Genomic DNA, 230686 nt, shown 5'->3' with positions numbered 1-230686 from the left:
TGGGCACGTAATAATGCCCAGTCGGCACGGCCGCCACCGGCCACTGCCAGCAGGCAGAAACCACTACTTTCACCTTTGAACACCACACTGCGCACCACAGATTGCGGATCCAAGTCTTGCGCAGACAGTAATTCTTCTAACTGGCGAATCGGTTTCTTATCCTCACTGAGAGGAATCTCAATCACTTGAAATTGAATCTGCTGCTGGACTAGCAAATCCGTCACCGGCGAGCTTATATGCATCGTCACAAACACACCCCTTCAATTAATCATTAACTTTAATTAATCAATATAATTTATTGATATTCAGTGTATTTTGCATTGCTACCTTTGCACTTATCGGCTGGATACTTCTGCGCATTCAGCGTAATCTTGGCATTGGCAGCGGCGATTAAATCAATACCGCACACTTCAGCAATCCGCATCAGGTAAACAAAGGTATCCGCCAACTCCTGCCCGACTTTGTCTTTGGTCTCAGCGTCTAGTTGGCGACTGTCGGACTCTGTCATCCATTGAAAATGTTCAACCACTTCAGCGGCTTCTACAATCATGGCCATGGAGAGGTTCTTGGGAGAGTGAAACTGTGCCCAGTCCCGCTCCTCTACAAAGGCATTCACGCGCGCCCGCAATGCATCAATCGAATCTGTCATGGCTATCCTTAAACGTAATGACTGAACTACTGACTATCATCTGCCTGTGCATGGTCAGCAGCCGGTGCCTCGGGTTTTTCACGCCGATTGCTACCTGCCACCATTTTAATTTCAAACAAACGACACTCTAAGGGTCCGTTATACAGCAGCGTTTTCTTGCTTGGGCTTAAGCGCATGAGTTTAGGCATACGCAAATCATTGGTGAGGAAGTAAGTATTCCAGCCGGAGAACTTCTGCTTGAGCGTCGCCGCCATTTCCGGGTACAACTCAGCCAGCGTGTCGTCCTCACCGATGCGCACACCATAAGGAGGATTGGCAACCAGCACACCGCTCTCTGCGGGCGGTACAACCTTGGTAAATTCCCAGTGCGACAATTGCACTGCATCCAGCCAGCCCGCCATTTCCAGGTTTTGCTTGGTCACGCGCACGGCGCGTAAATCCATGTCTGAACCGTAAATACTCTGGAAGCTCACTGGTTTCACCGCTTTGGCCGCGGCATTACGCACTTTTTTGAAGGTATCAGATTCAAAGTTTTTGAGCTTTTCAAAACCAAAATTGCGGTTCAGGCCTGGCGCAATATTCAGCGCAATCATGACAGCCTCCAGCAAGAAGGTCCCGCTGCCACACATCGGGTCCAGCAGTGCCTGGCCAGGTTGCCATCCAGTGAGTTTTAAAATACCCGCCGCCAGGTTTTCACGCAGTGGCGCTTCAATGCTGTTTTTGCGGTTGCCGCGCTGATATAAGGGATTGCCAGAGGTATCTACATATAATTGGTAACTGTCAGCAGTCAGGTAAACATGCACACGCACGCCTGGCTCGCGTGTGTCGATATTCGGACGGCTACCCACACTTTGGCGGAAGCGGTCGCAGATCGCATCTTTGACCCGCAGGGTAATAAATTCCAGGCTTTTCAAAGGGCTGCGCACGGCGGTGACTTTCACCATCATGCTGTGTTTGACATCAAACCAGTTTGGCCAGTTGATTTTGAGTGCGCCCTGGTAAATGTCATCCTCTTTAAGATATTTACCGCGACCGACCTGCATTAGGATGCGCGTCGCTACGCGTGAATGCAGGTTGGCGTGATAACACACAGACAGCTCACCGCTAAAACTGGCGCCGCCTTCGGTGGCTTTAATGTCACGCGCCCCGCCCTGCTTGAGCTCGTCGACGAGGATAGCTTCCAGGCCGCGCGGGCAGGTTGCGAAATATTGATTCATGAAATTAGCCACCGAGGGTGAACTCCTTACCGTTGTTAGGATTAGCGCCTTGCAGGCGGTCTATCAGGTCGAGAAAATTGATATTGTGGGTTTGCATGGCCTCTTGCGCGCGTTTGCGCAAGGTAGCCAGGTCTGGCATGGCCAACGCAGATTTAAAACCAAATACGATGATATTGCCAGGTTTACCCGTCGGCATCATTAATACGCGCTGCTCAAAGGTTTGTTCCATGCGCTGCATATAGATATCAAATTTTTTATCTGATCCCCACAGGTTAATGGTAAACAAGCCGTCTGGCGTTAGCGCGTCTGCACAGTCATCAAAGAATGACTGGGTACAAAAATCTGGTGGCAAGCCATTGCTGCCAAAGGCATCCATCATCAGCCAATCACAAGCGCCAGGATGCTGCTGGATATGAGCAATGCCATCGCCCTCAATAATCTGCAAACGCTCGTCATCATCCGGCACGAAGAAATGACTACGCGCCACCTGAATCACCTGCGGATTGAGCTCAATGACGGTTTGCTGGATTTGCGGGCAGTATTTCCACACGTATTTGGCAATCGAGCCACCACCCAGACCGACCAGTGTTAATCGACGGCTATCAGGTTTGAATAACAGGCTGCTCAATACGCCCCATGAATAAGCTAGCACCAGTGCATAAGGGTCTTTGACCTTCATGCTGCTTTGTATGGTCGGCGAGCCCAGATGCATGGAACGCACACCGTCGGTCTCGGTGACTTCCACCATTTCAAAGTCAGACACTGCTTTGTGGATTTTACGGTTAAATTTAAACATTATGCACTCTCTGTCACGTCAGGCTGGGCATCCTCGGTCGCGGCAACTGCCAGCGTCTCTTCGTCGCCAACAGCGCTTACCTCTTCAATCACGCCCAGGAACTTGCATTCAAGCTCCATGAGTAAAGTATCCACTTTCTGTATCGCCAGCCGTACTTTACTGCCAGCCTTGGTCGCAGGCAAACTGTGTACCTTGGTCATATAAGGCAAGCGCTCCAGGCGCACCAGGTTTTCGCGCCACACCGTGGCCTCTATCTCAGTGATGTTTTCCTGAATCAGGTATTGCAGGCACCAGTAACGCTCCATGCGGGTCTGGAACTCGTTATAGGCATTATAAGTCTGGTCAAAGTTGCGCATATGGCCGACGATTTCATCACCATTGGCCGCGTAAACCGGTGGCTGTAACGTCAACACGCTGATCAACTGGCGCTGGTTAATCAAGTCGACTGCCCGACGCAACGGTGAGGTACACCAGGCGTATTGCGCAACGCCCAGCCCCTGGTGGCCTTCGGCTTTGGTAGTCATATAGACCTTGCCGCCATTTTGCGCCCGGTAGATCCCCGGCACATCGTGCTCGGCCAGTAACAAGCCCCACTGGCTATTGGCAGCAATCATGAGCTCGGCCACCAGTTTATCCATTGGCGAACCGCGCTGGCGATTCACAATATCAACGATGCCATCGGTCACATAAAAATTGTAGTCCACCGGCTGTGGCCGGGTCGGGTCATATTTGCCGCGGGCCTTTTCCAGGCTTTCGGCAAAATGAAACAAAAACACCAGTGACGACCACAGCGGATGTCCGCTATCTTGCGCCAAGGTGGTTTCATTGAAATAAGGTTCTAGCGTATCGTGACGCAAATTTTCGGCAATCTGCACACGCTCCAGGCAGCTATGCTGGTGCACGATGCTGAAATCAGGCGCCACTTCCAGATAGAGCGACAAGGCAGGCTTGGTTTCACCCGCATCCAGGCTAAATGGCCGGATCGCGACTTCCGGCAACATGGTGATTTTATGCCCCGGCATATACACCGTAGACAAACGCTTCATCACCTCATTATCCAGTGCCTCGTGTGGCGCCACACCCAACGCCGGTGCGGCAATATGAATACCAACCTGCGTATTACCATTGGCCAGGGCCGTCACGGATAAGGCATCATCAATTTCGGTAGTGGTGCTGTCATCAATACTAAATGCCTGTACGGCTGACAATGGCAATGCGTCAGGCATATCCGCCAATGAAAACGCGGGAAACGCCGTGCCGTGGGCAAAATACTCACGCAAAAATGCCCTCAGGTGATAATCATGCACGGAAGGAATCGCGCCTGCTGCGTGCAACACTTGCACGGGCAATTGTTTCAGTTCGGCTGCAGCCTGCTCGAGTGCCTTCCACTCCAGGCTATTCTTATCAGGCGCATATAACAATGCATCCAGCCTGGCAGCAAAGCTCTCTGGCAAAGACTGCACCTTGAGTTGCGCCACCATTTGCGCCATTAACTCGGCTTGCTGGCGTTTTTTTTCCAGGCCAGCCAGGGCGGCTTTCAGGGTATCTTCCGGCGCGGCTTTATAGCGGCCTTTGCCCTTGCGGTAAAAATACATAGGCGCCGCGTGCAGTTTGAGCGCAATCGCAGCTGCCTGCTGACGGCTCGGTTTGCCGCCGTAATACTCTTGTGCCAGATCCTCAAAAGCGAACTCCGGCTCACCACAGCACTCCCACAAGAAGTCGGTATCCAGGGTATCAGACTCAGCCTGTGCTGCTTCGAGAAAGCCGGACAAGCTACCGTCAAAGCGCATCAATACATTGGCCGCTTTAATTTTGCTGCGTTTGCCAGTGCTGGCTTCAACTTGCAAGCTGCTATCGGCCTCAGACATGATGGAAGCGACTTTAAAGCCACCGTCTTCTTCGTAAAAAACATTCATGTGGGGAAATTAAACGTGTGGAAATCACACTTGAGCGTATTAAAACGCTATTTTACCCGAGAAGACCGCAGTTTTTTGGCAAGCACTGAACTTTAGCCAAGGATAATGACTAAAATAGCATGATGAAGCCCCTGACCTTTGACAACCGTTTTACCCGCGAACTTCCCGGCGACCCGATCTCAGAAAATTACACCAGGCAAGTCAGCGACTGTTTGTGGTCGCCCGTACAACCGACCCCGGTCAACAACCCGCAACTACTGGCCTATAGCCCTGAAGTCGCCGAACTCTTGGGGTTTTCAGCCGCGGACATGCAGGACCGCGATCTGATACAGACGCTGGGTGGCAATGGCATCCTGGATGGCATGTTCACTTATGCCACCCGTTACGGCGGGCACCAGTTTGGGCACTGGGCCGGGCAACTCGGCGATGGCCGTGCCATTTACCTGGGTGAGCTCATCCACGCCGGCAAACGCTTTGAGCTGCAACTCAAAGGCGCTGGCGAAACCCCTTACTCCCGTTCGGCAGATGGCCGCGCAGTGCTGCGCTCCAGCCTGCGCGAGTTTTTATGCTCAGAAGCCATGCATCACCTGGGCGTGCCGACCACGCGCGCATTAAGCCTGGTCACTACCGGTAACCAGGTGGTACGGGATATGTTTTACAACGGCAATCCACAACTGGAACCTGGCGCGATTGTCTGCCGCGTCGCCCCTTCATTTACGCGCTTTGGTCATTTTGAAATCCTCGCCAGCCGCAACGAATTACCGTTATTAAAACGCCTGATCGGATTGACGCTGGACCGTGACTTTGCCGATTGGTGGCCGACCACCGGTCTGGCGTTGGACATTAACGATCCTTCTGCCGAGCTGATTGAGGCATGGTTTGAAGAAGTGTGTTCGCGCACAGCCATTATGATCGCGCACTGGATGCGCGTGGGTTTTGTGCATGGTGTGATGAATACCGACAATATGTCCATTCTCGGCCTGACCATTGATTATGGCCCATATGGCTGGGTGGATAACTTTGACCCCGGCTGGACGCCAAATACGACTGATGCGCAAGGCCGCCGCTACTGTTTTGGCCGCCAACCGGATATCGCGCGCTGGAACCTGGAGCGACTGGCCGAAGCGTTGGGCACCCTGCTACCGGAAACGCAAGGCCTGGCGGATGGCTTGACCACTTATGACCAGACCTATATACGCGCCCTGACCTCCAGCCTGGCTGACAAGTTTGGATTCGACCACTGGCAAGATGGCGATGGAGAGCTGATTAACCATATTTTTGAGTTAATGCAACGCGCTGAAGTTGACCAGACACTGTTCTTCACCCAATTAGCAAAACTGGATATTGCACATCCGCAACTAGCAACGCTGACCGACGCGTTTTACACCGAACAAGGACAACAACAGTTTGGCGCAGATATCCAGGCCTGGCTGCAAAACTACAGCCTACGTTTACAACAATCAGCATTAACCCCTGAGCAGCGCTTGCAAACCATGGCGGCGGCCAACCCGATTTATGTGCTGCGTAACTACCTGGCGCAAGAAGCGATTGACCTGGCGACCCAAGGTGACAACAGCCGTTTGCTGACGTTATTGGACGTGTTACGCCAACCCTATACCGAGCAGGCTGGCATGGCCGCCTTTGCGCAAAAGCGCCCGGACTGGGCGCGGCAAAAGGCCGGTTGCTCGATGCTATCGTGTAGTTCATAATTTTGGCCATGCAAACTGCCGAACAATTGATCACTGATGCTGGCCTGCGCCCGACCAAAGCGCGCTTGGCCGTATTGAGCTCCCTGCTCAACTCGCACAATGCGCTGAGTCACACTGAGATACTGGCTGCGTTGCAAGGCATCAAAGAAATTGACCGGGTGACGGTATACCGGGTGCTGGACTGGTTGCAGGAACATGCCCTGATCCATAAAATATCCACCGATGACCGCGCCTGGAAATTTCAACTGAATGCCCCTAAGCGCAGTTACAAAGCCACAGACGCCAGCACAAGCAGCGGTTTGTTAAACAATCACGGTCATGCTCATTTGCAATGCCAGCGCTGTGGCACAGTCCTTTGCATTCATGAATTGGCTGCGCATATTCCGCAAGCCATTTTCGACACCTACCAAATATCCCACATCGAAATCAACCTCAAGGGCCTCTGCCCACAATGCCAACAAGCGTCGGCCTAAAATAGGCGCGCGACTTTCTTTTACTACTCGATTACTACCCAACAATTTTGCAACTTAGTTGCAAATAATACCAACACCCACTAAAATGCAACTTTATTGCATTGCAACAAAGTTGCTTAAATGGTTACTCACGCACAATTATTAGCGATGTCAGCAGACGCTTATATGAACGAAGCACAACTGGCCTTCTTTCGGCAGTTACTGGAGGCACAGCTTCAAGCCTTGCAAGACAATATGCGCCAGACCAGTGAACATCTCTCAGATCAGCAAGAAACACCAGACCCGGCCGATCGCGCCACGCAAGAGGAAACACACAGCTTGGAACTGCGCACACGAGACCGCGAGCGCAAGCATTTAAAAACCATTCAATCAGCCTTGCGCCGCATCCAGGATGGCAGTTATGGCTATTGCGAAGACACCGGGGAGCCAATCGGTCTCGCCAGGCTATTAGCCAGGCCAACCACCAAGTTGTGCCTGGAAGCACAAGAGCGGCATGAGCGCCGCGAACGGCAATTTAACCACTAAAGGATGACCTATGAAAAAACTGCCAGTCACGGTACTTTCCGGCTTTTTAGGCGCGGGTAAAACCACCCTACTCAACCATATCCTCAATAACCGCGAAGGCAAGCGTGTCGCAGTGATTGTCAACGATATGTCCGAGGTGAATATCGATGCACAACTGGTGCGTGACGGTGGTGCAGCCTTGTCGCGTCAAGAAGAAAAACTGGTTGAGATGAGCAATGGCTGCATTTGCTGCACCTTGCGCGAGGACTTGCTGATTGAAATCACACGGCTGGCCAAAGAAAACCGCTTTGACTACCTGTTGATTGAAACCACCGGCATTTCCGAACCCTTGCCCATTGCAGAAACCTTTACCTTTGCAGACGAAGACGGCGTTTCGCTGGCAGATGTTGCCCAATTGGACACCATGGTCACCGTAGTAGATGGTTATAATTTTCTCAAAGACTATGGCTCGCAAGATATGCTGGGCGACCGCGGCCTCTCGCTGGGCGAAGAAGATGAACGCACGGTGGTTGACCTGCTGGTTGAACAAATCGAGTTTTGCGACGTGTTAGTGCTGAATAAAACTGACCTGTTAACCCTGGAAGAAGTCTCCAGGCTGGAAGGCATCCTCAAAACGCTCAATCCACGCGCGCAGATTATCCATAGCAGCTTTGGCAAAGTGCCGCTAAATCGCATCATCAATACCGGACTATTTGATTTTGATCAGGCGGCCGAAGCGCCAGGCTGGCTGCAAGAGCTACGTGGCGAGCATGTGCCAGAAAGTGAAGAATACGGCATCTCCAGCTTTGTTTACCGGGCACGTAAACCGTTTCACCCACAACGTTTGTGGCAATGGTTCAACAAAGAATGGCCCGGTGTCGTCCGCTCCAAAGGCCGTTACTGGATCGCCTCACGGCCAGAGTTCTGCGCCACCTGGTCGCAAGCAGGCGCAGTCACCCGCACCGAACTGGCGGGCATGTGGTGGAGCGCAACACCGCAAGAATACTGGCCACAAGATGAAGAAAGCCTGCAACACATCCACTCGCGTATGCAGGCCCCTTATGGTGACCGTCAGCAAGAACTGGTGGTTATCGGCATGGGGATGGATAAAGCGGCGCTCACCAGGCAATTTGATGCCTGCCTGTTGACCGAGGCAGAGATTGCGCTTGGCATACAGCAGTGGCGGCAATTGCCGGATCCCTTTCCGGCATGGGCACCCAATATACAAGACGAGCAGATTGAAGCAACCGTTTGAAATTGAATCAGGCTAGACATCAAAGCGCCTGGTCGTATATCGCCAAACGATCATGTACGAGAGGTGGGGTAAAGCAAAAGTGACACATTGTCTATCGGGTGTTTTTTATCGAGGTGAAGCGGACGCTTTTCAAAACAAGCCAGATATACTCAACCTAAATGAAATAATCTAAACGGTAAAAAACACATCCAGTTCACACCGGCTGGATACATGCATACTCACAGGGAAGAAACGCATCATGCATAAAAAAACCATTGCCAGTTTAATGGCGCTGATATTGCTGCCTATGACACCTGGCTACGCTGAAGAAGCCAGGGAACAAGAGAAAGAAAATGAAGCTAGCAAACAACGAAAAACACTCACGGATAATGAAACCCCTGTAGAGCTAGATAGCGTAGTCGTCATCGGCAATCAGGCGCAAATCTCATCCGTGGATAAAGGCCTGGCTGGTTCGGTAGATGTCATTACCAGGCAAGAACTTGAATACGAACATGTGACCGACACGCTGGAACTTTTTAACAAAACGCCTGGCGTCGTACTGTCACGCTACAGCCAGGGCATTGTGAATACAGAAATTTCCATTCGCGGCTTTAGTGGTGACGGCGAGACACCCAATGCCAAATTGCTGGTTGATGGTATTCCTTCCAACCTGTTTTCCGGCTTGAGTGAACTGGATTATCTGTTCCCGACCAACATTCAGAGCATTCAGGTCTTTAAGGGCACCAGTGATGCCAGCACAGGTTTGTTTGCGACTGCCGGGAATTACAAAGTGGAAACACGGAAAGATGCTGGCAAGCAGTTGCAATTCGGTTATGGCAGCTTTAATACCCGTGAAATGCAGGGCTATTTTGGTGACAAGCAAGACAATTTCACCCAGAACTATGCAATTGGCTACCGCAAGGGCAACGGCTTCCGCGACCATACCGAAAATGAAAAAATTGCGTTATCCGGCCGCTGGCAATTGGACTTTGACCAATCTACGCTGGCGCTGAGTGCTAAATACGGCAAATATAACTCGCCAGAGGCCCCTGGCTACATGCCCAAAGCACAGGCCCGCGCCAATCCAACCGGCGTCGCGCCTAATGCACTCAATGACAGGGGGGAAAAGGAATTCAAACACCTGAGCCTGCATTATGACTACTTTTTCAATAATGACCTGGATGTGAGCCTGAAGACTTACTGGCAGAATTTTGACCGTGAACGGGATGTGCGTTTTGTGGGTTCGCCGAATGTCGAACATAGGCTGGATGATCAAACATCAACAGGGCTGATTGCAAAACTAAACTGGAAAATCAATCCGCAATGGGCTGTTGAGACCGGCTATGATATTGAGCATCAGGAAGTCAGCCAGTTTAATCAAAGGATAAATGCGGTAGGTGTCAATGTCATTCGTATCAAAGCGGATTACGACTTTACCGCACAAGGCATCTATGCCAAATTGGAAAATACACCGCTTGAATGGCTACGCTGGAACTTTGCCCTGCGCGCGGATCGGCTGGATGCAACAGCGAATGCGCCTATCATCATTGGCACAAACCTGATTCCGGCCAGGCAAATCAATACAGACTTGTACGACTCACCGACGATTGTGCAACCCAAATTCAATGCGTTTGCCAATCTGAACGCACAGCACACCCTGTTTGGCAATGCAGGTCGCAGCTTCCAAACGCCGACGGGGATCAACTTGAATCAGTTCGATGCTAATAGTGGCGCAAGAATCCCAATAGATGTCGCTGTGAATGATGGCTGGGAAATTGGCCTTAAAAGTGGCTGGAACAGTGCGCTCAATACACGAATTTCCTACTGGCAGCAGAAAGCCAAGCATGAGTTCATCAATATTGATAATGTTCGCCGCCCTTTAGGCGAGACACTCCGGCAAGGCCTGGATGCCAGTTTTGATTACAGATTGAATGACTACTTCAGCTTCTGGGGCAATGTTTCTAAGGTGTATGCCAAAATTGAAGAGCCCAATCCGCAAAACCCAGAGTTTAAAAGGCATAGCATACGCGGCATTCCTGACCACACGGCTTCACTGGGTCTGCAATTCACCCCTGACTCCGACTGGATTGCGCGTATTCATATCGACAGACAAGGGGCTTATTACATCAATGAAAGCAACTTGGGTGGCAAATACGGCGCCTACACACTGACCAGCGCGAATATTGATTACAAAACCCATTGGGGACGAGTCAGTTTGCTGGCCAACAATATTTTCGACAAATATTATGAGTATGTGTACGACTTCAACTCCAATGGCAACCCCGCAGGCGTCAACTTTGCTCCCGGCGCTGGTCGCAACTTCATGCTCACCGCAACAGTGGATTTCAAATGACCGCATTATTATCCATCCAACAACTCAGCCTGCGTTTTGCCGGGCGTGAAATATTGAAACAGCTTGATTTCAGTTTACCTGCGGGGGAAGTCGTCTCGGTCTTGGGCAGCAACGGTGCAGGGAAATCTACCCTGCTCAAAAGCATCCTCGGCTTGCACACTGCGGCGCATCAAACCGGCACGATTCAGATTGCAGGCGTAAACCTTGAGCAGTCACGCCACCAGGCGCTGTCGCAATTGGCTTACGTGCCTGAGCAACCAGCGGTCTACGGCCACCTGTCTGCGATTGAAAATATCCGTTATTTCCTGAGCCTGGGCGCGATCAGCCAGCCAGCGGATATCACGAGCTGTTTAACCATGGCAGGGTTGCCTGAGCATGCCTGGCAACGGCCTTGCAGTGAGTACTCCAAAGGCATGAAACAAAAAGTAATGCTGGCATTTGCACTGGCAAAACAGGCAAAACTCCTACTGCTGGATGAACCAAACTCAGGACTGGATCCGCAGGCGACCGAAGAGTTGAACCAGTTGATTGTGCAGTGCAAAGCACGCGGCATGGGCATACTGGTGGTGACACATGACGTGTTATCGGCGATGGCATTTTCAGATCGCCTGCTGATGCTGGCAAATGGACAATTACAGCCAGTGACCATAGACCAGTCATCGCTGACGCTGGAGAGCCTCAAGCGACTGTACCAGGGGCAGGCATGATTTCACTTGTCTGGAAAATTGCCAGCAACGAATGGCGCCGCTTGTGGCATGCGCGTATCCCTGCCCTGCTGATGCTGGTATTACTCGTGCTGTGGGCAATCGCTGCCCTCGCTGCCCATCACCACTGGCAAGACCACGCCAATACGCTGGCTGAAGTCACCCAAAGCAGCCAGCAAGACTGGCAATCACAACCGGACCGCCATCCGCATCGAGTCTCCCATTTCGGTGATTTTGTGCCTAAGCCGTTGCATCCACTCAGCGTCATTGAACCTGGCATCCTCGATCAATCGGGGCACCTGGTTTACCTGGAAGCGCACAGGTTGAACAGTGCCAATTTCAATCCGGCCACTGAGGCGACCAGCCTGGGCCGGTTCCCGCTGATGACACCGGCCATGATTGTGCAATGGTGGATGCCGCTGTTTTTGATCATGATTGCTTACGCCACCATCACCGCGGAAAAAATGACCGGCATTCTGGCTTTTATGCGCGGCAATGGTATACCTGCCTGGGCGATTGCAACGGGAAAGTGGCTGGCACTATTTCTGCCACTTTTCACGCTGCTTTGCCTGCAAGCCTCACTCACACTGGCCTGGAGCTGGGGTAGTGACCAGGTTTTGTTACGCTTATCACTGATGCTATTGGCGCAGGCCATGTACATTGCGGGCTGGTGTCTGCTGGTGCTTGCGGTTTCATGGTTCAGTCGGCAACTGCATGGCGCCTTGCTGATGCTGATGCTGTGCTGGGTATGTGTCTGTATGATTTTCCCGCGCGGATTAGCCAACCTGGCGCAGATGACCTACCCGACACAGCCACGCACCGAAGCTGAGCATCACGCAGAAATCAAACTGAAGGCTTTAGGTGACAGCCATAACCCCGACGATCCGCATTTTGCAGCGTTTAAAGCAGGTATCCTTAAAAAATACCAGGTCACAAGTGTTGAAGATTTGCCAGTTAACTATCATGGTTTGCTGATGCAGGAAGGCGAACGCTTAACCACGGCTGTTTATCGCGAACAGCAAGCCCTGCATGATGCGCAGCTAAACAGGCAAAATGCCAGCATCCGGCATTGGTTATGGCTGACACCGGCCCTCGCATTGCAATACGTACAAATGGCCAGCAGTGGCAATGACCTTGCACACCACCAGGCGTTTATCAGACAGTCGGAAAACCGCCGCTACCAATTGATTCAGTACCTGAATCAAATCCATACCCTGAAAGTCGACCAGCACGATGATCACAATACACGCGTGTCTGCCGACTTCTGGAAAAAAGCGCCGCGCCCTGCCATCATCCTGGCACCAGTTTTAGTGAGCCGCGACAGTATTGAAGCAGCTCTGCTGGTCTTACTGGGCTGGATATTGATCCCGGGCGTACTGCTGATAAAGGTTGCAAAACGCACATGAAACAAGAACTCATTTTATTACTCAAGCAACGCAGCATACTGATTTTTCTGCTGCTAAACCTGTTACTCACAGGCTTTAGCCTGTTTAATGGCTGGCAGAATATCAGCCATATCCAGACACAAATCAGTCACGCCAAGCAGGAAGAAATAATACGCAAACAGGATTACCTTAAGCAGCACAGTCAGCATGATTCACTGGATGTAGGTGAAGTGGGCTATTACGTGTTTCACAATATTTACCATAGCCCCGATGAATGGAGTTTTATCGCACTGGGCAATCGGCTGGTGACGCCTTATGTGCAACGCATACGCCTGCTGGGCTTGCAGGGGCAGCTTTATGATGGCGAATCGCACCACCCTGAATACGTCATGCTGGGCGGATTCGATTATGCGTTCTGGTTAGTGTTTTTTGCGCCGCTGCTGTGCATCGCACTACTGCATGACCTCAAAGCCAGTGAGCACCAGGCGCAACGGCTGCTGTTTTTACAAAGCCTGACCGCTCAGCCAGCCCTTTTCTGGTGTCAACGCGTAGTATCCCGCTGGCTGTTGATTGCATTGACGTTCTCGCTACCAGTCATTGGATTTACGGCCATACACGGCCTTTCGCTGCCCCCGCTGCTGCAGGTGCTGGTAATCACGCTGTTATATACCCTGTTGTGGACATGGCTATGTGCAGCATTCAGCCTGCGGACGCGCGCACTGAATGCCAATTTGAACGCACTCGCTTTAACCAGCCTCTGGTTATTGTCCTGTATCGTGTTACCTAACCTGGCGCAGCTGTGGTTACACCACCGCTACCCGGTACAAGATGGCAGCCAGATTGCTTTGCAACACCGGCAGGCCGTGCATGGCGCCTGGGACTTACCCAAAACCGACACACTGACTCCGTTTTATGCACTGTATCCGCAATGGCAAGACACCACGCCAATCACCGGCCGCTTTCACTGGAAATGGTATTACGCATTTCAACATATGGCCGATGTGAAGCTAGCGCCACAAGTCGCGGCACGCGAACAGGCACTGATGCAACGCGACCAGTCAAGCAGCATGCTAAGCTATTTTTTACCGGCAGTATGGGTACAGCGCAGCCTGGAAAACATCGCGTACAGCAATGTCTCGGACTTGCTGGCACATAGACAACGCATCACCGCCTTCCACACCCAGCTGCGGCATGATGCCTACCCTTACCTGTTTAAAGAAAAACAGTTTACGACCGAATCCTTTGGCAACATGCCTGTGTTTGAAAATGCGAATAAATAGCTGAAAAAGAGCATCCAAACTACGTAAAATCATGAGCTACTTTTACGGATTCGCTTCAGGGTGGTTTTGAAACACTGGCGTATAGTGACAGTCATACAAGTACATCAAGCACGATGTACTACCAAACAACCAAAGGAGACTATCATGTGGACTAAACCAGCTGCGACTGAAATGCGTTTTGGCTTTGAAGTGACAATGTACGTCATGAACAAATAATCAGTCTTATCTATTCAGATAGATTGAATAAAAAACCGCCGAATTCCGGCGGTTTTTTATCGCCTAACAACAAGGCCCCCTCTAAAACTGTGCCCACTCACCATCATCCGTGCCTGTACGTAATTTTCCTGAGCGCTGCACATTCACACTGACAGGTGCTTTACTGGCGCGCGCATGGATATGGCTCACGGTGGAACGTTTGTCAGCACCGCTTTCATGCCCTAGCCGAAAGGCACTTACGGCACGGACCAGGCCTTCAGCCTGATCAACCAGCGACTCTGATGCCGCTGCAGCCTCTTCAACCAAGGCAGCGTTTTGCTGCGTGACCTCATCCATCGTCATGACGGCCTGATTCACTTGGTTAATACCAGTGCTTTGCTCAACAGAAGCAGCAGCAATTTCACTCATAATATCCGTGACCTGCTGCACAGAAACAACTACCTCTTGAATCGTCTTTCCGGCCTCCTCCACCAATTGGCTGCCTTTTGCAGTTTGGGCGACAGAGTCATCAATCAGCACTTTAATCTCCTTGGCTGCCTCGGCAGAGCGTTGGGCCAAATGACGGACTTCGGCAGCCACTACCGAGAAGCCACGACCCTGCTCGCCAGCACGGGCCGCTTCAACGGCCGCGTTCAGGGCCAGGATATTGGTCTGGAAAGCGATACCATCAATGACCGAAGTGATATCCTCAATCCTTTTCGCACTTTCATTCATCGCGCTCATGGTTGTCACAACCTCACCAACCACACCACCGCCTCTCACTGCGACTTCTGAAGCTGCAGTTGCCAGCTGACTGGCTTGTTTGGCATTGTCGGCATTCTGTTTAACCGTCGCGGCCAACTCTTCCATGCTGGCAGCCGTTTCCTCCAGGCTTGACGCCTGTTGCTCGGTGCGGCTGGAAAGGTCATTGTTGCCAACGGAAATTTCATCCGCAGCCGTATTAATCATCACCGTCGCTTCACGTACTTGTAAGATCACTTCGCTCATCTTGTCGATGATTGCATTCACACCTTCACACAAAGCAGCAATATCGCCTGTTTTGCCCTCGAGCGATACGCGGCGACTTAAATCGCCAGCCTTGGCGCTCTCAATAATCGCTTTAGTTTCTTGCACTGCGCGGGCCAATGCCTGGGCACTTTCATGCTGTTCGGTAATGTCTGTTGCATATTTCACGACTTTAAAGGGTTTGCCATTCATGTCCAGAATCGGGTTATAAATGGCCTGCATCCACATCACAGCACCGCCCTTGCGGATGCGCTTCACTTGCCCAACTTGCGCCTCACCACGTCGTAAAGCCTCCCAAAACGCCTTGTAATCATGGCTAGAGCGATAAGCAGACTCCACAAACATGCTGTGATTTTTACCTAAAATTTCCTGTTCGGTGTAGCCGGATAATTGCAAAAACAAGTCGTTTGCCGAGGTGATAGTGCCATCAAGCTCAAACGCAATCACTCCTTGTGTTCTATGAATACCAGAGATTTGACCGGCATTGTCCGCCGCAATCAACTTGGATGCGGTGATGTCCATGGTGTAATTCACAATCTTGTAGGGCTTGCCTTTTAAATCATAAATCGGGTTATAAGAGGCCTGTATCCAGACTTCTGCGCCATTTTTTGCAATGCGTTTATATTGCCCCATATCAGAGCCGCCATGCACAAGCTTGCTCCACAAAGACGCATACGCCTCGCTACCGGCAAAAGCAGGTTCCAGCACCTTGCTCACATGTTGCCCGACCAGCTCATGCTCGGCATACCCCAGCATCTGCAGGTAAGTTTGATTGACCTTGAGCACGGTGCCATCCAGTCCCAGCTCAATCACGCCTTGTGATTTACCTATGGCTGTAATTTGGCCTTCAAAATCGGCATTGCGGAGTTTTTGCGCCGTGATATCGGTGGCATACTGCACCACTTTATAGGGCTTGCCATCGGCATCTAAAATCGGGTTGTAGGTTGCATCCAGCCAGATTTCCTGACCCTGCTGGCCTATGCGCAAGCACTCACCAGCAATTGACTCACCGCGCGTTAACCTTTGCCAAAACGCCTGGTGATCGCCACTGCTGACAAATGCGGGCTCAACCAGTTGGCTATGCGGCATGCCGACCAGCGCATCACGTGTGTAGCCCAGCACAGACAAGAAAATATCATTGACGGCAAGGATATTGCCTTCCAGGTCAAACGCCATCGAACCGGTAGAACGGTTAATCGCCGCCAGTTGATTTTCAAACAATGCGGCTTGCTCGCGGGTTTCTATCGCAGATTCTTTTAGCGCGTTTTCGTTCACACTCAGCAAGGTCTGCATTTTCTTCAACGCTTGCAGCACCTCGCTGAGCTCATTGCTACCGCGTGCGTCAATATAAGTGCTGTAGTTGCCAGTCGTGATTTCTTTCACCGCATTCAGCGTTTGCGCCAGTGGCTGGGTAACAGAGCGTGCAATGATCATCGCCAAAGCGAGCAACACGGGTAAGGCCAGGCCCAACCCGGCAAAAGACATGACTAGCGATTGTGCGTGATTGGCCACATCCAGTCCGGTTTGCGCCGCCAGCAATGCAAAAGCCGTGGCCGCCAGGCCGACCAAGCGTTGCTTGACGGTAATCGCACCCAGCCTATTTTTTAGTTTATTCACCCAGGACACGCTGACCACTTTTCCATCGACAATCGCCAGGCCCTTGGCATTGCCGGCATTAAATAGTGCATAGGCGGCAGAAGCCTCTTCAATTTGCGCGCGCGTTGGTTTTCGGCGCGCCGATAAGTAGCCCACCACCTGGTTGTTTTCTGTCACCGGCGTCGCATTCGCCACCACCCAATAAAAGTCGCCATGCTTGGTGCGGTTTTTCACCAGCCCTGTCCATGGCTTACCGGCTTTCAAGCTGCGCCACATATCGGCAAAGGCGGCAGCGGGCATATCCGGGTGGCGTACAATATTGTGACTGCTGCCAACCAGCTCAGCTTCGCTAAAGCCGCTGACTTGAATAAAATCCTTGTTGGCATAGGTAATCACGCCCTTGAGATCTGTTCTCGTCAACATAAACTGGGCATCATCAAACTGGACTTCTGTGGCAGTGACTGGCAAATTTAATTTCATCATCTATCGCTTTCTATCCCTGAGTCATTGAGACAATTTAATTTAATAATGGAGAGTCAATCCGCCTCTCATTGCACTCATGCCCATGGTTTTACATGTGCATGGCTTGCAATTAAAAGACTGCTTGAACCTCTGCTTCTCCCAGCTGGATAGCCGTCACGTTTGACACAAAATCACGCTGGCTGATATCCATTTTTTCTGTTAGACATGTCAGAATTTGTCTTACAAAAAACATTACTTTTATTTTTAAATACAATAACTTAATTAATAAATTACATATTGAGGTAGATCAATAAATCTGCTGAATCATCGACCAAATTGACACTCAAGCCGTGTGGCTGATATTGATGGATGCAGGAACCTAATGCCATGACAGCTTACTAACCACGCATCATCGGCAATTAATCGTGACCAGCCAATATCAAGTAACTAGCGAATATCAAGCCCGAAGGCATTTTGGCTTTATAATCGTGCCGAAATGTTGTTATGTCGTTTTTATGGAGTCTCGCATGCGTTTACAAGCCCTTTCTGTTCTACTCTTGATCGCCACACTGAGCCAGCCAGTGTTTGCCCGCAATATCAGTAATGAGCAAGCCGAAGCGGCTAAAGCACGGGATGCGGTGGGAGATGCCATGAGCAAGCTCAGTGACCTTGAGCAAAAAATTAAATCCCAGGAAGCCCTGGTTGCACAGGAACAAGCGAAGTTACAGCAATATCAAGCCGACAAAGTGCAGACAGAAAAAGACCTGGAAACCCAAAAGTCTATTTTTGAGCAAAAATCCAAAGTGCTGGATGACGCCTGGAAACAGCGCAACGACTATTAGTTTTAGCAGAGCACTCCCTCGCGGATAGCCACGCAGCGCTATCCGCATCCCCATCACCCCTTAGGTGTACATGCGCAGCACAAAGCCGTGCTGAGTTGATTTGGGTCAATACCAGGTTTGGTGAGCAAACCTACAATGACCCTAAATTCAATGCACCTAATGGAGTGATCACAATGAAAAAAACCGCAATCAGTTTTATGTTGGCCGCCTTGTTGCCTGCCACCAACGCCTATGCCGAACAAGGTGACTGGGTTGTACGCCTGCGTGCAACCAATGTCAGCCCCAATGAAAGCAGCCGCCTGGGCAGTACGGTGAACAAAGCGGTAGGCGCCAATGTGATGACGCCTAGTGCTGACCTGAAAGTCGACAGCAACACCATCCCTGAATTGGATATTAGTTACTACTGGACTAAAAATATTGCAACCGAGCTGATTCTGGCGCTGGGTAGCAAACATGATGTCAAAATCAGCGGTGACAGCGCGGGTGTGGTTGGTAACCAGCATTTGGGTAGTATTGATGCATTGCCACCGACACTCACCGTGCAATGGCACTTTAATCCAGACCAGACCATAGACCCGTATGTAGGCGCAGGCTTGAATGCAACGTTTATGCTGGACCGTAACCTGCGTTTTACTTCTGGTGCGACTGCAGGCGAGAAAATCAAAATTGACCGCAGCAGCTTTGGACCTGCCCTGCAAGCGGGTGTAGATATCAACCTGAAAGATGGCTGGTTATTGAACGCGGATGTGAAATACGTCTGGATGGATACCGACGTTGAAATGAAGAGTGCAACCACTGGCAACCGCTGGGCAAAAATCGACTCTCTGGACATTAACCCTTGGGTAATCAGCTTAGGGGTCGGCAAACGCTTCTAAACTGGATATTTTAAAGTCTCTTCCCTGGGGCATTAATGCGCTCCATTCACCTCTGACGCCACCCCAGTGTCAGAAGTTTTTTTATATGCGGAGAGACTTATTTACTGAAAGTTAAAGCGCGCGGAGAGGCTGGTCAAATTCAGTTGTTCCAGCAACTGTTGTCCGCGCTCGCGTGCACTGCGTTTGCGCTGGCCAGTATATTTGGCAATGATGAGCTCGTTTTTCATTGAGTGCTCCCAGCCCACCAGCTCAGTCACCGTCACCTGGTAGCCGTGCGCTTCCAGTTCCAGGCAGCGCAACACATTGGTCACCTGGCTGCCAAACTCACGCGTATGGATAGGATGCCGCCACAATTCACTGAGAAAAGTCTGGGCCAGCGTTTCAGCCTTGTGCTGACGCATGACCTCGGCCACTTCTGCCTGGCAGCAAGGCACCAGCACCATAAATTGCGCCTGCTTTTGCAAACCGAACTGGATCGCATCATCTGTCGCCGTATTGCAGGCATGCAAGGCCGTGACAATATCTACGGTTTCAGGCAGTTGCTGCGACTGCATGGCCTCAGCCACGGTTAAATGCTCAAACTGCATACGGTCAAAGCCGCACTCTTGCGCCAGTTGGCGTGATTTATCTATCAACTCACCACGGCTTTCAATACCAATCACCTGTCCACCAGCATGCTGCTTGAGTAACAGGTCGTAAAGAATAAATCCCAGATAAGACTTGCCTGCCCCATGGTCAACCAGCACTGGCTGCGACTGTTTATCCATCACTGTCTGCATCAGGGGCTCGATAAAATTAACCAGGTGGTAGACCTGCTTGAGTTTACGGCGGCTATCCTGATTGAGTTTGCCGTCGCGCGTCAGAATATGGAGCGCCTGCAATAACGGCAGGGATTGGCCGGATTTGACTTCGGGAGGCAATTGAGTTTTGACCATGCGTCATGCTGCTTTAAAATATAAGCTGTAAGTTTAACAGCAATGGCTGCTGTTGCCATGACTGCCAACATTCGGGAACTCTCGGCATGGTTCAGGAATCATGACTATAAGCAGTCGATAGACAATGGCCATCAAGCCGGTTATCACTGCTGCAGCGACGCACATGCGCGCTGTTTCAATTCGCTACATCCAGCGCTGTTGTTCAATCGTATCAGGGAGTATGTATGTCACATGATTCTGCCGGCATGGCTTTTTTTAATTTACACAGAACAATAAAGCCTGCTTTTTCAGTGCTGGCGATTTATTCACTGTTCACCAACGCAGCCTTTGCTGATACGGTATGGCTAAAAAACGGTGACAAAATAACCGGCACCATAGGCGTCAAAGTCTCTAACAAGCTCACGGTCAAAACCAGTTACGCAGATGAAGTGAAAATCAACTGGAATGACATTCACAGCATAGATGCTGACAAACCGATGTTGATGCAACTGATGGATGGCAGCATCGTCAATGGCCGACTGGTGCATTCAGACGAAGGCCAGGTCATCCTCGATGAAGAAACCAGCACGCCGCTGGTCGATACCGAGCTCGACGAAATACATTACATCAACCCGACGCGCGACCTGATCGGTGAAGGCTATGTCTGGACCGGCAACCTGAGCCTGGGCGGCGCGTTTAACAATGGCAACAGTACCAACCGCAACATGCAATTTAACGGCGAGTCAGTGTTACGCGGCCTGGATAATCGTTATACGGTACAAGGCTATTACTACTGGGCTGAGGATAACGACCAGCAAACACAAAACAACGCGCGCGTGCGCGGCCAGTATGACCACTTTTTCACAAAAAAATGGTTTAGCTACCTCAACACCATTCAGGAAAAAGACCGTTTCAGGGATATCAAGCTACGCAGCACCTACGGTGTGGGTACGGGTTACCAGATTTTTGAAGGTGAAAAGCTTAACCTGTCTGTGGAAGGCGGTGTGTCACTGATTAAGCAGGATTATTACGAAGAGAGCGACGACAGCCATGCCGCATTGCGTTGGGCGGTGAACTATAACCAATACCTGTTTGACTCCTTTGTACAGGCCTTTCATCGTCACGAAGTGTTATACACGCCTAGAGATCCCTCACAAATCCTGGTTTACAGCTCAACCGGCCTGCGCTTCCCGTTTATTTTCGGCTTGAGTGCGTCTACACAACTAGACTACAACTACGACAGCCGCCCGGTCGATGACCGTGTAAAAGGCGATACGCGTGCACTGTTTACGCTGGGCTATAGCTGGAAATAGCAAGGAGATCGCTGCAACCTGTAAGGAGTGGCTGCTTAAATGTTAAAATAAGCGCTTCATTGTTTTAACTGTCTTTGAATCTCTTTTGTAGAGCATCATGGCATAAAACAATGCGGGGTACGGCAAGGGACATTGATACCGTATTTTTTGAGTTGAAGATGGAGCAAAAATATGGCGATACAATGGTTTCCGGGACACATGACTTCTGCCCGCAAAAAGGCAGAGGAAACACTGGAGCATATCGACGTCGTGATTGAAGTGCTGGACGCACGCGTACCTGCCGCCAGCCACAACCCCATGATTGAGGAAATGCGCAACTTTCGCCAGCGCCCTAACCTCAAGATCCTCAACAAAGCCGACCTGGCTGACCCGCAAGTCACCCAAGCCTGGTTGAATTACTTTAATAAACAACCTAATACCAAGGCGGTCGCGCTGTCGTGTAAAAAGCCTGGCGATGCAAAAAAGATCCCGGGCTTGTGCCGCCAACTAGCGTCACATCGTGGCACGCCGTTAAAACCGTTGCGCATGATGATCATGGGCATTCCCAACGTCGGCAAATCCACCCTGATGAACGCCCTGCTTAACCGCCGCGCGGCCAAAGTAGGTGATGAACCTGCTGTGACCAAAAGCCAGCAGCGCTTTGATTTAAATGATAGCCAGAACATCACCGACACGCCGGGCATGATGTGGCCAAAAATCGAGCATGAATCTGACGGTTACTTGCTGGCGGCCAGCCACGCCATTGGCCGTAACGCCGTGATTGATGAAGATGTGGCCGAGTTTCTGGGCAACCTGCTATTAAAACAGTACCCGGCGTTGATGAATACGCGCTACAAACTGGAGGTGATGAAGCTGGATGTTGCCACCATGGATGGCATAGACCTGTTGCAAGCCATTGCCAAGCGCCGCACTTACAAACGTAATGATGGCGAATGGGATATGGAGCGCACTGCCATGGCCTTGCTGACCGACTACCGCAGTGGTGCCATTGGCCGTGTCAGCCTGGAATCGCCACAAAGCCGGGCTGAGATGCTGGCGCTGGCCGCAGAACAGGCTGCGGCAGCGAAAAAAGCAAAAGAAGACCAGGCTACGCCTGAGCCAGATAGCGTATAACCGTTTACGAAAATACTTAGGCAATCAGACTGGCATGCCGCTTGGCAGGCTTACCTGCCTCGGGTGGTTGATTAAGTAGCTGATCAATATTGCTGGCAATGCGGTTACGGCCATTCTGCTTGGCTTTGTAAAGATTCTGGTCCGCCCCCGCAAACAAGCCTTCCAGGCCATAACCGACGGTTTCGGAACTGACAGAGCCAACACTGACCGTACACTTGATGGCCTGTGTATCACTGCTCATGCTTTCCACGCCCGCAATACTCACCGGTGTCACCTCAATAATACGGCGGATACGCTCCGCCAAGATCATTGCCTCATGTTCGCCGGTGTTCGGCATTAAAATACAAAACTCTTCACCGCCATAGCGGCCGATCACATCGCCACCACGCAAAGCGGCACGTATGGTGCCTGCGCACGCTTTTAACACCACGTCCCCCACCAGGTGTCCATACACATCATTGACCTTTTTAAAGTAGTCCAGGTCAACAATCAGCATACCCATCGGCAGGCGTATGCGCTGCGAAACTGCCTGCATACGCGTGGCGGCTTCTTGCAGGCCGCGACGGTTCAAGACGCCAGTGAGGCCATCCAGCGTGGCGATGGCTTGCAGTCCGGCCTGCGCACGCACATGCATCACCAGCAGCAACAAACTGGTGACGATTGTCATCACCAGCAAGGTAGCACTCATCATATAAGCATGGATGCCCCACTGTGAAAACGACTGCAAACTCTCCTGCTCACTCAAGATCACCTTCACCGCTAAAAAAGCCAGCATCAAGCTGACCAGCGCAAACAGACTGCAACATAGCCAGAATACGTGCGCGACAAAGTCTTTGCCATGGCCGACCAGGCTGCGACTGCCGTAACCAAACACCCACATCAACACCAACAGGTTGCTGAGCAATACCCACCGGCTTGGCGCGTGCATATTCAGCATCACCGCATTACAGGCCAGCAAGGTGGTCACCACCAGCAAAGCCCAATAACGATACACCCGGTAGCCCCTGAACAAGCGGATACCGTTCACAAACAGGCTGATGCCAAGCGCAATAATGGTGACTGAAGCGGCCACGTAAACGCTTTGCGGGCCGAGTATCAAAGAGGTTTGCGACAGAAAGTAAACACAGAGCCCGGCGCCTAAGACCAACAGGCCGCGTACCCAATGCATAATCAGGCTGCGTTGCTGATGGGCGCCAAAGATCAACAAGACCAGAACCAGCGTAAAGGTAAGTCCAATTGATGATAGAATGACACTGTTGAGATCAAACACAGGGGCGGACAAAGTTTGTTTACCTGAAAAACATAATACTATGGTTGAGCGACTATACCCATATAAATGAAGGGGTTAAATAGTCCATACAGGCTAATTCCTAATCCGCTTTTGTTGTTTAGCACAAACCCCTGAAGTCCCATGCAGCATCTACTGAATCCCCCACAGCGCGAAGCAATTCACTACCTTGACGGCCCTCTACTAGTGTTAGCCGGTGCCGGTAGTGGTAAAACACGTGTCATCACGCAAAAAATTGCCTACCTGATTAACCAGGCGGGCTATAAAGGCACCCAGATTGCCGCCATCACCTTTACCAACAAGGCTGCGCGCGAAATGCAGGAGCGCGTCACGCCGCTGCTGGAAGGCAAAAGTGGCAAAGGCCTGACCGTGACCACGTTTCACTCACTGGGCCTGCAGATCCTGCGCCAGGAGGCGGCACTACTGGGCTACAAGCCACAATTCTCGATTCTAGATGCGTCAGACAGCTTTAAAATCCTGAGCGACATTCTCGCCACGACAGACAAGCAATTGCTGCGCAAAACCCAATGGCAGATTTCCAGCTGGAAAAACGCGTTTGTCAGCCCTGACCAGGCAAAAGCGCTGGCGGATGAAGAAATGGCGCATGCCGCAGCCCGTGTTTACCAGCTTTACCAGCAAACCCTGCGTGCCTACCAGGCAGTGGACTTTGACGACCTGATCAAGGTCCCGGTTGAACTCTTTGACCAGCACAGCGAGATGCTGGATAAATGGCAACGTAAACTGCACTACCTGCTGATTGACGAATACCAGGACACCAACGCCTGCCAGTACAAGCTAATTAAGCAGCTCACCGGTCTGCGCGGTCAATTTACCGCCGTAGGCGATGATGACCAGGCGATTTACGGCTGGCGTGGCGCCGACGTAGAAAACCTGCGCCAGCTCACCACAGACTTTTCAAAACTCAAGGTGATTAAACTGGAGCAAAACTACCGCTCCACCGTGCGTATTTTGCGCGCAGCCAACCAGGTGATTGCCAACAACCCAAAATTGTTTGAGAAAAAACTGTGGAGCGAACTTGGCACCGGCGAGCTATTACATGTCACCGCCACACAAAGCGAAGAACACGAAGCCGAAACCGTGGTCATGAAATTGCAGGCGCACAAATTCGAGCATCGCACCACCTACAAAGATTATGCGATTCTCTACCGCAGCAACCACCAGGCGCGCATCATTGAAAAGTTTTTGCGCAACCACAAAATCCCCTACACAATCTCTGGCGGCTCCTCGTTTTTCGACAAAACCGAAATCAAGGACATCATCAGCTACCTGCGCCTGGTCGCCAATGAAGATGACGATCCTGCGTTCATCCGTGCTGCAACCACGCCCAAAAAAGGCATAGGCAATACCACGCTGGAGCGTCTGGGTGAATACGCCAGCGCGCATAAAATGTCGCTATTTGCTGCCGCCTTTGAAGGTGGTTTTCAGCACGACGTCGGCGCCAAACAGCTCGAAGACCTGCTCACCTTCTGCCGCTACATCCAGACGCTACAAGGCCGCGCCGTCAAAGACCCTGCCAACGAAGTGCTCAACGACCTGCTAACTGCCATTCAATACGAAACCTATTTGTATGACGGCGAAGAAGCGCGCGCAGCCGAAACACGCTGGGGCAACGTCATCGAATTTGTCTCTTGGCTCAGCAAAAAAGGCGAAGGCTCCACAGAATACGGCAATGAGTCCGAAGGCAAAAACCTGCTCGAACTCACACAAATGGTTTCGCTCATCACCATGCTCGAAGGCCGCGAAGACAGCGAACCCGATGCAGTCAAACTCTCCACCCTGCACGCTTCCAAAGGCCTGGAGTACGGCCACGTCTTCTTAATCGGCTGCGAAGAAGGCATCTTGCCGCACACCAACTCAATCGACGCCGACCAAATCGAAGAAGAACGCCGCCTCATGTACGTAGGCATCACGCGCGCGCAAAAATCACTCAATATCACCTGGTGTAAAAAACGCAAACGCGCTGGCGAAATGCAAGCCTGTGAACCCAGCCGCTTTATCGCCGAACTGCCCAAAGACGACGTCAAACACTTCGGCAACCCGTTTAACGGGCCAGATCAGGTCTTGAGCAAAGACTATGGCAAGAGCAAGATGGCGAATATTAAGGCGATGCTGGCTAGCAAGCCCACATAAAAATGACTGACAGGTCCAGCCCGGTACTGCTTTTTCCTCATGCTATAATTCTACATTTACTGACTTACATACTGGCTAAAATGACACAAAAAGTTGCATTGATCACGGGCGTAACTGGTCAAGATGGCGCCTATCTGGCAGAACTGCTGCTTAACAAGGGCTATATTGTCCATGGCATTAAAAGACGTTCATCATTATTTAACACAGCACGTGTAGATCACTTGTTTCATGACCCGCATGCAGAAGGCAAGCCTTTTTACTTACATCATGGAGACATGACAGACTCCTCCAGCCTGACCCGTATCATCCAGAAAGTTCAGCCAGATGAAATTTACAACCTAGCTGCTCAAAGCCATGTCGCCGTTTCATTTGAAGAGCCAGAATATACAGCCAATTCAGATGCCCTCGGAGCATTGCGAATCCTAGAAGCAATTCGCATTCTGGGATTAACCAAGAAAACCAGGTTTTATCAGGCGTCGACTTCCGAATTGTATGGCCTGGTACAAGAAACCCCGCAAAAGGAAACCACTCCCTTCTATCCACGAAGCCCATATGCCGTAGCCAAGTTATACGCCTACTGGATCACGGTCAACTATCGTGAAGCTTACGGTATCTATGCCTGTAACGGTATTCTCTTCAACCACGAAAGCCCTATCCGAGGCGAAACCTTTGTCACACGCAAAATCACACGTGCTCTTGCTCGTATAAAACTCGGCTTGCAGGACTCCCTCTACCTAGGCAATTTGGATGCCAAACGTGACTGGGGACACGCCAAGGATTATGTCGAGATGCAGTGGCTGATGCTACAACAGGAGGCCGCTGAAGATTTTGTTATTGCTACTGGTGTGCAATTCAGTGTGCGCGACTTTGTCGATGCGGCTGCCACAGAACTTGGTATAAACATTCAGTGGCAAGGCGCGGGCATTGATGAAAAAGGCTATGACCAGCAAGGAAAATGTATCGTCCAAGTGGATCCTCGCTACTTCCGCCCAACTGAAGTAGAGACCCTATTGGGTGATGCCTCTAAAGCCAGAGAAAAGTTAGGCTGGACTCCTAAAATTCCGTTTGCAGACCTGGTCGCAGAAATGGTGAGAGAGGACTTACGTATTGCAGAACGCGACGAGTTAGTAAAAAAACACGGCTACGTGGTGCAAAATTATTTCGAATAAATCAGTCATGCGTATTTTACTTACTGGCGGCAGCGGGCTAGTTGGCAAAAATCTGATTGATGCCTTTGCCGACACATCCATCGAATGGTTTGCACCAACAAGTCAACAGATGAACCTGCTTGACTATCCCCAAACCCGTCAAATGATTACCGAGCTCAAACCGGAGTTAGTCATACATGCCGCCGGCATGGTAGGCGGCATACAGGCAAATATCCGTGAACCTGTTAGCTTTCTGGTCAACAACCTTGACATGGGCCGCAACCTGCTCATGGCCTGCCTGGAAAACGGTGTAAAACAAGTGCTAAATCTGGGAAGTTCCTGTATGTATCCCAGAAACCATCAGGAACCACTAACGGAAGAAATGATTCTAACCGGTGAGTTGGAGCCGACCAATGAGGGTTACGCACTAGCCAAGATTGTCACGGCGCGTTTGGGGGAATACATTCAGCGGGAAAATCCGGATTTTAATTACAAGACGCTAATACCCTGCAACCTGTATGGGAAGTACGACAAGTTTGATCCCAAACATTCACACCTAATTCCAGCTATCATCCACAAAATCCACCTAGCCAAACAGCATGGCGATAAAACCGTTGAAATATGGGGCACAGGCGAGGCAAGACGCGAATTCATGTATGCCGGCGATTTGGCACAGCTCATAGTTTCCGCCATTGGTCGATTTTCTTCATTGCCAGCGCTGATGAATGTCGGCCTCGGCTATGACTATACAATCAACGAATACTATGAAGCAACAGCCGAAGTCATCGGCTATGAAGGTACCTTCGTACATGACTTAAGTAAGCCTGTGGGCATGGCGCGCAAACTGGTCAATGTCGACAAGCAAACGGCCTGGGGCTGGCAGCCTACTCACTCACTCAAGCAAGGTATCGCCAGCACCTATCACTTTTATCTGAAGGAACAGCAATAATGTCGTTTAAATACCCTCTCGCAACCACCACTTGGGATGAGAAGGAAATCGCGGCCATGCACCGCGTGATCGACTCTGGCATGTTCACCATGGGCAGCCACGTCAAAGCATTCGAAGAACAGTTTGCCGCATTCACAGGCAGCAAGTATGCCATTATGGTCAACTCCGGCTCCTCCGCCAATCTGATCATGATCGCTGCACTGTTCTATAGCCAAAACCCAGCCTACCAGCTGAAACGTGGTGATGAAGTGATCGTGCCAGCGGTCTCTTGGAGCACCACTTATTACCCTTTATACCAATACGGCCTGAAACTGAAATTTGTCGATATCGACCTGGAAACACTGAACCTTGATCTGGAACAGCTGGAATCGGCGATTACTGAAAACACACGCGCCATCCTGGCAGTAAACCTGCTGGGCAACCCCAATGACTTTAAGCGCATACAACAGATCACAAAAGGTAAAAACATCCTGTTGCTGGAAGACAATTGTGAATCCATGGGAGCAACCTTCGAAGGCAAACAAGCCGGCACTTTTGGCCTAATGGGCACTTATAGTTCGTTCTTCAGCCATCATATCTCTACCATGGAAGGTGGCTTGGTCGTCACCGACGACGAAGAGCTTTACCAAATCATGCTTTCACTGCGTGCACATGGATGGACACGTAACCTGCCAAAACATAATCTTGTTTGCAGCGAAAAGAGCGATGACCCATTTGAAGAGTCATTCCGATTCGTATTACCAGGCTACAACCTGCGCCCCCTAGAGCTTTCTGGCGCCATCGGCCTGTATCAGGTTGAAAAACTACCAAGCCTGGTTAAAGCCAGAAGGGAAAATGCAAAACTGCTACAAACCACACTATCAGACCATCCAGACATCATGATACAGAAAGAAATTGGAGAAAGCAGCTGGTTTGGTTTTAGCCTAGTGATTCGCCCTGGCAGCCAATGGACTCGTAAAACACTAATTGAGCGATTAAACACGCTAGGCTTTGAGTGTAGACCGATTGTGGCAGGTAACTTTGCCAAAAACGAAGTCGTCAAATACTTCGATGCAACAGTGCATGGCCAACTAAAAAATGCAGAACATATCGATCAGCATGGCCTATTTATTGGTAACCATCATTATAAGATTGACGAGGCGATTCACACATTATGCGCTATCTAGCCAGAGGCATAATCAATTCTGGATTTGCACTTTGGGCGAACCTGTCCAGAAAATGTAACATCAGAAGCTGCTGGATTGCTCCGCAAGCAATTAAACATGCATGGTTTATCAGCACCATGAAGGATGTGGTAATCGATGCAAGCTCAAGCATTGGAAGTTATACTTATATTGGAAAAAGTAGCTTCATAACCAGGAGTACTATTGGGCGATTTTGCTCCATCGCAAACAATGTTTCAATTGGTCATGGCGAACACCACTTGAATCGCATTTCAACCTCATCATTATTTTATGCCGACCCTTGGCAAGAGCTTACACGTGAAGAGTGCCTTATCGAAAGCGATGTTTGGATTGGCGTAGATGCCATCATCCTTAGAGGCGTTAAAGTCGGTGTAGGTGCTGTAATTGCTGCCAACGCAGTAGTTACCCGAGATGTTCCACCATTTGCCATCGTTGCAGGAGTACCAGCAAGAATCTTGAGATATCGGTTTAGCGAAGCAAAACAACAGCAAATACTGGCATCAAAATGGTGGGAGCAGTCTCTAGAACAGGCCGCAGTTATCTTTAAACAACTAGAACACCAAAACGTTACCGCTTGAAAACTTCACTAAGGGTTAGGCTCAAATATCAAAATTAGTCACTCCACATGGACAACCAAAATTACAAAGGAAGTATCGATATTCAAGGATTCAGCGACAACGCCATCTTTGACCTAAACAATCCGCTAAATAGGGACGATGGATTTAAAAGTTGGATCAGCCTCAAAGAGGCCTTTGCTACTCACAAGATCAGCCTAGATACTGCCGACAAGTTCATTAATCTCGCTCATGCTGACTTCGAACTACATCTTGACTGCAGGCCAACTACTCATGCAATCAACAGTTACCTTCTGATGCTTGAGTCACACTTAATCAAACCACTCAATGCAAAGCCAACTTTATGGCAACAATATAACAAGGTATTCACTTGGCGAGACGATCTGGTCGATGGCAACCAGTTCATAAAAATCAATTATCCCCAGCAAATACGCATCCCAGACATTGATGGCTGGCAGCAAAGGCACCAACTTTGTTGCCTGATAGCGGGCAATAAATCGCTAGCTCGCACAGACAAACGTGATCTTTACGTGGAACGTATTAAAACAATTAAATGGTTTGAGAAACATGCCAAAGATGCGCTAAACCTTTATGGAACCGATTGGGATCTACCAATGCTTGGTCATGGGCTTACTGGAAAAATATTGCGTGTCTTTTTTAAAAAACTCAAGTCGGTGTGGCCTTTCAAAAAGCTGCAAATATACAAGGGTAAATTGAACCGAAAAAGCGACGCTTTATTAACAACAAAATTCAATATTTGCTATGAAAATGTCGCTGACTTACCAGGTTACATTACCGAAAAAATATTCGATAGTTTCTTCTATGGTTGTGTTCCGGTGTATTGGGGGGCATCAAATATTACACAGTACATTCCAGCGAACTGCTTCATAAATCGCAAGCAATTCAAAGACACGGCAGAGATGTATGTTTTCCTAAACACAATCACAGAGATGGAATACATAGAGTACCAAAGAAATATTGTACATTTTCTTCAAAGTGAGAAGGCACAAGAATTTTCCTCTGCAACCTTCGTAAATACAATTGTCGATACGGTTACAAAAGACCTTGAACATCTCACGTGACTTTCTCTTATTGGCTTTGGGGCGGGCTGCACAAGTCGTAATCGCATTCGCAACCCTGAGGATAGCGACTACCATGCTAAGCCCTGCTGAGTTTGGCCTGTTTGCACTACTCACAGGATTTAGAGCCTTTTTTGGTCTATTTCTAATCAGTCCGGTTGGACAGCACGTCAATCGCCACACCCACGAGTGGTTTGACCAGCACACGCTACGCTCGTATTTAAAAGCATATCAGGGTTATATCCTGGCTGTTTCGGTGATAGCAACTATCAGCTTGGTTATCTGGTCATGGCTACATGGCACAATATTTAAAGAGCCAATTGTATGGACGTCCGTGATGATGGGGCTGGTAGTTCTAAGCGGTACATGGAACGCAACACTGGTGCCAATGCTAAACATGCTTGGACAACGACTACAAGCGGTATGTCTGGAGTTCATCACATCATTGTGCACGCTAATGTCAGCAGTCATACTATGCAAAATTCACGACACTGGCAGCATGTGGTTTGCAGGTTCAATTATAGGCTGCGTGATCGGAAGCGGGCTGGCATGGATCGCCTTAGGTCAGATTTTAGGCCCGCAGCTACAGCCAACTCAACCCTTTATGAACAAACAAATCCTGCGTCATTATTGTGCACCATTGGCAGTCTCCGCAGCGCTATTATGGTTTTACACAACGAGCTATCGCTTTGTGATCGAGTGGTTTTGGGGTGCCGAGATACTAGGCACATTTGCCTTTGCATATATTTTTGCATCACAAATTTGGGCCGTTTTTGAGGCACTGATGACCCAGTTTATTTATCCCTACTTTTACCGGACGCTGTCTGTAAGCGCATCGGACATGCCTGCAAAGGCCTTTTGTCATCTGGTAAATGCGGTATTACCCATTTACCTTTTTTTGCTTGCTCTCTTTATCATGGGCGCAGATTTAGTATTACCGCTAGTTTCTGGACACCAAGCCTATCAAGCTATGTCTTGGCTGCTACCGTTCGCTTTTATATTCGAATTCTTTCGTGTGATTTCAGCCCTACTTTCACAAGCTACCCAAGTAACAAAAAACACGAGTGACAATATTACTCCATATGTAGTGGGAGGGGGATTGGTCTTGGCCAGTAGCCTAATCAGCGCAATCATGGATTGGCCAGTCATTTATCTTGCCCTGCTTCTCGTTGCTTCAGGAGCACTGTTATTTGCAGCCATGTTTAAATCCATGTTCAACCATATAGCGTTTCATATAGACTTATACCTGATAGCATTGCCACTATGCATGGTTATCATCAATTTAGTCTTAAAACCATTACTCAGACCCAGTATTGGCTATGCAACCATGGTTCTTTGTCTTGAAGGGATGCTGTTCATGATTTACTGCAGTTACCTCTTTCGCAACAATCATCACGTACATGCACTTTTGAAAACAAGAATTTAAACGTATAAATTATGATTATTTCGAATGTCATTGGCGGTCTGGGCAATCAGATGTTTCAATATGCTGCAGGCAAAGCACTCGCCTTACAGCATCAGACCGGACTTTTTCTCGATACCGCAGACTTCGACGGGTATAGCCTACACCCTCTATTGCTGATGCGTCTATTTCCAGCTGTATGTCGGCCAATTGAGCCTGCCACAATGAAACACTTAATTGGCTTTCGCACACATCCCATGTGTAAGAAAATTCTAAGAAAGCTGAATACTCCCCAACTGAGCCAGCCCATCATTTTCGAGCCTTCAGAGCATTACTGGCAACAATTTCCGGCACTACCAAATAATGTCTATCTAGATGGCTACTGGCAGTCGGAGCGTTACTTTTCCAATTATGCTAATCAAATTCGCGCAGATTTTAATTTTCCACCTTTGAAATCTCCAGCTAACCAAGCCCTTGCAAATGAGATCGCCGAAAGTGTGGCAGTGAGCCTTCATATACGTCGCGGAGACTATGTATCTCAAACCGTGAATCAATCGATTTATTACCAATGCGACATGGACTACTATCGCGCTGCGATGGCACATATAAACGCCAACGTCCGCAATCCTAGATATTTTATTTTTTCTGATGATATTGCTTGGGCCAAAGAAACTTTTGCGGATTATGATATACACAGCTTTGTTTCACATAACACTGGCGACCAGAATTACGTGGACATGCAGCTAATGAGCCTATGCAAACACAATATTATTGCTAATAGCACATTTAGCTGGTGGGGGGCTTGGCTCAATGAAAATCAGGCAAAAATTGTCATTTCTCCACGAGAATGGTTTGTAAATGGCCGCTCATCAAAGGACCTAATTCCGGAAAACTGGATAAAAATATAGTCACACCATGCAGTCACACTTAAAAAAAACACTGTTAATCGGTGGCAATGGCTTTATTGGCGCCGCGCTGGCACAAGCATTACATGCAACGCAACGCAGCGTCTCCGTGGTGAGCAGATCGCCCAATAAAAACCCATTGTTAGATGCCTCAATTGCCTATCATCAAGGTAACTTTGGTGATCTGGCATTTATTTCCCCCCTGATAGCAGCACATGACGAAATAGTACATCTGGCTTACGCCTCAGTTCCTAACACTTCGTTTGAAAATCCGCTAACGGACTTACAAGAAAATTTGACTCCTTCCGTACAATTGTTTCTTGAAACTGCAAAGCTGGGCAAGAGGCTGCTGCTAGTCTCGTCCGGTGGCACTGTCTATGGCGAAGCTTGTTACATCCCTATTTCAGAGGTACATCCCAAACATCCGATCTCACCATATGGACTAACCAAATTGACACTAGAAAATTACGCCAACTTGTATAGTGTCACTCACGGGCTCGAATATATGGTGGTCCGTCCCGGCAACGCCTATGGTATAGGTCAAACCCCGTTTAAGGGCCAGGGCTTTGTCGCAACAGCTATTGCGTCTGCCCGCTTGGGCAAAGCAATCAAAATATTTGGTCTCAACGGTTCAGTGAGGGATTACATTTACATCACTGACCTTGCCAATGCAATCGTGTCCACACTCACCGCTGGCCGTGCCAACGAGTGCTATAACATAGGTACCGGCATCGGTTATAACAACTTGGAGTTGATCAACTACATCAATACGTTACTGCGAGTAAAGCATCATGCCCCCCTTCACGTGGAATACGTACCTAGTAGACCATTCGATGTCAAATGTAATGTACTTGACTACGCTAAACTCAATCACCACACAGGGTGGGAGCCGCTTGTGTCACTGGAGCAAGGCCTATCAATGACTATAGATAACCTGTTCCTATAAAATGAACTCTTCATGCAAATGTCTACACACACACCACCTCTTATTAGCATAGGCATGCCAATTTACAATGCCGGACCTTTGCTTGCTGAAGCGATCAAATCTCTCCTCCAGCAAAGTTATCCATATTGGGAGTTACTGATAATCGATGACGGCTCGACGGATCATGCCATCGCAAACCTGCGGCAGATCGGGATACTGGATGACCCAAGAATACACTTGTTCAATGATGGCAATAATTACGGTCTGGCCGCGCGACTAAATGAATGTATAGATCTGGCACAAGGCACATTTTTTGCCCGTATGGATCAGGACGATGTCGCCTTACCACGCCGCTTTGAAAAGCAAGTTGCCTATTTGCAAAAACATCCGGATGTAGACCTACTATCTACCCGCGTGAACACGATTGATGGTCAAGGGCAGGTTAATGGCAGCCTACCTTACGAATTGGAGCACACGTCTCTATGCAATAAACCATGGCGCAGCATCTACATGCCACATCCGACCTGGATGGGAAAAACCAGCTGGTTCAGAACATACCGCTATGCTACCCCGGCGCCCTACTTTTGTGAGGACCAAGAGTTGCTCCTGCGCACCCATGCACAGAGCACGTTTGCCTGTCTAAACGAGGTTCTGCTGCACTATCGAGTCCGCGACAGAGTCAATATCCGCAAATTGTGGGGCACTTACTTTGCTGTCTATCAACTACAATGCCGTTACTTTCTGCAGTCTAACCCCTGTCATTTACTGCCAGCCACTGCAGTATTTTTTGCAAGAAACATCAAAGTGTTGCAGACATGGATGAAACAATCGCTAGTATGAAAAAGATCTGTTTTGTTTTAACTGCTGAATTTGCCGTCAAAGCGTTTATGCGTGAGCATCTACATATGCTGTCAAAACAGTTTGATGTGTCGCTGGTAGTTAATACACAAAACAAGCAACTGCTAGCTGATCTCGATCTGAATATCACTCTAATTCCAATAGCTATCAGACGCGAGATACATCCACTGTTTGACGTTTTGTGCCTACTCAAACTGATGTGGCTATTTGCTAGCCAACGCTACGATGCAGTGCATTCCGTCACGCCTAAGGCAGGTTTATTGACCATGCTAGCAGGCTGGTTTACACGACGACCAATGCGGGTGCATACTTTTCAGGGAGAGGTATGGATTACTCAACGCGGGTTTATGCGCTGGTTATTGATCACGCTGGATAAGCTGGTCGCTAAACTAGCTACACATTTGACCATTGTCAGTAAGTCAGAAAAGAACTTTCTACTGCAACACAATATCATCGATGCAGGTAAAGCAATCGTATTCAATGAGGGATCAATTGCCGGCGTTGATTTGAAACGTTTCTCCCCAGATAAAGATAAAAGACATGCTATAAGGCAGCGCTTGGGAATTCCTAAGAGCGCCGTAGTACTGCTATTTATTGGTCGCTTGAATCGTGACAAAGGCCTTCTTGACTTAGTCAATGCTTATGCGCAGATGCCTCAATTGGATGTACATCTGCTGATTGTGGGTCCTGATGAACACAAACTACTGTCAGTAATTTCGCAACAACTCATGCACAAAAGACATCTATTGCACATTCAGCCTGAAACAAATCAGCCTGCCGACTATATGAATGCTGCTGACGTCCTTTGCTTACCAAGTTATCGAGAGGGATTTGGTGTTGTAATTATAGAAGCCGCTGCTTGTGCCATACCAAGCCTAGCCTCTAATATCTATGGCATCACCGACGCATTGGTGGATGGACATACAGGCCTATTACATGCACCCAGACAAGTGGGAGACATTCATGAGAAACTGCAAGTACTGGTCCACGATACTGCCTTAAGGCAAACACTAGGGCAGCAGGCGCTTGCGCGAGTACAACACTCCTTTGACAGTCGACTCATCACTCATGCGTGGCTGACTTTTTATCAACAACATCTACACCAAGAATCATGAAACGCCTGTTTGATATCGTATTATCACTCTCTGCATCACTGTTGTTATTGCCGCTGATCATTTTGACCCTATTGCTGGTCAAAATGACCTCCTCTGGACCAGCACTTTACTGGAGCCAGAGAGTAGGCAAACATAACAAGCTATTTAATATGCCTAAATTTCGCTCCATGCAGGTAGGCACTCCACAGCTTGCTACCCACCTCATGCAGCAACAGACACAATCCGGCAGTTACCTGACACCTGTAGGTAGCTTTATTCGCAAGACCAGCCTGGATGAGTTGCCGCAATTATGGAGCGTACTTAAAGGAGACATGTCTATAGTAGGCCCGCGACCTGCATTATTCAACCAGGACGATCTAATCACGCTACGAACGTCGCATCGCGTACACACTCTGCAACCCGGCATCACCGGTTGGGCACAAGTTAATGGCCGCGATGAAATCCCGATCCCGCAAAAAGTTGCTTTGGACGCTTACTATCTAAGTCATAAATCGTTATGGTTGGATATTAGGATAGTTTGCATGACTGCTGTCAAAGTGATCAAACGTGATAACATCACTCATTGATCATCACAGCAATCAATATGCTTAGAATTCCTGGCCGACTCTTATCCTTATTAGCGTTCATACATGACGCCACTATTGTCATAGCTGCATGGTGGATGGCATTTTCGTTGCGTTTTAATTTTCAAATCCCTGTTGAATTCAAGCACTATATCTGGCAAAGCCTGCCTGTCATTTTTATATTCCACGCGATTTCTTTTTATACATTTGGCCTGTACAAAGGTGTATGGCGATTTGCCAGCCTGCCTGACTTGAAGCGTATTATGCGTGCAATTGGTTTTGCAGCACTACTGAGTGCATCATATGCCTTATTGGTGCATCCCTCCATTATCATTCCACGTTCTGTACTTATTCTTCACCCCATGTTATTGACACTAGCCATGGGCGGTAGCCGTTTTATTTACCGAGCATGGAAGGAACGTCGTTTATTCAATGGCATTGCCTTGCAAGGCAAGCCTGTGATTGTGATTGGCGTTGAAGACGCTTCGTTTAGCCTGATTAAAGAGTTGAGCAAGAACCCTGAGTGGCGTGTCGTGGCGATGGTTGACCCTAGTAACAAACTGGTTGGGCGCGAGATTATGCACACCAAGGTCGAGGGTGGGTTGGAAGATATGGCGCAGATTGCGGCACGGCATGGTTGCCAGCATTGCATGATTGCGATGCCGGGGAGTCGTCATGAAAAGCGTCGCCTGGCTGTTGAAGCGGCGCGTAAAGTCGAGGGCATGGAGGTGTTAACTTTGCCTGCGATGTCGGACCTGATCAGTGGCCGCATCAGTTTGTCTCAGATTCGCAAGATTGATGTGGAGGATTTGCTAGGGCGCGATGTGGTGCAGTTAGACACGCATGGTCTGAGCAGTATGCTAGCGAACAAAGTGGTGCTGGTGTCTGGTGCTGCGGGCTCGATAGGTTCTGAGTTATGCCGCCAGATATTGAGCTTTCACCCGACGCAGTTAATTTGCCTGGATATTTCTGAATATGCGCTTTATACCCTGCAACAGGAATTTAGCCAGTGGGTGACGGATACCGAGCTGGTGTACCTGGTGGCAGATGTGAAAAACCAGACGCGTATTCAGCGTATTTTGCAAAGCCATCAACCTGATGTGGTGTTGCATGCTGGCGCTTACAAGCACGTGCCGATGATGGAGCATTTTAATGTGGTGGAGGCCTTGCAGAATAACGCCCATGGCACCTACCAGATTGCGTCAGCTTGCCAGGCGGCGGGTGTCCCAACGTTTGTGCTGGTTTCAACCGATAAAGCCGTGAACCCCACCAATGTGATGGGTGCCAGCAAACGGCTGGCGGAGCTGATTTGCCAGGGATTGCAGCATGGCGAGAATAGCCGCACGCGTTTTATCACGGTGCGTTTTGGCAACGTATTGGGCAGTAGCGGTAGTGTGATTCCCAAGTTCCGTGAGCAGATTGCCCATGGCGGCCCGATTACCATTACCCACCCAGAAATCACACGCTACTTTATGTCTATCCCCGAGGCGGCGCAATTAGTGTTGCAGGCAGCCACCATGGGTAATGGCGGCGAGGTGTTTGTGCTGGACATGGGCACACCGGTCAGAATTATCGACTTGGCACGCGATATGATTAAATTATCAGGCCTGCAAGAGCAGGATATTCGCATAGAGTTTACCGGCTTGCGCCCGGGTGAAAAACTATATGAAGAACTGCTAGCAGATGATGAAAGTACCTTGCCCACCAGCCATGAAAAATTACGCATTGCGCAAGCACGCAGTGCAGATGCGCTTTGGTTGGCCAATCTGCTGGATTGGTTAAGCAATATTCCACACTTGCAAGAAGCACAAATCAAGCAAGACTTGCAGCGCTGGGTAGAAGAATATCAACCTGATACCCGCCCGGCACCTGATGTTTCCCTACGCGGCGGTGCGTTATCGCTAGATACCCTGCCCTCGCCTTCACAGCAGATACACTGAGTGATTCTTTTATTTACGCATTAAGCGTAGTGTATGGTTTGATGTCGTTTACAATATCGAATCGATTCAACAACCTCTGCCACATCCCCCTTTATGCCTCATATTACGCTTGATAATGCCAGCCTGGCATTTGGCCATCATGCCTTGCTTGCCCAAGCCTCTTTCCAGTTAGACCCAGGCGAGCGCGTCGGTTTGATTGGCCGCAATGGTGCCGGTAAATCCAGTTTACTGAAAGCCATTGCCGGTACCATCAAACTGGATGACGGCACTGTATGGCGGGCACCAAATGTACGCGTGGTCTATGTGCCACAAGAGCCTGAGCTGGATAAGGCACACACCGTATTTGAAGCGGTGGCAGAAGGCTTGGGCAGCTTGCAGCAAACCATCATTGACTACCATCAAGTGACCCATGACATGGGCCTGCCGGATGCCAATATTGAGGCGCTGATGGAGCGCATGCAGGCATTACAGCATGAAATGGATGCGCAAAATGGATGGGTAGCGCAATCACGTGTCGAAACTGTGCTTAGCCGCTTAAAGCTGGATGCAGATGTCCTGATCTCTACACTTTCTGGTGGCTGGCGTAAACGCGTAGCGCTTGGCCGGGCGCTTGTTGCGGAGCCTGAAGTTTTACTATTGGATGAGCCAACCAACCATTTAGACCTGGAAGCCATCGAGTGGCTGGAAGATTTGTTACTAGGGTTTAATGGCAGTGTGTTGTTCATTACCCATGACCGTCGCTTTCTGGACAAGCTGGCCACACGTATTACCGAGCTGGACCGCGGCAATCTGACAGACTTTGTAGGCAATTTTTCCCAATATCAAGTTAAAAAAGAAGAGCTGCTCGCCGTCGAAGAAACCCATGCCGCCAAGTTCGACAAATTCCTGGCACAGGAAGAAGTCTGGATCCGCCAAGGCATTAAAGCACGCCGTACACGTAATGAAGGACGCGTAAGAAGACTGGAAGCGCTACGTTTAGACCGTGCAGCCAGACGCGAGCGCCAGGGCGATGTCAAACTCAACCTGGATGCTGGAGAACGTAGCGGGAAACTGGTGGCAGAGCTTGATCAGGTCTATAAGTCTTATGGTGACAAAACCTTAATCAAAGGCTTCAGTACCCGTATTTTGCGTGGCGATAAAATCGGTTTATTAGGGCCCAACGGCATTGGGAAATCCACGTTATTGAAACTGATCTTAGGTGACATTGAAGCAGATAGTGGCGAGATTCAGCGCGGCACAAAAATCAATGTCGCTTATTTTGACCAGATGCGTGAGCAATTAGATGAAGAAGCCACATTAGCCGACACCATTAGCCCTGGTTCGGACTTTGTTGAAATCGGCAATGAACGTAAACATGTGATCAGTTATCTGGAAGACTTCCTGTTTCCACCACAACGCTCACGCTCACCAGTGAAATCCCTTTCCGGTGGTGAACGCAACCGTTTACTGCTAGCGCGCCTGTTTGCGCGCCCTGCCAATGTCCTGGTATTAGATGAACCTACCAATGACCTAGATATTGATACGCTGGAATTATTGGAGACGCTATTACAGGATTATTCAGGCACCCTTTTCCTCGTCAGCCATGATCGGGCGTTTTTAGAAAACACCGTCACGCAAGTGATTGCTTTTGAAGGGCAAGGCAAACTAACCGAATTTGGTGGTGGCTACGATGACTGGTTAAGATTTACCCAGGATCGTGCCAGCAAACCGAGTATTAGCAAATCAGCGCCTACGCCCAAAGTATCTGTGGCCGCGCCAGTAGCAAACACACCCGCACCTAAGATCACACCCCGAAAAACATTGAGCTTTAAAGAACAGCGTGAGCTGGAAGCGTTGCCGGCAGAGATTGAGCAGTTGGAACAAGAGCAAGCCGAAATCCAGACCCAGTTTGCCCAAGGTGATATTTATAAACAGGCGCCTGAGCAGGTCAAACAGTTGCAAGACAGGCTGGACGACATTGAATTGTTGATCCTGGAAAAACTCGCGCGCTGGGAAGCGTTGGAAAACCTGGCTTAAGCCATTTCTAGAGCCTTAAAACACAACAGCCGAAGAGATTCTCTTCGGCTGTTGTGTTTTTAATCGTATGAAGCGTGTTTACACTGAAAAACCACTGCGGCTGGCGTTGGCTCTATGGGCTTGACCATTCTTACCATAAAACTGCGGGGCAGAGCTCTTGCCGTTCAATGCATCCAGTTTTTCCTGGTTACGTATGAAATTCTTGTTGATCAGGATGCCATTCAGGCGATTCAGTTCTTTGGCCTGTACCAGTTGTTGCTGGAAAGTCACCCAGGCGGAATCCAGCAATGGGCTAGACTGTGTTTGCAACCAGGCAGACATGCCTTGTTCATTTGGCTCAAAACCGGCCGCGGCCAGTGCGTCATAACGTGAATTAGCGGCGGCACCTAATGCTTGTAGCAGTTCAACACGTTTATCTACCATGCGCTCAATCACATCCAGGTCCGCGCTGACCAAAGCGGACTGTTCAGACTGCAAATCATTCAAAAGTTCTGAAACCAGTGCGGCGTCTTTTTCAAACGTTACTGGAGAAGAAGATAAATGCGTTGCAGTCGCCATCATAGTCACCCTTTATTATTCGGTTGTATCAAATCTTTTACGGTTTGCAGCAAACCATCTGCCACTTTGGCCGTATCAACGGAGAAGTCACCGCGCGCAATCGCCGCTTTGATTTCTTCGACCTTGTTTGTATCAAAGACTTCACCAGACGCTAATCCGGCTTCTAATGACTGCAACTGCACAGAGGCAGAAGATAAAGTCACATTGTCTGTAGAGGCAGTGCTAGACGTATTTGCCGCTTTGTCACTACCTTTGCTCGCAGACCCTTTGTCCAATGTCGGCTTGTCTACGCCAACACCCAATTTTTTAATAGAATCTGAAATGTTCATGCCGTACCTCTTCTGATTTTGAATTGTGTCAGGGCTTATCAAAGTCAAAACCCTCATTCGTTAACAGTACTATCGGCATAGTTTAAGCGAACTTTAGTGCTTAATATACTTTTTATCGCATGTTTATAATTTTCAGACATTTTTTAATTAAAAAGGTTGTCCATCTGACTAAAAGCGCACGTCTACCTTACCGGAAGACTGCGCAACGCCTTTTACAATCTGGCCGCTGCTGACTTTCACATCAACCACCTGACCAACATTCGCGGTTTGCATGGCGGTGCCATCAGCCGAGATGACAAAGCCGTCACCACGACTATTTAATTGAACAGTTTGCCCTTGCTTAATCACCGGTACAGACTTAAGCAGTTCAGGTCTTAACACGGTGCCCAGTGGCAAATTCAATGCTGCCTGTTTACCCTCCAGCATAGAAAGATCGGTAATAATGCCAGCTGGCAATTTACTTAAATCCCCAGACTGCATGACCACGTCTGTGGTTTGTACTGGTGAGCCCTGGCTGACCGGCAAGCCAGTGACGGCATATTCTCCCCACACCTGCACATCCGCCTGTACATAGAGTGTCCATGGCTTGGTGTCAGATTGCAGGCAACGCACACCAATATGGGTTTTACCCCACAAACGTGCGCCCTGTACGGTAAATCCTTCCATCAAGGCACACTCAGCAATGCGGATACGGCTGTCCAGCGGCTGAATCTCGATATTGACTTTGCCCGGATAGCCTTGTGTCTGGCTTTGCACATATTGCATCGCCGTCTGATACAAGCGGCTGTGCATGTCATTGCCTGCCGTGGCAGCGCCCGCTGCATGCTGATTCGCAATCACAGTGCGGTCTGCCGCGTGCGCAGAGCCACTCATCAGCCATAACAGGCTAACAATAAGCATCATCACAATCTGGGGCTGGAGTTGTTTCATGTGCCCTATTCTACGCATCACGGGCAAGTTTAATCCCGGAATTAAAGGGGATTTCCCCCGTTTAATTGAAGAATCATTGCATAGGCCGCGGCGTACACTAGGCATAGCTAGTAAAAGTCATGTGTGAAAGCAGACCTGCTTAATCGGGTTAACGGCTGCAGATGGCAAAACTTTAGAGGTTCGAAAGCAACAGGATTCGAACAGGGCTTGAGAAACAGCCAGGAAAGGATGAAACGATGATAAACAAACTGGACGCCGCACTGAATTTCCATCAGACGGCATTGCGCGTGCGCAATCAACGTCAAGAGCTGTTGGCATCGAATATTGCCAATGCAGATACGCCGCAATATAAAGCGCGTGACATCGACTTTCAGTCTGCCATGAAGGCAGCACTGCAACCCAATGCCTCTGCTGGCACAGCCACCACCAATGGTGCATTGCAACAAACCAATGCGGGCCATATGAATGGCACGGGCAGCAGCGGCTATGTCAGTGGCGCCAGTGACCCACTGTTCCGCTCCGTGGTGCAAGGCTCTGCCGATGGCAACACGGTCGACATGGATGTGGAGCGTAATGCTTATGTCGATAACGGTATCCGTTACGAGGCCAGCCTGACCATGATAGGCGGCCAGATTAAGAAAATGTTGTCCGCAATTAACGGCCAGCAATAATTAAAGGAGGTCTGTCATGTCTCTGTTTAACGTATTCAAAATTTCCGGCTCAGCCATGAGTGCGCAATCCATGCGCCTCAATACCGTGGCCAGTAACCTCGCCAACGCCGACAGCGTGGTGAGTTCAGATGGCAAGCCCTACCAGTCTAAACAAGTCGTGTTCAAGGCGGTGCAGGACGCAGCGAATAAGAGCAGCACGGTCGAAGTCGAGCGTGTGATTGAAGATACCAAGCCCGGCAAAATGGTCTACGACCCCAAGCACCCGATGGCCAATGCCGATGGCTACATCACCATGCCGAATGTCAATGTGACTGAAGAAATGGTGAACATGATTTCCGCGTCTCGCGCTTATCAAAACAACGTGGAAACCATGAATGCGGCGAAAACCATGTTGCTTAAAACACTGAATATCGGTCAATAACCTGCAGAAAGGACTTCAGCATGACCACCGTTAATACCAACAACCAGGTGTCACAGGATTTACTGAATTCAGTGAACACTCGCAACAGTGCCAGCACCACCGATGAAACACAGGACCGTTTCATGACCCTGCTGGTGACGCAGATGAAAAACCAGGACCCGTTGAACCCGATGGATAACGCCCAGGTGACCAGCCAGATGGCGCAGTTGAACACTGTGACTGGCATCAACAAGCTGAATGAAACCATGAGCAGCCTGATCGGCAGCGTACAGCTTGGCCAGTCTTACCAGGCCACCAGCATGATAGGCCGCAACGTATTGGTGGAAGGCAAAACCCTAACCCATACCGAAAGCGGCGGTTATTTCGGCGTGAATGTGCCGAATGGTGCAGACGGCTTGACGGTTGCCATTAAAAACGGCTCGGGTGCCACCATACGTACCCTCACGTTTGGCAAGCAAGATGTTGGTGTGAACGCCTTAAACTGGGATGGCAAGATGGATGATGGCACGACCGCACCAAGCGGTGACTACACCTATGAAATCACGGCAAAAACCGGCGATACCACAGTGAAGAGTACCGCCCTCAGCCTGGCACAGGTACAAAGCGTGACCACCAGCACCAGTGGCGCGAAACTGAACTTAAGCAACAACACGTCGGTGGCGATTGCAGACATTCAAGAGATTTTCTAATTCCTACTTAGATTTTAGTCTTTATCAAGGAGAGATAACATGGCTTTTTCACAAGGCTTAAGTGGTTTAAACGCAGCGTCCAAAGCGCTGGAAGTGATTGGCAACAACGTTTCTAACGCCAACACTGTTGGCTTTAAACAGTCTCGTGCAGAGTTTTCTGATGTATTCGCGGCGTCCCTGAGTGGTGCCGGTACAACACAAATCGGTATTGGTACCAAAATTTCAGATGTGGCCCAACAGTTTACCCAGGGCAACATTACCGCCACCAACAATACCCTGGACGTGGCGATTAACGGTGCTGGCTTCTTCCGCCTGAGTAACAATGGCGCAGTGACTTACACCCGTAACGGCCAGTTCCAGATGGATAAAAATGGTTATATCGTCACCAGTGATGGCAAACGCCTGATGGGTAACAGCGCTGACAACCTGAACGGTTCCAGCCCGGTAGAGATCCAGATCGATACCAGCGACCTGCAACCAGTGGCGAGTAGTAAAATCACCGGCACCTTGAACCTCAACTCCGCCAGTGCCAACATTGACCAGACAGTGACGCCATTCAGCTCGACTGACCCAACCAGCTATACCAACTCCACCGCGATCACGGTCTATGACAACCTGGGTAACTCGCACAATGTACAAAACTACTATGTGAAAACTGCTGCGAACACCTGGAGTGTTTACACCACGGTAGATGGCAGCGATGTGACACCTACACCTACACCATCCATGGTATTTAATGCTGGTGGCTATGACTCAACCAACTCCAGCGTCACGCCGATCAGTTTTACACCTACCACCGGTGGTGCCACCATGAATATCAGCTTTGATTATTCGAAAAGCACACAATACGGCTCATCGTTCAGCGTCAACAAGCTGAGCCAGGATGGTTACTCTTCAGGCCGTATCGCCAGCTTCACCATTGGTGATGATGGCATTATTCAAGGCCGCTACACCAACGGTCAATCCAAAGACCTGGGTCGCGTCGTCCTGGCTAACTTTGTCAACCCGAATGGTTTGCAATCACTGGGCGGCAACCAATGGGCATCCACCTACGAATCCGGTGATGAACTGATCGGTGCGCCAGGCAGCAGCACACTGGGCGTACTGCAGTCATCTGCAGTAGAAGATTCAAACGTCGACCTGACCGCAGAACTGGTCAACATGATTACCGCACAACGTATCTACCAGGCCAACGCGCAAACCATTAAAACGCAAGATCAGGTCATGCAGACTTTGGTTAACCTGCGTTAATAAGGGTTTGATTAACTTCTTGATAGGGGCAGCTTTATGGATCGTCTGATATACACTGCAATGACTGGCGCCAAGCATATTTTGGAGCAACAGGCGACCACTGCCCATAACCTGGCTAACGCCACCACGACCGGCTTTAAAGCACAGGTGGACAGTTTCCGTGCAGTGCCGATTCTAGGCGATGGCTTGCCTACGCGCGCCTTTGTCGTCGATGCCACAGTTGGCACCGACTACAAGGCTGGCAGTATCCAGCATACGGGCCGCGACCTGGATGTCGCGGTGCAAGGCCAGGGCTGGATTGCCGTGCAACGTGCCGATGGTTCAGAAGGCTATACCCGCAACGGTTCACTCAAGATTAATGAGAACGGCCAGTTGCAAACCGAATCCGGCCTTAATGTGATGGGCGATGCAGGCCCGATCAGCATTCCGCCTAACGTGATTGTCAGTATCGGTGGCGATGGCACGATTTCCAGCGTCAACGACTTTACTGCACCAGGCGCGACCACCATTCTGGGCCGGATCAAACTGGCGAACCCGCCAGAAGCTTCGCTCAAGCGCGCAGATGATGGCCTGTTTGTGACCAGCAACGGCCAGGCCGCACCACTGGACCCTAACGTAAAAGTAGCTGGCGGCGCTTTGGAAACCAGCAATGTCAACGTGGTCGAGACCATGGTGAACATGATCAGCCTGGCGCGCCAGTTTGAAATGCAAATGAAAATGCTGGAAAACGCGCAAAACAACGCTGGAAAAGCCGATCAGCTCTTCAGTATGAATGGCTAAGGCTTGCACTAATATTGCAGTATGAAAACGGGTTTAAGCCCAAGGAGTGAACGATGATACGCTCATTATGGATTTCCAAAACCGGTCTGGATGCACAACAAATGCAGATGGACGTGATTTCAAACAACCTGGCCAACGTCAGCACCAGCGGCTTTAAAAAATCACGCGCAGTGTTTGAGGACCTGCTCTACCAGAACATTCGCCAGGTAGGCTCACAAAGCTCGCAACAAAGCCAGCTGCCCAGCGGTTTGCAATTAGGTACCGGTGTAAAACCGGTGGCGACCGAGCGTATTTTCACGCAAGGCAACTTGCAACAAACCAGCAACGACAAAGACGTCGCTATTCAGGGCCAGGGCTTCTTCCAAATCCTCTTGCCAGATGGCACCACGGCTTATACCCGTGACGGCTCATTCCAGGTCGATAGCCAGGGTCAACTGGTCACTGCCAGCGGCTTTCCGGTACAACCGTCAATTACGATTCCAGCCAATGCGCAAAGCTTATCCATTGGCAGAGATGGTGTGGTCTCGATTACCACCCCTAACTCAACAGCCACGACCCAGATTGGCCAGATTCAGTTAGCCACGTTTATCAACCCAACTGGTTTGCAGTCTAAAGGTGAAAACCTGTATGTAGAAACCACGGCATCAGGCAACCCGAATACCAATGTACCAGGCACCAATGGTGCGGGTCTGCTTTCACAAGGCTATGTTGAAACGTCTAACGTTAACGTGGTCGAAGAGCTGGTGAGCATGATTCAAACCCAGCGTGCGTATGAAATTAACAGCAAGGCGATTACAACCTCGGACCAGATGCTGCAAAAACTGTCGCAGATGTAATCCCTGCTTGAGGATCACTCAAATGATGAATAGAACGATCATGAGCTTACTACTTTGCTTGGCGTTTTCCCAATTACTGAACGGCTGCTCCATTACGCCGTCAACCATTGTGCAAAAACCGGACACGCCGCGAGTAGCGATGGCGCGTCCGGATGCGCGCACTGAAGGCGCCATTTTCAACAGTGCAGGCTTTCGCCCATTGTTTGAAGACCGCCGCCCACGCTATGTAGGCGATATCGTCACTGTTCGCATTGCAGAAAATACCACCGCTAACAAGGCTTCTGATAACGAGCAAACCAAAGATGGCTCAACAGCCGCTTCTGTGACTGGCCTGTTTGGTCACAATGTGCCTAAAGCCGCCTTTAACGCCAGCTCAGCCCTGTCATTTAAAGACAAAGCAGCGGCTGATGCCAGCAATACCTTTAGTGGCTCTGTGACAGCGACCGTGACCGATGTGCTGCCAAATGGCTACCTGGTGATCAGCGGCGAGAAACAGATCGGCTTTGACAAGGGCACTGAATACGTCAGGTTCTCAGGCATTGTCAACCCGGACATGATTACCATCGGCAACGAAGTGGTCTCAACCAAAGTAGCTGATGCGCGTATTGAATACCGCAGCAACAGCAAAATGGATGCCGCCGAAGTGCTGTCCATGTTCTCGCGCTTTTTCCTTAGCATGATTCCATTGTAGGAGAGTTGATCATGCCCATACTGACACACAGCTTATTTCGCACCGTACAGCGCGGCCAACGCGCTGTTGCCTATGGACTGCTGGCATGTGGCCTGTTACTGGCCACGCCTTTCGCTCAAGCGGAGCGCATCAAGGATATCAGCAATATTCAGGGCGTACGCGCCAACCAGTTGATTGGTTACGGCTTGGTCGTTGGCCTGGATGGCACAGGCGACATGACTACGCAAACCCCGTTCACTGTGCAAAGTATTATCAGCATGATGAACCAGATGGGTATTACCTTACCACCTGGCACCAACCTGCAATTGAAAAACGTGGCTGCAGTGATGGTCACCAGCTCCCTGCCCGCTTTCGCACAACCGGGCCAAACCTTGGATGTGACAGTATCCTCCATGGGTAACGCCAAGAGCCTGCGCGGCGGCACCTTGCTGATGACGCCATTAAAAGGCGCTGACGGTCAAATTTATGCCATGGGCCAGGGCAACCTGGTCGTCGGTGGTGTCGGCGCGGCAGCCAATGGCAGCCAGACCCAGATCAACCACTTAAGCGTAGGCCGTATTTCTGAAGGCGCCACGGTTGAACGTGCCCTGCCAAACACCCTGCTGCACCAGGATGTAGTGAAACTCGAATTGAAAGAAAGTGACTTCTCGACCGCTAACAATGTGGTGGAAGCCATTAACAAGAAATTTGGCCCGATGACTGCGCAAGCCGAGAGTGGCCGCGTGATTCAGGTGCGCCCACCTGAAAGCATGAGCCGCGTTTCTTTCCTGGCTAACCTGGAAACGATTAATGTCGCCCTGGCGGCAACCCCGGCCAAGATTATCCTTAATGCACGTACCGGCTCTGTGGTCATGAACAAAGCGGTGACACTGGATAGCTGCGCAGTCTCGCACGGCAACCTGTCGGTGGTGATTAATACTTCACCGGTGATCAGCCAGCCTGGCCCATTCTCCAATGGCCAGACGATTTCCACCGCCGTGTCAGAAATTAACATTAACAAAGAGCCAGGCAAAGTACTTAAGCTGAATAACGGCGCAAACTTGTCTGATGTAGTCAAAGCGCTCAACGCGATTGGTACCACACCACAGGACTTACTGGCGATTTTGCAAGCCATGAAAGCTGCCGGTGCCTTGAATGCCGAGCTTGAGGTGATTTAAGCGAGAGACGGCAATGCAACCCCGTATCGATCCTACGACGCAAAGCCTGGCCATTGACGGTAACTCGCTCAATAGCCTGAAGCGCGGCAATACTGATTCGCCCGAATCTATTCGGGCGGTCGCACGCCAGTTTGAAGCGGTGTTGATGAACATGATGCTGAAAAGCATGCGTGACACCGTGCCGCAAGATGGCATTACCGATAGCGAACAAGGCAAAATGTTCATGGGCATGCTGGACCAGCAACTGAGCACCAACCTCAGCCAGAAAGGCATGGGGCTGACGGACGTGCTGGTCAGACAACTAAGCAAGTTCAGCCAAAAACCGAGCGATGCCACCGATGGCAGTAAAGACACCAAGTCTACAGGTAAGCTCGATAGCAACGCTGCCCTGCCCCACACCAGCCAAACCAATCCACTAACAAGCAATAGCAATGGCAAAGCCGTGCTGGCGCAAGCGGCACAAAAAATCCGCGAAGCTTACCAGCAGTGGGAAGCCACTGACAGTACTTCCGATAGCAACACCGATACTGCGTGGGCACGCGGTATTCCCGAGTTACCACCGCTCGTGGAAGAAACTCAGGCCAACGTCCAGAGCTTTACCCTGCCGCAAGCCCCATTAGCCACGGCCATGCGTGAAGTGGCAGGTAAAACACAACAATTTATCCAGAGTATGTTGCCGCATGCACAAGCGGCCAGCAGTACTTCCGGCATTCCAGCTAAATTTATGATTGGCCAGGCCGCCCTCGAAAGCGGCTGGGGCAAACATGAAATTAAAACGGACAATGGTGTGAACAGCCACAACCTGTTTGGCATCAAGGCTGACGCTAACTGGAAAGGCAAAGTCGCCAGCAGCACCACAACCGAATACATCAACGGTGTAAAACAGACCCGGGTTGAAAAATTCCGTGCCTACGATAGCTATAGCGATGCCTTCAAGGATTACGCCAAACTGATTTCACAGAATCCGCGCTACCAGCAAGCCATGAGCAACACCCATGATGCCAGCGCGTATGCCAATGCATTGCAACGCGCAGGCTATGCCACCGACCCGCAATATGGCAAGAAACTGACGCAAGTCATCAAGAATTTACAAGGCTAAGCAGACGCAACCCTAAAGAAACAAAAAAAACTGCCGATAGGCTACTTAACCACACTTTAAAGTCGTGTCTGACTCTCTGCAGGGGGCTGACACATGAGGAAATCACATGTCAAATGTACTCAGCATTGGTAAAAGCGCCCTCAATGCCGCGCAAATAGGCATTGCCACCGTTGGCCACAACATTGCCAACGCGTCAACCGAGGGCTACAACCGTCAAACTGTCGTGCAAGCTGCTGCACAAGCACAGAACTTTGGCTATGGCTATGTCGGCCAGGGTACCAATGTGGTGGGCATACAACGCGTGTTCAACGAGACGCTGGCTAAACAGGTACTGAATGCCACGGCGACTGCCAATGCCAGCGGTGCCTATTACAGTAATATCAGTCAGATCAACAGCTTGCTGTCCGACAGCACTGCCGGTTTGAACCCAGTGATTACGAGCTTTTTCAGTGCCGTGAGCGCGGCGGCCGCCAATCCAAGTGACACGGCCACGCGTCAGACATTGATCTCTTCCGCACAATCCATGGTGAACCGTTTTAATGCGGTAAACACCCAGTTGGACCAGATGCGCGATAGCATTAATACGCAAATTACCGCCAGTGTAGATGCTATTAACAGCTACTCCTCACAAATTGCCAACTTGAATGACACCATCAGCAAGGCCATTAACTCAACAGGCAATACGCCGAATGACCTGATGGACCAACGTGATCAGCTGGTAGCCAAGCTCAGTGAGCAAATCAAAACCACCGTCATCAAGCAGGATGACGGTTCTTACAACGTATTTGCCGGTAGCGGTATGCCACTGGTTGTTGGTACGCAACAGTACTCTTTATATACACGCGCCAGTGATACCGACCCTACCCGCATGGAAGTAGCTTATGGCAACCCGGCCAGTCCTAAAATCCTGAGCACGGATACCTTGTCTGGCGGCACCCTTGGCGGTGTCTTGCAATTCAGGAGTGAAACGCTGGACGTGGTGCAGAACCAGGTGGGTCAGTTGGCCGTGACCCTGGCCAGTCAGTTTAATGCCCAGCAAACTCAGGGCTATGATTTAAATGGCGTATTGGGTACCAACCTGTTTAATGTCGGTGGACCGACCGCGGTCAGCAGCGCCTACAACACAGACCCGACCAAAGCGGCCTCTGCCACCATCACTGATGCCAGTCTGCTGACCAGCAGCGACTACACAGTGAAATATAACAGTGGTCAATACACCATTACCCGCCTCAGTGATAAATCTGTCATGTGGCAAGGCGCTTCGCTGCCTGCTACCGTCGACGGCATGCAGATTGATGTCAATACCAGCACACCGACAGAAGGCGATTCTTACCTGATCAAGCCGACGCAGTATGCTGCGGGTCAACTGTCACTGGCGTTTACCAATGTCGATAAACTAGCACTGGCAGGCTCAGCCTCTACCGGTCCTAATGATAACGAAAACGGCCTCAAACTGGCGGCCTTGCAAACCGGTGCCAACGTGCGTGTGGCAGGCAGCAGCACGAATAGAACCTATGCACAGGCCTTTGCACAAATGGTGAGTGCCGTCGGCACTAAAACCAATGAGCTCAGTATTACCAGCAAGGCCGATGCCACTGCACTGGAAAATGCAACCAGTGCCATGCAATCAGAGTCAGGCGTCAACCTGGACGAAGAAGCCACTGATTTGCTGCGTTATCAGCAAGCCTACCAGGCGGCGGGCAAAATGATGCAAATCGCCAGCCAGCTGTTTGAAGTTTTACTGCAAATGGGTCAATAAGTTTTTGAAGGATAGGCCATCATGAGAATCAGTACCAATACCATCTATCAATCTGGTACCAACCAGTTAATGAATCTGCAAGCAGACCTGAACAAGCTGAGCATTCAAACTGCGACTGGTAAGCGCGTAAACTCGCCAGCAGACGACCCGGTGGCGGCGGCACGCATACTCGAGCTCAATACGGCCAAAGACCAGAACGCGAATTACACCAGCACGCGTAAAACTGCAGAAACGCTGCTGCAAACCTATGAGGCTAACCTGAGTAGCGTGACAGACACCATCCAGTCCATCCAATCGACCCTGATTGCTGCCGGTAATGGTGCTTATACGGATGCAGAACGTGCCAAGCTGGCCAATGAACTGCAAGGTAGCCTGGACACGCTGAAGGGCCTGGCCAATACAAAAGACTCGCAGGGCAACTACATGTATTCCGGCTATGCCTCGTCTACCGTGCCGTTTGATGGCAACTTTGACTTTGTTGCCAACTCAACCCGCACCAGCTTGCAAATTGATGTGCAAAGCCAGTTGCCAGTCACGTTCACCGGCGACCAGGTGTTTGGTGCCAACGGCGACAATGTATTTACTAATTTGCAGGACATTATTGCGCTGTTAAAAACACCGATCACAGACAGCACCACCCAAGACGCATTTAATACCGGCCTGGCAACCAGTATCGACAAAATGAAAGGTTCGTTGAATTCGGTATTGGATGCGCGTTCAGAAATCGGCAGCAGCCTGAATTTGCTGGATACCCTGAACATCACAGGGGATAGCCTGGACCTGCAATATGATGCGTCTATTTCAACGCTGCAGGATCTGGATTATGCGCAGGCATTATCAGATATTTCCAAGAAAACGACGATCTTGCAAGCGGCGCAGAAAGCATTTGTCGCCACCTCGAATATCTCGCTATTCAGCCTGATTTAAGCATCACCATTTAATCGCCACTAGTGCAGCACTTGCAACATCAGTTGTTGCGCCTCAACCAACCAACGACTGATGGGGCTGACGAGAGAAGGCAGGCTTAACAGCGTCATTAAAAAGCCCACAGAGATGGTGATCGGGAAACCGATACCGAAAATATTGAATTGTGGCGCCGCCTTGGTTAACACCCCCAAGGCCATGTTGGTAATCAACAGGCTGGCGACCACCGGCAATGACAGCAACAGTCCTTGTGAAAAAATATGCCCGCCCAGACTGGCGATGGCCTGGCTATTCAGCTGCCAGTGCTCCATGCCTATCGGCATGGTTTCAAAGCTTTGCAGCATGACGGCCACCACGATTAAATGACCATCCAGGCTCAAAAACACCAGCAATGCCAGCATAGTTAAAAATTGACCAACCGCAATGGTTTGGCCATGTGCCTGTGGGTCATAAAAGCTGGCAAAGCCTAGGCCCATGCTCATACCCATCATAAACCCAGCCATTTCGACCGCGGTAAACAAGAGCCGCATAACAAAGCCCATGCTGATGCCGATCAGGAACTGGGCCAGCAATGACAACAAGCCTTGCCATGACAACACTTCGATGGGTGGTACCTGAATGGCAGGCACAATCGCCAGCGTAATGACGAAGCCAATGGCCAGCTTGATGCGTTTGGGAATAGAAGGATGGCTAAATAGCGGAACGACGGTGAGGCAGCCTAGCACGCGCGTGAGCGGCCACAATAGCTGGACGATCCACAATTGCAGATCCGAAGCATGGATGGTCAGCATGCAGTCTGTTGCCTAGTTACCCAATAGCCGCTTAGTTCACCAATTGCGGGATCATGGTGAAAATATGGTGCATATAGTCCACCATGGTCATCAGCATCCAGTGGCCTGCCAATAACAGCACCGCCATGACGCCCACCAGCTTGGGGATAAACGACAAGGTTTGCTCATTGATTTGCGTGGCGGCTTGAAAAATACTCACGATCAAGCCTATCATCAGCGCAGTCCCCAGCACTGGTGCTGCTACCATCAATGTGGTTTGCATGGCTTCACTGCCTATGGTCAATACCTGTTCCGGACTCATGATGTACTCCTGAAAATGAAAGTATGCTGTGTTAAATCAAAAGGTTAAATCACAAAGCTTTGCGCCAACGAGCCGAGTATCAGCTGCCAGCCATCGACCAGCACAAACAGCATAAGCTTGAAAGGCAGCGACACAATGGCTGGTGAGACCATCATCATGCCCATGGCCATCAAGATACTGGCTACCACCATATCGATAATCAAAAACGGGATATAGATGGCAAAGCCAATCTGGAAGGCTGTTTTGAGCTCACTGGTCATAAAGGCAGGCACCAGTATTCTGAGCGGTACATCCTCAGGCGTTTGAATGGTCTCGACGTGTGCCATATTGGCAAACATGGCCAGGTCATTCTCGCGGGTTTGTTTGAGCATAAAGCCTTTGAGTGGCAACACGCCGCGCTCTAATGCTTCCTGCATGGTTATTTTGCTTTCGGATAAAGGCTGGTAGGCGTCGGTATAGATTTTGTCGAACACCGGCCCCATGACAAAAAAGGTAATAAACAAGGCCAGGCCAATCAATACCTGGTTAGAAGGCGCAGACTGGGTGCCCAAGGCCTGGCGCAGCAAAGACAACACAATCACGATACGCGTAAAGCCAGTCATCATCAGCATCGCGGCCGGGATGAATGTCAACGAAGTGAGTAAAATCAGGGTTTGCAGGCTCAGCGTATAGTCCTGGCCACCGCCTGCCCCAGGGGTCACTGTGCCAATCGGTAGTCCGCCAGCCGCGCACGACAATAGCGGGAAACCAAGCAGCAAGCCGACCGGCAGCAACAAGGACAATATAGACTTTAACACTGAAAAAACACGCATGTGTATGGCACCCGAAACTTGCTTGCAACTGCGCACGGCAGACACAAGACTATCAATAAGTTAGGGCTATAGTACGCCCGGCCAGGTTAAATCAAAGGCCGGAAATGAGCGACTCAAGGCTTGTTTTTGAGGGATTTGACGGTTTGCTGCAACGTCGCTTGCATGGCTTGTTGCAAACGGACAGCAAAAGAAGCTTGTGGATCAATACCAGAAGACGCGGATTGAGCAGCACTTGCACCCTCTTCCACTGAGGATTCCGTCGCAGGTGGGGCGACTTCGCCGAGGGCCGTCATCTGGCCTGCATTGATGCCCACCACCAGCCAGCGGCCAGCCACTTCAAGCACCACCACACGCTCCCTGGGGCTTAGCTGCAAACCACCTACTTGTTTGATCACACCACGTTGAGCCATGGTTTGCCCAGGCATCACACGCCGTAACAACCAGGCAATCGCCGCGATCACCAGCAAGACAATTACCGTGCCATAAACCATACGGCCCAGGCTATCACTCGCACTCGGTGCTGCCGCGGCAGTCGCGGCAGGCACAACCGCCCATGCCACGCCGGTAACCAGGCTGCTAAACAAGGCGATCAACAACTGACTGATAATTTTCATGGCGATCTAAACAAAAAGGAATTCAAAAAAGCCATTAACGATTCAGTTTGCGAATACGCTCGGCCGGGGTAATGATATCGGTTAAGCGAATACCAAATTTGTCATTCACCACCACCACCTCACCCTGGGCAATCAGGCAGCCATTCACCAGCACGTCCATCGGCTCGCCCGCCATGCCGTCCAGCTCAACAACAGAGCCCTGCGCCAGTTGCAACAGGTTCTTGATCGAAATCTTGGTGCGGCCTAGCTCAACGGTCAGTTGTACCGGAATATCCAGGATGAAATCAATGTCATTCTGGGTGCCTTCCAGTTTATTGTTGGCACTGAATTCGTTAAATACAGCCGTCTTGCTGGTTGGCTCCTGCAACGCCGAAGACTCCGCCTGGGTTTGCTCAGCCAAGGCTGCTCCCCAGTCATCTTCCGCAATCGTCTGCACATCACCGGGGTCAGATACCCCCATGGCAGCCATCGCTGCATTCATATCATCATCTGCACTGTTCGTGGCGGGATCCATAGCCATTATGACTCTCCTTGCAATTGCTCCTGACTACCGTCAGCGCGAATTAACTTTTCAACCTTGAGGGCGTACTGCCCGTTAAATACTCCATAACGACACTCCATGACCGGAATGTTGTCAATTTGTCCTTCTATGCTGTCACTGATATTAATCGGGATCACATCGCCCTCTTTGAGCTCCAGCAAATCTGCCACCGTCAGTTTGCGCGTGGCCAGGTTAGCGACTATCTCGACTTCTGCGGCTTGAATTTGCTGCGTCATCAACTTAACCCAACGCTTATCGCCCCCCAGGTTTTCACCTTGTAATGGAGAGGTCAGCAGGTCTTTGATCGGCTCAACCATCGAATACGGCACGCAGAAATGCATTTCGCCACTATTCGGGCCCAGCTCAATATTGAAGGTAATGGCCACCACCACCTCATTCGGCGTGGCGATGTTGGCAAACTGCGTATTCATTTCCGAACGCAGGTACTCAAATTTGATCGGATATACCGGTGCCCAAGCCTTCTCATACGATTCGAACATGATGCCCAGGATGCGCTGGATAATGCGCTGTTCGGTCGCGGTAAAATCACGGCCTTCGACGCGGGTGTGAAAGCGGCCATCGCCGCCAAACATATTGTCCACCACCAAAAACACCAAGGTCGGATCTATCACGAGCACACCGGTGCCGCGTAAAGGACTTATGTGAATCAGGTTGAGGTTGGTAGGCACCACCAGGTTACGGATAAAATCGGTATATTTGATAATCCTGACCGGCCCGACCGAGACTTCAACGGTGCGCCGCAGGAAGTTGAACAGCTCAACACGCAGTAAACGCGCATAGCGTTCATTAATCATTTCCAGCGTGGCCATGCGGCCGCGCACAATCCGCTCTTGCGTGGCCAGGTTGTAATTACGAACGCCAGCCTCGTCTTTGCCAGACGCATCACTTTCGTCGTCGCCCTCAACACCTTTGAGTAGCGCATCAATTTCGTCTTGTGATAGAAACTTGTCAGCTGACATGATGACTCACTTTAAACAACTGGGCTCATAACATTACTGAATCACGAACGAGGTAAATAATACCTGGGTGACTTTCAGTGGCTTACCGTGTGCAGCAAGCGGCTTTTTCAGTTCAACCAGCAACTCTGCACTCAGTTGTGCTTTGCCTTCCGGCGTAGAAATATCGGAGGCTTTTTTGCTGGTGAGCAATAACAGCACGCGGTTACGCAAGGCTGGCATCTGTGCTTTCATTTTTTCTGCCAGCTCAGCGCCTTTCACCTCTACGGTCAAATCCAGTTGCAGGAACTTGTCATCAGGGTCTGGCAACAAATTCACGGTAAATGTTTCAAACTGCACATAAGTCAGGGCTGTTTTAGGGTCAGCATGACCACCAGCCTCCTCTTCAGGTGCCTCTTCCTCAGCAGCTTCATCTTCAGCAGCTGCCTCTTCATGGCCTTCTGCCTTCTCTGCATGCTTGGCTTTGGCTTGTTGTGCCTCCGGCTTTTTCAGTAAAAAGAAAGCAGCAGCGCCGCCACCGGCAGCCAATGCCAGCACCACAGCCAATATGACAATGAGTTTTTTCTTGGATTTTGGCGCCGCGTCTGCTGCGCCTTCTGCTTTTGCCGGTTGTTGAGCCATGACACAAACCTTTCTTACATTAAACCTAGAGTGTTTATGGTGTCATTATGCGCAAAACAGCGCGCTGGAGATTGGCGGATAAAAGGGTTAAATCAGCGTTTAATCGAAATTTACACCCACAGGCAGGCAGCTTGCCTGCCCACAGCTTAAACAAAGGTGTCGACCAGGCCACGTGCGACCGTGGTTTTAACCGCTTGCGGGGCAACCACTGCGTCAGCTTCACCTGCGGTGCCCACTGACTGGCCACCTTGACGCGAAGTCTGCTGCTCAAAATGCTGTTGTGCCTGCTGGCCATCACCAACAAAGGTTTGGCCCAGTTGCAAGCCTTGTGACTGCATGCGGTCACGCAAATCCTGCATACCATCTTCCAATGCCTGACGGACCAATGGGTTATCGGTAATAAAGCTGGTATTCACAGACTGGTTATCCACTTTCAACACTACTTGAATCGGGCCCAAATCTGGCGGGGATAAGGTCAGGCTGGCCACGTCATCGCCGCTGCCCACCATATTCATCACATGCTGGTTCATGGCGGTTTGCCAGCGCTCATTACCAAACGGCGCTGCAATTTGCGACATCATCACAGGGCTGCTTTGTGCCACACCGGCCGCATTCAGCCATGTACTATTAGGCAACACCTGCGCCGCTGACTGCTGCGGTAAATTCAATATATCGGCTTGTGCATCTGCACCACGCATTTCATTAAACGCCTGCGTTGTACGGCCGGTCTCGCCTGTCGTCTCTGCCATCAATTGAGCATTGACCTGGGTTTCAGAAATACCAGCGGCTTCTTTACCAGTATCGGCTTGCGCATTGCCAGCCAGTAACTGTTTGAAATCGGCGGCCTGATCATCCTGGCCTGCGTTGACTGCGGACGTCGTCGGCATCGGCACAGCGGTGGTTTTGGTCATTGCTTCAGAGCTCAGCGGCAAAGCCAGGGCATTGCTATCAACGACAGGCAGTTGCTCGCTATCCACCGTCACGGCAGCGCCATCGGTACTCAACTCGGCTTTAGGCAAGCTATCGGTTTGTGCTGTCGTTGGGCGCATGGCAATCATGGTTTGCATCCATGGCGAAATGCCCGTCGGCAATTGATCATTTGCAGCCAGGTCAGCCAATAAACGTTTTTTACGCTCTTGCGCAGTTTCAATCACGGCCGCGGGGTCTTTTGTATTGCTGGTCGTTGCGGACGCAGCAGTCTCTTCGGTGCTGGCTGCTGCTTCAGCACTCGTATTTTCGGTGCTGCTCTCAGCCGCAGTCTTTTGTGAGCCGTCTTCTGATTTGACGGTATTGGATTGTGCCGCTGGTGCTTTTTCTGCAGCCGAGGTGGCTGGCGCTGACTCAGGTTTAGGGGTGTCGGCCTTGTCAGCCATTGTTTTATTGGCGACAGGTATGACAGGCTTGCTGCTTTGCTGCATTTGCTTGCGCAAAGCCTGGGCAAACTCATCAGAGCCATTGTTCTGTGCGTCTTGCGACACCTGATTGGCAGATGCTGTTTTCACGGCATCTGCGCCCATATTCAATAGAGTTGCGGAATTTAAAAACGCCATATGACTCTCCCGGTCAACATTTGTTTTACAGACGCGTGCGTTTGGCACGGCTTGCAAACTCATCCATCAGTTTCTGATCGCGCTTGCCCTCTGCTTTTGCTTGCATCGTTTCCGCCCGTGTCATCAGTACCTCAAAGGATTTTTGCTTGCGCTGTTTTTCCTGCAATAGCTGTCGTTTGTGCAGGACATTCGCCTGACATTGTTCGATTTGAGCATTTTGACTGCGCACCGCCAATTCCAATTGCGAGAAAAAGCCCTGAAAATTGCGGTATAAATCGGCTTTGAGCCCTTTTTGAGAGGCCAGTTGCCATTGCTGCTCATATTCCTGCTGGTATTGTTCCAGCATGCTGCGCTGCTGTTGTGCCTGTTCAAGCAACTGCATGGCTTGCGCCAGCTCTTGCATGGCAACATCTACCTCATCTGTCGCCAGTTGAATCAGCAGTGTCAGCGTTTGTGTCGACTGTTTGGCCATCGCGCACTATTGCCTAGGAAATAGTTTGCGCCAATTGCTGCAAACAGGCTTGCATATAGGCACTTTCGTCGATGTCCTGCTGCAAAAATGCATTGATCTGGTCACGTTTCTTAATTGCGATATCAAGCATAGGATCAGAGCCTGGCTGATAAGCACCAACGGCAATCAGGTCCTGGTTACGCAAATAACGCGAATATAACTGTTTGAGTAAACGTGCTGCCTGTTGGTGCTCTTTACTGGTGATGTTGTGCATGGCGCGGCTGATCGACTGTTCAATATCAATCGCCGGATAATGCCCGCTCTCAGCCAAGGTACGGTTAAGCACAATATGACCATCGAGAATGGCGCGTGCAGAATCGGCAATCGGATCCTGCTGGTCATCGCCCTCGGTCAGCACGGTATAAAAAGCAGTAATTGAGCCCTCGCCCCTGGCGCCGTTACCGGTACGCTCAACCAGCGCGGGTAATTTGGCAAACACTGAAGGTGGGTAGCCTTTGGTCGCTGGTGGTTCACCAATCGCCAAGGCGATTTCACGTTGCGCCATGGCATAGCGTGTCAGTGAATCCATGATTAACAATACGTTTTTGCCTTGCTGGCGAAAGCGCTCGGCAATCGCAGTGGCGTAATTGGCCCCTTGCAAACGCATCAGTGCCGAAACGTCTGCCGGGGCAGCCACAACGACAGAGCGTGCCAGGCCTTCTGGCCCTAAAATCTGTTCAATAAACTCTTGTACTTCGCGGCCCCGCTCACCAATCAGGCCAACCACAATCACATCGGCGGTAGTGTAACGCGCCATCATGCCCAGCAATACGCTTTTACCCACACCAGAACCCGCAAACAGCCCCAGGCGTTGCCCGCGACCAACGGTTAACATGGCATTGATTGCGCGTACGCCTACATCCAGCGTATCTTCAATCGGTGCGCGCATCAGCGGGTTAATCACACGCCCACTTAACGGCGCCATGACTTCAGTGGAGATCGGGCCCAGGTTATCCAGCGGATTACCCGCAGCATCGACCACGCGGCCGAGCAAACCATCGCCTACCGGAAAATGACGTGCACGGTCTTGTGCACGACGGCGTGGCGGGCGACCAAATTGCGGTTTAGGCAAGGTCTCGGTGACTTCCATACTGAATACTTTGGCGCCAGGCACGACACCATCAACGGCTGACTGTGGCATTAACAGCAAGTTTTCGCCATCAAAACCGACGACTTCGGCTTCAACGCGGCCGCCATCTTGCAGCGGAATAAAACAGGCGCCGCCAATCGGCATTTTGATACCGGTTGCAACCATGATCAGGCCGGTGACTTTGACGATACGTCCAGCCACTTCCAGTGGTTCAACCAAATGAATCAGTTCTCTACAGTCTTTGAGGTAACTTTGCCAACGCTGGTTATGCACATTGGGTGGCAAGTCCTGTTCGGCAGGCGCGGCAATTTCTGCCTGGTCTGCCATGACATTGGCATCTGCGGTTGGCGTCACACCCGCATCATTAACCAAGTCTTCTGCCAACACTGGGCTGGCATCTACGGCGCTATTAGGGTCTGTCATGCTTGCATCAATCACAATCGCTGCTCAATAGGCTGCACACATTATTCATTGCTAGCGACAGGTTTATGCCAGTCATCCACGCGTGACAAGCCTTGCACCAGGCGTTTCCAGCGCATTTCATTGCTGGCATCAATCTGGTTTTCTGCGGTTTCCACCAGGCAGCCACCACGCTCAATCTGGCTATCCTCAACCAGTTGCCAGCCTTGTTCTTTCAGTTGCTCACCAATATGGGCACGCAGTACTTTGGCATCTTCATGATGCACGATCAACCTGGCAGGCTGTTTGACTTGAGGCAAGTAATGCATGGCATCGAGTACCACAGGAATCACCGCTTGCGGATCCACCTGCAATTTGGTTTTCATCATGGCTTTTGCCAGGTCCAGCGCCAGGCTCAACACAGACTCGGCCACGTCGACGTCCTGCATGGCCAATGCCTGCTGGAAGCTGGCAGCCATGTGCGCCAACTGCTGACGCTCTTCCGCTACTTGCGATTGTGCCTGTATCAGGCCATCGCTATAACCGGTTTTAAAGCCCTCTTCATAAGCTTCTTGTCTGACCTGCTTCAGAATCTGGCTGACCGTACGTGCATTTTCCTCAGCCTGCTCGCGTTCACGTTTAACACGCTCACTGGAGATGGAATCATCAAAGCTGGCCATCTCCCAGCGTTGATAAGCGCTCATTTGTTCTTTTGGAATTGCAGAAGCTACCATGAGGCACTTTCCTTATATCATCTGTTTATAGATACTGCTCACTGTCGCCTTTACCGGCCAGCATGATCTGGCCTTCATCTGACAGGCGACGGATAATTTGCAATATTTGTTTCTGCTGGCCTTCAACCTCTGACAGCTTGACCGGCCCACGGCTTTCCAGGTCTTCACGCATCATGTCAGCTGCACGCGATGACATATTGCGGAAGAATTTTTCTTTCATTTCATCGGACGTGCCTTTGAGGGCCACGATCAGCATGTCTGACTGCACTTCACGCAACAACACCTGAATACCTCTGTCATCGATCTCCATGATGTTGTCAAACACAAACATCTGGTCCATGATTTGCTGCGCCATATTGTCATCGTAGCTTTTAAGGCCATCCATCAGTTTGGCCTCATGTTCGCCACTGATATAGTTCATGATCTCGGCAGCGGTTTTGACACCACCAATCGCTTGCCGCTTAATGTTGTCATTACCGGCCAGCATTTTCAGCATGCCTTCATTCAACTCTCGCAAGGCCGTCGGCTTGATACTATCCAGCGTGGCAATACGCAAGATCACGTCCTGGCGTAAACGCTCGGTAAAATGACTCAAAATTTCTGCTGACTGTTCTGCTTCCAAGTGAGACAAAATGGTGGCGATAATCTGTGGATGTTCGTTCTTGATAAAGTCCGCCACGCTAAAGGCATCCATCCACTTCAGGCTTTCTATGCCGGCCGCATCTTGTGACTGTGGAATGCGGTTCAGCAAGTTGGAGGCTTTGTCGTCGCCAAAGGCTTTGATCAACACCGAGCGGATATAGCTGTCTGAATCAAGGCCGAAATCACTGCTGCTGGCAAAGTCCAGCATGAATTTTTCCAGCACCTGCTCGACCTCTTCGCGTGGCACCGGTTTCATCGACGCCATGACGATACCCAAGCGTTGTACCTCTTTCGGAGACAAATGCTTCATCACTTCAGCCGCCTCGTCTTCGCCGAGCGCCAGCATCAAGATTGCACTTCTGGTTAATCCCTGGTCACTCATGCACTACTTCTCCGCGGAGGTCCAGCTGGACACAACATTAGCCACCATACGTGGGTTATCTTTTGCCACTTGCTTTGCGGCCTGCAAGGTCTGATCCAGGCCGCTTGGTAACGCTGTCGCATCACCACTCAGGGTCACTAAAGTATCATCACCTTCTGCCCCTGCGGCGCCTGCAATAGGCAGCCCGTCAGGACCAGTCAGGGCGGCAGCGCCGGCAGCCAGCGCCTGCTCCTTCTTGTCGGCGCCTGTCAGTTTATTGGCCATGGGTTTGAGCAGTTTCTTGTAAACCATCATCAACACAATCACACCAGCCAGGAAGCGCAACGCATCTTTACCATACTCAATCACCAGTGGGTCTTTCCACAATGGTGGCTCAGCCAGTTTTTCCTGCGCTTCGGCAATAAACGGCGTGTTGACTACAGAAATCGTATCACCACGTTCTTTATTAAAGCCCATGGCCTGCATGGCGAGATCACTCACTTGCTGCTTCTCGGCATTGCTCAAGGCACGGTAAGTCGTTTTGCCTGTGCTATCAACCACCGGGATATGATTCACCACCACCGCTACGTGCAGGCGCTTGATGCCGCCTTTGGCTTGCTGGATGTAGCTGACTGTTTTGTCCAGCTCGTAGTTGGTGGTGTTATCTTTTTGGGTATTTTGTGGCGGTGCGGGTGGCGCGGCTGGGGCAGCACCTTCTGCGCCCGGCGCCTGCGCACCCGGCGCATTAATCGGGGCAGTAGACTCACCTGGTGGCTGGTTAGACAAGGCACCAGGCACCGCACCATTACTGCCGCTGGCATTTTGTGACTCATGGCTTTGCGCGCTGCGGATCGCCATATCGTCAGGTTTGGTATTGGGCTTGTATGACTCGTTGGCTTGCTCGGTCATCGAGAAGTCAATCTCTGCGCTGGTTTCAGCGTGCACGTTCTTGGCACCCACGATAGGGGTAATAATCGACTCTACGCGGCGGGCAATGCTGTTCTGCATATTTTCCACGTAAGCCATTTGTTCCGGATCCAGGCCGTTTTGTTTTGTCTTGTTGGCATTGTCAGACAATAAGTTACCGTTCTGGTCCACAACCGTCACATGATCGGCAGATAAATTAGGCACGCTACTGGCCACCAGATGGACGACTGCAGCCACTTGCTGGCCATCCAGGCGGCGGCCATTATGCAGGTTTAACAACACGGAAGCCGTTGGATATTGTTGTTCGCGCACGAACACGCTTGGCTTTGGAATGGCTAAATGGATACGGGCAGCCTGCACAGCTGAAATAGACTGGATACTGCGTTCGAGCTCACCTTCCAGGCCACGTTGAAAATTGACTTGCTCCACAAACTGCGACACACCAAACTTCTGGTTTTCCAGTAATTCGAAGCCGATATTGCCACCTTTAGGCAAACCTTGTGCGGCCAGCTTCAAACGCACCTGATGCACCTGATCAGCAGGCACCAAAATCGCATTGCCGCCTTCAGCAAACTGGTAAGGCACACTTAACTTGTCGAGTTCGGCCACAATGGCGCCACCATCTTTGTCGGCAAAGTTAGAGAACAACACACGGTAATCCGGCTTCTGGCTCCACAGCCAGAACACCACCATCACGGCAACCACAGCCGCAATACCTGCGACCAATAGCAGCTTCTGTCCGAGTTGACCAAACATATTCGGTGTACCGTTGGACTCACCAGTTGATGTAAGTAAGGCAGCATCAGCAGCCATCTGAACCTCCATGTTTACTACCGCAGGTTTTCTGAGCCCTGCCCCGATTCGGCTTAGCTGACTCAAAAACACCTTCTTGAACTCGAATGCGCTTTAAGGACACATTCACATGGATCACATTATGCACTGACTCTTTATTTTCAAATGCGCAAATAAGACGGATTAATGTTGCCTATTTTACAAAGCGCCCGGTAGCACAGAATGCTAAAGTGTCTACCATGACAATTAAGGGCTTAATCTGCCCATGACGATGAAAGGAGCCCACCATGAACGCAGGCGGTATTGATGCACAACGCATCTCGTCCATGCTGGCACAATTGCGTGCAGCCGCTCAAAAACCTGAAGGTTTGGGTAGCGCGGCCATCGCAAATCCAGTGCAGAAAACCAATGCAGCAGCCCCGACCAGCCAGGTCAGCTTTAGCGATGCATTGAAAGCCTCTCTGGACCAGGTCAACAATATGCAACTGCAATCAGAAAAGCTGGGGCAGGATTTCGCCATGGGTAATGACAATGTCAGCTTGTCTGATGTCATGATTTCAGGCCAGAAAGCCAATATCGCCTTCCAGGCCACGGTGCAGGTACGCAATAAACTGGTCACCGCTTACCAAGACATGATGAACATGCAAGTCTAAAGCGGCATATTCTGCATTGACCGGCTACACAGCTGGCGGTTCCCGCGTTTCACCCTGCTCTAATTGATATAACCATGCCAGGATCTCGGCAATCGCCTGATACAACTGTGGCGGAATATGGGCATCCAGCTCTACTTGCATCAACAGGCTTAATAAAGCCTGTGACTCATGCACATACACCTCATGTTCTTTCGCCAGCGCAATAATGCGCTCAGCCAGTAAACCATTGCCTTTGGCAACCACGCGTGGCGCCAGGTCACCGGCCTCATAAGCCAGGGCGACAGCAGACTGCGTATACAGTTTATCCTGCTGCATACTGCCGCCTGTCTTGCGCTGTGTCATCCTGGCTAATCTGCAAAGACTCCAGTTTCAATCCCGCAGACTGCAAACTCATGGCCAACTGGCTACGGCCAGACTGCATCTCTTTCAACGCCTTGGCATCTTCCGGTTCAACACGCACGCTAAAGCGGCCGTTAACCATGGTGATCTTGACTGACACCTCACCCAGACGTGGCAAATGCAAGGTCAGGTCACTCTGTAAACTGTTCAGCACAGGTTCTTCTGTCGAATGGGCCGAGGTTTCCTGCTCGTTCACTTGCCATTGCATGGTTTGTCCTGGCCAAACCTCGCCATGCCACACGACGCGCTGCTGTTCCAGCACCTGTAACTGCTGCGCGACCATCTCTGGTGGCACCAGACCGGGTTTGTTTTGCGGCTCTTGTAATAGCTGGTGCCAGGGGCGGCTGCCTAGTGCAGCCTCCTTCAGGTGCGACTCGTAAAACAGGCCAGAGCTATCCAGCGCATGTTTCAGGTCTTGTGCCAGTACTTGTGGTTTTTGCGGGCTATGGCTCACTACTGTTTGCGCTTGCAAAGCAGTGGTTTGTTGCTGAAACTCAGAAGAGCTGAGCCAGCGTTGCAAATGCTTGGCCGGGCTGCTCAGTTCAACCAGGCTGGCTTGGCCAGCAGCTGTTTTCACCATGTCTTGCAGATGCTCGCCATGATCAGACTGTGACATATCCGTCAGCAAGGCAGTCTCAGCCAAGCGTGCCGTGCCAGCATTAGCCTGGCCACTCCCAGGTTGCACACCCCATTTTACTTGCGGCAGGATATCTTTGCCTGCGCCTTGCTGCGCCAGGCCCATAAACTGCATATGCAGGGTTTGCTGTTGTGCCAGGTGGGCAGGCAACTGCATCTGTACCGTTGCTGGTGCTTGATTAGGAAGTTGGATTTGAACCTTGAACTGTGCCAGTTCTGAGGCTTTGGCGCCCCCTGCTTCTTTTTGCAGGATCAGGCCAGTGAACTGCATGCCAGGCCGCATGCGCTCCCATAACGGGGCTTCAGACTGCGTGCCTTCGACCGGCATGATCGAAGAAACTGCACGCAAGCTCTCTGTTTCACTCGCGATAATACGTTGTGAGAGAACTTGCGGAATCGGTAACATCTATATCACGTCCGGGGGGATGCGTGCATGTAATTGCGCATCAAAGATCATGTCGGTGATGCGGTGCATCACCGGATAGAGCAAATTTCTGATTTCACCATCATCGGCCAAAATCTTCTGAACCAGTGCCTGCTTGCGTGCATTGAGTTCTGGCGTCAATGCCTGAGATTCGAGGCGCATGGTTTGCTCCAGGCTTTTAACCACTTCGAGTTTAAGCATATAAGACTGCTCCAGCTCGGTGACTTTTTCCCAGGCATCCTTGCGTGCCGCAATCAGCATCTGCTCCATCAGTTTTGCGGCAGATTCGTACGTATTAATCAGTGCTTGTGACATCTTAGGCTCCGGCTGTGGCCAAACGGTTAACTTGCCCCATCTGTTGCAATTCATTTGTTTTCTGGGCGACCATCTGGCCCAAAGACATATCCGCTTGCACTGGACGCGCCATTGCTGACTTTTCCAGTGTTTCCCACGCGCTCTTTAATTCCATCAGTAAATGTTGAATTTCTTGTACTTTTTTGACATCCTGACGCACGCTGGCTTCCATCAGCGTACGTGTCATGTATTGATAAAGCTGGTCAAGGTTTTGTGCGATGTTGCCACCCGCGCGCTTGTCCAGGCAGGCACGCAAGCCGCTATCGACGATGGTGACTGCTTGTGTCAGGTATTCGCCTTTTTTGGCAATATCGTGCTGAGCCATCGCTTGCTGGGCATGAATGCAGGCTGAAATTGCACCGTCATACAGCATGACGATCAGTTTCAATGGACTGGCATCTACCACACCGGTTTCCAACCCTACGCTTGCATAAGCATTGACACCTAATTTTTTCATCCCGAACATTTTTGACTCCTGAATTCTGCTTTAAAGCGTATGGTTTACGATAATTTGCCAGCCGCTCGCTACAGACATCTACCGCTTCAACTAACTATTAGCGCTAATCGCGGCCAGTTGTGAAGTCAGGTTACTGCTGGTGCTCTGTAAGCTACTGAGCAGTGCATCCAGTTTTGCGTACTGGGCGCGGTAACGTGCTTCAATGGCGGGCAGCTTGGCACTTATATCATCGGCCTTTTTGTTCAAATCTTTAATGGAACTTGAAATACCATCTGTTTTTGTTGTCAATGCGCCATCGGTATCTAACCAGCCGTCCAGCAAGCTGCTGAGCTCGCCTGCCAGGCCTTTGCTAAAGGTCACAGTGCCACGACTGCCAGTCGCAGTCCCAGTGACGCTCAGTTGCAGTCCATAGCTGCCATTGCCGATCACACCAGTAAGCACAGAACCAGTGGTATTGGCCGTCACGCCGTTAATCGTACCAATCGCATTGACACCATTACCGCCCAGTTGCGTGATATTCACCGCATAGGTCCCAGAGGCCGTATCATCCTTGCTGCCGAGAAAAGTCACCTGCGGATCGGTAGAGGTCGCCGACGGCGAGAACAATTTGGCCACGTCACCGACGTTGTTGGTAATGGCTTTTTGTAATTTAGTGCTATCCAGCGATAACGACCCATCCGAGCCCATGCTGACGCCAATATCGCTCAGAGTTTTATAAGTGGTCGCTGTAGGCGAAGAAGCCGATAACATCGACTTTAACTTGACCATGATGTTGCGCGCCGTTGAATCGCCCAGCAAGGCACCATTAGAGGTCGACCCCGCCGACACAAACTTGGTCAGGTTACGCATACTGGTATTCAGCGCGTTATAAGCATCGACAAAACTTTGTACCGAGCTTTGAATGGTATCCGTGTCTGTCCCCACACTCAGTGTATTGCTGGCCGAGGTGACCGTCTTCAGCGTCAAAGTGACGCCCTGAATCACATCAGAGACCGTATTACTGGCCTTACTGATACTCATGCCATCGACCGTCAGCAAAGCATTCTTCGCTGCGGTCATTTGTGTCATGTTATTGCTACTGGCCAGCGGATCATAGGCGAGCGCAGACAAGCCGCCAGTGTCGGTGTTGTTACCATCATCATCGGCTACCGATATTTTGAGGCTATTCACCTCGCCGGTATCTTTAGACGTAATCACCAGGCGATTACCGGTACCGTCATTAACAATAGAAGCCGAGACAGACGCATTTTTTGCATTGATCGCATCACGGATACCTGCCAGCGTATTGTTGCTGCTGGTGATGTCTATCGTGATATCGGACTTATCGGCATTCGCTGTAAATGAGGCAGGCGTGCCGCCATTGGCAGCAGTGTAAGTACCGAAAGAGATGGTGAGTTTGCCGGTGCCTACAATATCGGTCGCGCTGCTGTAAGCAGGCGATGCCAGTTTTTGTGAGGTCGCCAGTTGCGTGACTGACACACTATAGTTACCAAGCACCGCAGTGCCGTTGGCGGTGGCGCTGATGCTGGTCGCATCACTCGCGGTCACCGATTGCGCATTAAACTTAGCAGCGGTGGCCAATTTGTCGACGGCCGTTTGAAACGTACTTAGCCCGCTCTTGAGCGTGCTATAGGCTGACAGCTTGGTATTGTAAGACGATATTTTGGTTTTAATATCGGTAATGGGTTGCTGTTCCGCCTGCATCTGCGCTGTGACTAAAGAGTCAATAGGCAGACCAGATGCGCCAGTAGAGGATACAATCGATGCCATTTCTTAATCTCCCAACCGAATTAAAACGCAATATCAGGCTGTCTGTCGTACCACCAGCCCGCGTAATTTATCCAGCGTTTTACTGATGGCCAGGACTTCTTCATTGGGAATCTGGCGTAATACCTTTTGTGTTTCGGTATCCACCACTTTCACAATGATACGGTCACTGTCATCATCGATAGAAAACTCTATCGTTTGTAACGCTGGTGCTACATACTCATTTAACTTTTTGACTGCACCGCTAATCGCGGCTTTGTCATTCACATCGGCAGCAGCTTTATCAGCAGCTGATTCAGCATATTTCACCAGTTTCAAACTACTGGCTGCCTGTACACCCTGCAAACTACCGCCTACACCACTAACAAATGAATCACTCATGATGTTGCTCCTTTTACCTAGGCCAAATCCACAGGGTCTAGGCCTGTGGATTTAGCGTTACCGAATGATGTATTAGCCTCTCAGCAATGTCATCACTTGGTTAGGCAACTGGTTCGCTTGAGCCAGCATCGCAGTACCAGCTTGTTGCAGAATCTGTGCACGTGTCATCTTGGCTGTTTCTGAAGCGAAGTCAGCATCAGTGATACGTGACTTGGCAGCAGACATGTTCTCAGACGCTACGCCCAGGTTGCTTACTACTGAAGCAAAACGGTTTTGGTAAGCACCCAATGTCGCACGGCTGGTGTTCACTGTCGTCAGTTGTGCGTCAATCGCTGTAATCGCATCTGAAGCTGCATCTGCTGAAGACAGGGAACCGGACAGAGAAGCTGCTGATACAGAAGCCACGCTGATGGTGTCACCGCTGTCTGCACCGATCTGGAAGTTGTAACCAGCACCGAATGCTGCCTGGCCGTTAAACTTGGTTGCAGTACCCAAACGAGTCAGTTCTGACTTCAGTTGTGAGAATTCTGTATCCAGGTTTGCACGGTCACCAGAGCTGTAGGAACCGTTAGCTGCTTGTACAGCCAGTTCACGCATACGTTGTAAGGCATCAGTTGCGCTGCTCAAGCCACCTTCTGCAGTTTGCAGGAAAGAAATCGCGTCGTTAGCGTTACGTGTTGCAACATCCATACCGCGAACTTGTGAGTCCATACGTGTTGCAATCGCCATACCAGCCGCGTCATCTTTAGCGCTGTTAATACGCAGACCAGAAGACAAACGTTGAATGGAAGTGTTCAGGCTGCTTTGTGAAGCGGTCAAGTTACGTTGTGCGTTCAAGGAAGCCAGGTTGGTGTTAATTACTGAAGCCATGTTAAATCTCCTTTAGAGTCGTATATCCAGTTAAGTGTCAAATCGTCATGTTACTTTCAACGTTGATCGCTATTTACCACTTAATGTTTGCTATCTAGCGTTGTTAGTTGTGTTATCGACCGCTTGCGAAATTTCTTTAATACTTATTGCAAATTTCTTTTTTCGATCAATCATGCACTTGAAACTATTTACGACCCCTCCACCAAAATCTTTAGCCTTTAATCAAGAACGGCACAAAATTGTTTACATCAATCTATTCTATAAAAGAATGTGCCTTCACCATTAACCGAGCTAAATAGAGAATCAGTCTTAATTCCGCTTTTAAAGCACACCGCTTTCAGGCCTCGTTCATGACCGCTCTATCACACAAGATATAAGGCCGGTTTTCCGCGTTTATCTGCAAATCATTCCTGGGCATTGCCAACGATAATCAGGCTATCCAATTCGCATACCTTATATAAAGGTATTCAAAAGACTACGAAGGAGTTTTGCATGGCATCCGTTTATGTAGGTATGACTGTAGATATTCTGCACCATGGCCATATCAATATTATTGAGCAAGCCAGAAAGTATGGCGATGTCACCATCGGCCTGTTATCCGACGCGGCGGTCGCCGACCACAAACGCCTGCCCTACCTCACCTACGAACAGCGCAAACAGATTGTCAGCAATATCCGCGGCGTGGTGAATGTGGTGCCGCAGGAAGAATGGGACTACGCACCCAACCTGCTCAAATACAAACCAGACATCATGGTGCATGGTGACGACTGGCTGGAAGGCCCATTGGTGCCCTACCGTGACCGTGCGCGTGCTGCATTGGCCGAATATGGTGGCCACCTGATTGAGATTCCTTATACACGTGGCGTATCTTCGAATGAAATGCTCGGCCAGATCCAGGCATTGGGTACCACACCGGATATCCGCCGCCGCACTTTGAAAAGATTGCTGACCGTCAAACCGATTTCACGCTTTATTGAAGCACACAACCCGATCTCGGCGCTGATTGCCGAGCATGTGACGGCACAACGTAATGGCAAGACCTGCCAGTTCGACGGCTTCTGGTCTAGCTCACTGACCGACTCTACCGCCCGCGGCAAACCAGATATTGAAGCGGTTGAGATCAACAGTCGCCTATCTAATATTAATGACATTTTTGATGTCACCACCAAACCTTTAATTATGGATGCCGACACCGGCGGCAAACTGGAGCATTTTGAACTCAATGTGCGCAGCATGGAACGCCTGGGTATTTCCGCCACCATTATTGAAGACAAGATTGGTTTAAAAAAGAACTCCTTATTTGGCAACGAAGTGCCGCAATTGCAGGATGAGATTGAGCCCTTCTGCGAAAAAATTGCCGCTGGCCGTGCTGCCCGTGTCAGCGATGACTTTATGGTGATTGCGCGTATTGAAAGCCTGATCCTGGAAAAAGGCATTGCAGATGCCGTCAAACGTGCACAAGCCTATGTCGGCGCTGGCGTCGATGGCATCATGATCCACAGCCGCCAGAAGGCCCCGGACGAAGTGTTCGAGTTTGCCAAAATCTTTAAATCAGAATTCCCGACTACTCCTTTAGTCTGCGTACCAACCAGCTACAACAAGGTGACAGAGGAAGAACTGGCCGCACACGGCTTTAACCTGGTGATTTATGCCAACCACATGATGCGTGCGGCTTACCCTGCCATGCAGAATGCCGCCATGGAAATCCTCAAAAATGGCAGGACAGCAGAAATCGAATCCAGCCTGATGTCGATTAACGACGTGCTGGAACTGATTCCAGGTACTAAATAAGCGGAGCACATGATGATTCATGCTGAAGACTTTTTAAGTGCATTGCAAACCGAACAAGTGCAATTTTTTGCCGGGGTGCCCGACTCATTACTTAAAGAATTATGCGCCTGCTTTTCAGACAAGCTGGCAAAGGATCAACATGTGATTGCCGCCAATGAGGGTGGCGCGATTGGTTTGGCCATTGGCCACTACCTGGCCACCCAACAACCTGGCCTGGTCTATATGCAAAACTCTGGCCTGGGCAATGTGGTCAACCCGATTGCGTCACTGGCAGATCCACAGGTATATGGCATTCCTATGTTATTGGTTATCGGCTGGCGGGGTGAACTCGCTGCCGATGGCACACAAATCCATGATGAACCACAGCATGTCAAACAAGGCCAAATCACTCTGTCACAACTTGACGTGCTCGGCTTGCCTTACCAGGTGATGGCTGATGACATAGACACCGCCCATGCGCAAATCCAAACATTGTTGCAGCAAGCGATGACACGTCAGGGACCTGTAGCGCTGGTGGTGCGCAAACAAAGCTTTGCGCCGTATAAGCCAGTCAAAACAACAGCAGCCCCCGCCTCTGCCCTGGCAGGTAAATTGCCGGTGCTCGAAAGCCGTGAGCACATGATTGGACAAATTGTGTCAGCCTTGCCACAAGAAGCTGCCGTGGTAGCGACCACCGGCATGGCCTCACGTGAGTTGTTTGAACTGCGCAAAGCACAACAGGCCGGACATGGCCGCGACTTTCTCACCGTGGGCGGCATGGGCCATGCCTCGCAAATTGCCTGTGGCATTGCGCTGGCACAACCAGACCGGCAAGTCGTCTGTATTGACGGCGATGGCGCCATGTTGATGCACATGGGTAGCCTGACCATCAGCGCCCAGCAAGCCAACTTGCTGCATATCGTATTGAATAATGGTGCGCATGACTCCGTGGGTGGGCAACCAACCGTCGCTGCGCAATTGGCATTGGCCGACATTGCCAGTGCGGCTGGCTACACGCAGGTGTACAGTGTGTCCGGCGCAGAACAACTAAACCAACTCATCCCACAAGTCCTGCGCAGTGGCAAAAGCTGCCTGATTGAAGTGCTGTGCCGCAAAGGTGCCCGTGCCGACCTGGGCCGACCCACCCGCACACCAGCCCAAAACAAACAGGACTTTATGCAATTTTTAACCGAGGTGGAATATGCTTGAAGCAACCACCACCATACACGCGCACGTCGCGGCCCAAAACCAGCATAAAGTGCTGTTTACTGCGGGCCCGGCCAGCTTGCTTGAAGAAAACCTGCTAGGCCTGCGCCCGTGCTTCGGGCGTGGTGACCTCGACTACAATCAGGTTGATCATGCGGTGCTGTCCGCCCTCAAGCACATGACTGGCCACGCACAGATCGCGCGCCTGCAAGGCTCCGCCAGCCTGGCGCTGGAAATCGCCAGCCTGAACTTCTTGCATGGCAAGGTACTTGTGATAGACAGCGGCTATTACGCCCAGCGATTAGTCAGCTTTGCGCAACTGGCTCAGCGTACAGCTGGCCAGGTGTCACTGGTCACCGTCTGCGACTGGCAGCAACTGGCCAATATCAGCGGCCGTTTCGACTGGGTCGTCGCCTGCTATACCGAAACCAGTGCAGGCCTGTTGTTGCCAATTGCTGATTTGCGCGCATTGGCAGACCGTGTCGGCGCCCAGCTTATGCTGGATGCAACCGCTTCAATCGGCCTGGAAATAGATCATGGCCTGGCAGATGTGATTGCCTATAGCTCCTGCAAAGGCCTGTTTGGCCTCACAGGCGCCTCATTTATTGCATTTAACCAGTTACCAAAACACGAGGTCGACTCGTTTTACCTCAATCTGGCGACACATTTGGAACGCCGCATGACCGGCCCTTACCATGCCATGGCCTCGTTATATGAAGTGTTGCCCAAGCATGATGACTTGCGTGAAGCGGTGTTTATCAACAAAGCCCAGATGCTGAAAAAGATTGGCACTTATGCCACACACCCCGTGCACTACCAGCCCGTGCTATGCACCTGGGTAGATGCCACGGTCAGCAGCCAGGATAGCCGCGCAGTGCTCTACCAGCCACGCGGGATCAGCCGTGGCAGCGTCGTCTGCCATCTGGGCGAAGCACACCTGGGCAGTGCAGCACGCGGCGCCATTCTCGATTTACTGGAGTTACAGCCATGACACAGCCATCCAAACGCATTATGGTCGATATGTCAGCGACCTTAATCCATCATGGTCATGTGCGCCTGTTAAAAGCGGCTAAACAGTTAGGTCATGTGGTAGTTGCACTGACCACCGACGAAGAAATTCGCGCCAAGAAAGGCTATGAGCCTGAGCTGGATTACGCCGCCCGTGCCGAAGTGTTACTGGCCATGCGCGATGTAGACGAGGTTGTGCCTAGCCCCTGGCTGCTTGATGAAGCTTTTATACAGCAACACAAGATTGACCTGCTGGTGCACGGCCACGATAACAGCAACCCGATTGCAGCCGAAAAATTACATATTTTGCCGCGCACAGAAGGCATCAGCAGCACCTTGTTGCGTGCCCGCGTGCTCAAAGCCGTCAGTCAAAAAATGGAAGCAAACACATGAGTAACCACTGGCAACAGATTTGGGAAAAGCGCAGCCTGCAACCGCAGCATGCCATCACATTGGAGACGCTAATTGCCCTGGATGGCTTTGATAGCGGTGCAGGCAAAATTGACCTCGCCGACTGGCAGGAATATACGCGCCGCATCAGTGACAAGCTGGGGATGCAGTCTGGTGACTCAGTCTTTGAGGTAGGTTGTGGCGCCGGGGCATTCTTGTATGCCCTACGCCAGCAGCATCCTTTAACTGTTGGTGGCCTAGATTATGCCGCCGGACTGATTGAAGCCGCGCAACAGGCCATGCCTGATGGTGATTTCCAGGCCATTCCTGCGCAATCGCTAGACACCAGCAAGGAATATGACTTTGTGATTGCCAACAGTGTATTTCATTATTTTGACGAAGCCATGGCCGCCGAAGTGCTCCAGGCCATGTGGAAAAAAGCCAAGGTTGGCATAGCAATCCTCGATATTCCGCATGCAGCCACCCGCGAAGCCTGCGAGCACGCACGCCGCGATGCGCTAACTGTTGCCGAATATGAAGAAAAATATCGTGGCTTGCACCACACCTATTACACCCCTGAGTGGTTTAGCCAGCAATTGCCGGAAAAACCACAGCAGGCATTTGAAAGCTGCGTGCCTAACTATGCACAAAGCCAATACCGTTTTAGTGTCATTTTCTCTAAACGCTTGCATGGATAAACCATCATGACGAATACCCCAGCATCACAGCCTGTGTTCACTTTCTTTTATACCGACAACTGCGAACGCCAGGCCCTGGCGCCAGTCGCCGACGAAATTGCGAGCAGAGGCTACCTCATTCAATGGAGTACAGACTCCAGGCAATATGCCGAAGTCGGTGTGTATTGTGAACACGCCTGCAAACCGAATGCCGGTTTTTCTGTCGTGCTGCTGCACGACCTGGCGCAGCGCCATGATATCTGGCCACACTTCTGGCATCATGAACCATGGACCGCCTTTGATATGGGCATTGTGCCTGGCCCGGCCTGGGTCGAGCGCTGGCAGACACAGACCAACTTTAAACAGGCACGTCCTAAATTGGGTGTGTTTGACCTCGGCTGGCCCAAAGCCGACCTGGTTTACCGCAATCAGGAAACCTTTAAACAGGAAGCACAAAAGTTGCGTGAGCAACTGGGCCTGAAATACGAACACTCCATCCTCTACGCACCATCCTGGGAAAACCACGGCAAGCAGGATGAATTTGTGCAAGCCCTGAAAGACCTGCCGGTCAACCTGTTGCTGAAACAGGCGCCCTGGTCAGACAAATACCGCTGGGTGCTGAACAATATCGACGCAATGGATGCGCTGCATAGAAACTGCGCCGACAATGTCTATGTCATCGACCGCGAAGTCAGCATCATGTATTGCCTGGGCCTGGCTGATGTCATGGTATCGGATGAATCCAGTGTGCTCACAGAAGCCTTGTTGCTGGATGTGCCTGGCATTGCGGTCACCGACTGGCTGATTCCAGATACTAACCCACCACGCCCAGCCAGTGTGCCTTATGACTATGTGATTAAAACCGTCAAAGCTGATTTGCGCCGTACGGTAGAGCACGTCTTAGAGAACGCCGCCGAATACCAGCAGCAGATCACGCAAAACAAGCAGCATCAATTTGCCCACCTGGGCCAAAGTGCAACCTTGATTGCAGACAATATTCTTGCCGCCCTGGCTGGACACACGCACTTACCGACCCAAGCGCTCAAGGCACAAGTAGACATAGACCGGACCACCTATCAGCAGGCCGAAAAACTGGCGGCAGAAGGTGATATGAAACTGTCTACGCAAATGATGCTGGAACTGATCAAGCAAGAAAGTAGTTGCTGGGAGCCCTATAATGACCTTGGCACCCTGCTGGTGAGCCAGGGGCAATTTGAGGATGCCGAACTGCTGCTGGAAAAAGCCGTATTACTGGCGCAAGAGAATCCTGCCATCCCGCTCAGCAATCTGACAGAAGTTTATTGCCTGCAACAAAAAGCCGATAAAGCACTGGCAACCCTGGCCAAACTGAGCAAATACACGCCTAACCCGGTCGGCTCTATCCCGCATATCCGCCGCTGCATGGAAACCATGTTTTAAGGCCATTCAATAGTTTTCGCCATGGAATAGTTTTAAATAATGCCATACGGCATCTTAAAAATCCGGCCACGTGATAGTCGCCGGATTTTTATTGGCCGTCATTTCTGACAGACAACAAAAAAGCATGCACATTGCTGTGCATGCTTTTGTATGCATACGTCCCGTATTACGTAAACAGCTGACGTACTGGTAACTCCGCTCGTGTGAACTCCGCTGTGAGGCCATTCACCACATGCTCTGGTACGCCTTGCGTCATGTTTTGCAGGCGGTTAAACACGCTGATCAACGCTTGCAACTGGTCATCGCGGTAATAGTATCCATTCTGCTCCAGCACAGCCAGCGTCAGGCTGCCAATATTGGTTGGCGTGCTGGCGTGTGGTTTACCGCAACTACGCACTCGGTGCAGCGTGAGGAACAGGCCGCGCAGGGCCACAAAAGCCACTGGCAGTGGAATCGCAAAGTCCCATTCCAGGTCAAAGAAATGGCCCTGCCCGGCTTTGTCCATCACAAAATTGGTCGGCGTCGCATCAAAATACTGAGAAGGCAGCAACGTGGAATACCCGGCAAATTCCGGCAAGGTTTTGCCACCAGTCTGGGCGGCGGCTTCCAGACCTTGCAACCAAGGTGCAGCCCAAGCCGCCAAGTCTTCCACACGCCAGCCAGGACGGTTCATCAACTGCGTCAGTTTGTCCATCCACAACTGGCCGCCATGATAAGGCGCATGCTCCCAATCGGCTTGCAGCAATTGCGCTGTTTCGCCGGTATTACGTGTACGCGTTGCCAAGCCTTGTGCATCATGCACAAACTGGGTTTCCTTGCTAAACACGGCCTGGCGCTGGCAGCCATAATGCGCTGCCAAGACATCCGGATGCAGTTTGCCAGACTGGCGTTTCGGATAAGCCACGAACATAAATGAGTTAGCGACATCTTCCACCAGGTTGTTACGTGCAATCACCTGCCAGGCGTTTTCCAGTGAGAATGTTGGGTGACGTGGCGATTGTCTGTCATGGACCACAGAGCCTGCTGCCAGGGCGCCAACATCCCAGCCAGCTGCACGATGCGCCTGGTTAAAGCCTTCCGGGTAAATCACGCTGACTGGTGTTTTGTAGTCAGGCAATGGTACATAGAGTTCTGTGGTTTCAAAACCGGCGCTACGGATCAGGGCGTCCAGCTCTACACGGCCGAACGTGATCGGGCTGGTAGTGCTATAGGAGTCATTAATCCCATACATGACCTGTCCCATATGGTCTTCAGGCGCACCGCAGAAATACTTGAGGCCAAGCTGGTTTTCAATGGCCACAATCAGCATGCCATCCTCTTTGAGAAATGACTTGGCGGTTTGCAGCAAGAAACGCAAAGGATCCGCTTCTTTCACATAGACCTGCGCATATTCAAGCACGCCGATCAGGGTCACGACATCAAATTTCTCGTCAGTTTCAAACGATTGGATCAGGTCAGAGTAAATTGTCACATTGTTGAGATCGGCACAACGCTGGCCAATCACGCGCGCACGGTTCGGGCTGCCTTCCAGCGCCACCACTTCGCCGCCCAGCTCGCCAAGGAAGCGCGTAATCGCGCCGCAACCGGCGCCCAGCTCCAGTACCTTACCGTTAGCAATCTTGTCCGCAAACGGGCGCAGCAAATTGGCACGTTGCGAAGTCAGGTGGTAGTAGCTTGGCCAGTCAGTGGCTTTAGCCGCCAGTTCGCTGGAGAATACGCTTTTGTCACGTGACTGGCGGATCATGTCATACAGGCGTTGTTCGGCATTGCCAACATCCTGGTAACCAAACGCCTCAGTCTGCGCGCGCTGGTAGAAGTTATCTTCAGTACGGTAGATATACGGCCCTTTGCGAACCACATCAGCGGCAGGCGCTGACTGGCTGTATTGGTGTTGCAGCGCATCGGCATCGGCGGCAGCCAGGCCATTCTGGCGGGCAAACGTGATGACATCCAGCACCTCATTTCTTGGCGCGGTGAGTGACAGCACTTCTATATAGGCCTGCCAGTAGGCAGGTTGTTGCGGCGCCAGGATCACAGCTTGTTCCAGCAACGGCAAGACCTCCTCTGCCTTGCCCGCTTGCTGCGCCAACAAGCCTAGCTGGAAATACGTTGCTGCGTGCTTGTCGTCTATGCGCAAGATTTCCTGATAAAAGCTCATCGCCTGCGCCAAGTCGCCTTTTTCCTGCATTTGCAGCGCCAGCTGAAACACTTCAGCAATCGAGTCGTGCAGTGTGTTAGCTTGTGGGTTAAGTGTTGTATTCATAGAGATACCTTTATCAGAGGGTTCAGTCGCGCCCGGCGCAACAGAAGGTTCTTTCAGCGTTAAAGAAGGAATAGCAAAACTGCTCGCAGCCTGCCCCTGGCACCAGCGTTGCCACATCTGCCGCAGTGCCTGTGACAGAGCCTGCGCCAAGGGTGCCGCTTGTGCCAGCGGAGACTGCGTAAAACGGGCGCGCATAGTGGCGCGTAAATCAGCCAGTGCCTGCAGGTCAGACAACACCTGCCCAGCCTGTTGTACATAGTGCGCTGGGCTTGCTGCGGCATAGTCATTCAAGCCAAGATGCTGCATCAACGCCATGGCCCCACGGCTGGCCAGGCGGTCACCGGCCACACATAGCGTAGGCACGCCCATCCACAAAGCGTGGGCGGTGGTGGTCACGCCATTAGACGGGAAAGTGTCCAGGCAAATATCGACTAAATGATATTGCTGTAAATAACTCAGCATATCGGTACGGGCATAAAACGATAAACGGTCTGCAGTAATGCCTGCCTCGGCAAACCATTGCTGCACATGCGCGCAGGCACCTGCCTCTGCCATGCCACCCAATACCATACGGCTGTCTGAGAAAATCTGCATCACTGCAGCCCATTGCTGCACCGTGGCCTGGGTAATTTTGTTGGGACGGTTAAAGCAGCCAAAAGTGATATAACCATTGCTGAGCGCAGGCAAGACATTGACGGCTGGTGCCTGTGGATGCGGCACAAATGGCGCATTCACCGGTAATTGCACCAGTTGCTCGGTAAACTGCTGGTCAAACTGCCCGGCTGGCAACAACGCTCTGTCAGCCAGGTAATAATCTATAGATGTCAGGCCTGTGGTATTCAAATAGCCTAACCAACTGGCCTGCACAGGTGCTGGTTTTCTAGCAAACGTCAGTAAGCGGTTGCCGGAAGTGTGCCCGGACAAATCGATCAGGACATCAATCTGGTCTTGCCTGATGGTCTCTGCCAGTGCTTCATCGGATACGCTTGAAACCATGCGCCATTGTTTGAAATACTGACGCATCTCGGCAGTGACTTCGTCCTCCAGTGCGTAATTGGCATAGGCAAACAGTTGCAATGTGCTGTCCTGCGCCAACGCAGGCAACAATGGCAACAGGAAATGCGCCACTGAATGTGCACGCAAATCGGCGGACACCAAGCCTACACGCAGTGGACGTGCTGCATCACGCGTATTGCTGTGCGGCTGCCAATTGGCTTTTAACGGCGCCTCATAGAGTGCGGCGTAAGCGGTATGCGCCTGTAACAAAGCCTCGTTATCCACGTGGGCGGCATGCGTCATACAAAACAGCAGATTGCTGAAGCAATCGGCATATTGCGGCTGTATTATCAGCGCCTGTTTAAACTGCTTGATCGCTTCATCCACCTCGCCCAGGTCCTTGAGCACAATCCCCAGATTGTTATACGCTGCGGCGTAGTCTGGTTTCAGGTGTATGGCTTGGGCAAAGGCATCTGCCGCGGCCGTGAGGTCATTTTGTGCCTTGAGCACCAACCCATAGTAGCAATGCTCTTCGGCGCTTTGATGATTCAACGCAAGCGCCTTACCGGCCGCTACGCGGGCATCTTTCTTCTGGATCATCAATACGTCAGACAACATCTTCCAGCCACTCAGCCAGGCAGGATATTGCTGCAATAGCGTGTGCAATTCGCTTTCCATTTGTGCATATTGCTGTTGTTCAAATAATGCCAGCAAGGCTTGCTGTATTTGATCAGACGGCTGTGCAGCGAGCGTTTGCACTGGCAACTGCCAGTCCTGAATCAGCGCGTGTAAAGCCTGGGTATGCTGGCCATTATTCATGGCTTGCGTGAATACCTGCTCCAGCTCAACTGCTGCATCGCTGTGTTTAAGTGCCGTCAGGTAGCTGCTTAACAACTGCCACTGTGCTGGGGCCAGCGCATACGCCTGCGCCAGCAAGCGCAATGCCTCTGCTGGCTGTTGGTTCTGCCAGTAAATCAGGCCCAAGTTATGAGTCGCAAGTGCATGCTGGGCATCTACCGCCAGAATCTCCTGGTAAAGCTGTGTGGCGGTTACAAAGTCACCCTGCTGCTGTGCGTGCAAAGCCAGGTCAAATACCTCGGACATGGCAGCCTGCATCGCTGGAGATGTAGTCTGTGCTACTGGCGTTGCCTCCCATTTTTGGTGGTAACTCAAATAGGTTTCGCGCCAGCGTGCACTACCAAACGCGCCGCCGCTTTGATGTGTCATGCGCACTGGCCACACGCCTAGTTTCAACCCGGCACGTGTCGCCGTGCGACAAAAATCCAGGTCATAAAAATGAAACTCAAACTGCTGATCAAAACGCACACCGCTTTGTAATAAGGTTTGTTTATGCGCGGCCAGGAATACGCCATCCATAAGCTGGCACTCGCCAGACACATCGCCATAACTGGAGGCCGGGCCAAAGGCATGCTGACTATGGCTGACGGCGCCGCGCAAGTATTTGGCATCGTCCCAGGTGAATTGCAAATCGACAAAGCACCAGCCAGGCTGACCGGGCTGTATACGGGCATTGCCCGCAATACCAATCACATCATAGTGATCCAGCCCGCGCAGTATGGTCTGCACAAAGGTGTTTTCATCCAGCCAGACATCGTCGTGGATCAATACCAGCAATGCCTGGTCCGGCGCAGCGGCAATCGCTTCGTTAAACACTTGCGACAAGCCGCGTGTATTTTCATAAGCCACCACTGGCATCAGGCGCTTGTCCTGCTGCATATGGCGCTTGAGAGAACGGCCAAGCGCTGAGTCACGCCAGAAAGCTTCTTCTGTCATGCGAGTGGCACTGACTACCCACACTGGTTGCTCACTGCTAAAAGCGTCCTGTACTGGCGATTCAGCCAGTAATTGTTGTGGCTTCAGCTGCAACAGTGCCTGTTGCCATAATTTGAATAGTAATTGCTCAAAGTCCCGGGCAAACTGCTCGGCATTCATCAATGGCGAAACCAACACTTGTTCACGCAGTTGCGCACGCAATATGGCCAGGGTATCCAGATCACTGGTCAAGGCAATCGCTTTGCTCACGTATTCCTCACGGCTGGTGGCTACCCAGCCAGCCAAACCCACGCAATGCATAAAGCTGGCACCCTGGCGGGCAATCAATGTGTCGCCCAGCAAGGTCAGCGTTGGGACGCCCATCCATAAGGCTTCACACGTCGTCGTGCCGCCAGTGAAAGGGAAAGTATCCAGGATCACATCAATCTGGTGATGGTTACGCAGGTATTCATCTCTGGGCACCATGCCATGCAAAGTGCAACGCTCAGCAGAAATGCCATATTGCTGCAATCTAGCAAGCGCTTCTGCACGCACCAGGCCATCATTAAAGGCTTTGCTTTGCCAGAACAGTTTGGCCGTTGGCAAGGCCTGCAAGACCCCGCCCCAACAAGACAGTACGTCATCGCTTACCTTGCTGTAGTTTTGAAAACAACCAAAAGTCACCACACCACTGGCTAACGCGGGCAAGTCATTCACAGCAATCTCAAACGGCGGCGCCGTGAAGCACATACGCGTATGTGGCATGTGCACGACTTGCTCGGTGAACTGGGTCGCCACCTGCGCATCAATACTCACCGGATCAGCGATGACATAATCCATCACCGGTAAACCCGTGGTGCCCCAATACCCCAGCCAGGTGGCCTGAACAGGCGCGGGTTTGTGGGCGAAAATCGGCAGGCGCGTGCCACCAGACAGGCCGGATAAATCCAGCAGGATATGTATCCCATCTTCACGAATCTGTTTAGCGGCCTGCGCATCGGTCAGCCCGGCCAGAGAGCGCCACTGATTGCATAAATCTTTGAGCTCGTGCGAAAACGCATCTTCACGGCCATCGGTCGAGTAACCATAAATCTCCAGGCGGCTGGCATCAAATGCCTGCAACCATTGGTGCAGGAAATAGCCTACCGGATGTTTACGCAAATCAGCCGATACCAGGCCGATACGAATACGCTGCTCTTGCGCATGGACATGCCAGCTGTCGTACGGCGTCACTTCGTGCATCATGGCGGCACCTAAGCTGTGGGCGTAGTCTAGGCTTTCTTCCGCAGGCAGGGTATTGCTGTAACTATTGGCAAACAGCAGGTTTCTGAGCGCCATCATATGGGTAGGCTCAATCTGCAAGGCTTGTTTCAAAGTTGCAATCGACGTTTCAATCTGCCCCATGTCCAAATAAACATTGGCCAGGTTGATATACCCAGGCATGAACTCAGGCTTGATGCGCAGTGTTTTTTCCAGGCAGGCAATTGCTTCGGTATACCGGCCCAGCATGCGCAAACTGATACTGTAATTGCTCAAGATACTTTCTGACTCAGGCAACTGCGCTAATGCCTGTTCACAATACACACACGCTTTGTCATAAGCGTTCCTAGCATTTTCAATCAAGCCAAGATTGCCCAGCACATAAGGATTGTCCGGATCCAGCGCCAGCGCCTTCAGGCAATAATTCTCAGCCTCACCGTATAACTGCTGATTCAGCATCTCGGTGGCCAGGTTATTCAGCGTCTCCGCACTCACCTCTTGCGCCTGCATGATTTGATCAATATAGGCTTGGTACTCCCTGGTGCGGTGCGTCACGCGATAAAGTTTGGCCAGATTTTTAAGCAGTGATAACTCGGTTGGATTCAGTGCCATGCCCGCTAGCAACCACTGCTCAGCTTCTTCCACGTCACCATGTTTCAGGTATAAGGCACCCAGGTAGCTGTAGGCCTCAACATAGTCTTTTTGAATCGCAATCGTTTGCTGATAGGCAGCAATCGCTTCGGTCGTATTGCCAAGTTGATCCAGTGCCAACGCCATATTGAAAAAAATCACGGCATTGTCAGGCTCAATTGCCACCGCCTCGCGATAGTATTGAATCGCCTCCAGGGGTTTATCAGCCTCATGCAACAAGGTCGCCAGTTCAAAATTGACTCGGCCATCCTGCTGGTGAATATTCAATCCCCGGCGCAGTAGCTTTTCCGCCTCTTTTACTTGCCCTGCTTGCTTGAGCACACTGGCCCAGTTGGCATAGGCTTGGCTAAACACCGGATTAAGCTTAAGCGTTTGCCGATAATATTTAATCGCCTGCGTCGTGTCTTGCAATTGCGCATACACGTTGGCCAGGTTATACAACACCTCGGCATCTTTCTTTAAACGCTTGCTCGCTTGCAAAAAAGCATCGGCAGCAAGCACCAATGCCTCTTGTTGCTGATAAAGGCTGCCTAATAACTTCCAGGCCAGGCCTTCTTCTGGAAACTCACGGGTGATTTTCTGCGCCAGGGTCAAACACTGCTCCCAGGCACCCTGTTTCCAGGCCTGGGTCAGCGCTTGCATCCAATAGCTGCAATCCTGCGTATTCACGGCAGTAGATTGCATATGGCCTGGCGAGAGTTTCATAAATAGAGAATTCCAAAAATTTTCTCTTATTATTCAAAACTCTCGCGCATTTGCATTGCTTAAAAAAAGCGGCAAAAACCAGCTATCTTCACTGTTCACTGAATGTATGAAACATACGTATTGCTTGCCAGCCCGCATAGATACTGGCATCGCAAGTCAATCCATGTTTTTTTTGTGACAATAGACTGGCAAAAAGATTTATTCAAGAATCAGGAAAGCATGCCGTAAACCTCACCCCAATAAAAAACCTCCGGCAATAGCGGAGGTTTTTTCGGCGGAGATTGTTTCTTAGGCTACGTGCTCCTGCGGTACGGCAATATCAGGCTCCCAACGCACCAGGCTATATAAATCACACTGCAAATAAGCGCACAGCTTATTCAGGTGATCGGTGCTGGCATTATAGGATTGATCTTTTAACATGCGATGCAAGGTCATGCGGCTAATCCCGCTGGCATCTGCAATTTCAGTGATGGTAATGGTTCTGCCCCACTCCAATTGTTTTTTAAGAATAACCGTCTTTAACTCTACGTAAATCACACAACTTCCTGACTTCAATGGTAATACCTGCTCGACACGAGAGACGAAACATCATCGACTCAGTGTAAAGATGGCTTTCTTGCATGTGTTGATTGACATCAACCCTGGTTGAAAAGTGCTACCAGCCACACACGACCAGATCATTATACAATTTTATAAAGTGTTGACCATGCGTGAAATGACGCAGACAAGGTAATTTTTAGGGGCACATTGCTAAACTTGGTTAACTTGCTAGGCGAGTATGCCAGCCGCATGTAGGATAAACCATACAAGTTTTATTCGCGCCGCAGGATGCAGCGCATGGCTTAAGTGGGCTATTGGCAGGGTAAAACCATTGAGATCATAATCAGCACATAATGATTAAAACAATCCAAAACATCAGGGGGTCACGTCATGGACTTAGATTTACTCAAAGGATACTTCTCGTTCTTTAGCACGGCTAAGCGGGCAGACGCAACCAATCACGCCCTAATGCAAAAATGCTATGACGAAGGCTTTCAAGCCTCTTCAGAAGGCTTGAAACACACAGAAAACCCCTATGCCGAAGGCAGCGAAGAAGCCCGCGCCTGGAGTCGCGGCTTCTGGGTGTGGTAAACGCTTATCTGGCGCCAACTTCATGCGCCGTTTGATTATTTGATAATACCTTCGCTAAATCCCGTGGCGCATCTTGCTGCTTGCGTGAGCCAAACAGATGGGAATACGCCCAAGTAAATTCAGCGCCCATCAGGAATATCTGCGCGGAGTAATAAATCCAGATTAACAGCGCAAGCAAAGAGCCCGCAGGCCCATAGCCACTGGCAAACGCACTTCTGCCAATATAAATACCGATCAGCCATTTACCCGCCGTAAATAATGCGGCCGTCATCGCGGCCCCAATCCAAACCTCGCTCCAGCGAATACTGACACGCGGCATGATTTTGTAGATCAACGCAAACATGCCTGTCGTTAATAAAAAGCCAAACACAACATTCACCACACCAGCAACGGCCAGCCATCCCGCAAAGACAGGCGACCACCATTTATTGATCGCAGATAAGCCCGCGCTAAAAACAAGCGAGACCATCAGCAAAAAGCCAATTCCCAGAATCATGCCAAATGATAACAACCTGGCACGTATCAAACTCCACACACCGCTGCTTATCCTGACCGGCGCCCTCCAGATACTATCCAGCGCAGTCTGCAATTCGCCAAAAACAGTGGTTGCCCCTACCAATAACAACACAATACCAATCGTGGTCGCAGTAATCCCCTCGGTTGGCTGGTTGGTGCTTTCTAGCAGATTTTGCACCACCAGTGCGCCCTGCTCACCTACCAGATGGGTCAATTGCGCATAAATTTCACCACGTGCCGCTTCTTGTCCAAAAATAATGCCGGCAAGGGAAATCACAATCAGCAATACCGGCGCAATGGAAAACATAGTGTAGTACGCTAAAGCAGCGCCCATACTTTGCGCACGGTCATCACGCCAGGCGGTAAAGGCGGCTTTACTTAATATCCAGAGTTGTTTGATTGTCATCTCGTTGCCCTGCTTTGTGAGCATTGTTCAATGATGATAAGGGTATAGGAATGGAACTACTCTATACATCAGACGGCACCGCACCATCCTGTCAGAAATCTCTGATCACAGGCGCTGGACTTCGAAGGAGTAGTTTGAAAGTGAAAAAATAAAAAACCAGCTTTTCAGCTGGTTTTTTTATTTTGGTGCCCGGAGCCGGAATCGAACCGGCACAGCCGTTAAGCCGAGGGATTTTAAGTCCCTTGTGTCTACCAGTTTCACCATCCGGGCGGCAGGTCAACAAGCTTTTTATTTTAACACTCTGTGCTACTTTGCGTAGCATCCAGAATGTGTGCTTGAGAGAAATTTGGAGCGGGAAACGAGTCTCGAACTCGCGACCTCAACCTTGGCAAGGTTGCGCTCTACCAACTGAGCTATTCCCGCATATTTGCTACATGAGACTGGAGGCGCGAGCCGGAGTCGAACCGGCCTAAACGGCTTTGCAGGCCGCGGCATAACCGCTTTGCTATCGCGCCAGAACCAACAACATAAAAACTTCTTATGTTAAAAAGGGAAAGCGGCGCTTTCCCCGAAATTTGGAGCGGGAAACGAGTCTCGAACTCGCGACCTCAACCTTGGCAAGGTTGCGCTCTACCAACTGAGCTATTCCCGCGTATTTCCTTACGTCATGTGTCGTAAAGAAGCTGGCATTTTAATGATTTTGAGACCGGTGTCAAGGACGATTTTGAAAATAATGTTTCTTTTTTATGATTGCTTTTTTAGATGGTTTCGCGTATTGCCGGCCAAGCTGCGCGCAAGTAGTAACCCATGGAAATCAAGGTCAGTAATGCGGCGATCACGATCAGCCATTCCCCCAGCCATTGCACATCTAACCCAAACAAAGGGTCATACCAGAGCAATAAGGTAATTGCGACCATTTGCGCAGCCGTTTTGACCTTGCCCACCATGGCCACAGCCACGTTGGCGCTTTTGCCTATGCTGGCCATCCATTCACGCAAGGCGCTGATCGCAATTTCGCGTCCGATGATAATCAACGCCACCACCGCGCCTGCGCGATTTAACTCAACCAGTACAATCAAGGCCGCAGCGACCATGAGTTTGTCGGCCACAGGGTCTAAAAACGCGCCAAATTTGGACATCTGGTGATATTTGCGCGCCCAGTAGCCATCCAGCCAATCTGTGAATGCCGCCAGGATAAACACACTGGCAGCGGTTAAGTTGACCCAGTGGGCTGGCAGGCCATCAGCGGTGACAGCATTGGCAGGCAGGTAAAAGATACCGACAAACACCGGAATCATGCCGATGCGCAACAAGGTAAGTATATTTGGGATATTCCACATGTTTATTCGTCTATGGATGCATACAAGGGCCATTTACCCGCGATTAATGCAAGCGGTCGTAAATGGTTTGAGCCAAGGCCAGGCTAATGCCTTCGACTTGGGCAATCTCGTCTATGCTAGCACTTTTTATCCCATCCAGGCCACCAAATCGCGTCAGCAAGGCTTTGCGGCGCTTGGCGCCAACGCCTTCAATCTCTTCCAGGCTAGAGGTAATTCTGGCTTTGGCGCGTTTTGCACGATGCCCCGTGATGGCAAACCGGTGCGCCTCATCACGAATTTGTTGTAACAAGTGCAAGCCTGGATTATCGGTAGGCAAGTTCAGCATTTCACCAGTGTCAGAGAAAATCATGGTTTCCAGACCAGGTTTTCGCTCCTCCCCTTTGGCAATACCGACCAATAAAATATCCTCCAGGCCGACCTCCTGCATCACTTCAATCGCCACGCCAAGCTGGCCTTTGCCACCATCAATAAAAATCAGGTCTGGCCGCTTGCCCTCGCCTGCGGCCACTTTTTTATAGCGGCGCGTCAATACATCGCGCATGGCAGCATAATCATCGCCTGGCGTGATGCCAGTGACGTTATAACGTCGGTATTCGCTATTCTGCATATCACCACGGTCAAACACCACGCAACTGCCCACCGTGGCCTCGCCCATGGTATGACTAATATCAAAGCATTCAATGCGCTCGGTATTCTCTGCCAGCTTGAGTGCTTCGCGTAATGACAGCAAGCGTGCCTGTTGACTAGCAGAGGTCGCCTGGCGCTGCTGCAAGGCCAGTTCGGCATTGGTTTGCGCCATTTTCAGCCAGACTTTTTTATCGCCGATGGCATTGGTCAGTACACGGATCTTGCGCCCGGACTGCTCGCTCAGCATGTCTTCAAATTCGGTTTTATCAATCTCGGCGCCACACACCAACAATGGCGGCGTATTTTGCGACAGGTAATACTGGGTGATAAACGCTTCTACCGTTTCGGCTAACTCTGCATCCTGGCTATTTTTAGGGAAAAAGCTCTTGTCACCCAAATGGCGGCCACCACGGATCATGACCAGGTTAATGCAATGCTGGCCCTGCACTTCTGCGCAGGCAATCACATCGGCATCGCTAACACTAAAGTCACTGACAAACTGTTTGGCCTGCACCTGACGCAACGCCTGGATACGATCACGCAAAATGGCCGCCTGCTCATACTCCATCGCCTCAGCCGCCACATTCATGCCATCCGCCAGAGAATCAATGACCTCACTGGTCTTACCTAACAAAAACATCGCGGCATGGCGTACATCACCGGCGTAATCCTCTTGGGAAATCAACTTCACGCAAGGCGCCGTACAACGGGCAATCTGGTATTGCAAACAAGGCCGCGAACGGTTGGCAAACACGGTGTTTTCGCAGGTACGCAATTTGAATACTTTTTGTAGCAGCTGTATGCTCTCGCGCACCGCTGGCGAACTCGGAAAAGGGCCGAAATACTGGCTGCCCTTGCGCTGCGACCCACGATGGAACGCCAATCTGGGATACGCATCGCCAGTCAACGCGATATAGGGATAAGACTTGTCATCGCGGAACAACACGTTGTAACGCGGCATCAAGCCTTTAATCAGGTTATTCTCCAGCAACAACGCCTCAGCTTCCGAGCGCGTCACCGTGGTCTCAATATTTGCAATCTGCGATACCATCATTTTGGTACGCGGACTGGCCAGGTTTTTATTAAAGTAGCTGGAAACCCGTTTTTTCAGGTCTTTGGCCTTGCCAACATAAATCACGGTATTTTCCGCATTCAGCATGCGGTAAACACCAGGCAAATTAGGCAGGTTTTTGAGGATGGGCTTGGGGTCAAACATGACGGCATTTTAGCACCAGATGTTTGCTCAAGTGACTCCCGTCAGATGATCAAGCTTGAAAGAAACTGTCAGCCGTTAAACAGCTATCAATTAATCATCTAGTGGTTCCCATTCCTTTCTCCATTGCTTAACGCTCTTTCCAGATTTGCTTAACGCCAATGGATAAAATCGTCGTCGATATCTTTTGCCGTTGTATAAGACAACTTCCCTGCTCTGCGCATCTGGATATCTCTGATCTAAACTCTCTTCCAACAGTTCATGCGCTGTGAAAGGTAAAAGCCCGCGACGTTTAAGGTCTTCTTCAATATGGCGAACCTTCTCTGCCGCCGCCTTAGCTTCCGCATCCAACGGATTAATGCAATTGACAGAATAGGCAGCCGACCATCGCTCGGCCACCTCATCAAGCGCTGCATTTGCCTGCTTCAAGTCTTCAATGGTGTGCATCATTTATCAACTTAATTGAAAAGCTCGCTTATCAAGATTGAGCTAACCTAAAAGCTCGCCACCAATCGCCCAGTCTTCGTATTCCACCTCTTCAAATACAATGTAGGTGTAATTCGCCGGTTTCTGGGCGTGTTTTTGCAGGGTTTCGGTGATTTCCTTGGCAATCAGTTTCTTTTGCTCTTTGGTCACAGAGCCTGCAAGTTTGACATTGACGTAAGGCATATTGACGCTCCTTTAATGAATCAAAAATAAATTAGTGGTGATGGCCGGATTTACCGCGATAGATGTCGCGGATAAGGTTGAGGGTGACCACTAATAACAGCAATGAAATCAGGATAGACAAAATCGGGTCTATGGTCATCCAGCCAGTGAAATAAATCACCACACCAGCGGCGACAGCAGTCACCGACCCGAGTAGATCACCCAGTACATGCAAAAATGCGGCGCGGTGATTCAAGCTGGCATCGCCGCCGTGATGCTCGTGCTGGTGATGCATATGCTTGGCCACAAACAGGTTAACCAGCAAACCCACGAGCGCGATCACACTCACATAGCCACCAGCCACTGACACTGGATGTTTGAGGCGCTCGATGGCTTCGATGACAATGCCTGCTGTCACCAGCAACATGGAGACAGCATTGACCATGGAGACGCGAAGCTCGGTTTGCTGCGACGCCGGGTGACCGGTACGTGCCCTGTGCGCGGCCCACATGGCCAGGCCGAGTGCCAGCACGTCAAACAACATATGCCAGGCGTCACTGAGCAAAGCCAGCGACTGGGTCCAGATGCCGCCGACAAACTCTACAACTGTGAATAGTGCAATGGCCAGGAAAGGGATCCAGAAAGGATTGCCATGTGCATGGTCATCATGGCTATGGTCGTCATGAGAGTGCTGGTCATGCGTAGCGTGATCGTGTGCGCAATCTTCATGTGAATGATTGTGCGCATGCGTGTGTTCGGTGTGTGTTTGACTAGGTTTCATGCTTGCATGCTAATGCAAGTTACCCGGTTTTCACAAGAGCGCGCAAACTTTGTAGCTTATAATGGCGGCTTATTGAGAATATATGCATGCTAAGTTACCGTCACGCCTTTCACGCTGGCAACCACGCCGACGTCTTGAAACACTGGATTTACAGCCTGGTGCTGGATTATTTTAACCAGAAAGATAAAGCTTACTGGGTCATAGACACCCACGCGGGCGCGGGTCTTTATCGTCTCGATAGCGCGATAGCCAACAAAACCGCGGAATATGTGGATGGTATCCAGCGCCTGCAACAAGGCCAGCCGCCCGAAATTTTTGAGGGTTATTTGCAGGCAGTGGCAGATGCAGGCCAAGGTGACGCGAGTCTTTATCCTGGCTCGCCTTGCATTGCCAGCCAGTTTTTAAACGCAGCCGACAAATTACGCTTATTTGAACTGCACCCAGCCGACGGTGCACTGCTTGAACAACAGTTTGCAGCGCAAAAAAGACAAGTCTCGATACAGCAGAAAGATGGGTTTGAAGGCATTAAAGCCTGCTTGCCGCCACCTACCAAGCGCGGCATCGTGTTGATAGACCCGCCTTATGAGGTGAAAGATGACTATGCACGTGTGGTTGACTGTATTAAAGACAGTTTAAAACGCTTTGCCACCGGCACTTACCTGATCTGGTATCCGCGCCTGCAACGGCCTGAGCCACAGCAAATGATAGACAAGCTGCGCAGCCTGAATACAGATTATCTGCATGTGACGCTAGATGTACAGCAACCGTCAGCGGATGGCTTTGGCATGTATGGCAGCGGCATGTGGGTGATTAACCCGCCATGGACGCTGCGGCAGTCTGTAGAGCCACATCTGCACTGGCTAGCAAACACCTTGGCACAGGATGCAGGCGCACAAGCGGCTTGTGAAGGCCAGCAACGCTGACTAGTCACTAGTAGCGGATACGCGTGCGCCGCTGCGGATCAGACTGATTATTGATGGTCACACTAAACGCGTTGACCGCAATCGTTTGCCGGGTAGCGGTCTGGATACGCACACGCCACTCACCCGCAGTGAGGTTGGTTTTGTAGGTATATCCGCGGTAGCCACTGTCGCGGCCGCCAGTGAGTGAAAAACCAGGCATGGAGACACTCACCCACTCACCCTTCACTTTTTTCTGCCAGTCATGCAGCAGCTTGGTGTGCAAGCCTTGCGGCGCAAACACCGCTGAAAAACACACCAGCTTTTGCCCGGGTTGCAGGTAAAAATGATCGCTGTCGACACGCCAGAACTGCCACCAGGGCGATTTCTCAACGGTCATCCAGTAACCTTCAGGTGACTTTTCCAGGTCATAAGCGACAACCACGGCCTGTTTAACCAATGGCACAGGCGGAATCATGTCTGCGCGGTAAGCCAGCATCAGCAAACCGGCAATCACCCACACCGGCCAGATACGGCCTGCATGATGCGGCGCGCGCTGATACAGCACATAAGTCACGGTCGCGCCCAGCACGGTGCTCAAATAAAACCAGGCAGCATGCACGCTGCCAAACAAAAACGGAAAAGCAAAGTTACACCACAAAATCGTGCACAGACCAAACATGCTCCAGCACAAACTGAGGCGACGATATTCGCCCTCCATAAACTCATTGGCTACCAGCAATACACCCAAGACCAGTGTGACGACCCACGCCAGGCCATAACTGGAGCTTTTAAAATAAAGGATGAACAAGGCGCTCAGCAGGCTGCCGAATAAAAACTGTAATATCCAGTAGGGCCAGTCCTGTACAGTCCAGCGTGAGAGTTTACTTTGTAACCACTGCCAGCTTAACAAACGCTCGCCCATACGCCTGACCGAAGAGGAAGGCTCAGCCAACTGGTACATCAGTAACGCGGCCAGTAATAAATACCCGGCAAAAATCGCCATGTCGGACAGCGCAACTTTTTTGCCTATGGTAATGGCATCCCAGACAAAGCCGCCGATAAAAAAGGAAATCGGCAACACCATGCGGCTACGCGCCAGCCAGCGCGACAATCTGGAAGGCTGTTCAGTCTCAATAGGGTTAGTCATGCAGATAAATCGATAAAAAGGTCAGAATATCGGCATTTTTATCACAGATGCCGTCAACCATACTATTATTTTGGGTTGCCAAAAGTAAACTTCCTTTGATAATCAAATCGAGCCTGCTAAAATTTAAGTTATCTTAAGAAAAGTCCGTTAACTATCAATATAGGTTAGATTCCCCATATAGATTAGATTTTTCCTGCGCCAGTACCGAGTAAGCGTATAACCCTGAACATGATTGAGCATGCGAGATTTAGTTAGACAGTTAAAGCAGAAAGTGACAGAAATAAAGTCTATCAGTTATGAAACTGAGCAGGCTCTTATCCGTGTTGTTTTCGTTAGTTTTATCACACTCTACCTTCTGGTCAATCACAGCAGTTTTGAGCCCGTATTACTTTGCCTGATTTATCTGTGCCTGGGCTTTCTGATGTTATACAACATCCTGCAGAATCCGCAAAAAAATGAAAAGCGCCAGTGGACGGCGATGATCATGGACATCACCGCCACCTCGCTTGAACAGATGATTTCGGGTTCAATGGCTGGCGTGTTTATTGGCATTTACCTCTGGCTTATCATCGGCTATGGCTTGCGCTATGGCACCAAGTTTTTTAAAGGCTGTTATGTCTTCAGCCTGATTGGCTTTAGCCTGACCCTCTATTTAAATCCCTACTGGAACCAGCACCAGCATTTAGCTTATGGCTTTTTACTGACCTTGCTATTGATTCCGCCGCATGCCTTACGTCTGCTGGTTAGCTTAGAAAAAGCCACCAAGGAAGCAGGACAAGCCAGTGAGGCAAAAACCAATTTCCTGTCCAATATCAGCCATGAAATGCGCACCCCGCTGAACGGCATTATTGGTGCCAGTGAATTAATCGCCCAAACCAAGCTGGATAGCAAACAATCTGAACTGCTTAAAATGGTAGGCACCTCTGCCTCCAGCCTGAAAAAGCTGATTAATGACGTACTGGATATCAGCAAAATCGAAAAAGGCAAAGTGGAGCTGGAAGAAATCACCTTCTTCCTGCCGGACCTGATCCAGCGCCTGCAATTGATGTTCCAGATTGAGGTCGAACGCAAACAGTTATGGCTCAGATTTCACCTTGACCCGCTGGTCGAACGCCATTACGTGGGCAGCATGCATCACCTCGAGCAGGTGTTAACTAACCTGATTGCCAACGCCATTAAATTTACCCAGCACGGAGGGGTTGATGTTGTGGTTAGCGTGATGCAGGGGCATGCCGACATGAGCAAGCTCAGCTTCCGTATTCGCGATACCGGTATCGGCATTAAAAGCGACGCCCTGCCATTGATTTTTGATAGCTTCACCCAGGCAGACAGTAGCATTACCAGACGCTATGGTGGCACCGGTTTGGGCACGTCTATTGCCAAACAGCTGGTTGAAGTCATGGGCGGTAAAATAAGCGTCACCAGCCAGGAAAATGTTGGCACGACCTTTGTGGTGAGCCTGCCGTTGCTACATGCAGTTGCGCCTGCGCCGCAGGCGATCAACGAAATCAACCTGGATAGCCAGTCAAATGTGGTGCCATTAAGCAGCCACACTAAATTCCGTAAAAAAATTCGCGTGTTGATTGCGGATGACAATGTGGTCAACCGCTTGATCCTGAACGAAACCCTGCAAAGAATGCACTGCGTGGTCAAAGCAGTAGACAACGGTGATGCCGCGCTGGACGCATTGGAACATCATCAGTTCGACTTGATGATCCTCGATTACAACATGCCGGAAATGAACGGCCTTGAGGTGTTTAACATCCACAATGCCCTGCCTGGCAGCAAACCGATCAGGACCGTGATTCTGACGGCTGATGCGACTAAAACCACGCAAGACCGCTGTTTACGCGCCGGTGTGTATCAAGTATTGACCAAGCCTGTGGTTTCAAGACAAATCCAAAGCCTGATCGAAGCCATCGCCAGCACGATTGAAACTGAACAGGTCGCGCAAGTGGCGCCTATCAGACGTAGAAAACCTAAAAACACAACCGCAGAGCCAGCAGCAGCCACGCCTGTGGCACCCGCATTTATTGATTCAAGATCACCTGATTCGCCGATGAGGGCTGCCAAACCGGCCTCTACGCCTGGCCCCAAAATCGCCAGCATCAGCCCAACCGTTGAACCATTGCTGGATGATGACCGCATGGCACACCTGTTAAAACTGGGTGGCGGCGAAGCATTCCTGCACAAACTCATCACAGAGTTTATTGACTCCACCGACGTCTTGCTGCGCGCGCTGGGTAAAGCAAGCCTTGATTTAAACTTCGAGCAAGTTCATAAACTGGCGCATGAGTTGGCTGGTGAATCGGCCAACATGGGCCTGATTCCACTTAGCAAACTCAGCCGCCATTTACTGGGGTTGAGCATGGAAGATGCCCAGACTATTTCCGGCCTCTATCAGGCCGTCGCAGACTGCTACGAAGAGACGCGCACGCAACTGCAACAACATCGCAGCAAACTCTCTTCCAAACGTTCTCATAAATAGCCGGGCACCTGCGCTGCTACACACTACTGATTCACTGCCATATGATGGTCTATTGGCAATACCAGCGGCTGTTGTGGCGCAACGTCACTCACCTGCGCTTCATTAGGGAACAAGCGTGACTGGGCGCGATAAAAGCGATCCATCACCTTCAAGTCCCGCTCTGTCAGCCGCAAGGCATTTTCCACCCACACATCAACAATATCCTTGAGCTCATCGTAAGTTAAAGGATTGATTCTCGCCTTGGCCTTCTGCGCCGACAAAAAGCCTTCTGCGCGTTTGTTATTTTTATGGATGAAGTCCTGCACAGCCTGCTCGCCTTCCCCTTCTTCAACCACGATGTCAATCAGCCCCATTTGCAGGCACTCTTCAGCCGTGTAACGCTCGCAACCGAGAATCATTTTATCTGCCACTGCAATCCCCGCTTTGCGTGCAATAAAGCTGTAAGCACCCATGCCTGGAATCATGTTAAAAAATAGCTCTGGAAAGCAGAATACGGATTGTTTTTCAGCAATCAGCACGTCACTGGTCATCGCAGCTTCGATGCCAGCACCCAGCACCTCGCCTTGCAACAGTGAGATTTTAGTCACGTGATCCAGCTGAAAACGGAATGCACGCTGGGCTACCACATCAATACTCAGCTTGGCATAGGCCTGCAATTGCGCCCTGTCCTGCTGACGGATCGCAGCAGCCATTTTTTGCAAATCACCGCCCATATTGAAATAGCCTAGCGTGGCGGATGCAAAGACAGAATAACGGATGGGCAACACGGTGTCGGCATCAGCCTGGACATAACCGCCACTACGCTGGATATCAGCATGGTGCTCGTGTAAGTTCATGAGTAGCTCATGATTAATGCAGGGAATGCGCTGTGGTTGGTGTATATAACTCCATAATGCCTGTTGCTCTGCATCAAAACGGCAAAATACCTGACCGTAATCATGTGACAGCAAACGTTGTTGATAGTTAACCAAGCCTTGTTCGAACGGTTTCATGAACTTCTCCTTTGACATTGAAAATGTATTGAATGAATCAGTGGTATTGACGTGCCGGTAAAGCGAGTCGTTGACGTCAGCAAATACATCATAATCAAAACAGAAGGTGGGGGTGAGCAGGCCTCTCAGGTTTTACAGTTGCAAGGATATGTCCTGTCCTAAAAACAACAAAGGGGGCACACGCCCCCTTTGCTCTTTACTCAGGTGATTAACAACCGTTAGGCTGTTTCTTTAATTGGAATAATTTTTTTCACGTTTTCCAAAGAGCCAGCGTACTGCGTCATCTGGTTAAAGTTGAGATACTTGTAGATCTCAGCCGTATTGGTCAGCTTGCTACCCAGGGTATCCATGTACTCTTGCATGGTTGGCATACGGCCCAGCTTGGCACATACGGCCGCCAGCTCGGCAGAGCCCAGGTAAACACGTGCGTCTTTACCCATACGGTTATCAAAGTTACGCGTAGAAGTCGAGAAGACGGTGGCCTTGTCTGCGACACGTGCCTGATTACCCATGCACAAGGAGCAGCCTGGCACTTCAGTACGCGCGCCAGCAACGCCAAAGGTAGAGTAGACGCCTTCTGCACGCAGTTGTGCTTCATCCATACGGGTAGGCGGCGCAATCCACAAACGGGTCGGAATACCACCGGCGCCTTCGAGCACTTTACCGGCGGCACGGTAATGACCGATATTGGTCATGCAGCTACCAATAAACACTTCGTCAATTTTGTCACCGACTACCTCAGACAATGGCTTGATATCATCCGGGTCATTCGGGCAAGCCACCAGTGGCTCTTTAATATCGGCGAGATCAATTTCGATCACATGCGCATATTCGGCATCGGTGTCTGGTTGCAGCAACTCAGGTTTTTCCAGCCAGGCTTTCATGCTGGCAATACGGCGTTCCAGTGTCCGTGCATCGGCATAGCCATTTTCGATCATGTTCTGCATCAGCACGATGTTAGAGTTGAGGAACTCAATGACGGGCTCTTTATTCAGCAACACGGTACAACCGTTAGCTGAACGTTCGGCAGAGGCATCTGCCAGTTCAAATGCTTGCTCAACTTTCAAGTCAGGCAAACCTTCGATTTCAAGTACACGGCCGTTAAATACGTTTTTCTTGCCTTGTTTGCCGACGGTCAGCGTGCCTTCCTTGATCGCAGCATAAGGAATCGCATTGACCAAATCACGCAAGGTGATGCCAGGCTGCATTTCACCTTTAAAGCGCACCAAGACAGATTCCGGCATATCCAGCGGCATAGCACCGGTGGCTGCGGCAAACGCCACCAAGCCAGAACCTGCCGGGAAACTGATACCGATCGGGAAACGAGTATGTGAGTCACCACCAGTGCCTACGGTATCAGGCAAGATCAGGCGGTTCAGCCAGGAGTGAATCACTCCGTCACCGGCGCGCAAACTGACGCCACCGCGGCTGGACATAAACTCAGGCAGCTCATGTTGCAGCTTGATGTCGACTGGTTTCGGGTAAGCCGCCGTATGGCAGAAACTCTGCATGACCAAGTCAGCACTAAAGCCCAAGCAAGCCAACTCTTTCAGCTCGTCACGCGTCATGCCGCCAGTCGTATCCTGTGAACCAACCGTGGTCGCTTTGGGTTCGCAGTAAGTCCCAGGGCGCACCCCCAAGCCTTCAGGCAGGCCACAGGCGCGACCGACCATTTTTTGTGCCAGTGTGTAGCCCTTGCCAGTCTCTTTGGCCGGAACGGATTTGATAAAAGTATCGGTGTCGCCCAAGCCTAACGCCTTACGCGCATTAGCCGTCAGGCCACGACCGATAATTAGCGGAATACGGCCACCCGCGCGTACTTCGTCTAGCAAGGTGACTGGGTTCATTTCAAACGTAGACAGCAACTCGCCTGCTTCATTGAATACCTTGCCTTCAAACGGCTTGATCACAATCACGTCGCCAGTATTCAATTTGGACACGTCGCACTGCAATGGCAAGGCGCCAGAGTCTTCCGCCGTGTTGAAAAAGATAGGGGCAATTTTGCTACCGATGACCACGCCACCCGTCCGTTTGTTGGGGATAAACGGAATATCGTCGCCCATCCACCACTGCACGGAGTTAATCGCTGATTTACGGGAAGAGCCGGTACCGACCACGTCGCCGACATAAGCCAATGGCAAGCCTTTTTGCTTGAGGCTTTCGATAACGCTTAAACCGTCGGTCATGCGGTTGATCAGCATGGCTTTTGCGTGCAATGGAATATCCGGGCGGCTCCAGGCATCTTGCGCCGGGCTCAGGTCATCAGTGTTGGTTTCGCCATCCAGCTTGAATACAACAACTTTGATTTCTGCGGCCAGTGCTGGCTTGCTGGTAAACCATTCGGCATTCGCCCAGGCCGTCATCAAGGTTTTGGCGTGCGGGTTACCGGCTTTCACCTTGGCATCCACATCGTGGAAAGCATCAAACATCAGGATAGTGGTCGACAAGGCTTTGACCGCATGGGCTGCCATCGGCGTATCCAGCAAGGCCACCAAAGCCTGCACATTGTAGCCACCTAGCATGGTGCCCAGCAGTTCAACCGCCCGTTCTGCACTCACCAATGGCGAGCTGGCTTTTGCGTTGGCAACGTCTGCCAAAAATGCGGCTTTGACATACGCTGCCTGGTCAACGCCTGCCGGAATACGATTTTCAAGCAAATCGACCAGCAAGGCTTCCTGGCCCGCAGGCGGGGCTTTCAGCAATTCGACCAAAGCAGCGACTTGTTCTGCATTGAGGGGTAAAGGAGGCAGGTTTTGCGCAGCGCGCTCTTTAACGTGGGTATCGTATGCTTGTAACATGATGTGTAGGCTCTATCAATAAAACAAAGTCGGGGAATGGGCCAGTACTGTTTTCTGATTAAAAAACTAGCGATTGGCCGCGAGGATCTCTTCTCGCTTGATTATAATCCAGTCCACTCACCAGAATGTTAACTGCTTGTAACATTCCGGCAATTGATGAAAATGACAGCCGCCCACAGCAACAAAACAACACTGTCACGTGCGCTTAGCGCGTACTGTCTCCATATAACTCTTTGGCAAATGGCGTGCTGCAACTCTTACCGTAGGCAGACGATTCCCATTTATCCAGCAATTCTTTCTGGTAGCCTTTACCATGCTGTTTTTCCAGGTAGGCCCGTACTTCAAACACATCGGCAAAACCGTTGTGGTCGGTATCCATCAAGGCGACCTGATCTTCCAGCGTGGGCCCGCTATAGCGGCCAGTGCTATCCGTAAAATATTCCAGCGCAGACTCGGCATGCGCAGGCAAACCCAGACTCATGGCCAAACCAGCCACGAAACCCATTACCCCAGTGTTTATTTTTATCATACTCACTCCATTTTGACGCTTAGTAGTATGACGTATCTTTCACCAATTCGTGCGCAGTCTCAGTGATTGCGCTCACATTACTGGCGGCGATTAAACGGCTTGCAAGGCAATGGTTTTCTTCCACTGTGCCGGGCCGGTCTGGTGCACAGATTCACCATCCGCGCTCACCGCCACCGTCACCGGCATATCGACCACCTCAAACTCATAGATCGCCTCCATGCCTAACTCTGCAAAGGCCAGCACACGCGACTTTTTAATCGCCTTGCTGACCAGGTAAGCAGCGCCACCAACAGCCATCAGGTACACTGACTTGTGTTTGGCGATCTCGACCAACGCCTCTTCGCCGCGTTCGGCTTTACCGATCGAGCCTAACAAGCCGGTGTTCAGCATCATATCGGTATAGCTATCCATACGCGTTGCTGTCGTTGGGCCTGCTGGACCAACGGCCTCATCGCGCACCGCATCTACCGGGCCGACGTAGTAAATAAACTTGTTGGTGAAATCCACTGGCAAGGACTCACCGTTGGCCAGCATGGTTTGTATGCGTTTGTGCGCAGCATCACGGCCCGTCAATATCTTGCCAGTGAGCAACAAGGTATCCCCGGTTTTCCAGGTCTGCGTTTCTTCACGCGTCACGGTTTCCAGATTCACACGTTTGGCTTGTGGGCTGGGCGCCCAGTGGACATCAGGATACACATCAGGATTTGGTGGCGTCAGTTCAGCCACACCGGAACCATCCAGCGTAAAGTGCACGTGGCGTGTTGCCGCACAGTTAGGGATAATCGCCACCGGCAAACTGGCGGCGTGAGTGGGATAGTCAAGAACTTTCACATCGAGCACGGTCGTCAAACCGCCCAGTCCCTGCGCGCCTATGCCTAACTGATTGACCTTTTCATACAGCTCCAGCCGCAGCTCTTCTATACGATTTTGCGCGCCACGTGCCTGCAACTCCTGAATATCAATCGGCGCCATCAGCGACTCTTTGGCCAGCAGCATGGCTTTTTCCGCGCTACCACCTATACCTATGCCCAGCATGCCGGGCGGGCACCAGCCCGCGCCCATCTCTGGTACGACTTCCAACACCCAGTCGACGATGCTTTCATTAGGATTCAGCATTGCCAGTTTGGATTTATTCTCAGAGCCGCCACCTTTAGCCGCGATCTGGATATCGACGGTATCCCCGGCCACCATCTCAACATGGGTAATGGCTGGCGTATTATCGCGCGTATTTTTGCGTGCCCCTGCCGGGTCGTTCACAATAGAGGCTCGCAGCATATTGTCTGGATGCAGGTAAGCGCGGCGTACGCCTTCATTGACCATCTCTTCCAGCGTCATATCGCCTTCAAAATGCACCTGCATGCCTACCTTGATAAAGGCCACCACAATGCCGGTATCCTGGCACAAGGGGCGCTTGCCTTCTGCGCACATACGCGAATTGGTCAGAATTTGGGCAATTGCATCCTTGGCGGCAGGAGAAGCTTCTTTTTCATAGGCAGCCGCCAACGCCTGGATATAGTCTTCCGGATGGTAGTAAGAGATGTATTGCAAGGCATCAGCAACACTCTCGATAAAGTCTTGGGTTTTAATCAGGGCCATTGTGTGTTCTTTAACGCGGCATCTTTCAACGGGCATTGCTTTTTAAATAGGCAATGGCGGGGCTTACATCTTTACGCAAGATTTTACCATTTTTGGTGCGTGGAAACTCTTTGGCCAGATACACAGTTTTAGGCGCCTTGTAAGCGGCCAGATGCTGTTTGCCAAACGCCATCAGTTCTTCCGGCGCAATCTCGGCATCCGGTTTGGGGATGACATAAATCACCACCAGCAATTTATCTTTTTCAAGCTCTTCGCCCACAGCCGCACAATCTGCCACAGCTGGGTGGCCTTTATACACGCGCTCAATCTCGTACGGCGACACGCGGTAACCAAAACTCTTGATAATGTCATCCTTGCGGCCCAGGAACCAGATATAACCATCGGCATCGTATTTGGCATAGTCGCCGGTAAAGAAATAGCCGTCGTGTTTGTATTTCGCGGTTTCTTCCGGCAGGTTCCAATAGTTGAGAAACAAGCCGGGGTCAGTGTCCGGCACACAGATCATGCCCTCTTCGCCTTCGGCCACGAGTTCGCGCGTCTCAGGGTTAAGCAGGACAATATCGTGCCCCGGTTGCGGGAAGCCTGCCGAACCGGCACGAATCGGCCGGAACACACTTTGCGACAAGTAGTATGAGAACTCACTCATGCCCACGGCTTCATAAATATCCAAGCCAAATCGTTCACGCCATTGCGTCAGCACTTCGTCGGACAAATGCTCACCGGCGCTCATAAAATGACGCACGCTGGGAATATCTGCTTGGGTAGCCTTGGTTTTTTGCAGCAGTTGACGGTAAATCGTTGGCACACCAATAAAAATAGTGGCGCCATGTTTGGCGATTAGCTCCAGCCATTTTTGCGCATCGTTTTTACCCTCATGCACAATCACTGTTTTGCCCAGATATAAAGGATCCATGAGGCCAGTGCCCAGCACATAGGTCCAGTTAAACTTGCCAGAATGCATGATGCGGTCTTGCATAGTTTCGCTGTAGTTAAACCAGTATTGGGCAGCCGTTTGGCGCCCCAGCAACGCGCGGTGCGCATGTAATACACCTTTGGGATACCCGGTCGTACCGGAGGTATAGACCAGGTAGGCGGCATCTTCACCACGGGTGGCATAAGCGGGGGCAACGGTTTGCACGGCAGTCAATGCGGCCTCCAGGGACAACACATTAAACACCGTCGAATCCACCAGCTCGCCCTGCAATTGGGTCAATACGACATGCCTGAGGTTAGGGGTTTGTGAAATATTCTGCTGCATTTTGGCCGACATCCCGGCCCAGGCAGCGGCATCGGTCACCAGTACGACAGCACCAGAATCTTTCGCCAGGTAAGCCACCTCTTCTGCGGTGAGCAACGTAGACGTTGGCACCGAAATCGCCCCCGTCTTCATGGTACCCAAAAAGGCCGTCGGATAATCCAGGCTATTAGGCAAACGGATCAGGACACGGTCACCCGGCGCCACACCCAACTCACGTAATACCTGGGCAAAGCGGTCGGTACGGCTAGCCAGTTCGCCAAAAGTGATGGTGCTGGTACCAAAGGTATCATCTTCCACAATCATGGCGATTTCATCGGCTTTGGCCGTGCCTAAATGGCGATCACTACACGCCACCCCGATATTGAAAAATTCAGGGATTTCCCATTGCCATTGTGGATAAGGGGCTAACTGTGTCATGTTCAAACCTTTCCATTCGCTCTGTGCATGCATGGTTTATGCGATGCTGATTTTGCATTTCTTTTGAAAATGCTTTTTTTAAACTTCTCTCACCCTATCAATGAGCGAGCGGGATGAAGCACAAGGCGCACGGAACACAGAAACCGGAATGTACTTAAAGTACATGAGGATTTCGAGTACCGCGCAACGCCGTGATTCGCCCGCGCAGCCATTGATCTATAACAGGATGCCGTAGGGCCAGTTTTGTCGCACTACTTGTGCTGGCATCAACTGCAATACATGCAATGCAAATTCCATATCGCTGACTTTCAGTGCACGCAAGGCATGCGCACGCAGCAAGGTCTGCAAGGCTTTACCAAACATGGGCGGATCCAGCATTTCACCATCGAACTTGATCGCACCACCGAGCAAGGCATCCGCCTCAATCGCCGCTTTTAAAATAGCCACTTTCTGGTTAATTTCTGTCGGCGACGGTGTATAAGCGGTTTTACACAAATGAATATGGCCGGGGTGAATCACCTGCTTGCCGGTCAGCCCCATGGCAGCCTCCTGGCAGGCGTGCTTGTACACCACGCGTGACTCATTATCGCCATGCAAATCCAGCCAACGGCGTACATCATGTGGCTCGACGAATTTGTCCGGCATGATGTTGCTGCCAATAAGCGTTTCCACGCCGCCAATCACGCCTTTACCGGCGATCCTGGCTTCAAAAATCAATTGATTGATAAAATAAAACAACTCTTCAATCCAGTGCTCGGGCGTGATGTGTATGCCCAGCGCTTTGGAAAAGTCATGAATCCCAAATACCACGTGTTTCACGGTATCGTATTGCATCAATTCCGGTGCGATTTTGAGCGACTTCGGGTGCTCGATAATCGGCTGTATGGTGATATGCGGATTGATACTGAGCAAAAAGCTGGACAGATCACGCACCTCAGCCGCACCGTAGGACTCACCGGCCTTGGCCAGCATGACGACGTCGATATACTCGCCCATGTCGCGCACCAGTTTCATATCCTCTTCGTACTCATCAGTACGGAAAGAATTGGCACGAATGGCAATGGTCACGCGTTCATTCACCTTGCGCAGCTTGGGTAACTCCTGGCGCAGCAAGGTACGGCTCATTTCTTTTTGTCGACAGCCGTCTTCCAGGTCAAAAATCAGCGTATGGGCATTGGTGAAATGCGCATGCTTGACCATGCGATTAGCCGCCTGCTCCATATCTTCATAAATGCCCAGGCTGGGCGCATATTTCACCGGCGGGTAATACAGCTGTATGCCCGGCCAGTAATCCCCCAATGCGCTGGCATCCAGTGCAATTGGCTCTTCTCCCATATGCTGACTCATGCGGTTTCCTGTTCTGCCGTCGGCCGGCTTGCTCTTAATTTTTCAAGGATGGCAGCGGCCTGTGTTGCCGCAGGTTGCGGATTCAGGCCCTGGATCAAATCCCAGAACACGTTGTCCGGTAGCTCGAGCAAGGCATCCAATTGTTCCATTTCAGCCAGGGTCAGCCCACTAAAGTGTTCGCTGACAAAACGCTGTAACACAATATCGAGCTCCAGCATGCCGCGACGGCAACGCCATGCCAGGCGCCGCTGCTCTGCTTCCCGTAAAATCTCAGCATTCAACATACGTCGCTCCTATAACACCTTGATACCAAAGATCTTCTTGCCAGGCCCATTTTTGCCAGACTTGGCTTCGTTATGCGCTTTGGCCTTTTCAATCTTGAGATCTTTAATCGCCGCAATCGCCGCATTCGGATTGAGCTTTTTCGGGCACACATCCGTACAGTTCATAATGTTGTGGCAGCGATACAAACGATATGGATCTTCCAGGTTTTCCAGGCGCGCATCCTGTTCCTGGTCACGGCTGTCGGCAATAAAGCGATAGGCCTGCATCAGGCCAGCTGGGCCGACAAACTTGTCCGGATTCCACCAGAAACTCGGGCAAGAGGTGGTACAGGCGCCGCACAAAATACATTCATATAAACCATCCAGCTTAGCGCGGTCTTCCGGGCTTTGCAGGCGCTCGGTGTCTGGCGGCGTGTCATGGTTTTGCAGGTAAGGCATCACTGAGTGATAGTTGTCAAAAAACTGCGTCATGTCGACAACCAGGTCACGGATCACTGGCAGGCCAGGCATAGGGCGTAACACCACAGGCTCTTGCAACTCACTGAGTTTGGTAATGCAGGCCAGGCCATTTTTACCGTTGATATTCATGGCATCACTGCCGCAGACGCCTTCACGACAGGACTTACGCATGCTGAGCGACTCGTCCAGCTCTTTAATGCGCATCAAGGCATCCAGCAGCATCTGGTCACTGTCTTCCAGCGTGACGTCGTAATCCTGCATATAGGGCTTTTTGTCTACGTCCGGGTTAAAGCGGTAGATAGAGAAACGCATATCAATACACCCTTTTCTTCAACTCAAATGGTTCAACCGTCAATGGTTGCAGGCGCACGGGCTTGTAGGCCAGCTTTTGCTCATGGGCAAAATATAGTGAATGGCTGAGCCAGTGCGTGTCATCACGCTCAGGATAATCTTCGCGGGCATGGGCACCACGGCTCTCCTGACGGGCATGCGCGGCTTGCATGGTGGCCAGTGCCACTTGCATCAGGTTATCCAATTCCAACGCTTCAACGCGCGCGGTATTAAAGACTTTGCTTTTGTCGGTAATTCTTAAGTGCTGTGCTTGCTGGGCAACTTGCTGAATCGCACTGACGCCCTCTTCCAGTAACTCGGGAAAGCGGAATACGCCACAGTGTTTTTGCATGGTTTGGCGCATGGCCAAGCCGACTTCGGCTACTTTTTCGCCAGCACTAGCGCTCTCCAACCGGTTCACACGTGCCAGCGTGGCATCCGCGACATTGGCAGGTAAGGGTTTATGGGCTTTGCTGGCGGCGATATCGGCTGCCATTTTGTCGCCTGCTGCTTTGCCAAACACCACCAGGTCCAGCAAAGAATTCGAGCCTAAACGATTGGCCCCATGCACAGACACACAGGCACACTCACCCACGGCATACAAGCCATTGACCACGCGTTCAGACTGGCCATCGTGTACCACCACCTGGCCATCGAGGTTGGTTGGAATGCCGCCCATCATGTAATGCGCTGTCGGCACCACCGGGATAGGGTCATTCGTCGGGTCAACCCCGGCAAAGGTTTTGGCAATTTCACGAATACCAGGCAGGCGCTTGCTGATAATGTCCTCGCCCAAATGGTCCAGCTTCAGGTATACCGCATCTTTATGTTTGCCGATGCCGCGGCCTTCTTTAATTTCAGTCGCCATGGCGCGCGATACCACGTCTCGGCTAGCCAGGTCTTTGGCACTGGGCGCATAACGCTCCATAAAGCGTTCTCCCTCGCTATTGACTAAATAACCGCCCTCACCACGCACGCCTTCGGTAATCAGCACCCCTGCATTCAATACACCGGTCGGGTGAAACTGCCAGAACTCCATATCCTGCAAAGGCAAGCCAGCGCGTGCGGCCATGCCCAGACCATCGCCGGTATTGATATAAGCATTAGTACTGGCCTGAAAAATACGTCCACCGCCGCCCGTCGCCAGCATGGTGGCTTTGGCGTGAATGACATGAATATCGCCAGTTTCAATTTCCAGGGCGATCACCCCCAGCACATCGCCGTCCGCATCGCGAATCAGGTCCAATGCAAACCATTCGATCAGAAATTGGGTATTGGCTTGCACGTTGCGCTGATACAGCGTGTGCAACATGGCATGACCAGTACGGTCAGCCACAGCGCAGGTGCGTGAAATCGGTTTTTCGCCAAAGTTGCGCGTCATGCCACCAAATGGGCGCTGGAAAATGCGACCGTTTTCCAAACGGTCAAACGGCATGCCAAAGTGCTCCAGCTCAATAATGGCTTTGGCTGCATTGCGGCACATAAACTCAATGGCATCCTGGTCGCCGAGGTAGTCCGAGCCCTTGATGGTGTCATACATATGCCACAACCAGTTATCGTCAGACACATTGCCCAGGGCTGCCGCAATACCACCTTGCGCCGCCACAGTGTGTGAGCGGGTTGGAAACACCTTGGACAATACGGCCACATCGGCGCCCGACTCAGCCAGTTGCAGCGCTGCGCGCAGGCCTGCACCGCCACCGCCAATGATGACGGCATCCACCTGATGATGCTGAAGTTTGCTTGCACCGGTCGTATTGGCTGTATTGGTCATGCCACTCACCTTAAAAATCCATTCCAAATAAAATCCATATCACTGCCAGCGCATTGCCAAATACCGCAATATTCACCAGCCATTGCAACACGTTGCGGATGCCTAAATGCGGTACGTAATCACGCAATACATCACGCACCCCTAACCAGGCATGTAGCAGCATGCAGGCAAAAAACCATAGCGTGAGCAGGCGCCACCACAGTGGCGCAAACAAGGCTTGCCACTCACTAAAATTCTGTGGTGATAACCACATCACACGCAACCACAACAACAGCAACACCACCGCCATCGACAGCGCACACAAGCGCTGTGTCAGCCAGCGTCGCATGCCAGGGTATTTGGCCGTCAGTAACTCAAACAGCATGCTAGCCTCTCACCCAAATCGCCCAAATCACAAACACCATGGTGACGGCGACCAGCCACAACACCACGCGGCTGGAGAAACGCGCTTTTTGCAAGGTCGTCATCCAGTGCACATCCATGGCCAGGTGGCGGATGCCCGCATAAAAATGATGGAAGAAAGCACAGGCCAAGGCAGTAATCAACAACCTCACCGGCCATTGCGCGAGTTGCTTAGCCACAGTGGCGTAGCCCTGCGCACTGGACAAGGACAAATACAAGGTCCATAACAACAGCGGCTGGATCAGAAACAGCACCACACCACTGGCGCGGTGCAAAATCGACACCACGGCATTCACCGGCAAGCGGATCGTGAATAAATCCAGATTCTTGGGCCGCTGTTTTTTTTGCTTCGTTACAATCATGCTGAATGCTCTTACTCGCCTGCATTGGCCGCACGCGCAACGGCGCCAGCCACGTATTCCATCAAACGTGGATCAAATGGTTTAGGGATAATATAGTCTTTACCAAACGATAATGACTGTAACTGGTACGCCTCTAGCACCTGCGCAGGCACGGGCTCGCGCGCCAATTGGCTGAGTGCCTGTGCTGCGGCAACTTTCATCTGCTCGGTAATCTGTTTTGCCTGGGCATCCAGTGCGCCGCGGAACAGATAAGGAAAACACAAGGCATTATTGACCTGGTTAGGGAAATCACTGCGGCCGGTGGCCATAATCACGTCATCGCGCAAGGCAAATACTTGGCTGGGTAAAATTTCAGGGTCAGGATTGGCCAGGGCAAAAATCACCGGCTTGGCCGCCATACGGCTCACCAGCTCGGCCGGCAATCCATTTTTTGCCGAGACGCCAATAAACACATCGGCGCCTAGCATGGCATCCGCCAGCGTTTGAACGCCGCCTGCTGCAATGGCTAGTTCGCGGTTGTTGTCATGTAAATCATCACGACTGTGATCGAGCACGCCTTTGCGATCGACCATGGTGATGTTGGTGGCGCCCATTAACTTGAGCAGCTTGGCACAGGAACAACCCGCTGCACCCGCGCCTAAAAACACAATTTTGGCGCGGGGCAACGTTTTGCCTTGGAGATCAAGCGCATTCAACAAAGCGGCCGCCACAATCACAGCCGTGCCATGCTGATCGTCATGAAACACCGGGATATCCAGGCGTTTCTTTAACTCACTTTCAATATAAAAACAGTGCGGCGCGGCAATATCTTCAAGATTGATGCCGCCAAACGTCGGCGCAATATTCACCACAGTCTGGATAAACTCGTCCGGCGTCGCGGCATTGACCTCAATATCAAACACGTCAATATCCGCAAAGCGCTTGAACAACACGCCCTTGCCTTCCATCACTGGCTTGCCTGCCAGCGCCCCCACATTGCCTAAACCCAGCACCGCAGTGCCATCGGTAATCACTGCTACCAGATTACCCTTATTCGTGTACTTATAGGCATTGGCCGGATCTGCCTCAATTTCACGCACTGGCTCAGCCACACCCGGCGTATAAGCCAGCGATAAATCCTGTTGCGTAGCACAAGGCTTGGACGACTCCACGCTCAGCTTCCCTGGTTTGGGAAACTGGTGGTAATCCAGCGCGCGTTGCTTTAAATCGTCCATTCATTAACCTCTTTCTTTATTGCGACAGTCTTTGCATCGACCAAGACTTTTCAAAATGTATTTTGGCTAGGCGGACGAGCGCAGACAGTACAATCAGTACGGCAAGCGAAGTCCAACAACGCGAAAATGCGTTTTCAAAAGTCGCCCTATTCCAACTCGCTCATGTAGTGGTGATCGTCAGTCAGACACAAACCCAAACGCCACTCCATCGGTTTATCGCCATAGGTAAACGACACGCGCTCTATACTTAATAATGGATAGCCCTCTTTCAAGCCTAGCGCTTTAGCCACCTCTGCATCGGCAGCCACGGCTTTAATGCGTTCTTCGGCTCGGATCATGCGCACGCCAAACTGCGACTCATACATGCTATACATCGAGCCATTGCTTTCTTCCACCTTGGCGCGGTTCAAACCTTTAAAAGGTGCGGCAGGCACAATAATATGGTCATAAATCAGCGGGCGGCCCGAGAACGTCAGCAAGCGCTTGACGTCTATAGTGGTCGCGCCTGCTTTGATTTCCAGCACCTTACCGATATGCACACTAGCCTTGCTTTTTACACAGGAAAGAAACTCGTTTTGCAACTGCTCTTTCTGCCCACTTTCTGCCGTTAAACGCAAAAAGCGCAATCTGACATCATCCTGGTTATGCGTTGCTACAAAGGTCCCCTTGCCTTGACGGCGAATCAGGATATTCTCCGTGGCCAGGCTATCAATCGCCTTGCGCACCGTGCCCTGACTGACCTTATAACGCTGAGCGAGATCAATTTCACTCGGAATCATATCTCCAGGACGCCACTCCCCTCCGATCAGACTTTGCGTAATCAGCACTTTGATCTGGTCATACAGCGGCCTGTAACTTGGCGACCCTAACTGCTTATCCATAGATTCGACTCCGTTCATGATTGGCACCATTTAATTGCACCTGAAATAAGTTTTTTAATTTATATCACAGAGTGTTTTTATTGTCCACTATTTTATATCTTATATAAGACATAAGATATTTGTTGACACAGTTTTTTTATTCATGAATAATGAATCTAATTTCTTTCCGCAACAAAGGAAACCCCATGTCATATGCACTCAGACCCAGACGCTCGATGCTATATGTTCCCGGCTGCAATCAGCATTATCTGGAACGTGCACGCACGCTTGCGGCAGACTCTGTCATTCTTGACCTGGGCGACCCTATTCTGGTCGACGCCAAAATCCAGTCTCGCCACAATGTGGTCAATGCAGTCAAAGAAGGTGGCTACGGCAAAAGAGAAGTGGTTGTGCGCGTCAATGACTTGCACTCCATCTGGGGCCATGACGACATTAAAGCAGTGGCCAATATTGGTGCTGATGCTATCCTGTTCCCCAATATTGAGTCGCGTGAAGATGTATTGCAGGCGCAGCAGTTATTAGATGAAGCTGGCGGCAAAAATGTACCCATGATGGTCATGATAGAAAGCCCATTGGCCGTGCTAAATGCCAAGGAAATTGCCGCAGCCTCAGACCGCGTGATCTGTATGGTGATGGCAACCTCAGACCTGATTTCACAACTACACGCACGAGTGACACATGAGCGCTCCGCCATCCTGACCTCATTATCATTGGTGGTATTGGCAGCCCGCGCTTACGGCAAAGGTGTGATTGATGGTATTACGTCAGATTTCAAGAACATGCATTCATTTGAATACGCCTGTCGCATAGGCCGAGACATAGGTATGGATGGCAAATCGCTGGTACATCCGGCGCAAATTGCTTACTGCAATGATGCCTACACGCCGCAACGCGCAGAAGTTGAGCATGCACGGCTGATTATCAAAGCCCTTAAGGAAGCTAACGAGGGTGGGCGCGGCACGGTGGTGGTGAATGACAAACTGGTCGAACACCACCATATCAAAGCCGCACAACGCTTGATTCAACTGGCAGAGGCCATTGCCGAGCTGGAAGAAGAGTTCATATAAAGGAGTTGAAAATGAGCACAAAAATCAACACCGGACGTTTTTTCGAACATTTTGTACTGGGTGAGACCATCCAGCACGCCACGCCGCGCACCATCACTACAGGTGACACGGCGCTGTATATTGCGCTAACAGGCGCACGCAACCCCTTACATTGCAGCACGCCGCTAGCGCAATCGCTAGGTTACCCGCAGATGCCGGTTGATGACCTGCTGGCATTTCATATTGCCTTTGGCAAGACGGTCCCCGATATTTCAGTCAATGCCGTCGCCAACCTCGGCTACGCAGATGTACGGTTTATACAACCGGTATATGTGGGCGACACGCTGACGACCTCAAGCGAGGTCATTGGCCTGAAACAAAACTCCAACGGCAAAAGTGGCGTGGTCTGGGTACGTTCAACCACCCTCAACCAGCACCAACAACCGGTGCTGAGCTGGGTGCGCTGGGTGATGGTGCACAAGAAAAACCAGGAGGCGCCAGCGCCTGACACTGTTATCCCTGAGCTACCAGAGTTTGTCAGCCCTGAATCATTAGCTGTGCCAGCCCACTTCAAGCTAAATAACAGCCTGGGCACTGCCACAGCTGGTCAATACTGGTGGGACGATTACGAAGTGGGTGAATGCATGCGCCACCCTTCTGGCCTGACCATCAATGAAAGTGACCATACCATGGCCACGCACTTATATCAGAACAATGCGCGCCTGCACTTTGATGCGCACCTGATGAAAAGCACACCACAGGGCCAGTGCCTGGTATACGGCGGCGTGGTGATCTCGGCTTGTCGTGCCCTCAGTTATGAAGGCCTGGAAAACGCGATTGCCATCCTGGCCATTAACGGTGGCACCCATGCCAATCCAAGTTATTCGGGTGACACCATTTATTGCCTGACCAAGGTACTGGATAAATGGGCCCTGCCCCATCCTGAGTTAGGCGCATTGCGCTTACGCATGGTCGGTGTCAAAAATATGCCGCCAGCCACCCTGGAAAACATCAAAACCACGCAGGGCTATCACCCGCACGTGGTGCTTGATCTCGACTATACCGTTCTTATTCCACGCAAAGGAAACTAAACATGGCTGTTCATCCAAATCAGGCACTTTTTGGCGGTGAAAAACCGTTCCCGGTCATTCCGGCGTGTGAACATTTTGCCGGTAGCGAAAAGTTGATCCTGAAAGCCTTGTCACTCCAAGACCCGGCTACGCCTAATGCTGCAGGCCCGGTATTTGATATCACCTGTGATTGCGAAGATGGCGCAGCCAGTGGTCAGGAACAAGCACATGCAGAAATGATCGTCCGCATACTGAATTCCGAAGCCAACAAATACAAAATGGCCGGGGCACGTATTCACGACTACACGCATCCGCACTGGAAACAAGACATCGACATCCTGGTCGCTGGCGCAGGTGAAGTGTTGAGCTATATCACCATTCCCAAATGTACCGATATCGCACAAGCACGCGAAATGATCGCCTATATCCAGCAAGTGGCCAAACAACATGGCATTCGCCGGGTAATCCCGGTGCATATCCTGATTGAAACCCACGGTGCATTAAGACAAGTGCACGAGATTGCACAACTGCCCTGGTTGCAAGTGCTGGACTTTGGCCTCATGGATTTTGTCAGTGCGCACCACGGGGCCATCCCGGCAACAGCCATGCGCAGCCCTGGCCAGTTTGATCACCGCTTGCTGGCACGCGCCAAAACTGAAGTGGTCTCAGCCGCACTGGCCAACGGTGTGGTGCCTGCGCACAATGTCACTCTAGACCTGAAAAACGTTGAAGTGACTTATAGCGACGCCTCACGCGCACGCAATGAGTTTGGCTTTATGCGCATGTGGAGCATCTACCCGACCCAGATTCAAGCCATTGTCGATGCCATGAAACCGAACTATGACGAAGTGACGGATGCCGCCAATATCTTGCTGGCAGCGCAAGCAGCCGATTGGGGCCCGATTCAGTACGCAGGAGAGCTGCATGACCGCGCCACTTATCGTTACTTCTGGGAAGTATTGCAAAAAGCCAAGCAAACTGGTGTCACCATGCCGGAAGACGCTGAACACGCTTTCTTTTAACCGCCAATCAACAGGAAACAAATATGACGCAATCCAACACGCCAGGCGGTCGTTTCCGCGCAGCCTTGGCCGCTGAAAAACCATTACAGATTATCGGTGCCATCAATGCCTATCACGCGATGCTGGCCACACAATCCGGGTTTAAAGCCATTTACTTGTCCGGTGGTGGCGTGGCAGCAGGTTCTTTAGGCCTGCCTGACCTAGGTATTTCTGGCCTCGAAGACGTACTGGTCGATGTGCGCCGCATTACCGATGCAGTAGATACACCCTTGCTGGTCGATATCGATACCGGTTTTGGTGGCGCATTCAATATTGCGCGTACGATTAAAAGTGTCGCCAAAGCAGGTGCGGCCGCCGTGCATATTGAAGACCAGGTCAGTGCCAAACGCTGCGGCCATCGCCCCAATAAAGCGATTGTCAGCCTGGATGAAATGGTAGACCGCGTCAAAGCCGCAGTGGATGCCAAACCAGATGATGACTTTATCGTCATGGCGCGCACCGATGCGCTGGCCGTAGAGGGATTGCAATCTGCTATTGATCGCGCCTGTGCCTGTGTTGAAGCTGGCGCCGACATGATTTTTCCGGAGGCCATGACAGAACTTGGCATGTACCAGCAGTTTGTTGATGCAGTGAAAGTGCCCGTACTGGCGAACATCACCGAATTCGGCTCTACACCGTTGTTTAGCGTAAGCGAACTGGCCACCGCTGGCGTAGGCATGGTGCTGTATCCGTTATCAGCCTTCCGCGCCATGAATCAAGCTGCGCTTAAAGTGTATCAAGGCGTGCGCCAGGATGGCACACAAAAGAATGTATTGGACCTGATGCAAACGCGTGCCGACCTGTATGAGCACCTGGGTTATCACGCTTTTGAACAGAAACTAGACGCGCTGTATAAATAATCAACACACGCGACCAGAAACAAGGAGGTTAGTTATGAACACCACCACTGATCCAACTATTGCAGCGACTGAAGCCCCTAAACGCAAAAAAGGCGTGGCACTGGCGGGTGTGGCTGCAGGCACCACGGCTATTTGTACCGTGGGCCATAGCGGTAATGACTTGCATTACCGTGGTTACGATATCATCGAACTGGCTAAACATGCCACATTCGAAGAAGTCGCTTATTTGCTGATATACGGCGAGTTGCCCACCCAACCGCAACTCACCGCTTATCACCAAAAGCTCAAAAAGCTACGCGGCCTGCCCAGTGCACTTAAAGCCGTACTGGAACAGATTCCTGCCAATGCGCATCCCATGGATGTAATGCGCACGGGTTGTTCAATGTTGGGGACACTAGAACCGGAGGCCGTTGACCGCAATACCGCTGGCGCACAGGCATTAGGTGACCGCCTGATTGCCTGTTTCGGTTCCATCCTCATTTACTGGTATCACTTTAGCCACCGTGGCGTACGCATCGATGTAGAAACCGATGACGATTCGATTGCTGCCCACTTCCTGCATATCCTGCATGGCAAAAAACCGTCTGAGTTGCATATCAAGGCCATGAATACCTCACTGGTATTGTATGCAGAACACGAATTCAACGCCTCAACCTTCACCTCACGCGTGATCGCGGGTACCTTGTCTGACCTGTACTCCTGCATCACCGGCGCGATTGGAGCCCTGCGCGGTCCCAAACATGGTGGTGCCAATGAAGCAGCAATGGAGATTATCGAACGCTACCAGACGCCGGATGAAGCTGAAGCGGATATCAAAGCCAGGATGGCGCGCAAAGAGATCATTATTGGTTTTGGCCATCCGGTATACACGATTGCCGACCCGCGTAATGAATCGATTAAAGCTGTCAGTCAATCGCTGTGTAAAGATGCCGGCAATATGCAGCTATTTGATATCTCGGCCCGCATTGAGGAAATCATGTGGAACGAGAAAAAAATGTTCCCCAACCTTGATTGGTACAGTGCCTCCAGTTACCACATGATGAGCATCCCGACCGGCATGTTCACACCGATCTTTGTGATTTCACGCACCACCGGCTGGGTGGCTCATGCGATTGAGCAACGGATAGATAACAAAATTATTCGTCCGAATGCGGAATACAACGGCCCGGATAACAGAGCGTTTGTGCCAATCATACAGCGCTAATCTACTGAATTTAAACACACCCTGTTCGTTACTCCATGCTTTGCAATGGCAAACATCAAGAGCGAGATACGCCTAAATTCAGCCGTGAATGAGTTTTGAAGAACACAGTAATTACTTTTTAACCTATTGATAAAGGTAACAAACATGTCAGCCCATATTTCTAACGTTCGCCCTGACCCGGACCAGGTGATTGTGGATATTGCCAACTACGTGGCAGATTTTGAAATCAACTCCAGCGAAGCTTATGACACCGCCCGTAACTGCCTGATGGATACCTTGGGCTGTGGTTTCGAAGCGCTGGATTACCCCGCCTGTACCAAACTGCTGGGGCCAGTCATTGCTGGGACAGTTGTGCCGAATGGCGCCAAAGTACCAGGGACCTCTTACCAGCTGGACCCGATCCTGGCAGCCTTTAACATCGGTGCCATGATCCGCTGGCTGGATTTTAATGACACCTGGCTGGCAGCAGAATGGGGCCACCCTTCTGACAACCTGGGCGGCATCCTGGCTTCTGCCGACTATATGTCACGCAAACACGTGGCTGAAGGCAAGGCGCCACTGACCATGAAAGATGTGCTGACTGCGATGATCAAGGCGCACGAAATTCAGGGCGTTCTGGCATTAGAAAATAGTTTTAACCGTGTGGGCCTGGATCACGTGATTCTGGTCAAGATTGCCTCCACAGCAGTGGTCACTAAATTACTGGGCGGCAATAAACAAGACATCATCAATGCCGTGTCTAACGCCTTTGTAGACGGTCAAAGCTTGCGCACCTACCGCCATAGTCCGAATACCGGTTCCCGTAAGTCCTGGGCAGCAGGCGATGCCACCTCACGCGCGGTACGCCTGGCCTGGATGACCTTGCAAGGTGAAATGGGCTATCCAAGCGCTTTAACGGCAAAAACCTGGGGCTTTTATGATGTGCTATTTAAAGGCAATGCCTTCAAGTTCCAGCGCCCTTACGGCAGCTATGTGATGGAGCAGGTATTGTTCAAAATCTCCTTCCCAGCCGAGTTTCATGCGCAAACGGCTGTGGAATCTGCATTCCAGCTGAACAAGGAAGTCGGCAATCGCCTGCAATCACTGGACGATATTGCCAATATCGACAAGATCGTCATCACCACCCATGAGTCGGCGATCCGTATCATTGATAAAACTGGTCCCATGAATAACCCTGCTGACCGCGACCACTGTATTCAATATATGGCTGCCGTAGGCTTGCTCAAAGGCAGTTTGACGGCGTTGGACTACGAAGATGAGGCTGCTGCCGATCCACGCATTGATGCCCTGCGTGACAAAATGACTTGTGTAGAGAAGTCAGAATACACACGTGACTACCTTGACCCGGAAAAACGCTCAATTGCCAACGCTATCCAGATTTTCTTTAAAGATGGCTCACAATCCAGCAATATCGCCGTGGAATACCCGATTGGCCACCGCCGCCGCCGTGGTGAAGGCATCCCGGAGCTGGTGAAAAAATTCAAGGTGAATTTGGCACGCCGTTTTGATGCAGGCAAACAAGCTGAGATTCTGGCCTTATGCCAGGATCAGGCCAAACTGGAAGCGACTTCAGTCAATCAGTTTGTGGATATGCTGATGGTTTAAACACGACGTGTACGCAGTCAATTGGCTGCGTACACAACCCGCGCTTAAAAACTTTCGCGCATATAGACGATAGGTGTTTTATAAATGCCGAATGTTGCTCGCGCAACAGGATCTACGGCTCCGAACCAGGGTAACACACCACTGATCGCAGGCACTTCTAATGGCGTAATGCAAGTCCGGTCTGCGTTTGCCGCAGCCCCCAGATTGACCTCTACATCCATGCTCCCCGTATTCGGGATACCATTTTGCGCAACCCCAGGTGCACTGAGTTTCAGGTTTAATAACCCGCGGCTCATGCTTGCACTGGACGACAAGGTTGTTTCACAGGCCGTTAAATTACCTTTGTAATTTTTAAGCACCACACTTAAAGACGGGATGAGCGTACAGCTATCTGCCTGGTTTCTCACGTAAGCTGTGCCATTCCAATATTGCGCTTCCAATTGCACGGGCAAGGGCAAAAGTTCAGAGCCATGCGCATTATGCAGCGTCAATTTACCGTAACGATAAGCCAGATTCGAAGCCAGCAGCGTTGGTGTCGAAGAGACCAGCACGCCCGCCTCTGTGTATTGCGGCTGTGCATAGACACTCATGCTCTGCGGCGTCACAGCTGCAGGAGGTCGACTGATAGATTGTTTAGCGGTGACGTTGGCAACGCCTGCACCCCAGCTACCACTCAATGACGAAGGAGCCGCACTCAACCCCAGCGTCGCCCCCACCTGAGGCGAGAGTGAAAAATGATAATTATCGACGTTGAGCAGATCAAAAATAGCAGAAAACGTCCCCGTAAAATTCCGGGTGGTGGCGTTGCCTGCATTTTGTGCCGTCAACGTAAATGTTGTGGTGATGGCTGGCAGTGTACTGCTGTCCTGGCCAAAATATGAAAAAGTACCGCAAGCATTGCTGGTTGAGTTAAGCAGGGTTACCTGGAGGTGATCGGGCACAAAGCGCCCCATATAGACATTGGTACTCGGCGCATAGCCAAAAGCACAGGCTTGTTTATTATTGCTGGCAACAAAGCCCGGTGTGCAATCTGAGGTTGCATCAACCTGGGTAAACGTATCATCATAAATCCCCAGTGCATTAAATTTAAAATATCCAACTTCATCATAAATAAAGTCAGCGCCGGTACTCGCGCCATTGCTCGCCTGGCCAAATGTACCAGACAATGCGCCAGTACGCAGTGCACCGGGATGCGCGGCAATCAGATTATTATCAATTTTGGCCGTGCCGTTATAGTTAGATAAGCCGGTAGTGACGGTCATATCGAACTTGCCACTACCCGCTTTAATCACCGGGCTGTTGCTGGTGCTGACGCCATTGGCAACGTCCGCATTGGCATTGCCTGAGCTCATACTGTTAAAACTAGCAGGCCGCACGGCAAAGTTATCCGTAGACAGCGAAACCTGCTGGGTAGCATTGGCGTCTGTCACCTGGCAACGCAGATTTTTATAAGCATTGGTGATGGTTGTAGAAACACCCTTACGCCCTAGGTTACTACTGCTGAAAGTTACATTCTGCGTCAAGAGCGTTGTCCGGGTCCCGCCACAGGTTTGATTAATCAATACTGCAGGGTCACCACAATCAATCCATTTCACTTCAACCGTTTTACTGGCCTCCCCTACAGCCACGAAATCGGTATTCACACTGTTATCTGCCGCAAGCGCAACCACGTCTGCACTAAACGCACTGTTTACTACCTGTGTGAATAAATGACCATTGGCTGCATTCGGATTCGCCACAGAGGGATCAATGCAGTTAAATTTAGCGGCTGGCGTAGTACATTTGCGCACAACATAGTTGAATGGGTTAAACACACAAGAACTTTGGGAGCATGTGCCATTATTTGCACAGCAAACCCCGCCCGTGTTTGAGTTAAACTCCATCTTGATGGCCCAAATATTATTGGCGCTACTTTTTGCGCAGCCGGTAATCCTGCCGTAGTTATCAATACCGCCGGTCACGGTCACCGAGTTGTTAATCACTGATTGGCTATCAATATACACATTGTTATTGACTGAAGCTGTCAGCGCATTGGTATTCGTCACCTGCACGCTGCCATTAATGGTAGAGCCGCTATATAAAGACACACCCGAATCAATATCGGAGCGTACATTAACACTGCCTTGAACAACGGTCTGGTAAATGGTCATACTCGCATGCATTAAGCCGGTGGCGGTGACACTTACATCGCCTTGCACGGTCGTGCCATTGCCTAATGTGAGGTAGCCCGCCTGCACATTAATAGCGCCGTAATAAGTGCTATTTTGTGAGGATCCCCCATCCAAGCTACCGACACTGACATTGCCTGATAAAGCGTTGCTCTGGCCATTCACAAACATGTAACAACCAGCACAATTCACCCCATTTGCAATCGTGTTAAAGCCAGCAAGATTGATGCTGCCTGTCGTCGTGCTCAGCATGCCATTGACTGCAACCGCCCGCGAGAGTGTGACCGGGCCGGTTCTGCCAGCAATATTGCCATTGACCACGGCATCTTGTGCCATAAAGATAGCGCCAAAACCACTACTGATTACATCCCCTTGTATCGTGCCAGCGGCATTGATTGAGCCATTTGAAATCAGCAGATTGCCACGAATATATGAGGCGCCATATACCGTCACCGCATTGATGCCTGCATTGATCGTTGCGTATAAGGTTGTAGTGTTCAATGTGACCGTACCATTGCTGTAAAACGTGACATTGGCTGATTGCGATGCACTGCCAATGCGATAAGCGCCTATATTCAAAGCACCATTGACGGTAATTGAAACATTCCCAATATCAAGAAACTGCACCTGATCTTGAATATTAATGAAACCAGTACACGTATATACACCTCCACTGCCACTACATCCTGGCGGCATTGGCGCACTTGGTGCAGCCGGAAAGGAATACATGGCCTCGACATAGCCACTGGCAAGCAATAGCAATACACCAATAACAATCTGGATGGTACGTACACAATAAACCCACTTTTTAACGCTGAAAACCAGGCCTGCCAAATGCATATAAGAGAACCAAAACAAAACATTAGTTAACTTATTTTACCAACATTAAACTTAAAAACATAAATGTGTTAACAAATGTTTTTTCGCTTCTTATTACGATATGCGAGCCAATCAGGTCCCAGGAATATGAAACTGACGCCAGTGAGCATTTTGCTTAACCACTGCTAGAAAATAAAAAAGCGACCCGAAGGTCGCTTTTTTACAGACACCGATAAATTAATCAGTAATCAGTTTTTGCTGTGACAGCAAGTTGGAGATAATCGCTGCATCAGAGGTCTGACCTGTGGTCAGGTCCACACCACTCAGCACAATCTGCTGGGTCGTGTTACCACTACTAAAGCTACCGGACACGTTGTGCGCATCCGTTGCGAAACCACCATTAGAACTGATATGGATAATGGTATCACTACCGGATTTCTCAAAGTGCAGGTAGTTCACCAAGTTGCCCGCGTTCTCACCTTGCAGCAAGTCACGCACATCCAGGATATCGCCACCCTGGCTGACAGAGCTCTTGTTGAAATCGGTGATAGTGTCACGTGCTGGCGTACCGGCCACACCATCATCACCACGATCCCACTTGAACACGTCTACGCCAGCGCCACCAGTCAGGGTATCGTTACCTTTACCACCGATCAGGATGTCGTTGCCATCGCCGCCATTCAGCTTATCGTTACCAGCACCACCGCGCAGGATGTCATTACCAGCGCCACCATTCAAGGTATCGTTACCGGCATAGCCGTAGATAATGTCATTGCCAGACGTACCATTCACGGTATTGTCAGCGCTATCGCCGCCAATAATTGGCGTACCCTTGTTGCTGTTCAACAAATCAATATTGATCAGGTTAGAGGCTGATTCGCTGTCCTGCAAGCCAGTGCTGTCCACGGCGGTGATCTTGAAGTTCTGGAACAGGCTCAAATCAACGGCCTGCTCATTGGTTTTAACCGTTGACAAGAACTCATTGAGCGCAAGGTTATCCACTGTGCCACCATCAGCAGCAGTGATCACCATTTTGCCATTAGCACCGATCAAACCGAGGAAACCACTGCTTTGCGTGTAGCTCACATTCAGGCCCAACTCATTCGCAACCGCTTGTGAATAAGTCAGATAGGCCGTGCCTAATGTCACACCGATAAAGGTGTTATAGGCAATCGTCACAGAACTGATGTTGTTATTCACATCACTTGCCGTGAATGCCTGACGGCTTGAGAAGTTAAGCAAGTCGACATTCAACAAGCCTGGCAAGGTCAACAGACCAGCTGCGCCCATGCCATTGCTGACTTCTGGTGCCACTTGTGGGATAGAGGTTACTTGTTTAGCCACATTCACAGTCAATGTTGCAGAGCTTGTATCACCATCATTGTCGCTTAATGTGTAATTAAACGAGCTGGTGCCAGAAACACTGGTGTTTTTCGGTGTGAATGAGAAGGACCCATCATCCATATCGACCAACAAAGTGCCTTGTGCTGTCGTGATTACCAGTTTATGGCTACCAGAATCATAAGTGCTTCTATTAGTTCCTAACACAGTGATTGTGCCGTTTGCGGAGTTGAAGGTATATGTGGAGCCATCCACTGCAATTGACTTCACATAACCACCATCGGCCCCAAAACCACCGCCAGACAACAAGCTACCGGTGATTGGGCTGCTTACAGTCTCATTCAGGACTGAGTCCAGCTGATTAAAGGACGTCACGCGAACGCCATCTGTATTGGTCCCTGTTTGGCCATCATAAGCGATCGGGTTCAATTCAGTGTTTGAAGTAACGCCAGAACCGATACCAATAGAATAAGACTTAATGTGGTTGTTATTCAGGAAGGTAATCCATTTAGCTTCCTCAGCCTGCTGAATGCCCGCGTCTGAATCGCTATTTCTGGACTCTGTACCAGTTAAGCTACCCGTCCCCCCCACGCCACGGTTAGGTTGACCATCGGTAAAGAAGTAAGACACGTTTTGTGCATTATCTAACTTACCAGATGTCTCGAACGCATTCATGGCCGTGTTCAAGGCAGAGTCGTAGTTGGTATTACCATTGGCTGACAGGTTGTTCAGATATGCCTTGGCTTCAGCAACAGTCAACCAGGTGCTGCCTAACTGTTTGGTTTGATCCAAACCAGCAAACACCACCAGTGAGACTTTCACGTCACCCATGTCGTCATATTTATCCAGCAAGTTCTTAATTGACTGAATAGCACTGGCCAAACGGGTCTGATTATTCACACCATCAGTGGTGGTCATACTGCCAGAAATATCCAGCGTAATCATGAGGTTGGTGTTGGCAGAGTTGGTAGCCGTCACCGTCTGGTTAGTCGCTGTTGGCGCATCATCTGAAACATTAACAGTGATAGAGCCTTTAGTCGTGCTGTCGGCATCGTTGGCGTTCACACCAAACTTGATTGCCAAGGTATCTTCCTGACCAGCCACTGGATGATCAATCGGGCCTGACAACTGCACCGCATAGTCACCTTTGCTATCAATCGTGACACGAATCACTTCTTTACCATTGGCAGAACCAATCAAAGTACCGGTGTTATTGCCTGACCAGGTGATAGTTGTACCACCTGATGTATAGGTCGTTGTTGGCTCTGTCAGGGTTACACTCTTCAAGTCGCCATTTGGATCAGAAATGCCCATGGAACCGCTAGCGATCACATTAGAAGGACCAGAGTCCAGCAAACCGTTTGGCAGACCATCTTCAGACACTGAAGCAGACGCATCCAAGGTCACAAAGACTGGTGACTGATTGAGTGTGTATGCATAATTGTCGCTAGGCACACTGATGTTGCCTGCATTGTCAGTGGCAGTCACAGTGTAGTTGTGCAAACCTTTGGTAATGTCAGTCGTTGGCGTAAATGTCCACTTGCCGTCTTTATCAGCAACAGCTGTACCTACTTTAGTCGCACCATCATAGATAGTGACAGTACTACCCGCCTCTGCTTTACCGGTTAATGTTGGCGTTGCATCATCAGCCACACCGCCATTTGCCACGTTGCCCTTCACTGCACCAAAGTCATCGTAGATGTTATCGATAGTTGGTTTATTTGGCGCAACAATGTCCACAACATAGCTCAATTGTGTGGTTGCAGTACCTACGTTACCAGCGGTGTCTGTGGTCGAAACTTTAGCATCGATAGTTTTGTCAGAATCAGCCACCAACTCGGAACCAGGCACACTAACGACAAAGCCTAACTTACCATCAGTGCGGGTAATCACAGTCGTGTTGTAATCTTTACCGTTGATGGTCACCACCACTGGATCACCCAGTTTGGCTTCACCACCGACAGTACCTGTCACCGGTTGATTCACCCCTGGCTGAGATTCAGCGATATTGATAATACCGTCACCGCCGAAGTTAGCATCCAGGGCAATAGTTGCCACTGGTGGGGTCAAATCAAGGCTATATGTCAACTGAGTGGTTTGGCTCGCTGTGTTACCAGCGTTGTCAGTCACTGTCACTTTCGCATCAATAGTCTTGTCTGGGTCAGCAGCCAGTTCGTTACCAGCTACATTGACGCTGAAGCCCAACTTGCCATCAGTACGGGTAATCACTGTCGTGTTGTAGTCTTTACCATTGATGGTCACAACGACTGGATCACCTACTTTAGCGTCACCACCAACGGTACCAGTCACTGGCGTAATCGAAGTCGCTTTCGCTTCTTCAATGTTGATGATGCCATCACCACCGAAGTTAGCATCCAGCGCGATCTCGGCTTTAGGCGGTGTCAGGTCCAGGCTGTAAGTCAGCTGGGTAGACTGGCTCGCTGTGTTACCAGCGTTGTCAGTCACAGTCACTTTCGCATCGATGGTCTTGTCTGGGTCAGCTGCCAGTTCGTTACCAGCTACATTGACGCTGAAGCCCAACTTGCCATCAGTACGGGTAATCACTGTCGTGTTGTAGTCTTTACCATTGATGGTCACAACGACTGGATCACCTACTTTAGCGTCACCACCAACGGTACCAGTCACTGGCGTAATCGAAGTCGCTTTCGCTTCTTCAATGTTGATGATGCCATCACCACCGAAGTTAGCATCCAGCGCGATCTCGGCTTTAGGCGGTGTCAGGTCCAGGCTGTAAGTCAGCTGGGTAGACTGGCTCGCTGTGTTACCAGCGTTGTCAGTCACAGTCACTTTCGCATCGATGGTCTTGTCTGGGTCAGCTGCCAGTTCGTTACCAGCTACATTGACGCTGAAGCCCAACTTGCCATCAGTACGGGTAATCACTGTCGTGTTGTAGTCTTTACCATTGATGGTCACCACCACTGGATCACCTACTTTAGCGTCACCACCAACGGTACCAGTCACTGGCGTAATTGAAGTCGCTTTCGCTTCTTCAATGTTGATGATGCCATCACCACCGAAGTTAGCATCCAGCGCGATTGTTGCCACTGGCGGTGTCAGGTCAACGGTATAGGTCAACTGTGTTGACTGACTCAGGCTATTGCCAGCATTGTCACTAACAGTCACTTTTGCATCGATAGTCTTGTCTGGGTCAGCAGCCAGTTCGTTACCAGCCACATTGACGCTGAAGCCCAGTTTACCGTCAGGGCGGGTAATAGCAGTTGTGTTGTAATCTTTGCCATTGATGGTCACAACGACTGGATCACCTGCTTTAGCGTCACCACCAACAGTACCAGTCACCGCAATAGTTGATGTCGCTTTAGCCTCTTCGATATTAATAATACCGTCGCCAGCAAAGTTGGCATCAAGCGCAATCGTTGCAAACAGGTTTGGATTTACGGCCAGTTTATAATCTTGTGTATCCGTCGCTGTTGCGCTGTTACCTGCAGCATTGGTTGTCGTCACGCTCGCAAAGATCGTGCTGTCAGAGTCTGCTGCCAAGTCTGCACCAGGCACATTAATTGAGAACTTACCGCCAGTTTGCACTGTGCCGGTGAACTCTTTGTTGTTAATGGTCAAAGTAACAACATCACCTACTTTAAATTGACCGCTGACTGTACCAGTCACTGGAATCGCTGCAGCAGTAGACTCAGCGACGTTCACGATGCCGTCACCCGCAACGTTTGCATCCAGGCTGATCGCCAGTGCTGGCGGCAACAGGTTTACTGTATAGGTTTGAGTATCGGTCGCTGTCGCACTGTTACCTGCCGCGTTTGTTGTCGTCACGCTCGCAAATACGGTGCTGTCTGAGTCAGCAGCCAAATCAGCACCTGGCACATTGATCGAGAAAGTACCATCTGTCGCAACTGCGCCAGTGAAATCTTTGCCATTGACTGTGATCGTCACAATGTCACCAGTTTTAAACTGGCCACTCACGGTACCAGTCACTGGAATTGCTGCCGCAGTAGACTCAGCCACGTTCACAATGCCGTCGCCTGCCACGTTCGCATCCAGGCTGATTGCAACTGCTGGTGGCAATACATTCACCGTATATGTTTGCGTATCGGTTGCTGTTGCGCTATTGCCCGCAGCATTGGTGGTAGTGACGCTGGCGAATACCGTTGCGTCAGGATCTGCTGCCAAATCTGCGCCAGGCACATTAATAGAGAAAGTACCATTTGCCGCAACTGCACCAGTAAAGTCTTTACCATTAATCGTCACCGTCACAATGTCGCCAGTTTTAAACTGGCCACTCACGGTACCAGTTACTGGGATTGCTGCTGCCGTAGATTCAGCAGCGTTCACAATACCGTCACCAGCCACGTTTGCATCCAGGCTGATGGCAACTGCTGGTGGCGATACGTTCACAGTATATGTTTGCGTATCGGTTGCTGTCGCACTATTACCTGCAGCGTTGGTGGTGGTGACGCTGGCGAATACTGTACTGTCTGCATCAGCAGCCAAATCGGCACCAGGCACATTAATGGAGAAAGTACCGTCTGTCGCCACTGCGCCAGTAAAGTCTTTACCATTAATCGTCACCGTCACAATATCGCCAGTTTTAAACTGGCCGCTCACTGTACCTGTCACTGGAATCGCAGCGGCTGTAGATTCAGCAGCGTTCACAATGCCATCACCGGCAACGTTTGCATCCAGGCTAATGGCAACTGCTGGCGGTGCTGTGTTGACAGTATAAGTTTGGGTGTCAGTGGCTGTTGCGCTGTTACCTGCAGCGTTTGTTGTCGTCACGCTCGCAAAAATAGTGGCATCAGCGTCAGCTGCCAAATCAGCACCTGGCACATTGATAGAGAACTTGCCACCATCTAATACCGTACCAGTGAAGCTCTTGTCGTTGATCGTCAGAGTCACGGTATCACCAACTTTGAACTGGCCACTCACTGTACCAGTCACTGCAATCGCAGCAGCAGTAGATTCCGCCGCGTTCACAATGCCATCACCCGCAACGTTTGCATCCAGGCTGATCGCCAGCGCTGGCGGCAACAGATTGACTGTGTAAGTCTGCGTATCTGTTGCTGTCGCACTGTTACCTGCCGCGTTTGTTGTCGTCACGCTCGCAAATACTGTGCTGTCTGCATCAGCAGCCAAATCGGCACCAGGCACATTAATGGAGAAAGTACCGTCTGTCGCCACTGCGCCAGTAAAGTCTTTACCGTTAATCGTAATCGTCACAATGTCGCCAGCTTTAAACTGGCCGCTCACTGTACCTGTCACTGGAATCGCAGCGGCTGTAGATTCAGCCACATTCACAATACCGTCACCTGCGACGTTTGCATCTAGGCTAATCGCCAGTGCTGGTGGCAATACATTGACAGTGTAGGTCTGTGTATCGGTTGCGGTCGCATTATTACCCGCAGCATTAGTCGTTGTCACGCTCGCAAATACGGTACTGTCAGAGTCAGCAGCCAAATCTGCACCAGGAACATCAATCGAGAACTTACCTCCAGCTTGTACTGTGCCAGTAAAATCCTTGTTGTTGACGGTCACAGTGACTACATCACCCACTTTAAAATCACCACTGACTGTACCAGTCACAGGGATTGCAGCAGCTGTAGATTCTGCTGCGTTTACAATGCCGTCACCTGCAACGTTTGCATCCAGGCTAATCGCCAATGCTGGTGGCAACAAGTTAACTGTGTAAGTCTGGGTGTCTGTTGCTGTCGTGGTATTACCTGCGATGTCTGATGTCGTAACACGCGCATCAATCGTTTTGTCCGCATCAGCGGCCAAATCGGCACCTGGCACATTAATTGAGAATGTACCTGTAGCAGTCACAGCACCAGTAAAGTCTTTACCGTTTACAGTGATTGTGACGATATCGCCAGTTTTAAACTGACCACTTACGGTACCAGTCACTGGGATTGCAGCCGCTGTAGATTCAGCGACGTTCACAATGCCATCACCTGCAACGTTCGCGTCCAGGCTAATAAACAGCGCTGGTGGAACGGTATCAATCGTAAAGTTCAGTGGTGCGGACGGATCGCTGGTGTTACCAGCAGGATCGGTCGCCGTCACTGTAATGCTGTGTGAGCCATCAACTAATGGTGTTGTTGGTGTGAATGTCCACGTACCATCAGGCTGAACAAGGGCAGTACCCAGCTTGGTGCCATTATCGTAGATCGTGATGGTGTCGCCAGGGTTGCCATTGGAACCACGAATCTCAGGCTTGTTATCGTCGATAGTGGAGTTATTAACAATCAGCCCTTGAGTTGGGCCAACATCATCAACACCGACAAACGTTGGGATATCTGGTGCGCTCAAATCGATAGTTGCAGAATCACTACCTGGTTTTGATTCATTTTTTGCAGCATCAATGATGGTTGAAGTCACCGTAACAAGCGCCCCATCAGGCTGTGCTGGCACAGTCGTTGTAATGAAGCCATTTGATTTATCAGTAGCGGTGATAACAACTTGCTTAACAGTACTGTCATTAGACCTAATGACGACGATATCACCCACATCAACCAAACTTGGCGTGAACGACACCTTTACATCTATATCACCGTTCAATTCTGCACGATTAATGAAGTTGTCATTATTAGCATCCTCAGTAATTTCGACGGTAGGAGCGTTTCCACCATTCGGAACGTTGGTGTCAATAATTGCAGAATCAGAGCTAGAAGGAGACGTTTGACCAGATTGATTAGTAATACTCGCTGTGACAGTTAAAGTATCTCCTGAAGGCGGGACAGGCACTGCAATGATGATGAAACCTGTAGCAATATCTGCGTCAGTCAAAACACGACTGATCGTGCCACTATTGTGTACAAGATTAACAGTATCGCCTGGCTCCAGACCTGCAGGCAAAGTGACTCTAGCATCTGTAGTAGGCAAGCCTTTCAATTCACCAGCGTTTAAATAACCGTCATTACCAATATCATCTATCAACTCCACACCAGGTGCACCACTTGCCGGTGTCAGATACACGTAGTTAGGAGCGATATTGCCGCCAGTAGCCGCACCACCTGCGCCAGTACCACCATCGTAGTTGGCACCCCCGACAGTTTGGGTCTGGATTCTGTCCAAATTTACAAAGCTGGCATTACCATCACTACCAGCCTCGCCTGCAGCAGGACTATCCAATACCTCGGTGATATCACGGCCTTCATTTAACGCGGTCAACACCGCGTCAAACACTGTTTGATTTACTGCATTTTCAGTGACATCAGAAACATCCACCTGAGCCAGGTTATCAGTAATCTTGACTGTTTGCGCTTCGGCAAAATTCACGGTCTCGCCATTGGCCAGTTTCACGGCCACTGCAGCACCAGAAGCAGTGATGACTTTATCACCCGCATGCAGCACTTCGCCCACTTTCAACATATGGCGATTGCCACTTGCATCTACAACGATAGCCATCCCTTGAATATTTGTAACAGTTCCGATTACTGTAGCCATGTTTACCCTCTCTTAAGATTGAGACAATTCTGATAGTGACGTATTAAACGCCAATCCAAAACAGAAATCTATTGTACTAAAGTACAATGCCTGGCCAGCCTGAAAGGCCATTACGCTTGCCAACACGCGCCGGCAGATATAAAAAAAGCGGTGCCAAATTGGCACCGCTTTTTTACACTCCCAACATGCAGGAGCTTAGATCAATATTACTGAGCGACCGACTGGAAGCGAATGACCTCAACACGACGGTTGGCATCATTACCACTCACAGGATCATTTTCAGCAATCGGTTGTGAGAAACCGTAGCCTTTTACCACCAAGCGCTGGGCATCCATGCCTTTTTTAACCAGGTAGTCAGCAACCGCTTTTGCACGCTTCTCTGACAAGACCAGGTTGTACTTCTCTTTTGAGGTATTACGCTTGTCAGTATGACCAGCGATTTCAACCTTGTCATTACCCCACTCTTTAACAACGTCGTATACGATATCCAGATCGGCATAAGACTCTGGCAAGATGATGGCGCTATTAGCCTGGAACAAGATACGCGGCGTGAATTTCATCGTCGCTTTTTCTTGTGTTTTTGGTTTGAAGGCTTCACCTTCCCAAGGTTTGGCATTAGCTAACAATGCAGCTTTGTCAGGCACCACTTGTGTGGGCGCAACCGCTTTACACACATTCTCGCGATCCATGTACTCTTCACGCGGATACTCACCCACGTCAGCACGCGTCACACCCAATTTGCTCAACAAAAGGCCTTGACCTGCATAAGTTCTAGCGTAAGCAGTGCTGAGGTCCATTTCCGCATTGGTAAAGTTACGACGGGACTGGAAATATTCGTTTTCTGTATCCAACAAGTCCAGCAAGGTGCGTTGGCCGATATCATATTGCTTACGATAGGCCAGACGCGCATTTTCAATAGAGTCTTGGTGTTGTTTGCGATAAGCCACTTGCTCGTTCAACTGTTTGATGTTGTTGTAAGCAATCGCCACCAGCTGACGCGTATCGATACACGCTTTGTCACGCAAGTCATGTGAACGATTTAAGGTTTCTACGGCAGAATCCAGGTTGGATTTATCAGTAAAACCATTAAAGATGTTCCAGCTGGCTGTCACTTCCAGAGTGTCTGCTGCCAATGTGCTGTTTTTGCTCGCATCATTCACATCAATCACTTTACGGCCTTGCAGGTCCAAGCGTGGCATAAATGGCGCTTTTTTGCCGGAAACAGACTTTTCAACCGCGATAATATTTTCAATCGCTGCCAAAATATTTGGGTTTTGCTTGTAAGCAGCATCCAACACCTGATCCGCACTACCAGCCAGGCCATCACCGGTCAACATCACTTCATTGACGCTTTCAGGTGGCAACTCACCCACCAGACGTTGAAAACGGGCAGACACATCATACAAGTTGGTGGTTTCTGTCAGCAGGTTTGCTTCAGCCAAGGCCAGACGACCAGTTGCCTGCTCCAGATCAACCTTCTTACCTACACCAGCATCCACACGGGATTTGATCTTGTCAAAAATCTGCTTGTGCACCACAAAGTTGTCTTGCGCATAAGACACCAGACGACGATAACGCAACAAATCAAAATAAGCGGTTGCCGTATCCAGTGCAACACCTTGCATTTGGCCTTGCAACTCATAAAAGCGCGATTTCGCGACATGATCAAGACGGCCAACTTCGGAAGGCGTCGCCAAACCATCAAAAATCATTTGACGCAAAGTCAAGGTGGATTGCTGATTGGGTGTATATGTATTATTGACGTTTGGCGTCAAACGCTCTTGATTACGGAACGTTTGATCCACCGTCAAATTTGGCAGGTATCGGCCTTTGGCAGCAGACTCATCAAACTCTGCAGCTTTATAAGCATGGAAGCTGGCTTGAACCTCCGGGTTTTCGGAGACAGCCTTTTCGATAATTTTCTCTAACGTCTCAGGACTGGCAGCCCAACTGATAGACGAGAAAGAAAATACACCCATTAATAGTGCCGAGGCGATTTTTTTTAGTTTCATGTGCAGACTCTTAACAAGTTATAAAGATTCATCCAGAATCAGTATAACCACGGAATTGTGTCGGCACAAGGGTGAATAGCCCATCTGAGTAGTCACTTAGATGGGTTTTTAGTGAAAAATGTCACACATTTCATCTTTATGACAGCAGTTTTTTTGAAAAAATCTGATTAAATTCATTAATTTACAAAAATAAACATAAATTAAAATAATTAATCAATCATGAATTTAAATGTAATTTATTCAAAGAATCTTTTTGCACATTTTCATCGTGGGAGAAGTGTCCCTGAGCAGATTTACCTTGCAGGACTAATGCCAGGTGTAAACGATCTCGTACTTTCAAGGTGTCGAACACAGATGTCAGATGTGCTTTTACGGTGCGTTCAGAAATAGATAAAGCACGTGCAATTTCTTTATTACTATTGCCTCTGGCTGCCTCAAGTGCGACCTCACGTTCACGCTTGGTCAAACCATCTAATATTTCTTCCGTGGCATCAGGCTGCGGATTACCTCGCGTCGTCAATGTGATTAAATGTTTGAGCACATCCCGCCCTAACCAGACGCCGCCATGTGAAACAACGCTGTATACCTCTTGCAGCACGTGTTGATGGGCATAAGCGTGTAAATAGCCAACCGCCCCTAATTCCAGCGCCTGCATGGCTTCGGCCTGCTCCGGGTTGTTCGACAACACAATCACCTTGGCAGAAGGCAAGAAGGTTAATATCTGCTGCACATGCTTGCGCCACTGGTTACCTTGCTCAATTTGTGCATGTACCCAGATGATGGAAGCCCCGGCAACATCTGCCGACACAACATCCGCAATCGTCGTCAATTGCGGAAAAGCCTTGAGCCAGGACTCTATGGACTGTTTTAAGGTAGTGATAAATATATGCTTCATAGTAATTAGCGCTCGGTTAGTGCGTAAGATTTAGCTTTTAACACTGGTTTTAATAAGTAGGACAGCACTGTTTTTTTCCCGGTCAGAATATCAACCTGTGCCACCATGCCGGGAATAATCGGCAAGTGGTCGCCCAGATTATTCTTGTCTGTTCTTACCTTAACGACATAATATGCATTACCTTTATCGTCTATGGTGGAATCTGCTGCAATATCTTCCACTGCGCCATCCAAACTGCCATAAATCGTGTAGTCATAAGCAGTCAACTTAATCACCGCAGGCTGCTGCGGGCGGATAAACGCAATATCCTTGGTTTGCACTTTGGCTTCAATTACCAGCGCATCATCAGAAGGCACCACCTCCATGACTTCCTTGCCGGGCTGAATCACGCCACCTACGGTGTTGTAATACAGCTTGCTGACTTTACCGTTAACGGGTGACGTCAAAGTAGATTGTTTTACTTTATCTGACAGTGCGAGACTGGATTGCGTCAGGCTATTAATTTTGGCGGTGGTTTCGTTCAAGTCCGTACGAATTTTGCTCAGGAACGACTGTTGTGCTTCTGACACTTTACGTCGGGCTTCAGAAATCGCTGCAGTTAAACGCCCCATCTGCGCCGACGCCTGATCAATATCCCCTTTCGCACGATTGGCATCACGTTCCAGCCTTAAGATCTCTATCTCTGATACCGCGCCACTATTTAATAAGGGACGATTGGCCGCCAGTTCTTTACTGGTGGAATCATAAGTTTTAATCGCCACTTCTTTCTTAAACTGCACCTCAGACAGTTCACGCTCGCGCTGTGACAACTGATCCCTGGCGATATTGATCTGTGAGTTGAGCTCATCCCTGGCGGCATTAAACAATTGCAATTCTTGCAAGTAAGTATCAGGCGTTTTTTGCTGTACTTCGCTGGGAGGATTAAAACTGCCGCCATTGGCCAACGCTTTCAGGCGCGCCTCTTTGGCTTTGAGGGATAAATACTGGCTTTCATTTTCTTTTAATGAAGAAATAGCCCGTGTTTCATCAATCTTGATCAAAGGCTGACCCCGTTTTACGGTATCCCCCAACTGCACCATGATATCGACCACGATACCGCCATCCAGTGACTGCACAACCTGTATCTGGCGAGACGGAATCACACGCCCTTCGCCCCGGGTGACTTCGTCCACCTTGGCGACACTGGCCCAGACCAGTAGCACCAGCAAAATCCCCAAAATACCGTACATAATCAGTTTCGCATGCAACATGGTGTCTTCTATCATCACATCATGTGCTTGCTCGGACCAGGTGCGTGATTCAGCGGTCTCGGTTTTGATGACTTTGTCTACCAGGGCATGCACTGGCTTGCCTAGGCGCACCCAGATACTGTCCGGCTTGGTGACTTCACCTAATTGATCGAATATTTTTTTTGCCATATTGTTATCTCGCCTTACCTACTTTGCCGGCGCGCAGCGCAGCAGTGACGTCCTCTTTATTACCATCGGCAACCACCTGACCGGCATCAATCACTATCAGGCGTTCCGCCAGTTCCAGCATAGCGTTACGGTGACTGATCACAATCATGGTTTTATCAGCTGTGGCTTGGGCAATGTTGCGTTTAACGGTTTCCTCACCAGAGTGATCCATGGCACTGGTCGGCTCATCCAGCAACACAATTTGTGGTTGCGTCACAAAAGCCCGCGCAATGCCCACACCTTGGCGCTGGCCACCAGACAAGGTATCCCCGCGCTCGCCCACTTCCAGGTCAAAGCCTTTGGGATGCGCATTCACAAAATCTGCAATACCGCCAACCTGCGCAGCCTGCAACACTGAATGATCATCTGCGTGGGGATGACGCAAGGTAATATTTTCACGCAATGAGCCATAAAACAAATGGTTATCTTGCTGGACATAGCCAATACTGCGGCGCAATTCAGCCGGATCAATCTGCCGCGCATCAATGCCATCAATCAGGATCGCGCCTTCGGTTGGCTGATACAGACCAAGAATCAGTTTATTAATGGTTGTTTTACCCGAGCCCATACGGCCAATCAGGCCAACGTGCTCACCTGGACGAATCCTGAAAGAGACCCGGTTCAAGGCCAACTCATCCGAGCCAGGATATTTAAAAGAAACATTTTTAAACTCGATTTCGCCCTTGAATGCTGGGCGGGATAGGAAATTAACCCCTTTGTTACGCTCCACCGGTTTACCCATCACCTCATCCAATGACTTCAATGAAGTCGCCGCGGTGTGATACTGCGTAAACAGACCTGCGATTTGCGAAATAGGTGCCAGGCCACGGCTGGTTAATTGCGAGCAGGCAATCAATCCCCCCATGGTTAAATCCCCATTCGAGATTAAATACACGCCTAAAATCACAATCGCAACACTAATAATTTGCTGCAAGGCATAGGTACCATTGGTAATAGAAGAGGACAATAGTTTGAGCTTGCTGCCGACTTCAGATAAAAACAGTGCGCTTTTTTCCCATTTGCCCTGCATCTGGCCTTCCACGCCCATGGACTTCACAGTTTCCAGGCCTACCAGGCTTTCAATCAGCGTGGCATTGCGCTGGGCGCTGGCCCGGTACATGGTTTCTGACAGGTCATGCATCTTGGTTTGCACGCTGAGAGAGTAAATCAATACAATCGCGCCACCAATCAATGCTGGCAACACCATATAAGGGTTAATCCAGGCAATGACGATCAGGAAAATAATGCCGAATGGCAAGTCGATCAGCGTCACTACGGTGGCGGAGGTAATAAAATCACGCACGCTTTCAAACGAGCGTAAGTTAGAGGCAAAAGAGCCGACAGAATTAGGCTTGGCTTCATAACGGGTGCCAAGTACTTTTTCCATGATTTGCGCACTGAGTTTTACATCAATACGTGCACTGGCCCAGTCCAGGAAATAAGCACGCATGGAGCGCAACAATAAATCGCCCAGCACAATCAGCGCAACACCAATGCCTAATACCCACAATGTTTCTACCGCCTTGTTTGGCACCACGCGGTCATACACATTCATGGTAAACAGTGGCATGGCCAAGGCAAAAATATTGATCAGCAAGGCTGCAACCATCACATCGCGGTAAATGCCCTTGTTCTCTGCCAATGTCCCCCAAAACCAGTGCCTGACTTTGACCCGCCCCACTTCTGGAGTCCGCGCATCAAACATAAAGTTTTGCTTGGTGATCAAGGCATAACCAGTATATTCCGCCGCCAGGTCAGCCAGACTTATGGTCACGGCATCTGGCGACAAATCTGGGAATACCACCTGGGCAAAATGCTGGCTTTCATCTATTTTGATCAGTTGGCAGGCGCGGTGATTATTCAGCAGCAAAGTCACATCGGCCTGTGGTTGCAGCAATGTTGCAATCGCCCCCTGCTTCACTGTCACTTCCAGCCGCAAACGTTCAGCTGAGCGTTTAAACAATTCAGGATTAAGCTTGCCCCCTTCCAGCGGTAAGCCAGAAGTTAAAGCATCGCGGGTTGTTGCCAGTCGATTATGGCGACAGATATAAAGAAGACACTCGAGCAGAGCGTCTTTTGCGGTCTTATTAAAGTATGGCGTCGTTTCCATGGCAGATGACTTATTATTATCCTTATCTGAGTTAAATCAGTGACTGATTTACCGACTATTGATTGTATGGGGTGTTAAGCCATGTCAAAACGATGAGTATATGGCATAACACCCCGAAATTACAAAAATTGACACTTTCATTGACACTTTTATAGTGCACCAAATTGTAAATTTTCCTGCACAAAGGGGCCGGTCACCGCTTCAATACCGATTGCATTCAAGCTATCCAGCTCTTGCTGGTCTTGCACACCTTCGGCAATCGGCACAATACCCATGGTTCGTACCATCATGCACAAACCGCGCATGAGGGACTGTTGTTGCGGACGCAGGTGAATGTCACGGATGAGTGACGCATCAAACTTGATGTAATCCATGCCCAGTTCATGTAAATCACCCAATTGTGCCAGGCGAGTGGAGACATGCTCCATGCCGACCATGCAACCCAGGGATTTCACCAGGTGCACAAACTCTTTAAATTTTACAAAATCGCTGAATGCTGCTTCTTCCGCCACTTCAAAGCTTAACCGGGCTGGCGTTGCCACTGTCAGGATTAATGCTTGCAACTTATCTTTATATTCATCACTGCGCATAGCTGCCGCAGAAACGTTCACACTGAGGCTGGCATTGTTCTTCGTCAGCATATCAACAGCATATTCCAATGCCAGGCCGTCCAGTGTTTTGATCATATCGAGCTGGCTGGCCCAATCAATAAAAGCACCTGCAGCCAGCCATTGATCGCCTTCATCAATATGCAAACGCAATGGGCACTCGTAGTGATACAGCTGCTGGTCGCGCTGCATGACCGGGTAGCAGGCCAGCTTGATCTGCTTCTGTTCAATCGCCTGCAAGAACTGCTCTTTCCATTGATTGAGGTAGTTTTTCCTTGAAGTGACGATGCTATTGGCATTCATCACCCGCATAGGAATCGCCGCCTGATCTTCAGCCAGGTCGAGAATAAACTGCATCACACGATGAATATCGACAAAGTCATCGCCTTTTTTAGTTTTGGTATGTGTGACCACAAACTGGAACTGCAACAATTGCTGTGCCGCGTTCAGCTTTTCCAGCACCAGCTTGAGCTCGGTAGTGACAGCAAAATCATCCAGTGGCTGTCGGCTGAAAATACCGAACACGCCACCAGCCAGGCGACCACACACCACGTCCTGGTAATGTTCCATCTGCTGCTGCACGGCATCACCAACCTTTTTAATCAACTGGTTGGTCACGCTGTAGCCCATTTGCTTATCGATGTCAGGCAAGTTACGCAGTTGCACCAAAATCAACACACCTTCGACAAAGCCATCATTTTTGAGGGCAACCGAAGCAGTATTGGTGAAATGTGACTGGTTCATCAAACCGGTCACTTCATCGTAATTGATTTGCTGGTTAAAGGTATTCAGGCGCTCAGACTCTGCCGTCACCATGGATTTAACGCGGTCAGACAGCGTATTCATGGTGCGCACCAGTTTCTGGAACTCTTCTGTGGCAGGTTCTGCAATGGTGATGTACTTGCGCTCGCCCAAGGCTTCGGCTTGTGCAATCACGTCATCCAATGGTTTCAGGATACGTTTCAGCCAGAAGCCGGACACGACATAACTGAGCAAGGCGACAATCAATGTCCACAACACGGCATGACGTGAGGTTTCCCACAATTGGTCATAAGCCAGAGACGGCTCACTCTCCAGCTCCAAGGTGCCATATTGCTGCCAGCCGGACTGGATATTGGCCACGCCAGGCTGAATATTGACGGAAAACACCGACTGGAACCAAGCCGGGGCGATGGAGTGTGGATGGCGGTTCACCCGCTCGATCATCAGCTTATTGTCCGGCGAAATAATGGCAATGCGGCGATAGTGCCCCATATCAAACTGGGCGCTGATAATCAGCTCTACCGTGACATTGTCTTTCTGGATATTGGAAAGCGTAATCGCCAGCCCGTTGGCATTATCGTTATTCTTTTTTTGCAACTGCTCAGCCATATAGCGGTGGTCATCATAAACACCGAGGAACAGGCATCCTGCCGCCACCATTAAAATAATGACAGAAATTGCAATTCGTATCTGTTTTACCAAAGACATTTGAAAGCCCTCTTACTTTCCTGGGGTGGATTCGGCCATAACCCGCCGTGCGTGCCGGCTTTGCGCACTAGCCTAGCATTCCGCCTCCATAATAACCACATTTCTAACAGGTTTTTAATCATTCCAATCCGTCCTGTCGCATACGCGTCAACACATCACGCCATTTGGAGATATTGGAAGGGGATCCAGCGCGCATATTCGGGTTATTCGCCACGAACAAGCCTTTATCATTAAAACTGAAGACAGGAGACAAATCACCGCGCTTAGAGGCGGGCAATAATTCAAAATTGAGGTTATCGAGGACCAGTGGGTCACTGTTTGGCGTGGCATAGTAAGTCAACACCATATGTGGACGGATAGATCCGCTAGGCATGCGCGCCCTGACATAAGTCAGCCGTAACTTGTCTTGCGACACGCCCAGCTTTTTCAGCAAGGTATATTTGGCAATACTAAAATCTTCACAGTCACCCGCCCCTTTGCCAAAAGTTTCCAGCGGACTGGCCCAGTAATCTTCCATGCCCCACAGGGTAATATCATCCACAAACAATACGTGCTGATTGGTAAAGTCATTCACCATATGCACCTTGGTCATCTCGCTGGCACCCGCCACCTGGGCGAACATCTCATTCATGCGCATGACATTCTGGTAAGCCTCTTCGCCATAGCGTTGCCGAATTTTTTCCAGCATGGCCAGCACATAGTCATCCGCCAGCGTCTGCGTCCATAGCAGACTCAGTGCCAGGCATAAGCCTGTCAGCAGTCGAGCAATCAATGGCGATACGTGGCGTCTCATGTGAAATTCATTCCCAGTGAGCGATTATGTCACGGCTAAATCAAGCACAATTTACCAAACAAAGCGGTTTTAATCGACAAATTCAGCACGCGTTTACATTGCTGCCGTGAATGGCAAAACACATTCAACAAAGACAAGCGTGGCTGGATTGGGTAAAATATCGGCTTTTGAATCGATAAGTTTTTTACCCATGACGTCTCTCACCACGCTCAACGCCCTGTCTCCACTGGATGGCCGTTACCAGTCCAAACTCGATCCTTTACGCCCTTTCTTTAGTGAATATGCGTTGATCAAATACCGGGCACTGGTAGAAGTCGCATGGTTAAAAGCACTGAGCGCAGCACCTGAGTTGGCTGAAATTGCACCGTTCAGCCCAGAAACTATCGCCGAGCTGGATGCCGCCATCACGGCCTTTAGCGAAGCCGACGCCACTCAAGTAAAAGCGATTGAGGCACGTACTAATCACGACGTGAAAGCACTCGAATACTGGCTGAAAGAAAAATTTGACGGTAACCCTGAGATTAAAAAGGCCAGCGAATTTATTCACTTTGCCTGCACCTCGGAAGACATTAATAACCTGTCACATGCCTTGATGCTGAAATCTGCACGTGATGCGGTGATGCAACCTAACCTGCAAGCAGTGATTGCGCGCCTGACCGAGCTGGCACATGCGCTGGCTGACCAGCCTATGCTGTCACGCACACATGGCCAGACTGCCAGCCCATCTACCATGGGCAAAGAACTGGCTAACGTGGTCTACCGCCTGCAACGTCAATTCAAGCAACTGCATGCTAATGAAGTGTTAGGTAAAATCAACGGTGCCGTCGGTAACTTTAACGCGCACTTGTCTGCCTACCCTGACTTTGACTGGGAAGGCTTTGCCAAACGCTTTGTCGAATCACTGGGCCTGACCTATAACCCGATGACCATCCAGATTGAGCCACACGATTACATGGCTGAAATGTATGACACTTTGTCACGCATCAACACCATCTTGATTGACCTTAACCGCGACATCTGGGGCTATATCTCGGTCGGCTATTTCAAGCAAAAAGTCAAAGCCGGTGAAATCGGTTCTTCCACCATGCCGCACAAGGTTAACCCGATTGACTTTGAAAACTCTGAAGGCAACCTGGGCCTGGCCAACGCCGTATTGCGTCACTTGGCAGAAAAATTGCCTATCTCCCGCTGGCAGCGGGACCTGACTGACTCTACCGTACTGCGTAATATGGGCGTGGCATTTGGCTATACCTTGCTGGGTTACGACTCCTGCCTGCGCGGCCTGAACAAGCTGGAAGTCAATCCGCAACGCCTGCAAGAGGACCTGGATAATAGCTGGGAAGTATTGGCTGAGCCTATCCAGACCGTGATGCGTCGGTATGGCATTGAAAACCCTTATGAGCAACTCAAAGAACTGACGCGCGGCAAAGGTGGTATCAACCAACAATCACTGCATGCGTTTATCGAAACCTTGCAAATACCGGCCGAAGCCAAGCAAGCACTGCTGGCCCTCACGCCTGCAACTTATACCGGCAAGGCCAGTCAATTGGTGAAGCATATTTAAATAGTGTTGACTAAGTCGATTTGATCCGGGATTTTCTTGCTCATCATGTAAAACATCCCGCTTATGAACAGGCAGTAAACATCTTGTTTCGCTGCCTGTTCTGGGCAAACACCACGTGCAAGCAGTTAATGCACCTCATGCTGACTTTGCTGGCCCTTGTTTTGCTAGCACAGTCAACAACCTGCTATGCTCAAGACACGCTCTGGTTTGAGGTCAAACCAGGCACCAGCTACCAAACACGCTTTTCACTCGCCAACGATACGCCACCAGAAGATACCTCAGCACTGCGTGAGCTGCTGCAAAAACACCTGACCATCCACGAAGCCATGCAAAACCCGCGCATGAACGACAGTGAGTGGCGCCGATTAGTACAAAAAACCCCGCAAGAAATTGCCGACTTAGTGGCCACTGAAGGTTACTTTAAAACCAAAACCGTCACCGTCCAACCTAGCGTCAACCTGGCCGAATTTCATATCAGCCTGCCACCGCAAGCCAAAGTCAGTCAGGTTAACGTCTCGATCACTGGCGAAATCCAGCACCCCAGCCATCAATCTACATTAGAAGCCGCGCAGAAAAGCTGGCCACTGCCAGTGAACAGCACCTTTACCCAACAAGCCTGGAGTACTGCCAAGCGTGAGTTACTGGCCACCTTGCTGCGTGCAGAGTTTCCAAACGCCAAAATCACTACCTCGCAGGCCATGGTCAATCCACAGACCCAAGAAGTGTTGATTACCCTCGCCATGGATTCTGGGCCTGCGGTACGCATAGGCGAAGTCCGCATACATGGGCTACAACACTACAAAGAGTCGCTGGTGCGCCCGCTCAACACACTGAAAACTGGTGCACCCTATCGTCAATCCGATTTACTGACCTTACAAAACAGCTTTATGAGCACAGGTAAATTTCGCTCGGTGGACGTAGTTGCCAGGACGGAAGCACTCAATCCCGACCACAGTGCCGACATAGACGTCACTGTGCACGAAATGGAGCAGAACACCTTCCGCATTGGCGCAGGCGCCAGCACCAACACTGGCGCCCGTATCGTATTTAACTACACCGACCGCAACCTGTTTGACCGCGGCCTGTTATGGGATAGTAGCTTGCGGCTAGAACAGAAGCTGCAAGCCGTCACCTCCAACATCACCTTTCTCACCGATAACAAAGGCTACCGCGACAGCATACAAAACAGCGTGACACGCACAGACCTCGAAGGTCAGATCACCACTGCCGTGCAGAATGGTGTGCGCCGCTATTGGGGTCAGCCTGGCATTTTCGAGCAATATGTCGGCGCGAATCTGCTATATGAATTTTTAACCGTGGACGGCGAATCGTCGCAATTCAACAAGGCGGCCACACTGGCCTATGGCCTGAATGTGCGCAAACTGGATCATCCGCTGGCACCGACCAAAGGCTGGATACTAAACACCCAGTTCCAACTGGCACCGCTGGACAAGCTGTCTGACGGCCGCTTTCTGCAGTCACAAGCCAGGTTACAGGGTTTTTACCCACTGACACAATCCACGCAATGGCTGGGCCGCATTGAAGTTGGCACCGTCACCGGCGCGCGCAGTGTGCCTGCGACTTACTTATTCAGGGCGGGTGGCGACCAATCCGTGCGCGGTTACGCTTTCCAGTCACTCGGCGTTAAAGAAGCCGATGCGATTGTTGGCGGCCGCGTGCTACTGACTGGCAGCAGCGAAATTGTGCAATGGCTGACCTCATCCTGGGGCGCTGCCGTATTTGTCGATTTTGGTCATGCCGCCAATAGCTGGAAAGACTATGCCCCGGCCTTTGGTTATGGCCTGGGGGTACGCTGGCGCAGCCCGATTGGCCCGGTAGGCGTGGACGTTGCCTATGGCGAAGAAACCAAAGAATACCGTTTGCACTTTAACCTGGGCGTGAATTTCTGATGTCACTCGTAAACACATTCAAGCGCTTGCTCAAACTCACACTCACTGGTGTGCTTTGTTTATCGTTGATCATCACGCCACAAATGGTGTGGGCGGCAAATGTACTGCTGATGACCAGTTTAAAAGAATTTGAAACCGACCTCGGTAACGCAACACTCAAAGTGGAAGGCATAGATTCAAATATGCGCCTGGCGGTCACGCCCAAAGGCGAGCTCACCGTCTCGCAGTTTCGCGCCAAACAAATCACCTTGCGTTTTAAACCCACGACCGAGGTTACGCCAACGCCTCCAGCGGCAAAAATACCGCTACCAGCGCGTATCAACATTCCGCTGCCGTTTCACTTGCTCTCCGGCCAGATTGACCAGCTCACTATTATCCAGGGCACAAGCACTTCAGAGATTACACAGATTCAGTTTGACCTTGATGCCGACAATCAGGCCTTGCAATTCCGCATCGCACAAGCGCTGAGCCCGTGGGGCAAAGTCAGCACACATTTTCAAATGCAAAATGCCGCGCCCTTCGCGCTTAATGGCTGGATGGACATGCAACAACCACAAACCGAATTACCTTATCACCTGCGCACCGAACTACATGGTGATTTAACCCGGCTGGAGATTGCCGCCAACCATCACTACCAGCCAAAAGCCAGGCCATTTGCGATAGTGCCAGCCAGCGGGCAGACCGAAGACCTGCTGCAAATCAGCGCCAGTATTGGCCTGGATGAAACACGCAACAGCCATTTACTATTGCATCTACAACAGCTGCAAGCCAAGCATATCCATCCGCAACTGGCTGGCAAGGTGGATTTAAAAATTGTCGCCGATGGTAGCCTGACCGAACAAGGCCAGATGCTGGCAACCATAGACGCAGGAGACAGCCGCTTGCAGGGGCAGCCGCTGATTGTGCGTGGCAGTGCCAGCCTGCAAGGCACACAACTAATGAATATGGACTTGCTGGCGCAACTGGATAAAAACAAACTGACCATACAAGCGGGTAAAAACACCTCTACCGTGGAGGTCACCACGTTGTCATGGCAAGCCGAGCTCGCCAACCTGGCGCAACTGATGCCAGGCTTTGCAGGCCAGGTAAAAGGCACTGGCACGGTGCAACAGTCTGCCAGCGGCTTTGCAACCACCTATCAACTCTCTGGCCAGCAATTGCAGTTACCACAAGGCTTAACGTTAGCAGGCTTTGAGGCAGAGGGTCAGGCCACTGACCAGTCACAGGGCTCGCTCAAAAACCGGGTCAAGTTACGTGGTTTGTCACAGCAGAATGCGCGCGGCATCGATAGCCCCCCGATTGACGCCGAACTCAACCTGACAGGCACGCTGGCAAAACACCAATTGGCGCTCAAAGTGAATGATGCTGATCCGTTATTGCAGCGCAACCTGTTACTAGCGCTAGAGGGCAGTTGGCAAGCAAACACCTGGCAAGCACAACTCACGCAATTGCAAGATGCCAATGGCAAGGTCTTTCAACTGGCACAACCTGCCAGCCTGCAATGGCAAAATGAACAAGGCTTCCAGCTGCAAAACCTGGTCGCCAATGCCCTCTCAGGCCAACTGCAACTCGATCAGCTGCACTACCGCCCGGCCAAGGTCGCCGACCCGCTCACACAACAAGCAGCCGAAAAAGTGCAGTTCAGCAGCCAAGGCGCACTCAAGGCGTTCCCATTACAAGCGGTGATGGCATGGCTGGTACCCGAGCATTCAGAAGCCTTACCTGCAGACCATTTGCGTGTTTCGGCACAATGGAAGCTAGCGTTAGATGAACAACTGAACGGCGCACTGCACCTTGAGCGCGCCTCGGGCGACTGGCAAGCTTATGACAACAGCGAGGCACGCTGGCAAGGGCTGGGTATACAGACACTACTGGCAGATATCAAGGCGCAGAACAATCGCGTCAGTGTGCAAAGCAGCATACGCGCAGACACTGCGATAGATCTGCAATTTGCTGGCAACACCGTCGTCACACCTACGCAGAATGGCGTCGTGATTCAACGCTCAGCCCCGATCTCGGCACAACTCAAGGCCAACATTTCGCAACTAGGCTGGCTAGCCAAGCTTATGCCAGACATGCAGCCAGCCGGGCAATTAACCATAGATGCCCAGGCTAGCGGCATGATCGCTCAGCCACAATTACAAGGCAGCATTCAAGGCCAGGCGCTGGCCTTACAAGTCCCATCGCAAGGCCTATGGCTGGAACAAGGCAACCTGCATGCCATCCTATCAGGCGATCAGGTGAATATTGACCAACTACACTTTGCTGGCAAAAGTGGCGAACTCAATGGCAACGGCCAACTGGTGTTTAAAGACGATCACTGGCAACTGGATGCCGCCATGCAATTCAACAAGTTACAGGCCTTATCCCGGGTAGACCGTTGGGTACAACTGAGCGGCAATACCAACATCAGCATGACCAGTGGGCAAACCTTGCTCGGCGGCAAACTCAAGATACATAAAGGCCTGTTTGAACTGCCGAAAGCGGATAAGCCCAAACTGGACGAAGATGTCGTGATTGAATCACCGCAGGCCAGTCAACCCGAGCCAACCTCAAAACTGGTGTTTAACAACTTTGCACTCGATTTTGGCGACAAACCACTGGTATTACCTTTCAAGGAATCCGAACAATTCATGTTGCGTGGCCAAGGCTTAAATGGTGCACTGAGTGGCAATATGCAACTCAACGGCTTGCTGGACGAGCTGACCGCCGCAGGCACACTGGAAATCACCGGCACTTATATCGCCTACGGCCAGTCACTCAATATCGAAACCGGTCGCCTGATATTCAGCGGCAAACTGCCTAATATTGGCCTCGATGTGCTGGCGACAAGACAAGTGGAAAGTACCAAAGTCGGGATTCAAATCAATGGCAGCCTACAAACGCCGCAGCTTAAACTGGTCTCTACGCCTGATACCAGCAACGAGAATAAAATCTCACTGCTGGTACTGGGACAACCCATGTCACAAGTTGGCAGTAGCGATATGGCTTTATTATCAGTCGCCGCTGGCGCCTTGCTCTCCCAAGGCGATTCTGTCTCACTGCAAACCAAAATTGCACAAGCCGTTGGCTTGGATAGTATAGATGTTCGCGGCAGCGGACCGACCAATTACGCCGTCAGCGTCGGCAAACGCATTAACCGCAACCTGGTGGTTGGCTATGAAAAAAGCATTGTCGGCCTGTTAAATGTTGGTAAACTCACCTATCAACTGACCAAGCGCATCTCCATCGAAACTAGGACCGGCTCAGACAACGCGCTGGATGTGTTTTATGGATTTAGCTTTGACTAATCACGTATATTTTCTAAACAATGACCGAAATCCTGATTCTTTATTATTCACAAGGCGGCGCCGTCAAAGAGATGGCGCAATTAATTGCACGTGGCGTGGAAAGTGTTTCCGGGGCGACAGCGCGTGTACGCACCGTGCCTAAAGTGTCAGCCAACTGTGAAGCCACAGAGTCAGACATTCCAACGTCTGGCGCACCGTATGCCACCTTGCAGGACCTGGAAACATGTGCCGGACTGGCCTTGGGTAGCCCTACCCGCTTTGGTAATATGGCCGCGCCGATGAAATATTTTCTCGATGGCACGTCCGGCTTGTGGCTCAAGGGGGCACTGATTGGTAAACCAGCGGCGGTATTCACCTCCAGCGGCTCACTGCATGGCGGTAACGAAATGACGCTGATGACCATGATGATTCCGCTGATACACCACGGCATGCTGATGTTAGGCTTGCCTTATTCAGAACCCCAATTGGGTACTACCAAAACAGGTGGTACACCTTATGGCGCCAGTCATATTGGTGGCGCATTGGATGACCAGCCGATTTCGGATGATGAAAAAAAATTGTGTATGGCCTTGGGGAAACGCCTGGCCGAAACTGCACTCAAATTGCAATAACCGTTTTTCAGGAAAAGTACGCTATGTCTGCTGCCCTCGCCCATGAAGCCCGCCAATTCTTGTTTTCAACCCGCCATGCCATTTTATCGACGCACTCGATGAAATACCCCGGCTTTCCGTTTGGCTCGGTGGCGCCGTTTGTTTGCAACCAGCAAGCTGAGCCGGTAATCCTGATCAGCACGATTGCTGAGCATACCAAAAATATTCTGGAAAACCCGAAAGTCTCCTTGCTGGTGTTTTCTGGTGCCGATGATTTACAAGCTAATGCACGGCTAACCCTGATGGGCGAAGCGATTCATTGCGACAAACAGGATGAGGATTTGCGTGCGCGTTATTTACGCTATCTGCCTCAAGCAGCCAGTTACTTTGATATGCATGACTTTCATTTTTACCGCATCAAGATTGAGCAAGTACGCTATATTGCGGGCTTTGGCCGCATGGGCTGGTTTGAAGGCGATGCGCTCAATGACGACCTGGCTGACAGCATGCTGGCGGCACAGGAAGGCGGCATCGTCTCCCATATGAACGAAGACCATAAAGACAGCCTGCTGCAATATTGCCAGCATGTGCATGGCGTGACAGCCGACCATGCAGAAATGATCGGCCTGGATGCAGAAGGCTTTGATGTGCAATATCATCAGGGCGAAGAAACGCAAGGCCTGCTGCGTTTTCAGTTTGAACAGACGGTATTAAACGCGATGGACGCGCGTAAAGCACTGGTTGCCCTAGCACAAGCAGGTAGATCATGATTCCACGCATTTTATCCGTTAGCCGCAGCGCGGCCAGTATCAGCCTACTTGGCCTGATTGTGTTGTGCCTGGGTTGGGAGATTTTCTGGGCGCCTTTACGCGCAGGCGGTAGTTTGCTGTTTCTCAAAACACTGCCCTTACTGTTACCGCTATTTGGCATTTTACGCGGCAAACGTTATACCTATCAATGGTCAGGCATGCTGATTTTGTTTTACTTCACCGAAGGCGCGGTCAGGGCATGGTCAGAGACAGGTGTAGCGCGGTGGCTGGCCGTGGCAGAAGTCATCCTCAGCCTGATTTTCTTTGCCAGCGTGATTGCATATTCCAAATACACAGGCCGCAGTTACCAGCCTGCGTGAGATCGCTTTAGCAGCATCAATGCAGGTGCCATTTTCACTATAAATTCTTTCGTGCACGGACGCTGACAAGCCTGGTAAACCTTATATAATATCGGGCATGAGAATTCTGTTATCCAATGACGATGGCTACCTGGCACCAGGCCTGAACACACTTGCCAGCCACCTAAGCAAAATCGCTGATATTACGGTGGTGGCACCTGAGCGTAACCGTAGCGGTGCCAGCAACTCACTGACGCTAGACCGCCCATTGAGTGTCAAACAAGCCGCCAACGGTTTTTACTATGTCAACGGCACCCCTACTGACTGCGTACACATTGCCCTCACCGGCCTGATGCAAGACATGCCGGACATGGTGATTAGTGGCATCAATGATGGTGCCAACATGGGTGATGACACCATTTACTCAGGTACGGTGGCTGCCGCCACTGAAGGCTACTTGCTAGGCATTCCTTCGTTTGCCGTCTCCATGTCGCAGCACCAGCCAGCCCACTTTGAAACGGCGGCCAAAATCGTGGTCGACCTGGTCAAGCAATACAACCACAGCGAATTTACCGAGCCTACCCTGCTCAATATCAACGTGCCAGATCTGCCATTGCAAGAGATTAAGGGTCGTCAGATCACGCGCCTAGGCAAACGCCACAAGGCTGAGTCTGTGATTAAGCTGCAAACCCCGCGTGGTGAAACGGTTTACTGGGTAGGCGCCGCCGGACAACCCAATGATGGCGGTGAAGGCACTGACTTTCATGCCGTCGCACAAGGCTATGTTTCTATCTCCCCTATCCAGGTAGACCTGACCAAGCATTCGCAAATCGCAGCCATGCAACAATGGCTGCAAGCCAAGAATTAAGTATTATGGCAATTCCAAGAACATCCAATAAAACCGGCATAGGCATGACGTCGTCACGTACCCGTGAGCGCATGCTGACCCGCCTGCGCGAACAAGGGATTAGCGATGAAGTAGTGATCGCCGCTATGGCCGATATTCCGCGCCATATCTTTGTCGATGAAGCGCTATCTATTCGCGCTTATGAAGATGTTTCATTGCCGATTGGCTACGGCCAGACCATTTCACAGCCTTATATTGTGGCCAAAATGACGCAAATCCTGCGCAATGGCAAACAGCTCAATAAAGTGCTGGAGATAGGCACAGGTTGCGGCTACCAGACGTCGGTATTGTCACGCGTCAGCACCGAGGTTTACTCACTGGAACGCATACGCCCGCTGGTGATGAAAGCCAGAAACCATTTGCGCACCTTAAAATGCACCAACGTTAAACTGGACCATGCCGATGGCAGCCTTGGCTTGAAAAGTTATGGACCATTTGATGCCATTATGGTCACTGCCGCTGCCAGCCATGTACCGCAAGAGCTGGTTGAACAACTGGCCGTGGGTGGCCGCATGGTGATTCCGGTCGGCACCACAGAACAAGTCTTACATCTGATCGAGCGTAGCGCACAAGGCGTACAACAAATTGCGTTGGAGCCGGTCAAATTTGTTCCATTGTTGGGAGGCACGGCTTTATCATGAGATTCCGCACTTTGCTCACGGTATGGGGCACCAGCTGCACACTTGCCGCCTGCGCCCTTAACTCACCCATGCCACGGGCGCCGGTCAGCAGTAGCCCGGTCAGTACCGAGAGTAATAAACCAGTGGCTACGCCGGCAACGCTGGGGGCTAATCAATACCTGGTGCAAAAAGGCGACACGCTGTACAGCATAGGCCGTAAGTTTGGCATCCCGTTCATGAAGCTGGCCGACGTTAACCAGTTGCAGGCGCCGTATGAAATTCACGTCGGCCAAGTGCTCAGCCTGAACGCCAAGGCAACGAGCAGCACGGCGAATAGCAAAGCCAATGACAGTGCCAATGCGCCAGATGATGCAGAAGTCGTGACTTCAGCCATTGTTCGCCCAGACATTAACAACGCTGCGGAACCCGCGACGACTGCAGCAGCAAGCAATGCGCAGGCACCTGCTGACACTGGCAAGACGGCAACAGCAACGGACCTTGAAGCAATTACCGATGCGGATATTCAATGGCAATGGCCATTAGCGGGCAAAGTCAGCACTGGCTTTGACGCCCAAACCAACAAAGGCCTCAATATCACTGGCAATGCAGGCCAGGTGATTAATGCCGCAGGGGCTGGCAAAGTCATTTACAGCGGCATGGATGTACGTGGCTACGGCAAGCTGATCATCATCAAACACAACAGCAACCTGCTCTCAGTGTATGCCCATCAAGGGAATTCTTTAGTGAAAGAAGGCGCGTTTGTGGCCTCTGGCGAAAAACTGGCCAATTTGCCAGCCCAAGCCAATAACAAATCACCGGTACTGCATTTCGAGATTCGCCAAAAAGGCAAACCGGTAGACCCGGTCGGTTATTTACCAAATAATCCGGCTACAATAAGCAGTAACAGTTAACACCCGCGCCCTCTGTGCGGGCTTGAAAGCAATCGATGGCGCTTAGGCGCATGTTGCTTGAAAGGAGTAGCGCATGGATCCAAACCGTTACAGCAAAAACCGCACTATCCGCCCGGACAGCCCCTGGCAAATCGTGCAGGCATTATTTACCCTGGGCTTGATGGTGTGCGGCTTTATCGGCATTGCCGTGCATGTATTTGGCAGTGATCAGGGACCGATTGACTGGGTGCAATGGGTCATGGCTTCAACGCTCAACATGATACTCACTGCCGTTGGGCTACTGGCTGCCTTCGCCTTCCATCGCTACATCACCCACATCAGCAACCAGCAACGGCGCTCAGCAAGCAACCTGCCGGTCTATGCCATGATGCTGGTTGGCGCCTATTTCATCTATAGACTCATCTCCACCGGCCACTGGTAAAGATACGCCGCCTATCGTCAAGACGACAGGCGGCGGCCAATCACATCAGGCTATTCTAGCCATCCCTGCGGGCTGTACACCACAACGATTCATGCCGCTGAAAATCGCTTTAATAGAAGCAGTCACGATATTAGTATCCATGCCCACGCCATAACAGACTTTGCCCTGGCAGACGACTTCAACAAAGGCACAGGCAGTCGCTTCGCCAGCAGAGGGGCTAGCACCCAGTGAGCGCTCTTCGAAACTGCGTACTTGTACCTGTATGCCAATATTCTGCAGCGCATGCACTGCCGCATCTACCGGCCCATTGCCCTGCCCGCTGGCGATGGTCGGTACACCATTGACGGCAATATGCATGCGGATGGCCTGTCCTTGTGCATGCGTTTCAAGCTGGTAGTCCTGAAAGTGCAGAGGCACAATGGCAGACACATACTGTGCATTAAACAGCTGCCACAGCTCGGCAGGCCCGACTTCACTGCCGTGCTGATCCGTGTATTGCAGTACCACGCCTGAAAACTCCACCTGCATGCGTCTGGGCATGACGATACCGTAATGGTTTTCCATCAGGTAGGCCACGCCGCCTTTGCCAGACTGGCTATTCACACGAATAATCGAATCATAATTGCGGCCCAGGTCTTTAGGGTCAATCGGCAGGTAAGGCACGTTCCAGCGCGCATCTGCCTGCTGTGTCGCAAAGCCTTTTTTAATCGCATCCTGGTGTGAGCCAGAGAAAGCAGTAAAGACCAGATCTCCCGCATACGGATGACGCGGATGTATCTCAATCTGCGTACATTCTTCAACCGTACGGCCAATCGCATCAATATCAGAAAAATCGAGGCCCGGATGCACGCCTTGCGTGTACATATTAAGCGCCACGGTCACCAGGTCAACGTTCCCGGTACGCTCGCCATGCCCAAACAGGCAACCTTCGACACGGTCAGCGCCCGCCATGATGCCCAGCTCGGTCGCAGCTACCGCCGTACCACGGTCATTATGCGGATGCAGGCTCAGAATGACGCTATCGCGGCGCGCCAGGTTGCGGTGCATCCACTCAATCTGGTCTGCATACACATTGGGGCTCGCCACCTCTACCGTCGCCGGGCAATTGATAATCACCTTGCGTGTTGGCGTCGCCTCCCAGGCCTCGGTGACGGCATCACACACCTCTTTAGAAAACTCAAGCTCAGTGGCCGTAAACGTTTCCGGGCTATATTGCATGATGATTTCGGTTTCAGGCATGTCGACTGCCAGTGCCTTGACCAGCTTCACCGAATCGACGGCCATGGCTTTCACCTCGGCCTTGCCCATATTAAAGACGACCTCTCTAAACGTAGGCGAGATCGCATTATAAATATGCACAATGACACGCCGTGCGCCACGCACCGACTCCATGGTCCGGCGTATCAGGTGCTCACGCGCCTGCGTCAGCACTTCTATGGTCACATCATCCGGGATGCGCTTTTCCTCAATCAGGCTGCGTACAAAATTAAAATCCGTTTGTGACGCCGAAGGAAAAGCCACTTCAATTTCTTTGAACCCCATCTGGCACAGCATATTAAACATACGCAGTTTCTTTTCCGCATCCATAGGCTCAAATAGCGACTGGTTACCGTCACGCAGGTCAGTACTCATCCAGATCGGAGGCTGGCTGATGACTGCATTCGGCCACTGGCGGTCTTTGAGATTCACAGGGGGAAAAGCCTGATATTTTTGGGCGGATTGTGTCTGCATGCTGCGCTCCATCGGTTTTGTTTTTGACAGGAGACATGATAGAGGTTTGGCGAAAAATTAAATTGCTAATTTCCACACAAATAGCCAATTTAAAAAATATTATTTCAATTTATTAATTATTTTTGTAATATTATTTCAATATAAAATTAAAGTTGAAATTTATATGAAATTAGACCGGTTCGACAAAGCCATACTCAGCATTCTGCAAACCGATGGACACATCAGCAACCAGGAACTCGCTGACCGTATCGGCCTCTCCCCTGCGCCATGCCTGAGGAGAGTCAAAGCATTAGAACAAGCAGGCCTGATACTTGGCTATCAGGCACTGGTCGATGCCAAAAAGCTGGGGTTGAGCTTAATGGCGTTGATTGGTATTTCCATGGATCAACACACACCAGAACGGTTTGCCAATTTTGAAAGCAGCATCACGCAGATTCCAGAAGTGCTTGAATGCCTGCTGATTACCGGTCAACAATCAGACTATTTGCTTAAAGTGGTTGTAAAGGACATGGATGATTACCAGCATCTATTACTGCATAAAATTACCAAAATTGCAGGTGTTACAGGCGTACATACCAGTTTTGTATTGAGGAATGTGGTGGCAAGGGCGAAAGTACCAGTAGATTAAAAGTGATCAAGAAAGAGGCCTTTAGCCAATGCTTGCTATAGCAATATCCTATTTCGCCTTTCGGCGAGTCACTTTCTGGTGCTTGTCCCCCAGAAAGTAACCAAAGAGGAAGACACCCAGCCATCACGGCCTGACGGCTCCCTTGCGTTGCTCAACAAAATGGGCGTCCATCGAAACTCGCCCTAGCGGCTTGCACACCCCGCAAGCCACCGCGGAACTCGAACAGTCGATGGCAGAGCCCCCCCCACTTCGCCTGCGCTACTCAGCGTGATGGGATGGGATTTGTCTCATCTAACTTGCATTGATTTAGTTCGGATGGTTAAAAACCAGATTCTTTTACTAAAGTCTGAAAACAGTTGCGTTCGCCTGGTGTTCGGGGTCCCCATCTGCCGCGCCGAGCAACGCAGGATTGGCGGGGGATTTCGGCAAGCAACTGTTTGAGTCCCGCAACAAGCCACGTTCTGTGTGGCTTGTCAGGACGAGTTTTTGATTGACGCCCGACAAGCTGAGTAGCACAGGAATCAAGCGGAAGCTGGGGTGTCTTGTTCTTTGCCTTCTTTCTTATGGACAAGCATAAGAAAGAATGGTCGCCGAGAGGCGAAATAGATCGATCATAGAATAGTCTTCGCTTTGGGCAAGCTAAAGAAAGTAACTCGCCGAAAAGGCAAAAAGCAACGCCCATTACATCACTAATTGACACACTCAAAAAGCAAAAAGCCATGCAATGCATGGCTTTTTAAACACAATAATCAATGACTATTGCTTAGCGTCTTCCGCTTTGTAATATTCACGCACTGGCGTCATATCAAACTCACGTGCCCACTTGATAATCTCATCCAGTGCCGGTGCACCAATCTCGCCGACTTGCGCATGAATACCTGCACGCTCACGAATGACCAACAATCCAGGAATCTGTTTCACTTCGAAATACTCAGAAATTTCCGGATCAGTTTCAGTATTCACCATACCAAATACGATGTCCGGGTTTTTGGCCGCAGCCGCCTCAAAAGTTGGCGTAAATGCGACACAAGGGTCACACCATGGCGCCCAGAAGTCGACAATCACGAACGCATTGCTTTCGATGGTTTCTTTAAAGTTCGCTTTGGTCAGTGTTACAACCGCCATACTATCTCCAGTCCAAAAAATTGTTTTTATGACTCATATTTTAACAGACGAAGCCTGATGCCAGAGAAATTTTCATCGGTGACTCGTCCCAAATCTTGAAAACAAAAAAGCCGACAAGGTCGGCTTTTTTGCGATAACGCCTGAAATTAAGCGTTGTATTTTCTTCTACGTACCAAGACAATAGCACCCAAACCTGCCATCAACAAACCATAAGTTTCTGGCTCTGGCACCGCTGTAATTCTGAATGCATAGTTTTTATTAAAAATACCGTTATCTCTAATAAAAGCGGAAGCTGCAGAATTGATACTACCGACAACAAAAGAGTCTACTGGCCCATAATACAGTCCGTTATATTTATTGTTATAGTCTTGTGCAAATACGGCACCGCCACTATAACCAATCACATCATACCAAGCCTTAAAGTCAATATTTAGTGGATTGTCATCAATAGAACTAATCACATAATCAGAAGCTGAACCACCAAATAACAAGGCAGCTGCCTCTTGTGCCGTGTAGGCTAAAGGGCCTTTTGTAGCACTGTAAGCGGGATCATTCCACTCTGGTGCCGCATCATCATAAACAGACCAACTACCAACAAAACTATAAGTCGCCGCATTTGCCAGTGAAACGCCTGCTAATAAGGCGGCACCTACCAGTGTTTTGAAAAAACGTGACATCAACATCTTCTCTCTCCTCAAAGAATGGGCCTGTATAACAGGCATATTTTAATTAATTTTTTAGTTATGCCAATCGTAATTCATCAGATTAAATAACTCAACAACAATCTTATTGATCAACGGCTTATCTACCCAAACGGGCCAATACCGAATGGGTAATTATGATGAATTATTGACCTTGCCAGACCCCATTAAAAAATAACTCTTCCAGTGGCTTGCGACTACGGGCAGCCAGTTCGCGCTCCTTCACTTCACCCGATAAACTGTCTACGGATGCCTGGTAGCCTACGGTAACCATCGCTAGGATCTGGTAACGCTCAGGCACATTAAAAGCCGCCCTGGCTTTATCGGCATCGAATCCACCCATTTGGTGCGCCATCAGGCCCAGTGCAGTGGCTTGCAAACACAGGTTTTCAGTCGCGGCGCCTGTATCGTAGGCGGCCCACTTATTCGGTTTATCGTTATGGCCAAACAAAGTATCTGCGCAAATCAACAACAACACCGGCGCGTTAACTGCCCAGCCTTGGTTGCCAGGCACAAGGCAATCAAACGCTGCCTGCCAGGCTTCCAGGTTATCGGCCTTGTTGCAAACAACATAGCGCCAGGGCTGGTCGCCAAAACAGGATGGCGCCCAACGGGCGGCTTCAAGCAGGCTAACCACTTGTTCTTTGCTGACCGACTGGTCTGCATCATAAGCACGGCCGCTCCAGCGGTTAGCTAACAGTTCATGAATGGCTTGTTGCGTGATCGCAGGTTTTTGCATGGTCAAATCCTCACAATTGTTTTTTTAAAGAATACAGTAACTCTAACGCCTGCTTGGGCGTCAGGTCATCCGGTTGAATACGCTCTAACTCTGCGACCAGGGGATGCAAAGGCGGTCCCTCTGGCGCATGACTGACCGCAAACAAATCATTTTGTGGTGTCGCGGCAATGGTTTGGTTTTCCAGTTGTTGCAGTTTGCGCTTGGCCAGTTGCACCACAGACTTAGGAATACCGGCCAACTGCGCCACCTGTATGCCGTAACTCATGGTCGCGGCGCCCTCTTCTACCTTATGCAAAAACACAATACCCTGACCATGCTCCACCGCATCCAGATGCACATTGGCGGCATGCTTGGCTTCATCGACAATGCGAGTCAGCTCAAAGTAGTGTGTGGCAAACAAGGTCAACGATTTGTTTTTCTCCAGCAACTGTTTCGCCACGGCCCAGGCCAGGCTCAGGCCGTCAAACGTACTGGTACCGCGGCCAATTTCATCCAGCAACACCAGGCTATTGGCACTGGCATTATTAAGAATATTAGCCGTTTCCGTCATCTCCACCATAAAGGTTGAGCGGCCACCTGCCAGGTCATCAGAAGCACCAATTCGGGTAAAGATGCGGTCTACCTCGCCAATGACTGCACGTTGCGCAGGCACAAAGCTGCCACAGTAAGCCAGCAATACAATCAATGCTGTCTGCCGCATAAAGGTGGATTTACCACCCATGTTCGGGCCAGTAATCAGCAATAATTGCCGATAGGCATTGAGCGTGACGTCATTCGCCACATAAGGCTGGGCAATGCTTTCCACCACCGGGTGGCGGCCGTGCTGAATATCGAGGCCAATCTCGGCACGAAATTCAGGTTGCACATAATTGAGTGCCCGTGCCCGCTCGGCAAAACAGGCCAGTACATCCAGGCTGGCGACCGCCGTGGCGATACGTTGCAACGTGGTAATGTGCGGCAACAGTGCATCCAGCACCTGCTCATAAAGCATTTTTTCGCGCGCCAAGGCACGCTCATTAGCACTCAGAACCTTATCTTCAAACGCTTTAAGTTCAGGAGTAATAAAACGCTCAACGTTTTTTAGTGTTTGGCGGCGGCGATATTCCGGTGGCGCACTTTCGGCCTGCAAGCGGCTGATTTCAATATAAAAACCATGCACACTGTTATATTCAACCTTGAGATTGGCAATACCGGTACGGGCTTTTTCTGCAGCTTCAAATTGCAATAAGAAGTCACCATGATCGGTCTGAATCGCACGCAACTCATCCAGTTCGCCATCGTAACCAGTGGCGATCACTCCGCCTTCGCGCAACACCGCAGAAGGCTCCGCCTGAATCGCCTGCACCAACAACTGCAACGCATCAGAGGGCGCTTGCAACTCCCCCAGCAACCCTTGCAATAAAGGCGACATAGCTCCTGGCAATGTCGCAACCAGCGCAGGCAATTGCAACAAACTATCACGCAAACCAGACAAATCACGCGGACGGGCCGTTTTCAGAGCGACCCGTGCCGTCATGCGCTCAATATCGCCTATCGGATGCAGCGCCTGCTGCAATGCACTATCCAGAAACTGCCCCAGCAACTCAGCCACTGCCAAATGACGCTGCTGGATGAGGTGCTGGTTGCGCAAAGGATGATGCAACCAATGACGTAACAATCGCGCGCCCATAGCCGTTTGTGTTGAATTCAGCAATGAATACAACGTCGGCGTGGCTTCACCACGAATGGTGGTATCAATTTCCAGGTTGCGGCGTGTCGCCGCGTCCAGTTGCAGGTAATGATGGCTCTGCTCTACACGTAAACCGGCAATATGCGGCAACGCCGTGCGCTGGGTATGCTTCACATATTCCAGCAAAGCCCCCGCCGCCGTCACTGCCGCAGGCATTTCAGCACAACCAAAACCACCCAGGTCATGCGTATTGAATTGCTGCGTCAAACTGCGGTTAGCGGTATCCAGGTCAAACTGCCATGGCGCCAAGCGCTTTTTAGCGCAACGTGACTGTTGCAATACCTCTGAACTATGGTCCTCTGCAATCACCAGCTCGGCAGGATGAATACGCTCCAGCTCTTGCGACAAATGTCCGGGCGCGATTTCACTCAACACAAACTCACCAGAGGCCAGGTTGAGCCGCGCCAAACCCAGTAAACCTTCCCCTTTGGCCACACACAGCAGCGTGTTATCACGTGTCTCATCTAGCAGCGCCGCATCCGTCAGGGTGCCAGGGGTGAGGATACGCGTCACCTCACGCGCTACCGGCCCTTTAGACGTTGCCGGATCACCCACCTGCTCGCAAATGGCCACCGCTTCGCCCATTTTCGCCAATTTGGCCAGATACCCTTCGGCTGCATGGTAAGGCAAACCTGCCATCTTAATCGGCTCGCCATTGCTGGCACCACGGCGGGTCAGTGTAATCCCAAGCAAACGCGACGCTTTTTCAGCATCCTCAAAAAACAGTTCGTAAAAATCACCCATGCGGTAAAACAGCAGCATATCGGGATACTGTGCTTTCAACGTCAGGTATTGACGCATCATGGGGGTGTGATTTTCGAAGGCCATGCAGGGAAACTTTGATTTAGAGAGGTTGGAATAAATAGCCAGTGCATCTTACAACAAAAGCATGTTTTTTGCCGAGCGTGCTGATAGAAAGACGATGATGGAAGAAAGTTATTCTTACATTTAGAGATGTGAGTTTTAAGCTGCACTCTCTTTCGCCTCTCGGCGAGTCACTTTCTGGCGCTTGTCCCCCAGAAAGTAACCAAAGAGGACGACACCCAGCCATCACGGCCTAAAGGCTCCCTTGCGTTGCTCAAATTAGGACTTTCGTGACCGCTTATTTTGACGAGCAACGCAGGAATCAAGCGGAAGCTGGGGTGCACTTTCTTTTAGTTACTTATTCTTTGTACAAGCAAAGAAAAGTAACTCGCCGAAAAGGCGAAATAGATCTGTCCTAAATCCATTTTGTGTAAGCAAAGAAAAAGGTGAAAAGCAACAACACCTAAACAAACCCAAAGAATTACCTTCCTAACCCATCACCCACAAAAAAATAAACCCGGACATTTATATCCGGGTCTACTTATCCATCCAATCAAAAAACTACACGACCAATGTCGGTGTCTTGATACGCTCAGTTAAGTGCGGTGCAATCACTTGCAGCATTTGCCCAAACACTTTCGGGTTAGCTGCTACGATATTACCGGTACGCAACCAGCTTTCATTGCCTTCAAAGTCACCGACAATACCACCGGCCTCTTGTACCAGCAACGCACCAGCAGCGATATCCCATGGCGACAGGTTAATCTCGAAGAAACCGTCAGTGAAACCGGCGGCTACATAGGCGAGATCCAGCGCGGCGGAGCCAGGACGGCGTAAACCAGCTGTTTTCTTGGCCATATCGCGGAAGATATTGATATAGGTATCCAGATAGCTGAAATCTTTGAATGGGAACCCCGTAGAAAGCAGCGCTTCTTGCAATTTGGTGCGCTGTGTGACGCGGATACGGCGATTGTTCAAAAACGCACCGCTGCCTCTGGTGGCGGTAAACAGGTCGTTGCGCACCGGGTCGTAAATCACGGCCTGGGTCAGCACGCCTTTTTCTTGCAGGGCAATTGAAATACAGTAAGCCGGGAAGTTATGCAAAAAGTTAGTCGTACCATCTAGCGGGTCGATAATCCAGATATTGTCGGATTCGCTATTGGTCTTACCCGTTTCTTCGCCATAAAAGCCGTGGTTTGGGTAAGCTTCTTTTAATACATTGATAATGGCTTGCTCGGCATTGCGGTCGATTTCGCTGACAAAGTCATTGGTGTCTTTTTGCTCGACTTTTAAGGCGCCGATGTCCATGGCGCCACGGTTGATGATTTTGCCTGCTTCACGCGCGGCGCGAATGGCGACATTCAGGATTGGATGCATGCTGTGGGATCTTGATTCAACTGATAAAATGCTATTTTAGCTTTTTACACGCTTAGCCACAAACATAACGGCAACATTTACCCATGTCACCCACTCCAGAATCTACAATCTTTGCCAATATCCGTGTCGTTTTATGCCAAACCAGCCATCCTGGCAACATCGGTTCTACGGCGCGCGCCATGAAAACCATGGGTTTAAGCCGCCTTTACCTGGTGCGCCCCAAGCACTTTCCGGATAACGAAGCAAACTCGCTGGCGGTAAATGCGGCTGACTTACTGGAAACTGCCGTGGTGACAGAAACACTGGAAGAGGCATTGGCCGATTGCCAGTTTGTGATTGGCGTCAGTGGCAAGGAACGCTCGCTGTCGCAGCAGGTGATGACGGTGCGCGAAGCGGCACAAGAAGTAAAATCCGTCGCCAGCCATAGCCAGGTGGCATTGGTATTTGGCACAGAAATGAGCGGCCTGAGCAATGCCGAGGCTGATCTTTGTCATGTGTTGGCGACGATTCCGGCCAACCCTGAGTATACTTCGCTCAACCTGGCGCAAGCAGTACAAATCATGAGTTATGAAACACGTATGGCGATCACGACCGGGGAACTACACTACGAAGAAAAACCAGCCGAGCTCGCCACGCAGGAAGACCTGGAGCGTTTTTACGAGCATATGCGCGAAGTCCTGGAACATATTGGCTACATCAACCCGCGCGCGCCTAAAAAGCTGTTTGAACGCCTGCGCCGCCTGTATGGCCGTAGCCGGTTAGAGAAAGAAGAAGTGAATTTATTGCGTGGCATTTTGACGCTGACAGTCAACCCGAAAAAACACAGCAAATACTAAGCTTGCAATTGCGCGTTTAGTGTAAATAGCCGTGCCAGCTTTAGACGCGCGCCTAACTTAATGGCATAATGCGCGCATGTTTAAGCACCTCAAAGAAGATATTTCGATTGTGTTTGACCGCGATCCGGCGGCGCGTACCCATTTCGAGATTCTGACCACTTACCCTGGTGTGCATGCCCTGATCCTGCATCGATTCAGCCACTGGTTATGGAGTCATCGTCTGTATTGGCTGGGGCGTGCCCTCTCCCACTTTGGGCGCTGGATTACCGGCATCGAAATTCATCCCGGTGCCACCATAGGCCGTCGCGTATTTATTGATCACGGCATGGGTGTAGTGGTCGGGGAGACAGCCATTATTGGCGATGACTGCACGCTGTATCATGGCGTGACGTTAGGCGGTACCAGTTGGAACAAGGGCAAACGCCATCCGACTTTGGAGTCTGGCGTCGTCATCGGCGCGGGTGCAAAAGTGCTGGGGCCAATTACCATTGGAAAAAATGCCAAGATTGGCTCGAACGCGGTGGTGGTCAAAGATGTACCAGACGGCGCGACAGCCGTCGGAATCCCGGCGCGTATTCTTGAAGAGGAAAAAGCCAAACAACGCCAGGATGCCGCGCAAAAAATGGGCTTCAGCGCCTACGCGGTTGGCAACGATGAAAATGACCCCATGATCAAAGCGATTAACAGCCTGCTAGATCATGCCCACAAGCAAGAGGCAGAGATCGCAGAACTAAAAATACAATTAGCCAAACTGAGCGATACTGAAACCGATACCAATGTTGGTGAGGCTTTTGCCAAAAAGCCCGAATAGCCACCTTCTGGCAACACGACATCAAGCCCTGAACTTTTTGGGCATAATAATTGACTAAAACAGTAGGTTATTATACAATTCACCTCTGTTTTAAAAGGTCATCTCAAGATGCGATTAACCACCAAAGGACGTTTTGCTGTCACCGCGATGCTCGACATTGCGCTTTACGAAGCGGACAAGCCAGTCACACTGGCTGGCATTAGCGAACGCCAAAGCATTTCCTTGTCTTATCTTGAACAATTATTCAGCCGCCTGCGCAAGCAAGGCCTGGTTTCCAGCGTACGCGGGCCAGGCGGCGGTTACCGCATTGCCAAAGCACACAGCGAAATTTCTGTCTCTGACATTATTACTGCGGTAGACGAACAAATTGACGCAACCCAATGTGGCGGCAATGAGAACTGCCACGACGAAGGCCGCTGCATGACGCATGAGCTGTGGGCGTCATTAAACAGCAAAATTCTTGATTACTTATCAGGCGTGAGCTTGGCAGACATGGTTGATATGCAGCGCAAAAAAGGCGCAGGTACGGTCGTATTCGCACCAAGAAAATGTGGCTCTGAAGCAACCATTGCCGCCTAATATTTGGCCATGACAACGAAAACCGCCTTCCTGGATCACAACAGCACCACGGCGTTAAAACCGCAGGTGCTGGAAGCAATGCTGCCCTGGTTGACCCAGCCAACGGGCAACCCGACCAGTCGCCATGTGTATGGCCGCAATGCACGCGAAGCGCTAGAGCTGGCCAGGAAACAGATTTCAGCTTGCGTCGGTGTGCAGGCGTCACAAGTCGTGTTTACGTCTGGCGGCACAGAGGCCAATAACTTTGCCATTAAAGGCATCACGGCGAACCTGAGTCCGTCACAGTTACTGATCAGCGGCATTGAACATCCGTGCGTGACACGCCCGGCACAGTCATTGGCCTGGCATGATTGGAAAGTGGCCACGATTGGTGTGGACAGTCAGGGCGTGATTGACTTGGCGCAGGCAGAGCAAACCCTCAGCACACGCACAGGTTTAGTCTCGGCCATGTTGGCAAACAATGAAACCGGAGCCATACAGCCGATAGCCGAGTTGGCGCAACTGGCAAAAGCACATGGTGCGTTATTGCATACTGATGCCGTGCAGGCATTTGGCAAAATCCACGTCGACATGAGCGCTCTGGGCGTGAATGCGATGACGATCTCCAGCCATAAAATTGGCGGGCCGATTGGCGTCGGCGCATTGATTATTGATAAACGTGTAGACATTGCACCCTTGCTGCATGGTGGCGGTCAGGAGCGTGGTCTTCGTAGCGGCACAGAAAATGTCGCTGGCGTGATTGGTTTTGCTCAAGCTTGCCAGTTAGCGATGGAAACCCTGGACACGCGCCATACGGCAGTGCAGCGTTTGCGTGAGCAACTCGAAGCGGGGTTAAACCAGTTAGGCGCCACAATTTTTGCGCCACAGGCCAAGCGCCTGCCTAACACCAGCTTTTTTGCCATCGCGAATATTGAAGGCGAAACATTGGTCACAGCCCTGGATAAAGCAGGTTTTGCCGTGGCTAGCGGTTCAGCCTGCTCCAGTGACAGTACAGAGCCTAGCCATGTTTTGCTGGCCATGGGCATCACGCCAGACCTGGCACGCGGTGCAGTGCGTGTCAGCCTGAGCGATAGCAATACCAGTGAAGAAATCACCCAGTTTTTAGCAGCGTTGCAGCAACAGGTGCAGCGTCTGAAAGGATTAAATGCCGTTGCGGCATGAGACTTTAATTGAAAGAGCATGAGACATGTCTGAAAGAAAGCCGATTTACCTGGATTACTCTGCGACCACACCGGTAGACCCCCGTGTTGCGCAAAAAATGATTCCTTACCTGACCGAAGACTTTGGTAACCCTGCTTCGCGTAGCCACCCGTATGGCTGGGCCGCAGAGCACGCGGTAGAAAACGCGCGTGAAGAAGTGGCCAAACTGGTCAATGCCGATCCACGTGAAATCGTCTGGACCTCAGGCGCGACCGAGTCTAACAACCTGGCGATTAAAGGTGCCGCGCACTTTTACGCTGGCAGCAAAGGCAAGCACATCATCACCGCCGCTACCGAGCACAAAGCGGTGCTGGATACCGTGCGTGAACTGGAGCGTGAGGGCTACGAAGCGACTTACCTGCAACCAGAAGCCGACGGCCTGATTGACCTTGAGAAATTCAAAGCCGCGATTCGCCCTGACACGGTATTGGCCTCCATCATGCTGGTCAATAACGAAATCGGCGTGATTCAGGATATTGAAGCGCTGGGCAATGTATGCCGCGCCAATAATATTATTTTCCACGTTGACGCGGCACAGGCAACCGGCAAGGTCGCGATTGATCTGGAAAAATTGCCAGTGGACTTGATGAGCTTCTCCGCACACAAGACCTACGGTCCTAAAGGCGTCGGTGCCTTGTATGTGCGCCGCAAACCACGTATTCGTATTGAAGCGCAAATGCACGGCGGTGGTCATGAGCGCGGCATGCGTTCAGGCACGCTGGCGACGCACCAGATTGCGGGCATGGGCGAAGCTTTCCGCATTGCACGTGAAGAGATGGCCAGCGAAAACGAACGTATCCGCACCCTGCGTGACCGTTTATTGAACGGCTTGCTGCAGATTGAAGAAACCTATGTCAATGGTGACCTGGATCATCGCGTGCCGCATAACCTCAACGTCAGCTTTAACTACGTTGAAGGTGAGTCACTGATCATGGCGATCAAGGATATTGCTGTCTCCTCCGGCTCCGCATGTACCTCTGCCAGCCTGGAGCCTAGCTATGTACTGCGCGCGCTGGGCCGCTCTGATGAATTGGCACACAGCTCGATCCGTTTCAGCATTGGCCGCTTTACTACTGAAGCCGATGTAGATTACACGATTGACCTGTTAAAGAGCAAAATTGGAAAATTGCGTGAACTGTCCCCATTATGGGAGATGTTCAAGGATGGGATTGATTTGTCCAAAGTAGAATGGGCGGAACATTAAAAATTGTTCTTTCATCGCCTGGCGGCGTTGTCGACATGCTTGTTTAGATACACTAAACGGCGCATGTCTCCGCCTTGCCAGACAATGAAATCTGCAATTTTTATTCACTAAAGAAATATTTTTTATAATTAAAACGCGAATACTCCTCCGAATATCGCGATTTAATTGATAGGAGCAACAACATGGCTTACTCAGATAAAGTATTGGACCACTACGAAAATCCACGTAACGTGGGTTCTCTGGACAAAAATGACCCGAATGTGGGCACCGGCATGGTCGGCGCGCCTGCGTGTGGTGACGTGATGAAGTTGCAAATCAAGGTGAATGATGCAGGCGTAATTGAAGATGCCAAATTCAAGACTTATGGTTGCGGCTCTGCGATTGCTTCCAGCTCGCTGGTGACAGAATGGTTAAAAGGCAAAACACTGGATCAGGCGCAAGAGATCAAGAACTCTGCGATTGCTGAAGAGCTGGCATTGCCGCCAGTGAAAATTCACTGCTCCGTGCTGGCAGAAGATGCAATCAAATCAGCGATTGCTGACTTGAAATCCAAACAAGGTTAAGCATATGGCAATTACCCTGACTGAAACCGCAGCCAACCGCGTGGAAAAGTTTCTGGCTAACCGTGGCAAAGGCCTCGGTTTACGCCTGGGCGTCAAAACCACGGGCTGTTCAGGCATGGCCTACACGCTGGAATTTGTGGACGAAATGCAAGCGGAAGATGTGGCATTTGAAAGCCACGGCATCAAGGTCATTGTCGACCCGAAAAGCCTGGTATATATCGACGGCACTGAACTCGATTTCACCAAGGAAGGCTTGAACGAAGGCTTTAAGTTCAACAACCCGAATGTGAAAGACGAGTGCGGCTGCGGCGAGTCATTTACCGTTTAACGTTTGCTGTAAACACATGCAGCATGCGTGTATTTACAGCCATCGACTATGCAAAACTACTTCGCCCTCTTTCAGCTACCGCAACAGTTTGAGCTAGACATGGCGGTGCTGGATGCCCAGTACCGCAAGTTACAAGCAGAAGTCCATCCGGATAAGTTTGTGAATGCGTCACCCGCCGAACGCATGCAATCCATGCAAATGGCCACGCTGGTAAACGAAGCTTACCAGGTGCTCAAACAGCCGACGTCACGCGCCCGCTACCTGCTGCAACTGCAAGGTATTGCCACCGATGAAGAAAACAACACGGCCATGCCGGGTGATTTTTTGATGGCGCAAATGGAGTGGCGTGAAGCCATGGATGACGCCAGGTTTGGCAAGGACATCCCCGCGCTGGATGCGTTACTGAAAGAAATGCGCACGCAAGCCAAGGCCTTGCAGCAGCAAGTGGCCAATGAAATTGTGGCCGCCCCGACGCAGGCCGCCCTGACGGTACGCAAGCTGCGATTTATTGATAAAGTGAGTGAAGATGTGAATCAGCTGATCGCTCAGTTGGAAGATTAGAGTTTCATGGCCTTATTACAGATTTCCGAACCTGGATTATCCCCTGCCCCGCATCAACACAAATTGGCAGTGGGCATTGATCTGGGCACCACCAACTCCCTCGTGGCCACTGTACGCAGCGGCATGAGCACCGTGTTGCATGACGAACATGGGCACGCACTGCTGCCTTCTGTCGTGCGTTACTTGCAAGACGCCGTCATTGTCGGCCATGAAGCACAGGCAGCACAAAGTCTTGACCCGGTGAATACCATCGTCTCGGTCAAACGCTTTATGGGTCGCGCCTTGCACGACATCACCGACAGAGCGCATATTCCCTATCATTTTGTGGAGAATGACAGTTCGCAAGGCATTCTCGAAATCAAAACGCGTGCGGGTTTGAAAAGCCCGGTCGAGATTTCTGCCGAGATTTTAAAAACCCTGAAAGCCCGTGCTGAAAAAGCATTGGGGGGCGAACTCACAGGCGCGGTCATCACCGTGCCCGCTTATTTTGATGACGCGCAACGCCAGGCGACCAAAGACGCTGCACGCCTCGCCGGCTTGCATGTATTACGCCTGCTCAATGAACCCACCGCTGCTGCGGTCGCCTACGGCCTGGACAATGCCGCCGAAGGCGTCTACGTCATTTATGACCTGGGTGGCGGCACCTTTGACATTTCCATCCTGCGCCTGAGCAAAGGCGTATTTGAAGTGTTGGCCACCAACGGCGACTCTGCCTTGGGTGGTGATGACTTTGACCATCGCATTTTTTGCTGGGTGCTGGATCAGGTACGCAGCAAAACCAAGGACTTCAAACCTCTCAGCGAAGAAGATACCCGCCTGCTGCTGACCAAGGCACGGCAGGCCAAAGAATGGCTGACCGATAACCATGAAGCCAATATCGTCTGCAAACTGAGTAACGGCGCCCTGGTCGATGAAACCTTGTCGGTGGCCCAGTTTGTCGCGCTCACCGAGCATCTGGTGATTAAAACCTTAAGCCCGACGCGCAAAGCCATGCGCGATGCAGGATTAAGCATAGACGAGATCAAAGGCGTCGTCCTGGTCGGCGGCGCAACACGTATGCCGCACATCCGCCATGCGGTGCAGGCATTCTTCGAGCAAGAACCACTGACCAACCTCGACCCGGATAAGGTCGTCGCCCTTGGCGCAGCCATACAAGCCAACGTGCTCGCCGGTAACCGCAGTGGCGATGAATTACTGTTACTGGACATCACGCCGCTTTCACTCGGCCTGGAAACAATGGGCGGATTGGTAGAAAAAGTGATTCCTCGCAATTCCACCTTACCGATTGCACGCGCGCAGGACTTTACCACCTATAAAGACGGTCAGACCGCGATGGCGATTCATGTCGTGCAAGGTGAGCGTGAACTGGTCAGTGACTGTCGTTCATTGGCGCGTTTTGAACTGCGGGGTATTCCACCCATGGCAGCTGGGGCCGCCCGTATTCGCGTGACGTTTCAAGTCGATGCCGATGGCTTGTTATCCGTCAGTGCGCGTGAACAAACCAATAGTGTGGAAGCCAACATCACGGTGAAACCCTCTTATGGCCTGAACGAAGACCAGATCACCAGCATGCTGAAGGATTCATTTGGTGCAGCCGAAAGCGACAAAGCAGCGCGTATGCTGCGCGAGGCCGTGGTCGATGCGCAACGCCTGATTGAAGCGATTCAAGCCGCGCTGGCCGAAGATGGTGACACATTGCTGAGTGCAGACGAACGCCAACAAATACAAACCCATATTGATGCCCTGCTGGCTTTATGCCAGGGCACGGATAGCCATGCGGTTAAACAGGCGAGCGATGCACTCAACCATGCCACAGAAGACTTTGCCGCCAAGCGCATGGATGCCTCAGTACAAAAAGCCCTTGCCGGCAAAAACCTGGATTCACTGGAACTCTAAAATATGCCAAAAATTACCATATTGCCTCATGCTGACATCTGTCCTGAAGGGGCCGTGATCGAAGCCGATAAAGGCACCTCCATCTGTGACGCGCTGCTCAAGCACGATATTGATATTGATAACGCCTGTGGTGGCGTCTGCGCCTGTACTACCTGCCATGTCGTGGTACGCGAAGGCTTTAATAGCCTGAATGAGATTGAAGAAGACGAAGACGACATGCTGGACCGCGCTTGGGGACTCACACCACAATCGCGCTTATCTTGCCAGGCCATTTTGCAAGACACCGATGTCACGGTAGAGATTCCAAAATACAGTATTAATCTTGCGAAAGAAGGCCATCACTAAGCCTGTTGCCGCCAGTTAGCCCAATAAAAAAGCCGATGCATGCATCGGCTTTTTGTTTCATGCCTATGGCTGATTAACCAATAAAGGTGTCTTCCAGGAAGTCCACTTTACCGGTAGAGATATCGTAGACCGCGCCGACAATACCGATCTGCTTGCTTTGCAACATATCATCAATAATGTCACTGCAACGAATGATAGTATCGATCTGGTATTTCACGTTTAACGCGCAAATCTTCTCTACAAAATCACTGTTTTTTGAATTGCGCTGGGCCGGATCGGTAATGGTCTTTTCGTGACGGATAGAAGGTTTGATCAGGTTGATAATCTCGCCAATATGACCATCTTTAAAGTCATCACATGCCGCTTTGACTGCGCCGCAAGAAGTATGGCCCATGACCACAATCAGCTTGCTACCCAGGTACTTGCTGCCAAACTCCAGGCTGCCGATGGCTTTGTCTGAAGCAATATTACCAGCCAGGCGCACGCTGAACACATCACCCAATGCCTGATCAAACAACAGCTCTACAGGCGCACGTGAGTCACTGCAGCTCAAAAAAGACGAGAACGGATGTTGTTTATCCTTGGTGATTTGAATCAGGCTTTTGAAATCCTTGTCCTGTTCACGGTCGGTAATAAACCGGTGATTGCCTTCAATCAAGATATCCAGTGCTTCACGCGCAGTCATTTTGTCGCGGTCGAGTAATGGGTGCTTGTACATATTGTGTATCCTCTACTAATGAATTATTTGCATGGCTTATACGCCATGCTTTTTGGTTAATGTCCCAGCATATGCTTGGGTGGTTTGAAATCAATGGTTTCTACATCAATATTTTTCAACTTGGCGTGTTGTTGGTAGCCGTGGATAAACTCCACCACATCATAAGCAATTGATTTGCTATTGGTGCAATCAATCACCACTTTGCTATTCGGTGGAATGGCTTCCAATACCTCCAGGATGCTGGCCTTGTTAAAGAAGGAAACCTCTTCCGCCAGCACTAACTCATACACCTCTTTGCCGTCTTTGGTAGAACGCGTTTGCTTGATGTAGTGCGAATTGCGGTAGCTGTGATGCAAGGTGAAAAAGATCGCAATCACAAGGCCCAGGCCGATGCCGGTCAACAGATCGGTAAACACGATCGCGACTATCGTCACGATAAACGGCACAAACTGCTCCCAGCCCAACTGGTACATTTGTTTGAACAGTTTAGGTTTAGCCAGTTTGTAACCCACCATAATCAGGATAGTGGCCAAGCTGGCCAGAGGGATCAGGTTGAGGAAGCTGGCAATGGTAATTGCACTCAGCAACAGCCAGAAACCATGCAAAACTGCAGACAATTTTGTTTGCGCACCAAAAGTCACGTTGGCACTACTACGCACAATCACCTGCGTAATCGGCAAACCACCAATCAGCCCTGAGACAATATTACCCAAGCCTTGCGCCTTGAGTTCTTTGTTGGTCGGCGTCACACGTTTGTGTGTATCCAGTTTGTCAGTCGCTTCGACACAAAGGAGTGTTTCCAGGCTGGCGACAATGGCCATGACCAACGCAGTTTTAATCACCAGCGGCTGCGTGATCTTGCTGAAATCAGGATGGGTAAAGAAGCTGGCAAACTCGCCCAAGCTGCTCGCTACAGGCAAGCGCACAATCTGGTCGTCACTCAAGGTGAAATTCAACCAGCCGCGCATAAAGGCCACGTTGAGCAGGATACCGACCAGCACCACCACAATTGGCCCTTGCAGCAGTTGGAAAATCCGGTGTTTTTTGGTCAGCACCGTATCCCACAGGATCAGAATCGCGAAAGACACGGCCGCAATCAAGACTGCGCCAGGGGTTAACAGGTCCCATGCCTGCAAAATATCGCTGAAGGTATCATGCCCGGCAAATGCATCAAAAGATTCATCGCCTTCGTAGTCCGCATCGTAACCAAATGCATGCGGAATCTGCTTGAGGATAATCAGCAAACCTATGCCTGTGAGCATGCCGGTAATCACTGAAGATGGCACAAAGTAGGCAATAAAACCGGCTTTCAACTGCCCCAGCAAAAACTGGAATACACCAGCGAGCACCACCGCCGCCAGAAAAACCTCATAAGAACCCAGATTACCAATGGCCGCCATCACAATCACAGCCAGGCCAGCTGCCGGGCCACTGACCCCCAGTTGCGAGCCGCTGGCCAGGCCAACAACGATGCCACCGACAATCCCGGCAATCACGCCCGAAAATAGCGGCGCACCCGACGCCAGCGCGATACCTAAACAAAGTGGCAATGCCACAAAAAACACGACAATGGAGGCTGGTAAGTCTCGATTGATGTGCTTGAACAAGTCTAGCGGGCTAGACCCCTGCACTGAGGTTGACATGGTGTATATCCTTCACAAACAAAACTATTGTTATATTGTTAATTTTTATAATTGACGTTATGACACACAAAACCCCGCAATGATGCGGGGTTATTGTTAGAGCGGTATCAGCGAATTAATCCGCTGTGGTGCTACCGGTATATGGACGTTTGCCAATAAAGTTCAAACGCATTTGTTGATGTTTATCGAAGCCTTTTTCCGGCTTGTCAGTCACGATGCCCGCACCTACCCATTTTTCATCGGAGTTTTGTTTCGCTACAGGTGTTTTGGCATAAGGACGCTGACCTAAAAAGTTTTTATGATGCAAATCTTTTACGCCCATGTCCTGATCCAGTGTTTCCTCTGCGTGTACATTAGCCATTAAACCAAATGTCACCAAGAGTGCCAATAATAATTTACTCATTTATCGCTCCTACATAATTTATTTGTGTATACACCTGGGGTAGGTGTAAGGTAATTATGTGCCAACAACCTTACGCAACACTGACTAGAAAGCACGCTTGCCCAGGTTGTGCAGTTTTAATACCTGCTGCTGATTGTTTGGCTCCACACGCAGCGTAGCCCCTACCCAGGCTTGCTCGGCATCAGCCTTGGCAACCACTTGTTGATAAGGACGCTTACCCAGGAAATGTACCTGATGTGCTCTTTGCACAGCCTCTACATTAGTGTCAGCCGCCTGCACTGGCAACACAACACTCAAACCCAATACCACGGCAACGATAGCAGTTACTTTACGCATATTATTTCTCCTTTAATTGTCTTTCAGACCAGTTGTTTCGTTTTGTATGAATGTTGATGCATTCACGATGGTTTGCATTTTGCCCGTGGTCTGGCAACAAAAAATCTACCGATATAGGTAGTTCGGTATATACTAAACGGCATATGCCGAATGACAGCCCCCCACCCACAGAAAGCGCGTTTGCCTTACGCAATGCGCTTAAACAATCGCAGGTACAACTGGCTCACGACAGATTGTTTGAACGGCTTGGACAGAAATTGTTCATGCATGGCTGGTCTGAAGACTTACTACAATGGCTGCTTGATGAGTTGTGCATGCAATTCGGCGCGGCACATGGCCTGATTAGCCAGCAGCATGCCGGGGCATTGAAGATACTGGCGCAACGTGGAAAAACTTTTCCGGTCGGCGCTCGTGTGCCCATGTTGGGCGCGCTGGGACAATGGCTGAAAGAACCCATACACTTTGAAGTACACGCGCAATTTGTGCCCAGCCTGTGGACCCTGCAAGCAAACACTTCACCTGCCATGCATTGCTACCACTTGCCCATCGCCTGCCAGCAACGCGCTGTGGGGTTACTCGGCCTAATCACCGGCAACCCCTTAAGTCCCAGCAACCTGCAATTACTACATAGTGTCTGTGGCCTACTTGGATTCGCACTGCAAGGACACAGCCAAACCGCCACAGCCATTGATGATAGCTACCTGCAAAAACTCACGCCCCGTGAGCGCGAAGTCTTCGCGCTGCTGCCTTCAGGCGCAAGCAACGCCGCATTAGCGCAAAAACTGGGCATCTCGCCGGGCACCGTCAAAATCCATATTGAACGTATTCTAAGCAAACTGGACCTGAACGACCGCACGCAGGCCGCCGTCAAAGCCGTTGAGGCCGGATTCAAAAGTGATGGGTTATAACAGATGAAAGTCATACTTCATGCCATGACGAATGCCACCCACCGCATGGACCGCTTGTGGCAGGATTTATCGCTGACCACCAAAGGCATTGTGCTTAATGCCCTACCCTTGACCGTATTGCTGGCCTCACTGGCCCTGATTTTTGAAAGCGAACAACAAGCCGCACTGCTGGAAAGACGCGTGCAAAATGCGCTACAAATCCAGCAGGATATCCAGACCCTGCAAACCCTGTTGCTCGAAGCCTCCACCGGCGTGCGTGATTTCCTGCTGACAGGTAACCGCCAGTTTCTGACAGGCTACGAAAGCGCCAGACAAAGCATGCCACACTTACTGAGTTCACTGGAACACAACCTGGATGACCGCTCGCAACAACACCTGTTGCAAGTGATTCATCCATTGGTCGCCAAAAACCTGGACGACCTGGCGACCCTGGCTAGTCACAGTGAAGAAGAGGCTGATGAAGCACTGATTGGTAAATTCAGCTCACAGGGCAATGCCTTAAATCAACTGCGTGCCCATCTTGAGCGCATGAGCTTGCGCGAATCCGCCATCGTTAACCAGGACAAAAAAGAAGTGGTGTACGAACGCAAGCGCAATTTACGCATCACGCTGATGGCCGTGATTGCGGGCGTAGTCGGCTCGCTGATTGGCGTCTGGCTGTTTACCCAAACCATTGTCGCCCGCGTCAAAACCATACGCGATAGCGCCATACACCTGGTCAAGGGCGAACCTCTGGCCTTGCCTAGCATCAGCCGTGACGAGTTGGGTGAACTCACCAGTGAACTGGAGCATGCCTCGCAATTGCTGACACAAAGTGCGCAGGAAGCGCACCTAGCCCGTGTAGAGGCAGAAGAAGCCAGTGCTGCCAAGAGTAATTTTTTATCACGTACCAGTCATGAGCTGCGCACGCCATTAAACGCGATTTTGGGCTTTGCGCAGATCCTCGAAAACGACTTGCCTGAAGGGCGGCAAAAAGACAGCGCAACGCTGATTCATAATGCCGGCCAACACTTGCTGAAGCTGATTAATGAAGTACTGGATATTTCGCGCATTGAAAGTGGCGATATCAGTATGTCTATGGAAGTCATCGCCCTGAATCTACTGCTAGAAGAAGCCTACCACTATCTCAAGCCACTGGAAAAAGTGCGCGACATCACCATAGAAACGCATTTTGAGCCTGATTTGAAAGTGCGCGCCGACCGTCAGCGCTTGCTGCAGGTGATTTTAAACCTGCTGGCCAATGCTTTGAAATATGGTCCAGAAAACACCAGCGTCATCTTCAGTGCTTACCGCCTAAACGGTCATATCCGTGTCGATGTGAAAGACCAGGGGCAAGGCATCCCAGCAGCCTTGCGCTCGCGGCTCTTTACCCCCTTTGATCGGCTGGGGGCTGAGCGCACCGTGACTGAAGGTACAGGCTTGGGCCTGGTGCTCAGCAAGCAACTGATGGATGCCATGGGCGGCCAAATCGGCGTTGCCGAAGACCAAAGCCTGTTCTGGATCAGCCTGCCAGAGGCAGTTCAGGCCACCCCAGTGACAGCCATGGACAAAGAGATTGCCATTGACGCTGCGCCGCACCGCGCAACGTCGGCTACGCCCGCAGCCAAACGCCACATCCTCTATGTAGAAGATAACCATAGCAACCAGGCCCTGATAGAAGCCATATTAAGCAAACACAGGCACCTCAAGCTACACCTGGCGGCCAGTGTGCAAGAAAGCATGGTCTGGTTGCGCGATATGCAGCCAGACTTGCTGCTGCTGGACCTCAACCTGCCGGATGGCTCGGGAGAATCCTTGATCCAGCATATTCAATCCAGCCGCACAGACTTGCAACATATCCCGGTGGTGATTTTAAGTGCAGACGCCTTGCCGGAAACTATGCAACGCCTCAACACCCTGGGCATCGCGCATTACTTTACCAAGCCGTTGAATGTCGCCGCTTTTAACCAGTTATTACTAAAACTTCTACCAGAGACCCCATGAATATAGAACAACTACGTGCCTCCAAAATTTTAATCGTCGATGATGCCGAGGCCAATCTGCGACTGCTGGAAGAGTTACTGACCAAGGAAGGCTTTGAGCAAGTCATCAGCACAACCGACTCGACCAAAACCATGGACCTGGTCAATGCGTTTCAACCCGACCTGATTTTGCTGGACCTCATGATGCCGGTACTGGATGGTTTTGCCGTCCTCGACCAGCTTTCACACCATGTCGGACCGCATGAATACCTACCCGTGCTGGTGCTCACCGCAGACGCCACCATCGCCACGCGCCGCAAGGCACTGGCATTGGGTGCAAAAGACTTTTTAACCAAGCCTTTTGACCCGATGGAGGCCATGCTACGTGTCTGGATACTGCTTGAGACACGCTGGTTGTTTACTCAACTCAAACAGCACCAGCCTAACCTGCAACTACCAGGCTATTCATCCTGATAGTTAGTCAGTTGCTACTGGTGCAAGATAAGCGCGTTTACTTACAAATTGTAAATTTGTACGCGCACTTAGCGCCTGTAGGCGAATATCTTTCTTCAGGCTTGCGCCCTCCCAAGCCTGATCTGCATTTGCAGTAGACAGCTCAAACACCGGTCTTTTCGCAATGTTTTGAGTGACAACAGACTGATCCGCCATTGCAGATCCAGCAAATGACATGGTAACCAAACCAATTAAACCAACTAATTTCACTATTTTCATCGCACGCTCCTTTAATTGAGACTTCACTATTGCCGCCTTTGTGAGACGGATTTGATGGTGTTCACTCTAGCGCACTTGCCTTACAGCAGACTTTCACAAATCTTTCACCAAACTGAATGCCTGCCCGCAGCATTTATCTGTGTTTTCAGTTTGAATTAAGGCGCGTGCAGTATCGTGAATACTCAATCAATCACATGGAGATCACGATGCATAAAGCCTCAAACAAATCCGTTAACCTGCTCATGATCGCTCTATTCTTAGGCGCGATGGCCAGCCACCCTGCACTGGCAGACGATGATGATGACGTGCAAAAAATGACTGAAAAGGCCAAAGCGTTTGGCCTGATTTCACATGAAGAAGCACAAAGCAAAGCGCTGGCAGCCAAGCCTGGTGTGGTGAAAGAGGTCGAACTGGAGCGCAGAAAATTCAAATCCGGCTGGGATTACGAAGTTGAAATTGTCGATAGCAATGGTGCCGAATGGGAAGTATATATCGATGCCAAAACCGGCAAGGTCAACAGCATCAACCGTGACTGGTTTTAAGGCTTAAACGCTGGTGCCTACCGACGTGGGTGCCAGCGTCATCTGGATGCGCAAACCACCCAGTCGCTCAGAGTGAGTGAGCGTCACCTGGCCGTGGTAGTGCTGCACAATATCCTGCACAATCGCCAGCCCCAAACCACTGCCGGGTTTGGATTCATCCATACGCATACCGCGCTGCAACAACGTATCCAATGTCGGCGCGCTGCTACCTGGGCCATCATCTTCAACCACAATCTGGATCACGTCTTGCACTGATACATGTAACTGCACCTGACCGTGACACCATTTAAAGGCGTTATCCAGCACATTACCTAGCAACTCCAGCATGTCTTCACGGTCAACCATCACGCGGGCCTGCCCATCGTGCTGCCAGGCAAATGCCACTGTCTTATTGCTATAAATCCTCTGCAAAGTGGTCACCAGTTTAGGTAACTCTACATCTAAATCAGTCTGCTGGCTGGTGTAAACATCGCCCATGAGTCGTGCGCGTTTTAATTCACGTTCGACATCATGGTGTATCTCTTCGCTACAGTTTTGTATCATCTGCCGTAACTGCGTATCCCCATCCACGGATCCGTTACCCGCCAGCAATTGCAACTGCGCCAGGCGGGTTTTGAGCCCATGTGCCAGATTGCCAATGGCCAGGCGTGAACGCCGGGTTTTCTGGCTGGTACTTTTGAGGATGCGGTTAAACTCGTTGACCAGCGGCATGACTTCAGACGGGCCGCCAGCATTAATCTGCTGTACCTCACCGCTAGCGACTTTTGCCAGGTTTTCCTTGATTTGCTGCAAAGGCAGCAGCGTATTCACCACAATCCAGCGCTGTAATGCCAGCAACGCCAGCAAACCCAGCAAGGAAAACACGCCATACAACCAATGAAACAGGCGCAGGCTTTGCTGAAGCTCGACCAGGCTTTCTGCAATATAAATCGTGATGGTGCGTTGCTGTTTACGGTAAGCATGCCCCAATAGCAGCAACGGTTGCGATTCCGGGCCGCTAACATGGCTGACCCGCTCCTCACCGACCTTGAGCGCACTCACCGGCATATCCACATCCCACCAGGAGCGAGACTGTATCTTGTGTGCAGCGTCCTTGCCTGTATTGTCTAGCAGCACAATAAAATAGCGGCCAGAAAAGGGGCGCTGATAACTGGTTGTAATCAGTCGCGGCTCCAGCGCCAATTCTCCGCGCGCGTTCACCGACACGCCGGCCAGCAAGCCTTCGGCTTCTTGTTGCATACGCGCCGTCAATTGCGACTGGATTAAATGGTCTATGGTAAAGGTGACCACCGCCCATTGCAGCGTCAGCAGCCCAACCAGGCTCAGCGTCAAGCCCAGCGATAGCTGTCTGCGCAGCGACTTCATGCGCCCACACCTGACGTCTGGCCACCTGTAAACAGATAGCCCTGACCACGTTTGGTCTGGATGCGGTCAGCACCGACTTTCTGCCGCAAGCGGTTGATATAGACCTCAATCACATTGCTGTCTTTATCTGCATCATAGGCGTAGACATGCTCGGTGAGTTCGGTTTTAGAAAAAATTCGCCCGGGATGCAACATCAGGTAGCGCAGCAACCTGAACTCGGTGCCCGTCAATGCATGTGCGGTGTCGCCCTGCCAGATGGTTTGTGTCTGCTCGTCCAGGCTTAAATCTGCCACTACCAGCGCGCCATTCACTACACCCACGCTACGCTTATGCACGGCACTGATACGTGCCAGCAATTCCTCCATATGGAAAGGCTTGGTCACATAGTCATCCGCGCCCAAATTAAATGCCTCCACCTTCTCTTGCCAGCTACTGCGCGCGGTTAATACGATCACCGGCATACTGCCAGGTTTTGCACGCCATTCAGCCAGCACATCCAAACCAGGCTTGCCCGGCAAACCGAGATCCAGGATCGCCAGGTCATAGGGCTCAAGCGTACCTTGTATGCTGGCCTCACTGCCCTCTTGCAGCCAGTCGCAAGCATAGCCCGCCGCTTTGAGTGCCTGCTGTGTCTGTGCGCCGAGCACAGCGTCATCCTCTACCAACAGCAAACGCATACTTTAGTCGTCCTGCTCCATTTTGAGTAACTGCCCGCTCTTGGCGTCCAGTTTAAGCTCCCACACCTGGCTAGCGGCATCCAGTATCTCAACCTCATAAATATACCGCCCATGCTTTTTCTCAAGTTCGACCTCCAGAATCTCGCCAGGTTTATAGCTTCTGGCTTTTTGTGAGATTTTTTCCAAGCTCAAAATATCGCCTTTCGCCGATAAACGCCCAGCGCTGGTGGCACTTTCACCTGAGTCTGCACGAGGCAGGTAAACCAGCGCAAGCAATACAGCAAGCAGCGTAAAAAGCCCTATCCATGTGCGGCGTTGCATCCAAAACATAGCGTCACATCCCTCAAAAACTACTGAAATCGACCAAAGTTTAACAGTATTCATCTTAAACCAAGCTGAATTCAGGCCTGCTCCCTGTATTTGCATGTTCTAAATCGCAGATTAATTCATCACAGGCACTTTAAAAAACGCACAACCGCTACAATATGAGATTGAGCCTTTAACACCGAACACCCACGTACATGCTTTTTTTATCCCATACCTCCACCGCCAGATTACCTACCCAGTTTGGTGAATTTGATATCCATGTATTTACGGATAGCCGTAATGGCGTGGAGCATATTGCCCTGGCCTGCGGTGAACTGCAGCGCGCCAGCGAGCCACTGGTGCGGGTGCATTCTGAGTGTTTAACGGGGGATGTGTTTGGCTCCACGCGCTGCGATTGCGGCGAACAACTACATCACGCGCAACGCCTGATCCAGGAAACCGGCCAAGGCTTGATCCTGTATTTAAAAAACCATGAAGGCCGCGGCATCGGCCTGACCAACAAAATGCGTGCGTATGCCTTGCAAGACCAGGGCATGGATACGGTAGAAGCCAATGTGGCACTGGGTTTACCGATTGACGCACGTACCTATGAGGCCGCTGCGGACATGCTGGGCTACTTTGAAATCAATAGCATCCGTTTGCTGTCTAATAACCAAGAAAAGCGATCCGCTTTGCAATCCTTGGGGATTAGTATTCATCAGCAAGTACCCCTGCTGACCACACCGACCGCGGAAAACCTCAAATACCTGCAAACCAAGTCCAGCAAGCTGGGCCATATGATCCCAGACCTGGGATAACCAGCTACCAGCCTCATAAATACTGGTTATAAGCCACAAAGTAAATGTTATAAACCTGCCGCCATGGCGGGGCTATACTCCTTGTTCGTCCCAATAAAACCACAAGGAGATACACGCGATGCAGCAAGAGACGATATCCATCCATGGCGGCTATAGCCCCGATCCGACCACCAAGGCGGTGGCGGTACCTGTGTATCAAACGACCTCTTACGCCTTTGACAACACCCAGCATGGCGCAGACCTGTTTGACCTCAAGGTACAGGGCAATATCTACACGCGCATCATGAACCCGACCACCGCCGTACTGGAAGAGCGCCTGGCACAACTCGAAGGTGGCATAGGCGCATTGGCGCTGGCCTCCGGTATGGCTGCAATCACTTATGCCATTCAAACCATTGCCGAGGCTGGCGATAATATTGTCTCAGTCTCTACGCTTTACGGCGGCACTTATAATTTATTTGCCCATACCTTGCCCAAGCAAGGCATAGAAGTCAGGTTTTTTGATTATCGCGATCCTGCTTCGCTGGAAAAACTCATAGACAGTCGTACCAAACTGGTATTCGCCGAAACCATAGGCAACCCCTTGGGCAATGTGGTAGACCTGGCTGCCATTAGCGCTGCTGCGCATAAATATGGCGTGCCCGTCATCGTCGATAACACTGTCGCTACCCCTATCCTGGCCAAACCATTCGAGCATGGTGTGGATATCGTGGTGCATTCCCTGACCAAATATATCGGCGGGCATGGCAACTCGATAGGCGGTATCATCGTCGATAGCGGCAAATTTCCCTGGGGTGAACATGCGGACAGATTTCCTAGCCTCAATACACCAGACCCAAGTTACCACGGCGTCAACTATGTAGAAGCGCTCGGCCCTGCGGCCTACATCGCCCGTGCGCGCGTGGTGCCATTGCGTAACACCGGAGCCGCCATCAGCCCATTCAACAGCTTTTTGATCCTGCAAGGACTGGAAACACTGGCACTGCGTATCGAGCGGCATAGTAGCAATGCCTTGGCGGTGGCCAATTACTTGCAGCAACACCCCAAGGTCAAATGGGTTAAATATGCCGGGCTGACAGACCATCCCGACCATGCGTTGGTGCAAAAATACCTGAAGGGGCAAGCTTCGGGGATATTGTCTTTTGGCGTGCAAGATGGACGACAAGGCGGCACACGCTTTATTGATGCGCTGCAGCTCTTCACCCGCCTGGTGAATATCGGCGATGCCAAAAGCCTGGCCTGCCACCCGGCAACCACCACGCACCGTCAACTGAATGCAGAAGAACTCGCCCGCGCGGGGGTGAGTGAAGACATGGTCAGGCTGTCAGTAGGCATAGAGCATATTGACGACCTGATTGCTGACCTGGAGCAGGCGCTGGCAGAGGTATAGGCATCACCTGGTGATTGCAGGCGGCTTGTGTCTGCCTGCAATCATCGCTAAAGTGCTACGCCATGCAGCATACGTTCGTCGCAGACATTCTCACCAATCCGAACAACGCCCAGATCCTTGCACGCTGGCATCAGTTATCCCTGCCGGATAGCTGGCTGGTGGCAGGATGCTTGTTCCAAACGGTCTGGAACCGTTTGTCTGCTAAATCACCGGAAGCTGATATCAAGGATTACGACATCTTCTACTTTGACGCCACGGATGTCTCTGCAGAAGCTGAACAGGCGTGCCAGGCAGAAGCCAATGCCCTCTTCCATGACCTCAATATCACGATCGAGGTATGCAACCAGGCCAGGGTGCATCATTGGTATGAAAACCACTTTGGTTATCCCTACCCGCAGTTACACAACAGTCGGCAAGGCATAGATCGTTTTCTGATTCCATCGACCTGTGTTGGCATCAATCCTGATGCGGTGTATGCACCGCATGGCTTTGAGCCGCTCTATCAAGGCATTTTGTCCATCAATCCGCTGACACCGCATCGTGACCTTTACGAAAGCAAAGCCAACTCCTACCAAAAGAGATGGCCCTGGTTACGACGTCTTGAATCATGACTTTAAACGCCCTATTTACTGCCCCCTTCAGGAAAACATCTATGAAATCGCTGCCATTCCTTATCACCACGATGCTGCTCTCCAGTTTGGTCACCACGGCACATGCTGCCGAAGCCTACCTCGGCCAGTTTCTTTACCAATATGACGGCGGCAACGTTTACCGGGTCACGGTCAAGGAGGCCAAATCCATGTCGTGGCTATGTATCAAGGGAGATGAAAAAGGCGCGCACGGCGTAGAAACACCTGAACGTTTTACCGTGGCCGACAAGGTTTACTTTGCGACTTGGATAGAAAAAACAGGCATCAATGTCACCCAAGTAATCAACCTGAACACCATGAAGGTATATTCAACCATTATTGATGGCAAACAACGCTATGTGATTTCAGGCAACATCGTGCGTGAAAAATAATCACGCACTCATCATCACCCGGTTGCGGCCTGCATGTTTGGCCTGGTACAGCGCTTTATCTGCCTCTGCGATCACAGACTCATAATCAATTTTGCCCTTTGCCAGCGCGCCGCCAATACTCACGGTGAGTGCAATACTGTTGCCGCCGGGCGCCTGGATACGCGCTTGTGCGACCTTGCTGCGGATATTCTCTGCGACATGCATGGCTGTGCTCGCATCCGCTTCAACCAGGATTAATAGCATTTCTTCACCGCCATACCTGAACACAAAGTCTGACGGACGCACTGACTCGGTCATTAACGTCGCCACTTTCTGCAAGGCCATATCGCCAGCAGCATGACCATGGCTGTCATTGACGGTTTTGAAGTGGTCCAAGTCAAGAATCAGGATAGCAAAGCCTACCGCACCTTCACGTTTTTGCAAGGCAATTTCACGCGATAGCACCGTGTGAATAAAGCGGCGGTTTAATAAACGAGTCAGGCTGTCGCGTGCGTTATCCAGCTCGATGTGTGAGTCAAAAATCTCATTAATGACAAACTTGATTTTGACCAGGTCTTGCTGAATCAACTGGAACTGACTGCCAATCGCCGCACGGTCATCGTACTGCGTGGTTTCCAGCTTGGGCAAAATCTGCTGGTCAATTTTGGCAATACATTCGGCAATGTTTTGCAACTTGGGGGTGCGTTCAAACATCAGGCTGGCTTTGTGCAAAAACCACATGCCAAATTCAGACTTGGCCAATCGTGGCAAACCGATGTCGGAGGGGCTATAAAACCAGGCCAGGATATTGCGCTCCCATTCGGTGAGAAATGCGCGTTGTCGCTCTCTCTCCATGGCGATATTGCTGCCTATTACCGCCAGCCGATAGGACTCATCAAGCCGTGTTTGATCAGAAATCGATTGCATATAGCCATGATTACGGATCTCGTATGACAGTCCGATCAGATGATTCACATACATCACCGACTGCATCTTTTCCTGGTCTGTCCACGCTTGCATGAGGATATGCCGCAAAATACAGGCATTGATCATACGCAGGCTTTTCGACACCGAATGCGCTGGGTAGCCGACTCGGGACAATTTCATGCCTAGCGCATGCTGCTCCTGCACGAAGTGGTTGACATCCGAAAACTGCATGCTAAATAGCTGATATACCCACTCTTCAAACACGGCCGTCCATTTGGCGCGCATCTCATTCGTATTAAGCAACTTACTCAACACCGGGTCTGTGCCCAGGTAATGCAGGTAAGCAGTGAGCAGCTCCTGCATATTGTCCGTAATCAAGCCATAAACCTGCTGGATCACCGCAGGCGGCGTGCCAGCTATAATGGCTTTCCATTCATCGGTCACCAGCATTTCAGCATACTCTGGATGATTGCCAGCGTCGGGGGTATGTTCGTCGTACGTCATCGCTCTACCATTGTTTTTTCATAGACACTGCCATGACCAACATAACGTTAGCAAGTATCATGGAGTGATAAGGCATCATAACGTTATTCTGTTTATGTCATCAAACATTGATTTAATTTAATATTTGATAACAAAAATGCAACTTTAATACTGTGATTAAAACCTGGTGCAGTGTTGACCTAAGCAGGCAAAAAAACAGGCGAGCACAGTGGCTCGCCTGGATTCAGCGCAATCGAGTTGGATATTTAAAACACGCGCAACTGCGTTGGCTTCAAATAAACGGTTTCACCTTGCTGAAAATTCAACTGGTTAAACTGGTCACGCCCAAGTTCCACGTCTACATATTGCGCATTGTCTGTACGCTTGATTTCCAGGCGTACCAGCGAGCCTACAGAATGCACATAGGTTAGCGCACCTGCGATGCTATTGGCTTCGGCCACACGGCTCACGGCGATTTCATACGGGCGCACAAAGCCTTTGCCTTGCGGTGTTTCAAACGCATTCACATTACCCAAAAACTCATACACAAACGGCGTCGCAGGCTGGTCGTAAACCGCTTGAGGTGAACCCACCTGCTCGACCTGGCCATGATTCATCACCACAATGGTGTCAGCTACTTCTAAAGCCTCTTCTTGGTCATGCGTCACAAACACGCTGGTCACATGCAACTCGTCGTGCAAGCGACGCAACCAGCGGCGCAGGTCTTTACGCACTTTGGCATCCAGCGCGCCAAATGGCTCATCCAGCAACAACACTTTAGGCTCGACGGCCAACGCACGCGCTAGGGCGATACGCTGGCGCTGGCCACCAGATAATTGCGGTGGATAACGATCTGCCAGCCAGTCTAACTGCACCAGTTTGAGCAGGTCATGCACCCGTTTTTTGATTTCACCATCTGACGGACGGGTCTCTTTTGGACGCACGCGCAGGCCAAATGCCACGTTTTCAAACACCGTCATATGGCGGAACAGTGCATAGTGCTGAAATACAAACCCTACCTGGCGTTCGCGCACATCTCTATGGGTAGTATCTACGCCATCAAACAATACCTGGCCGCTATCCGGGGATTCCAAGCCAGCAATAATGCGCAACAAGGTGGTTTTTCCGCAACCTGACGGCCCCAGTAAGGCCACCAACTCGCCAGACGGCACTTGCAGGTTGATATCACGCAACGCGCTAAACTGGCCAAAACCTTTGTTAATCTGTTGAATGGTAATACTCATCTTAAGCCGTCACTTCCTTTTCAATATTGGCAGCATCACGCGAAGCCTGCCATTCGACATATGTTTTTAATACCAGTGTGACCAGTGCCAGCAGCGTCAGCAGTGAAGCCACAGCAAACGCAGCCGCATAGTTATATTCGTTATACAAAATCTCGACATGCAGCGGCATGGTATTGGTCAGGCCGCGGATATGGCCGGACACCACAGACACGGCACCAAACTCACCCATCGCCCGCGCATTGGTCAGAATCACACCGTAAATCAGGCCCCACTTCACGTTGGGCAAGGTCACATGCCACAGCATTTTCCAGCCGGAAGCACCTAATACTAAGGCAGCCTCTTCCTCTTCTTTGCCTTGCGCCTGCATCAGCGGAATCAACTCACGTGCCACAAACGGGAAGGTTACAAAAATGGTCGCCAACACAATGCCAGGCACTGCGAACACGACTTTGAGATCATGATCAATCAGCCACTCGCCAAACCAGCCTTGCAGGCCAAAAATCAGCACAAAAATTAAACCTGCAATCACTGGCGATACGGCAAATGGCAAATCAATCAAGGTGATCAAAAAGCTTTTGCCTTTAAAGTCGAACTTGGTAATCGCCCAGGCCGCGGCCACGCCAAACACCAGGTTTAATGGCACCGAAATCAAAGAAGCAATCAGTGTCAGCTTCATGGCCGACAAAGCATCCGCTTCGGTAATCGCCGCCAGGTAGACGCCCCAACCTTTGCGCAAAGCCTCAGCAAATACAGCCGCCAGCGGGATTAATAAGAACAATCCCAAAAAAGCCAGTGCCAGGCCAATCAGCCCCCAGCGTACCCAGGTCGGTTCAGAGGTCGCACGCTTGTAAGCAACCTTGCCCTGATATTGTTGAAATTGTGTGGTATGCATAAATGTTCTATTCAATTAAATATTAAGCGAGTGCAGCATTTGCCCGCATAGCCAATTACTTATGACCATGGCGGTGATTACTCCACCACTGCAATAAGTTAATCAGCAACAACAAGACAAACGAAATCACCAGCATCACCACTGCAATCGCGGTTGCCCCGGCATAGTCATATTGTTCCAGCTTGGTGATAATCATCAGCGGCGTAATCTCGGAGATCATCGGCATATTGCCCGCAATAAAAATTACCGAACCATACTCACCCACGGCGCGGGCAAATGCCAGCGAAAAGCCGGTGAGCAAAGCGGGCCAAATGGCTGGCAAAATAATCTTGTAAAAGGTTTGCCAGCGGTTGGCGCCCAGGCTGGCAGCAGCCTCTTCGGCTTCTGCACTAAAATCTTCCAGCACCGGCTGCACCGTGCGCACCACAAATGGCAAACCGATAAACGTCAGCGCAACCACCACGCCCAGCGGCGTAAAAGCCACTTTAATACCATGTGGTTCCAGCCATTGGCCTAACCAGCCATTCGGCGCATAAATCGCTGTCAATGCGATACCGGCGACGGCAGTGGGCAAGGCAAAAGGCAAGTCAACCAGGGCATCGAGCACTTTTTTGCCAAAGAACTGGTAGCGCACCAGCACCCAGGCCGTGAGTAAGCCGAACACCAGGTTAATCACGGCTGCCAGCAGGGAGGCGCCAAAGGTGAGCTTATAAGTTGCCACCACGCGTGGCGTGGTCACCACAGCCCAAAACTCATGCAAACTCAGCTCAGTGGTGCGTAGAAAAACAGCAGCTAACGGAATCAGCACAATCAGGCTTAAATAAACCAGTGTGACCCCCAATGACAGCCCGAAGCCGGGAAGTAAATGTTTCTTTTTTTGTGATGCCATATTGTGTGGTGACAAGTGTAAACAGGCGCTAATGTAGCTGGATTCTTTTAAATCTCAAAAGAATAGATAATCATTAATTTATAAGCGCCTGTTATATTAAAGAATAGATGATTACGCTACTTTAGGTGAACGGTGCTGGTACTGGTCATTAATAACCTTGGCCACCACTGGCGCCGCCAATAAATTACCTTGCAGCACGGTCGCGCCAGAAGCAATGGCAATATCCAGTTGCTGCTGCGTTTCTATGCCAAGAATCACCGGTGTACTGCCTAGATCTTGCACCGTCGCTACCAGCCCCTTCAAGGCCTTAGCCAGTGAAGGCTGTTGTGCTGCCTGGTGAATCACTGACACATCAAATTTAATGTAATCATGGTGCGCGCTCCATAAGCGGTACAACTTGCTCTGATGGCCACCCACATGGTCAAACGCAATCTGGTAGCCCAGTGCACGGTAATTTTCAATCGCCGAAATCAGGTGCTTGTCCTGCTCAATCAGGGACTCATTGATCTCCAGCACCACCCGGTGTGTAGGCACGGAATATTTATGCAGAATCTGCTCAAATACCTTGCCGTGCGCGCTGACTTCAAGCAGCAGTTTTGGATGCACGTTTAAAAATAGCAGGCCGTTTTCCTGGTGAATCGCACGGTAATTCAACACGTGCTGCGAGCGGCATACACGGTCAAACTGCACCAGCTTGCCGGATTGCTCGGCATAGGTGAACGCAAACTCTGGCGTGCTGCCCAGCGTGCCAAACAAAGACGGACGGATCAGGGCTTCGTAGCCGTAGATATCGCCTTGTTTGGCATCATAAATAGGCTGGAAAGCGGTTTTGAGATGCACACCGATAAAGGTGCTCTCATATTCGCCCGAACTGGCTTCCAGCAGCCCCAGCTCTTCCAGATCCAGCGACAGCGCATGCTTTAACTCTGCCCGTAGCTGTATGACGTGTTCTGGTTCCTGATTTGATTGACGTTGCGTCATCGTGACTCCTTCCTGCGAGACTACTTTGTACTTCTGAAAAATCTGCTTACTTCTGATAAATCTGGTCGAAAATACCGCCATCACTAAAATGCGTATTTTCAGCCTCGTTCCAACTACCAAACACCTGCTTGACGGTGAACGTATGTAACTTCTTGAATGCCGGTTGCGCCACTTCGCTCACTTGCGGACGCAAATAATGCTTGGCAGCCAATGCTTGCCCTTGCGGTGAAAAATGGAACTCGAGATAAGCCTGCGCCACTTTACGCGTGCCTTTTTTGTCCACTACTTTATCTACTAATGACACCGGATTTTCTGCCAGCACGGTCACAGACGGATACACCACTTCATACTTGTCTTCACCCAGCTCTTTTTGCAGCAAATAGACTTCGTTTTCAAAGGTCACCAGTACATCCCCAATCTCACGCTGGGCAAAGGTCGTGGTCGCGCCGCGGCCACCGGTATCCAACACTGGCACATGCTTGAATAACTCTGTCACAAACTGGCGTGCTTTGGCTGCATCACCACCTTTTTGCGTCACATAACCCCAGGCTGCCAGGTAGCTATATTTACCGTTACCTGAGGTCTTGGGATTAGGAATCACAGACGTCACGCCTGGGCGGACCAAGTCATCCCAGTCTTTGACTTGTTTAGGATTACCTTTACGCACCAGGAATACTGTCGGTGACGCGCTGGGCACGCTATTATTTGGTAAACGTGTTTGCCAGTTGGCCGGAATCAATTTGCCTTTTTGTGCCAGGATATCAATGTCGGCACTGCGGTTCATGGTAATCACATCTGCCGGCAAGCCATCGACCACTGAGCGCGCCTGTTTGGTCGAGCCACCATGCGACTGGTTAATTGTCACGCTTTCACCGGTCTTTTCTTTCCAGTACTGCGCAAACGCCGGATTGAAATCCTTATAAAACTCCCTGGTCACATCATAAGACGCATTCAACAACTCGGCGGCTTGCAGTGACACACTGCTGAACAACACGGCCACTAAGACACTGCGCAATACAAACGGCATACATAACTCCCTTTATTATTATGAAACTGGAGAGCACTATAACGACAAACTTATATTTTTAAAAAGAATAAAAAATAATATATTTATAATATAAAGATATATTAAGCTATCCTTCCGAATGAGCCTATACATGACCCGTTAAGCACGCGCTAAAGCCGTTTTAAGAATAAAAACATATAAACAAATAATTAACGATTCTAGTCACAGGCCTGTTCAAGGCCGATGGATTCTTTTATAGTTTAAAAAGATTAACGCTGACCAGACACCTGGAAGCCAGTTTCCCCAGGAGGGGCAGCTGGCTTTTTTTTCGTCTGTACAGCAGTCAATGCCTTAGATACAGGATTGGATAGCCGATGGAAGAGATCGCGATTGAACACATCGTGCAACAACTGGCCAGCATACGCGAAAGCGCCTTGCAGCAGCGCCAGCGTTTGTCACAGCCGCCCAAATTGCCCGCCCGCAAAGCCCTGGGGAAATGCGTGGACTGGCTGGCCGCGTCCCTGTTTCCCAATCGTTTGGGCGACTCTGATATACAAGCACATGCCATTAACTTTTATGTCGGCACCACACTAGATAAAGCCTTGCGTGAGTTGCAGCAGCAAGTACGCCTGGAACTCGCCTTTAAAGCACCTGGCAGCCCCTCCAGCCAGTTTAATACGCAAGCGCATGCCATCACACACGCTTTTGCCGAGCAGTTGCCACATATCCGTCTGCAACTGGATACCGACCTGGAAGCAGCTTACCAGGGCGACCCGGCCGCAGACAGTGTCGATGAAATCCTGGTCAGCTACCCTGGCATCCTGGCCTTGATTCATTACCGCATCGCGCATGTATTGCATGGTCTGGGCCTGACCATTATTGCGCGTTTAATCACCGAAATTGCCCACTCGCAAACCGGGATTGATATCCATCCTGGCGCGCAAATTGGGGATCACTTTTTTATCGACCATGGCACGGGCGTCGTGATTGGCGAAACTGCCATTATTGGCAGTCATGTCCGCCTGTATCAGGCCGTAACATTGGGTGCCAAAAACTTCCCCAAAGATGCCAATGGCCATCTAGTCAAAAAGTTTGAACGTCACCCGATTCTGGAAGACTATGTGGTGGTGTATGCCGGTGCCACGATTCTGGGCCGCATCACGATCGGCAAACATTCTATTATTGGCGGCAATGTCTGGGTGACCCGCAGCGTGCCCGCCAATAGTCATGTCACACAAGCACATTCGGATGCCAAACCGATTCCGGTGGCTGCTTGATTTTTAACCACTCAGTTTTTAGCCGCTAATTAATTAGCTTAATAAGGAGAATAATTGTATGTCTGAACAACCAACCCAAAGCGCCTTAGGCGATGTCGCCGCACGAACGCTTGCCAATGCCACCAAATCGGTGCCCATGCTCAGCACCATCAGCCCACGCTGGTTGGTGCATTTGCTCAATTGGGTACCGGTAGAAGCTGGTATTTACCGCGTCAACAAAGCCAAAGATCCTAACGCCATTACGGTCGATTGCTCCAACAAAGACGAAAAAGAACTGCCAGCGACTTTTGTCGACTACGAAGAATGGGGCCGTGAATATGTGTTGAACGCTGTCAACACCGTGGTAGATGTACATACCCGCGTGTCTGACCTTTATAGCAGCCCGCACAACCAGATCAAAGAGCAATTGCGCCTGACCATTGAAGTGGTGAAAGAGCGTCAGGAAAGCGAACTGATCAACAACAAGGAATACGGCCTGCTGAACAACGTGGCCAAGTCACAAACGGTGAAAACCCGTAATGGCTTCCCTACTCCGGACGACCTGGACGAATTGCTGACCAAAGTCTGGAAAGAGCCTGCCTTCTTTCTGGCGCACCCGAAAGCAATTGCTGCCTTTGGCCGTGAGTGCACCCGCCGTGGCGTGCCACCGCCAACCGTGTCATTGTTTGGCTCACAATTCCTGACCTGGCGTGGTGTACCGCTGATTCCTAGCGACAAATTGCCTATCGTCAACGGCAAATCCAAAATCCTGTTGCTGCGCGTAGGCGAAAGCAAGCAAGGCGTGATTGGTTTGTATCAACCAAACCTGCCTGGCCAACAAACCATGGGCTTGTCCGTGCGCTTCATGGGTATCAACCATAAAGCGATTGCGTCCTACCTGGTCTCTCTGTATTGCTCACTGGCAGTACTGACCGAAGATGCGATTGCCGTACTGGAAGATGTCGGAGTTGACCATTACTATGACTACAAGTAATTCAATCGATTTAGCAAGCTTTGAGCCTGAGGCGATATTAGCCTCACTGCCGGGTGAGCATCCGAAGATGACGGCTGCGCTGGGCGTTGGTCGCGAACTGGAAAATACGGGGGTGCTGGATACCGCCACCCTGACGCAACTGGTAAATGATCTTTACGCCGAAGGCTTTCCGGCCACGGCCCCGTTTGCCGCAGCAGACTTTGCGCAATCATTGGCTAGTTCGCATACGCCACAACCGTCTGTGCCAGCCACTGACTCATTGACGACGAAACTGGGCAATGCGGGGGGCAGCGCTTTGGGCATATCGTCACCTAGCTACGTCCAGTCGCAAGTGCAGCCCGTTACGCTGGAAACACAGGCGCAGCAACTCACTTACGCGCCTGGCGTAGAAACATTGGCTAGTGATCCGCTGCATAACCATCCAGCACACCTGAATGTGTTGCAGCCTGACGCCGCTTACCTGGCACCAGCCGCTTTTGCCGGACTGGGCATAGAGATTCCCTATCAGCAGGAGCTTGATCGCTGGTTGGGCACAGCTGCGGGCCAGTCACCGTCATCAGCAGCATCCACGCAACCGGCCAACAAACCATCTGCGGGCAGCGCGCAATCATTTTACTTTTTGCAAGCTGAGCCAGCTGTCATCGGTAGCCTGCCCGCCTCTGCGCATCCGGCCTTTGATGTGCATGCCGTGCGCCGCGACTTCCCGATTCTGAACGAGCGCGTCAACGGTCGTCAGTTGGTGTGGTTTGATAACGCTGCAACTACGCACAAACCACAGGTAGTCATAGACCGTATCAGCTATTTCTACCAGCACGAAAACTCCAATATCCACCGTGCAGCGCATGCACTGGCGGCGCGTGCGACGGATGCTTATGAAGATGCGCGTGAAACCGTGCGCCGCTTTATCAATGCACCGTCGGTGAATAACGTGATTTTTGTGCGTGGCACCACCGAAGCGATTAACCTGGTGGCCAAAACCTGGGGCAAGAAGCATCTTGGCACTGGTGACGAGATCGTGGTCTCCAACCTTGAGCATCATGCCAATATCGTGCCCTGGCAGCAGCTATGCCAGGAAACAGGCGCGGTGATCAAGGTGATTCCGGTCGATGATAGTGGTCAGATTTTGCTGGAGGAATACCAGAAATTGCTCACGGCAAAAACCAAGCTGGTGTCTTTCACACAAGTCTCAAATGCCTTGGGCACGGTCACACCGGCGCAAGAAATGATTGCCATGGCACACCGGGTTGGCGCCAAAGTATTACTGGACGGCGCACAATCCGTCTCGCACCTGCGTACCGATGTACAAACGCTGGATGCCGACTTTTTTGTGTTTTCAGGCCATAAAATCTTCGGTCCGACTGGCATTGGCGCGCTGTATGGCAAAGCAGATGTGTTGCAAGACATGCCGGCCTGGCAAGGTGGCGGCAATATGATCCAGGACGTGACGTTTGAAAAAACGGTCTACCACGCGGCGCCTGCCAAGTTTGAAGCAGGCACCGGCAATATTGCCGATGCAGTTGGTTTGGGTGCAGCGCTGAAATATGTGGAACGCCTGGGCATTGAGAACATCGCGGCCTACGAGCATGCTTTGCTTGAATATGCCACCGCAGCCATGAGCCAGATCCCCAACCTGCGCTTGATTGGCACAGCCAAGCATAAAGCCAGCGTGCTGTCATTTGCACTCAAAGGCTATCAGAGTGAAGAAGTCGGTGCAGCGCTCAATGAAGAAGGCATTGCCGTGCGTTCTGGCCATCATTGTGCGCAACCGATTTTGCGCCGCTTTGGGGTAGAAACCACGGTGCGTCCTTCATTGGCGTTTTACAACACCTATGAAGAAATCGACCGCATGATTGCAGTCCTACAACGGCTAGCATCTTATCACGCCTAACGCAGTTTATCCTGGCAGCCATTCACCGGCCGGTGAATGGCTGTTTTTTTGCCGGTGCCCGCCAATCATCGTCAGTTGTGACATTCTGGCCAACCCTCTGTAAAATCCCCCTATCGACCAAGCGGTTGCTGCCCTCTATACACAGAATATTGACCGATGAAATTTGATCCACGCAATAACAAATTCACCTCAATTTTTACCAGAGAGATGCTGGAAGCAACGCTGCCGTCGGTGCTTCTAATCTGCCTGGCGCTGTTTTTTGCCTATAAATTCATAGACCCGGCGCCACCTCGCAAAATTGTGATCGCCACCGGCGAGTCCGATCTAAACTACAACGCATTTGCCGCTATTTACGGTGTTTATTTGCAAAAAGAAGGCATTACGCTCACGTTGCGCAAGACCTCTGGTGACACCGAAAACCTGCGCTTGTTAAAAGACGCTGAATCAGACGTTGATATTGCATTTATCCAGGACGGCGTGGCCCATAGCGAAGGCGCTGGTTCATTGTTGTCACTGGGCAGTTTGTATTACCAGCCGGTGTGGATTTTTTGCCGTTGCAAAGCCAGCACTACGCATTTATCTGCGCTCAAAGGCAAACGTATTGCCATCGGCTATGCAGGCAATGGCACGCACACCTTAGTCAGCACCTTGCTTAATGAAAGCGGAATTAATGCCAGCAATACCAGGCTTGTCGAGATTGGCGGTGAAGAGGCGGCCACGGCCTTGCGCCAGGGTAAACTCGATGCCGCACTGTTTGTCGATGTCGCCAATTCGGGCATGGTTCATGAAATGGTGACGGACAAACGTCTGCGCTTACTCAGCCTGGACACCGCAGAAGCCTTTTCACGCAAATTCGCGTTTATGCACCACCTGGTATTACCCGAAGGTGCCATGGACTTGGCACGCAATACCCCCAGCCACGATGTGCATCTGGTCGCCCCGACCGCCACACTGGTGGTGAAAGAAAACATGCACCCAGCCCTGGTCTACCTGATGATGAAAGTGATTGCTGAAGTACACGGTGGCCCGAGCATGTTTAATAGCAAGGGTGAGTTTCCATCGGCCAAGGATACCGACTTTCCACTGAGTACGCAGGCACTTAATTTTTACAAATCTGGCTTGCCGATTATTGATAAATATCTGCCATTTTGGGCGGCGACATTTGTGAACCGGACCTTGATCGTGATCTTGCCATTACTGGCCTTGCTGATTCCGCTGACCAAGATTATCCCGATGGTGTATGTGTGGCTGGTGAAACGAAAACTGTTCCGTTATTACGGTGAGTTGCGCTTTCTGGACACCCAGTTACAGGAGATCAAAAGTGCAGAAGACGTGCAGGAATGCCTGGACAAGCTCAATGATATTGAAGCCAAAGTGGTTAATGTGAAGTTACCAGTACCCTTTTCACAATATGCTTACGAGCTACGCGCGCATATTGAGCTGGTCAGGTCTAAACTCAACCATCACAAGTTTCAAACTACAGCGGGCAACTGATTGCGTGCCTGATAGCAGCACTCACGCAAGCCTTGCGCTCACCCATTGTTGCAAGGCTTGCTCTTCCATGGGCTTGGCGTATAAATAACCTTGCACCAAATCACAACCTAAGCTCTTCAGGTAGTCGGCCTGGGCTTGTGTTTCAACCCCTTCGGCCACAATCTGGTAATGAAGGTTTTTGCCGAGCACTACAATGGCGCTGGTCACCGCCTCAGAGCGCTCTTTGCCAGGCACGTCATTGACAAAAGACCGGTCTACTTTTAAATAATCACCAGGAATGTCGCGCAAATAGGCCAGGCATGAGTAACCAGTGCCAAAATCATCGATGGCCAGCTTGACGCCCAATTGTTTGAGCGCCTGCAAGCTATCAGTGCCTTTACAATCAGAGTGAATCAAGGCGCTCTCGGTCAGTTCTATCACCAGGCGGTCAGCAGACAAGCCGGTTTCACGTAACACTTGCAGCACATAATCGGTAAAGCCTGGTGAGCGTAACTGCATGGGCGAAACGTTCACCGACACTTTGGCCTTGCTCAATGCCCCTTCTTGCCAGGCAGCCACCTGCTGGCAGGCCGCTTTTAACACCCAGGCGCCCATGGGCACAATCAGGCCGGTCAACTCGGCCACGCCAATAAACTTGGCAGGCGACACCACGCCTTGTTGCGGATGTTGCCAGCGGATTAATGCTTCGACACCAACGAGTTCACCCGTCATAAAGTCCAGTTGCGGCTGGTAGACCAGGTAAAATTCCTGATGCGCAATCGCCGCCTCCAGCTCGCTGGCAAAGGCCAGGTCTTCAGGCGGTAACACCTGCTCATGCATGACGCCTTTACGGTAATAAGTAAACGTCATGATGCAGACGACTGAGATCAATGCCAGCGTGATAATCAAAGGCGTCAAACGGTAGTCGTGTTTAAAATACACACCCACGCCGCCCAACACGATGGCACACAAAAACAGCAAGCTGACGATCCAGCGCAGGTGCTTGCCAGTATCGTCCATCAACAGCAGATAACTCATTGAGGTTTGAGAGACCTGCTTGGCCAACAAGGCCGAGGCACACAGCAAGCCGCCCAGGCAAGACAACATGGAAAGCTGCCCATAGGCATCCGGAATACCATAAGCACGCGCCAGCAAGCCAGTCACCGGCAGCAACAACGCGACACTAAGCACGGCCTGGCTAGCCCGGTTACATTGATAGTGACACAACAAGAAGCCGGCGATCACCAGCAAAGACATACCGAAATCGGTCGCAATCTGGCCATGGCTGACCACTTGTGAAAAGCTGTTGATGGAGGCGATATGGCTAAAAGAGGCGTGGCTGCTTAACAACCAATAGGCTTGCAGCACATAACCGAGCAAGACGCTGCCGATGAGCCACCCGATCATGGGATGTTCACGCCTGGTGTCATAGATAACTCGCAAACTCACCACCACAAAAATAAGGTAGCTCACACTCTGCAGCACACTTAATTCAAACGTGTGGTGCAGGTCACTCAATGGGAACCCTAGCAGCACACTCACAATGCTGGCGAGCGCCAGCCAAGGAGAATACTTCTGTACCGTTCTAAGAAATCGATGCCGCATGTACTGACGTTGCGTTGTACATTCCTGAACAGTTACAGCTGACCAGTCAATGCTGGATACTGACATGTTGCCCCCTGTCGCTATCTATTATTATTGCCCGCGCTGGCAGGCAGTTTTGTTTTACTATAGGCGCAATTACATTGAGACCAACATAAAATAAAACAGGGTTTTATCATCCTTTAAATCAAATTAAATTGATACTCATGGATGATTTGCTATGAAATGGCATGAAATTATAGATAAGCAACCAAAGATATAGCGCTTCAGCGACTAATGTTCGCCACCAATGATGATGGATTGACAGATTCTGTACTGACAGCAAGGTCGTTAGCCACCCAATGCTCTAAAGCCGGTGCTTCCAGCGGCCGTGAAAACAGGAAACCTTGCGCGATATCGCAACCTATGCCTTTGAGAAAGCTGGCCTGGGCTTCGTTTTCGATGCCTTCGGCAATAATGCGGTAATCCAGGCTCTTGCCCAGGCTGACAATGGCCTGAATCACTGCCTCGGCCTTGTTATGGCCTGGCAACTCCATGACAAATGAACGGTCGACTTTTAAGTAGTCACCAGGAATATCGCGTAGGTAAGACAAGCACGAATACCCGGTGCCAAAATCATCAATTGCCAGTTTGATGCCTGCCTGTTTCAAGCGATGCATGATGCGGGCATTTTCACCATCATCTTGTACAAAAGAGCTTTCAGTCAGCTCCACCACCAGCCGCTGTGGCGGTAAGCCAGTTTCAGCCAGGATGCGTAAAATATCCTCTACCAGCGTGCCGGACTTGAGCTGCAAAGCAGACACATTCACAGCCACTTCCATCTGTCCCAATACCGGGTGATGGTTCCACTGCGCTGCCTGCGTGCAAGCGGTTCGCATCACCCATTTGCCTAAAGGCACAATCAGGCCAGTGAGTTCTGCCACGCGAATAAATTTTTCAGGTGAGATCACGCCTTTTTCGGGATGCCGCCAGCGCACCAGCGCCTCAACGCCTTTTAACTTACCTGTATTGAAATCGACTTGCGGTTGATACACCATAAAAAACTGCTGACTATCCAACGCTGCTTCCAATTGGCTGGCAAAGTCCATATCCGTGGCCGGGAGCACTAGGTCGGTGCTTTGCCCTTTGCGGTAATAAGTCACCGTCATGGTATAGACAATGGCCAGAATCGCCACCACCACTAACGCCGGTAATGCACGCATATTGTCTTCAAACTCGACGCCAGCCCTGGCCAACATGATGGCAAAAAAGCTTAAGAACACAATGCTGAAGCGTATCTGCTTACCGTTATCGTCCATCAACAATAAATAACTCATGGGCGGATGCGACGCGTGCCTGGCCAATAAACCAAAGGCACATAACAAACCACTCAGGGTCGCTAATGGTGGCATCAGGCCGTAAGGATGGGCAATGCCGCACAAAAAACCCAGCAGCGGGATCAAGGGAATCATCACCGCAACACACAAAATTGCCTGACTGGTAGCCAGCCAGCCAGAACGCTGGAATAGATAGGAAATGGCAATCAGGCAAGCCAGCAAAGCGCCTGAGGCATATTCCACCAGCCTTGAGTCTTGTTGCACCTGCAGGTCATTCGCAATGCGCAGCAGATGTGCAGTATCGTTAAAATCGGCGGCATAAGGGGAAAGTTGCACCATAAACAAACTAATGGTGACCAGCGACATAGTGAGCATGGCCAGATTGGTGCGGCCGTTTTCGAGCAGCAAATTGTAGCTCACCAGAATAAATGTGAGATAAGTGAGTAGTTGTGCCAGCCAGACATTGTTATCTACGTCTAACAGGTAATGTGGAAAGCCCAGCAAACCGCATACCATGCTTGCCATCGCCAAAAAATGAGTATGGTCCTGTACTTTACGCACAAGACGATGACGCATAAACTGCCGCTGCGTTATATTTTCGCTGAGTGGCGCTGCCAGTTCGCCAATCCCGGTTTGACTCATTATTTACCCTTTAACCGCTATCACCGCATTATTCTGAGCCGTCGACACAGAAAAATTCTTGAGTCAGGTCATTAAACCTGAAATCTCATTAGGGTTATCGGCCAAACAAACGGATAAATTTAGACCTAATTTAAAAAAAATTAATATTTAAGACTGCGTAACCGTGCAACGCGTGATCAGGCCGCTTCGAGTACGCGCTGCATACCATCGGCACTATTGCGTGTATACACGACCTTGAGGCCGCGTTTGTGCGCCACATGCTTGATACGGTACATCATGGAATGATTGAGCCAGCCGGTGACCAACACAATCACATTGACGTTTGCCGGTAGCTCGCGCTTCACATCTCCGGGCTTTCTGCCTGTCCAGTGATCAATTTTATCGATCCCCTGCGCTTGCAGTACCTGCTTGATGCCTTCAATACGGTCACCACCAATCACTAATGCTTTTGACATGAAACACTCTCCTTTTGTAGAGAAAGAAAAAGGCATTGGGTAAATGCCTTTTTCTGTTGATCAAATCTTATTTTTGGTAAATCTCGTCAAACACGCCCCCATCGGCAAAATGTGTTTTCTGTGCTTTTTGCCAGCCGCCAAACGTTTCATCAATCTTGATCAAATTGACCTTTGGAAACTGTTTTTCGTATTTCTTGGCGACAGATTCCAAGGTTGGGCGGTAGTAATTCTTCGCCGCAATTTCCTGGCCTTCTTCGCTATACAAATACTCCAGGTAAGCTTTTGCAACCGCTTCAGTACCATGTCGCTTGGCATTTTTATCAACCACCGTCACTGGCGGCTCAGCCAAAATTGACAAGGATGGCACCACGATATCAAACTTGTCCGGGCCCAACTCTTTCTGCGCCAGGAAAGCCTCGTTCTCCCATGCCAGCAACACATCACCAATGCCGCGTTCGACAAATGTGGTGGTTGAGCCACGCGCACCGCTATCCAGCACCGGCACGTTTTTAAACAGCTTTTTCAAGAAGTCCTTGGCTTTGGCATCATCATTATTGTTCTGCTTAAGCGCATAAGCATAAGCAGCCAGGTAGTTCCAGCGTGCACCACCCGAGGTTTTCGGGTTAGGCGTAATCACCGAAGTCCCTGGTTTCACCAGATCATTCCAGTCCTTGATGTTTTTCGGGTTGCCTTTACGCACCAAGAACACAATAGTAGAGGTATAAGGTGAGCTGTTATGCGGCAGACGTTTTTGCCAGTCTGGCCCGAACAAGCGCCCTTTACTGCCGACTTCGTCAATGTCATAAGACAAGGCCAGTGTCACCACATCGGCCTGCAAGCCATCGATTACTGAACGCGCCTGCTTGCCGGAACCACCGTGTGATTGCTTGATCACCACATTGTCACCAGTTTTGGCTTTCCAGTACTTGGCAAATGCATCGTTATAGTCTTGATACAGCTCACGCGTTGGATCATAAGACACGTTGAGCAGGTTCACATCGGCAGCTGATGCAGCCACTGGTAATACAAAGGCGACTGCGGCAATCACCTTAAGTAAGGTCGTATTAAATTTCATGCTGTTCCCCGATTAAAAACCTAACAAAGTGAGTTCAGTGTAGAAAAAGTCTGAGCTATCAGAACGGTTCTGGTCAAAAGCGGTACGGTTGTTAGCTGAAGCGCTTACAGCATCTTGAACAAAATCACCCGCCCAGAAGTGTGCATAACCCAAATTGAGTGACGCATATTGGTTCAGCGGGAAACGTACACGCAAGTCGTATTCTTTACCCAGATCTGAGCCAGATCTCCCGGTGGCATCTTGCAAGTTATTGCCAGCAGCCCAGCGATCTGTAGCATCATCCAGGCGGTACCAGCTAAAGCCAGTATCGACTTTTACGTTATCCAGGAATGGGACTTTAGGGTCGAATTCCACACGTACTTTGGCGGCACGAATGTTATTCATCTGCACGTAGTCGTTGTTAGACCAAGGACGCGCAAAGCCAAACAAGCGGTCGAAACCTTGGTTATCAGAAGTATCTGTGTTGGTATTACCTCCTGACACATGGTCACCGCTGGCTACGCCGTAAGAAGCGCTGAAGCGTGGCTTCCATGCATGTTTATTGAAGGTGTAACCAACCTCAGCGTTATAGGCATAGGCATCATGGTCTACGTTGATATAACGACCCGCAGCCACAGTTGTTCCAATGAAACGCTGCACATGCCCCCATTGTTTATTGTAAGCAGCATCGTAATCCCACTGTGTGCCAGGAATCACACCAAACACGCGAATACCTGCAGTGTTAATTTCACGATCGACTTGAGCTCTTGCTTCCTGTATTGCGGTGTAAGCAAGAGGACTAGGAGAAACACTACGATCACTATACGCAGACCCATTACCATCATACTTAACCTTATCGCCATCTTGCTTCAGGTAGAAATAATATGGCTGAATCGTCACGTATTCAGACCAACGGCGCCAATCACCCACCAATCCGTAAAATTTTTGGGCATGATCAACTTGATCCAGCTCTGATGCAAAACGTTGTACCGGTTGCACAGCAAACGCTTCCAATTGCCAGTCATTTTTCTTTTCACCAATGTTGGCACGAATACCCTGGAATGTATTAGTTGTGTTACGCCATTCGTTACGGGCAATCAAACGACGATCCAGATCTTCCCAGGCCAAACGGCCACCGCGTACCCAGAATGGGCGGTTATTACCCAGGTCATCTTTACCGAAAATGCTCTCTTTGAAATACAACTCCAGATAGGCTTGTAGAAAGTCTGCATGATTGATGTCTCTGGGGTCGCTAGATAAGCGACGATCTGTACTGCTGTTGTAATCGCTATGATTACGGCGAGAATCCTGCACCTCGACCGCAAAACGGAATGGGTCCAAGATATTCTTCAAGCCCACAAAAGCGCGTGTACGCAGTAAGAGTGGTTCATCAATATTTTCACGGGCACGACGAAAATCGTTTTGACGGCTTTCAAAACGAGCGCGATGCTCAAAGCCGATGTCCAACCAATCAACATCAGCAAATGTATCGTAGTCTTTCAGCCAGGTTTTATTAGCCTGTTTCACATACTTTGGCGGCTCGGTTTCTTTTTGTGTGCCATAACTACGGCGCTCAACGTAATAGCCACTTGCTGCTTTGGCAGCCGCTTTTTCTTCAGCCTTGATTTCTTCCAGGCGTGCTTTTACTTTCTTTTGTTGCTCAGCATCCTCTATTTGTGTCTCTGCCAGCTGTACCTCTTCTGCTGCTGAGGCCACGCCATTACCTAGCCACCACACACCTGCGGTTGCCAGTGCAAGACTTAATTTCTTTAACTGCATGTATTATCTCCCGTGAATTAATGACTTCCAGCAGCCTGGTCAGTGCTCAGTAAAATTTTATCAACTACTTCTTCGGTTTTATCTGATGATCAAAGCGGACTTTCTCGCGCCGCTCAATTTGTGTCACCCGCCCATCATGCACCGTAATTTCAATCGAACCATAGCCGGTATCCTGCTGCACAGCCGAAATGGCTGCCGCCACGATGGCAAGTACGGCCTCGTCAGGTTTTGTTTCCGGTTTGTTTAATACTGTAGACATGATGCCCCTCACTGCATTGAATGAACGGCATTATTTCAGACTATTAATATTTAAAAAAATAATTATTTGTTATTTTTATATTACTTTTAACTATATAAGAGATAAAAAAAATCCCGCAATACTGCGGGATTTCAATTTAAGTGTTGATACGCTTGTTATTAGAAGTTGTACTGGACTTGTACGCGCAAAGCATCTGCGGTAAAGCTTTGATAATCCACTGCACGCGCAAGGTTACCAGTTACCAGGTTATTACGCTTCATGTGATGATATTCAGCCATAATCTCAACCTCTGGTGCAAGTTGCCACTCCACACCCAACTCCCAATCGTTTACGTGGTTCTCAGGGGCATTGGTTTCAGCTTTGTTATAACCATCAAAGTATTGCCATTTGACAAATGGAATCAAAGTGCCATTCGTTTCCAGGAATTGGAAATTATCGATCTTGTACATCGCTTGTACATAGCCACCTTGTAGATGTTTTTCCTCAATTCTATTCTGTGCAGTGTCCAAACCAGGTGTAGTACCCCAGTTCCATTCCGCTTGCAAACCGAATGGCTGAGGATACATGATAAAGCTAACGCCTACACGTTCATCTTTGATACCTTTAGTGGTCGTCACTCCATCTTTAAACACACCTGGTGTAGTAGCACTGGCGCTAGCTGTTCTTCTGTAAGCGCCAGCCGACGGTTGGTAATCTCCGGAATAGGCTTGAATACCAGCCTCATAGATCTGGCCGGATTCAGTTTTCCAAGGGTAAGTAGCACGTGCTACCACATGGTAGTTATCGTTAACGTCACTACGGTTAGCGCCCTGACCATTATATAAACCAACACCAACCATACCGTAGTTGCCAGAATGTTTCAGGCCTTTATCGTTGATTTCTTTAAACAATGCCTGAACATTTTCTGGCGTGTAGTAGTAAAACGCACCTGTATCACGCTCATCACGCACAGCACTGTTCATCGCATCTACACGATCCATCGCCAAGCGGTTAGAAGACGATTGCAGGTTTTCGAAACCATAAGGCACTTTAGATTGACCCACACGTACGCGGTGAACTTTAGCCTTATCAATGTTGATATCACCGTAAGCGTCACGAAGCTGTGCAATGTTGTTTGTACCACTAGCAGATGATGCAAAGTCAGGCTGGATGTAGTAGCTCAGATGGTCACCAAAATCACCAAAAATAATGATACGTGCACGACGAATCAAAAAGTTCTTGTCGGGGTTGATGGAGTCATCAGTCCCTACGGAACGGTCGGACCATAAATCGACAGGATGCGCAGGATTATCACCGTCATTACCAATCATTGCCGTGACACGATTTTGCACATAACCACGCATATTCACGCGGCTAGTCCAGCTTTTGCTTTCTTTCTTTTTCTGCACTTCAACTTCATTAGTACGGCCCTTCATCAGCAAAGCGCCTTCTTCTTCAGTCAAAACACCTTTGCTAATCAATGCCTGCACCAGGTCAGTAGTTGAATCAGCATATGAGACAGACGTCAAACCTGTTAACAAGCCACCGGCCAAGGTTGCCATCAACAAACGACGAAACTTCAAATTCATTATTATCCCCTGTTATAAGATTACATGTGTGTATCCGGGACGTATTTTGAATTTTCAATATGACAGTTTGATGACAAACCTTACATATTTCTTACAGGCAGACTATTAGTAACAAAAAAGCCACCCTTATCGGGTGGCTCCATGTTATTTTGATTGGTTTAGCTTTCCGCGCGCATATGCGGGAACAGAATCACATCGCGAATGCTTGGGCTATCCGTAATCAGCATCACCAGGCGGTCAATACCAATGCCACAACCACCGGTCGGCGGCATGCCATATTCCAGGGCACGGATAAAGTCCGCATCGTAATACATGGCTTCCTGGTCACCCGCCTCTTTGGCTTTCATTTGGGCATGGAAGCGCGCGGCCTGGTCTTCTGCATCGTTCAGCTCGCTAAAGCCATTGGCCATTTCGCGGCCGGTAATAAACAGCTCAAAACGTTCAGTGATTTCAGGGTGCTTGTCTGAAGCACGCGCCAAAGGCGACACTTCCACCGGGTAATCAATAATATAGGTTGGCTGCCACAGCTGGCTTTCCGCAGTTTCTTCAAACAGGGACAACTGTAGTGAACCCAAACCAGCATGGTCAAACGGCTTCACACCAAATTTTAATAACTCCTGACGGATGAAATCAGCGTCATCGAGTTGCGCCAGCGTATATTGTGGCGCATATTTTTGAATGGCACCGACAATGGTCAAACGCTCGAACGGCTTGCTTAAATCGACTTCTTTGCCAGCATAGCTCAATACTGCCGTACCGTTGGCCGCAATCGCTGCCGCACGGATACATTGCTCGGTAAAATCCATCAACCATTGGTAGTCAGTATAAGCCGCGTAGAACTCCATCATGGTGAACTCAGGGTTATGACGCACGCTGAGGCCTTCATTACGGAAGTTACGGTTGATTTCAAACACGCGCTCAAAACCGCCCACAATCAGGCGCTTCAGGTAGAGCTCTGGCGCAATACGCATAAACATCTGCATATCGAGCGCATTATGATGCGTGACAAATGGCTTGGCTGACGCACCACCAGGAATCGGGTGCAACATGGGCGTTTCCACTTCAAGAAACTCGTTGTCATTCATAAACTGGCGAATCGCCGCCACGACTTTTGAGCGCGCTTTAAAGGTTGCGCGGGTTTCTTCAGAGGTGATCAGGTCAACATAACGCTGACGGTATTTGATTTCCTGATCTTGCAGACCATGGAATTTTTCTGGCAATGGGCGCAGCGACTTGGTCAGCAAACGCAGTTCGGTCACATGCACCGACAGCTCACCGGTGCGGGTTTTAAACAAACGTCCGCGCGCCCCCAGAATGTCACCCATGTCCCAGTGTTTAAAGCTCTCGTAGAGTTCTTCGCCGATTTCATCACGTGCAACATACAGTTGAATACGCGCCGTGCTGTCTTGAATCGTCGCAAAACTGGCTTTGCCCATGACGCGCTTGAGCATCATGCGACCGGCCACCACAACCACAATCTCTTGCGGATCCAGCACGTCTTTCTCTGTGGCAGCATAAGTCTCCTGTAAAACAGCTGCCTTATGCTCAGGCTTGAAGTCGTTAGGAAACGTCGCGACTTGTGCAGATTGCGCCTGTTCGCGCAGCAGGCGCAACTTTTCGCGACGCTCTGCAATCACGTGATTCTCATCAACGACTGACTCTGTCGTGCTGTCTGGGTTGGAATGTTGTGCTGTCATAAAGTATCCGGCTATCGTCTGCGTTATTCGTAAACCCGCTATTTTAGCATTGTTACATCCAATTTTTAGACTCTTGATCGGTAGGAGCCTCATGCTTTTCGGGCAAATGGATACGGATCATAAAACCATGCGGACTGAGATTGGTCGCTTTGACGAAACCACCATGCGCTTCAACGATATGCTTGGTCATGGCCAAGCCGATGCCATGGCCGTCCACCTGTGATGCGCGACGTCCGCGTACAAACGGCCTGAAGATTTGCTCAAGCTCTTGCGGCTCGACGCCCTGGCCTTGATCCTCCACTTCCAGGATCACTTCACTGGTACGTGCACTGTGTTGCAACTCAATCGTTACCACGCCACTCTCTGGGCCATATTTCACGGCATTGCGGATCACATTGTCGATTGCCCGTTGCAACAACTCCAACTGGCCGTCCACGACTACAGCATCCTCCGGCATATCCAGATGCAGCTTGGCCTCATGTTTCTCGAATAGCACATCACCCACAATCCCGGTCAGCAGTTCTTTTAAATCGACCTCGGTCTTTTGCAGCTTTTGCATGCCCGATTCAAATCGAAAGATTTCCAGCAACTCTGAAATCATTCTTTCCATGCGTACCGCTTCCAGCTCAACACGCTGTAAAGAGCTTTGCATTTTCTTGGGATTCTGCATCACCAGGCCCACCGACATCTGTATCCTGGCTAATGGCGAACGTAACTCGTGAGAAACATGATGCAACATTTTGGATTGGCTTTTAATCATGTTGTTAAGGCGCAATGCCATCAAGTCAAATGCTTCACCCAACTCAGAAAATTCATCGTGACTGGCGGTGATTTTGGGGCTCACCCTGACCAGCAAATCCCCTTCTGCGGCACTCTTCAGATGATCAAGCAATAACTTGATGGGATGCGAAATTGACCAGGCCAGGACTCCGGCAAAAATGCTGCTGGAGACGAGGCTGTAGATCAGTACATATAAAGGCAGGCTAAAGTATTGCCTCTCAGCCGACGGTTGATCGGCCTTCACTGACTGAGACTCAGGCTTTAAGGCATTTGGCTTGGTCTCACAGTCGCTTGCTGAGGTGCAAGCCTGCGAGACTGTATGATGCATGGGAGATTGTTGATGGGTCTGCCACTCAACAATATTACCAACGATGAGATCGGTGGAGATGAGCGCCAAAAAGAATGCTAAGAATAACTTCCAGAACAGGCGCCCCATAACCCTCGCGTTTAATTCACTTACTCTCTAACAAGTTGGTATCCGACGCGGTAAATGGTTTGTATCACATTCACACCGCCAGACACTTCTGATATTTTTTGACGGATACTACTTAAATGCACGTCAATACTACGGTCATATTTGACCAACGGACGACCCAGCGCCTTGATGGACAAATCTTCTTTGCTCACAATCGTACCGGCGTGCTTGGCCAGAATTTCAATCAGGCTGAATTCCGTACTGGTAAACACAATCGGCTTGTCAGCCCAGAATACTTTTCTGCGCTCGCTGGACACCACCAACTGGCCAACCACAATATCGTTGCCTTTAGGCGTGTCACTGGTATGACGGCGCAAAATGGCACGAATTCTGGCAACCAACTCTCTTGGCAGACAGGGTTTCTGCACGTAGTCATCCGCGCCGCCTTCCAAACCTTCAATGCGGCCTTCATTGTCGTCTTTAGCCGTCAGCATCAGCACAGGGATATCGGAATGTTGTCTGACATTGCGTAACGTCTGCAAACCATCCTGACCTGGCATCATGACATCAAGAATCACTAGGTCAAACTTACCGGCAAGCACATATTGCTCACCCGTCAATCCATCGTGCGCAGTCGTCACCGCAAAGCCCTCTTGCGTCAGGAACTCCTTCAGCATATTGGCTAATTCAACATCATCGTCAATCAACAGCAGCTTGCTCATTTATGTCCTTTTTTAAAAGATAACACAAGGCTTATCCTAATATTTAGCCTTGGAATATTATGAACAATTAAATTGATTAACAAGCGTAAATGGCCTAACTTTACCCAAGTTTTCAAACTGTATCAAAAATGTTAAACAATTTTAAAGTATACCTGAAAATTTTATGATGCTAAACGGCTAATCAGCCGTAAATGCCTCACATAACTGACTTAGCAATTGACCAAACAGTGGCAGCACCTCTTCCGGACTATGCGGGCTATCATCATCTGTCGTTGCAATCATATAGCTAATGGTCACTTTATCCAGGTTTTCACGGTACTCCTGCCAATGTTCAGACTCCGCTTCTGCAATCAGTTTGAACTTATGAAAGCCAGATTCAATAATCTCAGCCAGCATCTCTGGCGCAAGCCCATCAAACAGGGTTTTACCGATGGTAATCTGCGCCCTATCGTAGTCAGGATGACGCCCTTCCTGAGTGAGTGGCATGAATAAGAAGGCATACACCATCACTCCGAAGCATTGATATACACCTAGCATATCAAAATCGTTTTCCAGCTCTTCTGCCGGATGGCGGTCAGCGGACTGAATCGCTTTAAATGTTAAAAAGCTCGCCAGATAATGTATAGCGTCTTCGATTTCAACATTGGCAAAGGCTTCTACAGCTTGTGCTTCAGACTGAATACCCGCACTAGTCTGCGCCTGGCATAGCTGATACATAAACCTCAAACGTTCTTCATAAGTCATTTCCATGATGATCCCTTTAATTAATATTATCCGTGTTATTCAATCTCAGGCAGGGCTTCCAGTTTTTCCTGCACGTCTAACCACTGCTCTTCGATGACATCGAGTTGTTTTTGATTTTCACTTTGCGAAATCAGCAGCGCCTGCAATGTTTCACGCTGCTCTACCTCGTAAATCGCACTATCCGCCAGACGGTTTTCTACGTCTTGCTTTTCCTGCGTGAGCTTGGTCAACTGTGTTTCCAATGTCGCCAGCGTTTTGAGCAAAGGTCTGCGCTCCACCAGGCGTGCCTGTCGATCCGCTTTTTGCTGATGGTAGCTGTTCTGCTTGGCGGCCGCAGGCCGACTCGCAGTGACCTCACTCTGTGCAGCCTTCTGCAAAGAGTCTTTGTAATCTTCCAGGTCACCATCAAACACACTGGCTTGCCCATCAGCCACCAGTACAAATTTTTCGCAACATGTGGCAAGCAGCGTACGGTCATGTGAAACCATCACCATGCCACCTTCATAAGCCTGTAATGCCATAGACAATGCATGCCGCATTTCAATGTCCAGGTGGTTGGTCGGTTCATCCAGCAGAATCAGGTTGGGCCGTTGCCAGATCAGCATCGCCAATGCCAGGCGCGATTTTTCACCGCCTGAGAACGGGCCGCAAGGCGCTTTGGCCATCTCGCCGCGGAAATCAAATCCGCCCAAAAAGTCCAGCAGCTCCTGCTCTCTGGCATTGGCGTCCAGTCGCTGCAAATGCTGCAAGGGCGAGTCGCTGGCAACCAGTTGCTCCAGCTGATGCTGGGCAAAATAGCCGATACGTAAATCTTTACCTTCTACCCGCTCGCCCGACAATAAGGTTTCTGACTGCGCCAGCGCTTTAATCAAGGTGGACTTGCCAGCGCCATTCTTACCCAGCAAACCGATGCGCTCACCAGGTCGTATCGCCAGATGCCCTAGTTTGACCAGGGTTTGACCTGCATAGCCCAACCCCGCCTGATTCATCACCAGTAAAGGATCAGGCACCGAACCCAGGTCACGAAAACTGAAACTGAACGGGGAATCTACATGCGCAGCACTGATACGCTCCATGCGCTCAAGTGCCTTGATGCGGCTTTGTGCCTGGCGTGCCTTGGTCGCCTGTGCACGAAAACGATCAATATATTTCTGCAAATGCGCCATTTGCTGCTGTTGCTTTTGATAGCTGGCTTGCTGCAATGTCAGCTTTTCTGCACGTTGGCGCTCAAAATCACTATAGCCACCGCGATACAAAGTCAGTTGTTGCTGCTCTATATGTAGAATATGGTTAACAGTGTTATCAAGAAACTCGCGGTCATGCGAAATCAGTAACAAGGTGCCGCGATAGGCACTCAGCCAGCCCTCAAGCCAGATAACGGCTTCAATATCCAGGTGGTTGGTCGGCTCATCCAGCAATAACAAATCCGAGCGGCACATTAAAGCACGCGCCAGGTTGAGGCGCATACGCCAGCCCCCGGAAAAATCACTGACCGGACGACTTAACTGTGACTGAGAAAATCCCAGGCCGGCCAATAAGGCACTGGCCCTGGCTTCTGCACTATAGCCATCAATATCCGCCAGGCGCTGATGCCATTCGGCGACATGCAACGGGTCATGGCTTTCGCCTGCATTACCTTCCCCGGCATCCGCTTGCGCCAGGTGCGCTTGCAAGGTGCGCAACTCTTCATCGCCATCCAGGGTATATTCGAGTGCAGATTGCGACAGCGCAGGCGTTTCCTGTGCCACATGCGCAATCACCCATTGTGGCGGCATCAGCAACTCGCCCACATCCGCCGTGAGCTCACCGCGCAGCAAAGCAAACAGGGTCGATTTACCCGCGCCATTGGCCCCGGTCAGACCGACGCGATGCCCAGGATGCAACTGGAAACTGGCCGCTTCGACCAGTGTTTTGCCTGCTCTGGAAAAAGTCAGTTGTTTAAACTGAATCACTGACAATCACTTTCATTTAAAAACGATATTGCAAAAGAGTGGCATTTTAAACGAATCATTCAGGCTCTGGCTGAATAATTCCGCGACTTCCCACCTCTTCTACTGCGGCTGCGCAACTGTTTTCGAGTAAAATAGTCAGTTAAACAATTACTTCTGCCACTGCTGTTCAACACCATATGCCTCTGCAAAAAATCAAACGCTGGCTAGCTTCATTACTGATTGTCTTGTTTGTCTTGCTGGCAGGCATTGTTGGTGTCATTCAGTTTTATGTGTTTCCCCACATTGATGACTACCGCGGCAAGATTGAACAAGCGCTCAGCCAGTCACTCAAGCAACAGGTCACCATTGCCCATATTGCCATTCGCTGGCGCGGCCTGGCACCACAAGTCACCCTGGGCAAAGTCACGGTGTTTGATACCGAACACCGCCCGGCACTTGAGTTGCCCAAGATCACCACCCGCCTGTCCTGGAGTAGCCTGGCATTATTCTCCCCTTCGCTGGTCAGCCTCAGCATAGATGCACCCAATTTGGTGATCAGGCGTACCGCCAACGGTGAGCTGTTTTTAGCGGGCATTTCCATGTCTGGCCAAGGCAATCCGGCTTTTGCCAACTGGCTGCTGGCGCAACGTCGCATCCAGATTTCTCACGCCACCATTACCTGGCTCGATGAACAACGCCAGGCGCCGCCACTCCTGCTGGAAGATTTGAATATTGAAATACTGACCCCGGTCTGGCAACGCCTGCTGCACCGCCATAGCATCCATATAGACAGCCTGGTTTCCACCGGGACCAAGCAGCGTATGACCCTGGAGTCAGTCGTGGTTGGTGATGATGTGGCCGCACCTGAGGCATGGCATGGCGAAATTTCGCTACGCTTGCCAGAAACGGACCTCGCCGCCTGGAGCCCGTGGTTAGACTTGCCACTAAAAATAAATGCTGGTAAAGGCAACCTGACCACCACACTGGCATTTGACGCCTTGCAATTGCAACGGTTGGCAGCGCAAGTACAGCTGAACGATGTAGCCGTCAAACCGGCCAATGAGACGCAAACGTTTGTCGCCAAAACCGTCACTGGCGAGCTACGCTGGCAGCGTGTTGAGCAACGATTCATGCTCACCCTCAAGCACTTTTCTGCCAACGTGCAGCCGGGCTTGGTGCTCGAAGACACCAATGGTGAATTGCAATGGGATAGCCAAGGCCATGAAGGCACGCTCACGGTTAAAAAATTCGGCCTGACCCAAGGCCATTTATTTGCACAATGGTTACCGCCTGATTCAAAAATAGCCACTTATCTTGAAAACATGGCCCCCGCAGGCAATGCCTCTCAAATCAAGGCGCGCTGGCTTTACCAGCAAGATCAGTGGCGTGATTACACAGTCGACGCCAATTTTAATGGGCTGCATACCCAAGCCTACGCCAGCATCCCCGGCCTGGATAACTGGTCAGGGCAATTGTCAGTACGTCCCAATGCAGGCAGCGTGGAACTGGATACCAGCAAGGCGACCATTGAGCTGGCCGGGGTGCTACGCTGGGCATTGCCCATAGACCAGCTACAAGGCGAAGTGGCGTGGAGTCATAACGGCCAGAAAACCTTGATCAGCACGCGCAACCTGCACTTCAGCAATCCCCACCTGGCCTTGCGCACCAATCTGGAATATCAACTGGGCGCCGCAGGCGGCGACACCATACAACTGCAAAGCCAGATTGAGCGCGGCGATGCCAAGTTTGCCCCTTTTTATTATCCGCTGATCCTGGGTGAAAGCACCTTGCACTGGTTGGACACCTCTATCCTGAGTGGCCAGATCAGGCATGGCGAAGTCATTGTCAAAGGCCGCGTGCAAGACTTCCCCTATGTGAATGCAGCGCATCAGTCTGACCCATCACTGGGGCTGTTCCGCGTCACCGCACAAGTCGATCGCGCCAGCCTGGAGTATGGCACTGACTGGCCGGTGATTCAAAATATCGACGCCTTCCTCAAATTTGAAGGCAAACGCATGGATATCGCTGTGAAAAACGGTTCCACTGTTGGTCAGCACATTACGCAAGCACAGGTCGAAATTCCGCAACTGGATGCCGATTGGCCGATGCTCAATATCAAAGCGGCAGCCACCGGCACCGTCGAACAAGGGGTGAAATTCATCAACACCAGCCCGGTGCGGCAAGTCACCATGGGCTTTACTGACTTTTTAAAAGCCTCAGGCAATTCTGAACTCAAACTGGGCCTGCAAGTGCCGCTCAATGATGTAGACGCGAGCCAGTTCCAGGGCGATTACAACATCAAGAACGGCCATATTGCCGCTAACCCGCAAATCGCCATGCCGGAAATGAGTAATATCAATGGCCATTTAAAATTCAACGAAAAAGGCCTGCAAGCCCAAGGCATGCAATTGTCGATGTTTGATAATCCTGCCAGCGTCAGCCTGAGCACCCGGCCGGACAAATCCGTCATTATCCAGGGCAGCGGCCGCATCACCGACGCCGCACTCAGAAAACTGGATAACAACCCGATTACCCGCGCCTTGCATGGCACGACTGACTGGAAAAGTAATTTACTGATCCAGGCACCGAATATCCGGCTGGACATCCGCTCGCAATTAATTGGCATGGCCATTGACCTGCCAGAACCGGCCAAAAAGAGCGTTGAAACACCCGCCAGCCTGAGTATCCGTTTCCGCCAGGAAACCAACCAGCCAGACAAAATTGCCATTCACTATAGCGACTGGATACATGCCAACTTCTTGCGCAATGCGAACACCCCGGCCACAGTCAGCGCAGGTGAAATTGCCATCAACACACCACCGCGTTTACCAAGCGGGGATGGCATTAACTTGCGTGCCGACTTTCAAAAGCTGAATGTCGATGAATGGTTAACCTACCTGAACCAGGAAAGTGGCAGCCAGACGTCCGATGCCTCATCACTAGCCCTGAATCAGATTGAGCTGACCGCAGGCACCCTGCACGTGTTTGACCGCAACCTGCATCAGATCAAACTGAATATTGCACCGGAAAGAGAACGCCTGAAACTGTCAATTCAAAGCCAGGAACTTGCGGGTGACGCTGACTGGTTATCAGGCAAACCCAGCAAACTGGTAGCCAAACTGAATTACCTGCGCATTCCGCGCAGCATGGATACCGACAACAATACGAATCCGGCCGAAGTACGCCGCCTGGATATGACCTACCCTGAGCTGGATATTACAGCGCAGGACTTCCAGTTTGGTGACAAACAACTGGGCAGCCTGGATTTAAAAGCCTACAACAGTGGCGAGAGCTGGGTAATACAGCGCATGAATATCAACAACAGTGATAGCCAGCTCACCGCAGACGGCACCTGGCGTAACTCGGTACGCAGCCCGCAAACCATGCTCAAATTCAACCTCAACTCCAGTAACCTGGGCAAAACCCTGCAACGTTTCCAGCCCGGCGGCGAAATGGTCAAAGGCGGGACCGGCAGCATGAGTGGTCAACTGGGCTGGCCGGGCAGCCCGCATGAGTTTGCAGTGGAGCGGCTGGATGGCAATTTCACCATGCAACTGGAAAAAGGCCAGATTTTAAAAGTGCAGCCAGGCGTGGGCCGCCTACTCGGCTTGCTGAGCTTGCAAAGCCTGCCGCGACGGTTAACCCTGGATTTCCGTGATTTATTTAGCGAAGGCTTTGCTTTTGACAAAATCAACTCTACCGCCAATATTAAAGATGGTATTTTGCGCAGCAACGACCTGTTTATGACGGGTCCGGCGGCCGAAGCCAGCATCAAGGGTGAAACCAACTTAAAAACCGAAACGCAACGCTTGAAGGTCAAAGTCGTGCCCCATATTAGTGACTCGGTCTCCCTGGCAGCTCTGGCAGGCGGCCCGATTGTTGGCGTGGCTGCGTTTGTGGCACAAAAATTACTCAAGGATCCGCTTAACAAAATCAGCGCCAGTGAGTATATGATTACAGGCACATGGGATAATCCACAGGAAGCAGAAGTTGATAAAAAGGCACCCAGTACGCCCTCTGCTCAACCTTTGAAAAGTCTGCATTAATGCCACTATCACTATTATTTCAACGGAACCTTTGCCATGGCTGAGAAAAAAACTAAAAAACTCAAATCCGCCGCTAACGATGACATCGTTAAAGTTGCGGCAATCCAAATGGCGTCCAGCCCTAACGTAGCAGCCAATCTGGTCGAAGCCAAACGGCTGATCGAGTCGGCGGCCAAGGCCGGGGCCAAACTGGTGGTGCTGCCGGAATACTTTTGCATCATGGGCCTGAAAGATTTCGACAAGGTGACCATTCGCGAAAAACCAGATGATGGCCCGATTCAGCAGTTTCTAAGCAAAACCGCCAAGGCTTACAAAATCTGGATTGTCGCCGGGACGGTGCCGCTGGAAAGTCACTACGCCAACAAAGTGCGCAATAGCTGCCTGGTATACAACGAAAAAGGCGAGCAAGTGGCGCGCTACGATAAAATCCACTTGTTCGGCCTCGATATGGGCACCGAACATTACCATGAAGAAAACACCATAGAACCTGGTGACACTGTGGTGACCGTGGATACGCCATTTGGCCGTATTGGCCTCTCGATTTGCTACGACCTGCGCTTCCCGGAGCTGTTCCGCGCCATGGGCGAAGTCGATATGATCGTTGTGCCCTCAGCGTTTACCGAAACCACCGGCAAAGCCCACTGGGAAACGCTGGTGCGTGCGCGTGCCGTAGAAAACCTGAGTTATGTCATCGCCTCAGCGCAAGGGGGGTATCACCTCTCTGGCCGCGAAACACATGGCAACAGCATGATTGTGGACCCTTGGGGGGTGGTGCTGGATCGCCTGCCGCGTGGCTCAGGGATTGTAGTCGCTAATGTTAACCGCAACTATATTAAAAACCTGCGCCAAAGCCTCCCTGCGCTTAAACACAAAACCATTAAGGCAATTTAATGAAAACGCTGAGTGCCTGTATGGCACTCTTTAGCCAGTCCTAGACTCCAACCATAACGATTTAACAAGTTAACTCACTATTTAGCCCATTATGCAAACGCTACTCACCACTGCCAACGACTTGCTACTCCGCCCGGCCGGACTGGATCAAAGCGCTTTAACCAATGTATTGTCCGGCATGATGACGCACAACATCGACTATGCTGACCTATATTTTCAATACAGCCGTAGCGAATCGTGGGGGCTGGAAGAAGGTCAGGTCAAATCCGGCAGCTTTAATATTGACCAGGGCGTAGGTGTCCGTGCCGTCAGCGGTGAAAAAACCGCCTTTGCCTATTCCGACGACATTCATCTTGATGCCCTGCAACAAGCGGCAAGTGCCACGCGCGCCATTGCCAACCTGGGCCAGGAAAAAACCGGCCACAGCATTATTACGCGCAGCCATACGCCGTTGTATTTGCCGCAAGACCCGATTGCCAGCCTGAGTGCTGATGCCAAGGTCAAACTGCTGGAAAAACTCGAGCGTTATGCCAAAGCGCAAGACCCGCGTATCACACAAGTGATGGCCTCGATAGCCGCAGAATATGAAGTTGTCTTGGTGGCACGCAGTGACGGCGTCATGGCAGGCGATGTTCGCCCACTGGTGCGCTTGTCGCTGCAAGTGATTGCCGAACACAACGGCCGTCGCGAACAAGGTTCCAGCGGCGGCGGTGGCCGTTTTGATTACAGCTACTTCACCGATGACGTCTTGCAAGACTACGCCCGCAAAGCCGCGCATCAGGCACTGGTTAACCTAGAGGCTCGCCCTGCCCCGGCTGGCAGCATGACCGTTGTGCTAGGCAATGGCTGGCCAGGCATTTTGCTGCACGAAGCCATCGGCCACGGCCTAGAAGGTGACTTTAACCGCAAAGGCAGCAGCGCCTTCAGCAATATGATCGGCCAGCAGGTGGCTGCCAAAGGCATCACTATTGTTGACGATGGTACGATACAAGACCGTCGCGGCTCACTGACCATGGACGACGAAGGCAATGCCCCACAAAACACTGTGCTGATTGAAGATGGCATTTTGCGTGGCTATATCCAGGACACACTGAATGCACGTCTTATGGGCATGGGCCTGACCGGCAACGCACGCCGCGAAAGCTACGCGCACATCCCGATGCCGCGCATGACCAACACCTATATGCTCAACGGCGACAAAGACCCGCAAGAGATTATCAAGTCGGTGAAAAAAGGCCTCTACGCCGCCAACTTTGGCGGCGGCCAGGTCGACATTACCAGCGGTAAATTCGTATTCAGCGCCGCTGAAGCCTATATGATCGAAGACGGCAAAATCACCTACCCAGTCAAAGGCGCTACACTCATTGGCAACGGCCCGGACGTGTTGACCAAAGTCAGCATGGTAGGCAATGACATGGCACTGGATAGCGGTGTAGGTACTTGCGGCAAGGAAGGTCAAAGTGTGCCGGTGGGCGTAGGCCAACCGACGTTGAAAATTGATGGCTTAACAGTAGGCGGAACGTCGGCATAACCAACGGACATTAACCGAGCATTTGCATTTTATTTAGGCAAGTTATTATCATATAGAACCATAAATCGATATCGCTATGTAGGCGACATAAGTAAAGCTAACCATAAAACAGCATGGACATAAATCTCAATGACATTCTCGCTTTTGAGAATCCCAAAGACTATAAAATTCACTTAGCAAACTGGAATGGGCATGTTCACCCTCTTGAGGTATTCGTACGCGACAGAGAAGAATGGAAAGGCTGGAATTCTTGGCGTAGTGAGAAAGATGACTTTAATCGTCAATACATATTCAGTTTAATGGAGTACTACCATGAGCCTAATGAATGGTTGTTTGGTGGTGTTTATGAAGTTATCAAGAGATTAGGCACGACCAGAAGTAAAGGTTACGAGGTGGCTCTTACTGATCAATTTATTCCCTATATCGGAAGGCTTAAACTTACTTGGAAAAGGTCAGGCAGGGCCAAATCACGAAAACTTGAAAACTATTTAGAAGAGTTTAAAGTTTCTGAAATACTGCGAGAGGAATATACAGGGGCATTATTTTGTGGTTACGAGCGTATTAATCACGATTTTAATGTCTTGGAGAATATCTTTCTTACGTCAAAGCCGGATTGGCGGGCAGCCCTACTAAATGTAAAAGGTGTTTATCTAATAATGGATAAAAGTAATGGCAGGAAGTATGTTGGTTCAGCCTACGGTACTACCGGAATTTGGTCTAGATGGTCTTGCTATATTGGCAATGGTCATGGTCACAACGATGAACTTACCAAATTAATACAGATTAAAGGAAAGCAGTATGCGCGTGACAACTTCAGGTTCTCTTTACTGGAATATCGACCGATGAAAACAGATGACAAGGAAATTATTTCACGCGAAATTTATTGGAAGGAAGCTCTCTTAAGCAGAGGTGAGTTTGGATACAACCGAAATTAATTAGATACAATTTGATGTAGACCCTCAGCTACTCTGTAGCTTGCAGGGCAGACCCCCTCTAAATCCGACGAATACAACCTCACCACTCAAACCCGCGCCTGCAATTTTACCCCCATGGCCTGCATCACCTTATTTACCGTATCAAAGCGTGGCTGCGCATTAGGCCTGAGCGCTTTATAAAGTGCCTCACGGGTAATACCACTTTTTTCAGCAATTTCTGCCATGCCTTTTGCGCGGGCAATCACGCCTAAGGCATGCGCCAACTCAGCACCATCACCTTCTTCCAGCACCATATTTAAATAGGCCGCAATATCTGCCTCGGTTTTAATATGCTCAGCCATATCAAAGTCGGGAAGCTCTGAAATCTTGATTTTTTCACGCATGGTTTAATCTTCCAACTGTTGGATTAACTGGATGGCTCTGGCGATATCGGCAGCTTGGGTAGATTTGTCACCGCCACCTAACATCACAATCAATACATCATTCCGTTGTACAAAATACATACGCCAGCCCGGCCCAAAGAACTCACGCATTTCCATCACACCTTGGCCTACCGGCTTTACGTCACCCAGCACACCACGTTGTGCCTTATCTAAGCGTCTCGCCAAACGGAGACGAACGACATAATCTTTAAGACCATATAACCATACATCAAACTCTGCCGTGCGTTTGACTATGTACATACAATAATTGTAATTGAACGATTACAGAATAACAAGACTAATCATGATTGCCTGATACTACTGTGCAAACTTCTAACGCCTAGCCACGCAATATAAGCATAACAAATGACTGGCAGCACAAACGCATGATGCAAGCCCACTCTGTCAGCCAGCAACCCTGTCAGCAACGGCACCACGGCACCACCTAAAATCGCCGTAGCCAGCAAACCAGAGCCTTTTTTCTCCTGCCCGGCTTTTAGGCCGCGGATACTCAGGGTAAAAATAGTTGGAAACATAATCGAGTTACACAAACCAACCAGCACCATGCTACCAATCGCAACGGCTCCCGTGGTTTGCATTGAAACTAGGATCAATAACACGGACAGCAAGGCATGTGTCAGCAGCACCTTGGCAGGCGCAAAGGCTTTCAGGGTAAAAATACCGATAAACCGTCCGACCATGGCTCCACCCCAGTACAAGGCAATCAAAGGCGCAGCTTCCGTTTCTGGCACATGCAGAATTTCCATGACATAGTTCACCAGAAAACTGCCTATCGCCACTTCGGCACCGACATAGGCAAAAATACCAATCACGCCCAGCAACAGGTTTTTTTCTTGCAAGACTTCCAGCCAGCCAGTGTCATCGGCTTGGCGAGTTTCCATCCCTGTCAGGTTAATACGTGAAAGCACTAGCGCAATCACAATTAATACCGCCGCAATCAAGAAGTACGGGTAAACCACGCCCTCGGCATAAACAGAGTTAGTTAAACCGGACAGGATGAAATAAGCCCCAAAAAATGGCGCGACAAACGTTCCCAGTGAATTGAAGGCCTGTGCCATGGTCAGCCGTGAGGATGCAGTCTCCTGCGGGCCAATGATAGAGACACATGGGTTAGCCGCCACTTGCAACAGCACAATGCCAGAGGCCAGCACAAACAATGCGCCTAAAAACAATGCATACGTATGTAACAGTACGGCCGGGTAAAACAGCAGGCAACCAAGTGCCGCCAGCGCAAAACCAACCACCATGCCTTTTTGATAGCCGATGTTTTCAATCAATTTACTGAACGGGATGGAGGTCAGGCCATAAGCCGCAAAAAAACAGAACTGAATAAGCGCTGCCTGGCTATAAGTCAGGGCAAAAATGGCTTTCAGATATGGCACCAGAATATCATTCAAGCAGGTGATAAACCCCATCATAAAAAACAATATGGTCAGTGAGGTAAGCGCTTTTTTATACATACGGTTGTTCCAATTCAATGAGCGGGTAACTACACCATAAATAGGCAGTCTTTGGAAGTTGCTTTTGCGGCAACCATGGCTTTTTAGGCCAAACACGCGACACAATTCAACCTCAAACACAAAAATTACCAGTGAAAATTTAATGTAGATCAAATAGATTGCCGATGATGTCTTGACGCTGAACCCAGCTCACTCTTAATATAGCTTTACAGCGGCCACAAGCCGACGCTATTTCACTCACCTCTAGACCAAGGAGAATTGTATGGCAGCCACCAAAGCAACTGAGTCCCCAGCGAAAAAAACCACCGCCGCAAAAAAAGCGGCTCCCAAAGAAAAAACCTCAAAACCAGCTAGCCCCCGTAAAAAAACAGCCAAGCCAGCCATTATTACCAGTGAAGACCGCTATAAAATGATTGAAGTGGCGGCTTATTACATTTCCGAGAAAAGTGGCTTTGGTCATAACCATATGGACTACTGGCTGCAAGCTGAACAAGAGGTTGATGCCAAACTGAATGCCTGACCACTGACTCACCACACAGGTTTATTGAGATCTGCGAGTATGTGGAAATAGTGGTGCCGACGTGAACTGGATATCGGCACCACTATGCCGCGCATATTGTAAAAAGCCTAATACCTCAGGATGGCTCAAGCGTAAACCATAGGCAATATATGGATACTCTGAGAGTGGCACCTGTTTTTGAAAAAACGGCCAATTAGCACTGGGATTGTAAAAACGCTCTACCAGACTGGTGATGGCCAGCAACTCGTATTGCCCCCATGCATTGAGTACCAGCCATGGCCCGCCTGAGTCCCCGACCGTGGGCATGGGAATCGTATGATCATATTGATCCGCCTCATTCAGGCGATTCACAGCCAGCAAGGCCTTTTCAGCATGCACTAACTCTTGCGTGTAAGCAAACTGGGTTTGTGCTTGCAGATGCAGCATTTCATCCATATCGCGGTAGGCTTTAGGCAATACTTGGTAGAAGTCCGATAAATCGTGTAGTGGTTTACGCTCACCGCAACGCGGATGCCGCGTGTCAGCTTCACCATATCCACGCCCGTAGCCACAGATCATCAGCAGCTCAGGCAAGGTATCGTCCAGCCTGATGCGTAAAGGTTGTATCAGACTGTTCACTTTGGCATCAAACACCAGCACAGCAATGTCTTGCGTCAAATCCTCGGACACCGCTTCAAAAGGCCGGTAAAAAGCCTGTTTGAGAGTGATTTGCTCTATCCCTAACAACTCAGGTTGCGCGATGGACAACACGGGTAATGATTGTGAACCACTGACACGCACCTCCTTCAGGCAATGCGCGGCAGTGATCAGCGTCAGCGGCTTAAGGCCCACAATTGCAGCGCTGCAAATCGAATCGTAATACTCCCACTTTTCGACTGATTGCAAGAAATGTGCATGCTGAATGCTTAACTTGACGGTGGAGATGGCCATCCCTGGGAATGTCAGGCCATGAATAATCGCCTGAGTAGAATGCCCGACCGTTAACCCCAGGCAAACCACCAGCGCAGGGGCAAGCCGCCTGAATAAGCGCATCTTTTCCAGCCACATAGACCTTGCTTACCAGGCTTAGCGCAAACTTCTGCTCGCGTTATTTTTTAACTCGATGGGACCAAAGCAGTTCTCAAGGGAGGGATCATCGTTGTCACAGGAGATAAAACTGCTGCCGTCAGGCTTAAACAACAGAAAGCTGGTTTGCTCACTATTGATTTCAGAACTTTGTTTAGTACAGTCCAGCGCCTTGTTGCTAAGCGTCACACGGTGATTCAATTTAAAAAAACCATGCGCATCAGGCTGCGGCGTCACCTCATAGTGCGCTTCCAACTGCTCATCGCCACTGGTAAATACTGCGCTCCCGTCTTCTTTGAACCAATAGCTTTCCAGGCAGCCATTCTCAGGCACACGCGACTCCCAGTAGCCTATCAGCGGATGTTTGAGTGATCTTGGATCCTCCGCTGTACTGGCTGGTAGACTGGTGAAAAGTACTCCTCCAGCAAACAATAATGTCGGTAAGACATGTTTAGTATTAACTTGCAGGCAACGCATTGCATCCCCCAATATTGAAATGATGTAAAGCTGCAACGATTGTCATTGAAAAAAATTCATGGCAAATAGTGAATGATTCCTGACAATGCACGCATTATTTCCCCCGCTACTCTAAACTCCAACCGCTTGGATGCAATCAATAGGCAATAAAAAACCCCGGACAAGCCAGGGTTTTTTAAAAACGGATAAGATGAATTATTTCATCACACGGTTACGGTATTCACCAGTACGTGTATCGATCTCGATCTTGTCACCCTGGCTCACAAACAGTGGCACTGGTATCTCAAAACCAGTCGCAATCTTGGCTGGTTTCATCACTTTACCTGACGTATCGCCTTTTACAGCTGGCTCAGTGTAAGTGATTTCACGCACAACAGTGGTTGGCAATTCGATAGAAATGGCTTTGCCGTCGTAGAAACGCACTTCACATGGCATACCATCTTCCAGGTATGGCAGCGCATCTTCCATAAACTCGGCATCTACGTCATATTGGTTGTACTCAGCGTCCATAAATACATAAGTAGGATCAGCAAAGTAAGAGTAAGTCACTTCTTTCTTTTCCAATACGATCACATCAAACTTGTCTTGTGCGCTGTAAACGTTTTCGCTTGGCGCTTCAGTCAACAAGTTTTTCATTTTCATTTTCACCACAGCCGCATTACGGCCGGATTTGTTGTATTCGGTTTTTACAACTACCATCGGGTCGTTGCCAATCATCACTACGTTGCCAACGCGGAGGTCTTGAGCGATTTTCATAAATAAGCCTTAATTTGTATGCGGGATTTGAAAGCGCGGAATTATACCCGATGTGTACGACATTTCTCAATAAAAATCACCAAGTTAGTCGCCAGGTCAGCCTGTTGGGATTGCGTTGATTTGAAGGTACTGGCGTGCTGCGCCAACTGCGGCAACACGGCTAGCAATGACTGCCAATCGGCGTCTTGCCAATCCCCCTGCGCCCACGCCAGCATCGCATGGCGTATGACTTCAGCCAATGCGGCATCGGCCTGCGCCAGATAATGATCCATAAACGCATTCAGTTTCACCAGGTGCGTGTCTTCGCTTTGCTGGTAAGGCAACCAGATCATCGGCTTACCCGCCCACAAAGCGCGAATCCAGCTATCTTCACCGCGCACAAAATTAAAATCACACAGGCACAGCAAACGGTCGTAATCGGCTTGCGATAAAAACGGAATGACTAAAAACTCGCATTGCTGACGTTTAACGCACTCTCCCACTTGCCAATCATTTATCTCAAGCACCGCGGCCAACATGGGCGCCACCGTCTGCGGCACCAATACGCGTACAGGCACAGTTGAAGCCTGCAGGCTCTCTACCAGTGCTGCCAAGGGCGCGTGCGTATAACAAAACAGTGACAATGTCAGTTGATCGGGCGCCGGTTCCAGGCACAAATCCTGCCAATGCGCGCTGGCTTGCAACGCTGGCAAACTGGCCTCGCGTAACAGCCCCCCTGTCGCTTGCGTAAAGCCAGGATAAAAGAAATGGCGCACCAACCCATTCGCCTGCGGCGAGGGTTGCGCGTGAAAACTGTCTACCCAGCTTTCTGCAGACAAATAATCAACGTTTACCCACATGGAACGCTGGCTGATCATGTGTTGCTGGTAAGCCTCTGGCAAGCCGCAACCAAAGGTTTCTATCACCACATCGGCTGCCTGCGAAAAATCAGCCTCAATCCAATGCTGCAAACTGATACGCGCATGCCCTTCCCTGGCAAACTGCTGCGCCAGTGCGATATCGTCGACCCACAAACGAATGCTGAGATCGTATTCATCAGCCAGTTGCCGCGCTAGCCGCCAGCACACGCCTATGTCGCCAAAATTATCGACGACCTTGCAGAAAATATCCCAGGTTGATTTTGTATGTGCTGGATGAGTCATCTGACAACAGGCATGGATAGCGCGAAAAAGTCATTGATTGTAACTGAATTCATGTAGCTCATAAGCATGTGGCGTTATGGCTAACAGCAAGGTGTGAGCGGACGCTATGATAAATAAACCTTCTAATTTTGCTGTAACGATTGCAATTGATAATGATTATCATTACTATAAATAAGCGAGCGATCGCAATCATTTACGCGTTTAACCAGATCAACAATAAGGCAGGAAATGGATATGAATATGTGGCAAGCACGTGCATTAACAGCAATCATTGGCAGTTTATTAAGCAGCGCGGTATGGGCAAACAGCTGTACTTACACCCCAGATGAAAAATCCTTTAAGTTCTCATTCACCGCGTTTGGTGCGCCAGACAAATCGTATGTCGTCACCAAAAATACCTTTAAAAAATATCAACTGGCCTCTGCTACCGGCAAGCTCGAAGGTGCAACCATTGATATCGACAGCACTTCGCTGGATACCTCAAATGACTTGAACAATGGTAAAGGCGGCACCTGGGACCCTGCCCTGGCCAATATCCGTAATATGAATGTCGTGACTGGCCTGTTTAAAAACTTTGCCAATCCAGGCAAGATCACCGCCAAAATTGAGAAAATTCAGGGCAATGACTTACAGTTGGCCGTGACCATGAACGACGTGACCAAAGTCATCCCGATGAAAGTCACCGAGAAGAATGGTCATTTGCAAGCCAAAGGCACGCTGGATATTATCAAAGACTTTAATGGTGGCAGCGCGTTTGAGAAGTTCGGCCGTATTTGTACACAGGCGTTCCATCAGGGTAAAACATGGACCGATGTGGATATTGAGTTTGAAGTCGATGCCAAAAAGAGCTGTAAATAAGCGCTGAAAAACAACAAAGCCCCTTATCGGGGCTTTGTTATGTCAACAGCCAGCATTACTCAGTCAACGCAGCAGCCATTTCAGCAGTTGTTATCCAGGTTAGCTGCAACACTTTGGCATCGGTAGAGGCTCTATGCTGCTGCAAGGCAAAACGATCTCTCACCGCTTGCTTGGTCTCATGCCAGACCGCCTGTTGCTCAGGCGTTAACGTCACACTTAAATCTTCCAGCTTGAAACGTGGAGTCAAACCAGCCGCTTCATACAAGCTATGCAACCAGACAAAGTCCTGGTACCAGCCATCGGTATAAACCGTCTGGCCAGCAAACACACGATTAAGATGCGCGGCAATTTCTTGCGCCGTTTGCCCATGCGCCTCAAGTGACTGTCGCGACTGCTGGTGCAGTTTTTCAGCCTCTTTATCCCAATGCAGCCAGTCACTATGCGGCTGCACCTGCGCACTCCACACTTCGCCCCTGGTATCGACGTAACCAATCTCGACCGGATAACTGCCCGCGCCGAAACCGGATGCTTCAATATCTAATATGACTGGTGGCACCATGAACCCTGACCTGCGTACTCTCTATCATTCACTTTGTTTGTGGCGGAATATGACTGACGTTTATCTATCTATTCAACGGCATAAATATAATTTGCTTTAATCAACCGTGAGATTATACGCAATTAGGACGTGTTGAGGACTGAACTTCCCTCACTCCTGATGGACAAACAAAAGCAACACATGTTTACTTAAATTAGGGAGAAAAGAATGCATAAAATAATCACAGCCTCAGTCTTAACGGCAGCGATTGGCTTGTCCGGTTGCGCAAATATGAGCGAAACCCAGAAAGGGACAGCGAAAGGCGCAGGCATAGGCGCAGCAGCTGGTGGTGTCATTGGTGCAGTGGCTGGTGGCGGTAAAGGTGCGGTCATCGGTGCCGCCGTCGGTGCCGGTGCCGGTGCAATTGCGGGTAACATCTGGTCCAAAAAAATGGAAGCCCAGAAACAGGAAATGGAACAGGCAACAGCGGGCACGGGCGTTGCAGTGACCAAAACAGAAAACAACCAGCTCAAGTTAGAAATCCCGAGTGATATTTCGTTTGATAAAGGCAAATCCAATATCAAACCTAACCTGCGCCCTATCCTGGATAAATTTGCCACTGGCTTACAAAATAACCCAGCAGCACGCGTCAATATCGTTGGCCACACGGACAGTAGCGGCTCAGATGCAGTCAATGATCCGTTGTCAGTGAATCGTGCCGCCAGCGCCCGTAATTACCTGACCGAGCGCGGCATTGCATTTAGCCGCATCACCATTGATGGCCGCGGCTCACATGAACCGTTAGCAGCCAATGATACTGAGGCTAATCGTGCGAAAAACCGCCGTGTAGAAATCTTTGTTGCTGAGCCTGAATCTCAAACAACACCGAAATAACCTTGAGATAACAATCAAAAAGCCGACTATTCAGTCGGCTTTTTTTCATGACGTAATCCTAAATGAACAACGGTGCCACAAATGCAAAAAAAGCACCCACCAGAAAAATAATCACCGAGAACCAGTAAATCCAGACACTTTGGCGCCGCGTTTTCGTGCATAACGCGGCCAATTGCGGGTCGGTTGGGCACGGCAGCAACCGTGCCCGCCATTGCATGATGCCTGCCAGCAACAGCATGACGCCAGCCATACCAAACACCAGTGGCTTATGCTCGCTGATCCAGATCAATTGCGGAAAATGACTGATGAGGCTGGTCAAGGTCGCCACTGAACCGATGGCCACCAGCGTCGCTGGCAGCGCACAACAAATCAGCGTCGAACCACTGGTGAATAGCGAGAGTAAGTTAAGCCGCCGGCTGGCTTGCAGATGGTTGATTTCTGCCGCCATCACTTGCTGCCTGCCTTCTCGGCCTTGGCCACCTCTGCCTGGATCGCCTCTACGGTCTGATTAACGCGCTCCAGCTTGCCCACCGAGTAACCGGCATCCTGAATCACTTTGCTAAAGGCCTCATTCGACACGTCCTGGCCATCTTTCAACTGCAAGGCCACCACGCGGCTCTTGAGGTCAACAAAGGCCGCCTGTTTTTGTGGCAAGGCATTGAGTTTTTTCTCTATGCCTTTGGCACAAAATGCACACACCATGCCGTTCACTTCGGCCTTAATCGTGGTCACGGCAAATGCCGCAGGAGCCATGGCAGACAACATCAAAGTCACTAATAATTTTTTCATTTCAATATCCTTTAAAAGTTAATTGGTTAAAACACAAACATGGCATTCAGGCGCGGCGCAAAGCCCTCGCCCTGCCACGGGTTGGTGACACCAAATTCAAGAAAGTAATTTTTGTTGATCAAGCGCAACGCCGGGGTGATTTGCAGGCCGGGATCGTTGTTACGCATGGTTTTAGCCTCAATCACAAACCACGGCTGCGTCTGGTTAAAGCCGGTTTCATAAAACGAAAACCCGGCCTGCACCGCGGCAGTGTCGTAGTTCATATTGGGCGCACGGATCATGCGGGCTTTGGCCAGAAAATACAGCCGCGTGGATTCCATATCGAACTGCAAGCTGGGCGTGTAGGCAAAGCCGTCATACTGGCCACGGGCTTCGCCCACGCTGCCGTTGAACCAGACATTGGCTTGCGCCGATGGCAGGTTCCAGCGCTTGATGAGGCCGGTGTAATTGATGCCAGAGATAGTGGTGGCCTGCTCACCTTTGCCCGACATGCGCATCTGCTCAACGCCGATGGCATGCCCAAGCGCGGGCGAGTAGTTCAACATCCATTCCTGGTTATAGCGACCGATTTCGGTCATGAGCATGGCGCTATCTTCAAAGCCCATGAGTGCCGCCGCATGAGCAGGCATCATTAACTGGGAGAGAAGTAAGGCACCAAGCGCAACATGATGTTGCTTAAACATATAGCCTCCATATTCAATCTAACAAAACGGGTGGACGGACTTGTCCTGTGTGTTAGCTGAATATGGGTGGTTTGATCGCCGGGGGGTAAGTTTGAGAGTGCACAGGATCGGCCGCAAACAACGGGGCAGCGCTAGACTGTGCAATGAGGGAAACGGTTGGAAACGCGTCTAAATGAGCAACACCAGTCGTGACCATGCAAAAGCCACACACTGTGCAATGATGCTTAGAGGTGGTTTGATCGCCAGCTGCGTGATGCATGTCTTGATGCTCATCTGCCATATGATGGCACGGCATCTCATCATGCTGTGCCTGGGCAGTGCTAATGAATGTCTGCTCTGCCAGGGCCATTTGCAATGACATGACGTTGGCGGCCATGACAAAGCATGGCAACCAGCAAATCAGGAACAGGCAAAGGCGTTTTCGCATATACGGCTAAGATAAGGCCAAATGGTGATTAGTTCAAGTCACCGCTTAATTTTTGTTTTTATGCATAACGGATATCGATAATTTCATATTCAATATCTGCCCCAGGCGTGACCACGCGCACGGTATCTCCCAAGTTTTTTGCCAACAGTGCTTTGGCCATGGGCGACACCCATGAAATATAACCCTGCGCAGGATCCAATTCGTCCTGACCGACTATACGGACAGTGATTTCGCTATCATCCCCCAGGTTGAACAGCGTCACCCAGGCGCCAAAATACACTTTTTCAGTGTTGGTCTGCGTATTGCTGTAGACAATCTCCGCGGCATCCATGCGCTTGGTCAAAAAGCGAATACGCCCATCAATCTGGCGCAGGCGCTTTTTACCATAAATATAATCGCCGTTTTCGCTGCGGTCACCATTGCCGGCGGCCCAGCTCACCACACGCACCACTTCAGGCCGGTCAACCTTAATTAGGTATTGAAATTCTTTTTCCAGCGCGGCATAGCCTTCCGGCGTAATGTAATTTTTCTGTTCAGCCATCTAAACCCAACTCTATTGTGTAGGCGGTCATCAATCGCGTCATCATACAACGGATTACCGCCACAACCATCCCCTGCGCTGAAATGGCGCCCAAGCTCGCTTTATGAATCTTTTGTGAAGCTTTTTTTAAAAGCCTTCATTTACCAATTTATTTTACGTAAATGGGTTGTGCGTCGCAAAGCGTGACGCCCGTGGCAACGCAATGTTGCTGACTTACCCAGTATTATCCAGAGGAATTGCATGAAGAAATCCATCGCTCATTTAAATGTAGGCACCCGCTTGTTTTTGGGCTACGCGCTGCTGATCTTGTTTACCACCTTTATTTTTGTGATTGCCTGGCGCGGCTTCAACCACATTAATCACACCTGGCAACATTTTGAAAACATCCAGTTGGTGAAAAGAACTCAGATTGAAAACGCCAGCAAAGGCCTGGGCGATGCCGTACACCATTTTAAAAACTACGTGCTGCGCGGGGGCCGTGAAGCCAGCAAGTTTCAACACAGCATGGATGATATCGAACAAGCCATGAAAGCGTATGCCGCTACCGGCGAGATCAATCAGCAGGAACAGGAAATCTTAGGCAACATCAGTCTGGCCGTGAACACCTACCGCGAAGCCATCAAGCGTTGCGAAGCACTGAAAGATGACGGCATGAGCGTGACTGACATTGATGCCACAGTCAAAGGCGCTGACAAACCATTGAGCCATTCGCTGCGGCTGCTGATGGATATGAATATTGCTGGCGTCACTGATGCCTCCAGCCAGTTTGCCTCCACCATTGCCAAGGCCAACAAACACATCGAAATTGCCTTATTGATTGCCGTGCTCATGGCGATGGCCATTGCCTGGAAAATGACGCGCTCGATTACTATGCCGCTCAAACAGGCATTGACCTTGTCACAACACATTGCCAATGGTGAGTTCATTTCACAAGACGCGCCAACGACCAATGACGAAACCGGCAAACTGCTGCGCGAAATGCACCGCATGCAGTCGACGATTCAAAGTATCGTGCAATCCCTCAATGAAATGTCCAGCCAGCACCGTGACGGCATGATTGATTACCGTATCGACAGCCAGCCGTTTCATGGTGCTTATCAGCAACTCACCACTGGCATCAACCAGATGGTAGAAGAACATATTCTGGCGCAGACAAAATCCCTGCAAGTAGTAACCGCCTTTGGCCAGGGCGACTTTAACCAGCCACTGGAAACCTTCCCCGGCCAGCGCAGCTATATCAACCAGAGCATTGAACAAGTACGCCAGAACTTTAACCTGCTGATGAACGACGTCCATACCCTGTCGCAGGCCGCCGAGCAGGGCCAACTGAATATCCGCGTCGATGTGTCCCGCCACCAGGGTGAGTTTCAACAGATCGTCGCAGGCTTTAACCAAACACTGGACGCCGTGGTTGTGCCTTTGCAAACCACCGCCCGCTATCTGGACCAGATGGCTGCGGGACATATCCCCACACAGATTGAAGAACATTTTGTCGGCGACTTTAACCTGATGCAAACCAGTCTCAAGCACTGCACGGGTGCGATTCATCAACTGATTAGCGATGTGCATCACCTGGCTTCGGCCGCGCAGCAAGGCCAGTTAAATACCCGCGTCGATGTTGAAGCGCACGCCGGTGATTTCCAGAAAATCATCCAGGGCATCAACCAGACGCTGGATGCGGTGGTTTCGCCGCTGCATGTGGCCGCAGACTGCGTCAAACGCATTGCTGCCGGTGATATTCCTGCGCCGATCCACAATCAATATCATGGCGACTTCAAGGTGCTGATCAACAACCTGAATACCTGCATTTTGGCAGTGAACCGTCTGGTAGAAGACACCCGCCAGATCGCAGGCGAAGCGCAACAAGGCCAGTTGTATAGCCTGGTCGATGTGACTACCCACGCAGGAGACTTCAGGGAAGCATTGCAAGGTTCGCAGGAGATTCTGCAACGCATGGTGGCGCCGATACAAACGGTCAAACAGGCAGCAGAAACGATCCATGTTGCGGCGGCTGAAATTGAAAAAGGGAACAACGACCTGTCGCGCCGCACTGAAACGCAGGCTAATGCGCTACAAGAAACATCCGCCAACCTCGAAACCCTGACCAACAATATCCGGCAAACTGCCGAGCATGCCCAACAGGCCAGCGTGCAAGCCAGCCAGGCAAACCAGATGGCGTTACAGGGCGGCGAAGCGTTTAATGCCTTAACCACCACCATGCAAGGCATTAATGAAACCTCGGCGCAAATTGCGCAAATTACCGGCGTGATTGACAGCATCGCCTTCCAGACTAACATTCTGGCCCTCAATGCCGCCGTGGAAGCCGCCCGCGCGGGCGAAGAAGGCCGTGGCTTTGCCGTGGTTGCTGGTGAAGTGCGCAACCTAGCCAAGCGCTCAGCGGCTTCTGCCAAAGAGATCAAGGAACTGATTGCCGCCTCCGTCTCGCAAACCAACGCTAGCGCCAAGCAAGTGAGCCAGGCAGGCCACACCATGCATGAGATCGTGCATGCCGTACAACAAGTCTCACACAGCATACAGGCGATTTCTGAGGCCTCAGGCCAGCAAAGCAGCGGCCTGGAACAAATCTACGAGTCCATGACCTCAATTGATGAAACCACGCAGCAAAATGCGGCGCTAGTTGAAGAGGCTGCGGCCGCGGCAGAAAGCATGCTGGAGCAAGTGCACACGCTGGTTGAATCCGTGAATCAATTCAAAATCAATGCCGACGAGGCAAATGAATTCGATCGCTTACGCCTGATTGCTTAATGTTTAGGTAAAACAACCATGCGCCTTCACTGGCGCATGGTTGTTTGTCAGCAGACATCACGCCATTTATTACAAGCGTCTGGTTTCGATTAATTTGCCATCCAAGGGATTAATCAACTGCAACTCTAATGCAGTATCCAGCGCGCCTTGCTCCAGCGCGGTCCAATCTACCGGGCTGAAGTTCAAGGCCACATCCGCCGGAAACTCCACGCGTTTACTCATCGCCGCTGAAGATTGATTGTTGACGAACACTTTTAAGTCAAACGCCACCGGCTGGCCTGCACTTTGCAACTGCACACTACGGCAGGCATTATCATGTTGCAACTGTATGGTTTGCTGCGCTTGCAATTGCAAACCACTGAGCTCATAGCGGCGCTGGTTATCGTAACTGGTGAGCGTGAGAGTCAACTGCTTGCTGGCGGTTTGATCACCCGCTTGAAACACAAATGAATGTTGCCGGCTACCTGCCAAAGACATGCTCACCATATCACTGGTATTTTGTATTGAATTGGCCGTCAACATCAGTTTTGCTCCACCTGAGACAAACCCCAACTGGTAATCGCCCTGCGCTTGATTACGCACCTTGAGTGTCAGCGCCCGTTTATTGCGCAATACCTCACCTAAAATCGCCGAACTCTGTACATGCTCGCTGACATCACGAGCAACTGTTTGCGTCGTATCGCTGGCAGCTGAGTGAGTGAGTGGCTGTGTATGAATGCTAGTTTTAAACTTGGTCGACAGTTTGCCTACCCGTTGTGCGGTGGGGCTTTGTTCTGACTGCAGCCCTGGAAATGTTCTCACCAGGTCTGGATTCACATGCAATACCACATCGGGATACATCTTGCCGCGCACTAAAGGTTGGTTCAGATAATAGAGATTAAACTGCTTACGTTTAAATAATTGACCAAGATTGCGACTGGTTTTGATTTTGCCTACCTGTTTGGCGATATCAGAAAACGTTCTCTGCGCGTGGTGCTCAACCGGGAACAAGTTTTTAATACGCGTTACCCGATCCGTATTCAAGCCGCCATCAGCATTGATCAAGGTCTCACCTTGCTCATTGCTGACCTGCTCCAGCTCACTCGAATCACTGGCAAAAATCAAATACATGCCGCCAGTAATAAAGGTCAAAAATGCTTCCCAAAACGGTGTTCTCGGTTGGGTCGATAACGCACTAAACGGTATGGCAAACATACGCCCGCCATTAAACAAGCCCTGCCCACCTTTCCAGGTTTTATCTTTGCCATGCTGATAGACAAAAGTATTGGTTTTGGGATTCACCGTAATCACGCGGTCACCACCTTCATTGCTTTTTACTTTGGAGAAAGGCGAATTAGGGTTAGCGACATAAATACGCCACTCTTCATCACTGAGCTTTTCCCAGCGATAAGGCAGCACCACATGGCCGCCCACAGGTGAGATATCTTCGGATAAACACAACAAACTATAGTTTTTCTGCTCAAACGCCGTTTGCGAAAACTCAAAGTTTTGTGCTGGATCCCACATGCGGCCGCTTTTAATCGCATCTATCATGTAGCCCACCTGGCTACCGCCCAGTTGATAGCCAAATTTGATGGAAATATCCCTGGTGCGTTGCGCATCGAAACTATACTGTGAAATGAATTGCCGGGAGCTGGACACCCCTTTTAAGGCATAAATAGCCTCCAGGCACATGCCAAAACAGGTGCCTGTTTTGGCTGCGCTTTTGTACACCGTTTCATAAAAGGCGCGGTTAAACGGATGGAAAAACCAGGTATCGTCAGCCTCTAAGTCGCTAAAGGTAGCAGCACAGGTTTCAAAGCTTAACTTGGCAATTTTAGGGTTCTTAAAACTCCAGAACAAATTTTCCCTGAAATGAGCACTATCGGTCGGATCCACCACCAGATGATCTGTAAACACGGTAAAACTTGCGCGGAACTTGCCATCCGGGCCACGCGCAAAGGTCCCGAGATCATTGCCTTGCAGGTCTGGCAAAGAGCTATCCCATAGAGTTTCAATGCCGAATGACTTGCTGAATTGTGCAATCAGGTCATCGTTGAAGTTCAAACCATCGTCTACATCAAACGCCTGCATATTCACCGTCAAAATGGCATTGCCATCATTGATGGGGCAATCACAAATAAAGCCTTCGTCAGGATTGCTAAAGGTTTTGGTACCTTGATTAGAGTATTCGCCAAACTGCTTGTCAAAGCGTTTTTGCTGGCCTTGTAAATGGTCGATCAGTACTTGCGTACGTACCAGTAAGTCATCATCATCTTCATCCGTTTCCAGCCGGGTGACCACCAACTTGAGCCGGTTAATCAAACTCACTTGTCTATTCGCCGCCTGCCATACCAAAATGCCGTGTTGAAAATTATTGAAACGGCATACATCGTTAGGCGAATTGGTTTCATCTGAGATCGGAAAACCTAACTCGCCTGCCGGGCCATGATGGTGGGTTTGGTAAGCCGTCAGCAAATCTCCATGCACCTCATGCGCCCCAGTTGGAGCACTCCAGTAAATAGTGCCGGATTGAAAATGACTCACTGCACCAATCTGCTGGCTACCCTTGAATACCGGCTGCTCATCACTGATTGGGTAGCCCAGAAATGCATTTTCTGCGCCCATACTGCGGTACTTTTGCAAAATGGCGCCGTGTACTTCAAACGCGCCTGTCGTTGGATGCCAGTAAATATCGGCCTGATCGCATTGCACGACATAACCACCGCCAGCGGAAAGTTTCTGATCGTTCAACGGCAAACCCAGCCCCCCCTGCAGGTCACCATGCGCACGATATGCCTGATAACACTCGCCATAGATGACCACACTGCTGCCACTTGCCCTGACGACGATCATGCCTCGCTCAAAGTAGCAGGCCTCACCGCGCTCACCAGTCGGCAGGGTATCTGAGATCGGGAAACCCATGTAATCACGGATCGCCTGCTGTGTCCCAGTTACCATATCATTGGCCAGCATGCTGGATTTCCACTTGTTTTCTACCGACTCAGACAACACATGCGCGCCATAATCAGCATGATAGAAAATCATGCCATGTTCAAAATCCTGAAAAAATCCTAAGCCGTTCGGCGTTGCTTGCTCCTCGCTCACTGCACGGCCTAACGGCCCCTGCTCGCCTCCCAGCGCTTGATACTTATGTTGAATCTCAGTCATGGCATTCTCCCTTTATGGTATTTTTTTGGTATCTATATGGTTCCATAACGGATTTATAAATGCAATAAATATTTACAATATAAACAATTAAGTTAACAAGTTGCCGTCGGAAATGCATGCGCATCCATTGATTTGTCGTTTTATAATGCAGAGATGATGCATGATTACGATGAATTGATTGCCAGGCTCAAGGTCAGTGAAAAGACCTCTGAACCTTACTATCAACAGCTCAAA

203 protein-coding genes and 4 tRNA genes (2 of these 207 only partly in view) are annotated in these 230686 nt (G+C 50.5%); 96 read left to right on the top strand and 111 right to left on the bottom strand.

Annotated elements, in window-relative coordinates; genetic code table 11:
* The 5 genes in view from INP79_RS11230 to INP79_RS11210 are tightly spaced (at most 53 nt apart) and all read right to left on the bottom strand, a layout consistent with a single transcriptional unit that may run on beyond the window.
* Positions 1 to 242, bottom strand: the 5' portion of a protein-coding gene (locus INP79_RS11230; RefSeq protein WP_194754565.1) for an aminoacyl-tRNA deacylase. The gene continues 250 nt to the left of window position 1, outside the view; only the first 242 of its 492 coding nucleotides appear in the window; its start codon is at positions 240 to 242; its stop codon lies beyond the left edge, outside the window.
* 53 nt (positions 243 to 295) lie between these two features.
* A complete protein-coding gene (locus INP79_RS11225; protein WP_194754339.1) occupies positions 296 to 649 on the bottom strand; it encodes a nucleotide pyrophosphohydrolase in 354 nt (117 codons plus the stop codon).
* Positions 650 to 675: 26 nt separating this feature from the next.
* Entirely contained in the window at positions 676 to 1866 is a 1191-nt protein-coding gene (locus INP79_RS11220) for a class I SAM-dependent RNA methyltransferase (RefSeq protein WP_194754338.1), read from the bottom strand.
* Positions 1867 to 1870: 4 nt separating this feature from the next.
* The gene (locus INP79_RS11215; protein ID WP_194754337.1) at positions 1871 to 2662 is read right to left on the bottom strand and encodes a polyamine aminopropyltransferase; all 792 of its coding nucleotides are present in this window, start codon (positions 2660 to 2662) and stop codon (positions 1871 to 1873) included.
* Positions 2662 to 4578, bottom strand: coding sequence for a ribonuclease catalytic domain-containing protein (locus INP79_RS11210; protein WP_194754336.1), 1917 nt, complete (start codon positions 4576 to 4578; stop codon positions 2662 to 2664). The genes INP79_RS11215 and INP79_RS11210 overlap by 1 nt, the downstream gene beginning before the upstream one ends.
* A 119-nt stretch (positions 4579 to 4697) precedes the next feature.
* On the opposite strand from INP79_RS11210, the gene INP79_RS11205 reads away from it, so the two are divergent.
* The 9 genes from INP79_RS11205 (at position 4698) to pqqA (ending at position 14436) form a co-directional block, all read left to right on the top strand.
* The gene (locus INP79_RS11205) at positions 4698 to 6287 is read left to right on the top strand and encodes a YdiU family protein (RefSeq protein ID WP_194754335.1); all 1590 of its coding nucleotides are present in this window, start codon (positions 4698 to 4700) and stop codon (positions 6285 to 6287) included.
* Between the two features lie 8 nt (positions 6288 to 6295).
* Entirely contained in the window at positions 6296 to 6760 is a 465-nt protein-coding gene (locus INP79_RS11200; RefSeq protein ID WP_228519888.1) for a Fur family transcriptional regulator, read from the top strand.
* Between the two features lie 120 nt (positions 6761 to 6880).
* Positions 6881 to 7285: an RNA polymerase-binding protein DksA gene (dksA, locus tag INP79_RS11195; protein WP_194754333.1), complete on the top strand. Its 405-nt coding sequence runs from the start codon at positions 6881 to 6883 to the stop codon at positions 7283 to 7285.
* A 10-nt stretch (positions 7286 to 7295) separates the two neighbouring features.
* On the top strand, positions 7296 to 8519 hold the full coding sequence (gene zigA / locus INP79_RS11190; protein WP_194754332.1) for a zinc metallochaperone GTPase ZigA: 1224 nt from the start codon (positions 7296 to 7298) through the stop codon (positions 8517 to 8519).
* A gap of 238 nt (positions 8520 to 8757) precedes the next feature.
* Positions 8758 to 10851 (top strand): TonB-dependent receptor, encoded by a 2094-nt coding sequence (locus INP79_RS11185; protein ID WP_194754331.1) that lies wholly within the window; start codon positions 8758 to 8760, stop codon positions 10849 to 10851.
* Positions 10848 to 11558, top strand: coding sequence for an ABC transporter ATP-binding protein (locus INP79_RS11180; protein WP_194754330.1), 711 nt, complete (start codon positions 10848 to 10850; stop codon positions 11556 to 11558). The genes INP79_RS11185 and INP79_RS11180 overlap by 4 nt, the downstream gene beginning before the upstream one ends.
* On the top strand, positions 11555 to 12961 hold the full coding sequence (locus INP79_RS11175; protein ID WP_194754329.1) for a DUF3526 domain-containing protein: 1407 nt from the start codon (positions 11555 to 11557) through the stop codon (positions 12959 to 12961). Before INP79_RS11180 ends, INP79_RS11175 begins: the two co-directional genes overlap by 4 nt.
* Positions 12958 to 14220 (top strand): DUF3526 domain-containing protein, encoded by a 1263-nt coding sequence (locus INP79_RS11170; protein WP_194754328.1) that lies wholly within the window; start codon positions 12958 to 12960, stop codon positions 14218 to 14220. The genes INP79_RS11175 and INP79_RS11170 overlap by 4 nt, the downstream gene beginning before the upstream one ends.
* A gap of 144 nt (positions 14221 to 14364) precedes the next feature.
* On the top strand, positions 14365 to 14436 hold the full coding sequence (gene pqqA / locus INP79_RS15600) for a pyrroloquinoline quinone precursor peptide PqqA (protein WP_081624291.1): 72 nt from the start codon (positions 14365 to 14367) through the stop codon (positions 14434 to 14436).
* 81 nt (positions 14437 to 14517) lie between these two features.
* Here the strand turns inward: pqqA and INP79_RS15595 are convergent, their stop codons facing one another.
* Entirely contained in the window at positions 14518 to 17517 is a 3000-nt protein-coding gene (locus INP79_RS15595) for a PAS domain S-box protein (protein WP_194754564.1), read from the bottom strand.
* A gap of 509 nt (positions 17518 to 18026) precedes the next feature.
* Between INP79_RS15595 and INP79_RS11155 the strand changes: the two genes are divergently transcribed.
* On the top strand, positions 18027 to 18341 hold the full coding sequence (locus INP79_RS11155) for a hypothetical protein (protein ID WP_194754327.1): 315 nt from the start codon (positions 18027 to 18029) through the stop codon (positions 18339 to 18341).
* A 173-nt stretch (positions 18342 to 18514) separates the two neighbouring features.
* Positions 18515 to 19216 carry an OmpW family protein gene (locus INP79_RS11150; RefSeq protein ID WP_194754326.1) on the top strand — a complete coding sequence of 234 codons (702 nt, stop codon included), beginning with the start codon at positions 18515 to 18517 and terminating at the stop codon, positions 19214 to 19216.
* 101 nt (positions 19217 to 19317) lie between these two features.
* Here the strand turns inward: INP79_RS11150 and INP79_RS11145 are convergent, their stop codons facing one another.
* Positions 19318 to 20151 carry an SAM-dependent methyltransferase gene (locus INP79_RS11145; RefSeq protein WP_194754325.1) on the bottom strand — a complete coding sequence of 278 codons (834 nt, stop codon included), beginning with the start codon at positions 20149 to 20151 and terminating at the stop codon, positions 19318 to 19320.
* Between the two features lie 224 nt (positions 20152 to 20375).
* On the opposite strand from INP79_RS11145, the gene INP79_RS11140 reads away from it, so the two are divergent.
* Both INP79_RS11140 and ylqF read left to right on the top strand, forming a co-directional pair.
* Complete coding sequence (locus INP79_RS11140) at positions 20376 to 21443, top strand: YdiY family protein (protein ID WP_194754324.1); 1068 nt, start codon at positions 20376 to 20378, stop codon at positions 21441 to 21443.
* Positions 21444 to 21614: 171 nt separating this feature from the next.
* A complete protein-coding gene (gene ylqF / locus INP79_RS11135; RefSeq protein WP_194754323.1) occupies positions 21615 to 22556 on the top strand; it encodes a ribosome biogenesis GTPase YlqF in 942 nt (313 codons plus the stop codon).
* 16 nt (positions 22557 to 22572) lie between these two features.
* On the opposite strand, the gene INP79_RS11130 is transcribed toward ylqF, so the two are convergent.
* Positions 22573 to 23763, bottom strand: coding sequence for a GGDEF domain-containing protein (locus INP79_RS11130; protein WP_228519886.1), 1191 nt, complete (start codon positions 23761 to 23763; stop codon positions 22573 to 22575).
* A gap of 204 nt (positions 23764 to 23967) precedes the next feature.
* Here INP79_RS11130 and INP79_RS11125 point away from each other — a divergent pair, with 204 nt between their 5' ends.
* The 14 genes from INP79_RS11125 to INP79_RS11060 all read left to right on the top strand — a co-directional run bounded on the left by INP79_RS11125 (position 23968) and on the right by INP79_RS11060 (position 40654).
* Positions 23968 to 25995: a UvrD-helicase domain-containing protein gene (locus INP79_RS11125; RefSeq protein WP_194754322.1), complete on the top strand. Its 2028-nt coding sequence runs from the start codon at positions 23968 to 23970 to the stop codon at positions 25993 to 25995.
* Between the two features lie 80 nt (positions 25996 to 26075).
* Positions 26076 to 27164 (top strand): GDP-mannose 4,6-dehydratase, encoded by a 1089-nt coding sequence (gene gmd, locus INP79_RS11120; RefSeq protein ID WP_194754321.1) that lies wholly within the window; start codon positions 26076 to 26078, stop codon positions 27162 to 27164.
* A 7-nt stretch (positions 27165 to 27171) separates the two neighbouring features.
* Positions 27172 to 28092, top strand: coding sequence for a GDP-L-fucose synthase (locus INP79_RS11115; protein ID WP_194754320.1), 921 nt, complete (start codon positions 27172 to 27174; stop codon positions 28090 to 28092).
* Positions 28092 to 29258, top strand: a complete 1167-nt coding sequence (locus INP79_RS11110) for a DegT/DnrJ/EryC1/StrS aminotransferase family protein (protein ID WP_194754319.1) — start codon at positions 28092 to 28094, stop codon at positions 29256 to 29258. Before INP79_RS11115 ends, INP79_RS11110 begins: the two co-directional genes overlap by 1 nt.
* Positions 29246 to 29854 (top strand): CatB-related O-acetyltransferase, encoded by a 609-nt coding sequence (locus INP79_RS15590; RefSeq protein WP_194754318.1) that lies wholly within the window; start codon positions 29246 to 29248, stop codon positions 29852 to 29854. The genes INP79_RS11110 and INP79_RS15590 overlap by 13 nt, the downstream gene beginning before the upstream one ends.
* Before the next feature lie 47 nt (positions 29855 to 29901).
* The gene (locus tag INP79_RS11100; protein ID WP_194754317.1) at positions 29902 to 30933 is read left to right on the top strand and encodes a glycosyltransferase family 10 domain-containing protein; all 1032 of its coding nucleotides are present in this window, start codon (positions 29902 to 29904) and stop codon (positions 30931 to 30933) included.
* Entirely contained in the window at positions 30893 to 32356 is a 1464-nt protein-coding gene (locus INP79_RS11095; protein WP_370583259.1) for a lipopolysaccharide biosynthesis protein, read from the top strand. The genes INP79_RS11100 and INP79_RS11095 overlap by 41 nt, the downstream gene beginning before the upstream one ends.
* Before the next feature lie 11 nt (positions 32357 to 32367).
* Positions 32368 to 33240, top strand: coding sequence for an alpha-1,2-fucosyltransferase (locus INP79_RS11090; RefSeq protein ID WP_194754315.1), 873 nt, complete (start codon positions 32368 to 32370; stop codon positions 33238 to 33240).
* Between the two features lie 7 nt (positions 33241 to 33247).
* Positions 33248 to 34183: an NAD-dependent epimerase/dehydratase family protein gene (locus INP79_RS11085; RefSeq protein ID WP_194754314.1), complete on the top strand. Its 936-nt coding sequence runs from the start codon at positions 33248 to 33250 to the stop codon at positions 34181 to 34183.
* A 12-nt stretch (positions 34184 to 34195) separates the two neighbouring features.
* A complete protein-coding gene (locus INP79_RS11080) occupies positions 34196 to 35002 on the top strand; it encodes a glycosyltransferase family A protein (RefSeq protein ID WP_194754313.1) in 807 nt (268 codons plus the stop codon).
* Positions 34978 to 36135 carry a glycosyltransferase gene (locus INP79_RS11075; RefSeq protein ID WP_194754312.1) on the top strand — a complete coding sequence of 386 codons (1158 nt, stop codon included), beginning with the start codon at positions 34978 to 34980 and terminating at the stop codon, positions 36133 to 36135. Before INP79_RS11080 ends, INP79_RS11075 begins: the two co-directional genes overlap by 25 nt.
* Entirely contained in the window at positions 36132 to 36701 is a 570-nt protein-coding gene (locus tag INP79_RS11070; protein ID WP_194754311.1) for a sugar transferase, read from the top strand. The genes INP79_RS11075 and INP79_RS11070 overlap by 4 nt, the downstream gene beginning before the upstream one ends.
* 95 nt (positions 36702 to 36796) lie before the next feature.
* Positions 36797 to 38638, top strand: a complete 1842-nt coding sequence (locus INP79_RS11065) for a nucleoside-diphosphate sugar epimerase/dehydratase (protein WP_228519882.1) — start codon at positions 36797 to 36799, stop codon at positions 38636 to 38638.
* A 93-nt stretch (positions 38639 to 38731) separates the two neighbouring features.
* A complete protein-coding gene (locus INP79_RS11060) occupies positions 38732 to 40654 on the top strand; it encodes an ATP-binding cassette domain-containing protein (protein WP_194754309.1) in 1923 nt (640 codons plus the stop codon).
* A 78-nt stretch (positions 40655 to 40732) separates the two neighbouring features.
* Here the strand turns inward: INP79_RS11060 and INP79_RS11055 are convergent, their stop codons facing one another.
* The 3 genes from INP79_RS11055 to flgA all read right to left on the bottom strand — a co-directional run bounded on the left by INP79_RS11055 (position 40733) and on the right by flgA (position 42471).
* Positions 40733 to 41215 carry a flagella synthesis protein FlgN gene (locus tag INP79_RS11055; RefSeq protein ID WP_370583258.1) on the bottom strand — a complete coding sequence of 161 codons (483 nt, stop codon included), beginning with the start codon at positions 41213 to 41215 and terminating at the stop codon, positions 40733 to 40735.
* Positions 41216 to 41217: 2 nt separating this feature from the next.
* Entirely contained in the window at positions 41218 to 41541 is a 324-nt protein-coding gene (gene flgM, locus INP79_RS11050) for a flagellar biosynthesis anti-sigma factor FlgM (RefSeq protein WP_194754308.1), read from the bottom strand.
* 168 nt (positions 41542 to 41709) lie between these two features.
* Entirely contained in the window at positions 41710 to 42471 is a 762-nt protein-coding gene (gene flgA / locus INP79_RS11045; protein WP_194754307.1) for a flagellar basal body P-ring formation chaperone FlgA, read from the bottom strand.
* A gap of 236 nt (positions 42472 to 42707) precedes the next feature.
* Between flgA and flgB the strand changes: the two genes are divergently transcribed.
* The 11 genes from flgB to flgL all read left to right on the top strand — a co-directional run bounded on the left by flgB (position 42708) and on the right by flgL (position 52752).
* Positions 42708 to 43142: a flagellar basal body rod protein FlgB gene (gene flgB / locus INP79_RS11040; protein ID WP_194754306.1), complete on the top strand. Its 435-nt coding sequence runs from the start codon at positions 42708 to 42710 to the stop codon at positions 43140 to 43142.
* Between the two features lie 16 nt (positions 43143 to 43158).
* Positions 43159 to 43563 (top strand): flagellar basal body rod protein FlgC, encoded by a 405-nt coding sequence (gene flgC / locus INP79_RS11035; RefSeq protein WP_194742118.1) that lies wholly within the window; start codon positions 43159 to 43161, stop codon positions 43561 to 43563.
* Positions 43564 to 43583: 20 nt separating this feature from the next.
* Complete coding sequence (locus INP79_RS11030) at positions 43584 to 44252, top strand: flagellar hook assembly protein FlgD (protein WP_194754305.1); 669 nt, start codon at positions 43584 to 43586, stop codon at positions 44250 to 44252.
* A 39-nt stretch (positions 44253 to 44291) separates the two neighbouring features.
* A complete protein-coding gene (flgE, locus tag INP79_RS11025) occupies positions 44292 to 45503 on the top strand; it encodes a flagellar hook protein FlgE (RefSeq protein ID WP_194754304.1) in 1212 nt (403 codons plus the stop codon).
* A gap of 36 nt (positions 45504 to 45539) precedes the next feature.
* Positions 45540 to 46283, top strand: coding sequence for a flagellar basal-body rod protein FlgF (flgF, locus tag INP79_RS11020; protein ID WP_194742121.1), 744 nt, complete (start codon positions 45540 to 45542; stop codon positions 46281 to 46283).
* A 53-nt stretch (positions 46284 to 46336) separates the two neighbouring features.
* A complete protein-coding gene (gene flgG, locus INP79_RS11015; RefSeq protein WP_194742122.1) occupies positions 46337 to 47119 on the top strand; it encodes a flagellar basal-body rod protein FlgG in 783 nt (260 codons plus the stop codon).
* A gap of 40 nt (positions 47120 to 47159) precedes the next feature.
* Positions 47160 to 47810, top strand: a complete 651-nt coding sequence (locus tag INP79_RS11010; RefSeq protein ID WP_194754303.1) for a flagellar basal body L-ring protein FlgH — start codon at positions 47160 to 47162, stop codon at positions 47808 to 47810.
* Between the two features lie 11 nt (positions 47811 to 47821).
* The gene (locus INP79_RS11005) at positions 47822 to 48967 is read left to right on the top strand and encodes a flagellar basal body P-ring protein FlgI (RefSeq protein ID WP_228519880.1); all 1146 of its coding nucleotides are present in this window, start codon (positions 47822 to 47824) and stop codon (positions 48965 to 48967) included.
* Positions 48968 to 48980: 13 nt separating this feature from the next.
* Entirely contained in the window at positions 48981 to 50066 is a 1086-nt protein-coding gene (flgJ, locus tag INP79_RS11000) for a flagellar assembly peptidoglycan hydrolase FlgJ (protein ID WP_194754302.1), read from the top strand.
* A 106-nt stretch (positions 50067 to 50172) separates the two neighbouring features.
* Positions 50173 to 51825, top strand: a complete 1653-nt coding sequence (gene flgK, locus INP79_RS10995) for a flagellar hook-associated protein FlgK (RefSeq protein WP_194754301.1) — start codon at positions 50173 to 50175, stop codon at positions 51823 to 51825.
* A 21-nt stretch (positions 51826 to 51846) separates the two neighbouring features.
* Positions 51847 to 52752 (top strand): flagellar hook-associated protein FlgL, encoded by a 906-nt coding sequence (gene flgL, locus INP79_RS10990; protein ID WP_194754300.1) that lies wholly within the window; start codon positions 51847 to 51849, stop codon positions 52750 to 52752.
* A gap of 20 nt (positions 52753 to 52772) precedes the next feature.
* On the opposite strand, the gene fliR is transcribed toward flgL, so the two are convergent.
* From fliR to fliF, 13 genes are all read right to left on the bottom strand, one after another.
* Positions 52773 to 53540, bottom strand: a complete 768-nt coding sequence (fliR, locus tag INP79_RS10985) for a flagellar biosynthetic protein FliR (protein ID WP_194754299.1) — start codon at positions 53538 to 53540, stop codon at positions 52773 to 52775.
* A 31-nt stretch (positions 53541 to 53571) separates the two neighbouring features.
* Positions 53572 to 53841: a flagellar biosynthesis protein FliQ gene (fliQ, locus tag INP79_RS10980; RefSeq protein WP_019882538.1), complete on the bottom strand. Its 270-nt coding sequence runs from the start codon at positions 53839 to 53841 to the stop codon at positions 53572 to 53574.
* A gap of 44 nt (positions 53842 to 53885) precedes the next feature.
* Positions 53886 to 54653, bottom strand: coding sequence for a flagellar type III secretion system pore protein FliP (gene fliP / locus INP79_RS10975; protein ID WP_194754298.1), 768 nt, complete (start codon positions 54651 to 54653; stop codon positions 53886 to 53888).
* Between the two features lie 113 nt (positions 54654 to 54766).
* On the bottom strand, positions 54767 to 55267 hold the full coding sequence (gene fliO, locus INP79_RS10970; RefSeq protein ID WP_194754297.1) for a flagellar biosynthetic protein FliO: 501 nt from the start codon (positions 55265 to 55267) through the stop codon (positions 54767 to 54769).
* A 34-nt stretch (positions 55268 to 55301) separates the two neighbouring features.
* Positions 55302 to 55787, bottom strand: coding sequence for a flagellar motor switch protein FliN (gene fliN / locus INP79_RS10965; protein ID WP_370583257.1), 486 nt, complete (start codon positions 55785 to 55787; stop codon positions 55302 to 55304).
* Positions 55787 to 56788 (bottom strand): flagellar motor switch protein FliM, encoded by a 1002-nt coding sequence (fliM, locus tag INP79_RS10960; RefSeq protein WP_194754296.1) that lies wholly within the window; start codon positions 56786 to 56788, stop codon positions 55787 to 55789. Before fliM ends, fliN begins: the two co-directional genes overlap by 1 nt.
* 33 nt (positions 56789 to 56821) lie before the next feature.
* Complete coding sequence (locus INP79_RS10955) at positions 56822 to 57406, bottom strand: flagellar basal body-associated FliL family protein (RefSeq protein ID WP_194754295.1); 585 nt, start codon at positions 57404 to 57406, stop codon at positions 56822 to 56824.
* 146 nt (positions 57407 to 57552) lie between these two features.
* Entirely contained in the window at positions 57553 to 58956 is a 1404-nt protein-coding gene (locus INP79_RS10950; protein ID WP_194754294.1) for a flagellar hook-length control protein FliK, read from the bottom strand.
* A 25-nt stretch (positions 58957 to 58981) separates the two neighbouring features.
* A complete protein-coding gene (fliJ, locus tag INP79_RS10945) occupies positions 58982 to 59428 on the bottom strand; it encodes a flagellar export protein FliJ (protein WP_194754293.1) in 447 nt (148 codons plus the stop codon).
* A gap of 13 nt (positions 59429 to 59441) precedes the next feature.
* Positions 59442 to 60884, bottom strand: a complete 1443-nt coding sequence (gene fliI, locus INP79_RS10940; protein WP_194754560.1) for a flagellar protein export ATPase FliI — start codon at positions 60882 to 60884, stop codon at positions 59442 to 59444.
* A 137-nt stretch (positions 60885 to 61021) separates the two neighbouring features.
* Positions 61022 to 61690, bottom strand: coding sequence for a flagellar assembly protein FliH (locus tag INP79_RS10935; RefSeq protein WP_194754292.1), 669 nt, complete (start codon positions 61688 to 61690; stop codon positions 61022 to 61024).
* Positions 61691 to 61715: 25 nt separating this feature from the next.
* Positions 61716 to 62714, bottom strand: a complete 999-nt coding sequence (gene fliG / locus INP79_RS10930; protein ID WP_194754291.1) for a flagellar motor switch protein FliG — start codon at positions 62712 to 62714, stop codon at positions 61716 to 61718.
* 3 nt (positions 62715 to 62717) lie between these two features.
* Complete coding sequence (gene fliF / locus INP79_RS10925) at positions 62718 to 64433, bottom strand: flagellar basal-body MS-ring/collar protein FliF (RefSeq protein ID WP_194754290.1); 1716 nt, start codon at positions 64431 to 64433, stop codon at positions 62718 to 62720.
* A gap of 266 nt (positions 64434 to 64699) precedes the next feature.
* Between fliF and fliE the strand changes: the two genes are divergently transcribed.
* Positions 64700 to 65065 (top strand): flagellar hook-basal body complex protein FliE, encoded by a 366-nt coding sequence (gene fliE, locus INP79_RS10920; RefSeq protein ID WP_019882550.1) that lies wholly within the window; start codon positions 64700 to 64702, stop codon positions 65063 to 65065.
* A 24-nt stretch (positions 65066 to 65089) separates the two neighbouring features.
* Here fliE and INP79_RS10915 read toward each other — a convergent pair whose 3' ends face one another.
* The 7 genes from INP79_RS10915 to INP79_RS10885 form a co-directional block, all read right to left on the bottom strand.
* On the bottom strand, positions 65090 to 65380 hold the full coding sequence (locus INP79_RS10915; protein WP_019882551.1) for an EscU/YscU/HrcU family type III secretion system export apparatus switch protein: 291 nt from the start codon (positions 65378 to 65380) through the stop codon (positions 65090 to 65092).
* Positions 65367 to 66506 (bottom strand): flagellar hook-length control protein FliK, encoded by a 1140-nt coding sequence (locus tag INP79_RS10910; RefSeq protein ID WP_194754289.1) that lies wholly within the window; start codon positions 66504 to 66506, stop codon positions 65367 to 65369. The genes INP79_RS10915 and INP79_RS10910 overlap by 14 nt, the downstream gene beginning before the upstream one ends.
* A complete protein-coding gene (locus INP79_RS10905; RefSeq protein WP_019882553.1) occupies positions 66507 to 66839 on the bottom strand; it encodes a flagellar protein FliT in 333 nt (110 codons plus the stop codon).
* 1 nt (position 66840) lies between these two features.
* On the bottom strand, positions 66841 to 67344 hold the full coding sequence (fliS, locus tag INP79_RS10900; RefSeq protein WP_194754288.1) for a flagellar export chaperone FliS: 504 nt from the start codon (positions 67342 to 67344) through the stop codon (positions 66841 to 66843).
* Between the two features lie 81 nt (positions 67345 to 67425).
* A complete protein-coding gene (gene fliD / locus INP79_RS10895; protein ID WP_194754287.1) occupies positions 67426 to 69105 on the bottom strand; it encodes a flagellar filament capping protein FliD in 1680 nt (559 codons plus the stop codon).
* A gap of 33 nt (positions 69106 to 69138) precedes the next feature.
* Positions 69139 to 69483 (bottom strand): flagellar protein FlaG, encoded by a 345-nt coding sequence (locus INP79_RS10890; protein ID WP_194754286.1) that lies wholly within the window; start codon positions 69481 to 69483, stop codon positions 69139 to 69141.
* A 72-nt stretch (positions 69484 to 69555) separates the two neighbouring features.
* The gene (locus tag INP79_RS10885; protein ID WP_194754285.1) at positions 69556 to 70353 is read right to left on the bottom strand and encodes a flagellin; all 798 of its coding nucleotides are present in this window, start codon (positions 70351 to 70353) and stop codon (positions 69556 to 69558) included.
* Positions 70354 to 70845: 492 nt separating this feature from the next.
* On the opposite strand from INP79_RS10885, the gene aepX reads away from it, so the two are divergent.
* Genes aepX through INP79_RS10855 form a run of 6 tightly spaced genes read left to right on the top strand, consistent with a single transcriptional unit; the run spans position 70846 to position 76823 of the window.
* Positions 70846 to 72144, top strand: a complete 1299-nt coding sequence (aepX, locus tag INP79_RS10880; RefSeq protein WP_194754284.1) for a phosphoenolpyruvate mutase — start codon at positions 70846 to 70848, stop codon at positions 72142 to 72144.
* A 9-nt stretch (positions 72145 to 72153) separates the two neighbouring features.
* Entirely contained in the window at positions 72154 to 73332 is a 1179-nt protein-coding gene (gene aepY, locus INP79_RS10875) for a phosphonopyruvate decarboxylase (protein ID WP_228519878.1), read from the top strand.
* Complete coding sequence (locus INP79_RS10870; protein WP_194754283.1) at positions 73325 to 74320, top strand: aminotransferase class V-fold PLP-dependent enzyme; 996 nt, start codon at positions 73325 to 73327, stop codon at positions 74318 to 74320. Before aepY ends, INP79_RS10870 begins: the two co-directional genes overlap by 8 nt.
* A complete protein-coding gene (locus tag INP79_RS10865) occupies positions 74317 to 74730 on the top strand; it encodes an adenylyltransferase/cytidyltransferase family protein (protein WP_194754282.1) in 414 nt (137 codons plus the stop codon). The genes INP79_RS10870 and INP79_RS10865 overlap by 4 nt, the downstream gene beginning before the upstream one ends.
* Entirely contained in the window at positions 74727 to 75425 is a 699-nt protein-coding gene (locus INP79_RS10860; protein ID WP_194754281.1) for a trans-aconitate 2-methyltransferase, read from the top strand. Before INP79_RS10865 ends, INP79_RS10860 begins: the two co-directional genes overlap by 4 nt.
* Before the next feature lie 6 nt (positions 75426 to 75431).
* Positions 75432 to 76823 (top strand): CDP-glycerol glycerophosphotransferase family protein, encoded by a 1392-nt coding sequence (locus INP79_RS10855; RefSeq protein WP_194754280.1) that lies wholly within the window; start codon positions 75432 to 75434, stop codon positions 76821 to 76823.
* A 166-nt stretch (positions 76824 to 76989) separates the two neighbouring features.
* Here INP79_RS10855 and INP79_RS10850 read toward each other — a convergent pair whose 3' ends face one another.
* Both INP79_RS10850 and INP79_RS10845 read right to left on the bottom strand, forming a co-directional pair.
* The gene (locus tag INP79_RS10850) at positions 76990 to 84471 is read right to left on the bottom strand and encodes a tetratricopeptide repeat protein (RefSeq protein WP_228519876.1); all 7482 of its coding nucleotides are present in this window, start codon (positions 84469 to 84471) and stop codon (positions 76990 to 76992) included.
* Between the two features lie 288 nt (positions 84472 to 84759).
* The gene (locus INP79_RS10845) at positions 84760 to 85008 is read right to left on the bottom strand and encodes a helix-turn-helix transcriptional regulator (protein WP_194742221.1); all 249 of its coding nucleotides are present in this window, start codon (positions 85006 to 85008) and stop codon (positions 84760 to 84762) included.
* Between the two features lie 393 nt (positions 85009 to 85401).
* Here INP79_RS10845 and INP79_RS10840 point away from each other — a divergent pair, with 393 nt between their 5' ends.
* Entirely contained in the window at positions 85402 to 85602 is a 201-nt protein-coding gene (locus INP79_RS10840) for a hypothetical protein (RefSeq protein ID WP_194754279.1), read from the top strand.
* Positions 85603 to 85606: 4 nt separating this feature from the next.
* Here INP79_RS10840 and INP79_RS10835 read toward each other — a convergent pair whose 3' ends face one another.
* The 10 genes from INP79_RS10835 to INP79_RS10790 form a co-directional block, all read right to left on the bottom strand.
* Positions 85607 to 86524: a YihY/virulence factor BrkB family protein gene (locus INP79_RS10835; RefSeq protein WP_228519873.1), complete on the bottom strand. Its 918-nt coding sequence runs from the start codon at positions 86522 to 86524 to the stop codon at positions 85607 to 85609.
* A gap of 183 nt (positions 86525 to 86707) precedes the next feature.
* A tRNA-Leu gene (locus INP79_RS10830) sits at positions 86708 to 86794 on the bottom strand.
* A 77-nt stretch (positions 86795 to 86871) separates the two neighbouring features.
* Positions 86872 to 86947: transfer RNA gene (locus tag INP79_RS10825), tRNA-Gly, on the bottom strand.
* Between the two features lie 18 nt (positions 86948 to 86965).
* Positions 86966 to 87039 (bottom strand) — tRNA-Cys (locus INP79_RS10820).
* Between the two features lie 61 nt (positions 87040 to 87100).
* Positions 87101 to 87176: transfer RNA gene (locus INP79_RS10815), tRNA-Gly, on the bottom strand.
* A gap of 106 nt (positions 87177 to 87282) precedes the next feature.
* Positions 87283 to 87864 carry a CDP-diacylglycerol--glycerol-3-phosphate 3-phosphatidyltransferase gene (gene pgsA, locus INP79_RS10810; RefSeq protein WP_194742152.1) on the bottom strand — a complete coding sequence of 194 codons (582 nt, stop codon included), beginning with the start codon at positions 87862 to 87864 and terminating at the stop codon, positions 87283 to 87285.
* Between the two features lie 43 nt (positions 87865 to 87907).
* Positions 87908 to 89707 (bottom strand): excinuclease ABC subunit UvrC, encoded by a 1800-nt coding sequence (gene uvrC / locus INP79_RS10805; RefSeq protein ID WP_194754277.1) that lies wholly within the window; start codon positions 89705 to 89707, stop codon positions 87908 to 87910.
* Between the two features lie 90 nt (positions 89708 to 89797).
* The gene (locus tag INP79_RS10800) at positions 89798 to 90154 is read right to left on the bottom strand and encodes a hypothetical protein (RefSeq protein ID WP_194754276.1); all 357 of its coding nucleotides are present in this window, start codon (positions 90152 to 90154) and stop codon (positions 89798 to 89800) included.
* A 39-nt stretch (positions 90155 to 90193) separates the two neighbouring features.
* Positions 90194 to 90373 carry a 4-oxalocrotonate tautomerase family protein gene (locus tag INP79_RS10795; protein ID WP_019882571.1) on the bottom strand — a complete coding sequence of 60 codons (180 nt, stop codon included), beginning with the start codon at positions 90371 to 90373 and terminating at the stop codon, positions 90194 to 90196.
* Between the two features lie 31 nt (positions 90374 to 90404).
* Positions 90405 to 91133: a cation diffusion facilitator family transporter gene (locus tag INP79_RS10790; RefSeq protein WP_194754275.1), complete on the bottom strand. Its 729-nt coding sequence runs from the start codon at positions 91131 to 91133 to the stop codon at positions 90405 to 90407.
* Between the two features lie 86 nt (positions 91134 to 91219).
* Between INP79_RS10790 and INP79_RS10785 the strand changes: the two genes are divergently transcribed.
* Positions 91220 to 92056, top strand: a complete 837-nt coding sequence (locus tag INP79_RS10785; protein WP_194754274.1) for a 23S rRNA (adenine(2030)-N(6))-methyltransferase RlmJ — start codon at positions 91220 to 91222, stop codon at positions 92054 to 92056.
* 7 nt (positions 92057 to 92063) lie between these two features.
* Here the strand turns inward: INP79_RS10785 and INP79_RS10780 are convergent, their stop codons facing one another.
* Positions 92064 to 93182 carry a DUF2914 domain-containing protein gene (locus INP79_RS10780; protein ID WP_194754273.1) on the bottom strand — a complete coding sequence of 373 codons (1119 nt, stop codon included), beginning with the start codon at positions 93180 to 93182 and terminating at the stop codon, positions 92064 to 92066.
* Positions 93183 to 93420: 238 nt separating this feature from the next.
* Here INP79_RS10780 and INP79_RS10775 point away from each other — a divergent pair, with 238 nt between their 5' ends.
* Positions 93421 to 95670 (top strand): ATP-binding protein, encoded by a 2250-nt coding sequence (locus INP79_RS10775; RefSeq protein ID WP_194754272.1) that lies wholly within the window; start codon positions 93421 to 93423, stop codon positions 95668 to 95670.
* 23 nt (positions 95671 to 95693) lie between these two features.
* Here the strand turns inward: INP79_RS10775 and INP79_RS10770 are convergent, their stop codons facing one another.
* From INP79_RS10770 to INP79_RS10710, 13 genes are all read right to left on the bottom strand, one after another.
* Positions 95694 to 96662, bottom strand: coding sequence for a crotonase/enoyl-CoA hydratase family protein (locus tag INP79_RS10770; RefSeq protein WP_194754271.1), 969 nt, complete (start codon positions 96660 to 96662; stop codon positions 95694 to 95696).
* A gap of 218 nt (positions 96663 to 96880) precedes the next feature.
* Entirely contained in the window at positions 96881 to 99460 is a 2580-nt protein-coding gene (acnB, locus tag INP79_RS10765; RefSeq protein WP_194754270.1) for a bifunctional aconitate hydratase 2/2-methylisocitrate dehydratase, read from the bottom strand.
* A 205-nt stretch (positions 99461 to 99665) separates the two neighbouring features.
* Entirely contained in the window at positions 99666 to 99989 is a 324-nt protein-coding gene (locus tag INP79_RS10760) for a hypothetical protein (protein ID WP_194754269.1), read from the bottom strand.
* A 90-nt stretch (positions 99990 to 100079) separates the two neighbouring features.
* Entirely contained in the window at positions 100080 to 101585 is a 1506-nt protein-coding gene (locus tag INP79_RS10755; protein WP_194754268.1) for a fumarate hydratase, read from the bottom strand.
* A 25-nt stretch (positions 101586 to 101610) separates the two neighbouring features.
* Positions 101611 to 103260: an acyl-CoA synthetase gene (locus INP79_RS10750; protein WP_194754267.1), complete on the bottom strand. Its 1650-nt coding sequence runs from the start codon at positions 103258 to 103260 to the stop codon at positions 101611 to 101613.
* Positions 103261 to 103476: 216 nt separating this feature from the next.
* Positions 103477 to 104607, bottom strand: a complete 1131-nt coding sequence (locus INP79_RS10745) for a CoA ester lyase (RefSeq protein WP_194742162.1) — start codon at positions 104605 to 104607, stop codon at positions 103477 to 103479.
* Complete coding sequence (locus tag INP79_RS10740; RefSeq protein WP_194754266.1) at positions 104604 to 104891, bottom strand: succinate dehydrogenase assembly factor 2; 288 nt, start codon at positions 104889 to 104891, stop codon at positions 104604 to 104606. Before INP79_RS10740 ends, INP79_RS10745 begins: the two co-directional genes overlap by 4 nt.
* Before the next feature lie 9 nt (positions 104892 to 104900).
* Positions 104901 to 105662, bottom strand: coding sequence for a succinate dehydrogenase iron-sulfur subunit (locus INP79_RS10735; protein ID WP_194754265.1), 762 nt, complete (start codon positions 105660 to 105662; stop codon positions 104901 to 104903).
* Between the two features lies 1 nt (position 105663).
* On the bottom strand, positions 105664 to 107454 hold the full coding sequence (gene sdhA, locus INP79_RS10730) for a succinate dehydrogenase flavoprotein subunit (protein ID WP_194754264.1): 1791 nt from the start codon (positions 107452 to 107454) through the stop codon (positions 105664 to 105666).
* A gap of 10 nt (positions 107455 to 107464) precedes the next feature.
* Positions 107465 to 107818 carry a succinate dehydrogenase, hydrophobic membrane anchor protein gene (gene sdhD / locus INP79_RS10725; RefSeq protein ID WP_194754263.1) on the bottom strand — a complete coding sequence of 118 codons (354 nt, stop codon included), beginning with the start codon at positions 107816 to 107818 and terminating at the stop codon, positions 107465 to 107467.
* A gap of 1 nt (position 107819) precedes the next feature.
* The gene (gene sdhC, locus INP79_RS10720; protein ID WP_194754262.1) at positions 107820 to 108218 is read right to left on the bottom strand and encodes a succinate dehydrogenase, cytochrome b556 subunit; all 399 of its coding nucleotides are present in this window, start codon (positions 108216 to 108218) and stop codon (positions 107820 to 107822) included.
* Between the two features lie 11 nt (positions 108219 to 108229).
* Positions 108230 to 109432 (bottom strand): malic enzyme-like NAD(P)-binding protein, encoded by a 1203-nt coding sequence (locus INP79_RS10715; RefSeq protein ID WP_194754261.1) that lies wholly within the window; start codon positions 109430 to 109432, stop codon positions 108230 to 108232.
* A 146-nt stretch (positions 109433 to 109578) separates the two neighbouring features.
* The gene (locus INP79_RS10710; RefSeq protein ID WP_194742225.1) at positions 109579 to 110313 is read right to left on the bottom strand and encodes a GntR family transcriptional regulator; all 735 of its coding nucleotides are present in this window, start codon (positions 110311 to 110313) and stop codon (positions 109579 to 109581) included.
* 185 nt (positions 110314 to 110498) lie between these two features.
* On the opposite strand from INP79_RS10710, the gene INP79_RS10705 reads away from it, so the two are divergent.
* The 6 genes from INP79_RS10705 to INP79_RS10680 all read left to right on the top strand — a co-directional run bounded on the left by INP79_RS10705 (position 110499) and on the right by INP79_RS10680 (position 117159).
* Positions 110499 to 111380: a CoA ester lyase gene (locus INP79_RS10705; protein ID WP_194754260.1), complete on the top strand. Its 882-nt coding sequence runs from the start codon at positions 110499 to 110501 to the stop codon at positions 111378 to 111380.
* Positions 111381 to 111391: 11 nt separating this feature from the next.
* Entirely contained in the window at positions 111392 to 112450 is a 1059-nt protein-coding gene (locus INP79_RS10700; protein ID WP_194754259.1) for a MaoC family dehydratase, read from the top strand.
* Between the two features lie 2 nt (positions 112451 to 112452).
* On the top strand, positions 112453 to 113451 hold the full coding sequence (locus tag INP79_RS10695; RefSeq protein ID WP_194754258.1) for a CoA ester lyase: 999 nt from the start codon (positions 112453 to 112455) through the stop codon (positions 113449 to 113451).
* A gap of 23 nt (positions 113452 to 113474) precedes the next feature.
* Positions 113475 to 114350, top strand: a complete 876-nt coding sequence (gene prpB, locus INP79_RS10690; RefSeq protein ID WP_194754257.1) for a methylisocitrate lyase — start codon at positions 113475 to 113477, stop codon at positions 114348 to 114350.
* A 34-nt stretch (positions 114351 to 114384) separates the two neighbouring features.
* Positions 114385 to 115554: a 2-methylcitrate synthase gene (gene prpC / locus INP79_RS10685; protein ID WP_194754256.1), complete on the top strand. Its 1170-nt coding sequence runs from the start codon at positions 114385 to 114387 to the stop codon at positions 115552 to 115554.
* Positions 115555 to 115698: 144 nt separating this feature from the next.
* The gene (locus INP79_RS10680) at positions 115699 to 117159 is read left to right on the top strand and encodes a bifunctional 2-methylcitrate dehydratase/aconitate hydratase (protein WP_194754255.1); all 1461 of its coding nucleotides are present in this window, start codon (positions 115699 to 115701) and stop codon (positions 117157 to 117159) included.
* A 44-nt stretch (positions 117160 to 117203) separates the two neighbouring features.
* Here INP79_RS10680 and INP79_RS10675 read toward each other — a convergent pair whose 3' ends face one another.
* The 8 genes from INP79_RS10675 to INP79_RS10640 form a co-directional block, all read right to left on the bottom strand.
* Positions 117204 to 120167: a DUF6701 domain-containing protein gene (locus INP79_RS10675; RefSeq protein WP_228519871.1), complete on the bottom strand. Its 2964-nt coding sequence runs from the start codon at positions 120165 to 120167 to the stop codon at positions 117204 to 117206.
* Positions 120168 to 120383: 216 nt separating this feature from the next.
* Positions 120384 to 128921 carry a retention module-containing protein gene (locus INP79_RS10670; RefSeq protein ID WP_194754254.1) on the bottom strand — a complete coding sequence of 2846 codons (8538 nt, stop codon included), beginning with the start codon at positions 128919 to 128921 and terminating at the stop codon, positions 120384 to 120386.
* 206 nt (positions 128922 to 129127) lie between these two features.
* Positions 129128 to 130933, bottom strand: coding sequence for a TolC family outer membrane protein (locus INP79_RS10665; RefSeq protein ID WP_194754253.1), 1806 nt, complete (start codon positions 130931 to 130933; stop codon positions 129128 to 129130).
* Positions 130934 to 131150: 217 nt separating this feature from the next.
* Positions 131151 to 131828, bottom strand: a complete 678-nt coding sequence (locus INP79_RS10660; protein ID WP_194754252.1) for a response regulator transcription factor — start codon at positions 131826 to 131828, stop codon at positions 131151 to 131153.
* 5 nt (positions 131829 to 131833) lie between these two features.
* Positions 131834 to 133246 carry an HlyD family type I secretion periplasmic adaptor subunit gene (locus tag INP79_RS10655; protein WP_194754251.1) on the bottom strand — a complete coding sequence of 471 codons (1413 nt, stop codon included), beginning with the start codon at positions 133244 to 133246 and terminating at the stop codon, positions 131834 to 131836.
* 4 nt (positions 133247 to 133250) lie between these two features.
* Positions 133251 to 135395 (bottom strand): type I secretion system permease/ATPase, encoded by a 2145-nt coding sequence (locus INP79_RS10650; protein WP_194754250.1) that lies wholly within the window; start codon positions 135393 to 135395, stop codon positions 133251 to 133253.
* A 149-nt stretch (positions 135396 to 135544) separates the two neighbouring features.
* A complete protein-coding gene (locus INP79_RS10645; RefSeq protein ID WP_194754249.1) occupies positions 135545 to 137473 on the bottom strand; it encodes an EAL domain-containing protein in 1929 nt (642 codons plus the stop codon).
* Positions 137474 to 137591: 118 nt separating this feature from the next.
* The gene (locus INP79_RS10640) at positions 137592 to 138266 is read right to left on the bottom strand and encodes a transglutaminase-like cysteine peptidase (protein WP_194754248.1); all 675 of its coding nucleotides are present in this window, start codon (positions 138264 to 138266) and stop codon (positions 137592 to 137594) included.
* 190 nt (positions 138267 to 138456) lie between these two features.
* Between INP79_RS10640 and purB the strand changes: the two genes are divergently transcribed.
* The 10 genes from purB to INP79_RS10590 all read left to right on the top strand — a co-directional run bounded on the left by purB (position 138457) and on the right by INP79_RS10590 (position 149587).
* Positions 138457 to 139830: an adenylosuccinate lyase gene (gene purB / locus INP79_RS10635; RefSeq protein ID WP_194754247.1), complete on the top strand. Its 1374-nt coding sequence runs from the start codon at positions 138457 to 138459 to the stop codon at positions 139828 to 139830.
* Between the two features lie 137 nt (positions 139831 to 139967).
* Positions 139968 to 141740 carry an autotransporter assembly complex family protein gene (locus INP79_RS10630; RefSeq protein WP_228519869.1) on the top strand — a complete coding sequence of 591 codons (1773 nt, stop codon included), beginning with the start codon at positions 139968 to 139970 and terminating at the stop codon, positions 141738 to 141740.
* Positions 141740 to 145030 (top strand): translocation/assembly module TamB domain-containing protein, encoded by a 3291-nt coding sequence (locus tag INP79_RS10625; protein WP_194754246.1) that lies wholly within the window; start codon positions 141740 to 141742, stop codon positions 145028 to 145030. Before INP79_RS10630 ends, INP79_RS10625 begins: the two co-directional genes overlap by 1 nt.
* Before the next feature lie 20 nt (positions 145031 to 145050).
* Positions 145051 to 145641, top strand: a complete 591-nt coding sequence (gene wrbA / locus INP79_RS10620) for an NAD(P)H:quinone oxidoreductase (protein ID WP_194754245.1) — start codon at positions 145051 to 145053, stop codon at positions 145639 to 145641.
* A gap of 23 nt (positions 145642 to 145664) precedes the next feature.
* Positions 145665 to 146390 (top strand): HugZ family protein, encoded by a 726-nt coding sequence (locus INP79_RS10615; protein WP_194754244.1) that lies wholly within the window; start codon positions 145665 to 145667, stop codon positions 146388 to 146390.
* Positions 146387 to 146749, top strand: a complete 363-nt coding sequence (locus INP79_RS10610; RefSeq protein WP_194754243.1) for a DUF2069 domain-containing protein — start codon at positions 146387 to 146389, stop codon at positions 146747 to 146749. The genes INP79_RS10615 and INP79_RS10610 overlap by 4 nt, the downstream gene beginning before the upstream one ends.
* 97 nt (positions 146750 to 146846) lie before the next feature.
* Positions 146847 to 147596 carry a 5'/3'-nucleotidase SurE gene (gene surE / locus INP79_RS10605; protein WP_194754242.1) on the top strand — a complete coding sequence of 250 codons (750 nt, stop codon included), beginning with the start codon at positions 146847 to 146849 and terminating at the stop codon, positions 147594 to 147596.
* Between the two features lie 5 nt (positions 147597 to 147601).
* Positions 147602 to 148276, top strand: a complete 675-nt coding sequence (locus INP79_RS10600; protein ID WP_194754241.1) for a protein-L-isoaspartate(D-aspartate) O-methyltransferase — start codon at positions 147602 to 147604, stop codon at positions 148274 to 148276.
* Positions 148273 to 149166, top strand: coding sequence for a peptidoglycan DD-metalloendopeptidase family protein (locus INP79_RS10595; protein ID WP_194754240.1), 894 nt, complete (start codon positions 148273 to 148275; stop codon positions 149164 to 149166). The genes INP79_RS10600 and INP79_RS10595 overlap by 4 nt, the downstream gene beginning before the upstream one ends.
* Before the next feature lie 73 nt (positions 149167 to 149239).
* Complete coding sequence (locus tag INP79_RS10590; protein WP_194754239.1) at positions 149240 to 149587, top strand: hypothetical protein; 348 nt, start codon at positions 149240 to 149242, stop codon at positions 149585 to 149587.
* A gap of 45 nt (positions 149588 to 149632) precedes the next feature.
* On the opposite strand, the gene leuA is transcribed toward INP79_RS10590, so the two are convergent.
* Positions 149633 to 151318: a 2-isopropylmalate synthase gene (leuA, locus tag INP79_RS10585; protein ID WP_194754238.1), complete on the bottom strand. Its 1686-nt coding sequence runs from the start codon at positions 151316 to 151318 to the stop codon at positions 149633 to 149635.
* Positions 151319 to 151481: 163 nt separating this feature from the next.
* On the opposite strand from leuA, the gene INP79_RS10580 reads away from it, so the two are divergent.
* The gene (locus INP79_RS10580) at positions 151482 to 151946 is read left to right on the top strand and encodes an Lrp/AsnC family transcriptional regulator (RefSeq protein ID WP_194742875.1); all 465 of its coding nucleotides are present in this window, start codon (positions 151482 to 151484) and stop codon (positions 151944 to 151946) included.
* 756 nt (positions 151947 to 152702) lie between these two features.
* Here the strand turns inward: INP79_RS10580 and INP79_RS10575 are convergent.
* From INP79_RS10575 to INP79_RS10555, 5 genes are all read right to left on the bottom strand, one after another.
* Entirely contained in the window at positions 152703 to 153071 is a 369-nt protein-coding gene (locus INP79_RS10575; protein ID WP_194754237.1) for a co-chaperone YbbN, read from the bottom strand.
* A 146-nt stretch (positions 153072 to 153217) separates the two neighbouring features.
* On the bottom strand, positions 153218 to 153754 hold the full coding sequence (locus INP79_RS10570) for a PEP-CTERM sorting domain-containing protein (RefSeq protein WP_194754236.1): 537 nt from the start codon (positions 153752 to 153754) through the stop codon (positions 153218 to 153220).
* A gap of 163 nt (positions 153755 to 153917) precedes the next feature.
* Positions 153918 to 154511, bottom strand: coding sequence for a nitroreductase family protein (locus INP79_RS10565; RefSeq protein WP_194754235.1), 594 nt, complete (start codon positions 154509 to 154511; stop codon positions 153918 to 153920).
* Positions 154512 to 154521: 10 nt separating this feature from the next.
* Complete coding sequence (gene mutS, locus INP79_RS10560) at positions 154522 to 157068, bottom strand: DNA mismatch repair protein MutS (protein ID WP_194754234.1); 2547 nt, start codon at positions 157066 to 157068, stop codon at positions 154522 to 154524.
* Positions 157069 to 157605: 537 nt separating this feature from the next.
* The gene (locus INP79_RS10555) at positions 157606 to 158421 is read right to left on the bottom strand and encodes an inositol monophosphatase family protein (protein ID WP_194754233.1); all 816 of its coding nucleotides are present in this window, start codon (positions 158419 to 158421) and stop codon (positions 157606 to 157608) included.
* Between the two features lie 83 nt (positions 158422 to 158504).
* On the opposite strand from INP79_RS10555, the gene INP79_RS10550 reads away from it, so the two are divergent.
* The 10 genes from INP79_RS10550 (at position 158505) to fdx (ending at position 166744) form a co-directional block, all read left to right on the top strand.
* Complete coding sequence (locus INP79_RS10550; protein ID WP_194754232.1) at positions 158505 to 159257, top strand: RNA methyltransferase; 753 nt, start codon at positions 158505 to 158507, stop codon at positions 159255 to 159257.
* 76 nt (positions 159258 to 159333) lie between these two features.
* Complete coding sequence (gene cysE / locus INP79_RS10545; RefSeq protein ID WP_194754231.1) at positions 159334 to 160068, top strand: serine O-acetyltransferase; 735 nt, start codon at positions 159334 to 159336, stop codon at positions 160066 to 160068.
* A gap of 108 nt (positions 160069 to 160176) precedes the next feature.
* On the top strand, positions 160177 to 160647 hold the full coding sequence (gene iscR / locus INP79_RS10540; protein WP_194742620.1) for a Fe-S cluster assembly transcriptional regulator IscR: 471 nt from the start codon (positions 160177 to 160179) through the stop codon (positions 160645 to 160647).
* Between the two features lie 9 nt (positions 160648 to 160656).
* Positions 160657 to 161808, top strand: a complete 1152-nt coding sequence (locus INP79_RS10535; protein ID WP_194754230.1) for a cysteine desulfurase family protein — start codon at positions 160657 to 160659, stop codon at positions 161806 to 161808.
* 25 nt (positions 161809 to 161833) lie between these two features.
* Positions 161834 to 163051 (top strand): IscS subfamily cysteine desulfurase, encoded by a 1218-nt coding sequence (locus INP79_RS10530; RefSeq protein ID WP_194754229.1) that lies wholly within the window; start codon positions 161834 to 161836, stop codon positions 163049 to 163051.
* A gap of 182 nt (positions 163052 to 163233) precedes the next feature.
* On the top strand, positions 163234 to 163614 hold the full coding sequence (iscU, locus tag INP79_RS10525; RefSeq protein ID WP_019882635.1) for a Fe-S cluster assembly scaffold IscU: 381 nt from the start codon (positions 163234 to 163236) through the stop codon (positions 163612 to 163614).
* A gap of 4 nt (positions 163615 to 163618) precedes the next feature.
* The gene (gene iscA / locus INP79_RS10520) at positions 163619 to 163942 is read left to right on the top strand and encodes an iron-sulfur cluster assembly protein IscA (RefSeq protein ID WP_194754228.1); all 324 of its coding nucleotides are present in this window, start codon (positions 163619 to 163621) and stop codon (positions 163940 to 163942) included.
* 48 nt (positions 163943 to 163990) lie between these two features.
* The gene (gene hscB / locus INP79_RS10515) at positions 163991 to 164503 is read left to right on the top strand and encodes a Fe-S protein assembly co-chaperone HscB (RefSeq protein ID WP_194754227.1); all 513 of its coding nucleotides are present in this window, start codon (positions 163991 to 163993) and stop codon (positions 164501 to 164503) included.
* Positions 164504 to 164509: 6 nt separating this feature from the next.
* Positions 164510 to 166399, top strand: coding sequence for a Fe-S protein assembly chaperone HscA (gene hscA / locus INP79_RS10510; RefSeq protein ID WP_194754226.1), 1890 nt, complete (start codon positions 164510 to 164512; stop codon positions 166397 to 166399).
* A 3-nt stretch (positions 166400 to 166402) separates the two neighbouring features.
* On the top strand, positions 166403 to 166744 hold the full coding sequence (gene fdx, locus INP79_RS10505; RefSeq protein WP_194754225.1) for an ISC system 2Fe-2S type ferredoxin: 342 nt from the start codon (positions 166403 to 166405) through the stop codon (positions 166742 to 166744).
* 73 nt (positions 166745 to 166817) lie between these two features.
* On the opposite strand, the gene INP79_RS10500 is transcribed toward fdx, so the two are convergent.
* The 4 genes from INP79_RS10500 to INP79_RS10485 form a co-directional block, all read right to left on the bottom strand.
* Complete coding sequence (locus INP79_RS10500; protein ID WP_194754224.1) at positions 166818 to 167462, bottom strand: carbonic anhydrase; 645 nt, start codon at positions 167460 to 167462, stop codon at positions 166818 to 166820.
* Between the two features lie 56 nt (positions 167463 to 167518).
* On the bottom strand, positions 167519 to 169105 hold the full coding sequence (locus INP79_RS10495; RefSeq protein ID WP_194754223.1) for a SulP family inorganic anion transporter: 1587 nt from the start codon (positions 169103 to 169105) through the stop codon (positions 167519 to 167521).
* A gap of 115 nt (positions 169106 to 169220) precedes the next feature.
* The gene (locus tag INP79_RS10490) at positions 169221 to 169508 is read right to left on the bottom strand and encodes a hypothetical protein (RefSeq protein ID WP_194754222.1); all 288 of its coding nucleotides are present in this window, start codon (positions 169506 to 169508) and stop codon (positions 169221 to 169223) included.
* Between the two features lie 84 nt (positions 169509 to 169592).
* Positions 169593 to 169844, bottom strand: coding sequence for a hypothetical protein (locus tag INP79_RS10485; RefSeq protein ID WP_194754221.1), 252 nt, complete (start codon positions 169842 to 169844; stop codon positions 169593 to 169595).
* A 56-nt stretch (positions 169845 to 169900) separates the two neighbouring features.
* Here INP79_RS10485 and INP79_RS10480 point away from each other — a divergent pair, with 56 nt between their 5' ends.
* From INP79_RS10480 to INP79_RS10470, 3 genes are read left to right on the top strand one after another with little or no spacing between them, the layout of a single operon-like run.
* Positions 169901 to 170752, top strand: coding sequence for a response regulator transcription factor (locus INP79_RS10480; RefSeq protein ID WP_228519867.1), 852 nt, complete (start codon positions 169901 to 169903; stop codon positions 170750 to 170752).
* A 3-nt stretch (positions 170753 to 170755) separates the two neighbouring features.
* A complete protein-coding gene (locus tag INP79_RS10475; RefSeq protein ID WP_194754220.1) occupies positions 170756 to 172735 on the top strand; it encodes an ATP-binding protein in 1980 nt (659 codons plus the stop codon).
* A complete protein-coding gene (locus INP79_RS10470; protein ID WP_194754219.1) occupies positions 172732 to 173187 on the top strand; it encodes a response regulator in 456 nt (151 codons plus the stop codon). Before INP79_RS10475 ends, INP79_RS10470 begins: the two co-directional genes overlap by 4 nt.
* A gap of 3 nt (positions 173188 to 173190) precedes the next feature.
* Here the strand turns inward: INP79_RS10470 and INP79_RS10465 are convergent, their stop codons facing one another.
* The gene (locus INP79_RS10465; RefSeq protein WP_194754218.1) at positions 173191 to 173445 is read right to left on the bottom strand and encodes a hypothetical protein; all 255 of its coding nucleotides are present in this window, start codon (positions 173443 to 173445) and stop codon (positions 173191 to 173193) included.
* Between the two features lie 206 nt (positions 173446 to 173651).
* On the opposite strand from INP79_RS10465, the gene INP79_RS10460 reads away from it, so the two are divergent.
* Positions 173652 to 173987 carry a PepSY domain-containing protein gene (locus tag INP79_RS10460; RefSeq protein WP_194754217.1) on the top strand — a complete coding sequence of 112 codons (336 nt, stop codon included), beginning with the start codon at positions 173652 to 173654 and terminating at the stop codon, positions 173985 to 173987.
* Positions 173988 to 173990: 3 nt separating this feature from the next.
* On the opposite strand, the gene INP79_RS10455 is transcribed toward INP79_RS10460, so the two are convergent.
* Genes INP79_RS10455 through INP79_RS10445 form a run of 3 tightly spaced genes read right to left on the bottom strand, consistent with a single transcriptional unit; the run spans position 173991 to position 176359 of the window.
* Positions 173991 to 175352 carry a sensor histidine kinase gene (locus INP79_RS10455; RefSeq protein WP_194754216.1) on the bottom strand — a complete coding sequence of 454 codons (1362 nt, stop codon included), beginning with the start codon at positions 175350 to 175352 and terminating at the stop codon, positions 173991 to 173993.
* The gene (locus INP79_RS10450; RefSeq protein WP_194754215.1) at positions 175349 to 176029 is read right to left on the bottom strand and encodes a response regulator transcription factor; all 681 of its coding nucleotides are present in this window, start codon (positions 176027 to 176029) and stop codon (positions 175349 to 175351) included. Before INP79_RS10450 ends, INP79_RS10455 begins: the two co-directional genes overlap by 4 nt.
* A gap of 3 nt (positions 176030 to 176032) precedes the next feature.
* On the bottom strand, positions 176033 to 176359 hold the full coding sequence (locus INP79_RS10445) for a PepSY domain-containing protein (RefSeq protein WP_194754214.1): 327 nt from the start codon (positions 176357 to 176359) through the stop codon (positions 176033 to 176035).
* A gap of 191 nt (positions 176360 to 176550) precedes the next feature.
* On the opposite strand from INP79_RS10445, the gene ribA reads away from it, so the two are divergent.
* From ribA to INP79_RS10425, 4 genes are all read left to right on the top strand, one after another.
* A complete protein-coding gene (ribA, locus tag INP79_RS10440; RefSeq protein ID WP_194754213.1) occupies positions 176551 to 177153 on the top strand; it encodes a GTP cyclohydrolase II in 603 nt (200 codons plus the stop codon).
* A gap of 118 nt (positions 177154 to 177271) precedes the next feature.
* Positions 177272 to 178543 (top strand): bifunctional O-acetylhomoserine aminocarboxypropyltransferase/cysteine synthase, encoded by a 1272-nt coding sequence (locus tag INP79_RS10435; protein WP_194754212.1) that lies wholly within the window; start codon positions 177272 to 177274, stop codon positions 178541 to 178543.
* Positions 178544 to 178605: 62 nt separating this feature from the next.
* A complete protein-coding gene (locus INP79_RS10430) occupies positions 178606 to 179154 on the top strand; it encodes a nucleotidyltransferase family protein (protein ID WP_194754211.1) in 549 nt (182 codons plus the stop codon).
* Between the two features lie 41 nt (positions 179155 to 179195).
* Positions 179196 to 179564, top strand: coding sequence for a MoaF C-terminal domain-containing protein (locus tag INP79_RS10425; protein WP_194754210.1), 369 nt, complete (start codon positions 179196 to 179198; stop codon positions 179562 to 179564).
* Here INP79_RS10425 and INP79_RS10420 read toward each other — a convergent pair whose 3' ends face one another.
* The 6 genes from INP79_RS10420 to INP79_RS10395 all read right to left on the bottom strand — a co-directional run bounded on the left by INP79_RS10420 (position 179565) and on the right by INP79_RS10395 (position 185986).
* Positions 179565 to 180974 carry a GGDEF domain-containing protein gene (locus INP79_RS10420; RefSeq protein WP_228519865.1) on the bottom strand — a complete coding sequence of 470 codons (1410 nt, stop codon included), beginning with the start codon at positions 180972 to 180974 and terminating at the stop codon, positions 179565 to 179567.
* Between the two features lie 245 nt (positions 180975 to 181219).
* Positions 181220 to 182197, bottom strand: coding sequence for a sulfate/molybdate ABC transporter ATP-binding protein (locus INP79_RS10415; protein WP_194754209.1), 978 nt, complete (start codon positions 182195 to 182197; stop codon positions 181220 to 181222).
* A 1-nt stretch (position 182198) separates the two neighbouring features.
* On the bottom strand, positions 182199 to 183089 hold the full coding sequence (gene cysW, locus INP79_RS10410; RefSeq protein ID WP_194754208.1) for a sulfate ABC transporter permease subunit CysW: 891 nt from the start codon (positions 183087 to 183089) through the stop codon (positions 182199 to 182201).
* A 55-nt stretch (positions 183090 to 183144) separates the two neighbouring features.
* Complete coding sequence (gene cysT / locus INP79_RS10405; protein ID WP_194754207.1) at positions 183145 to 183978, bottom strand: sulfate ABC transporter permease subunit CysT; 834 nt, start codon at positions 183976 to 183978, stop codon at positions 183145 to 183147.
* Between the two features lie 111 nt (positions 183979 to 184089).
* Positions 184090 to 184959 carry an EAL domain-containing protein gene (locus INP79_RS10400; RefSeq protein WP_194754206.1) on the bottom strand — a complete coding sequence of 290 codons (870 nt, stop codon included), beginning with the start codon at positions 184957 to 184959 and terminating at the stop codon, positions 184090 to 184092.
* Positions 184960 to 185005: 46 nt separating this feature from the next.
* The gene (locus tag INP79_RS10395) at positions 185006 to 185986 is read right to left on the bottom strand and encodes a sulfate ABC transporter substrate-binding protein (protein ID WP_194754205.1); all 981 of its coding nucleotides are present in this window, start codon (positions 185984 to 185986) and stop codon (positions 185006 to 185008) included.
* Positions 185987 to 186339: 353 nt separating this feature from the next.
* Here INP79_RS10395 and epsC point away from each other — a divergent pair, with 353 nt between their 5' ends.
* The 4 genes from epsC (at position 186340) to INP79_RS10375 (ending at position 191597) form a co-directional block, all read left to right on the top strand.
* Positions 186340 to 187242, top strand: a complete 903-nt coding sequence (epsC, locus tag INP79_RS10390; protein ID WP_194754204.1) for a serine O-acetyltransferase EpsC — start codon at positions 186340 to 186342, stop codon at positions 187240 to 187242.
* A gap of 58 nt (positions 187243 to 187300) precedes the next feature.
* Complete coding sequence (locus INP79_RS10385) at positions 187301 to 188215, top strand: family 2A encapsulin nanocompartment shell protein (RefSeq protein WP_019882668.1); 915 nt, start codon at positions 187301 to 187303, stop codon at positions 188213 to 188215.
* Positions 188202 to 190103, top strand: a complete 1902-nt coding sequence (locus INP79_RS10380) for a family 2A encapsulin nanocompartment cargo protein cysteine desulfurase (protein ID WP_194754203.1) — start codon at positions 188202 to 188204, stop codon at positions 190101 to 190103. Before INP79_RS10385 ends, INP79_RS10380 begins: the two co-directional genes overlap by 14 nt.
* A gap of 156 nt (positions 190104 to 190259) precedes the next feature.
* Positions 190260 to 191597, top strand: a complete 1338-nt coding sequence (locus tag INP79_RS10375; RefSeq protein ID WP_194754202.1) for a TAXI family TRAP transporter solute-binding subunit — start codon at positions 190260 to 190262, stop codon at positions 191595 to 191597.
* A gap of 21 nt (positions 191598 to 191618) precedes the next feature.
* Here INP79_RS10375 and INP79_RS10370 read toward each other — a convergent pair whose 3' ends face one another.
* The 12 genes from INP79_RS10370 to INP79_RS10315 form a co-directional block, all read right to left on the bottom strand.
* Positions 191619 to 193247 carry a bifunctional diguanylate cyclase/phosphodiesterase gene (locus INP79_RS10370; RefSeq protein WP_228519863.1) on the bottom strand — a complete coding sequence of 543 codons (1629 nt, stop codon included), beginning with the start codon at positions 193245 to 193247 and terminating at the stop codon, positions 191619 to 191621.
* 197 nt (positions 193248 to 193444) lie between these two features.
* Positions 193445 to 195136, bottom strand: a complete 1692-nt coding sequence (locus INP79_RS10365) for an EAL domain-containing protein (protein WP_194754201.1) — start codon at positions 195134 to 195136, stop codon at positions 193445 to 193447.
* A 176-nt stretch (positions 195137 to 195312) separates the two neighbouring features.
* Complete coding sequence (locus INP79_RS10360) at positions 195313 to 195591, bottom strand: DUF2325 domain-containing protein (RefSeq protein ID WP_019882674.1); 279 nt, start codon at positions 195589 to 195591, stop codon at positions 195313 to 195315.
* A 67-nt stretch (positions 195592 to 195658) separates the two neighbouring features.
* A complete protein-coding gene (locus INP79_RS10355; RefSeq protein WP_228519861.1) occupies positions 195659 to 196666 on the bottom strand; it encodes a sulfate ABC transporter substrate-binding protein in 1008 nt (335 codons plus the stop codon).
* Positions 196667 to 196678: 12 nt separating this feature from the next.
* On the bottom strand, positions 196679 to 198424 hold the full coding sequence (locus tag INP79_RS10350; RefSeq protein WP_194754200.1) for an alginate export family protein: 1746 nt from the start codon (positions 198422 to 198424) through the stop codon (positions 196679 to 196681).
* Between the two features lie 64 nt (positions 198425 to 198488).
* On the bottom strand, positions 198489 to 198683 hold the full coding sequence (locus tag INP79_RS10345) for a YezD family protein (RefSeq protein WP_194754199.1): 195 nt from the start codon (positions 198681 to 198683) through the stop codon (positions 198489 to 198491).
* 158 nt (positions 198684 to 198841) lie between these two features.
* Complete coding sequence (locus tag INP79_RS10340) at positions 198842 to 200251, bottom strand: porin (RefSeq protein WP_194754198.1); 1410 nt, start codon at positions 200249 to 200251, stop codon at positions 198842 to 198844.
* Positions 200252 to 200409: 158 nt separating this feature from the next.
* Positions 200410 to 201948 (bottom strand): lysine--tRNA ligase, encoded by a 1539-nt coding sequence (gene lysS / locus INP79_RS10335; RefSeq protein WP_194754197.1) that lies wholly within the window; start codon positions 201946 to 201948, stop codon positions 200410 to 200412.
* A 52-nt stretch (positions 201949 to 202000) separates the two neighbouring features.
* Positions 202001 to 203164: an ATP-binding protein gene (locus INP79_RS10330; protein WP_194754196.1), complete on the bottom strand. Its 1164-nt coding sequence runs from the start codon at positions 203162 to 203164 to the stop codon at positions 202001 to 202003.
* A gap of 20 nt (positions 203165 to 203184) precedes the next feature.
* Positions 203185 to 203865, bottom strand: coding sequence for a response regulator transcription factor (locus tag INP79_RS10325; RefSeq protein ID WP_194754195.1), 681 nt, complete (start codon positions 203863 to 203865; stop codon positions 203185 to 203187).
* A 177-nt stretch (positions 203866 to 204042) separates the two neighbouring features.
* Positions 204043 to 204615, bottom strand: coding sequence for a hypothetical protein (locus INP79_RS10320; protein WP_194754194.1), 573 nt, complete (start codon positions 204613 to 204615; stop codon positions 204043 to 204045).
* Between the two features lie 29 nt (positions 204616 to 204644).
* Positions 204645 to 206561 (bottom strand): ATP-binding cassette domain-containing protein, encoded by a 1917-nt coding sequence (locus INP79_RS10315; protein ID WP_194754551.1) that lies wholly within the window; start codon positions 206559 to 206561, stop codon positions 204645 to 204647.
* Positions 206562 to 206737: 176 nt separating this feature from the next.
* On the opposite strand from INP79_RS10315, the gene INP79_RS10310 reads away from it, so the two are divergent.
* From INP79_RS10310 to INP79_RS10295, 4 genes are all read left to right on the top strand, one after another.
* Positions 206738 to 210586, top strand: a complete 3849-nt coding sequence (locus INP79_RS10310; protein ID WP_194754193.1) for a YhdP family protein — start codon at positions 206738 to 206740, stop codon at positions 210584 to 210586.
* 36 nt (positions 210587 to 210622) lie between these two features.
* Entirely contained in the window at positions 210623 to 211477 is an 855-nt protein-coding gene (locus INP79_RS10305; RefSeq protein ID WP_194754192.1) for a carbon-nitrogen hydrolase family protein, read from the top strand.
* 91 nt (positions 211478 to 211568) lie between these two features.
* Complete coding sequence (gene tldD, locus INP79_RS10300) at positions 211569 to 213008, top strand: metalloprotease TldD (RefSeq protein WP_194742579.1); 1440 nt, start codon at positions 211569 to 211571, stop codon at positions 213006 to 213008.
* 113 nt (positions 213009 to 213121) lie between these two features.
* Entirely contained in the window at positions 213122 to 213943 is an 822-nt protein-coding gene (locus tag INP79_RS10295) for a GIY-YIG nuclease family protein (RefSeq protein WP_194754191.1), read from the top strand.
* A gap of 86 nt (positions 213944 to 214029) precedes the next feature.
* Here the strand turns inward: INP79_RS10295 and INP79_RS10290 are convergent, their stop codons facing one another.
* From INP79_RS10290 to INP79_RS10280, 3 genes are read right to left on the bottom strand one after another with little or no spacing between them, the layout of a single operon-like run.
* On the bottom strand, positions 214030 to 214326 hold the full coding sequence (locus INP79_RS10290) for an addiction module antidote protein (protein ID WP_194754190.1): 297 nt from the start codon (positions 214324 to 214326) through the stop codon (positions 214030 to 214032).
* A gap of 3 nt (positions 214327 to 214329) precedes the next feature.
* Positions 214330 to 214626 carry a type II toxin-antitoxin system RelE/ParE family toxin gene (locus INP79_RS10285; protein ID WP_194754189.1) on the bottom strand — a complete coding sequence of 99 codons (297 nt, stop codon included), beginning with the start codon at positions 214624 to 214626 and terminating at the stop codon, positions 214330 to 214332.
* A gap of 41 nt (positions 214627 to 214667) precedes the next feature.
* The gene (locus INP79_RS10280) at positions 214668 to 215846 is read right to left on the bottom strand and encodes a sugar MFS transporter (protein WP_194754188.1); all 1179 of its coding nucleotides are present in this window, start codon (positions 215844 to 215846) and stop codon (positions 214668 to 214670) included.
* A 262-nt stretch (positions 215847 to 216108) separates the two neighbouring features.
* Here INP79_RS10280 and INP79_RS10275 point away from each other — a divergent pair, with 262 nt between their 5' ends.
* Positions 216109 to 216366 (top strand): DUF2934 domain-containing protein, encoded by a 258-nt coding sequence (locus tag INP79_RS10275; protein WP_194754187.1) that lies wholly within the window; start codon positions 216109 to 216111, stop codon positions 216364 to 216366.
* A 21-nt stretch (positions 216367 to 216387) separates the two neighbouring features.
* On the opposite strand, the gene INP79_RS10270 is transcribed toward INP79_RS10275, so the two are convergent.
* The 4 genes from INP79_RS10270 to earP all read right to left on the bottom strand — a co-directional run bounded on the left by INP79_RS10270 (position 216388) and on the right by earP (position 219806).
* Complete coding sequence (locus tag INP79_RS10270; RefSeq protein WP_228519857.1) at positions 216388 to 217413, bottom strand: trypsin-like serine protease; 1026 nt, start codon at positions 217411 to 217413, stop codon at positions 216388 to 216390.
* Positions 217414 to 217431: 18 nt separating this feature from the next.
* The gene (locus INP79_RS10265) at positions 217432 to 217908 is read right to left on the bottom strand and encodes a hypothetical protein (RefSeq protein ID WP_194754186.1); all 477 of its coding nucleotides are present in this window, start codon (positions 217906 to 217908) and stop codon (positions 217432 to 217434) included.
* A gap of 195 nt (positions 217909 to 218103) precedes the next feature.
* Positions 218104 to 218664 carry an elongation factor P gene (efp, locus tag INP79_RS10260; RefSeq protein ID WP_194742573.1) on the bottom strand — a complete coding sequence of 187 codons (561 nt, stop codon included), beginning with the start codon at positions 218662 to 218664 and terminating at the stop codon, positions 218104 to 218106.
* 41 nt (positions 218665 to 218705) lie between these two features.
* Complete coding sequence (gene earP / locus INP79_RS10255; protein ID WP_194754185.1) at positions 218706 to 219806, bottom strand: elongation factor P maturation arginine rhamnosyltransferase EarP; 1101 nt, start codon at positions 219804 to 219806, stop codon at positions 218706 to 218708.
* Between the two features lie 234 nt (positions 219807 to 220040).
* Here earP and INP79_RS10250 point away from each other — a divergent pair, with 234 nt between their 5' ends.
* On the top strand, positions 220041 to 220664 hold the full coding sequence (locus tag INP79_RS10250) for a YceI family protein (RefSeq protein ID WP_194754184.1): 624 nt from the start codon (positions 220041 to 220043) through the stop codon (positions 220662 to 220664).
* Between the two features lie 55 nt (positions 220665 to 220719).
* Here the strand turns inward: INP79_RS10250 and INP79_RS10245 are convergent, their stop codons facing one another.
* A complete protein-coding gene (locus INP79_RS10245) occupies positions 220720 to 221223 on the bottom strand; it encodes a hypothetical protein (protein ID WP_194754183.1) in 504 nt (167 codons plus the stop codon).
* 207 nt (positions 221224 to 221430) lie between these two features.
* Here INP79_RS10245 and INP79_RS10240 point away from each other — a divergent pair, with 207 nt between their 5' ends.
* Entirely contained in the window at positions 221431 to 222096 is a 666-nt protein-coding gene (locus tag INP79_RS10240; RefSeq protein ID WP_194754182.1) for an OmpA family protein, read from the top strand.
* A 58-nt stretch (positions 222097 to 222154) separates the two neighbouring features.
* Here INP79_RS10240 and INP79_RS10235 read toward each other — a convergent pair whose 3' ends face one another.
* From INP79_RS10235 to greB, 5 genes are read right to left on the bottom strand one after another with little or no spacing between them, the layout of a single operon-like run.
* A complete protein-coding gene (locus INP79_RS10235; RefSeq protein WP_194754181.1) occupies positions 222155 to 222544 on the bottom strand; it encodes a hypothetical protein in 390 nt (129 codons plus the stop codon).
* Positions 222544 to 222885, bottom strand: coding sequence for a heavy-metal-associated domain-containing protein (locus tag INP79_RS10230; protein ID WP_194754180.1), 342 nt, complete (start codon positions 222883 to 222885; stop codon positions 222544 to 222546). Before INP79_RS10230 ends, INP79_RS10235 begins: the two co-directional genes overlap by 1 nt.
* Before the next feature lie 26 nt (positions 222886 to 222911).
* Positions 222912 to 223568, bottom strand: a complete 657-nt coding sequence (locus INP79_RS10225; protein WP_194754179.1) for a hypothetical protein — start codon at positions 223566 to 223568, stop codon at positions 222912 to 222914.
* 52 nt (positions 223569 to 223620) lie between these two features.
* Positions 223621 to 223995, bottom strand: a complete 375-nt coding sequence (locus INP79_RS10220) for a hypothetical protein (protein ID WP_194754178.1) — start codon at positions 223993 to 223995, stop codon at positions 223621 to 223623.
* 58 nt (positions 223996 to 224053) lie between these two features.
* Positions 224054 to 224536 (bottom strand): transcription elongation factor GreB, encoded by a 483-nt coding sequence (gene greB / locus INP79_RS10215; protein WP_194742564.1) that lies wholly within the window; start codon positions 224534 to 224536, stop codon positions 224054 to 224056.
* A 240-nt stretch (positions 224537 to 224776) separates the two neighbouring features.
* Here greB and INP79_RS10210 point away from each other — a divergent pair, with 240 nt between their 5' ends.
* Positions 224777 to 227302 (top strand): methyl-accepting chemotaxis protein, encoded by a 2526-nt coding sequence (locus INP79_RS10210; protein ID WP_194754177.1) that lies wholly within the window; start codon positions 224777 to 224779, stop codon positions 227300 to 227302.
* Positions 227303 to 227371: 69 nt separating this feature from the next.
* Here the strand turns inward: INP79_RS10210 and INP79_RS10205 are convergent, their stop codons facing one another.
* On the bottom strand, positions 227372 to 230452 hold the full coding sequence (locus tag INP79_RS10205) for an LGFP repeat-containing protein (RefSeq protein WP_194754176.1): 3081 nt from the start codon (positions 230450 to 230452) through the stop codon (positions 227372 to 227374).
* 156 nt (positions 230453 to 230608) lie between these two features.
* On the opposite strand from INP79_RS10205, the gene INP79_RS10200 reads away from it, so the two are divergent.
* Positions 230609 to 230686, top strand: the beginning of a protein-coding gene (locus INP79_RS10200) for a GntR family transcriptional regulator (RefSeq protein ID WP_194754175.1). 678 nt of this gene lie beyond the right edge of the window; only the first 78 of its 756 coding nucleotides appear in the window; it begins with the start codon at positions 230609 to 230611; its stop codon lies off the right edge, out of view.

The organism is Methylophilus sp. QUAN, from assembly GCF_015354445.1.
In the GTDB taxonomy this organism is placed as follows: domain Bacteria; phylum Pseudomonadota; class Gammaproteobacteria; order Burkholderiales; family Methylophilaceae; genus Methylophilus.
The sequence above is the reverse complement of the archived record's forward strand: the minus strand, read 5'-3'. Positions and strand labels throughout refer to the sequence as shown.

Excerpts from the sequence above, each read along its gene's own strand:
- INP79_RS11225 (WP_194754339.1), bottom strand. The coding sequence starts at position 649 with ATGACAGATTCGATTGATGCATTGCGGGCGCGCGTGAATGCCTTTGTA.
- INP79_RS11220 (WP_194754338.1), bottom strand. The coding sequence starts at position 1,866 with ATGAATCAATATTTCGCAACCTGCCCGCGCGGCCTGGAAGCTATCCTC.
- INP79_RS11215 (WP_194754337.1), bottom strand. The coding sequence starts at position 2,662 with ATGTTTAAATTTAACCGTAAAATCCACAAAGCAGTGTCTGACTTTGAA.
- INP79_RS11210 (WP_194754336.1), bottom strand. The coding sequence starts at position 4,578 with ATGAATGTTTTTTACGAAGAAGACGGTGGCTTTAAAGTCGCTTCCATC.
- INP79_RS11205 (WP_194754335.1), top strand. The coding sequence starts at position 4,698 with ATGATGAAGCCCCTGACCTTTGACAACCGTTTTACCCGCGAACTTCCC.
- INP79_RS11200 (WP_228519888.1), top strand. The coding sequence starts at position 6,296 with ATGCAAACTGCCGAACAATTGATCACTGATGCTGGCCTGCGCCCGACC.
- dksA (WP_194754333.1), top strand. The coding sequence starts at position 6,881 with ATGGTTACTCACGCACAATTATTAGCGATGTCAGCAGACGCTTATATG.
- zigA (WP_194754332.1), top strand. The coding sequence starts at position 7,296 with ATGAAAAAACTGCCAGTCACGGTACTTTCCGGCTTTTTAGGCGCGGGT.
- INP79_RS11185 (WP_194754331.1), top strand. The coding sequence starts at position 8,758 with ATGCATAAAAAAACCATTGCCAGTTTAATGGCGCTGATATTGCTGCCT.
- INP79_RS11180 (WP_194754330.1), top strand. The coding sequence starts at position 10,848 with ATGACCGCATTATTATCCATCCAACAACTCAGCCTGCGTTTTGCCGGG.
- INP79_RS11175 (WP_194754329.1), top strand. The coding sequence starts at position 11,555 with ATGATTTCACTTGTCTGGAAAATTGCCAGCAACGAATGGCGCCGCTTG.
- INP79_RS11170 (WP_194754328.1), top strand. The coding sequence starts at position 12,958 with ATGAAACAAGAACTCATTTTATTACTCAAGCAACGCAGCATACTGATT.
- INP79_RS15595 (WP_194754564.1), bottom strand. The coding sequence starts at position 17,517 with ATGAAATTAAATTTGCCAGTCACTGCCACAGAAGTCCAGTTTGATGAT.
- INP79_RS11155 (WP_194754327.1), top strand. The coding sequence starts at position 18,027 with ATGCGTTTACAAGCCCTTTCTGTTCTACTCTTGATCGCCACACTGAGC.
- INP79_RS11150 (WP_194754326.1), top strand. The coding sequence starts at position 18,515 with ATGAAAAAAACCGCAATCAGTTTTATGTTGGCCGCCTTGTTGCCTGCC.
- INP79_RS11145 (WP_194754325.1), bottom strand. The coding sequence starts at position 20,151 with ATGGTCAAAACTCAATTGCCTCCCGAAGTCAAATCCGGCCAATCCCTG.
- INP79_RS11140 (WP_194754324.1), top strand. The coding sequence starts at position 20,376 with ATGTCACATGATTCTGCCGGCATGGCTTTTTTTAATTTACACAGAACA.
- ylqF (WP_194754323.1), top strand. The coding sequence starts at position 21,615 with ATGGCGATACAATGGTTTCCGGGACACATGACTTCTGCCCGCAAAAAG.
- INP79_RS11125 (WP_194754322.1), top strand. The coding sequence starts at position 23,968 with ATGCAGCATCTACTGAATCCCCCACAGCGCGAAGCAATTCACTACCTT.
- gmd (WP_194754321.1), top strand. The coding sequence starts at position 26,076 with ATGACACAAAAAGTTGCATTGATCACGGGCGTAACTGGTCAAGATGGC.
- INP79_RS11115 (WP_194754320.1), top strand. The coding sequence starts at position 27,172 with ATGCGTATTTTACTTACTGGCGGCAGCGGGCTAGTTGGCAAAAATCTG.
- INP79_RS11110 (WP_194754319.1), top strand. The coding sequence starts at position 28,092 with ATGTCGTTTAAATACCCTCTCGCAACCACCACTTGGGATGAGAAGGAA.
- INP79_RS15590 (WP_194754318.1), top strand. The coding sequence starts at position 29,246 with ATGCGCTATCTAGCCAGAGGCATAATCAATTCTGGATTTGCACTTTGG.
- INP79_RS11100 (WP_194754317.1), top strand. The coding sequence starts at position 29,902 with ATGGACAACCAAAATTACAAAGGAAGTATCGATATTCAAGGATTCAGC.
- INP79_RS11090 (WP_194754315.1), top strand. The coding sequence starts at position 32,368 with ATGATTATTTCGAATGTCATTGGCGGTCTGGGCAATCAGATGTTTCAA.
- INP79_RS11085 (WP_194754314.1), top strand. The coding sequence starts at position 33,248 with ATGCAGTCACACTTAAAAAAAACACTGTTAATCGGTGGCAATGGCTTT.
- INP79_RS11080 (WP_194754313.1), top strand. The coding sequence starts at position 34,196 with ATGCAAATGTCTACACACACACCACCTCTTATTAGCATAGGCATGCCA.
- INP79_RS11075 (WP_194754312.1), top strand. The coding sequence starts at position 34,978 with ATGGATGAAACAATCGCTAGTATGAAAAAGATCTGTTTTGTTTTAACT.
- INP79_RS11070 (WP_194754311.1), top strand. The coding sequence starts at position 36,132 with ATGAAACGCCTGTTTGATATCGTATTATCACTCTCTGCATCACTGTTG.
- INP79_RS11065 (WP_228519882.1), top strand. The coding sequence starts at position 36,797 with ATGGCATTTTCGTTGCGTTTTAATTTTCAAATCCCTGTTGAATTCAAG.
- INP79_RS11060 (WP_194754309.1), top strand. The coding sequence starts at position 38,732 with ATGCCTCATATTACGCTTGATAATGCCAGCCTGGCATTTGGCCATCAT.
- INP79_RS11055 (WP_370583258.1), bottom strand. The coding sequence starts at position 41,215 with ATGATGGCGACTGCAACGCATTTATCTTCTTCTCCAGTAACGTTTGAA.
- flgM (WP_194754308.1), bottom strand. The coding sequence starts at position 41,541 with ATGAACATTTCAGATTCTATTAAAAAATTGGGTGTTGGCGTAGACAAG.
- flgA (WP_194754307.1), bottom strand. The coding sequence starts at position 42,471 with ATGAAACAACTCCAGCCCCAGATTGTGATGATGCTTATTGTTAGCCTG.
- flgB (WP_194754306.1), top strand. The coding sequence starts at position 42,708 with ATGATAAACAAACTGGACGCCGCACTGAATTTCCATCAGACGGCATTG.
- flgC (WP_194742118.1), top strand. The coding sequence starts at position 43,159 with ATGTCTCTGTTTAACGTATTCAAAATTTCCGGCTCAGCCATGAGTGCG.
- INP79_RS11030 (WP_194754305.1), top strand. The coding sequence starts at position 43,584 with ATGACCACCGTTAATACCAACAACCAGGTGTCACAGGATTTACTGAAT.
- flgE (WP_194754304.1), top strand. The coding sequence starts at position 44,292 with ATGGCTTTTTCACAAGGCTTAAGTGGTTTAAACGCAGCGTCCAAAGCG.
- flgF (WP_194742121.1), top strand. The coding sequence starts at position 45,540 with ATGGATCGTCTGATATACACTGCAATGACTGGCGCCAAGCATATTTTG.
- flgG (WP_194742122.1), top strand. The coding sequence starts at position 46,337 with ATGATACGCTCATTATGGATTTCCAAAACCGGTCTGGATGCACAACAA.
- INP79_RS11010 (WP_194754303.1), top strand. The coding sequence starts at position 47,160 with ATGAGCTTACTACTTTGCTTGGCGTTTTCCCAATTACTGAACGGCTGC.
- INP79_RS11005 (WP_228519880.1), top strand. The coding sequence starts at position 47,822 with ATGCCCATACTGACACACAGCTTATTTCGCACCGTACAGCGCGGCCAA.
- flgJ (WP_194754302.1), top strand. The coding sequence starts at position 48,981 with ATGCAACCCCGTATCGATCCTACGACGCAAAGCCTGGCCATTGACGGT.
- flgK (WP_194754301.1), top strand. The coding sequence starts at position 50,173 with ATGTCAAATGTACTCAGCATTGGTAAAAGCGCCCTCAATGCCGCGCAA.
- flgL (WP_194754300.1), top strand. The coding sequence starts at position 51,847 with ATGAGAATCAGTACCAATACCATCTATCAATCTGGTACCAACCAGTTA.
- fliR (WP_194754299.1), bottom strand. The coding sequence starts at position 53,540 with ATGCTGACCATCCATGCTTCGGATCTGCAATTGTGGATCGTCCAGCTA.
- fliQ (WP_019882538.1), bottom strand. The coding sequence starts at position 53,841 with ATGAGTCCGGAACAGGTATTGACCATAGGCAGTGAAGCCATGCAAACC.
- fliP (WP_194754298.1), bottom strand. The coding sequence starts at position 54,653 with ATGCGTGTTTTTTCAGTGTTAAAGTCTATATTGTCCTTGTTGCTGCCG.
- fliO (WP_194754297.1), bottom strand. The coding sequence starts at position 55,267 with ATGAAAATTATCAGTCAGTTGTTGATCGCCTTGTTTAGCAGCCTGGTT.
- fliN (WP_370583257.1), bottom strand. The coding sequence starts at position 55,787 with ATGGCTATGGATCCCGCCACGAACAGTGCAGATGATGATATGAATGCA.
- fliM (WP_194754296.1), bottom strand. The coding sequence starts at position 56,788 with ATGTCAGCTGACAAGTTTCTATCACAAGACGAAATTGATGCGCTACTC.
- INP79_RS10955 (WP_194754295.1), bottom strand. The coding sequence starts at position 57,406 with ATGGCTCAACAACCGGCAAAAGCAGAAGGCGCAGCAGACGCGGCGCCA.
- INP79_RS10950 (WP_194754294.1), bottom strand. The coding sequence starts at position 58,956 with ATGGCGTTTTTAAATTCCGCAACTCTATTGAATATGGGCGCAGATGCC.
- fliJ (WP_194754293.1), bottom strand. The coding sequence starts at position 59,428 with ATGGCCAAACAGTCGACACAAACGCTGACACTGCTGATTCAACTGGCG.
- fliI (WP_194754560.1), bottom strand. The coding sequence starts at position 60,884 with ATGGCAGACCAGGCAGAAATTGCCGCGCCTGCCGAACAGGACTTGCCA.
- INP79_RS10935 (WP_194754292.1), bottom strand. The coding sequence starts at position 61,690 with ATGGTAGCTTCTGCAATTCCAAAAGAACAAATGAGCGCTTATCAACGC.
- fliG (WP_194754291.1), bottom strand. The coding sequence starts at position 62,714 with ATGAGTGACCAGGGATTAACCAGAAGTGCAATCTTGATGCTGGCGCTC.
- fliF (WP_194754290.1), bottom strand. The coding sequence starts at position 64,433 with ATGGCTGCTGATGCTGCCTTACTTACATCAACTGGTGAGTCCAACGGT.
- fliE (WP_019882550.1), top strand. The coding sequence starts at position 64,700 with ATGAACGCAGGCGGTATTGATGCACAACGCATCTCGTCCATGCTGGCA.
- INP79_RS10915 (WP_019882551.1), bottom strand. The coding sequence starts at position 65,380 with ATGCAGCAGGATAAACTGTATACGCAGTCTGCTGTCGCCCTGGCTTAT.
- INP79_RS10910 (WP_194754289.1), bottom strand. The coding sequence starts at position 66,506 with ATGTTACCGATTCCGCAAGTTCTCTCACAACGTATTATCGCGAGTGAA.
- INP79_RS10905 (WP_019882553.1), bottom strand. The coding sequence starts at position 66,839 with ATGTCACAAGCACTGATTAATACGTACGAATCTGCCGCAAAACTGATG.
- fliS (WP_194754288.1), bottom strand. The coding sequence starts at position 67,344 with ATGTTCGGGATGAAAAAATTAGGTGTCAATGCTTATGCAAGCGTAGGG.
- fliD (WP_194754287.1), bottom strand. The coding sequence starts at position 69,105 with ATGGCATCGATTGTATCCTCTACTGGCGCATCTGGTCTGCCTATTGAC.
- INP79_RS10890 (WP_194754286.1), bottom strand. The coding sequence starts at position 69,483 with ATGAGTGATTCATTTGTTAGTGGTGTAGGCGGTAGTTTGCAGGGTGTA.
- INP79_RS10885 (WP_194754285.1), bottom strand. The coding sequence starts at position 70,353 with ATGGCTTCAGTAATTAACACCAACCTGGCTTCCTTGAACGCACAACGT.
- aepX (WP_194754284.1), top strand. The coding sequence starts at position 70,846 with ATGGCATCCGTTTATGTAGGTATGACTGTAGATATTCTGCACCATGGC.
- aepY (WP_228519878.1), top strand. The coding sequence starts at position 72,154 with ATGATGATTCATGCTGAAGACTTTTTAAGTGCATTGCAAACCGAACAA.
- INP79_RS10870 (WP_194754283.1), top strand. The coding sequence starts at position 73,325 with ATGCTTGAAGCAACCACCACCATACACGCGCACGTCGCGGCCCAAAAC.
- INP79_RS10865 (WP_194754282.1), top strand. The coding sequence starts at position 74,317 with ATGACACAGCCATCCAAACGCATTATGGTCGATATGTCAGCGACCTTA.
- INP79_RS10860 (WP_194754281.1), top strand. The coding sequence starts at position 74,727 with ATGAGTAACCACTGGCAACAGATTTGGGAAAAGCGCAGCCTGCAACCG.
- INP79_RS10855 (WP_194754280.1), top strand. The coding sequence starts at position 75,432 with ATGACGAATACCCCAGCATCACAGCCTGTGTTCACTTTCTTTTATACC.
- INP79_RS10850 (WP_228519876.1), bottom strand. The coding sequence starts at position 84,471 with ATGAAACTCTCGCCAGGCCATATGCAATCTACTGCCGTGAATACGCAG.
- INP79_RS10840 (WP_194754279.1), top strand. The coding sequence starts at position 85,402 with ATGGACTTAGATTTACTCAAAGGATACTTCTCGTTCTTTAGCACGGCT.
- INP79_RS10835 (WP_228519873.1), bottom strand. The coding sequence starts at position 86,524 with ATGACAATCAAACAACTCTGGATATTAAGTAAAGCCGCCTTTACCGCC.
- pgsA (WP_194742152.1), bottom strand. The coding sequence starts at position 87,864 with ATGTGGAATATCCCAAATATACTTACCTTGTTGCGCATCGGCATGATT.
- uvrC (WP_194754277.1), bottom strand. The coding sequence starts at position 89,707 with ATGTTTGACCCCAAGCCCATCCTCAAAAACCTGCCTAATTTGCCTGGT.
- INP79_RS10800 (WP_194754276.1), bottom strand. The coding sequence starts at position 90,154 with ATGATGCACACCATTGAAGACTTGAAGCAGGCAAATGCAGCGCTTGAT.
- INP79_RS10795 (WP_019882571.1), bottom strand. The coding sequence starts at position 90,373 with ATGCCTTACGTCAATGTCAAACTTGCAGGCTCTGTGACCAAAGAGCAA.
- INP79_RS10790 (WP_194754275.1), bottom strand. The coding sequence starts at position 91,133 with ATGAAACCTAGTCAAACACACACCGAACACACGCATGCGCACAATCAT.
- INP79_RS10785 (WP_194754274.1), top strand. The coding sequence starts at position 91,220 with ATGCTAAGTTACCGTCACGCCTTTCACGCTGGCAACCACGCCGACGTC.
- INP79_RS10780 (WP_194754273.1), bottom strand. The coding sequence starts at position 93,182 with ATGACTAACCCTATTGAGACTGAACAGCCTTCCAGATTGTCGCGCTGG.
- INP79_RS10775 (WP_194754272.1), top strand. The coding sequence starts at position 93,421 with ATGCGAGATTTAGTTAGACAGTTAAAGCAGAAAGTGACAGAAATAAAG.
- INP79_RS10770 (WP_194754271.1), bottom strand. The coding sequence starts at position 96,662 with ATGAAACCGTTCGAACAAGGCTTGGTTAACTATCAACAACGTTTGCTG.
- acnB (WP_194754270.1), bottom strand. The coding sequence starts at position 99,460 with ATGTTACAAGCATACGATACCCACGTTAAAGAGCGCGCTGCGCAAAAC.
- INP79_RS10760 (WP_194754269.1), bottom strand. The coding sequence starts at position 99,989 with ATGATAAAAATAAACACTGGGGTAATGGGTTTCGTGGCTGGTTTGGCC.
- INP79_RS10755 (WP_194754268.1), bottom strand. The coding sequence starts at position 101,585 with ATGGCCCTGATTAAAACCCAAGACTTTATCGAGAGTGTTGCTGATGCC.
- INP79_RS10750 (WP_194754267.1), bottom strand. The coding sequence starts at position 103,260 with ATGACACAGTTAGCCCCTTATCCACAATGGCAATGGGAAATCCCTGAA.
- INP79_RS10745 (WP_194742162.1), bottom strand. The coding sequence starts at position 104,607 with ATGAGTCAGCATATGGGAGAAGAGCCAATTGCACTGGATGCCAGCGCA.
- INP79_RS10740 (WP_194754266.1), bottom strand. The coding sequence starts at position 104,891 with ATGTTGAATGCTGAGATTTTACGGGAAGCAGAGCAGCGGCGCCTGGCA.
- INP79_RS10735 (WP_194754265.1), bottom strand. The coding sequence starts at position 105,662 with ATGCGTTTCTCTATCTACCGCTTTAACCCGGACGTAGACAAAAAGCCC.
- sdhA (WP_194754264.1), bottom strand. The coding sequence starts at position 107,454 with ATGACCAATACAGCCAATACGACCGGTGCAAGCAAACTTCAGCATCAT.
- sdhD (WP_194754263.1), bottom strand. The coding sequence starts at position 107,818 with ATGCTGTTTGAGTTACTGACGGCCAAATACCCTGGCATGCGACGCTGG.
- sdhC (WP_194754262.1), bottom strand. The coding sequence starts at position 108,218 with ATGATTGTAACGAAGCAAAAAAAACAGCGGCCCAAGAATCTGGATTTA.
- INP79_RS10715 (WP_194754261.1), bottom strand. The coding sequence starts at position 109,432 with ATGGACGATTTAAAGCAACGCGCGCTGGATTACCACCAGTTTCCCAAA.
- INP79_RS10710 (WP_194742225.1), bottom strand. The coding sequence starts at position 110,313 with ATGGATAAGCAGTTAGGGTCGCCAAGTTACAGGCCGCTGTATGACCAG.
- INP79_RS10705 (WP_194754260.1), top strand. The coding sequence starts at position 110,499 with ATGTCATATGCACTCAGACCCAGACGCTCGATGCTATATGTTCCCGGC.
- INP79_RS10700 (WP_194754259.1), top strand. The coding sequence starts at position 111,392 with ATGAGCACAAAAATCAACACCGGACGTTTTTTCGAACATTTTGTACTG.
- INP79_RS10695 (WP_194754258.1), top strand. The coding sequence starts at position 112,453 with ATGGCTGTTCATCCAAATCAGGCACTTTTTGGCGGTGAAAAACCGTTC.
- prpB (WP_194754257.1), top strand. The coding sequence starts at position 113,475 with ATGACGCAATCCAACACGCCAGGCGGTCGTTTCCGCGCAGCCTTGGCC.
- prpC (WP_194754256.1), top strand. The coding sequence starts at position 114,385 with ATGAACACCACCACTGATCCAACTATTGCAGCGACTGAAGCCCCTAAA.
- INP79_RS10680 (WP_194754255.1), top strand. The coding sequence starts at position 115,699 with ATGTCAGCCCATATTTCTAACGTTCGCCCTGACCCGGACCAGGTGATT.
- INP79_RS10675 (WP_228519871.1), bottom strand. The coding sequence starts at position 120,167 with ATGCATTTGGCAGGCCTGGTTTTCAGCGTTAAAAAGTGGGTTTATTGT.
- INP79_RS10670 (WP_194754254.1), bottom strand. The coding sequence starts at position 128,921 with ATGGCTACAGTAATCGGAACTGTTACAAATATTCAAGGGATGGCTATC.
- INP79_RS10665 (WP_194754253.1), bottom strand. The coding sequence starts at position 130,933 with ATGAAACTAAAAAAAATCGCCTCGGCACTATTAATGGGTGTATTTTCT.
- INP79_RS10660 (WP_194754252.1), bottom strand. The coding sequence starts at position 131,828 with ATGAAGCATATATTTATCACTACCTTAAAACAGTCCATAGAGTCCTGG.
- INP79_RS10655 (WP_194754251.1), bottom strand. The coding sequence starts at position 133,246 with ATGGCAAAAAAAATATTCGATCAATTAGGTGAAGTCACCAAGCCGGAC.
- INP79_RS10650 (WP_194754250.1), bottom strand. The coding sequence starts at position 135,395 with ATGGAAACGACGCCATACTTTAATAAGACCGCAAAAGACGCTCTGCTC.
- INP79_RS10645 (WP_194754249.1), bottom strand. The coding sequence starts at position 137,473 with ATGTCTTTGGTAAAACAGATACGAATTGCAATTTCTGTCATTATTTTA.
- INP79_RS10640 (WP_194754248.1), bottom strand. The coding sequence starts at position 138,266 with ATGAGACGCCACGTATCGCCATTGATTGCTCGACTGCTGACAGGCTTA.
- purB (WP_194754247.1), top strand. The coding sequence starts at position 138,457 with ATGACGTCTCTCACCACGCTCAACGCCCTGTCTCCACTGGATGGCCGT.
- INP79_RS10630 (WP_228519869.1), top strand. The coding sequence starts at position 139,968 with ATGCTGACTTTGCTGGCCCTTGTTTTGCTAGCACAGTCAACAACCTGC.
- INP79_RS10625 (WP_194754246.1), top strand. The coding sequence starts at position 141,740 with ATGTCACTCGTAAACACATTCAAGCGCTTGCTCAAACTCACACTCACT.
- wrbA (WP_194754245.1), top strand. The coding sequence starts at position 145,051 with ATGACCGAAATCCTGATTCTTTATTATTCACAAGGCGGCGCCGTCAAA.
- INP79_RS10615 (WP_194754244.1), top strand. The coding sequence starts at position 145,665 with ATGTCTGCTGCCCTCGCCCATGAAGCCCGCCAATTCTTGTTTTCAACC.
- INP79_RS10610 (WP_194754243.1), top strand. The coding sequence starts at position 146,387 with ATGATTCCACGCATTTTATCCGTTAGCCGCAGCGCGGCCAGTATCAGC.
- surE (WP_194754242.1), top strand. The coding sequence starts at position 146,847 with ATGAGAATTCTGTTATCCAATGACGATGGCTACCTGGCACCAGGCCTG.
- INP79_RS10600 (WP_194754241.1), top strand. The coding sequence starts at position 147,602 with ATGGCAATTCCAAGAACATCCAATAAAACCGGCATAGGCATGACGTCG.
- INP79_RS10595 (WP_194754240.1), top strand. The coding sequence starts at position 148,273 with ATGAGATTCCGCACTTTGCTCACGGTATGGGGCACCAGCTGCACACTT.
- INP79_RS10590 (WP_194754239.1), top strand. The coding sequence starts at position 149,240 with ATGGATCCAAACCGTTACAGCAAAAACCGCACTATCCGCCCGGACAGC.
- leuA (WP_194754238.1), bottom strand. The coding sequence starts at position 151,318 with ATGCAGACACAATCCGCCCAAAAATATCAGGCTTTTCCCCCTGTGAAT.
- INP79_RS10580 (WP_194742875.1), top strand. The coding sequence starts at position 151,482 with ATGAAATTAGACCGGTTCGACAAAGCCATACTCAGCATTCTGCAAACC.
- INP79_RS10575 (WP_194754237.1), bottom strand. The coding sequence starts at position 153,071 with ATGGCGGTTGTAACACTGACCAAAGCGAACTTTAAAGAAACCATCGAA.
- INP79_RS10570 (WP_194754236.1), bottom strand. The coding sequence starts at position 153,754 with ATGTTGATGTCACGTTTTTTCAAAACACTGGTAGGTGCCGCCTTATTA.
- INP79_RS10565 (WP_194754235.1), bottom strand. The coding sequence starts at position 154,511 with ATGCAAAAACCTGCGATCACGCAACAAGCCATTCATGAACTGTTAGCT.
- mutS (WP_194754234.1), bottom strand. The coding sequence starts at position 157,068 with ATGGCCTTCGAAAATCACACCCCCATGATGCGTCAATACCTGACGTTG.
- INP79_RS10555 (WP_194754233.1), bottom strand. The coding sequence starts at position 158,421 with ATGCATCCAATCCTGAATGTCGCCATTCGCGCCGCGCGTGAAGCAGGC.
- INP79_RS10550 (WP_194754232.1), top strand. The coding sequence starts at position 158,505 with ATGTCACCCACTCCAGAATCTACAATCTTTGCCAATATCCGTGTCGTT.
- cysE (WP_194754231.1), top strand. The coding sequence starts at position 159,334 with ATGTTTAAGCACCTCAAAGAAGATATTTCGATTGTGTTTGACCGCGAT.
- iscR (WP_194742620.1), top strand. The coding sequence starts at position 160,177 with ATGCGATTAACCACCAAAGGACGTTTTGCTGTCACCGCGATGCTCGAC.
- INP79_RS10535 (WP_194754230.1), top strand. The coding sequence starts at position 160,657 with ATGACAACGAAAACCGCCTTCCTGGATCACAACAGCACCACGGCGTTA.
- INP79_RS10530 (WP_194754229.1), top strand. The coding sequence starts at position 161,834 with ATGTCTGAAAGAAAGCCGATTTACCTGGATTACTCTGCGACCACACCG.
- iscU (WP_019882635.1), top strand. The coding sequence starts at position 163,234 with ATGGCTTACTCAGATAAAGTATTGGACCACTACGAAAATCCACGTAAC.
- iscA (WP_194754228.1), top strand. The coding sequence starts at position 163,619 with ATGGCAATTACCCTGACTGAAACCGCAGCCAACCGCGTGGAAAAGTTT.
- hscB (WP_194754227.1), top strand. The coding sequence starts at position 163,991 with ATGCAAAACTACTTCGCCCTCTTTCAGCTACCGCAACAGTTTGAGCTA.
- hscA (WP_194754226.1), top strand. The coding sequence starts at position 164,510 with ATGGCCTTATTACAGATTTCCGAACCTGGATTATCCCCTGCCCCGCAT.
- fdx (WP_194754225.1), top strand. The coding sequence starts at position 166,403 with ATGCCAAAAATTACCATATTGCCTCATGCTGACATCTGTCCTGAAGGG.
- INP79_RS10500 (WP_194754224.1), bottom strand. The coding sequence starts at position 167,462 with ATGTACAAGCACCCATTACTCGACCGCGACAAAATGACTGCGCGTGAA.
- INP79_RS10495 (WP_194754223.1), bottom strand. The coding sequence starts at position 169,105 with ATGTCAACCTCAGTGCAGGGGTCTAGCCCGCTAGACTTGTTCAAGCAC.
- INP79_RS10490 (WP_194754222.1), bottom strand. The coding sequence starts at position 169,508 with ATGAGTAAATTATTATTGGCACTCTTGGTGACATTTGGTTTAATGGCT.
- INP79_RS10485 (WP_194754221.1), bottom strand. The coding sequence starts at position 169,844 with ATGCGTAAAGTAACTGCTATCGTTGCCGTGGTATTGGGTTTGAGTGTT.
- INP79_RS10480 (WP_228519867.1), top strand. The coding sequence starts at position 169,901 with ATGCATTCACGATGGTTTGCATTTTGCCCGTGGTCTGGCAACAAAAAA.
- INP79_RS10475 (WP_194754220.1), top strand. The coding sequence starts at position 170,756 with ATGAAAGTCATACTTCATGCCATGACGAATGCCACCCACCGCATGGAC.
- INP79_RS10470 (WP_194754219.1), top strand. The coding sequence starts at position 172,732 with ATGAATATAGAACAACTACGTGCCTCCAAAATTTTAATCGTCGATGAT.
- INP79_RS10465 (WP_194754218.1), bottom strand. The coding sequence starts at position 173,445 with ATGAAAATAGTGAAATTAGTTGGTTTAATTGGTTTGGTTACCATGTCA.
- INP79_RS10460 (WP_194754217.1), top strand. The coding sequence starts at position 173,652 with ATGCATAAAGCCTCAAACAAATCCGTTAACCTGCTCATGATCGCTCTA.
- INP79_RS10455 (WP_194754216.1), bottom strand. The coding sequence starts at position 175,352 with ATGAAGTCGCTGCGCAGACAGCTATCGCTGGGCTTGACGCTGAGCCTG.
- INP79_RS10450 (WP_194754215.1), bottom strand. The coding sequence starts at position 176,029 with ATGCGTTTGCTGTTGGTAGAGGATGACGCTGTGCTCGGCGCACAGACA.
- INP79_RS10445 (WP_194754214.1), bottom strand. The coding sequence starts at position 176,359 with ATGTTTTGGATGCAACGCCGCACATGGATAGGGCTTTTTACGCTGCTT.
- ribA (WP_194754213.1), top strand. The coding sequence starts at position 176,551 with ATGCTTTTTTTATCCCATACCTCCACCGCCAGATTACCTACCCAGTTT.
- INP79_RS10435 (WP_194754212.1), top strand. The coding sequence starts at position 177,272 with ATGCAGCAAGAGACGATATCCATCCATGGCGGCTATAGCCCCGATCCG.
- INP79_RS10430 (WP_194754211.1), top strand. The coding sequence starts at position 178,606 with ATGCAGCATACGTTCGTCGCAGACATTCTCACCAATCCGAACAACGCC.
- INP79_RS10425 (WP_194754210.1), top strand. The coding sequence starts at position 179,196 with ATGAAATCGCTGCCATTCCTTATCACCACGATGCTGCTCTCCAGTTTG.
- INP79_RS10420 (WP_228519865.1), bottom strand. The coding sequence starts at position 180,974 with ATGACGTACGACGAACATACCCCCGACGCTGGCAATCATCCAGAGTAT.
- INP79_RS10415 (WP_194754209.1), bottom strand. The coding sequence starts at position 182,197 with ATGAGTATTACCATTCAACAGATTAACAAAGGTTTTGGCCAGTTTAGC.
- cysW (WP_194754208.1), bottom strand. The coding sequence starts at position 183,089 with ATGCATACCACACAATTTCAACAATATCAGGGCAAGGTTGCTTACAAG.
- cysT (WP_194754207.1), bottom strand. The coding sequence starts at position 183,978 with ATGGCATCACAAAAAAAGAAACATTTACTTCCCGGCTTCGGGCTGTCA.
- INP79_RS10400 (WP_194754206.1), bottom strand. The coding sequence starts at position 184,959 with ATGACGCAACGTCAATCAAATCAGGAACCAGAACACGTCATACAGCTA.
- INP79_RS10395 (WP_194754205.1), bottom strand. The coding sequence starts at position 185,986 with ATGCCGTTTGTATTGCGCAGTGTCTTAGTGGCCGTGTTGTTCAGCAGT.
- epsC (WP_194754204.1), top strand. The coding sequence starts at position 186,340 with ATGGAAGAGATCGCGATTGAACACATCGTGCAACAACTGGCCAGCATA.
- INP79_RS10385 (WP_019882668.1), top strand. The coding sequence starts at position 187,301 with ATGTCTGAACAACCAACCCAAAGCGCCTTAGGCGATGTCGCCGCACGA.
- INP79_RS10380 (WP_194754203.1), top strand. The coding sequence starts at position 188,202 with ATGACTACAAGTAATTCAATCGATTTAGCAAGCTTTGAGCCTGAGGCG.
- INP79_RS10375 (WP_194754202.1), top strand. The coding sequence starts at position 190,260 with ATGAAATTTGATCCACGCAATAACAAATTCACCTCAATTTTTACCAGA.
- INP79_RS10370 (WP_228519863.1), bottom strand. The coding sequence starts at position 193,247 with ATGTCAGTATCCAGCATTGACTGGTCAGCTGTAACTGTTCAGGAATGT.
- INP79_RS10365 (WP_194754201.1), bottom strand. The coding sequence starts at position 195,136 with ATGAGTCAAACCGGGATTGGCGAACTGGCAGCGCCACTCAGCGAAAAT.
- INP79_RS10360 (WP_019882674.1), bottom strand. The coding sequence starts at position 195,591 with ATGTCAAAAGCATTAGTGATTGGTGGTGACCGTATTGAAGGCATCAAG.
- INP79_RS10355 (WP_228519861.1), bottom strand. The coding sequence starts at position 196,666 with ATGAAATTTAATACGACCTTACTTAAGGTGATTGCCGCAGTCGCCTTT.
- INP79_RS10350 (WP_194754200.1), bottom strand. The coding sequence starts at position 198,424 with ATGCAGTTAAAGAAATTAAGTCTTGCACTGGCAACCGCAGGTGTGTGG.
- INP79_RS10345 (WP_194754199.1), bottom strand. The coding sequence starts at position 198,683 with ATGTCTACAGTATTAAACAAACCGGAAACAAAACCTGACGAGGCCGTA.
- INP79_RS10340 (WP_194754198.1), bottom strand. The coding sequence starts at position 200,251 with ATGAATTTGAAGTTTCGTCGTTTGTTGATGGCAACCTTGGCCGGTGGC.
- lysS (WP_194754197.1), bottom strand. The coding sequence starts at position 201,948 with ATGACAGCACAACATTCCAACCCAGACAGCACGACAGAGTCAGTCGTT.
- INP79_RS10330 (WP_194754196.1), bottom strand. The coding sequence starts at position 203,164 with ATGGGGCGCCTGTTCTGGAAGTTATTCTTAGCATTCTTTTTGGCGCTC.
- INP79_RS10325 (WP_194754195.1), bottom strand. The coding sequence starts at position 203,865 with ATGAGCAAGCTGCTGTTGATTGACGATGATGTTGAATTAGCCAATATG.
- INP79_RS10320 (WP_194754194.1), bottom strand. The coding sequence starts at position 204,615 with ATGGAAATGACTTATGAAGAACGTTTGAGGTTTATGTATCAGCTATGC.
- INP79_RS10310 (WP_194754193.1), top strand. The coding sequence starts at position 206,738 with ATGCCTCTGCAAAAAATCAAACGCTGGCTAGCTTCATTACTGATTGTC.
- INP79_RS10305 (WP_194754192.1), top strand. The coding sequence starts at position 210,623 with ATGGCTGAGAAAAAAACTAAAAAACTCAAATCCGCCGCTAACGATGAC.
- tldD (WP_194742579.1), top strand. The coding sequence starts at position 211,569 with ATGCAAACGCTACTCACCACTGCCAACGACTTGCTACTCCGCCCGGCC.
- INP79_RS10295 (WP_194754191.1), top strand. The coding sequence starts at position 213,122 with ATGGACATAAATCTCAATGACATTCTCGCTTTTGAGAATCCCAAAGAC.
- INP79_RS10290 (WP_194754190.1), bottom strand. The coding sequence starts at position 214,326 with ATGCGTGAAAAAATCAAGATTTCAGAGCTTCCCGACTTTGATATGGCT.
- INP79_RS10285 (WP_194754189.1), bottom strand. The coding sequence starts at position 214,626 with ATGTACATAGTCAAACGCACGGCAGAGTTTGATGTATGGTTATATGGT.
- INP79_RS10280 (WP_194754188.1), bottom strand. The coding sequence starts at position 215,846 with ATGTATAAAAAAGCGCTTACCTCACTGACCATATTGTTTTTTATGATG.
- INP79_RS10275 (WP_194754187.1), top strand. The coding sequence starts at position 216,109 with ATGGCAGCCACCAAAGCAACTGAGTCCCCAGCGAAAAAAACCACCGCC.
- INP79_RS10270 (WP_228519857.1), bottom strand. The coding sequence starts at position 217,413 with ATGTGGCTGGAAAAGATGCGCTTATTCAGGCGGCTTGCCCCTGCGCTG.
- INP79_RS10265 (WP_194754186.1), bottom strand. The coding sequence starts at position 217,908 with ATGCGTTGCCTGCAAGTTAATACTAAACATGTCTTACCGACATTATTG.
- efp (WP_194742573.1), bottom strand. The coding sequence starts at position 218,664 with ATGAAAATCGCTCAAGACCTCCGCGTTGGCAACGTAGTGATGATTGGC.
- earP (WP_194754185.1), bottom strand. The coding sequence starts at position 219,806 with ATGACTCATCCAGCACATACAAAATCAACCTGGGATATTTTCTGCAAG.
- INP79_RS10250 (WP_194754184.1), top strand. The coding sequence starts at position 220,041 with ATGAATATGTGGCAAGCACGTGCATTAACAGCAATCATTGGCAGTTTA.
- INP79_RS10245 (WP_194754183.1), bottom strand. The coding sequence starts at position 221,223 with ATGGTGCCACCAGTCATATTAGATATTGAAGCATCCGGTTTCGGCGCG.
- INP79_RS10240 (WP_194754182.1), top strand. The coding sequence starts at position 221,431 with ATGCATAAAATAATCACAGCCTCAGTCTTAACGGCAGCGATTGGCTTG.
- INP79_RS10235 (WP_194754181.1), bottom strand. The coding sequence starts at position 222,544 with ATGGCGGCAGAAATCAACCATCTGCAAGCCAGCCGGCGGCTTAACTTA.
- INP79_RS10230 (WP_194754180.1), bottom strand. The coding sequence starts at position 222,885 with ATGAAAAAATTATTAGTGACTTTGATGTTGTCTGCCATGGCTCCTGCG.
- INP79_RS10225 (WP_194754179.1), bottom strand. The coding sequence starts at position 223,568 with ATGTTTAAGCAACATCATGTTGCGCTTGGTGCCTTACTTCTCTCCCAG.
- INP79_RS10220 (WP_194754178.1), bottom strand. The coding sequence starts at position 223,995 with ATGCGAAAACGCCTTTGCCTGTTCCTGATTTGCTGGTTGCCATGCTTT.
- greB (WP_194742564.1), bottom strand. The coding sequence starts at position 224,536 with ATGGCTGAACAGAAAAATTACATTACGCCGGAAGGCTATGCCGCGCTG.
- INP79_RS10210 (WP_194754177.1), top strand. The coding sequence starts at position 224,777 with ATGAAGAAATCCATCGCTCATTTAAATGTAGGCACCCGCTTGTTTTTG.
- INP79_RS10205 (WP_194754176.1), bottom strand. The coding sequence starts at position 230,452 with ATGACTGAGATTCAACATAAGTATCAAGCGCTGGGAGGCGAGCAGGGG.